The organism is Cellulomonas cellasea, from assembly GCF_006538745.1.
Classification (GTDB): domain Bacteria; phylum Actinomycetota; class Actinomycetes; order Actinomycetales; family Cellulomonadaceae; genus Cellulomonas_A; species Cellulomonas_A cellasea.
Map to the genome: position 1 here is coordinate 1 of NZ_BJLR01000033.1, position 167,929 is coordinate 167,929.

Annotated in this window: 140 protein-coding genes, 1 tRNA gene and 1 pseudogene; 49 read left to right on the forward strand and 93 right to left on the reverse strand. The window is 74.6% G+C overall.

What is annotated here, in order from left to right:
- Nucleotides 1-701 precede the first annotated feature (701 nt).
- Genes CCE01nite_RS17115 through CCE01nite_RS17125 form a run of 3 tightly spaced genes read right to left on the reverse strand, consistent with a single transcriptional unit; the run spans nucleotide 702 to nucleotide 4,670 of the window.
- On the reverse strand, nucleotides 702-1,646 hold the full coding sequence (locus CCE01nite_RS17115) for a tetratricopeptide repeat protein (RefSeq protein WP_141372740.1): 945 nt from the start codon (nucleotides 1,644-1,646) through the stop codon (nucleotides 702-704).
- Nucleotides 1,647-1,674: 28 nt separating this feature from the next.
- Nucleotides 1,675-2,673, reverse strand: a complete 999-nt coding sequence (locus CCE01nite_RS17120) for a DUF8094 domain-containing protein (RefSeq protein WP_141372741.1) — start codon at nucleotides 2,671-2,673, stop codon at nucleotides 1,675-1,677.
- Nucleotides 2,670-4,670, reverse strand: a complete 2,001-nt coding sequence (locus tag CCE01nite_RS17125) for a hypothetical protein (RefSeq protein WP_141372742.1) — start codon at nucleotides 4,668-4,670, stop codon at nucleotides 2,670-2,672. The genes CCE01nite_RS17120 and CCE01nite_RS17125 overlap by 4 nt, the downstream gene beginning before the upstream one ends.
- A 202-nt stretch (nucleotides 4,671-4,872) precedes the next feature.
- Between CCE01nite_RS17125 and CCE01nite_RS17130 the strand changes: the two genes are divergently transcribed.
- Nucleotides 4,873-7,491 (forward strand): coiled-coil domain-containing protein, encoded by a 2,619-nt coding sequence (locus CCE01nite_RS17130; protein ID WP_246056671.1) that lies wholly within the window; start codon nucleotides 4,873-4,875, stop codon nucleotides 7,489-7,491.
- 19 nt (nucleotides 7,492-7,510) lie between these two features.
- Nucleotides 7,511-7,936 carry a hypothetical protein gene (locus tag CCE01nite_RS17135; protein ID WP_141372743.1) on the forward strand — a complete coding sequence of 142 codons (426 nt, stop codon included), beginning with the start codon at nucleotides 7,511-7,513 and terminating at the stop codon, nucleotides 7,934-7,936.
- 307 nt (nucleotides 7,937-8,243) lie between these two features.
- Here the strand turns inward: CCE01nite_RS17135 and CCE01nite_RS17140 are convergent, their stop codons facing one another.
- The 7 genes from CCE01nite_RS17140 to CCE01nite_RS17170 form a co-directional block, all read right to left on the reverse strand.
- Complete coding sequence (locus CCE01nite_RS17140; protein WP_141372744.1) at nucleotides 8,244-9,086, reverse strand: alpha/beta fold hydrolase; 843 nt, start codon at nucleotides 9,084-9,086, stop codon at nucleotides 8,244-8,246.
- Nucleotides 9,083-9,877, reverse strand: coding sequence for an alpha/beta hydrolase (locus CCE01nite_RS17145; protein WP_034627929.1), 795 nt, complete (start codon nucleotides 9,875-9,877; stop codon nucleotides 9,083-9,085). The genes CCE01nite_RS17140 and CCE01nite_RS17145 overlap by 4 nt, the downstream gene beginning before the upstream one ends.
- Nucleotides 9,878-9,908: 31 nt before the next feature.
- Entirely contained in the window at nucleotides 9,909-10,754 is an 846-nt protein-coding gene (locus CCE01nite_RS17150) for an HAD family hydrolase (RefSeq protein WP_034627931.1), read from the reverse strand.
- 9 nt (nucleotides 10,755-10,763) lie between these two features.
- Complete coding sequence (locus CCE01nite_RS17155) at nucleotides 10,764-11,072, reverse strand: Rv1322 family protein (protein ID WP_034627936.1); 309 nt, start codon at nucleotides 11,070-11,072, stop codon at nucleotides 10,764-10,766.
- A gap of 134 nt (nucleotides 11,073-11,206) precedes the next feature.
- Nucleotides 11,207-12,658 (reverse strand): GH1 family beta-glucosidase, encoded by a 1,452-nt coding sequence (locus tag CCE01nite_RS17160; RefSeq protein ID WP_034627942.1) that lies wholly within the window; start codon nucleotides 12,656-12,658, stop codon nucleotides 11,207-11,209.
- A 181-nt stretch (nucleotides 12,659-12,839) separates the two neighbouring features.
- On the reverse strand, nucleotides 12,840-15,119 hold the full coding sequence (gene yicI / locus CCE01nite_RS17165; protein ID WP_034627945.1) for an alpha-xylosidase: 2,280 nt from the start codon (nucleotides 15,117-15,119) through the stop codon (nucleotides 12,840-12,842).
- Nucleotides 15,116-17,191: a beta-galactosidase gene (locus CCE01nite_RS17170; RefSeq protein WP_034627947.1), complete on the reverse strand. Its 2,076-nt coding sequence runs from the start codon at nucleotides 17,189-17,191 to the stop codon at nucleotides 15,116-15,118. Before CCE01nite_RS17170 ends, yicI begins: the two co-directional genes overlap by 4 nt.
- Before the next feature lie 299 nt (nucleotides 17,192-17,490).
- Between CCE01nite_RS17170 and CCE01nite_RS17175 the strand changes: the two genes are divergently transcribed.
- Nucleotides 17,491-18,492, forward strand: coding sequence for a LacI family DNA-binding transcriptional regulator (locus CCE01nite_RS17175; protein ID WP_034627952.1), 1,002 nt, complete (start codon nucleotides 17,491-17,493; stop codon nucleotides 18,490-18,492).
- A gap of 97 nt (nucleotides 18,493-18,589) precedes the next feature.
- Here CCE01nite_RS17175 and CCE01nite_RS17180 read toward each other — a convergent pair whose 3' ends face one another.
- Genes CCE01nite_RS17180 through CCE01nite_RS17190 form a run of 3 tightly spaced genes read right to left on the reverse strand, consistent with a single transcriptional unit; the run spans nucleotide 18,590 to nucleotide 22,226 of the window.
- Nucleotides 18,590-19,570 (reverse strand): carbohydrate ABC transporter permease, encoded by a 981-nt coding sequence (locus CCE01nite_RS17180; RefSeq protein ID WP_034627958.1) that lies wholly within the window; start codon nucleotides 19,568-19,570, stop codon nucleotides 18,590-18,592.
- Complete coding sequence (locus CCE01nite_RS17185; protein ID WP_052103884.1) at nucleotides 19,567-20,571, reverse strand: ABC transporter permease; 1,005 nt, start codon at nucleotides 20,569-20,571, stop codon at nucleotides 19,567-19,569. The genes CCE01nite_RS17180 and CCE01nite_RS17185 overlap by 4 nt, the downstream gene beginning before the upstream one ends.
- A gap of 2 nt (nucleotides 20,572-20,573) precedes the next feature.
- Entirely contained in the window at nucleotides 20,574-22,226 is a 1,653-nt protein-coding gene (locus CCE01nite_RS17190; RefSeq protein ID WP_052103887.1) for an extracellular solute-binding protein, read from the reverse strand.
- 382 nt (nucleotides 22,227-22,608) lie between these two features.
- Here CCE01nite_RS17190 and CCE01nite_RS17195 point away from each other — a divergent pair, with 382 nt between their 5' ends.
- On the forward strand, nucleotides 22,609-25,542 hold the full coding sequence (locus tag CCE01nite_RS17195) for a glycoside hydrolase family 3 C-terminal domain-containing protein (protein WP_034627964.1): 2,934 nt from the start codon (nucleotides 22,609-22,611) through the stop codon (nucleotides 25,540-25,542).
- Nucleotides 25,543-25,640: 98 nt separating this feature from the next.
- On the opposite strand, the gene CCE01nite_RS17200 is transcribed toward CCE01nite_RS17195, so the two are convergent.
- The 23 genes from CCE01nite_RS17200 to argS form a co-directional block, all read right to left on the reverse strand.
- Nucleotides 25,641-26,183, reverse strand: coding sequence for a DUF1990 domain-containing protein (locus CCE01nite_RS17200; RefSeq protein ID WP_034627966.1), 543 nt, complete (start codon nucleotides 26,181-26,183; stop codon nucleotides 25,641-25,643).
- Nucleotides 26,183-26,878 (reverse strand): endonuclease NucS, encoded by a 696-nt coding sequence (gene nucS / locus CCE01nite_RS17205; RefSeq protein ID WP_034627969.1) that lies wholly within the window; start codon nucleotides 26,876-26,878, stop codon nucleotides 26,183-26,185. The genes CCE01nite_RS17200 and nucS overlap by 1 nt, the downstream gene beginning before the upstream one ends.
- A 37-nt stretch (nucleotides 26,879-26,915) precedes the next feature.
- Nucleotides 26,916-27,341 carry a DUF2550 domain-containing protein gene (locus CCE01nite_RS17210; protein ID WP_034627972.1) on the reverse strand — a complete coding sequence of 142 codons (426 nt, stop codon included), beginning with the start codon at nucleotides 27,339-27,341 and terminating at the stop codon, nucleotides 26,916-26,918.
- A 10-nt stretch (nucleotides 27,342-27,351) separates the two neighbouring features.
- Complete coding sequence (locus CCE01nite_RS17215) at nucleotides 27,352-27,633, reverse strand: F0F1 ATP synthase subunit epsilon (protein ID WP_034627975.1); 282 nt, start codon at nucleotides 27,631-27,633, stop codon at nucleotides 27,352-27,354.
- Nucleotides 27,634-27,678: 45 nt separating this feature from the next.
- The gene (gene atpD, locus CCE01nite_RS17220) at nucleotides 27,679-29,166 is read right to left on the reverse strand and encodes a F0F1 ATP synthase subunit beta (RefSeq protein ID WP_034627978.1); all 1,488 of its coding nucleotides are present in this window, start codon (nucleotides 29,164-29,166) and stop codon (nucleotides 27,679-27,681) included.
- Nucleotides 29,167-29,225: 59 nt separating this feature from the next.
- The gene (locus CCE01nite_RS17225) at nucleotides 29,226-30,119 is read right to left on the reverse strand and encodes a F0F1 ATP synthase subunit gamma (protein WP_034627983.1); all 894 of its coding nucleotides are present in this window, start codon (nucleotides 30,117-30,119) and stop codon (nucleotides 29,226-29,228) included.
- Between the two features lie 3 nt (nucleotides 30,120-30,122).
- A complete protein-coding gene (atpA, locus tag CCE01nite_RS17230; protein WP_034627986.1) occupies nucleotides 30,123-31,751 on the reverse strand; it encodes a F0F1 ATP synthase subunit alpha in 1,629 nt (542 codons plus the stop codon).
- Between the two features lie 78 nt (nucleotides 31,752-31,829).
- Nucleotides 31,830-32,645 carry a F0F1 ATP synthase subunit delta gene (locus tag CCE01nite_RS17235; RefSeq protein WP_034627990.1) on the reverse strand — a complete coding sequence of 272 codons (816 nt, stop codon included), beginning with the start codon at nucleotides 32,643-32,645 and terminating at the stop codon, nucleotides 31,830-31,832.
- Nucleotides 32,645-33,229 (reverse strand): F0F1 ATP synthase subunit B, encoded by a 585-nt coding sequence (locus CCE01nite_RS17240; RefSeq protein ID WP_034627993.1) that lies wholly within the window; start codon nucleotides 33,227-33,229, stop codon nucleotides 32,645-32,647. The genes CCE01nite_RS17235 and CCE01nite_RS17240 overlap by 1 nt, the downstream gene beginning before the upstream one ends.
- Nucleotides 33,229-33,468 carry an ATP synthase F0 subunit C gene (gene atpE, locus CCE01nite_RS17245; protein WP_034627996.1) on the reverse strand — a complete coding sequence of 80 codons (240 nt, stop codon included), beginning with the start codon at nucleotides 33,466-33,468 and terminating at the stop codon, nucleotides 33,229-33,231. The genes CCE01nite_RS17240 and atpE overlap by 1 nt, the downstream gene beginning before the upstream one ends.
- A gap of 88 nt (nucleotides 33,469-33,556) precedes the next feature.
- Nucleotides 33,557-34,354, reverse strand: a complete 798-nt coding sequence (gene atpB, locus CCE01nite_RS17250; protein ID WP_034627999.1) for a F0F1 ATP synthase subunit A — start codon at nucleotides 34,352-34,354, stop codon at nucleotides 33,557-33,559.
- Between the two features lie 107 nt (nucleotides 34,355-34,461).
- On the reverse strand, nucleotides 34,462-34,938 hold the full coding sequence (locus tag CCE01nite_RS17255) for a Cg1360 family ATP-synthase-associated protein (protein ID WP_034628001.1): 477 nt from the start codon (nucleotides 34,936-34,938) through the stop codon (nucleotides 34,462-34,464).
- Nucleotides 34,935-36,245 carry a glycosyltransferase family 4 protein gene (locus CCE01nite_RS17260; protein WP_084142579.1) on the reverse strand — a complete coding sequence of 437 codons (1,311 nt, stop codon included), beginning with the start codon at nucleotides 36,243-36,245 and terminating at the stop codon, nucleotides 34,935-34,937. The genes CCE01nite_RS17255 and CCE01nite_RS17260 overlap by 4 nt, the downstream gene beginning before the upstream one ends.
- On the reverse strand, nucleotides 36,242-37,093 hold the full coding sequence (locus CCE01nite_RS17265) for an L-threonylcarbamoyladenylate synthase (RefSeq protein ID WP_084142580.1): 852 nt from the start codon (nucleotides 37,091-37,093) through the stop codon (nucleotides 36,242-36,244). The genes CCE01nite_RS17260 and CCE01nite_RS17265 overlap by 4 nt, the downstream gene beginning before the upstream one ends.
- Nucleotides 37,090-38,028, reverse strand: a complete 939-nt coding sequence (gene prmC, locus CCE01nite_RS17270) for a peptide chain release factor N(5)-glutamine methyltransferase (protein WP_034628002.1) — start codon at nucleotides 38,026-38,028, stop codon at nucleotides 37,090-37,092. The genes CCE01nite_RS17265 and prmC overlap by 4 nt, the downstream gene beginning before the upstream one ends.
- Nucleotides 38,025-39,113, reverse strand: a complete 1,089-nt coding sequence (prfA, locus tag CCE01nite_RS17275) for a peptide chain release factor 1 (protein ID WP_034628005.1) — start codon at nucleotides 39,111-39,113, stop codon at nucleotides 38,025-38,027. Before prfA ends, prmC begins: the two co-directional genes overlap by 4 nt.
- A 236-nt stretch (nucleotides 39,114-39,349) precedes the next feature.
- Entirely contained in the window at nucleotides 39,350-39,604 is a 255-nt protein-coding gene (gene rpmE, locus CCE01nite_RS17280) for a 50S ribosomal protein L31 (protein WP_034628007.1), read from the reverse strand.
- 146 nt (nucleotides 39,605-39,750) lie between these two features.
- Nucleotides 39,751-41,856 (reverse strand): transcription termination factor Rho, encoded by a 2,106-nt coding sequence (gene rho, locus CCE01nite_RS17285; protein ID WP_141372745.1) that lies wholly within the window; start codon nucleotides 41,854-41,856, stop codon nucleotides 39,751-39,753.
- Between the two features lie 486 nt (nucleotides 41,857-42,342).
- Nucleotides 42,343-43,296 carry a homoserine kinase gene (gene thrB / locus CCE01nite_RS17290; protein WP_034635042.1) on the reverse strand — a complete coding sequence of 318 codons (954 nt, stop codon included), beginning with the start codon at nucleotides 43,294-43,296 and terminating at the stop codon, nucleotides 42,343-42,345.
- Nucleotides 43,297-43,309: 13 nt separating this feature from the next.
- Complete coding sequence (thrC, locus tag CCE01nite_RS17295; RefSeq protein ID WP_034635043.1) at nucleotides 43,310-44,401, reverse strand: threonine synthase; 1,092 nt, start codon at nucleotides 44,399-44,401, stop codon at nucleotides 43,310-43,312.
- Nucleotides 44,401-45,687, reverse strand: coding sequence for a homoserine dehydrogenase (locus CCE01nite_RS17300; RefSeq protein WP_034635052.1), 1,287 nt, complete (start codon nucleotides 45,685-45,687; stop codon nucleotides 44,401-44,403). The genes thrC and CCE01nite_RS17300 overlap by 1 nt, the downstream gene beginning before the upstream one ends.
- 239 nt (nucleotides 45,688-45,926) lie before the next feature.
- The gene (gene lysA, locus CCE01nite_RS17305; protein WP_034635045.1) at nucleotides 45,927-47,282 is read right to left on the reverse strand and encodes a diaminopimelate decarboxylase; all 1,356 of its coding nucleotides are present in this window, start codon (nucleotides 47,280-47,282) and stop codon (nucleotides 45,927-45,929) included.
- Nucleotides 47,279-48,958 carry an arginine--tRNA ligase gene (gene argS / locus CCE01nite_RS17310; protein ID WP_034635047.1) on the reverse strand — a complete coding sequence of 560 codons (1,680 nt, stop codon included), beginning with the start codon at nucleotides 48,956-48,958 and terminating at the stop codon, nucleotides 47,279-47,281. The genes lysA and argS overlap by 4 nt, the downstream gene beginning before the upstream one ends.
- A gap of 278 nt (nucleotides 48,959-49,236) precedes the next feature.
- Here argS and CCE01nite_RS17315 point away from each other — a divergent pair, with 278 nt between their 5' ends.
- From CCE01nite_RS17315 to CCE01nite_RS17325, 3 genes are all read left to right on the forward strand, one after another.
- The gene (locus CCE01nite_RS17315; RefSeq protein ID WP_034635050.1) at nucleotides 49,237-49,890 is read left to right on the forward strand and encodes a FadR/GntR family transcriptional regulator; all 654 of its coding nucleotides are present in this window, start codon (nucleotides 49,237-49,239) and stop codon (nucleotides 49,888-49,890) included.
- Nucleotides 49,891-49,961: 71 nt separating this feature from the next.
- Nucleotides 49,962-50,034 (forward strand) — tRNA-Arg (locus tag CCE01nite_RS17320).
- A gap of 78 nt (nucleotides 50,035-50,112) precedes the next feature.
- Nucleotides 50,113-51,216, forward strand: a complete 1,104-nt coding sequence (locus CCE01nite_RS17325) for a DNA glycosylase AlkZ-like family protein (RefSeq protein WP_141372746.1) — start codon at nucleotides 50,113-50,115, stop codon at nucleotides 51,214-51,216.
- Between the two features lie 61 nt (nucleotides 51,217-51,277).
- Here CCE01nite_RS17325 and idi read toward each other — a convergent pair whose 3' ends face one another.
- On the reverse strand, nucleotides 51,278-51,808 hold the full coding sequence (idi, locus tag CCE01nite_RS17330; protein ID WP_141372747.1) for an isopentenyl-diphosphate Delta-isomerase: 531 nt from the start codon (nucleotides 51,806-51,808) through the stop codon (nucleotides 51,278-51,280).
- Between the two features lie 142 nt (nucleotides 51,809-51,950).
- On the opposite strand from idi, the gene CCE01nite_RS17335 reads away from it, so the two are divergent.
- The 5 genes from CCE01nite_RS17335 (at nucleotide 51,951) to CCE01nite_RS17355 (ending at nucleotide 58,907) form a co-directional block, all read left to right on the forward strand.
- Nucleotides 51,951-53,621: a cation:proton antiporter gene (locus CCE01nite_RS17335; RefSeq protein WP_141372748.1), complete on the forward strand. Its 1,671-nt coding sequence runs from the start codon at nucleotides 51,951-51,953 to the stop codon at nucleotides 53,619-53,621.
- 294 nt (nucleotides 53,622-53,915) lie between these two features.
- Nucleotides 53,916-56,651, forward strand: coding sequence for a bifunctional acetaldehyde-CoA/alcohol dehydrogenase (gene adhE / locus CCE01nite_RS17340; protein WP_084142950.1), 2,736 nt, complete (start codon nucleotides 53,916-53,918; stop codon nucleotides 56,649-56,651).
- Nucleotides 56,652-56,848: 197 nt separating this feature from the next.
- Complete coding sequence (locus CCE01nite_RS17345) at nucleotides 56,849-57,379, forward strand: hypothetical protein (RefSeq protein ID WP_034634596.1); 531 nt, start codon at nucleotides 56,849-56,851, stop codon at nucleotides 57,377-57,379.
- Nucleotides 57,380-57,450: 71 nt separating this feature from the next.
- The gene (locus CCE01nite_RS17350; protein ID WP_141372749.1) at nucleotides 57,451-57,576 is read left to right on the forward strand and encodes a molybdopterin oxidoreductase; all 126 of its coding nucleotides are present in this window, start codon (nucleotides 57,451-57,453) and stop codon (nucleotides 57,574-57,576) included.
- A 65-nt stretch (nucleotides 57,577-57,641) separates the two neighbouring features.
- A complete protein-coding gene (locus CCE01nite_RS17355) occupies nucleotides 57,642-58,907 on the forward strand; it encodes a pyridoxal phosphate-dependent aminotransferase (RefSeq protein WP_034634594.1) in 1,266 nt (421 codons plus the stop codon).
- Nucleotides 58,908-58,919: 12 nt separating this feature from the next.
- Here CCE01nite_RS17355 and CCE01nite_RS17360 read toward each other — a convergent pair whose 3' ends face one another.
- The 3 genes from CCE01nite_RS17360 to CCE01nite_RS17370 form a co-directional block, all read right to left on the reverse strand.
- Nucleotides 58,920-60,146 carry a multidrug effflux MFS transporter gene (locus tag CCE01nite_RS17360; protein ID WP_034634591.1) on the reverse strand — a complete coding sequence of 409 codons (1,227 nt, stop codon included), beginning with the start codon at nucleotides 60,144-60,146 and terminating at the stop codon, nucleotides 58,920-58,922.
- A 150-nt stretch (nucleotides 60,147-60,296) separates the two neighbouring features.
- Entirely contained in the window at nucleotides 60,297-61,439 is a 1,143-nt protein-coding gene (locus CCE01nite_RS17365; protein WP_084142949.1) for an adenylate/guanylate cyclase domain-containing protein, read from the reverse strand.
- Between the two features lie 15 nt (nucleotides 61,440-61,454).
- The gene (locus tag CCE01nite_RS17370) at nucleotides 61,455-62,324 is read right to left on the reverse strand and encodes a biotin--[acetyl-CoA-carboxylase] ligase (protein WP_034634588.1); all 870 of its coding nucleotides are present in this window, start codon (nucleotides 62,322-62,324) and stop codon (nucleotides 61,455-61,457) included.
- Nucleotides 62,325-62,455: 131 nt separating this feature from the next.
- Between CCE01nite_RS17370 and CCE01nite_RS17375 the strand changes: the two genes are divergently transcribed.
- The 3 genes from CCE01nite_RS17375 to CCE01nite_RS17385 are packed head-to-tail and all read left to right on the forward strand — an operon-like array spanning nucleotide 62,456 to nucleotide 64,994.
- Nucleotides 62,456-64,072: an acyl-CoA carboxylase subunit beta gene (locus tag CCE01nite_RS17375; protein ID WP_052104451.1), complete on the forward strand. Its 1,617-nt coding sequence runs from the start codon at nucleotides 62,456-62,458 to the stop codon at nucleotides 64,070-64,072.
- Complete coding sequence (locus CCE01nite_RS17380; RefSeq protein WP_248784358.1) at nucleotides 64,069-64,728, forward strand: hypothetical protein; 660 nt, start codon at nucleotides 64,069-64,071, stop codon at nucleotides 64,726-64,728. The genes CCE01nite_RS17375 and CCE01nite_RS17380 overlap by 4 nt, the downstream gene beginning before the upstream one ends.
- Nucleotides 64,725-64,994 (forward strand): acyl-CoA carboxylase epsilon subunit, encoded by a 270-nt coding sequence (locus tag CCE01nite_RS17385; RefSeq protein ID WP_141372750.1) that lies wholly within the window; start codon nucleotides 64,725-64,727, stop codon nucleotides 64,992-64,994. Before CCE01nite_RS17380 ends, CCE01nite_RS17385 begins: the two co-directional genes overlap by 4 nt.
- Before the next feature lie 15 nt (nucleotides 64,995-65,009).
- Here the strand turns inward: CCE01nite_RS17385 and CCE01nite_RS17390 are convergent, their stop codons facing one another.
- Nucleotides 65,010-65,849: an ABC transporter permease gene (locus CCE01nite_RS17390; RefSeq protein WP_141372751.1), complete on the reverse strand. Its 840-nt coding sequence runs from the start codon at nucleotides 65,847-65,849 to the stop codon at nucleotides 65,010-65,012.
- Nucleotides 65,846-66,883, reverse strand: coding sequence for an ATP-binding cassette domain-containing protein (locus CCE01nite_RS17395; protein WP_141372752.1), 1,038 nt, complete (start codon nucleotides 66,881-66,883; stop codon nucleotides 65,846-65,848). The genes CCE01nite_RS17390 and CCE01nite_RS17395 overlap by 4 nt, the downstream gene beginning before the upstream one ends.
- A 122-nt stretch (nucleotides 66,884-67,005) precedes the next feature.
- Between CCE01nite_RS17395 and CCE01nite_RS17400 the strand changes: the two genes are divergently transcribed.
- The 3 genes from CCE01nite_RS17400 (at nucleotide 67,006) to CCE01nite_RS17410 (ending at nucleotide 70,685) form a co-directional block, all read left to right on the forward strand.
- Nucleotides 67,006-67,788, forward strand: a complete 783-nt coding sequence (locus tag CCE01nite_RS17400; protein ID WP_034632613.1) for a TetR/AcrR family transcriptional regulator — start codon at nucleotides 67,006-67,008, stop codon at nucleotides 67,786-67,788.
- Nucleotides 67,789-67,869: 81 nt separating this feature from the next.
- The gene (locus CCE01nite_RS17405; RefSeq protein ID WP_084142833.1) at nucleotides 67,870-69,516 is read left to right on the forward strand and encodes a DUF885 domain-containing protein; all 1,647 of its coding nucleotides are present in this window, start codon (nucleotides 67,870-67,872) and stop codon (nucleotides 69,514-69,516) included.
- A 176-nt stretch (nucleotides 69,517-69,692) separates the two neighbouring features.
- Complete coding sequence (locus tag CCE01nite_RS17410; RefSeq protein WP_034632622.1) at nucleotides 69,693-70,685, forward strand: DUF418 domain-containing protein; 993 nt, start codon at nucleotides 69,693-69,695, stop codon at nucleotides 70,683-70,685.
- A gap of 141 nt (nucleotides 70,686-70,826) precedes the next feature.
- Here CCE01nite_RS17410 and CCE01nite_RS17415 read toward each other — a convergent pair whose 3' ends face one another.
- The 3 genes from CCE01nite_RS17415 to CCE01nite_RS17425 form a co-directional block, all read right to left on the reverse strand.
- Entirely contained in the window at nucleotides 70,827-71,126 is a 300-nt protein-coding gene (locus tag CCE01nite_RS17415) for a hypothetical protein (RefSeq protein ID WP_034632625.1), read from the reverse strand.
- A 4-nt stretch (nucleotides 71,127-71,130) separates the two neighbouring features.
- Nucleotides 71,131-77,439, reverse strand: a complete 6,309-nt coding sequence (locus tag CCE01nite_RS17420; protein WP_141372753.1) for a DUF6531 domain-containing protein — start codon at nucleotides 77,437-77,439, stop codon at nucleotides 71,131-71,133.
- A gap of 367 nt (nucleotides 77,440-77,806) precedes the next feature.
- Nucleotides 77,807-78,451, reverse strand: a complete 645-nt coding sequence (locus CCE01nite_RS17425) for a vitamin K epoxide reductase family protein (RefSeq protein ID WP_034632629.1) — start codon at nucleotides 78,449-78,451, stop codon at nucleotides 77,807-77,809.
- Nucleotides 78,452-78,698: 247 nt separating this feature from the next.
- On the opposite strand from CCE01nite_RS17425, the gene CCE01nite_RS17430 reads away from it, so the two are divergent.
- The 7 genes from CCE01nite_RS17430 (at nucleotide 78,699) to CCE01nite_RS17460 (ending at nucleotide 88,010) form a co-directional block, all read left to right on the forward strand.
- Complete coding sequence (locus CCE01nite_RS17430) at nucleotides 78,699-79,406, forward strand: nucleoside triphosphate pyrophosphatase (protein ID WP_034632643.1); 708 nt, start codon at nucleotides 78,699-78,701, stop codon at nucleotides 79,404-79,406.
- A gap of 177 nt (nucleotides 79,407-79,583) precedes the next feature.
- Complete coding sequence (locus CCE01nite_RS17435; RefSeq protein ID WP_034632633.1) at nucleotides 79,584-81,383, forward strand: acetyl/propionyl/methylcrotonyl-CoA carboxylase subunit alpha; 1,800 nt, start codon at nucleotides 79,584-79,586, stop codon at nucleotides 81,381-81,383.
- A 19-nt stretch (nucleotides 81,384-81,402) separates the two neighbouring features.
- Entirely contained in the window at nucleotides 81,403-81,909 is a 507-nt protein-coding gene (locus CCE01nite_RS17440) for an NUDIX domain-containing protein (protein ID WP_084142832.1), read from the forward strand.
- Between the two features lie 228 nt (nucleotides 81,910-82,137).
- Nucleotides 82,138-82,998 carry an iron uptake transporter permease EfeU gene (gene efeU / locus CCE01nite_RS17445; protein ID WP_034632639.1) on the forward strand — a complete coding sequence of 287 codons (861 nt, stop codon included), beginning with the start codon at nucleotides 82,138-82,140 and terminating at the stop codon, nucleotides 82,996-82,998.
- Nucleotides 82,999-83,108: 110 nt separating this feature from the next.
- Complete coding sequence (gene efeO / locus CCE01nite_RS17450) at nucleotides 83,109-84,323, forward strand: iron uptake system protein EfeO (RefSeq protein WP_141372754.1); 1,215 nt, start codon at nucleotides 83,109-83,111, stop codon at nucleotides 84,321-84,323.
- A 106-nt stretch (nucleotides 84,324-84,429) separates the two neighbouring features.
- Nucleotides 84,430-85,821 (forward strand): iron uptake transporter deferrochelatase/peroxidase subunit, encoded by a 1,392-nt coding sequence (efeB, locus tag CCE01nite_RS17455; protein WP_141372755.1) that lies wholly within the window; start codon nucleotides 84,430-84,432, stop codon nucleotides 85,819-85,821.
- A gap of 62 nt (nucleotides 85,822-85,883) precedes the next feature.
- Nucleotides 85,884-88,010, forward strand: coding sequence for an endonuclease/exonuclease/phosphatase family protein (locus CCE01nite_RS17460; RefSeq protein ID WP_246056672.1), 2,127 nt, complete (start codon nucleotides 85,884-85,886; stop codon nucleotides 88,008-88,010).
- Between the two features lie 7 nt (nucleotides 88,011-88,017).
- On the opposite strand, the gene CCE01nite_RS17465 is transcribed toward CCE01nite_RS17460, so the two are convergent.
- On the reverse strand, nucleotides 88,018-89,463 hold the full coding sequence (locus CCE01nite_RS17465; protein WP_141372757.1) for an NAD(P)H-quinone dehydrogenase: 1,446 nt from the start codon (nucleotides 89,461-89,463) through the stop codon (nucleotides 88,018-88,020).
- Nucleotides 89,464-89,502: 39 nt separating this feature from the next.
- Between CCE01nite_RS17465 and CCE01nite_RS17470 the strand changes: the two genes are divergently transcribed.
- Both CCE01nite_RS17470 and CCE01nite_RS17475 read left to right on the forward strand, forming a co-directional pair.
- Nucleotides 89,503-90,366: a purine-nucleoside phosphorylase gene (locus CCE01nite_RS17470; RefSeq protein WP_141372758.1), complete on the forward strand. Its 864-nt coding sequence runs from the start codon at nucleotides 89,503-89,505 to the stop codon at nucleotides 90,364-90,366.
- Nucleotides 90,367-90,462: 96 nt separating this feature from the next.
- Nucleotides 90,463-92,421 carry a phospho-sugar mutase gene (locus CCE01nite_RS17475; RefSeq protein ID WP_141372759.1) on the forward strand — a complete coding sequence of 653 codons (1,959 nt, stop codon included), beginning with the start codon at nucleotides 90,463-90,465 and terminating at the stop codon, nucleotides 92,419-92,421.
- Nucleotides 92,422-92,637: 216 nt separating this feature from the next.
- Here CCE01nite_RS17475 and CCE01nite_RS17480 read toward each other — a convergent pair whose 3' ends face one another.
- The 13 genes from CCE01nite_RS17480 to CCE01nite_RS17540 all read right to left on the reverse strand — a co-directional run bounded on the left by CCE01nite_RS17480 (nucleotide 92,638) and on the right by CCE01nite_RS17540 (nucleotide 108,192).
- Nucleotides 92,638-94,860 carry a DUF6055 domain-containing protein gene (locus tag CCE01nite_RS17480; protein ID WP_141372760.1) on the reverse strand — a complete coding sequence of 741 codons (2,223 nt, stop codon included), beginning with the start codon at nucleotides 94,858-94,860 and terminating at the stop codon, nucleotides 92,638-92,640.
- Between the two features lie 235 nt (nucleotides 94,861-95,095).
- Nucleotides 95,096-95,764, reverse strand: coding sequence for a deoxyribose-phosphate aldolase (deoC, locus tag CCE01nite_RS17485; RefSeq protein ID WP_141372761.1), 669 nt, complete (start codon nucleotides 95,762-95,764; stop codon nucleotides 95,096-95,098).
- On the reverse strand, nucleotides 95,761-96,870 hold the full coding sequence (locus CCE01nite_RS17490; protein WP_141372762.1) for an adenosine deaminase: 1,110 nt from the start codon (nucleotides 96,868-96,870) through the stop codon (nucleotides 95,761-95,763). The genes deoC and CCE01nite_RS17490 overlap by 4 nt, the downstream gene beginning before the upstream one ends.
- 79 nt (nucleotides 96,871-96,949) lie before the next feature.
- Nucleotides 96,950-97,222, reverse strand: a complete 273-nt coding sequence (locus tag CCE01nite_RS17495; RefSeq protein ID WP_141372763.1) for a hypothetical protein — start codon at nucleotides 97,220-97,222, stop codon at nucleotides 96,950-96,952.
- Between the two features lie 83 nt (nucleotides 97,223-97,305).
- Nucleotides 97,306-98,241 (reverse strand): hypothetical protein, encoded by a 936-nt coding sequence (locus CCE01nite_RS17500; RefSeq protein WP_141372764.1) that lies wholly within the window; start codon nucleotides 98,239-98,241, stop codon nucleotides 97,306-97,308.
- A 143-nt stretch (nucleotides 98,242-98,384) separates the two neighbouring features.
- Nucleotides 98,385-99,674: a thymidine phosphorylase gene (locus CCE01nite_RS17505; protein WP_034631636.1), complete on the reverse strand. Its 1,290-nt coding sequence runs from the start codon at nucleotides 99,672-99,674 to the stop codon at nucleotides 98,385-98,387.
- A complete protein-coding gene (locus CCE01nite_RS17510; protein WP_034631676.1) occupies nucleotides 99,671-100,090 on the reverse strand; it encodes a cytidine deaminase in 420 nt (139 codons plus the stop codon). The genes CCE01nite_RS17505 and CCE01nite_RS17510 overlap by 4 nt, the downstream gene beginning before the upstream one ends.
- An 8-nt stretch (nucleotides 100,091-100,098) precedes the next feature.
- Nucleotides 100,099-101,406: an ABC transporter permease subunit gene (locus CCE01nite_RS17515; RefSeq protein ID WP_371861057.1), complete on the reverse strand. Its 1,308-nt coding sequence runs from the start codon at nucleotides 101,404-101,406 to the stop codon at nucleotides 100,099-100,101.
- Nucleotides 101,403-102,629 carry an ABC transporter permease gene (locus CCE01nite_RS17520; protein WP_034631640.1) on the reverse strand — a complete coding sequence of 409 codons (1,227 nt, stop codon included), beginning with the start codon at nucleotides 102,627-102,629 and terminating at the stop codon, nucleotides 101,403-101,405. The genes CCE01nite_RS17515 and CCE01nite_RS17520 overlap by 4 nt, the downstream gene beginning before the upstream one ends.
- Complete coding sequence (locus tag CCE01nite_RS17525) at nucleotides 102,626-104,206, reverse strand: ABC transporter ATP-binding protein (RefSeq protein WP_034631642.1); 1,581 nt, start codon at nucleotides 104,204-104,206, stop codon at nucleotides 102,626-102,628. Before CCE01nite_RS17525 ends, CCE01nite_RS17520 begins: the two co-directional genes overlap by 4 nt.
- 205 nt (nucleotides 104,207-104,411) lie before the next feature.
- Entirely contained in the window at nucleotides 104,412-105,518 is a 1,107-nt protein-coding gene (locus CCE01nite_RS17530; RefSeq protein WP_246056674.1) for a BMP family lipoprotein, read from the reverse strand.
- Nucleotides 105,519-105,834: 316 nt separating this feature from the next.
- Nucleotides 105,835-107,028, reverse strand: coding sequence for an amidohydrolase (locus CCE01nite_RS17535; protein WP_034631647.1), 1,194 nt, complete (start codon nucleotides 107,026-107,028; stop codon nucleotides 105,835-105,837).
- Nucleotides 107,029-107,052: 24 nt separating this feature from the next.
- Nucleotides 107,053-108,192, reverse strand: coding sequence for a mannose-1-phosphate guanylyltransferase (locus CCE01nite_RS17540; protein ID WP_034631650.1), 1,140 nt, complete (start codon nucleotides 108,190-108,192; stop codon nucleotides 107,053-107,055).
- Nucleotides 108,193-108,263: 71 nt separating this feature from the next.
- Here CCE01nite_RS17540 and CCE01nite_RS17545 point away from each other — a divergent pair, with 71 nt between their 5' ends.
- From CCE01nite_RS17545 to CCE01nite_RS17565, 5 genes are all read left to right on the forward strand, one after another.
- Nucleotides 108,264-108,572, forward strand: a complete 309-nt coding sequence (locus tag CCE01nite_RS17545) for a DUF2087 domain-containing protein (RefSeq protein ID WP_034631653.1) — start codon at nucleotides 108,264-108,266, stop codon at nucleotides 108,570-108,572.
- A 258-nt stretch (nucleotides 108,573-108,830) separates the two neighbouring features.
- Entirely contained in the window at nucleotides 108,831-109,211 is a 381-nt protein-coding gene (gene sdhC, locus CCE01nite_RS17550; protein ID WP_084142779.1) for a succinate dehydrogenase, cytochrome b556 subunit, read from the forward strand.
- Nucleotides 109,211-109,693 (forward strand): succinate dehydrogenase hydrophobic membrane anchor subunit, encoded by a 483-nt coding sequence (locus CCE01nite_RS17555; RefSeq protein WP_034631661.1) that lies wholly within the window; start codon nucleotides 109,211-109,213, stop codon nucleotides 109,691-109,693. Before sdhC ends, CCE01nite_RS17555 begins: the two co-directional genes overlap by 1 nt.
- A 100-nt stretch (nucleotides 109,694-109,793) precedes the next feature.
- The gene (sdhA, locus tag CCE01nite_RS17560) at nucleotides 109,794-111,674 is read left to right on the forward strand and encodes a succinate dehydrogenase flavoprotein subunit (protein ID WP_034631664.1); all 1,881 of its coding nucleotides are present in this window, start codon (nucleotides 109,794-109,796) and stop codon (nucleotides 111,672-111,674) included.
- On the forward strand, nucleotides 111,674-112,453 hold the full coding sequence (locus tag CCE01nite_RS17565; RefSeq protein ID WP_034631666.1) for a succinate dehydrogenase iron-sulfur subunit: 780 nt from the start codon (nucleotides 111,674-111,676) through the stop codon (nucleotides 112,451-112,453). Before sdhA ends, CCE01nite_RS17565 begins: the two co-directional genes overlap by 1 nt.
- Before the next feature lie 129 nt (nucleotides 112,454-112,582).
- Here CCE01nite_RS17565 and CCE01nite_RS17570 read toward each other — a convergent pair whose 3' ends face one another.
- The 7 genes from CCE01nite_RS17570 to sigE all read right to left on the reverse strand — a co-directional run bounded on the left by CCE01nite_RS17570 (nucleotide 112,583) and on the right by sigE (nucleotide 119,006).
- A complete protein-coding gene (locus CCE01nite_RS17570; protein WP_084142780.1) occupies nucleotides 112,583-113,677 on the reverse strand; it encodes a YihY/virulence factor BrkB family protein in 1,095 nt (364 codons plus the stop codon).
- Between the two features lie 140 nt (nucleotides 113,678-113,817).
- On the reverse strand, nucleotides 113,818-114,381 hold the full coding sequence (locus CCE01nite_RS17575) for a 2'-5' RNA ligase family protein (protein WP_034631668.1): 564 nt from the start codon (nucleotides 114,379-114,381) through the stop codon (nucleotides 113,818-113,820).
- Nucleotides 114,378-115,412, reverse strand: coding sequence for a tryptophan--tRNA ligase (gene trpS / locus CCE01nite_RS17580; RefSeq protein WP_034631670.1), 1,035 nt, complete (start codon nucleotides 115,410-115,412; stop codon nucleotides 114,378-114,380). The genes CCE01nite_RS17575 and trpS overlap by 4 nt, the downstream gene beginning before the upstream one ends.
- An 89-nt stretch (nucleotides 115,413-115,501) precedes the next feature.
- Entirely contained in the window at nucleotides 115,502-115,903 is a 402-nt protein-coding gene (locus tag CCE01nite_RS17585) for a twin-arginine translocase TatA/TatE family subunit (RefSeq protein ID WP_034631672.1), read from the reverse strand.
- A 135-nt stretch (nucleotides 115,904-116,038) separates the two neighbouring features.
- Nucleotides 116,039-117,445 carry a S1C family serine protease gene (locus CCE01nite_RS17590; RefSeq protein WP_141372765.1) on the reverse strand — a complete coding sequence of 469 codons (1,407 nt, stop codon included), beginning with the start codon at nucleotides 117,443-117,445 and terminating at the stop codon, nucleotides 116,039-116,041.
- A complete protein-coding gene (locus tag CCE01nite_RS17595) occupies nucleotides 117,442-118,407 on the reverse strand; it encodes a zf-HC2 domain-containing protein (protein ID WP_141372766.1) in 966 nt (321 codons plus the stop codon). The genes CCE01nite_RS17590 and CCE01nite_RS17595 overlap by 4 nt, the downstream gene beginning before the upstream one ends.
- Nucleotides 118,404-119,006, reverse strand: a complete 603-nt coding sequence (gene sigE, locus CCE01nite_RS17600; protein WP_034633091.1) for an RNA polymerase sigma factor SigE — start codon at nucleotides 119,004-119,006, stop codon at nucleotides 118,404-118,406. The genes CCE01nite_RS17595 and sigE overlap by 4 nt, the downstream gene beginning before the upstream one ends.
- 262 nt (nucleotides 119,007-119,268) lie before the next feature.
- Between sigE and CCE01nite_RS17605 the strand changes: the two genes are divergently transcribed.
- A complete protein-coding gene (locus CCE01nite_RS17605) occupies nucleotides 119,269-119,901 on the forward strand; it encodes an O-methyltransferase (protein WP_034633131.1) in 633 nt (210 codons plus the stop codon).
- A gap of 55 nt (nucleotides 119,902-119,956) precedes the next feature.
- Here CCE01nite_RS17605 and CCE01nite_RS17610 read toward each other — a convergent pair whose 3' ends face one another.
- The 6 genes from CCE01nite_RS17610 to dapE all read right to left on the reverse strand — a co-directional run bounded on the left by CCE01nite_RS17610 (nucleotide 119,957) and on the right by dapE (nucleotide 126,404).
- Nucleotides 119,957-121,576, reverse strand: a complete 1,620-nt coding sequence (locus tag CCE01nite_RS17610) for a leucyl aminopeptidase family protein (protein ID WP_034633092.1) — start codon at nucleotides 121,574-121,576, stop codon at nucleotides 119,957-119,959.
- A gap of 4 nt (nucleotides 121,577-121,580) precedes the next feature.
- The gene (locus CCE01nite_RS17615) at nucleotides 121,581-121,748 is read right to left on the reverse strand and encodes a DUF3117 domain-containing protein (RefSeq protein ID WP_084142858.1); all 168 of its coding nucleotides are present in this window, start codon (nucleotides 121,746-121,748) and stop codon (nucleotides 121,581-121,583) included.
- 293 nt (nucleotides 121,749-122,041) lie between these two features.
- Entirely contained in the window at nucleotides 122,042-123,373 is a 1,332-nt protein-coding gene (locus tag CCE01nite_RS17620) for a hypothetical protein (protein ID WP_246056676.1), read from the reverse strand.
- Nucleotides 123,370-124,353, reverse strand: coding sequence for a dihydropteroate synthase (gene folP, locus CCE01nite_RS17625; RefSeq protein WP_371861060.1), 984 nt, complete (start codon nucleotides 124,351-124,353; stop codon nucleotides 123,370-123,372). The genes CCE01nite_RS17620 and folP overlap by 4 nt, the downstream gene beginning before the upstream one ends.
- A 58-nt stretch (nucleotides 124,354-124,411) precedes the next feature.
- Nucleotides 124,412-125,239: an LOG family protein gene (locus tag CCE01nite_RS17630; RefSeq protein WP_034633094.1), complete on the reverse strand. Its 828-nt coding sequence runs from the start codon at nucleotides 125,237-125,239 to the stop codon at nucleotides 124,412-124,414.
- Nucleotides 125,240-125,291: 52 nt separating this feature from the next.
- On the reverse strand, nucleotides 125,292-126,404 hold the full coding sequence (dapE, locus tag CCE01nite_RS17635) for a succinyl-diaminopimelate desuccinylase (RefSeq protein ID WP_052104333.1): 1,113 nt from the start codon (nucleotides 126,402-126,404) through the stop codon (nucleotides 125,292-125,294).
- Between the two features lie 96 nt (nucleotides 126,405-126,500).
- Here dapE and dapD point away from each other — a divergent pair, with 96 nt between their 5' ends.
- Both dapD and CCE01nite_RS17645 read left to right on the forward strand, forming a co-directional pair.
- Nucleotides 126,501-127,475: a 2,3,4,5-tetrahydropyridine-2,6-dicarboxylate N-succinyltransferase gene (gene dapD, locus CCE01nite_RS17640; RefSeq protein WP_034633100.1), complete on the forward strand. Its 975-nt coding sequence runs from the start codon at nucleotides 126,501-126,503 to the stop codon at nucleotides 127,473-127,475.
- 5 nt (nucleotides 127,476-127,480) lie between these two features.
- A complete protein-coding gene (locus tag CCE01nite_RS17645; RefSeq protein ID WP_034633110.1) occupies nucleotides 127,481-128,380 on the forward strand; it encodes a hypothetical protein in 900 nt (299 codons plus the stop codon).
- A 179-nt stretch (nucleotides 128,381-128,559) separates the two neighbouring features.
- Here CCE01nite_RS17645 and CCE01nite_RS17650 read toward each other — a convergent pair whose 3' ends face one another.
- The 3 genes from CCE01nite_RS17650 to fdxA form a co-directional block, all read right to left on the reverse strand.
- Entirely contained in the window at nucleotides 128,560-129,858 is a 1,299-nt protein-coding gene (locus tag CCE01nite_RS17650) for a citrate synthase (RefSeq protein ID WP_034633112.1), read from the reverse strand.
- A gap of 205 nt (nucleotides 129,859-130,063) precedes the next feature.
- Nucleotides 130,064-131,230 (reverse strand): succinyldiaminopimelate transaminase, encoded by a 1,167-nt coding sequence (dapC, locus tag CCE01nite_RS17655; protein ID WP_034633118.1) that lies wholly within the window; start codon nucleotides 131,228-131,230, stop codon nucleotides 130,064-130,066.
- 11 nt (nucleotides 131,231-131,241) lie between these two features.
- Entirely contained in the window at nucleotides 131,242-131,568 is a 327-nt protein-coding gene (gene fdxA, locus CCE01nite_RS17660) for a ferredoxin (protein WP_034633125.1), read from the reverse strand.
- A gap of 126 nt (nucleotides 131,569-131,694) precedes the next feature.
- On the opposite strand from fdxA, the gene CCE01nite_RS17665 reads away from it, so the two are divergent.
- Nucleotides 131,695-131,961, forward strand: a complete 267-nt coding sequence (locus tag CCE01nite_RS17665; RefSeq protein ID WP_246056680.1) for a putative acetyltransferase — start codon at nucleotides 131,695-131,697, stop codon at nucleotides 131,959-131,961.
- 60 nt (nucleotides 131,962-132,021) lie between these two features.
- Here the strand turns inward: CCE01nite_RS17665 and CCE01nite_RS17670 are convergent, their stop codons facing one another.
- The 6 genes from CCE01nite_RS17670 to CCE01nite_RS17695 form a co-directional block, all read right to left on the reverse strand.
- On the reverse strand, nucleotides 132,022-133,938 hold the full coding sequence (locus tag CCE01nite_RS17670; RefSeq protein ID WP_052104332.1) for a VanW family protein: 1,917 nt from the start codon (nucleotides 133,936-133,938) through the stop codon (nucleotides 132,022-132,024).
- A 2,200-nt stretch (nucleotides 133,939-136,138) separates the two neighbouring features.
- Nucleotides 136,139-136,657 carry a flavin reductase family protein gene (locus CCE01nite_RS17675; RefSeq protein WP_034631880.1) on the reverse strand — a complete coding sequence of 173 codons (519 nt, stop codon included), beginning with the start codon at nucleotides 136,655-136,657 and terminating at the stop codon, nucleotides 136,139-136,141.
- Complete coding sequence (locus tag CCE01nite_RS17680; RefSeq protein ID WP_052104260.1) at nucleotides 136,654-137,043, reverse strand: hypothetical protein; 390 nt, start codon at nucleotides 137,041-137,043, stop codon at nucleotides 136,654-136,656. The genes CCE01nite_RS17675 and CCE01nite_RS17680 overlap by 4 nt, the downstream gene beginning before the upstream one ends.
- A gap of 4 nt (nucleotides 137,044-137,047) precedes the next feature.
- Nucleotides 137,048-138,082: a PIG-L family deacetylase gene (locus CCE01nite_RS17685; protein ID WP_052104261.1), complete on the reverse strand. Its 1,035-nt coding sequence runs from the start codon at nucleotides 138,080-138,082 to the stop codon at nucleotides 137,048-137,050.
- A 4-nt stretch (nucleotides 138,083-138,086) separates the two neighbouring features.
- Nucleotides 138,087-140,015, reverse strand: coding sequence for a translational GTPase TypA (typA, locus tag CCE01nite_RS17690; protein ID WP_034631882.1), 1,929 nt, complete (start codon nucleotides 140,013-140,015; stop codon nucleotides 138,087-138,089).
- Nucleotides 140,016-140,281: 266 nt separating this feature from the next.
- A complete protein-coding gene (locus tag CCE01nite_RS17695; RefSeq protein ID WP_052104262.1) occupies nucleotides 140,282-142,150 on the reverse strand; it encodes an ABC transporter ATP-binding protein in 1,869 nt (622 codons plus the stop codon).
- 94 nt (nucleotides 142,151-142,244) lie between these two features.
- Between CCE01nite_RS17695 and CCE01nite_RS17700 the strand changes: the two genes are divergently transcribed.
- A complete protein-coding gene (locus CCE01nite_RS17700; RefSeq protein WP_034631885.1) occupies nucleotides 142,245-142,859 on the forward strand; it encodes a PH domain-containing protein in 615 nt (204 codons plus the stop codon).
- A gap of 8 nt (nucleotides 142,860-142,867) precedes the next feature.
- Here the strand turns inward: CCE01nite_RS17700 and CCE01nite_RS17705 are convergent, their stop codons facing one another.
- The 3 genes from CCE01nite_RS17705 to CCE01nite_RS17715 all read right to left on the reverse strand — a co-directional run bounded on the left by CCE01nite_RS17705 (nucleotide 142,868) and on the right by CCE01nite_RS17715 (nucleotide 147,500).
- Nucleotides 142,868-143,881 (reverse strand): ABC transporter permease, encoded by a 1,014-nt coding sequence (locus CCE01nite_RS17705; RefSeq protein WP_034631906.1) that lies wholly within the window; start codon nucleotides 143,879-143,881, stop codon nucleotides 142,868-142,870.
- Nucleotides 143,878-145,512: an ABC transporter permease gene (locus CCE01nite_RS17710; RefSeq protein WP_371861059.1), complete on the reverse strand. Its 1,635-nt coding sequence runs from the start codon at nucleotides 145,510-145,512 to the stop codon at nucleotides 143,878-143,880. Before CCE01nite_RS17710 ends, CCE01nite_RS17705 begins: the two co-directional genes overlap by 4 nt.
- A gap of 140 nt (nucleotides 145,513-145,652) precedes the next feature.
- Nucleotides 145,653-147,500: an ABC transporter family substrate-binding protein gene (locus CCE01nite_RS17715; RefSeq protein WP_246056682.1), complete on the reverse strand. Its 1,848-nt coding sequence runs from the start codon at nucleotides 147,498-147,500 to the stop codon at nucleotides 145,653-145,655.
- A gap of 465 nt (nucleotides 147,501-147,965) precedes the next feature.
- Here CCE01nite_RS17715 and yidD point away from each other — a divergent pair, with 465 nt between their 5' ends.
- From yidD to CCE01nite_RS17740, 5 genes are all read left to right on the forward strand, one after another.
- Nucleotides 147,966-148,244, forward strand: coding sequence for a membrane protein insertion efficiency factor YidD (yidD, locus tag CCE01nite_RS17720; RefSeq protein WP_034631891.1), 279 nt, complete (start codon nucleotides 147,966-147,968; stop codon nucleotides 148,242-148,244).
- 128 nt (nucleotides 148,245-148,372) lie between these two features.
- Nucleotides 148,373-149,701 carry an ABC transporter substrate-binding protein gene (locus CCE01nite_RS17725; protein WP_141372767.1) on the forward strand — a complete coding sequence of 443 codons (1,329 nt, stop codon included), beginning with the start codon at nucleotides 148,373-148,375 and terminating at the stop codon, nucleotides 149,699-149,701.
- Between the two features lie 10 nt (nucleotides 149,702-149,711).
- Nucleotides 149,712-150,710 carry a carbohydrate ABC transporter permease gene (locus CCE01nite_RS17730; protein ID WP_052104265.1) on the forward strand — a complete coding sequence of 333 codons (999 nt, stop codon included), beginning with the start codon at nucleotides 149,712-149,714 and terminating at the stop codon, nucleotides 150,708-150,710.
- Nucleotides 150,710-151,594, forward strand: a complete 885-nt coding sequence (locus CCE01nite_RS17735; RefSeq protein WP_034631894.1) for a carbohydrate ABC transporter permease — start codon at nucleotides 150,710-150,712, stop codon at nucleotides 151,592-151,594. Before CCE01nite_RS17730 ends, CCE01nite_RS17735 begins: the two co-directional genes overlap by 1 nt.
- Nucleotides 151,595-151,659: 65 nt before the next feature.
- Complete coding sequence (locus CCE01nite_RS17740) at nucleotides 151,660-152,613, forward strand: glycoside hydrolase family 43 protein (protein ID WP_211254576.1); 954 nt, start codon at nucleotides 151,660-151,662, stop codon at nucleotides 152,611-152,613.
- Nucleotides 152,614-152,647: 34 nt separating this feature from the next.
- On the opposite strand, the gene CCE01nite_RS17745 is transcribed toward CCE01nite_RS17740, so the two are convergent.
- The gene (locus CCE01nite_RS17745; RefSeq protein ID WP_034631935.1) at nucleotides 152,648-153,466 is read right to left on the reverse strand and encodes an SDR family oxidoreductase; all 819 of its coding nucleotides are present in this window, start codon (nucleotides 153,464-153,466) and stop codon (nucleotides 152,648-152,650) included.
- Between the two features lie 81 nt (nucleotides 153,467-153,547).
- Nucleotides 153,548-153,934, reverse strand: coding sequence for a hypothetical protein (locus tag CCE01nite_RS21580; protein ID WP_174774712.1), 387 nt, complete (start codon nucleotides 153,932-153,934; stop codon nucleotides 153,548-153,550).
- Between the two features lie 145 nt (nucleotides 153,935-154,079).
- Between CCE01nite_RS21580 and CCE01nite_RS17755 the strand changes: the two genes are divergently transcribed.
- Both CCE01nite_RS17755 and CCE01nite_RS17760 read left to right on the forward strand, forming a co-directional pair.
- Entirely contained in the window at nucleotides 154,080-154,679 is a 600-nt protein-coding gene (locus CCE01nite_RS17755; RefSeq protein WP_034632595.1) for a DinB family protein, read from the forward strand.
- Nucleotides 154,680-154,829: 150 nt separating this feature from the next.
- Complete coding sequence (locus CCE01nite_RS17760; RefSeq protein WP_034632576.1) at nucleotides 154,830-155,297, forward strand: iron chaperone; 468 nt, start codon at nucleotides 154,830-154,832, stop codon at nucleotides 155,295-155,297.
- Between the two features lie 53 nt (nucleotides 155,298-155,350).
- On the opposite strand, the gene CCE01nite_RS17765 is transcribed toward CCE01nite_RS17760, so the two are convergent.
- From CCE01nite_RS17765 to CCE01nite_RS17780, 4 genes are all read right to left on the reverse strand, one after another.
- On the reverse strand, nucleotides 155,351-155,815 hold the full coding sequence (locus CCE01nite_RS17765; protein ID WP_034632574.1) for a hypothetical protein: 465 nt from the start codon (nucleotides 155,813-155,815) through the stop codon (nucleotides 155,351-155,353).
- A 207-nt stretch (nucleotides 155,816-156,022) separates the two neighbouring features.
- Nucleotides 156,023-157,108, reverse strand: coding sequence for a redox-regulated ATPase YchF (gene ychF, locus CCE01nite_RS17770; protein WP_034632572.1), 1,086 nt, complete (start codon nucleotides 157,106-157,108; stop codon nucleotides 156,023-156,025).
- Nucleotides 157,109-157,190: 82 nt separating this feature from the next.
- A complete protein-coding gene (locus CCE01nite_RS17775) occupies nucleotides 157,191-158,753 on the reverse strand; it encodes a hypothetical protein (RefSeq protein WP_034632571.1) in 1,563 nt (520 codons plus the stop codon).
- Nucleotides 158,723-159,559, reverse strand: a complete 837-nt coding sequence (locus CCE01nite_RS17780) for an ABC transporter ATP-binding protein (protein ID WP_052104303.1) — start codon at nucleotides 159,557-159,559, stop codon at nucleotides 158,723-158,725. Before CCE01nite_RS17780 ends, CCE01nite_RS17775 begins: the two co-directional genes overlap by 31 nt.
- Nucleotides 159,560-159,659: 100 nt before the next feature.
- Here CCE01nite_RS17780 and CCE01nite_RS17785 point away from each other — a divergent pair, with 100 nt between their 5' ends.
- Both CCE01nite_RS17785 and CCE01nite_RS17790 read left to right on the forward strand, forming a co-directional pair.
- Entirely contained in the window at nucleotides 159,660-160,985 is a 1,326-nt protein-coding gene (locus tag CCE01nite_RS17785) for a DNA recombination protein RmuC (protein WP_052104302.1), read from the forward strand.
- 119 nt (nucleotides 160,986-161,104) lie between these two features.
- A complete protein-coding gene (locus tag CCE01nite_RS17790) occupies nucleotides 161,105-161,533 on the forward strand; it encodes a hypothetical protein (protein WP_141372768.1) in 429 nt (142 codons plus the stop codon).
- Nucleotides 161,534-161,563: 30 nt separating this feature from the next.
- Here the strand turns inward: CCE01nite_RS17790 and CCE01nite_RS17795 are convergent, their stop codons facing one another.
- Together CCE01nite_RS17795 and CCE01nite_RS17800 are read right to left on the reverse strand one after the other, a co-directional pair.
- Nucleotides 161,564-162,829, reverse strand: a complete 1,266-nt coding sequence (locus CCE01nite_RS17795) for a sugar efflux transporter (RefSeq protein ID WP_052104301.1) — start codon at nucleotides 162,827-162,829, stop codon at nucleotides 161,564-161,566.
- Between the two features lie 319 nt (nucleotides 162,830-163,148).
- A complete protein-coding gene (locus tag CCE01nite_RS17800) occupies nucleotides 163,149-164,171 on the reverse strand; it encodes a 4-hydroxy-3-methylbut-2-enyl diphosphate reductase (RefSeq protein WP_034632565.1) in 1,023 nt (340 codons plus the stop codon).
- A 386-nt stretch (nucleotides 164,172-164,557) separates the two neighbouring features.
- Here CCE01nite_RS17800 and xseA point away from each other — a divergent pair, with 386 nt between their 5' ends.
- The 3 genes from xseA to CCE01nite_RS17815 all read left to right on the forward strand — a co-directional run bounded on the left by xseA (nucleotide 164,558) and on the right by CCE01nite_RS17815 (nucleotide 167,133).
- On the forward strand, nucleotides 164,558-165,781 hold the full coding sequence (gene xseA / locus CCE01nite_RS17805; RefSeq protein WP_052104300.1) for an exodeoxyribonuclease VII large subunit: 1,224 nt from the start codon (nucleotides 164,558-164,560) through the stop codon (nucleotides 165,779-165,781).
- Between the two features lie 123 nt (nucleotides 165,782-165,904).
- Nucleotides 165,905-166,198 carry an exodeoxyribonuclease VII small subunit gene (locus tag CCE01nite_RS17810; RefSeq protein ID WP_246056684.1) on the forward strand — a complete coding sequence of 98 codons (294 nt, stop codon included), beginning with the start codon at nucleotides 165,905-165,907 and terminating at the stop codon, nucleotides 166,196-166,198.
- A complete protein-coding gene (locus tag CCE01nite_RS17815; RefSeq protein WP_034632559.1) occupies nucleotides 166,195-167,133 on the forward strand; it encodes a carbohydrate kinase family protein in 939 nt (312 codons plus the stop codon). Before CCE01nite_RS17810 ends, CCE01nite_RS17815 begins: the two co-directional genes overlap by 4 nt.
- 110 nt (nucleotides 167,134-167,243) lie before the next feature.
- Here the strand turns inward: CCE01nite_RS17815 and CCE01nite_RS21460 are convergent.
- A pseudogene (locus tag CCE01nite_RS21460) lies at nucleotides 167,244-167,929 on the reverse strand (glycoside hydrolase family 15); the annotation flags it as partial.

The window sequence follows — 167,929 nt, forward strand, 5'->3', positions numbered from 1 at the left end:
CGTGCTTCCCTCGCCCCCGTCAACCCGCTCTTCCGAGCCGGTCGTCGGTGGGAGTTCCGCTCCGGGCACGTCCGATCAGGCGGTAGACCGCCGGGGACGAGCTCGGGGATGGCTGCCTCGGTGGGACCGACCACCAGGAGCGTTCCTGGTGTCCGTTCCTCCCTGCCGGGCGGCCTGACTGCTGAACCATACCGGAGCTTCTCGCTCTCCGTGACCACCCTCTCGGGCGGTCTGCGGGCCGGCCCGCTGGGCCGATCCGAGGAGAGAGACTAGCTCATCCCGAGCGCGTCTCGACCGGCGCCAGAAGCGCCTGGTTCGACTGCTCGGGGGTGGCCGCCTCGGTGGGACCAGCCACCAGGAGCGTTCCTGGTGTCCGTTCCTCCCTGCCGGGCGACGTCGAGAAACTTACGCAGCGGCCGGCGTGACGGTCAAGTCGCGCTCGGGTGACGGCCGTCACGTGCACCGCCGGCACCGTCGTCGCCCGCGGGTCGAGTCGTGCTCGGGACCGGGATACCTGCTGGCCGCCTCACGCACCGCCGTGCCGTCGGGTGGACCGCGACCGGCGCGGGACGCATGACGCCCGGCCCACCGGGGTGGTGGGCCGGGCGTCGTGTCGCTCGAGCGGACGCCGTCGTGCGGCGCGGGGCTCGGTCCGGGTACCGACGGGGCTCGGTACGGACCGGGTCCGTCGCGAGCGGGGCTCAGTACAGGGCGTTGGCGAGCGCGCGGCGGGCAGCGCCGACACGCGGGTCCTCCGCGCCCACGACCTCGAACAGCTCGACGAGGTGCAGGCGCACCCGCTCGCGCTCGGGCCCGGCGGTGACGCGCACGAGGTCGACGAGCCGGCCGAACGCGTCGTCGATCTTGCCGCCGAGGACGTCGAGGTCGGCGACGAGCAGCTGCGCCGCGACGTCGCGCGGGTCGTCGGCCGCGGCGCGCCGGGCGGCGTTGAGGTCGGCGTCGCGCGTGCGGGACAGCAGACCGACCTGGGCGAGGCCGGCGCGCGCCATCGCGTCCCGCGGGTTCTCGCGGAGCGCCTGGGAGTACGCCTCCTGCGCGGCGGGCAGGTCGTCGCGCTCGATCGCGTCGTACGCCGCCTGGTGCAACGGCGGGAGCGGCGGCTCCTCGGGCTCGTCCGGCACCACCACGGCGCCTCCGGGCACGGTGCCCGTCACACCGTTGGCCGCTGCGGCCGCGAGGACCTGGTCGATCACCCCGCGGACCTGCTCGATCGGGTAGGCGCCCTGGAACAGCGGGAGCGGCTGACCGGCGACGACCGCCACCGCCACCGGGAGCGACTGCGGCGACTGGACCCCGAAGGCCTGCGCGATCTGCGGGTTCGCCTCGCCGTCGATGCGGGCGAGCAGGAAGCGGCCGGCGTACTCGTAGGCGAGCGTCCCGAGGTCGGCGGCGAGCCCGACGCTGACCTGACTCCACGGCGCCCAGAGCAGGACGACCACCGGGTGGGTCGTCGAGTCCTGCACGAGCTGGCCGAACGAGGACTCGTCCACGTCGACAACGAACCCGCCCGCGGCCGGCGGTCCCCCCGGCGACCCCGGCGGCGGCGTGCTCGGCCGCGCGAGCGACGACAGGTCGATCGCCCCGCGCACGTCGAGTCGAGGCTGAGGTGCGGACGGCTGGCTCATCGTGAGGCTCTCCTGCTGGGTGGGCGGGCTACTGGCCGGCGACGGACGTGCGGGCGTGCTCCCCCGCGAGCAGCTGGACCTGCTTCGTCTCGGAGTCCGCCGGGGGGACGTAGAAGACGAGCACGTCGGCCCACGTGCTCACGAGGCTGCTCGTGACGCGCGGCTTCCCAGCGAGCGCCGCGGTGGTCGGGTCGAGGTCGATGCCGGGCTCGGCGATCGCGAGCGTCGTCGTGGTGTCGATCGCTCCCACGACGATGGCGCCGCCGTCGGCCGTCGCTAGCGCCACCGGGTTCTCCACCCGCGGGACGTAGGTCTCCGCGACGGTCCCCACCGGGGCTACCGCCGCCTGCATGTTCGCGCGCGCGGCCTCGATGGTCTGCCGGAAGAAGTCCTGCGGGTGCGTCGCGGCGTACGTGGACGCGTCGCCGTTGGCGAGCACGTCGGCGTACTGCGGGAGCACCGACCCGGGCTGCACGAGCAGCGCGGTCGAGTCCGGCGGGATCGTCGCGCTGCCGTACTGGGGTTCCGCCGTCGCGGGCATCTGGACGCCCGGGCCGAGCCGCGCCCAGCCCCAGAGCTTGTACGCCTCACGGGGGGAGTCCTGGCGCAGCACCAGGATGCGCGGGGCCTCGAGCGTCTCGGGCTGCTCCGTCACGACGAGCTGGGTCCGCGGCCACTCGGTCGTGTCCGGGACGATGGTCACCTGGGCCTCGGTCGGCAGCGCCGTCGGCAGCCGGGTCCCGCCGGTCGAGGTCGCGCGGGCGTACTCGAGGCGGCGCACGTCGAGCGCGGGGCCCGTGAGGCGCGCCGGGAGCCCGGTCGCGTCGAACGTCGCGTCCCCGGCGGCGAGCACGGCGCCGACGTCCTCGAGCACCCCGGTCGACTGCGCGACCGTGAGGGCCGGGGGTGCGACCGCCGGGACGGCCTCCGGCTGGGGCTCGGGCGGAGGGGTCGCGCACGCACCCAGCGCGAGCACGAGTCCGAGGGCGGCTGCCGCCGGCAGACCGCGGCGTGCACGTGCGCTCATCGCTGTCCCTCCCGGTTCGTCGGTCCGTCCTGGTCGTCCTCGGTCGGCTCGGGGATCCCCCAGGCCCGGCGCCAGGCGTCGGCGCGCGCAGCGGGCACCTCGGTCGGCGCGGCGTGGCTGCCGTGGTGCGGTGCAGCGCCGACGGGCCGGGACCGGTCCGCCTGCCCTGCGGCGCCGCGGGGAGCGGCGACGCCCGCGCGGGGGCCCGCGCCCGAGGTCGACGGCTGGGCCGGGCCCTGCGCAGGGCCTCGCGTCGGGACCGGCTGGGCGGGCCCGGGGCCGGCCGCCGCGGGGCGGGCGCGCGGCGCGTCCTGTGGGCGTGCACCGGGCGGCTGGGTCGGGCCCGACGGCAGCCACGAGGCGCGCGGACCGGTCGGTGAGGCGTCGGGGTGCGACGGGCGCCCGGGGGGCCCGGGCAGGCGCGCCGGACCCGTGGGCTGACCCGGTCCCGCGCCGGGTGCGGTGCCGGGCGCGGTTCCGGGACGCACGGGCGCCGACGGCGTCCAGCCCGGCGGCGGACCGGCAGGCCGGTCCGGGCGACCGGCCTGCGCCGGGGCGGAGGGCGCGGAGGGACCGGACGCGGCGGGGCGTCCGGCGGCTGCGGGCGCTGCCGGTGCCCCGGCGGCCCCGGGGCCGGTGGACGGACGTCCGGGTGGCGGCGTGGGCACCGCGGGGGCAGGTCCCGCAGCGCGGCGCCCGAGCTGCGCGGCCCACGCGGGACCCCGCGGCGCGTCGCCGTCGGCCGGCCGGGCAGGGCCGGGTGCGCCCGACGGGCGGTCGGCCGGAGCCGGGCCCGGGGCGGGCTGCGGGGGTCCGGCGGGACGCGCCGCACCGGGTCGGGGGGCGTCCGGCGACGGGCTCGCAGCCGCGCCGGGGACCGCGCGGCCCCACGGGGGACGCGCACCCTCCGACGGCTCGGCGGGTCGGGCCGCGGAGGGCACGGCGGCAGCGGCGGCGGCCCAGCGCGGGACCGGGGCGTCTGCGGGGGCAGGTGCAGGTGCGGCCGGCTCGGCGGGCGTCGTGCCGCGCGCGACCCGGGCCGGCGCCTCGGCGGGCAGCGCCTGCTGCTCGCCGGTCGCCGCACGGCCCGCTCGCTCGCGACGTCGGGACCGGGTCTCGCCCGTCAGCCCGGCGTCGCGCAGCTGCCGGCGCGTGAGCACGACGGTCTCGCCCGCGTCGGTGCCGGCGGCGGGTGTCGCCGCGCCCGCGCCGACGACGACCGGGACGGGCCCGGTGCCGACCGGGTGCCAGTCGGCCGCGCCCTCGCCGCGGCGCGACCGCACCCAGAGCCGGGCCGCGAGCGCGAGACCCGCGAGCAGGAGGAGCGCGCCGACGGCGACGCACGGCCACAGCCAGGGGGTCGTGACGGTCTGCGGCCAGCTCAGCTCGACGACCGGTGCCGAGTCGCCGAGGCTCGCGGCGACGAGGCTCCAGCGGCCGGGCTGGGCGGTCCACGTCAGGGTCGCGCTCCCGGTCCCGGTCTGCTCGACGACCCACAGGTCGGAGCCCGTCGGGTCGGGGACCGTGGGGGCGGTCTCCTCGGCGGCCGGTGCGGCGGGGTCGGCGGCCGGGTCCGCGGGTGCGGCGGGGTCCACGGGCGCGGCGGGGTCCACGGGCGCGGCGGGGTCGGCCGGTGCGGACGCCTCGGGGGCCGGTGCGGCCTCGCCCTCGACCTCGGTCGTGCGCAGCTCGTGCCAGCCGGACAGGCCCGTCACGCGGACGTGCGGGTCTGCCCCGACCCACGCGGTGACGTCGGTGTCGCGCCCGACGGCGAGCACGACCGGGGAGTCGTCCGCGGCGGTGACGCGCACGGTGACCGGGTTGCCGGCCATCTCGAGCACGCCGGCGTCGGTGACGACGATCCGGGTGTCGTCCGGCGTCCGGGCGTCGGCGACGAGCACGTCGTCGGCGCGCCAGGCGGTCGCGGAGGCGACGCCGAGCCCGCCGACCACGAGGCCGAGCACGCCGAGAACGGCGGCGATGAGTCTCTGGAGCACGCGGGGTCCTCTCGAACGTGACGACCCAGGATAGGCGGAACCCTCGGCCGGGGCAGAACGGGCAGGTCTGCGACATGCTGGTCAGGGCGCGGTCCGGCCCTCTCACGAGGACCGATATCCTGCCCGAGGACTACCGGCCGACTTGCCCCGCGCCTCGATCGAGGCGCCCGCGGACCGGCGCCGACGCGCCCAGGAGGATCCCGTGCCAGAGGACCGTTCGCCCTTCCCCGTCGTGAACTTCCGCGGGTACGACCGAGGACCCGTCGACGCGCGGATCAAGGCGCTCGAGCATGCTCTGAGCGAGGCGCGCGACCAGGTCGAGCAGCTCGACGGCCGGGCGATGCAGATGGCCGGCGAGCTGTCCGAGGCGCAGCGGCACCTGCGGGAGGCCGAGCGTCCGACGTACTCCGGCCTCGGCTCGCGCATCGAGCAGCTGCTGCGCTCGGCCGAGGAGCAGTCGTCCGACGTCGTGCAGCAGGCGAACGCGCAGGCGTCCGACGCCCTGGCGCGCGCCAAGCTCGCGGCCGGGCAGCTCCGCTCGCGCGCCGAGAACGAGGTCGGCGAGATGCTGGCGACGGCCCGGCGCGAGGCCGAGGAGCTGCGCACGACCGCGAGCACCGAGGCGGAGAGCACGGTCCTGGCCGCGCAGCGCCGCGCCGAGGAGCTCCTGGGGTCCGCCGAGCGCGAGGCCGCCCGGATCCACAGCGCGCTCAACACCGAGGAGAGCGAGCGCCGGACGTCGCTCGAGCGGGAGCTCGGGACCCTCCGGGCGACGGTCGAGCGCGAGGCGACCGAGCTGCGCATCTCGACCGAGCGCGCCGCGAGCGAGCTGAGGTCGACGACGCAGGCCGAGACGACCGCCCAGCGCGAGGAGGCGGAGCGCTACGAGCAGGACCTGCGCCAGCGCGCCGACGCGGAGACCACCGCGCTGCGCCAGCGGGTCGAGGGCGAGCTCGCCGCGCTGCGCGCCGAGGCCGAGCGGTACGCCGCGATGCAGCGCTCGGTCGTCGCGACCGAGGTCGCCGAGGCACGGCAGCAGATCGCGGCGGAGTCGACGTCGCTGCGTGCCGAGGCGCAGGAGTACGCGGACGGCGTGCGCGCGCGTGCCGAGCGCGAGGCCGCGGCGCTCGAGCACCAGGTCGCCGCCGAGGTCGCCGGGCTGCGCGGCGAGGCGGAGCAGTACGCCGGGTCGGTGCGCGCGAGCGCCGAGCGCGAGACGGGCGAGCTGCGGGCCGCCGTCGGCGACGAGATCGCCGCCCTGCGGGCCGAGGCCGAGCAGTCCATCTCGGCGCTGCGCCTCGAGGCCGAGCACTACGCCGCCGAGATCCGTGCGCAGGCCGAGCGCGAGACGACCGAGCTGCGCGAGCGCACGGTGCACGAGACGGTCCACCTGCGGTCCTCGGTCGAGCGGGAGACCGACGAGCTGCGCGACACCACGGCCCGCGAGACGACCGAGCTGCGCGACCGCACCGAGCGCGAGCTCGCCGAGCAGCGGGAGGCCACCCGCGTCGAGGTCGAGCGGGTCCTCACCGACGCGCGCCGAACCGCCGCGGAGATCGCCGCGGCCGCGCGGGCCCAGGCGGAGGAGCTCCTGCAGCGTGCCGAGCAGGCCCTCGCGGACGCCGAGCTGTCGATCGCGTCCCGGCACGAGGAGGCCGAGCGCGCGGACGCCGAGCGGCACGAGACGGCGCGCGCCGAGACCGAGCGGCTGGTCCGGGACGCCGAGGCGCACGCCGCCGACGCCGAGGTGCGCGTCGCGCAGGCGCTCGAGCAGGCCGAGAAGGTCCGCGTCGACTCCGAGGCGCACGCCAAGGAGCTGCTCTCGCAGGCGCGGCGCACCGCGGACCGCGTCGTCGCCGAGGCGCGCGAGTACGCCGAGAAGTCGCTGTCGGACGCGCTGACGGAGTCCGAGCGCGAGCGCACGACGGCGCAGCGCCAGGTCGAGGAGCTGAACCGGCAGCGCGAGTCCATCACGTCGTACCTCGACGAGCTGCGCAACCTGCTGGGCAACGACCCCGTGCCGAGCCGCACGACGCTCGAGCGCGCCGAGCAGGCCGAGGCGCGGCTCGCGTCCGCGCCGTCCGTGCCCGCAACGCCGTCCACCGCGGCTGCGTCGTCCGCGTCCCCCGCGTCGGCCACGCCCACCGAGCCGGTCGAGAGCAGCGAGCCCGAGCCCGCCCCGCGTGCACCGGCGCGTCCGGCGAACCGCCCCCAGGGCCGGCCCGCGGGCAAGCGCCCCTCCCCCGTGTCGGCGGCCGGACGGGCCCGCGCGGCAGCGATCTCCGCGGTCTCCGACACGGGTGCCGACGAGGGCGAGCCGGCGGCGCCCGGCGACGTCGACGTCTCCGGGCGCTCGAGCACGCCCGCCGCCGCGTCGGGCGAGGCCGACAGACCCACCCGACCGGACAGCGCCGCGCCGCACGTGGGCTCGACTGGCTCGGCGGACGACGCCGCGGGCGAGGCGGGCGCGCACGACGCGGCGACGGCCGACACCGCGACGGAGGACCGCGCCGAGGGCGCCGACGCGCCCGGGACGACGACCGCCACGCCCGACGACGTGCGGGACGACGTCCGGTCCGGCGTCGACGGGGGCACGAGCACGCCCGCCGACGACGCCGATGAGGCGCCCACGGCACCTGACGGCGACGCGGGCACGGAGTCGGCCTCGGGGTCGGACACCGACGAGGACACCTCGGCCGAGCACGACGAGCGGAGCAGCGGCACCACTGAGGACGACGCGGCGGCCGGGTCGGCGGAGCGCTCCTCGACGGGCGGCGACGCCCGCTCGTCGACCCCCCGCCCCTCGAAGTCGCGTCGATGAGCCGCCGGCGGGCACGCGAGTGAGCGCGGGCCCAGGCGCAGGCGACGACTGGCGCACGCAGCGCCGGGAGGCCGCCGCCGTGCACGCCGAGGCGCTCGAACGGCGACGGCTCGCCGAGTCCACGCGGGCGCGCGCGCTCCTCGCAGAGTTCGTCGAGACCGCGCGCGCTCGCGACGTCCCGCCGGTGCCGCTGCGGGCGCACAGCTACGACGGGCGGCACCGGTACCGGACGCCGCACGAGGGCTGGTACCTGCGCCGGGACGAGAAGGTCGCGGTCGGCACCGACGGCGAGTACTACGTCCTCGGGGTCCCGACGAGCCTGCGCGCGCTGCTGCGCGGGACGACGCTCGTGCCGCAGGACCCGCCGCTCGTCATCGGCGCGGGTGGCAAGGACGGGGAGTCGCTCGACCTGCCGGACGCCCTGGCCCGCGCGCTGCAGCGCTGACGGTCGCCTGACCCAGGCGCCCCGGCGGACGTCGGGTGCCCGCCACCGGCCCGCCCGGGCGACCCCCGGTCACCCGACCGCGACCACGCATCGGACGACCGCGGCGACCCGACACCCGCACGCCCGGACGGCCGCGGGCAGGGACATCGCACGCGCCGCAGGTCCGTCCGCGGCGCTCGCCCAGCGCTCCGGCGTCTCGATACCCGCGGCGGCGGGTCAGCGCTCCGGCGTCCGCCCGCGCTCCGGCGTCCGGTCGACCGCGGTCGTCCGGACGCCGCTCCGGCGTCCCGACGACCGCGGCGGCGGGTCACCGCTCGGCGGCGGCGTCCGCCCGGCGTGCGAGGCGCTCGAGCGCCTCGGCGACGAGCGCGGGCTGCTCGACCGCGCTCAGGTGCCCCGCGCCCGGCACGACGACGAGCTCGGCGTGCGGCGCCGCGGCGCGCAGCCGCTCGGCGTCCGCGAGCGGCGTGACGGTGTCCTCGTCGCCGACGAGCACGAGCACCGGGCCGGCGAAGGCCGCCAGCGCGGCGCCGCGCTCGGGACGGGCCGCCATCGCCCGCTGCGACCACGCGACGCCGGCGGGCGGCTGCTCCCCCACCCACGTGGCGACGCGGTCGACGACGTCGGGGCGGCCGGCGAGCGTCGTCGCGCCGAGCACCGCGCGCGCCATCGGGCGCACCTCGTCGACCGTCGAGGACGCCTCGACCGCCGCGGCGACCCGGAGCCGGTTCGCGCGCGCCTCGTCGGGGTCCGCGGTCGCGCGGGTGTCGAGCAGCCCCAGCCCCGCGACGAGCCCGGGGTGCCGCTCGACGAGCGCGAGCGCGACGTAGCCGCCCATCGACAGCCCTGCCACGACGGCCCGGGCGACGCCGACCTCGGACAGCGACGCCGCGACGGCGTCCGCCACGGCCTCGAGCGACGGCTCAGCGGGCGTGAGCCCGGCCGCGGCGCCGTGACCCGGCAAGTCGAGCGCGAGCACCGGGCGGTCGGCCGGGAGCGCCGCGGCGACCTCGTCCCACATCCGGGCGTCGAACGGGAAGGCGTGCAGGAGCACGACGGGCAGCGCGGCGTGGTGGTGCGCGCGCCCGGTGCCGTCGGCGTACGTGCGCACCGGCAGCACCAGGTCGGCGGGGTCGGGCGCGGTGCTCATGCGGTCTCCTGCCTCTCGGCGGTCGTGCTCTCGCCGCGCCACGTGGTGGGCAGCGGGACGGGGACGTCGGGCAGCACGTGGCCCACGATCTCGTCGAGCACGCGGCGGACCGCCGGCTCGCCGACCCACAGGTGCTTCGCGCCGTCGACCCTGATGACCTCGGCGTGCCGGACGCGCGCGAACCGCTGCCGGGCCTCGGGCGGGCGCAGGTAGTCGTCGAGCTCGGGGACGAGCACGACGAGGGGCTTGCCGAACGCGTCCCACGCGTCGAGGTCCGCGTCCGTCGCGCGGTGCAGCGGCGGGGACAGCAGGATCGCGCCCTCGATCGAGGGGTCGCGGCCGTGCATGAGGGCGAGCTCGGTGCCGAAGGACCATCCGACGAGCCAGCGCCGCGGCAGGTCGTGGAACTCGGCGTGCTCGATCGCGGCGTGCACGTCGAACTGCTCGCCGGCACCCCCGTCGAACGCGCCCTGGCTCGTGCCGCGCGGGCTGGTCGTGCCGCGCGTGTTGAACCGCAGGACCGCGAGCCCGGCGAGCGCGGGCAGCCGCCAGGACGCCTTGCGCAGCACGTGCGAGTCCATGTAGCCGCCGTGCGTCGGCAGCGGGTGCAGCGTCACGAGGGTCGCGGCCGGCGTGAGCGGGCTGCCGTCGTCGGCGGCCGGACGGGCGAGCTCGCCGACGAGCGTGAGCCCGTCGGCCGTGTGCAGCTCGATGTCCTCGCGGTGCGCCGGCAGGACGGTCAGCGCGCGGATCGGAGTCGGTTCGCCGGTGCCGGCGTCGTCGGTGCTCATCGCCCCCGAGACTAGCCGCGCGCGCCGGGCGTCAGCGCGCCGAGGCGGCCTGCCCGCGACCCTCGTCGAGCAGCCCGAGCGCGCCCTCGAGCTGCTCGGCGACGCCGTCGTCGTCGTTGGTCGCGCACCGGCGGTCGGCCGCCCCCGCGACGTCGGGGTGCGCGTTCCCGACCGCGAAGGACACGCCCGCCCACGCGAGCATCGGCAGGTCGTTCGGGGCGTCGCCGAACGCCCACACGTCGTCCGGCCCGAGCCCGCGCTGCTCGGCCCACGTCGCGAGCGTCGAGGCCTTCGTCACGCCGGGCCCGGTCACCTCGGCGAGCCCGACCGCGCCCGAGTCGGCGAGCACGGCGTCGGGCCCGAGCACCGCGGCCACGTCGCGCAGGAACGCCCCGGGGTCCCCGCCGGGGCGGCGGGCGAGGAGCTTGTAGGTCGCGTCGTCGAGCGCGGCCTCGAGCCGGTCGACGACCGGGGCGCCGACCGGGAGCGGGTGGGGGCCGACGAACCCCTGCTCGGCCAGGATGCCCGCGCGGCGCTCGACCGCGAACCGGGTGCCGGGGAGCCGGTCCCGCACGCGCGCGACGAGCGTCGAGACCACCCCGCGGTCCATCGCGCGCTCCGCGAGCACGACGTCCGCCCGCACGTCGACCACCGCCGCGCCGTTCGCGCAGATGGCGACGCCGTGGCGGCCGACGACGTCGCGCACGTCGTGCAGCCAGCGCGGCGGCCGGGCGGTGACGAACACGACCTCGATGCCGGCGCGCTCGGCGGCGAGCAGCGCGGCGCGGGTGCGCGGCGAGACGGTGCCGTCGCTGCGCAGGAGCGTGCCGTCGAGGTCGGTCGCGACGAGGCGGGGGGCCCGCAGGTGGGACGGCATGGGCCGAGGCTAACGAGCCGGGCGGCGGCGGGTGCGCGCCGACCAGCACGCGGAGTGCCAGTGCCGGCGGTCCGCGAGCGCGGCGTCCGCGCCGAACAAATGGTCGCTCGGCCACGCGACGACGTGCGCGACGCCCGGTCCGACGAGCTGGTCGCAGCCGGGGCAGCGGTAGCTGCGCTCCGAGGCGCCGACGCGCTGCACCGTCCACTCGCCGTCGGGGCCGGACTCGGTCGACCGTCCGCCGCGCACGCGGTCGAGGTCGAGCGGCTCGACGGGCGCGCCGTACGGGCGCTTCGTCGAGCGTCGTCCCTTCGGCACGGACCCATTCTCTCGTAGCGGACTCGCCCCTCGCGCGCTCGGTGGGGTGCCGGACGACGAACGCGCACCGGGCCGTGGCGGTCCGGTGCGCGTTCGTCGGTGCCGGGGGTTCGTCGGGCGACCGCCCTCGGCGGTCAGGTCAGGTCGGCCGCGGACTCGATCGTCGGGATCGTGTTCGTGCGGACGAGCTCGGCGTACCAGTACGACGAGTCCTTGCGGGTGCGCACGAGCGTGTCGTAGTCGACGTGCACGATGCCGAAGCGGCGGTCGTAGCCGTACGCCCACTCGAAGTTGTCCATGAGCGACCACACGAAGTAGCCGCGCACGTCCACGCCCTTGTCGATCGCGTCGCCGACGGCGTCGATGTGGTCGTGCAGGTAGGTCACGCGGTCGACGTCGTGGACGCGGCCGTCCTCGGCGACGGTGTCGTAGAACGCGGCGCCGTTCTCGGTGACCGCGAGCGGCACCTCGGGGTAGCGCGTGTGCACGTCGACGAGGAGCTCGGTCAGGCCCTCGGGCTCGATGTTCCAGCCCATCGCCGTGTACGGGCCGGGCTGCGGGAGCCACTCGACGTCGTCGGCGGCCGGCCACGCGCTCACGGGCGAGGACTTGTGGCCGTCGGGGCCGGGCGTGCCGTCGCCGGGGACGTACTCGCCCTCGCGCTTCTTCACGAGGCCCGTCGAGTAGTAGTTGATGCCGAGGACGCTGAGCGGGACCTGGCAGAGCTCGGCGTCGCCGTCGTGCACGAACGACCAGTCGGTGACCGAGGCCGTGTCCGCGAGGAGCTCCTCGGGGTAGCGGCCCTCGAGCACGGGCTGCAGGAAGATCTCGTTCGCGAGGTTGTCGATGCGGCGCTTGGCGTCGACGTCCTCGGGCGCGGTGCTCGCGGCGCGCGTCACGTGCAGGTTGAGCGTGATCGACAGCTTCGCGTCGGGCAGGACCTCGCGGATCGCGCGGCCACCGAGGCCGTGCGCGAGGTTGAGGTGGTGCGCCGCGGCGAGCGAGTCCGCGTGGCTGTTGCGGCCCGGGGCGTGCACGCCGGACGCGTAGCCGAGGTAGGCCGAGCACCACGGCTCGTTGAACGTGGTCCAGATCTCGACGCGGTCCCCGAGCACCTCGGCGACCTTGCGCGCGTAGTCCGCGAACCGGTACGCCGTGTCGCGGTTGGGCCAGCCGCCCGCGTCCTCGAGCGGCTGCGGGAGGTCCCAGTGGTAGAGCGTGACCACGGGGGCGATGTCGGCGCCGCGCAGCTGGTCGACGAGCCGGGAGTAGAAGTCGAGGCCCTTCGGGTTGAACGCGCCCGAGCCGGTCGGCTGCACGCGCGGCCACGCGATCGAGAACCGGTACGCGTGCAGGCCGAGGTCCTTCATGAGGGCGACGTCCTCGTCGACCCGGTGGTAGTGGTCGGCCGCGACGGCGCCCGTGTCCCCGTTGAGGGTCTTGCCGGGCGTGCCGGAGAACGTGTCCCAGATCGACGGCCCGCGGCCGTCCTCGGTCACGGCGCCCTCGATCTGGTAGGACGCCGTGGCGCTCCCCCAGAGGAAGTCGGCGGGGAACGTGCGACCGGAGGCGCGCGAGCTCGTCATCGGGAGTCCTTCGGGGTGAGGGGTACCTGCGGTGCAGGTCGTGCGGTGGTGGTGGGGCCGGCGGCGGCGCTGGTGAGGCGCTCGCGCGGCCCGGACACGTATCGAATCGATACGATACACGGAGCGCACCCCGCCGAGAACGCCTCGACGGGGTGAGTCTCCGGGCGGCCGCGGATGCGGCTCAGACCTCCAGGTCGACGCGCGTCGCCCCGGCGGCCGCCGCGACGGGCTCGCGACCGGCCAGCTGGACGGACCACGGCGCCCTCGTGCCCGCCGCCTCGACGTGCACGCCCGACCCGTCCCGCGTCACCGTGAACGTCGCACCCGGTGCGCCGTCCGGCCCGGGGACGTGCGTGACCGAGCGGTGCCCGTCCGGGATCTCGAAGAGCCGCAGCGTGACGCCGTCGGCGTAGTCGTAGTCGGGGCGGTCCGTGCGCGCACCGACCGGGAGCACCGTCCCGGGACGCACGAGCAGCGGGAGCGAGTCGTACCCGTGCCGCTCGCGCACCCAGCGTGGGCCGGTGACGGTCTCGCCGGTCAGCAGGTGCGTCCACGTCCCCTCGGGGACGTACACCTCGACGTCGCCCTCGGCGTTGAACACCGGGGCCACGAGCAGGCTGTCGCCGAGCATGTATTGCGTGTCGACGGTCGCAGCGCCCCGGTCGTCCGGGAACTCGAGCACCATCGGGCGCATCACCGGCACGCCCTCCTCGTGCGCCTGGGCGCCGATGCGGGCGAGGTACGGCATGAGCGAGAGCTTGAGGCGCGTGAAGTGGCGCGTCACGTCGACGGCCTCGTCGTCGAACGCCCACGGCACGCGGTAGGAGTCCGACCCGTGCAGGCGGCTGTGCGAGGACAGCAGGCCGAACGCGAGCCAGCGCTTGAAGACCGCGGCGTCCGGGATCCCCTCGAAGCCCCCGATGTCGTGGCTCCAGAAGCCGAAGCCCGAGAGCGCGAGCGAGAGACCGCCGCGCAGCGACTCGGCCATCGAGACGAACGTCGACTCGCAGTCCCCGCCCCAGTGCACCGGGAACTGCTGCCCGCCGACGGTCGCGGACCGCGCGAACAGCACGGCCTCGCCCTCGCCCTTCTCCTCCTCGAGGAGCTCGAAGACGGCCTTGTTGTACAGGTGCGTGTAGTAGTTGTGCATGCCCTGCGGGTCGGACCCGTCGTGCCAGACGACGTCCGTGGGGATGCGCTCGCCGAAGTCGGTCTTGAACGCGTCGACGCCCTGGTCGAGCAGGACGCGCAGCTTGCTCTGGTACCAGGCTGTCGCCTCGGGGTTCGTGAAGTCGACGAGCGCCATGCCGGCCTGCCACAGGTTCCACTGCCACACCGACCCGTCCGGGTTCTTCACGAGGTAGCCGCGCTCGCGGCCCTCCGCGAACAGCTCCGAGCGCTGGGCGATGTACGGGTTGATCCAGACGCAGATCTTCAGGCCCTTGGCCTTGAGGCGCGCGAGCATCGCCTCCGGGTCCGGGAACGTCGCCGGGTCCCACACGAAGTCGCACCAGTGGAACTGGCGCATCCAGAAGCAGTCGAAGTGGAACACCGAGAGCGGCAGCTCGCGCTCGGCCATCCCGTCGATGAAGCTCGTGACCGTCTTCTCGTCGTAGTCGGTCGTGAACGACGTCGACAGCCACAGCCCGTAGGACCACTCGGGCACGCGCGCGGGACGGCCCGTGAGCGCGGTGAGCTTGCGCAGCACGTCCTTGGGCGTCGGGCCGTAGATGACGTAGTAGCGCAGAGACTGGCCCTCGACGCTGAACTGCGCGCGCGAGACGACCTCGGTGCCGACCTCGAACGAGACGCGCTCGGGCTGGTCGACGAGCACGCCGTAGCCCGCGTCCGTGAGGTAGAACGGCACGTTCTTGTACGCCTGGTCGCTCGCGGTGCCGCCGTCGGCGTTCCAGATGTCGACGGTCTGGCCGTTCTTCACGAGCGCGCCGAAGCGCTCGCCGAGGCCGTACACGTGCTCCCCCACCCCGAGCGCGAGCTGCTCGCGCACGAAGTGCCGGCCCTCGGCGTCGGTGATGACGCCGATGCTGCGCGGCGTCGACGCGGTCAGGGTGCGGCCGCCCGCGAGGAAGTCGAACCCCCACTCGCCCTCGGTCGCGACGCGCACGGTGAGCGCCCCCGACCGGAGCGTCGCGACCGGCTCGCCCGTGAGCTCCGGGCCGGCGACCTTGACGTCGGCGACGGAGCGCGCGAGCTCGAACTCGGGACCGCGGTTCAGCCCGCCCTGGAAGTGCGTGATTGTCACGCCGACCACGTCGTCCATCGGCGAGTCGAACGCCACCGTGATGAGCGGGCGGTTGAGCGTGTCGCCGCGCTTCTCGAGGGGCCCGGTCGCGGCGTAGACGGTGAGGCTCTCGTCGCCGGTGACGACGTCGTCGACCGCCTGCGGGCGCAGGATCGTGACCCCGGGCAGGACCTGCCAGTAGCCGTCGGTGAACTTCATGAGGTCCTCTCGATCAGGGCGACGGCGTCCTCGGCTTCGAGGTGGACCGTGCCCGTGGTGTCGGTTCCGGAGAGCAGGTCGTGGTGGGTGCCCGCGAGCGCGAGCTCGTGGGCGACGGTCGAGGTGTTGAGCAGGACGAGGACGTCGCCGCGGCGCACGGCCTCGACGCCCTCGGGCAGCGGGCCGCCACCGGGGACGACGCCCTCGACGCCGGCGGCACGGGCCGCCCGGGCGAGCACGTCGTCGAGCACCGCGCGGGGCGGGACGGTCGCGACGTACGAGGTCTCGCCGCTGCGGGCGGTGCCCGACGGGCCGGTGGCGCTCGCGACCGGCGAGGAGCCGGCGGCCCGGTGCCGGACGACCGCGGGGCACCCGTCGAGGTCGGCTCCCGCGAACGTCGCGACCGCCTCGCCGCCGTCGAGCCGCAGCCGCTCGCCCCACACGGTCCCGGTGAAGTCGCCGAGCTCGGCGGACGTCACGCGCACGCCGTCGTCGGGCAGCGGGCAGAACTCCTCGCCCGAGGCGCCGACGAGGTCGGCGAACGGCACGGGGAAGCGCCCGGTCCGCACGTGCCCGTCGCGGTCGGCGACGCCCGAGAACGGCCCGAGCACGAGCACCCCGCCGCGCTCGACGACCCCGCGCAGGTTGCGCGCGTCGTCCTCGTCGACGAGGTACAGCTGCGGCGCGACCACGAGGTCGTAGCCGGCGAGGTCGCCGCCCGGGTGCACGACGTCGACCGCGACCCCGGCGCGCCACAGCGCCCGGTAGTACGCGAGCACCTGGGGCAGCACCCGCAGCCGGTCGCTCGGCTGCGCGCGCTCCTCGGCGGCCCACCAGCTCGACCAGTCGAAGACGAGCGCGGTGCGCGCCTCGACCCGGGTCCCCGCGAGGCGGGCCAGCGACCGCAGCTCGGCGCCGTGCGCGCGGACCGCGCGGTGCAGCCGGGTGTCGGGGCCGGCGTGCGGCACGAGCGCCGAGTGGAACCGCTCCGCGCCGAACGTCGAGGCGCGCCACTGGAAGTAGCAGGAGCCGTCGGCCCCGCGGGCGACCGCACGCAGCGAGTCGAGCCGGGCCTGCCGCGGCGACTTCGGGACGTTGTGCGGCCGCCAGTTGACCGCGCTCACGGCCTGCTCCATGAGCAGCCACGGCTCGCCGCCGCGCAGCGAGCGCATGAGGTCGTGGCTCAGCGACTGCAGCACGCGCGACTCGGGGTCCGCGGGGTCGCCGTAGGTGTCGTCGGCGACCACGTCGACCTCGGGCGCCCAGCGCCAGTAGTCGGTCGCGTGGTGGAAGCCCATGAAGTTCGTCGTGACGGGGGTCTGCGGCGCGTGCGCACGCACGAGGTCGCGCTGCTCGACGTACAGGGCGAGGAGCTGGTCGGACGCGAAGCGCCGGTGGTCGAGCACCTGCGTCGGGTTGATCAGGTACGGCGCGGCGCGCGGCGGGACGACCTCGGACCAGTCGTCGTAGCGCTGGCTCCAGAACGTCGTGCCCCACGCCCGGTTGAGCTCGTCGACCGTGCCGTGGCGCCGCTCGAGCCAGGTCCGGAACCCCGCGGCGCACAGGTCGCACGAGCAGACCTGCCCGTACTCGTTGCCGACGTGCCACATCCGCACGGCCGGGTGCGCGGCGTACCGCTCGACCAGGACGCGGGCGATGTCGAGCGCGCGCTCGCGGTACACGGGCGAGGACGGGCAGAAGTGGTTGCGGGACCCGTGGCTGAGCCGCACCCCGTCGGGCGTGACGGCGCGGGTCTCGGGCCAGCGCAGGCCGAGCCACGGGGGCGGCGACGCGGTGGGCGTCGCGAGGTCGACCGCGATCCCGCCGGCGTGCAGCAGGTCGAGGACGTCGTCGAGCCACCCCAGATCGTGCTCGCCGGGGCGGGGCTCGAGGGTCGCCCAGCTGAACACGCCGACCGTCACGAGGTTGACGCCGGCGGCCTGCATGAGCGCGACGTCCTCGTCCCAGACGTGGCGCGGCCACTGCTCCGGGTTGTAGTCGCCGCCGTACAGCAGGCCCAGCTCGCCCGTGAGGGCGGCGAGGCCGGGCCGGGGCGGCGTCGGGCTGCTCACGCGGGGAACCTCCGGTCGTGGTGGGGAGAAAGGGACGACGTCGTGCGCACGATCCTGCACGAATAGCGATCGTCGAAGCGGTTCAACACCGTAGCCGCGCGCTCGCGCGCCTGTCCAGGGACACAGGTGCCCTGGACGGTGAATATTGTGAGCGCGTCAAATCGAAGCGCTTCCGCAATGTTTCGATAACGCGTCGGAGCCCCGCACGCAGGCCTTCCGGCGCTAGGGTGAGCGACGACCGACCAGCCCCGTGCGGCGCGCGAGAAGCGACGTGCGCACGGACACGACAGGGGCACACCGTGGCAACCATTGACGACGTGGCACGCGCCGCAGGCGTCTCGACCTCGACCGTCTCCTACGTGCTGTCCGGCAAGCGGCCGATCTCCGGCCCCACCCGTCAGCGCGTCGAGCGCAGCATCCGCGAGCTCGGGTACCGCCCGCACGCCGGCGCACGCGCGCTCGCGTCGAGCCGCACCAACGTCCTGGCGCTCATGGCGCCCCTGCGCGTCGACGTGAACGTCAGCGTCATCATGCAGTTCGTCACCGGCGTGGTCACGAGCGCGCGCACCTTCGACCACGACGTCCTGCTGCTCACGCAGGACGACTCCGCGGGCCTCGAACGCGTCGCTGACGGCTCGATGGTCGACGCGCTGATCATGATGGACATCGAGGCCGACGACCCGCGCGTGCCGGTGCTCGCGGGCCTGCGCCAGCCCGCGGTGCTCATCGGCCTGCCGACCAACACCGAGGGCCTCTCGTGCGTCGACCTCGACTTCGAGGCCGCCGGCCGCGCCGCCGTGCGGCACCTCGCGCAGCTCGGGCACCGGCAGGTCGCGCTCATCGGCTCGCCGACCGCGGTGCTCGAGCGGCACACCTCGTACGCCGACCGGATGCACCGCGGGTTCACGCAGCAGTCTGCCGAGCTCGGGCTCGACCACGCCTACGAGCCGTGCGAGTCGTCGCACTCCGGCGCGGTCGACGCCGTCGACCGGGTGCTCGCCCGGATGCCGCACGTGACCGGGCTCGTCGTGCACAACGAGGTCGCGCTGCCCGCCGTGATCGCCACGCTGCGCGAGCGCGGCCGCACGATCCCCGACGACCTGTCGCTCGTCGCCGTGTGCCCCCACGACATCGCCGTCGGCCAACCCGTCCCCCTGACGTCCGTGGACATCCCTGCGCACGCGATCGGCCGCGTCGCGGTCGAGATGGCGATGTCCCGCGTGGCCGGCCAGCAGCCCGCCGAGACCCGGCTGCTCGCACCGGTCCTGACCGAGCGGGCTACGACCGCCCCCGCCCGCTGAGCGGACGCGACCCGGGGCACGAACCGCAGCCCTCGCGGTCCCCCGGCGGCCGGGACCCCCTGTCCCCGCCGCCGGGAGCCGCGTTCCCTGCACCACGTCAGCCCTTGATCGCGCCGAAGATGACGCCCTTCGTGAAGTGCCGCTGCACGAACGGGTACACGATGAGGATCGGGACGAGCGCGAGCACCATCACCGCCATCTTCGCGGCCAGCGACGGCACCGCACCACCCGCACCGAGCTCGATGACCGTGCCGGTCGTGCCCTGCGGCGGCTGACCGCGCAGGACGTACGCGCGCAGCACCATCTGCAGCGGCCACTTCGCGCTGTCGCGCAGGTAGAGCATCGCGTTGAAGAACGCGTTCCAGTAGCCGACGCCGTAGAACAGCGCGACGACGGCGACCACGGCGCGCGACATCGGCAGCACGATCGAGCCCAGCACGCGCCAGTCCCCCGCACCGTCGATCCGCGCGGCGTCCGTGATGGACGCGTCGATGCCCATGAAGAAGTTCCGCAGGATCAGGACGTTGAACGCCGAGATCGCGCCGGGGAGGATCAGCGCCCAGTACGAGTCGATCAGGCCGAGCTGGCTGACCCACAGGTACGTGGGGATGAGGCCCGCACCGAAGAACATCGTGATGAGGAAGACGAACAGGATCGGCCGGTGCAGGAACGAGTCGGTGCGCGAGAGCCCGAACGCCGCGAGCACCGAGACCACCGTCGAGATCAGCGTGCCGACGGCCGTCACGCCGATGCTCACGACGACCGAGCGGAACACGACCCCGCCGTCGAGCAGCTGCTGGTACGCCGCGAACGTGATCTCGCCGGGCACGAGCACCATGCCGCCGGCCTCGCTGATGACCGACTGCGGCGACAGGCTCGTCAGCACGATCGTGTAGAGCGGGCCGAGCACCGCGAGCACGACGAGCGCGAGCGCCGCGAACTTCGCGATCGCGCCGCCGACCGTCGGCGGCTCCTCCCACGCGGGGCGGTGCTTGGACTTCCGGGGACGTCGCCGGCTGCCCGCGGGCGGCTCGAGGACGATCGCCGGGTTCGTCAGGGAGTTCTCCGTCGCTGTCATGACCGCTTGTACACTCCTGCCTCGCCGAAGACGTGCGCGAGTTTGTTGGCGCCGAGCACGAGGATCAGGCTGACGACCCCCTTCATGAGGCCCGCTGCGGCCGCGAAGCCCCAGTCGCCGAACTGCACACCCTGGAAGTACACGTAGGTGTCGATCACCTCGGAGACCTGCGCGCCGACCATGTCGCGCTGCAGGAGGAGCTGCTCGAACCCGACGGTCAGCGCGTCGCCGAGCCGCAGGATGAGCAGCAGGATGATGACGGGCCGCAGCGCGGGCAGCGTGATGTGCCACATGCGCCGCCACCGGTTCGCCCCGTCCATGACCGCCGCCTCGTACTGCGCGGGGTCCACGGTGCTGAGCGCCGCGAGGAAGATGATGACGCCCCAGCCGGCGTCCTTCCAGATCGACTGCGACGTGACGAGCAGCAGGAACGTGTCGGGGTTGGTCATGATGTCGACCGGCTGCTGCCCGAGGCCGCGGAGCGTCTGGCTGAGCAGGCCCGCACCCCCGAAGAGCTGCTGGAACACCGCGACGACGAGCACCCACGAGAAGAAGTGGGGCAGGTAGACGATCGACTGGATCGTCGTGCGGATCCGCGGGCTCACGACGCTGTTGAGCAGCAGCGCGAGGAAGATCGGCACCGGGAAGTACAGGACGAGCTGGAACACCGTGATCGCGAGCGTGTTCTGCACCGCGTTGAGGAACAGCGGGTTGTCGAACACGCGCAGGAAGTTGTCGAACCCGACCCACGGCCCGCCGAGGAACCCGCGGTAGGGCGAGAACTTCTCCCATGCCATGACGTTGCCCAGCATGGGGACGTACGCGAAGAGCACGAGCAGCACGACGCCCGGGAGCGTCATGAGCAGCAGGGAGCGGTCCCGGCGGAGCTTGGCGCGCCAGGTGATCTTGCGAACCGGGGGCCGGGCGGGCTTCGTGCCCGCCCGGCGCTTCGGCTCGTCGCCGGACGTCCGCGGGGACGTCGGTGCGTCGAGGGCAGCCACGATCAGGCCTCGAGGATGCCCTGGTAGAACTCGCGCAGCTGGTCGCCGCCCGACTGGCGCCAGGTCTCGACGGCCGCGTCGAGGTCGTCGATGGACTTGCGGCCGCGCGAGATGTCCTTCTCGAGGTCGACGAACGGCTGACCGATCGACGCGTACTCGTCGGGCTCGCTGATCTGCACGCCGTAGAACAGCGGCTCCTCGGTGTACTGCGCCGCGTCGGCGGTGAACGTGCTCGACGCCTCGACGAAGCCGGGGTACTGGACCTTGGCGTTCACGACGGGCGGCGCGACGAGGAACATGTACGTCGGCTGGAGCTCGGTCGGCGCGAGCTCGGTCGGGACGGGCAGGCCGTCGGCGCCGCGTGTGAAGTGCACGCCCTCGACGCCGTTGTTGACGAGGTCGAACTCGGTCGTGCCGAACGGCGCGGCGAGCAGGTTCGCGATGCCGAGGAGCTCCTCGATGCGCTCGGGGTCGTCCGACTTCTTGAGGAAGCTGAAGATGTTCGCGGGCTGACCCTTGTAGTAGACCGGGTCACCGCCGTCGGCGCCGAAGGGCGGGAGCGGCTGCTGGCTGTAGGACGGGTTCGTGCCGAGCTGGCGGCCGAGCGCCTCGTGCCACCCGCCGATGCCGTCGTTCATCACGAGCAGCTTCCCGGACTCGAACAGCTCCTTATTCCAGGCCGTGTCGATGTCGGGGTGCACGAGCCCGGCGGCCCAGACCTCGGCGTTCCACTCGAGCGACCTGCGGTACTCCTCGGTCTCGACGCGATGCAGGAGCTTGCCGTCGACGAGCTTCCACTTGGGGACGACGCCGTGCATGATCGTCGACGTGTTCCACAGGTCGGCCGCGGCGTACACGCCCGCCGACGGGTTGTTGATCTCCTTCAGCAGCGCGAGGAGGTCGTCGGCGCTCTTCACGTCGGGCGTGATGCCGAGGCCGTCGAGGATGTCCTTGCGGTAGAAGATGACGTCGTTGATGACCTCGCCCGGGAACGGCAGGCCGTACAGGCGCCCGTTGAACGAGGACCACTGCCACGCGGCGGTCGGGATGTTCGCGAGGTTGGGGTACTTCAGCACCTTGTCGCCGGCGAGGAAGTCCGTGAGGTCCTGGAAGACGTTGGGGACGACCTCGGACGCGAAGCGAGGCGGGACGTTCCACGTCGGGACGCAGACCCAGTCCGGCAGGTCGTCGGCCGCGGACAACGCGGTCGCGAGCACGGTGCCGTAGTCGTTGCCGTCGGCGATGTTGAACGTGATCGTCGAGCCGAGCGCCGCGTTGACCGCGTCGTAGTACTTGTTGCCCTTGACCGGCGGCGGGGTGCCCCACAGCGGGGTCATCGCGGTGAATTCGGTGCCCTTGCCGGGGGGCTCCTCGACCGACTGCACGAGGTCCGCCGGGATCGACGCGTAGCCCGCGGTCGACCCGTTGACGCTCGGGAAGTCGGGCTCGGCGAAGACGATCTCCTTGTACGTGGGCAGCACGTCGGTGCCGGCGGTCGCGCCGGGCTCCGCCGTCACGCCGGCCTCGCCGCTGGAGCACGCGGTCAGCAGCGACGGGACGCCGACGACGGCCGCGCCCGCGGCGACCATCCCGAGGAAGGACCGCCGCTGGACGGCGATCTCCCCGACCTGGCCGAGCTGTGTGGTGGTGTTCATGAGCGCCCTTCACTCCCTTGTGGAAACGCGGTGTCCTCGTGGTCCCCCGTGCCGGCCGCCCGCGGATCGTCCGTGATCCGTGCGGGTGCCGGTCGATCCGCGAACATCGAAGCGGTTCGACGCCCGCACTCTACGGCCTCCCCCCGCGGACGGGCAACCAGTGCCCAGAACGAGACGGCAATGTCACCGAGCGAGGGAGACGGGCGGGATTACGGCGGTCGACGGGGCTCGGGGGGTCCGCTACGGTGTGGGCCGCGTCACGCCGCGCGCGCGACTGCTATCGTCGAAACGGTTCGACGATATGATCGAATCGGTCCGGGAACGGCGTGTCCGACCGCCACCCGGGACCGGTCCGCCCACCGCACCCAGAACGAGGGACCCCGTGGCCGACGACGACCTCCAGGCAGCCCCCACGTACCGCGACCCCACGCAGCCGCTCCCGGCGCGTGCCCGTGACCTGCTCGCGCGGCTCACGCTCGACGAGAAGGTCGCGCTGCTGCACCAGCACGCGCCCGCGGTCGACCGGCTGGGCCTGGGGGCCTTCCACACCGGCGCGGAGGTGCTGCACGGCGTCGCGTGGCTCGGCGTCGCGACGTCGTTCCCGCAGCCCGTCGGGCTCGCCGCGACCTGGGACGCCGCGCTGCTCACTCGCGTCGGCGAGGTCGTGGGCACCGAGCTGCGTGCCAAGCACGCCGCCGACCCCGCGGTGAGCCTCAACGTGTGGGCACCCGTCGTGAACCCGCTGCGCCACCCGCTGTGGGGGCGCAACGAGGAGGGCTTCTCCGAGGACCCGCACCTCACCGCCCACCTTGCGACCGCCTACGCCCGCGGCCTGCGCGGCGACCACCCCGTCTACTGGCGCACGGTGCCCACGCTCAAGCACTTCCTCGCGTACAACAACGAGACCGACCGCGCGCTCACGAGCTCGCAGCTGCGCCCGCGCGTGCTGCACGAGTACGAGCTGCCCGCGTACCGCGGCCCGATCGAGGCCGGCGTCGTCGGCGCCGTCATGCCCTCGTACAACCTCGTCAACGGCCGGCCCAACCACGTCGCGCGCGAGCTGCTCGACGAGCTGCGCAGCTGGACCGACGCGTCGCTCATGGTCGTCTCGGACGCCGCCGCGCCCGGCAACCTCGTGACGTTCGAGCGCTACTACGACGACCACGTCGAGAGCCACGCCGCGATGGTGCGGGCGGGCGTCGACTCGTTCACCGACAACGACGCCGACGCCCGGCCGACCGTCGAGCGCCTGCACGCCGCGCTCGAGCGCGGGCTGCTGACCGAGGCCGAGGTCGACCGCGCCGTGCTGCGCCAGCTCGAGCTGCGCCTCGCGACCGGCGAGCTCGACCCCGACCTCGACCCGTACGCGGGCGTCGGTGCCGACGCGCTCGACCTCCCCGAGCACCGGGCGCTCGCGCGCGAGGTGGCCGCGCGAGCGGTCGTCGTGCTGCAGAACGACGGCGTGCTGCCGCTGCGGGCGGGCGCGAGCGTCGCCGTCGTCGGCCCGCTGGCCGACCGGGTGCTGCACGACTGGTACTCCGGCACCCCGCCGTACCTCGTCGGGCTCGGCAGCGCGCTCGCCGAGCGGCTCGGTGCCTCCGCGGTCCAGGTCGCGGACGGGGCCGACCGCGTCGCGCTGCGCTCGGCGACCACGGGGGCGTACGTGCGCCAGCTCGACGCCGCGACTCCGCTGACGGCCGACGCCCGCACCGCGACCGACGCCGGCGCCGCGTTCGACGTCACGTCGTGGGGCGAGGGCCTCGTGACGCTCCGCGGCGTGCGGTCCGGGCTGCTGTGGTCCGGCGCCGGCTGGGTCGTGCGGGCCGACTCCGAGCGCGTGGGCGGGTGGGTCGCGCAGGAGAGCTTCCGGCTGCACCGGCACGCCGACGGCACGTGGTCCGTCCAGCACGTCGGCTCGGGCCGGTGGGTCCGCGTCCAGAGCGACGCGACCGGCACGCTCGTCGCCGAGGCGCACGACGCCGCCGACGCCGAGCGGTTCACGCTGCGCACGCTCCGCTCGGGCCACGCCCAGGTCGCCGAGGCCGCGGCGGCCGCCGACGTCGTGGTCGTCGCCGTCGGGAACGACCCGCACCTTCTCGGGCGCGAGACCGAGGACCGTCCGCACCTGCGGCTGCCCGACGCGTCGACCGAGCTGTGGCGGACCGCCCACGACGCCAACCCTCGCGCGGTGCTCGCCGTCGTGTCCTCCTACCCGTACGTGCTGGGCCCCGTGGCCGACGAGGCCGCCGCCGTCGTGTGGTCCTCGCACGCCGGCCAGGAGCTCGGGCACGGGCTGACCGACGTGCTCGTGGGCGACGTCGAGCCCGCGGGCCACCTCGCGCAGACCTGGGTCGCCGACGACTCCCACGTCGGCGACCTGCTCGACTACGACGTGATCGACGCCGGGTCCACCTACTGGTACGCCCGGCACGAGCCGCTGTACGCGTTCGGGCACGGGCTGTCGTACACGACCGTCGAGCACCGCGGGATCCGCGTCGTGACCGCGTCCGGTGCGGCGGACGCTGCCGACCGGGCGGCCACCGGGCAACCGGACGGGGCCGGCCCCGCGCGGGTCGGCGCCGACGCGCACCTCGACGTCGAGGTCGACGTCGCCAACACCGGGGACCGCCCCGTCGACGAGCTCGTGCAGGTCTACGCGAGCGCCGTCGACCACCGGCTCGCGGTCCCCCACCGTCGCCTGCTCGGGCACGTCCGCGTGCCGCTCGAGCCCGGCGCCACCGGCACCGCGACCGTGCGCGTGCGGGTCGCCGACCTCGCGGTGTGGGACGTCACGCGCGACGCGCTCGTCGTCGAGCCCGGCGCCTACGTGCTGCACGCCGGCGCGTCCGCGGCGGACCTGCCCGTGAGCGTCGGGGTGGTCGTGACCGGGGACCCCGTCGCGCCGCGCGCCGCACTCACCGGACCGCTGCGGGCCACCGACTTCGACGACCACGACGGCATCGAGCTCGCCGAGCGCACGCGCGACGCGGGCGACGCCGTGCAGGTCCCGCGCGGCCGCGGCTCCGCCGCCGTGACGCTGCGGGACGTCGACGCCCGCGGCGCCACCCGGCTCGGGGTCACCGTCGCCCGGACCCGGGCGGGCGCCGCGGGCGTCCGGGTCGAGGTGCGCGACGGCTCCGGTGCCTGGACCGTCGCCGCCTCGGCCGACGTCCCGCCGGACGGCGGGCGGTACGACTGGAGCACCGTCGAGGCCGTGCGCGGGCCGGCGTGGGACGTGCTCGCCGGCGGGGTGACCTACCTGCGCGTCGTCCTCACCGGCGCGGCCCGGCTCGCCGAGCTGACGTTCGGCGGCTGAGGGACGCGACGGGTGTGCGGCGCGGCTCGGCTCGGACGGGCCGCGTTGCCCAGGCGTCGGCCGCGTGCGGTGCGGGCCGCCCTGAAGGCGGCCGCGCCTCAGCCGGCGCGGGCGAGCCGCCGGGCGCCGTGCGCGAGCAGGCGCAGGTAGGCGTGCTGCACCACGGGCACGACCCACGCGAGCGGCACGAGCCAGGCCCACGCCGGGCGGCTGAACGCGTCGACGACGAACCACAGCACGCCGTCGTCGTCGCGCTCGACCCGGAACGACTCCTCGCCGACGAACGGGTGACCCGGCAGGCTGCCGTAGCCGAACCCCACCACGCGCTCCCCCGTCTCGGCCCACACGACCCGGCACGGCACGACGAGCCGCAGCGGGCCCACGCCGAGGCGCGTGCGGACGTCCACCCCGACATCGGCGACCGGTGCGTCCGCGTCGACCAGGACGCGGGCCGCCGCGTGCACCCGCCAGGTGAGCAGCGCGCGCCCGACGGCGCCGACGTCGCCGGGCCCGAGGCGGTGCCGGACGTGCAGGTGGCGGTAACCGGCCGGCAGCGGGCCCGCACGCGTGGCGCCGACCTCGGGGTACGTGAGCCCGGGGCGTGCGGCGGCCCGACCCTCGTCGCTCGCCGCGGCCGACATCAGAACAGGCGCGAGTCGACGTCGTCCACGCCGCGCATGGCGTCGTAGTCGAGCACGACGCAGGCGATCCCGCGGTCCGTCGCGAGGACCCGGGCCTGCGGCTTGATCTCCTGCGCGGCGAAGACCCCGCGCACGGGGGCGAGGTGCGGGTCGCGGTTGAGCAGCTCGAGGTACCGCGTGAGCTGCTCCACGCCGTCGATGTCTCCCCGGCGCTTGATCTCGATCGCGACCGCCACGCCCGCGGCGTCGCGCGCGAGGATGTCGACCGGCCCGATCGCCGTGGGGAACTCGCGGCGCACCAGCGTGTGCCCGCCGCCGAGCAGGTCGATCTGCGCCGCGAGCAGCTCCTGGAGGTGCGCCTCGACGCCGTCCTTGACGAGTCCGGGGTCGACCCCGAGCTCGTGCGCCGAGTCGTGCAGCACCTCGTGGACCTCGACGACGAGCCGGTCGTCGCTCTTCGCGTGCTGCACGGTCCAGACCTGGCTCACGCCGCGCTCGACGGCCTCGGCGTCCGGCTCACCGATCGCGAGCGAGCACGGCGGGCTCATCCAGTTCAGCGGCTTGTACGACCCGCCGTCGGAGTGCAGCAGCACGCTCCCGTCCGCCTTGACCAGCACGAGCCGGGTCGCGAGCGGGAGGTGGGCGTTGAGCCGGCCGCTGTAGCGCGCCGAGCAGCGCGCGACGACGAGGCGCATGCGGGGGGTTCCTCTCGTGGACGGCGACGGCGCGCCGTCAGATCACGCGGCTGATCGTCGGTGGGGTGGCCTCGAGCCACGACGTGAGGCCCGCGGACGCCTCGGGGCTCATCAGCAGGTCGAACGCCTCGCCCTGCACCGAGCAGCGCACGGCGACCTGACGGCCGAACCGCGGCGACTCCTCGATGACCGCGCGCTCGCTCACGACGATCGCGGACCGTCGCCAGCAGCGTGTGGGGCGCACCGACAGCGACCGTGCGCGCCACCAGTACAGGCTGTCGGCGCCGTACTGGCCGACCCCCGTGACCCACGACGCGGACGGGCCCTCCGAGCGGCGGAACGCACACTCGAAGGACCCGACGCGACGCGTGAGCCGGCCCAGCCTCGACACGCTGAGGCCGAGCACGACCAGGGCGACGACCACCGCTCCGAGGAGCACGAGCGCGATCTGCTGCCCTGACATGACGGCTCCGTCAGTGCGCGACCTGGGTGCCGGTCGCGTCCTCGACCGAGTCCACCACGACCGTCACCAGGTCCGAGTCGACGGACAGGAACCCGCCCCCGACCGTCCAGCGCAGGACCTCGCCGCCGGCCCGGGCGACCCGGACCTCACCGCGGCGCAGCACCGAGAGCACCGGGGTGTGCCCGGCGAGGATGCCGATCTCCCCGTCCGCGGCCGGCGCGCTCACCTGCCGCGCGTGGCCCGACCAGATCTTGCCGTCGGCGGCGACGACGTCGACCTCCAGCTCAGCCATGCTGACTCCCTCTGCTCAGTTCGAACCCGGTCGTGGACGCAGGCGTCAGACGCCGTAGTCCTTCTGGATCCGGGCCCAGTTGCGCTCGAGGTCCTCGAGGCCGCCGATGTTGAAGAACGCCTGCTCGGCGATGTGGTCGAACTCGCCGTCCGCGATCCGCGAGAACGCCTCGACGGTCTCCGCGACCGGGACCGTCGAGCCCACGACACCCGTGAACTTCTCGGCCATGTAGGTGTTCTGCGACAGGAACTGCTGGATGCGGCGCGCCCGGGCGACGACGGTCTTGTCCTCCTCGGACAGCTCGTCGACACCGAGGATCGCGATGATGTCCTGGAGCTCCTTGTTGCGCTGCAGGATCGACTTCACGCGCGTCGCCGTGTCGTAGTGCGCCTGGCCGACGTAGCGCGGGTCGAGGATCCGGCTCGTCGAGGCGAGCGGGTCGACCGCGGGGTACAGGCCGCGCGAGGCGATCTCACGGCTGAGCTCCGTCGTCGCGTCGAGGTGCGCGAACGTCGTGGCCGGCGCCGGGTCGGTGTAGTCGTCGGCGGGGACGTAGATCGCCTGGAGCGACGTGATCGAGTGACCACGCGTCGAGGTGATGCGCTCCTGCAGCTGGCCCATCTCGTCGGCCAGGTTCGGCTGGTAGCCGACGGCGGACGGCATGCGGCCGAGCAGCGTCGAGACCTCCGAGCCGGCCTGCGTGAACCGGAAGATGTTGTCGATGAAGAGCAGCACGTCCTGCTTCTGCACGTCGCGGAAGTACTCCGCCATCGTCAGCGCGGACAGGGCGACGCGCAGACGCGTGCCCGGCGGCTCGTCCATCTGGCCGAAGACGAGGGCCGTCTTGTCGAAGACGCCCGCCTCCTCCATCTCGACGATGAGGTCGTTGCCCTCACGGGTGCGCTCGCCGACACCGGCGAACACCGACACACCACCGTGGTTCTGGGCGACGCGCTGGATCATCTCCTGGATGAGGACCGTCTTGCCGACGCCCGCACCACCGAAGAGGCCGATCTTCCCGCCGAGCACGTACGGCGTGAGCAGGTCGATGACCTTGATGCCGGTCTCGAACATCTGCGTCTTCGACTCGAGCTGGTCGAAGGCCGGGGGCTTGCGGTGGATGGGCCAGCGCTCGGTGATCTCGAGCTTCTCGCCCGGCTCGAGGTTGAGCACCTCGCCGATCACGTTGAAGACGCGGCCCTTGGTCACGTCGCCGACCGGGACGCTGATGGGCGCACCCGTGTCGCGGACGAGCGCACCGCGGACGAGACCGTCCGTGGGGCGCAGCGCGACGGCGCGGACGAGCGAGTCACCCAGGTGCTGGGCGACCTCGAGCGTCATCGTGAACGAGCCGTCCTGCTCGCCCTCGCCCTGCGAGGACAGGTCGATGTCGACCTGGAGCGCGTTGTAGATGTCCGGGATCTGGTCCGACGGGAACTCGATGTCCACGACGGGGCCGATGACCCGGGCGACGCGACCCACTCCGGGCGCGCCCGGGTCGGTCGCCGTGGCGTCGACGGTGGTGGCGGTCATGTCCTGCCTCGCTTCGCTCGTCCGGAGCGGACTCCGGCGTGGTCTGGGTCGTGCTGGTGTCAGGAGGCGAGCGCGTCGGCGCCCGACACGATCTCGCTGATCTCCTGGGTGATCTCTGCCTGGCGGGCCTGGTTCGCGAGCCGCGTGTACATGCGCACGAGGTCCTCGGCGTTCTCGGTCGCCGTGTGCATGGCCCGCTGGCGGGCGGCGAGCTCGGAGGCGGCCGCCTGCAGCATGCAGCTGTAGATGCGGCTGCGGACGTAGCGCGGGAGCAGCGCGTCGAGCACGGCCTCCGGGCTGGGCTCGAAGTCGTACAGCGGCAGCGCGTCGCCCTCGCCGGCGGGGGCGACGCCCTCGACGACCTCGAGCGGGAGCATGCGGATGACGCGCGGCCGCTGCGTGACCATGTTGACGAACTGCGTGTACACGACGTGCAGCTCGCCGACCCCGCCGGCCTCGGCCGGGGCGTCGAAGGCGCGGAGCAGCGTGTCGGCGATGTCGTCGGCCACGTCGACCTGCGGCGCGTCCGAACCGCCCTGCCACTGCGCCGCGAGCTCACGGCGGCGGAACGTGTAGTAGGACACCGCGCGACGCCCGGAGACGTAGAGCGCGACCTCCTTGCCCGACGCCTGGAGCCGCTCGACGAGCCGCTCCGTCTCGCGGATGACGCTCGCCGAGTAGGCGCCCGCCATGCCGCGGTCCGACGCGATCAGCAGCACGGCGACACGGTTCGTGTCCGTGCGGTCGGTCAGCAGCGGGTGCGATGTGCTCGAGTGCGTCGCGAGCGCCGAGACGGCACGCGTGATCGCCCGCGAGTACGGCGTCGCCTGCGCGACCCGGCCCCGCGCACGCCCGATGCGGGACGCGGCGATGAGCTCCTGCGCCCGGAACATCTTCTTGAGCGCCTGCGTCGACTTGATCCGCTGCTTGTAGACGCGCTGGGTACCGGCCACCGGTCAGGCCTTCTTCTGACGGACGATCTGCTCCTGCTCGACCGGCACGGAGTCGCCCTCGTCGTCCCCGCCGACGAGCGGCGAGCCGTCGCCCTTGAGGAAGCCGTTGCGGAACTCGTCGATCGCCGAGGACAGCGCCGACTCGGTCGCCTCGTCGAGCTTGCCCGTCGTCGCGATGGTCGTGAGCACGTCGCTGTTGCGGCGCAGGTGGTCCAGCAGCTCGGTCTCGAAGCGGCGCACGTCCTCGATCGGGACGTCGTCGAGCTTGCCCTTGGTGCCGGCCCAGATCGACGCGACCTGGTCCTCGACCGGGTACGGGCTGTACTGGCCCTGCTTGAGCAGCTCCATGAGGCGGGCCCCACGGGTCAGCTGCGCACGCGACGCGGCGTCGAGGTCCGAGGCGAACATCGCGAACGCCTCGAGCGAGCGGAACTGCGCGAGGTCGAGCTTCAGCGTGCCGGAGACCTGCTTCATCGCCTTGACCTGCGCGGCACCACCGACGCGGGACACCGAGATGCCGACGTCGACGGCGGGGCGCTGGTCCGCGTTGAAGAGGTCCGACTGCAGGAAGATCTGGCCGTCGGTGATCGAGATGACGTTGGTCGGGATGTACGCCGAGACGTCGTTGGCCTTCGTCTCGATCATCGGCAGACCGGTCATCGAGCCGCCGCCGAGCTCGTCGGAGAGCTTGGCACAGCGCTCGAGCAGACGGGAGTGCAGGTAGAAGACGTCACCGGGGTACGCCTCGCGGCCCGGCGGGCGGCGCAGCAGCAGGGACACGGCGCGGTACGCCTCGGCCTGCTTCGACAGGTCGTCGAACACGATGAGGACGTGCTTGCCCTGGTACATCCAGTGCTGGCCGATGGCCGAGCCGGTGTACGGCGCGAGGTACTTGAAGCCGGCCGGGTCGGACGCCGGCGAGGCGACGATGGTCGTGTACTCGAGAGCACCGGCCTCCTCGAGCGCGCCGCGCACCGCGGCGATGGTCGAGCCCTTCTGGCCGATCGCGACGTAGATGCAGCGGACCTGCTTGGTCGGGTCGCCCGACTCCCAGTTCGCCTTCTGGTTGATGATCGTGTCGATCGCGATCGCCGTCTTGCCCGTCTGGCGGTCGCCGATGATGAGCTGACGCTGGCCGCGGCCGATCGGGATCATCGCGTCGATGGCCTTGAGGCCCGTCTGGAGCGGCTCGTGCACGCTCTTGCGGTGCATGACGCCGGGCGCCTGCAGCTCGAGCGCGCGGCGACCCTCCGTGACGAGCTCGCCGAGGCCGTCGATCGGCTCGCCGAGCGGGTCGACGACGCGACCGAGGTAGCCGTCACCGATCGGGACCGAGAGGACCTCGCCCGTGCGGCGGACCTCCTGGCCCTCCTCGATGCCGGTGAACTCACCGAGCACGACGACGCCGATCTCGCGGACGTCGAGGTTCAGCGCGAGGCCGAGCGTGCCGTCCTCGAAGCGCAGCAGCTCGTTGGCCATGCAGCCGGGCAGACCCTCGACCTGCGCGATGCCGTCGCCCGCCAGGGTGACCCGGCCGACCTCTTCGGTGACCGCACCGGTGGGCTCGTAGGACTTCACGAAGCTGTCCAGCGCGGAGCGGATGTCCTCCGGCCGGATCGTCAGCTCAGCCATTGCTTCTCTCCTGTCGTGTCGCACGCGGGTCGCGTACGGGTCGAACGCGTTCTGGGGACGGGGCGCGGAGCGCGGCCGTCAGCTGGCAAGTCGGCGCCGGGCGTCGGCGAGCCGGGACAGGACCGTCGAGTCGACGACCTCGGCCCCGACCTGGATGCGCAGGCCGCCGAGGACGTGCTCGTCGACGATCACGTTGAGCTGGACCGGCTGCCCGTAGGCCCGCTCGAGGATCCCCTCGAGCCGGGCGCGCTGGGCGACCGAGAGCTCGGTGGCCGACGTCACGGTCGCGACCTGACGGTTGCGGCGCTCGGCGACGAGGTCGCCGACGTGGCCGAGCGTCGTCACGAACCGACGGCCGCGCGGCTTCGCCGTGGCCCGCCGTGCGAGCAGCGCCGCGGCCGGGGTCGCCCCGCCCGCGAGGATCGCGTCGAGCAGGCGCACGCGGGCCTCCGGCGTCGACGTCGCGTCGTCCGACAGGATCCGGCGCACGTCGCGCTGACCCGCCAGCGCGCGCGCGACGCGGAACAAGTCCTCCTCGACGCGCTCGAGCGTGCCGGTGGCCTCCGCGGAGGCCAGCACCGCGTGGAACGCGAGGTGCTCGACGGCCTCGGTCAGGTCGGCGTCCGCCGACCAGCGCGACCGGACGAGCTCCTGCGCGACCGCGACCGTGCTCGTGTGCGCGCCCTGGAGCACGTGCGCGACGAGCCGCGCCTTCGCCTCACCGTCGGCCGACGGGTCCGCGAGCGTCCGGCGCAGCGCGCCGGACGAGTCGAGGGCGTCGACCAGGGCGAAGAGCTGCTCGCCCAGCGTCGCCGACTCGACGCCGGCAGCACGGAGGACCGGCTCGAACCGGTTCTCCACGCTCCGCAGCGACGCCTGACTCGTCCCGCGCATCAGTTCCCCTTACCGGCGTTCGCCGTGGTGCTGGCCTCGAGCTCGTCGAGGAAACGGTCGACGACGCGCGACTGGCGCGCGGTGTCCTCGAGCGACTCGCCGACGATCTTGGAGGCGAGCTGGGTCGCGAGCGACCCGACGTCGGCGCGCAGCGAGACCGACGCCTGCTGGCGCTCCGCCTCGATCTGCCGGTGCGCGGTCTCGACGATGCGAGCCGCCTCCTCCTGCGCCTTGGTGCGGGACTCCGCGACGATCTGCCCGGCCTCGGTGCGCGCGTCCTCACGGATGCGGGCGGCCTCGGTGCGGGCGTCCTGGAGCTGCTGGTGGTACTCGGCGAGAGCGGCGGCGGCCTCGGCCTGCGCCGACTCGGCCTTCGCGATGCCGCCCTGGATCAGCTCGGTGCGCTTGTCGAGCACGGCCTGGAACTTCGGCAGGACGTACTTGTAGAACGCGAACGCGATGATCGCCAGGACGATCGTCGACCAGAAGATGTCGTACAGCGCCGGCAGGAGCAGCCGTGTGCCTTCGATCGTGCCCTCTTCGGCGGCCGAGACGAGGCTCGCCGCCGTCGCGGCGGCCGACATCAGTAGAGGAATCCGGTGATGAGGCCGAGCAGGCCGAGGACCTCGACGAAGCCGATACCGATGAACATCGTGGTCCGGAGCTGGCCGGCGACCTCGGGCTGGCGCGCGATGCCCTCGATCGTCTTGCCGATGAGGATGCCGAGGCCGATACCGGGGCCGATCACCGCGAGGCCGTAGCCGATCGTCGCGACGTTGCCGGTGACCTCGGCGAGGACGGTGGTGGTTTCCGCAAGTGCCACGGTTGCTCGTTCCTTCCGTAGGGCGCCGGACCGGTCGGACCGACGCTCGTTCGTGGGTAGGGGTCAGCCGACCCCCGGGGGGTGTGGGTCAGTGCTCGTCTTCGACGGACAGGCTGATGTACACGGCCGTCAGGACCACGAAGATGTACGCCTGCAGCGCGGCGACGAAGACCTCGAACAGCGTGAGCGCGAAGCCCGAGACGAAGGTCAGCGCACCGAACGCCTTCATGCCGCCCGTCGCCTCGAAGACGAAGAACTGGGTGGCGGAGAAGCAGAGCACCAGCATGAGGTGGCCGGCGACCATGTTCGCCATGAGTCGCAGCGCGAGCGTGGCGGGCCGCAGGATGAAGACGGTGAGGAACTCGATGGGCGTGAGCAGGACGTACATGAACGCCGGCACGCCCGGGGGGAACAGGCTCATCTTGAGGAAGTGACCGACGCCGTGCGCCTTGATGCCCGCCCCGAGGTACATGACGTAGACCCAGAGCGCGAGCATGACGGGGATGCCGATGAGCGAGGACCCGGCGATGTTCAGCCCCGGGACGATGCCCGTGAGGTTGAACGCGAGGATCGCGAGGAACAGCGTCGTCAGGAGCGCGACGTACTTGTGGGCCTTCGCCTTGCCGATGATCTCCTCGGCGACGTTGACCCGCACGAAGTCCAGGAGCATCTCGACGACGTTCTGCCCGCGACCCGGGACGAGCTTCGCCCGCTTGGCGGCGATCACGAAGAGCACGATCAGCACGGCGGCGGCGATCAGGCGCACGAGCTGGAGCCGGTTGAACTCGAGGAACGTGCCCTCGAAGAGGACGGGGGCCGGGAAGAAGTCAGCGATCGACGGCGCGTGGAACCCGCTCTCCTCCTCGGTGGCGAGGGGGGCGATCATCGCGAGGCTGGACAGTGCGAGCTCCTGGTGGTCATCGGTGCCGGACAGCCCGCATCAGTGCGGGCACGCCATAGGAACCTGGCCGTCATGGATGGGTGAAGCCTAACCTATGCGGACGCTCCGTCAGGACCGCGGTCCGCGGGCTCGACGTACGGCACACGGCCGTTCGCGACCGCCCGGTAGTCCAGCAGCGCGGAGCCCAGGACCCCGAGGATCAGCACGATCGCGAGGACCGTCCGGTCGTAGAAGTCGAGGTCGCGGAGCACCGCGAGGACGACGATCACGACCACGATCTTGGCGAGCCACGCCCCCATGACGACGCCCGCCATGGCCTGCGGGGTCGAGCCCGAGGTGCGCAGCATCGAGACGACCGTCGTGCCCGAGAACACGAGCGCGAGGCCGACGCCGATGAGCGCCCCCCAGACTCCGGCCGACCCCGCGACGAGCGCCCCGATGCCGACCCCGAGCACCGAGAGCACGGCGAGCAGGAGCAGCATGTCGCGCAGCGCGCGGCGGAAGACGGCGTCGGCGGCCGCGGACGACGTCGAGCGTGCGGGCGTGGGCTGGGGGTCCGAGGACGTCATGGGTGCTTCTCCGGGGTCGGGTGGCCGGCCGGCGGGCGGGCCGGGCCGGTCGTGGTGGTCGGGCGGCCCGGGCCGATGGTCGTGCGGGTCGCCGGGCGGTGCTCCCCGGTCGTGGACCGGGGCTCGGCGCCGCGCACGGGCGGGACGGCCGGGGTGACGCCGGTGATGATCGGCTGGGCGCCGCCGTTCTTGCCGCGCAGCGGCCCGAGGGTCAGCAGCGCCGCCGCGACCATGCCGAGGCCGAGGCCCCAGAGCGCCTGGGTCGTCGAGAGCACGACGAGCGACGCGGTGCCGAACGCGAAGACGACGGTCCAGATCCACATGATGCCGACCGCGCTGCGGTGCGAGTGCCCGAGCGAGAGCAGCCGGTGGTGCAGGTGCATGCGGTCCGGGTGGAACGGCGACTTCCCCGCACCCACCCGGCGGATCACCGCGAGGCCCATGTCGAGCAGCGGGAGCAGCAGCACCGCGACGGGCAGCAGGATCGGGACGAAGACGGGGATCTGCTGGCGCGGCAGCAGCGCGGCGCCGTCGTGCGCGGGCAGCGCCGAGGCGTCGAGCTGGCCGGTGAGCACGATCGTCGCCGCGGCGATGACGAGGCCCAGGAGCATCGAGCCGGAGTCGCCCATGAAGATGCGCGCCGGGTACACGTTGTGCGGCAGGAAGCCGACACACATCCCGACGAGCACCGCGAGCACGAGGGTCGCGAGGTTCGCGTAGTTCCCCCGGCCGCCGTCGACCGTGAGGATCGTCAGCCAGTACGAGTACAGGAAGAACGCCGTGCCGCCGATGCCGATCATGCCTGCGGCGAGCCCGTCGAGGCCGTCGACGAAGTTCACCGCGTTCATCGCGACGACGACCACGAGCACGGTGAGCGCCTGCCACACGCGCTCGGAGCCGATCACGACGTCGCCGAAGATCGGGAGCTGGAAGAGCAGCACCCCCTGCCACGCCATGAAGCCGGCGCCGAGCACCTGCCCGACGAGCTTCGTGACCCAGTCGAGGTCCCAGATGTCGTCCGCGACGCCGAGCAGGCACACCGTCGTCGCGCCGCCGGCGAGGCCCCAGATCGGGCGCGGGTCGGTGAACACGCTGCTCAGGAACGGCAGGCCGCTCGCGACCGTGAGCGCGACGAGGAGCCCGACGAGCATCGCGAGGCCGCCGAGGCGCGGCGTCGGGATCGCGTGCACGTCCCGGTCGCGCACCGCGGTGATGGCGCCGAAGCGCAGTGCGCACCACCGCGCGAGCGGCGTCATGAGGTAGGTCGTCGCCGCCGAGACCAGCAGGAGGAGCAGGTAGACCCTCACCGGCCCGGCTCACCGCCCGGCTGCGGGACGTCGGTGGCGAGGTCGTCGGGCACCACGGGCGGCGGGGTCGCGGCGGACGGGGGCGTGCTCGACGCACCCGCCGCGGACGGCTTCGTCGTCGACACGGGTGCGGGCGGCTCCGTCGTCGGCACCGGTGCGCCCGCGGCGTCCGGCGCCGGGGTCTCGGGGGCGACGGCCGGGGCCGGGCCCTCGACCGGCGTCACCGCGCGCAGCTCCTCGAGGCTCAGCGCCCCCTCGCGCACGACGCGCAGGACGTCGCCCGTCGCGTCCACGATCGTCGACGACACGCCGCCGGGCGCCTCTCCCCCGTCGAGGAACACGGGCACGCGCGCGCCGAGCTGGCGGTAGGCCTCGCGCACGTCGGTGCCCGCGGGCTTGCCGGTGCGGTTCGCACTGGACACCGCGAGCGGGCCGGTGCGGCGCAGGAGCTCGAGCGCGACGGGGTGGTCGGGCACGCGCAGCGCGACGGTCCCGTGCGTCTCCCCCAGGTCCCACGCGAGCGAGGGCTGCGCGCGCACGATGAGCGTGAGGCCGCCGGGCCAGAAGGCCTCCGCGAGGGCCCGTGCGCCGGCGGGCACGGCGGTCGCGAGGCCGTCGAGCGTGCGCAGGTCCGGCATGAGCACGGGCGGGGGCATCTGCCGGCCGCGTCCCTTGGCGTCGAGCAGCGCCTGGACGGCCACCGGGTCGAACGCGTCGGCGGCGATCCCGTAGACCGTGTCGGTCGGCAGCACGACGAGGTCGCCGCGGCCGAGCGCCTCCACGGCGGCGTCGAGGGACGGCCCCCACGTCTCGGGGTCCGTCGCGTCCTTGATGCGCAGCAGGCTCACGGCTGCGAGTCTCCCACGGAGGGGCCGGGCGTCATGCCGTCCGAGCGGTCGGGATCGGCCCGGCGGGCGAGGACCATGCGGGCGCGGCCGGTGAGGTCGGCCGCAGTGGTGACCGCGGTGAACGCGTGCGTCGCCTCGACCGTCGCCCGTGCGGCGGCGTCCTGGACCTCGGCGTGCTCCATGACGAGCAGCCCCCCGGGCCGCAGGAGCCGCGCGGCGGCGGCCACGATGCCGCGCGGGACCTCGAGCCCGTCGGCCCCGAGGCCGTACAGCGCGACGGCCGGGTCGTGCCGGGCGACCTCCGGGTCGACGGGGACCGCCCCGGGCGGGACGTACGGCGGGTTCGAGACGACGACGTCGACCGTGCCGTCGAGCGCGCGCAGGGCCGTGCGCGCGTCGCCCCGGTGCAGGTGGACGCCGGGCGCGAGGGCCTCGACGTTGCGCGCGGCCCAGGCGTGCGCGGCGGCGTCGAGCTCGACGGCGTGCACGACGGCGCCGGGCACCTCGACCGCGACCGCGACGGCGATCGCGCCCGAGCCGGTGCACAGGTCCACGACGAGCGCGGAGCCCGTGCGCGCGAGCACGTCGGCGGCCTCCCGGACGGCCTGCTCGGCGACCTGCTCGGTCTCGGGGCGCGGGACGAACACCCCGGGCCCGACGGCGAGCTCGACGCCCCGGAACGGCGCCCGGCCCGTGAGGTGCTGGAGCGGCTCGCGCGCGGCTCGGCGCCCCACGAGCTCGGCGTACCCGTCGGGAGCAGGCCGGCCGAGGAGGGCCGCGGTCTGGACCTCGCCGCGGCTGACGTCCTCCCCCGACGCGGCGCGCAGCAGGTGCGCGGCGAGGAGCTCGGCGTCGACGCGCGCCGACCCGATCCCGGCGGCGGCCAGCGTGCGCTCGGCGTCCCGCAGCGCGGCCGCGAGGCTCGTCGGGCTCACGCGCCCGCGGCGGCCAGCCGGGCCGCCTCGTCCGCGTCGATCGCCGAGCGGACGACCGCGTCGAGGTCGCCGTCGAGCACGACGTCGAGGTTGTACGCCTTGTAGCCCGTGCGGTGGTCCGCGATCCGGTTCTCCGGGTAGTTGTACGTCCGGATGCGCTCCGAGCGGTCGACCGTGCGGACCTGCGACCGCCGTGCCTCGCTGGCCGCGGCGGCGGCCTCCTCCTGCTTCGCGGCGAGCAGCCGCGCGCGCAGCACGCGCATCGCCTGCTCGCGGTTCTGCAGCTGGGACTTCTCGTTCTGCATCGACACGACGATGCCGGTCGGCACGTGCGTGATGCGGACCGCGGAGTCGGTCGTGTTGACGGACTGGCCGCCCGGCCCGGACGAGCGGAACACGTCGATCCGCAGGTCGTTGGGGTCGATCCCGACCTCGGCCTCGTCGTCCGCCTCGGGCAGCACGAGCACCCCGGCGGCCGAGGTGTGGATGCGGCCCTGCGACTCCGTGACGGGGACGCGCTGCACGCGGTGCACGCCGCCCTCGTACTTGAGGCTCGCCCACACGCCCTGCGCGGGGTCGGTCAGCGCGCCGCGGGCCTTGACCGCGACCTGGACGTCCTTGTACCCGCCGAGGTCCGACTCCGTGGACTCGATCACCTCGGTCCTCCAGCCGCGGCGCTCGGCGTAGCGCAGGTACATGCGCAGCAGGTCGCCCGCGAACAGTGCGGACTCCTCGCCGCCCTCGCCGGCCTTGATCTCGAGGATCACGTCGCGCGCGTCGTCGGGGTCGCGCGGCACGAGCACGCGGCGCAGGCGCTCGGCGGCCGCGGCGGCGGCGGCCTCGAGCGCGGGGAGCTCGGCGGCGTACGCGTCGTCGAGCTCCGCGAGCTCGCGCGCGTCGGCGACGTCGTCGGTCGCGGCGCGGTACGCGCGGTAGGCGGCGACGACCTGGCCGAGCTCGGCGTAGCGGCGGCCGAGCTTGCGGGCCCGCCCGGCGTCGGCGTGCACCCCGGGGTCGGCGAGCTGGGTCTCGATCTCGGCGTGCTCGGCGAGCAGCGGCTCCGCTGCGGCGAACGGGTCGCTCATGCGGGCGCCTCCTGGCGTGGCGTGCGGTGGGGTGGCGTGCGGTGGGGGTGCGGTGCGCTGAGGCGCAGCCGGGTGACGTGCGGTGCGGTGACGTGCGGTGGGGTGGCGGTGCCGGGACGGGCGCGGACGCGCGGGCTGCCGGGCGTCAGGCCCCGGGCAGACGAACAGCGCCGGTGCCCTGCGCGGACACTGCCATGGAGGGCAGTCGTCCGCCGGGCACCGGCGCTGTCAGGTCGCTACTCGGCCGCGGTGTCGGCGGCCGGCTCGGCGGCGGGCGCCGCAGCCGGCTTCTTGCCGTAGCGCGCCTCGAACCGGGCCACGCGGCCACCGGTGTCGAGGATCTTCTGCTTGCCCGTGTAGAACGGGTGGCACGCGCTGCACACGTCGGTGCGGATGTGGCCCGAGGTCTCGGTGGACTTCGTCGTGAACGTGTTGCCACAGGTGCACGTCACCTGGGTCACGACGTACGCGGGGTGGATGTCAGACTTCACAGGGTTCTCCTCGCTGGGTCGTCTCCGGGTCGTGCACGCGAACCGCACACGTGAACCGCAGACCAACAGAACATTGTGCCAGAACACGGCGGGGGCCCGAAACCTTCCCGGACCCGCCGCCGCATCCTCGCGGGGTCGTGCGTGCGTCAGTCGTTGCCCGTGCCGGGCGTCGTCTTCTGCACCTGCATGAGGAACTCCGCGTTCGACCGGGTCTCGCGCAGCTTGCCGAGCAGGAGCTCGATCGCCTGCTGCTGGTCGAGCGCACCCATGACGCGGCGCAGCTTCCACACGATCTTGAGCTCGTCGGGCGCCATGAGGATCTCCTCGCGGCGCGTGCCCGAGGCGTTGACGTCGACCGCGGGGAAGATGCGCTTGTCCGCGAGGTTCCGCGAGAGCCGCAGCTCCATGTTCCCGGTGCCCTTGAACTCCTCGAAGATGACCTCGTCCATCTTGGACCCGGTCTCCACGAGCGCCGAGGCGAGGATCGTGAGCGACCCGCCGTGCTCGATGTTGCGCGCCGCGCCGAAGAACCGCTTGGGCGGGTACAGCGCCGAGGCGTCGACACCACCCGAGAGGATCCGGCCCGACGCGGGCGCCGCGAGGTTGTAGGCGCGCGACAGGCGCGTGAGCGAGTCGAGCAGCACGACGACGTCCTGGCCGAGCTCCACGAGACGCTTGGCCCGCTCGATCGCGAGCTCCGCGACGATCGTGTGGTCCGACGCGGGGCGGTCGAACGTCGAGGCGATGACCTCGCCCTTGACCGTCCGCTCCATGTCCGTGACCTCCTCGGGGCGCTCGTCGACGAGCACGACCATGAGGTGGACCTCGGGGTTGTTCGTGGTGATCGCGTTCGCGATCTGCTGCATGATGATCGTCTTGCCGGCCTTGGGCGGGGAGACGATCAGCCCGCGCTGGCCCTTGCCGATCGGCGCGACGATGTCGATCACGCGCGGCGTGAGCTTGTTCGGCTCGCTCTCGAGGCGCAGGCGCTCCTGCGGGTACAGCGGCGTGAGCTTCGAGAAGTCGGCGCGCTGGCGCGCCTCCTCGGGCGGCAGGCCGTTGACCGAGTCGAGGCGCACGAGCGCGTTGAACTTGGCGCGCGCGGCGCTGCCCTGCGGCAGCTGCTCGCCCTCGCGCGGCTGGCGGACGGCACCAGTGACGGCGTCGCCGCGGCGCAGGCCGGCCTTCTTGACCTGCCCGAGCGAGACGTACACGTCGTTGGGGCCGGGCAGGTAGCCGGTCGTCCGGACGAACGCGTAGCTGTCGAGGATGTCGAGGATCCCGGCGACGGGCAGCAGGACGTCGTCCTCGCTGACCTCGATCTCCTCGTAGCCGGCGAGGTCGCCCTGCGCGCGTCCGCCGCGGCCGCGCTGCGGCTTGGTGCGGTCACGGTCGCGGTAGCGGTCCCGCGAGCGACGGCGACGACCGCCGCGCTCGTCGTCCTCGAGCAGCGCCTGGTTGCCGCCGCCCTGGGCGCCCGCCCCCGGTGCCTGGTCCCGGTCCTGCCGCGGCTGGCCCTCGCGCTGGCCGCCGTCGCGCTGCTGACCGTCCCGCTGCTGGCCGTCGCGCTGCTGACCGTTGCTGCGCTGCTGGCCCTCGCGCTGCTGGCCCTCACGCTGCGGTGCGCCGTCACGCGGGCCGCCGTCCCGCTGGCCGCCCTGCTCGGCGTCGGGGAGCACGACGACCTCGGGGCCGGCCTCGACGCGCGGTGCACCGGCGCCGCGGCCCGACCGGCGCGAACGCCGCTCACCGCCCGCGAGCGGCGCGATCGCCTCGGCGGCGCGCGCGGCGCGCTCGTCCCGGGTCTCCCCCGCGACGCGGGCGTCGAGCGTGCGCTCGACGGCCTCGAGCCGGGCGTCGACCCGGACGGGCACGGCGCCGCCGGTCGTGTCCCGGTCGACGGCCTCGGGCTGCTCGGTGCGGGGGGCGACCTCGCGGCGGGTCGCACGACGACCGCCGGTCCGCTCCGCGCGGGCGGGCTCGGGCGACGTCTCGGGCGTGGCTCCCGCGGTGACCCCCGCGAGCGTCGGCTGCTCGGCAGCCGGCTGCGACTCGGGCGCCGACGTGCGGCCGCCCGAGCGCTTGGTCTTGATGGCGTCCACGAGATCGCTCTTGCGCATCTTGGACGTCCCGGTCACGCCGAGCTCGGCGGCGAGCGCCTGGAGCTCGGGGAGCCGCAGTGCCGAGATCGCGGCGCCGCGGCCCGATCCACCGGTGCTGGTGCTCACGGCGGACTCGATGGTGTCTGTCACGAAGGACCCTTCCCCCTCGTCGGTGGCACGCACCCGGCCTGCGGGTTCGGCCTACGTCCGGTCCTGAGCGGCCGGATCGTTTGCTGGAGCCACACGCGCTGCGTACGACGACGTCTGCGCACGTGGGCTGGATTGCTCCCGGCGGGGCTCGCGGTGCCCGTCGCGCACCCTCGAGGCTGAGGTGTGCGGGTGTGGAGAGACGGGAACGTGGCGGAGCACGAGATCCGGGGAACTCGGTCATCGTACCACCGCGTGTGATATCGCCCGGTCCTGGACACATGTTCACCCGACCGGGTGGCGAGCGGCTCGGTGCGGCTCCACGAGCGGCTCCCGAGCGCCTCCACGAGCGGCTCCGGGGCACCTCCGTGAGCGGCTCGGGGGCCCCTCCGCGAGCGGCTCCGGGCGGCACGACGACCGCACGGGCGAGGGCTCCGGCGGGGCGCGGAGGGGCACCGCCGCCGGGCGGGCACCCGCGCGGGAGAGGGCTCAGCCGACCGGCCAGGCGCCCCCGCCGTCGAGGTCGAGCCCCGGGCGCAGCACGGCCCAGCCGCCCATCACGCCGCCGAACGCGTCGTCGACCACCCCGTCCGCGTCCGTGCCGACAGCCGTTCCCGCGGCGTCCCGACGCACGCGCGCCAGCGCGAGGACCGTCGGCCCGGCGCCCGAGACGACCGCCGCGACCCCGTGCGCCCGCAGCGCGTCGACGAGCGCGAGGCTGTCCGGCATGACGTCGCGACGGTAGGGCTGGTGCAGCCAGTCGCAGGTCGCGGGCAGCAGGAGGTCGGGGCGGCGCGAGAGCGCCTCGACGAGCAGCGCCGCTCGTCCGGCCTGCTGCGCGGCGTCGCGGTGCGGGACGCTCGCGGGCAGCACACCGCGGGCCCGCCGCGTCGACAGCTCGGTCGCCGGGACGACGACGAGCGGGGCGACGTCCGGGTGGAGGCCGAGGCGGACGGCCCGCGGCCGCTCGCCCGTGCCCTCGAGCCACGCGATCGTCGCGCCGCCGAGCAGCGCGGGTGCGGCGTTGTCCGGGTGGCCCTCGAGCTCGGTCGCGAGGCCGAGGACGGTCTCGTCGTCGAGCGCCTCGGGGTCCGCGAGCAGCGCGCGGGCGAGCAGGAGGCCGCCGACCGCCGCGGCCGCCGACGAGCCGAGCCCGCGACCGTGCGGGATGCGGTTGGTGCACGTCAGGTGCAGGCCCGTCTGCGGCGCACCCACGTGGTCGAGCGCGAGCCGCAGCGCCCGGACGACGAGGTGGTCCTCGCCGCGCGGCACCGAGTCGGCGCCCTCGCCGGTCACGTCGACGACGACGCCGGGCGAGCCGAGCGCACGCACCTCGAGGTCGTCGTGCAGCCCGAGCGCGAGCCCGAGCGCGTCGAAGCCCGGGCCGAGGTTCGCGCTCGTCGCCGGGACGCGCGCGCGGACGTGGTGGTGGCCCAGCCGCATGGTCACACCCGGCTCAGGACAGCTCGAGCGCGTCGGCGATCGACACGACGTCCGCGCTGACCCGCACGGGCACGATCTCCGAGCCGTCCGCCGTCTTGAGCGCCCACTGCGGGTCCTTGAGGCCGTGGCCCGTGACCGTCACGACGATGCGCGCGCCCGCGGGGACGCGACCCTGCTCGGCGAGCATGAGGATGCCGGCGACGCCCGCGGCCGAGGCGGGCTCGACGAACACGCCGACCCGGCTCGACAGGATGCGGTGCGCGGCCAGGATCTGCTCGTCGGTCACGGCCTCGATCAGGCCGCGCGAGGTGTCGCGCGCGTCCTCGGCCTGCTGCCACGACGCGGGGTTGCCGATGCGGATCGCGGTCGCGATCGTCTCGGGCTGGTCGACGGGGTGGCCCGCGACGATGGGCGCCGCGCCGGCCGCCTGGAAGCCCCACATCGCCGGGGTCCGCGTCGCGACGGCCCCGTGCTCCTCGCCCGCGTCGAGTCCCGCGTACTCGCGGTAGCCGCGCCAGTACGCCGTGATGTTCCCCGCGTTGCCGACCGGCAGCGCGTGGATGTCGGGCGCGTCGCCCAGCGCGTCGACGACCTCGAACGAGCCGGTCTTCTGGCCCTCGATGCGGTCCGAGTTGACCGAGTTCACGAGCTCGACGGGGTACACCTCGGCGAGCTTGCGGGCTGCGACGAGGCAGTCGTCGAAGTTGCCGTCGACCTGGAGCAGGCGCGCCCCGTGCGCGATGGCCTGGCTCAGCTTGCCCATCGCGATCTTGCCGTCGGGCACGAGCACCGCGCAGAGCATCCCGGCCGCGGTCGCGTACGCCGCGGCCGACGCCGACGTGTTGCCGGTCGACGCGCACACGACCGCCTTGGCGCCTCGCCCGGCCGCCGACGAGATCGCCGTCGTCATGCCGCGGTCCTTGAACGAGCCGGTCGGGTTCATGCCCTCGACCTTGAGGAACACCTCGGCGCCCGTGAGCTCCGACAGGGCCGGCGCGGGGACGAGCGGCGTGCCGCCCTCCCCCAGCGTGACGACCTTGCGCTGCACGTGCTCCGGCAGCCGGTCCGCGTACTCGGCGATGATGCCTCGCCACTGGTGGGCCATCAGACTCCCTCGACTCGCAGCACGGACAGCACCCGGCGGACCGCCTCGTGCCCGGTGATCGCGGCGACCGTGGCCGCGAGCGACTCCTCCGACGCCTCGTGCGTCGTGATGATCAGGCGGGCGAGCCCGTCGCCGCCGTCGGGGCCGAGGGGCGCGGGCGCCTGGCGGACGGCCTCGATCGAGACCCCGTGGTCGGCGAGCAGCGCCGCGACCTGCGCGAGGACGCCCGGGCGGTCCTGCACGTCGAGCCGGACCTGGTAGCGCGTGCGCGCCGACGACGCGGGCAGCACCGGCAGGTCGGCGTAGGACGACTCGACCGGTCCCTTGCCGCCGAGCACGCGGTGGCGGGCGGCCGAGACCACGTCGCCCAGCACCGCGGAGGCCGTGGGGGCCCCGCCGGCACCGCGGCCGTAGAACATGAGCTCGCCCGCGGCCTCGGCCTCGACGAACACCGCGTTGAACGCCCCGCGGACGCCCGCGAGCGGGTGCGCGAGCGGGACGAGCGCCGGGTGCACGCGCACCTGGACGCCCTCGTCACGGCGCTCGGCGATCGCGAGCAGCTTGATGACGTAGCCGGTGCGCTCGGCCCACGCGACGTCGTCCACGGTGATCGCGCTGATGCCCTCGCGGTCCACGTCGTCGATCGACACGCGCGTGTGGAACGCGAGCGAGGCGAGGATCGCGGCCTTCGCGGCGGCGTCGAAGCCCTCGACGTCGGCGGTCGGGTCGGCCTCGGCGTACCCGAGCGCCTGCGCCTCCTTGACGGCCTGGTCGAGGTCGAGGCCCTCGCTCGTCATGCGGTCGAGCACGTAGTTCGTCGTGCCGTTGACGATGCCGAGCACGCGGCGCACACGGTCGCCCGCGAGCGACTCCCGGACGGGGCGCACGATCGGGATCGCCCCGGCGACGGCCGCCTCGAAGTACACGTCGACGCCCGCGGCGTCCGCCGCCGCGTAGAGGGTCGGGCCGTCCTGCGCGAGCAGCGCCTTGTTGGCGGTGACGACGGACGCACCGTGCTCGATCGCGCGCAGCAGCAGCGAGCGCGCGGGCTCGATCCCGCCCACGACCTCGATCACGACGTCGGCGCGCGTGACGAGCTCCTCGGCGTCGGTCGTGAGCAGCTCGGCGTCGACGACGGCGTCGCGCGGCGTCGCCGTGTCGCGGACCGCGATCCCGACGAGCTCGAGCCGGGCGCCCGTGCGCGCGGCGAGGTCGTCGGCCTGCGTCGTCAGGAGGCGCACGACCTCGGTGCCCACGACGCCGCACCCGAGCAGGGCCACGCGCAGGGGCGTCGTGCGGTGGTCTCCGGTGCGCTCGTCGGTCGGGGCGCCTGCCTGCCCGTCGGCTGCTGTCACTGCGTCGGCCTCCGCCTCGGGGCTGCGCCCGCTCGGTCGTTCCTGGGGTCGTGCGTCGGTCTCGTCGGCCGGACGACTGTGCGTCCTGCGCCCGCGGGGCGCGTGGACCACGGCGTCCGGCCGGCCGGGTCACAGGATAGGGGCCCGGCCCGTGGGTGCGGCGGCGGTGCTCAGCCCTGGTCGAGGGCCAGCAGGTCGTCCTCGGTCTCGCGGCGCACGAGCACACGGGTGGCCCCGTCCGTCACGGCGACGACCGGGGGGCGCGGCACGTGGTTGTAGTTCGAGGCCATCGAGCGCCCGTACGCACCCGTCGCCGCGACGGCGAGCAGGTCGCCGGTCCGCACGTCGGCGGGCAGCTGCACCTCGTGGACCACGATGTCGCCGCTCTCGCAGTGCTTGCCGACGACCCGGGCGAGCACGCCGGTCTCGCCGCTCGTCCGGGAGACGACCTCCGCGTGGTACGCCGCGCCGTACAGCGCCGGGCGGATGTTGTCGCTCATGCCGCCGTCGACCGCCACGTACAGGCGGGTGCGGCCGTCGTCGAGCACGACGGGCTTGACGGTGCCGACCGTGTAGAGCGTGCACGTCGTGGGTCCGACGATCGCCCGGCCCGGCTCGATGGACAGGCGCGGCAGCGGCGTCGACAGCTCGGCGCACACCGCGTCGACCGTGGACGCGAGGTCCTTCGCGACGCGGGCCGGGTCGAGCGGGACCTCGCCGGGCACGTACGCGATGCCGTAGCCGCCTCCGAGGTCGACCTCGGGGACGAGGTAGCCGGTGTCGCGCGCGAGCTCGGCACGCAGTGCGAGCACCTTGCGGGCGGCGACCTCGAAGCCCGACGGGTCGAGGATCTGCGAGCCGATGTGCGAGTGGATGCCGAGCAGGTGGAGCTCGGGGCGGTCGAGCACGGCGCGCAGCGCGGTCATCGCGGGGCTCGTGCCGCCGTCCGGGCCGGCGACGAGCGAGAGGCCGAACTTCTGGTCCTCGTGCGCGGTCGAGATGTACTCGTGGCCGCCGGCGTGCACGCCCGTCGTGACGCGCACCATGACCGGGGCCGGGCCGCCGCCGTGCGCACGCGCGGCCTCGGCCACGCGCTCGACCTCGCCGATCGAGTCGACGATGATCCGGCCGACGCCCGCGTCGAGCGCGCGCGCGAGCTCGGAGTCCGACTTGTTGTTGCCGTGCAGCCCGATCTCCGAGCCGGGCAGCCCCGCGCGCAGGGCGACCGCGAGCTCGCCGCCCGTCGCGGTGTCGACGCGCAGCCCCTCCTCGTGCGCCCACCGGGCGACCGCGACCGAGAGGAACGCCTTGCCCGCGTAGTACACGTCGACGCCCGTGCCGAGCGGCTCGAACGCCGCGGCGAACGCGTCCCGGTACGCCCGGGCCCGGGCGCGGAAGTCGGCCTCGTCGAGCACGTACGCGGGGGTCCCGTGCTCCGCCGCGAGCGCGCGCACGTCGACCCCCGCGACCTCGACCGCGCCGTCGGCCGCGCGCGTGACGCCGCTCGACCAGGGCGAGCCGGTCACTTGCGCTCGGGCGCGCTCACGCCCAGGAGCTCGAGGCCGTTCGCGAGGACCTGACGGGTCGCGTCGTTGAGCCACAGGCGCGTGCGGTGCACGTCCGTGACCTCCTCGTCGCCCATCGGCGTGACGCGGCGCAGCTCGTACCACTTCTGGTAGGCGCCGGCGACCTCCTCGAGGTACCGGGCGACGCGGTGCGGCTCGCGGAGCTCCGCGGCCTGGGTCACGACGCGCGGCAGCTGCGCGAGCAGCCCGAGCAGGACCGCGTCGGCCTCGTGGTCGAGCAGCGACGGGTCGAAGCCCGCGGTCCGGTCGACGCCCGAGTCCGCGGCGTTGCGCCCGACGCCCACCGTGCGGGCGTGCGCGTACTGCACGTAGTGCACGGGGTTCTCGTTGGTCGCGCTCGCAAGCAGGTCCAGGTCGATGTCGAGCTGGGAGTTCGCCGCGGAGCGCGCGAGCGCGTACCGGGCGGCGTCGATGCCGACGGCGTCGACGAGGTCGTCGAGCGAGATGATCGTGCCCGCGCGCTTCGACATCCGGACCGGCTCGCCGTCCTTGAGCAGGTTGACCATCTGCCCGATGAGGATCTCGAGGTTCACGCCCGGGGTGTCCCCGAACGCCGCGCACATCGCCATCATGCGGCCGATGTACCCGTGGTGGTCGGCGCCGAGCATGATGATCGCGCGGTCGAAGCCCCGCTCCCGCTTGTCGAGGTAGTACGCCAGGTCGCCCGCGATGTACGCGGCCTCGCCGTCGGACTTGACGATGACGCGGTCCTTGTCGTCACCGAACTCGGTGGTCCGCAGCCACGTCGCGCCGTCGGTCTCGAAGATGTGCCCGAGCTCGCGCAGGCGCTCGATGGCCCGCTCGACCGCGCGCGACTCGTGCAGGGAGTCCTCGTGGAAGTACACGTCGAAGTCGACCCGGAAGTCGTGCAGCTTGGCCTTGATCTCGCCGAACATGCGCTCGACGCCGCGCGCCCGGAACGCCTCGACCGCCTCGGCGTCGGGCAGCGTGCGCGGGTCGGGCTCCCCCGCCGCGAGCGCCTCGGCGACGACCGCCTCGGCGATCTCGGTGATGTACTGCCCGCCGTAGCCGTCCTCGGGGGCCTCCTCGCCGCGCGCACGGGCGACGAGCGAGCGCGCGAACCGGTCGATCTGGGCGCCGTGGTCGTTGAAGTAGTACTCGCGGGTCACGTCCGCGCCGGACGCCTGCAGCACGCGCGCGAGCGAGTCGCCGACGGCCGCCCACCGCACGCCGCCGATGTGCAGCGGCCCGGTCGGGTTGGCCGAGACGAACTCGAGGTTGATCCGCTGGCCCGCGAGCGCCTCCGTGCGCCCGTAGGCGTGGCCCTGCTCGACGATCGCCCGCGCGAGCTCGCCCGCGGCCGCGGCGTCGAGCGTGATGTTGAGGAACCCGGGGCCGGCGACGTCCACCTTCGCGACGCCCGGGTGCTCCGCGAGGCGGCGCGCGAGCTCCTCGGCGAACGCGCGCGGGTTCGTGCCGGCCCGCTTCGCGAGCTGCATCGCGACGTTCGTCGCCCAGTCGCCGTGCTCGCGCTGGCGCGGTCGCTCGACGTGGACCTCGGCGGGGACGAGCGCGGCGTCGAGGGCGAACGTGCCGTCGTCGACCGCGGCCACGAGGGCAGCACGGAGGGCCTGGGAGAGCTCAGCGGGGGTCACCGCTCCAGGGTACCGAGCGCTGCCCGGGCACCCCGACAGGATTCCGCCGGTCGGGCGCGGCCGTCGCCCGGCCCGGCGCACGCTCCCGGTGCGACCGCCCGGCCCGCGGTGGTCGCGCTGCTCCTCGCGCACGGCGCGGCACGGCGTACCGGACGCGCGTCCGGGTACGGAGGTCCCAGGTCCCTGGCGGTCACCGCCGTGCACGGTGTTGACTGCACCGGCACTCGACCTGCGGCGCCGCGCCGCGGCAGGTCGTCACGGACGCGAAGAGGGACGGGATGACACGCCGCACCGGGCTGATCGACAACGCCGTCGACACGCTGCGCCAGCGCATCACGTCGGGCCAGTGGGCCGTCGGGACCCGCATCCCGCCCGAGCCCGCGCTCGCCGAGCTCCTGGGCGTCGGGCGCAACACCGTGCGCGAGGCCGTGCAGTCGCTCGTGCACGCCGGGCTGCTCGCGCGCCGGCAGGGCTCGGGCACCTACGTGCTCTCGACCTCCGAGCTCGCCGTGACGATGGGCCGCCAGATCGCGGACGCCCGTCAGCGCGACGTCGTCGAGGTCCGGCGCAGCCTCGAGGTCGAGGCGGCGCGGCTCGCGGCCCGGCGGCGCACCGGGACCGACGTCACGACGCTCGAGCGGCTCCGGGAGCAGCGCGCCGTCGCCTACGCGGGCGGCGACCTCGACGAGATGGTCAGCACCGACCTCGCGCTGCACCTCGCGATCGCCCGCGCCGCCCGCAACCCGGTGCTGCTCTCGCTGTACGAGAGCCTGATCGACGCGATCAGCGAGAACATCCGGTTCAACTTCGAGCGCCCGGCGCTCGGCGACGCGGGGCACGACGACCTCGTCGCGGCGATCGTCGCGGGCGACGAGGAGACGGCGATGACCGAGGTCGAGACGTACCTGTCGGCGCTGGTCGGACGCGGCTGACCGCGATCGACCGGACCGCCGGCCCGCCGGGGCTGGTAGTGTCGTGCACCGCGCCAGCACGACCGGCGCAGGCCCGCGTAGCTCAGTGGATAGAGCGTCTGCCTCCGGAGCAGAAGGTCGAAGGTTCGAGTCCTTTCGCGGGCACCCCTCCTCGGTGACCGGCCCGTGCGCCGGCGCACGTCGCCCCTCTCCCGCCGCACGGCGCCGCAGTACCGTTGGGCGGTGCTCTCGCTCACGTGGCCGGCCGCGCTCGCGTGGCGCCTGGGACGTCACGGGCTGGACCCCGTCGGCTCGTCGTCGGCCGCGGAGGTCGTCGCGACGCTCGTGGCCGTCGCCGCCCAGCTCGACCCCGCCTCCGCCGAGCTCGGCGTGCGCACGCGGTGCCGCGGCTCCGCCCCGGGCGACGTGGCGCGCGCGCTGGCCGACGGGACGCTCGTCTCCACGTTCGCGTTCCGGGGCGCCGTGCACCTGATGACGCCCGACACGGCCGCGGTGCACCTCGCGCTGCGCGCCGCGAGCCGCATGTGGGAGCGCCCGGGCTGGCAGAGCCACTACGCGCTCGCGCCCGACGACTGGCCGGCGCTGCGGGCGGCCGTGCGCGAGGCACTCGCCGACGGGCCGTTGACCCGCGCCGAGCTCGCGGCGGCCGTCACCGCCGAGGGCCGGTACGCGCACCTCGGCACCGCGTTCACCGACCCGTCCGCGACCTTCCTCAAGCCGTTCGCCTGGCAGGGCGACCTGAGCCTCGGGCCGTCGCGCGACGGCCGCATGACGCTGCAGGGCCTCGCGACCCACCCGGGCTGGCCGGGCCTGCCAGCGCTCGAGGACGCCGGGCCGCGCGCCGTCGAGGCGTACGTGCGCGCGTACGGCCCCGCGTCGGCCGCGAACCTCGCGCACTGGCTGAGCCAGGGGCTGGGCGTGCGGCAGACGCAGCTGCGCGCGTGGGTCGGGGTCTGCGGCGAGCGCCTCACGACGGTCTCGGTCGACGGCGAGGAGCGCTGGGTGCACCGCGACGACCTCGACGGGCTCGCCGCCGCGCGCCCGTCGGACGCGGTGCGCCTCCTGCCGCGGTACGACCAGTGGGTGCTGGGCCCGGGCACCGCGGACGAGCGGGTCGTGCCGCCGGCCGTGCGCGCGCGGGTCAGCCGCGGCGCCGACCTCGTGCTGGTGGGCGGGGTCGTCGCGCGCACCTGGACCGTCGCGGGCGGGACGGTCACGACGTCGTGCGACGCCGACGCGCCCGCGCCCCGTGGGCTCGACGAGGAGGTCGCGCGGCTCGCGGCGATCCTCGGCCGGCCGCTCGACCGGGCGACGGTCGAGCCGTAGCCCCCGCCCCCGGCGGAGCGCGCCGCGGCGGAGCCGGCAGTGCGCGGTCCGCGAGCGCCGGTCAGCCGCGCGCGGGCACCTCGGGCGACGCGAGCTCGAGCACCTGGGCGAACCACGGCGTCGTCTCCCCCGCCGCGACGAGGTCCGCGGCCTCCTCGCGCGTGACCCAGCGCAGGTCCTGCACCTCGTCCGGGTCGGGGGCGAAGCTGCCGTCGAAGCGGGCCACGAGCACGTGGTCGTGCTCACGCTCGACGTGGCCGGAGACGGCGTCGGGCGCGCTGTACTGGAAGGCCCCGACCTCGACGAGCCCCTCGACGTCGACGCCGAGCTCCTCGCGCACGCGCACCCGGGCCGCGTCGGCGAGCGTCGTGCCCGGTGCGGGGTGCCCGCACGTCGAGTTGGACCACAGGCCGGCGAAGCGGCGCTTCACGGCGGCACGCTGCTGCAGCAGGAGCCGGCCCTCGCCGTCCACGAGCTGCACCGAGTACGCGCGGTGCAGGAGCCCCGGGGCGGCGTGCGCCTGGGAGACCAGCGCGACGCCGGACGCCGTCCCGTCAGGGTCGACGAGCTCGACGTGGTCCTGCTCAGCCATGGGTCTCCTGTCCGCGGGTCGACGACCCCTGACGGGCCGCGACGTCCAGTAGCGCATCACGCGCGCGCGGTCGCAAGGCGACCGCGCGCGGGCCGCGGCCCCGACCTAGGCTCGATCGCACGCCGACCGGTCGGGGAGCCGCATGCACCACGTCGAGATCTTCGTCCTCGTCGTCGGGGCCGTCGCCGTGACGGCGGCCTGCCGGCGCTGGGGGTGGCCGTCGCCGCTCGTGCTCGTCGCGGTCGGCCTGGCCGTGTCGTTCGTGCCCGGGGTGCCGCGCTTCGAGGTCGACCCCGACCTCATCCTCGAGCTCGTGCTGCCGCCGCTGCTGTACTCGGCGGCCACCGAGAGCTCCTACCAGGACGTGCGCAGGTACGTCGGGCCGATCCTGCGGCTCGGCGTCGGGCTCGTGCTCGTGAGCGCGTTCGCCGTCGCGCTCGTCGTGTGGCTGCTGGTCGACGACCTGCCGTTCGCCGTCGCGCTCGTGCTCGGCGCCGTCGTCGCGCCGCCGGACGCCGTGGCCGCCGCCGCCGTCGGGCGCCGGCTCGGGCTGCCGCGGCGCGTGATGTCGATGCTCTCGGGCGAGAGCCTGATCAACGACGCGACGTCGCTCACGCTGTACAAGGTCGCGCTCGCCGCCGTCGCGACCGGCACGGCGGCGCTCTCGGGCGGCGCCGGGGTCTTCGCGCTCGCGGTCGTCGTCGGGGTCGCGCTCGGGCTCGCGCTCGGCGTCGTCGTCCACCAGGTCCGGATGCGGCTCGACGACCCCGTCGTGGCGTCGGCCGTCGGGCTGCTGACCCCGTTCGCCGCGTACTGGTCCGCCGAGGCGCTGGGCGGCTCGGGCGTGCTCGCGGTCGTCGCCGCGGGCCTGTACCTCGGGCACACCGCCCCGCGGGCCGGGTTCGCGACGCGGCTGTTCCAGACGCCGCTGTGGTCGACGCTCGTGCTCCCGCTCGAGGCGTTCACGTTCGCGCTCATCGGCCTGCAGCTGCCCTGGCTGATCGACGACGTCCGCCGCTCGCACGAGGGCCTCGCCGGCGCCGCGCTCGTCGCGCTCGCGGTCCTCGGGACGGCGCTGCTCGTGCGCCCGCTCTACGTGCTCGCGACCGGGCACGTGCGCCGCCGCCGCCACGCCGGCACGACGGGCGAGCGGCCCGCCGACCTGCTCACCGCACGCGAGTCGGCCGTGGTCTCGTGGGCCGGCATGCGGGGCGTCGTGACGCTCGCCGCCGCGGCCGCGGTGCCGGCCGAGGTCGACGGCGAGGAGTTCCCGTACCGCGCGTCGCTGCAGCTCGTCGCGTACGCCGTCGCGATCGGGACGCTGCTGCTGCAGGGCCTCACGCTGCCGTGGGTCATCCGGCGCCTCGGCGTCGGCGCGCACGAGGACGCCGCCCACGAGGCCGCGCAGGAGGCGCAGGTGCGCGTCGAGACCGCGGCGGCGGTCCGGGGGGTGCTCGAGCGCCGGACCCCCGAGTGGGCGCGTGAGCTCGGCGGCGAGCAGGCCGCCCGGCTCGTCGAGCGGCTCGTCGGCGCCACGACCGCGCGCGCCCGGGCCGCCGCCGCGATGCTCGACCCCGAGGGCGGGACCCAGCGCGGGGACGACGGCGACGCGGCGCCCGGGCGGCTCGTGCCCGCACCGCTCGCGGGCCGGCGCGGGCAGGAGCTGCGCCGGGACCTCGTGCGGGCGCAGCGGCAGGTGCTCGTCGAGCGGCGCGACGCGGGCGAGCTCGACGAGGCCGTGATGCGCCGCGTGCTGCGCGAGCTCGACCTCGAGGACGAGGCGCTCGCGGCGTCCTGGGTCAACCGGGTCTGATCCCCCGCGGGCGGTCGTCGGCCGCCGCCGGTCGTCGGCGCGGTCGTCGGCGCGGTCGTCGGCGCGGTCGTCGGCGCGGTCGTCGGCGCGGTCGTCGGCGGCCGCCGTCGGCCGCCGTAGGACCCCGGTCCCAGGCGGCGGGCGCCCGCGTCTGCAGGTCCCCCGCACCCGCCCGCGGGCCCCCGGACGATCGGGACCTTCGGCGCAGGGACGGCGCCCGAGCCGCTCCTAGCGTGGGAGTCACGAGGTCGAGGAAGCCCTCACACCACACCGACGAGACGTGGGGAGCACCCCGTGAGCAGCACCACCGAGACCAGCACCGACACCGCCATCGTGACCGCGATCGACGGGCTCGTGGCCGGCGCCACCAAGGCGCTCGCCGAGTACGCCCGGTTCACGCAGGAGGACGTCGACCACCTGGTCAAGAAGGCGTCCGTCGCCGCTCTCGACCAGCACGGCGAGCTCGCGGTCCTCGCGGTCAAGGAGACCGGTCGCGGCGTCTTCGAGGACAAGGCCGTCAAGAACATCTTCGCGTGCGAGCACGTCACGAACTCGATGTCGTCGCTCAAGACGGTCGGCGTGATCAGCCGGGACGAGATCACCGGCATCACCGAGATCGCGGAGCCCGTCGGCGTCATCTGCGGCGTCGTCCCCGTGACCAACCCGACGTCGACCGCGATCTTCAAGTCGCTCATCGCGCTCAAGACGCGCAACCCGATCATCTTCGCGTTCCACCCCGCCGCGCAGGCCTCCTCGGTCGCCGCCGCCCGCGTGGTGCGGGACGCCGCGGTCGCCGCCGGCGCCCCCGAGAACTGCATCCAGTGGGTCGAGACGCCGTCGCTCACCGCGACGAACACGCTCATGAACCACCCCGGTGTCGCGCTGATCCTCGCGACCGGCGGCAACGCGATGGTCCGCGCCGCGTACTCGTGCGGCAAGCCGGCCCTCGGCGTCGGCGCGGGCAACGTCCCCGCGTACATCGAGAAGACCGCGAAGCTCAAGCGGGCGGTCAACGACGTCGTGCTGAGCAAGGCGTTCGACAACGGCATGATCTGCGCCTCGGAGCAGGCCGTCATCATCGACGCCGAGATCTACGACGAGGCCATGGCCGAGTTCAAGGTCCTGCACGCGTACCGCGCGAACAAGAAGGAGAAGGCCCTCCTCGAGAAGTTCATCTTCGGCGTCGAGGCCAAGGGCAAGAACTGCGCCGAGGCCAAGCTCAACGCGCCCGTCGTCGGCCAGTCGCCCCAGTGGATCGCCGAGCAGGCCGGGTTCTCCGTGCCGGCCGACACCTCGATCATCCTCGCCGAGGTCAGCGGCGTCGGCCCCGACGAGCCGCTGACGCGCGAGAAGCTGTGCCCCGTCCTCGCGGTCCTCAAGGCCACGACGACCGAGCAGGGCATCACCTACGCCGAGCAGATGGTCGAGTTCGACGGTCTCGGCCACTCCGCCGCGATCCACACGCGCGACGAGGCCCTCATGGAGGAGTTCGGCACGCGCTGCAAGGCGGTCCGGATCATCACCAACGCGCCGTCCTCGCTCGGCGGCATCGGTGACATCTACAACGCCTTCATCCCCTCGCTGACCCTCGGCTGCGGCTCCTACGGGCGCAACTCGGTCTCGAACAACGTCTCGGCGGTCAACCTCGTGAACATCAAGCGGATCGGCCGGCGCAACAACAACCTGCAGTGGTTCAAGGTCCCCGCGAAGACGTACTTCGAGCCGAACGCGATCCGCTACCTGGCCGACATGCCCGACGTCGAGCGCGTCACCATCGTCACGGACGCGACCATGACGACTCTCGGCTTCGTCGACAAGATCATCGACGTCCTGAACCGCCGGTCGAACAAGGTCGCGCTGCAGATCATCGACCAGGTCGAGCCCGAGCCCAGCGTCCGCACCGTCCAGGCCGGTGCCGCGCAGATGCGCCACTTCCGCCCCGACACGATCATCGCCCTCGGCGGCGGCTCGCCGATGGACGCCGCGAAGGTCATGTGGCTCCTGTACGAGCACCCCGAGATCAACTTCTCGGACCTCAAGCAGAAGTTCTTCGACGTCCGCAAGCGCGCCTTCAAGTTCCCGGTGCTCGGCGAGCTCGCGCAGCTCGTCTGCATCCCGACCACGTCGGGCACGGGCGCCGAGGTCACGCCGTTCGCGGTCATCTCCGACCCCGACGCCGGCAAGAAGTACCCGCTGGCCGACTACGCGCTGACCCCGTCGGTCGCGATCATCGACCCGGTCCTGACCGCGAAGATGCCGCGCTCGCTCGCCGCCGACTCGGGCTTCGACGCCCTGACGCACGCCACCGAGGCGTACGTGTCGGTCTACGCGAACGACTTCACCGACGGCATGGCGCTCCAGGCGATCCGCCTCATCTTCGACAACCTCGCGCAGAGCGTGAACGGCACGCCGGGTGCGCCCGAGACGTCCGACGCGCGGGAGAAGATGCACAACGCCGGGACGATCGCCGGCATGAGCTTCGGGAACGCGTTCCTGGGGATCGTGCACGCGATGGCCCACGTCGTCGGCTCGACGTTCCACCTGGTGCACGGCCGCACGAACGCGACGCTCCTGCCGCACGTGATCCGCTACAACGGCACGGTCCCGACCAAGCTCACGAGCTGGCCGAAGTACGAGCACTACGTCGCCCCGGAGCGCTTCCAGCAGATCGCGGCGATGCTCGGGCTCCCGGCCGAGACCCCGGAGCAGGGCGTCGAGTCCTACGCCCTGGCGGTCGAGGCGCTGCGGTCGAAGGTCGGCATCCCGTCGTCCTTCCAGGCGCAGGGCGTCGACGAGCAGGACTTCCTCGGTCGCCTCGACGAGGTGGCCATGGGGGCCTACGAGGACCAGTGCGCACCCGCGAACCCGCGGATGCCGATGCTGGCCGACATGAAGGACCTGATGACTGCGGCCTACTACGGCACGTCGCTCGCCGACGTCCGGGGCCGCCGCGAGCAGCAGGGTGCGTGTGGTGACGCACCCCAGGAGGCCGTGACCTCGGCCGGGACGGACACGTCCGTCCCCGCCTGACCCCGCTGGGTCCGGCTGCTCGCCGCAGCGCCCCGTCCGCGATCCGCGGGCGGGGCGCCGCCATGCCCGGCGCCCCGCCCCCTCGGCCCACCGGCCGGTCGGGACGGGGCGTCGTGCTGTCCGCGGCGCGGCGCACCGGCGGCGGGGAGGGGACATTCCGGGCACACTGGGGGCCCCCGACCTGTGAGGAGCCACCCGTGCGCACGTCATCCCCCCGCCTCGGCCGCGCCGCCCGTGCCCTGCCCGTCCTGACCCTCGCCGGAGCCCTCGCGCTGACCGGCTGCGCCGAGGCGCAGGAGCTGACGAACCAGGCCGAGACGGCCGTGGACGACGCGAAGGCGGCGATCGACTCGTTCCAGGGCCAGATCGACGCGGCGCACGCGGAGGCGCAGGAGGTCCGCAACGCGATCACCGACGCGCAGGCCGAGGTCGGCAAGCTCGACGAGCAGGCGGGCGCCGTGGTCGGCGGCGCAGTGACCAGCGCGAACTCGGCGGTCGACCAGGCACAGGCCGCGCTCGACGCGGCGTCCGCCGAGGGCGCCGAGGCGTCGCAGGCGACCCAGGAGGAGCTCGCCGCGGCCGAGGCGGCGCTCGCGGACGCCCGCACGCAGGTCCAGTCGGCGATCGACACGACCGACACCAAGGCCGAGGTCTCGCTCGAGACGCTCTCCGCCGAGGTCGAGAAGCTGCGCAACCAGATCGCGGGGGCCGTCGCGACCGACGGGTGAAAAGCTCGCGCAGCGGCTGAACCCGCGGCCCGGTTGTTGTCTCACGCGGCACCGCTGCCGATCTTCAGGGCATGGAGACACAGGAGATGCCGCGCAGCACGCGGCGACGCCACGTCGAGTGGTGGGTCCTGTCGGCGTGGGGCTCGCTCGTGCTCGTCGTCGCCGCCGGGGTCACCGGCGCGGCCGGGATCGGCTGACCCCGACCGACGCGGGCGCGCCGCCCTATCCTCGTCGGGTCGCCCCGACGAGGACAGGAGCACCGATGCCGACCGACGAGGGACGCTGGCGCGCCGTCGCCCGCGCGACCGGGCTGCTCGACGCGGACGGAACCACGCGCGCGACCGTGTTCGCCGAGATGTCGGCGCTCGCCGCCCGCACCGGCGCGCTCAACCTCGGCCAGGGCTTCCCCGACGTCGACGGGCCGCCGTCGGTGGCCCGCGCCGCGCAGGACGCGATCGCGGCGGGCGTCAACCAGTACCCGCCCGGTCCCGGGATCCCCGAGCTGCGCCAGGCGGTCGCCGCGCACCAGGAGCGCCGCTACGGCCTTGTGCTGGACCCGGACCGCGAGGTCCTCGTGACAACGGGCGCGACCGAGGCGCTCGCCGCCGCGGTGCTCGCCCTGGCCGGCCCGGGCGACGAGGTGCTCACGCTCGAGCCGTTCTACGACTCCTACGCCGCGGTGATCGCGCTCGCGGGCGCGACGCACACGACCGCGGCGCTGCGGGCGACGCCCGGCGGGTTCCGGCTCGACGAGGACGCGCTGCGGGGCGCGTTCAGCGACCGGACGCGGCTCGTGCTCGTCAACACCCCGCACAACCCGACGGGCGCGGTGCTCACGCGCGCCGAGCTCGAGGTCGTCGCGCGCCTCGCGACCGAGCACGACGCGCTCGTCGTGACCGACGAGGTGTACGAGCACCTCGTGTTCGACGACGCCGTGCACGTGCCCGTCGCGACGCTGCCCGGCATGGCGGAGCGCACGCTGACGATCTCCTCGGCGGGCAAGACGTTCTCCTTCACCGGCTGGAAGATCGGCTGGGTCAGCGGACCCGCGCACCTCGTCGAGGCGGTCCGGACGGTCAAGCAGTTCCTCACGTACGTCTCGGGCGCGCCGTTCCAGCCGGCGGTCGCCCTCGCGCTCGGGCTCGAGACGGGCGACGGGCCGGACGCCACCTGGGTGCGCGACCTCGCGGCGTCGCTCGCGGCGCGGCGCGACCTGCTGTGCACGGGGCTCGAGGCCGCGGGGTTCGAGGTCGCGCGCCCGCAGGGCACCTACTTCGTGGTCGCGGACGCGGCGGCGCTGCTCGACTCGGGGCGCGCGGGCGCCGACGTGCCCGACGGCGCGACCCTGTGCCGACGGCTGCCCGGGCTCGCGGGGGTCGTCGCGGTGCCCGTGAGCGCGTTCGTGCACGCGGGCTCGGCGGCCGACGCGGCGCTGCGGACGTCGGTGCGGTTCACGTTCGTCAAGCGCGAGCCGGTGCTGCGCGAGGCGGTCGAGCGGCTTACGGCGTGGGGGTCGGCGCGCGGCTGACGCCGGGCGGCGTCAGGTGCCCCAGCCGCCCGCGCGGTAGGCGGGCGTGCCGAACGCGAGCACGACGAGCGCGAGCAGGGCGGAGCCGGCCATCACGGCGGTCATCGCGAACGCGTCCCCGCCGAGCACGCCGACGAGCGGGCTGATCGTCCCCGAGATCCCGGCCTGCGACGAGCCGATGAACGCCGCGGCAGTGCCGGCGATCGCGCCGTGCCGCCCGAGCGCGAGCGCCGAGGCGTTGGGCGGCGTGAAGTTCACGAGCGCGAGCTGGATCCACAGCATCACGAGCAGCACCGGCAGCCCGCCGGCGCCGGTCGCCCCCACGGCGAACAGCCCGAGCGAGAACACCACCGAGACGGGCAGCACGACGCGCAGGATCCGCACGGGCGCGTACCGGCGGACGAGCGCCGCGTTGACCTGCGCACCCGCGACGAGCCCGACCCCGTTGACCGCGAAGAGCAGCGCGAACTGGTGCGAGGAGAGCCCGTAGCCCTCCTGGAGCACGAACGGCGACCCGACGACATAGCTCATGAGCCCCGCGACGGACAGGCCCGGCAGCACCGCGAGCGCGAGGAAGTGCCGGTCGCGCAGCAGCGAGCGGTAGCCCGAGAGCGCCGCGCGCAGCCCGGGTCCGCGGCGGCGCTCGGCGGGGAGGGTCTCGGGCAGGCGGCGCCAGACGACGAACCAGAGCAGCGTGCCGTAGACCGCGAGCGCGACGAAGACCGCACGCCAGCCCCACTCCCCCGCGATGACCCCGCCGACGCTCGGGGCGAACAGCGGCGCGACGCCGATCACGAGCATGAGCCGCGAGAGCAGCCGCGAGGCGTCCGAGCCGACGAAGCGGTCGCGGATCACCGCCATCGCGACGACCGACGCCGACGCGTTGAAGAAGCCCTGGAGCACGCGCAGCGCGATGAGCGGGATGATCCCGGGCGCGACCGCGCACAGCAGCGACGTGATGACGTGCAGCACGATGCCGACGAGCACGGGGGCGCGGCGGCCGAACCGGTCGGACGTGGGGCCGATGACGAGCTGCCCGACGGCGCCGCCGATGAGCATCCCGGTCATCGTGAGCTGCGCCGCGGTCGCCGACGTCCCGAGGTCGCGGGCGACGTCGGGCAGGGACGGCAGGTAGATGTCGGTCGAGATCGCCGGGAGGGCGGTCATCGAGCCGAGGAGCAGGACGTACTTCGCGTTGGGGCGGTACGGGGACGTGGGTTGCGGGCCGCCGGCACTCATCCCCTCGATCGTCCCATCCCGCGCGCGCGGGGGCGAATCGATTCGATGCGCGTCGTGGCGCGGAAGCCGACCACCCGGTCAGGCGAGATCCTGCCCGGTCCGCGCCGGATCTCCCGCGCCCCGGCGGCGGGACAGCGGCCGGGGTGCGGCTCAGCTCAGGCCGTGCGGCAGGTCGCGCGGCGACGGCGGCGCACCCTCGCCCGCGCGCAGCAGGACGGGGCGCACGACCCCGAGCCCCTCGAGCTCGCGCTCGGGCTGCGGCTCCGCGACGAACCGGTCGTCGCCCTCGAGCAGCGCGGCCGTCGCGGGGTCCGTCAGCACGCTCGACGGGTCCGCGATGTCGGTCAGCCGGGCCGCGAGGTTCACGGGCTCACCGAACACGTCCCCGAACCGCGACAGCAGCCGCCCCCACACGAAGCCGACGCGCACCGGAGTCACCCCGCGCGCACCCTCGGCGAGGCCGCCCGCGCCGCGCTCGCGCTCGATGTCGAGCTCGCCGCCCAGCACGCGCGCGAGCCCGAGCGCGACCTCCGCCCCCGTCGCGACGTCGTCGGCCACGAACAGCACCGCGTCCCCGATGGTCTTGACCACGCGCCCGCCGGCCGAGGTCACGACGTCGCGCGCGGCGGTCTCGAAGCGCTGCACGAAGTCCGACAGGTCGGTCGAGCCGAGCCCGGCGGTCCGGCGCGTGAACGAGACCATGTCCGCGAAGCCGACGGCCCGGGCGAGCGGCAGCCCGTCGACGTCCGGCGGCGCGGTGCGCTGCTCGCCGAACTCGGCCGCGAGCCGGCCCGCGACGGCCGCGAGCTGACGGCGCCACGCGTGCACGAGCTGGGCCTCGAGCAGCGGACCGAGCTCGGTGAGCCGGTCGAGCACCAGCAGCCGCGAGGACGTGTCGTCGAGCGCGTACCGCGTCGCGAGGTCCTCGACGAGCGCCTCGACCTGCCACAGCGCGAGCCGGTCGGCGGTGTGCCCGAGCGCGCGCGTGAGCGAGACCGCGGTGCGCAGGCTGACCCCGTGCTCGCGCATGAGCCGGCTCATCCGGTCGAGCGCCTCGGCGTCCTGCTCGGTGAACACGGCGTCGTCGGGCGCGGTGTGCGGGAGGCCGAGGGTCTGCCAGAACAGCCGGATCCGGTCGAGGTCCGAGTCGGTCCGCGTCGCGAGGTCGCGGAGCGTGAGGGTGCGCGGACCCCCCAGCAGGGCCGAGTCGAGAGCGCCGAGCGTCGAGGGGAGGTCGAGGCCGGCGCGACCCGCGGGCTGCGTCTGGTCGGTCAGGTCAGCACCGTCATCCACGCGGTCGAGCGTAGTTCACCGGGCAGCACGGACGTGATGCACGTCACCCGCGAGCACCTGGTGCTCGGTGCCGCCGCCGTCGACCAGCACGAGCGCACCCTCGCGGTCGAGGCGCTGCGCGGTTCCGGTGACCTCGCGCCCGCCCGGGAGCTCGACGCGCACCTGCGTGCCGAGCGTCGCGCACACCGCGGAGACGTCCTCGACGAGGCCCGCGGCGTGCACGTCCCCGCCGTGCTCCGACCAGCGCGCCGTGACCTCCGCGAGGGCGCTGACGAGCGCGACGAGGAGCATCTCGCGGTCGACGTCCCGGCCGCCCGCGAGCGCGAGCGACGTCGCGCTCGGTACCGGGAGCTCCCCGGCGGTCTGCGAGACGTTGATCCCGATGCCGACCACGACCGCCGGTCCGGCGGGCGTCGTGACGAGCTCGGTGAGGATGCCGCCGACCTTGCGCAGCGGACCCCAGCCCGCGAGGTCGGTGCCGTCGGGCGCGGGCACCATGACGTCGTTGGGCCACTTGAGCACCGCGGGCACGCCGACCGTGGCGCGCAGGGCGTTGACCGCGCCCAGGCCCGCGAGCAGCGGGAGCCACCCGTAGGTCGTGATCGGCGCCGCGGGGCGGAGCGCGAAGGAGAGCATGAGCGCCGAGCGCGCGGGCGTCACCCACGTGCGCCCGGCCCGGCCCCGCCCGGAGTCCTGCGCCTCGGCGGCGAGCAGGCTCGGGTGCGGCCACGCGTCGGGGTCGGCGCGCAGCGCGGCGGCGAGGTCGACGTTGGTCGAGCCCGTCCGCTCGACGACGTCGAGCCGCGCGAGGGGCCCGGCGGGGGCCAGCAGGAGCTCGCGGAGCACGTGCTCGCGCAGCGCCGGACGGTCGGGGGCGGTGTCCATGGGGACATCATCCACCGGCCGCCTCGCGCGCGAGCCGGCCGCCTGCTTGTCGGGTTCGCACAACCCGCACGCCCAGACGCGTGCCGCCGACGAGCGCCGGTCCTGGGCGCGGGGCAACTAGCCTCTGTCGGGTGACCGACGCACCCGACGGGCCCGCAGCCCTGCCGACACCCACGACGAGCAGCACGGCCGCCAAGATCGAGGACCTCGCGGCCCGGCACGAGGCCGCCGTCGTGACGCCCGAGGAGAACGCCGCCGCGAAGCAGCACGCGCGCGGCAAGAAGACCGCCCGCGAGCGCATCGACGCGCTGCTCGACCAGGGCTCGTTCACCGAGCTCGACGCGTTCGTGCGGCACCGGTCCACGAACTTCGGGCTCGAGAAGAAGCGCATCGCCGGGGACGGCGTCGTCGTCGGGCACGGGACGGTCGACGGGCGGCCCGTCGCGATCTACTCCCAGGACTTCACCGTCTTCGGCGGGAGCCTCGGGGAGGTGCACGGCCAGAAGATCACCAAGGTCATGGACCTCGCGCTGCGCACGGGCGTCCCGCTCATCGGGATCAGCGACGGCGGCGGCGCGCGCATCCAGGAGGGCGTCGCGGGGCTCACGCAGTTCGCGGAGATCTTCCGCCGGAACGTCGCCGCGTCGGGCGTGATCCCGCAGATCAGCCTCATCCTCGGCCCGAGCGCGGGCGGCGCGGTGTACTCCCCCGCGCTGACCGACTTCATCGTCATGGCCGACGGCACCTCGAACATGTTCATCACCGGACCCGACGTGATCCGCGCCGTGACGGGCGAGGACGTCGGCTTCGAGGAGCTCGGGGGCGCGACGACGCACAACACGAAGTCGGGCGTCGCGCACTACCTCGCCTCGGACGAGGACGACGCGATCGACTACGTGCGCTCGCTGCTGTCCTACCTGCCGCAGAACAACCTCACGGACCCGCCGACGTTCTCCCACGAGGCCGAGCTCACGGTCAGCGAGGCGGACGCCGAGCTCGACACGCTCGTGCCCGACTCCGACTCCCAGCCCTACGACATGCGCACCGTCGTGGAGCACGTCGTCGACGACGGCGTGCTGCTCGAGGTCCAGCCGCTCTACGCGCAGAACGTGCTCATCGCCTTCGGGCACGTCGAGGGCCACCCCGTCGGGATCGTCGCGAACCAGCCGCTCGCGATGGCCGGGACGCTCGACATCAACGCCGCCGAGAAGGCCGCGCGGTTCGTGCGCACGTGCGACGCGTTCAACATCCCGGTCCTGACGTTCGTCGACGTCCCCGGCTTCCTGCCCGGCACCGACCAGGAGTGGAACGGCATCATCCGGCGCGGCGCCAAGCTCATCTACGCCTACGCGGAGGCGACCGTCCCGCTCGTCACGGTCATCACCCGCAAGGCGTACGGTGGCGCGTACATCGTCATGGGCTCCAAGCAGCTGGGCGCGGACGTCAACCTCGCCTGGCCGACGGCGCAGATCGCGGTCATGGGCGCCGGAGGTGCGGTGAACATCCTGCAGCGCGGCGCGCTCAAGGCCGTCGCCGACGCGGGCGGCGACGTCGAGGCCGAGCGGGCCCGGCTCACGCGGGAGTACGAGGAGGCCATCGTGAACCCCTGGGACGCCGCGGACCGCGGCTACGTCGACGCGGTCATCCCGCCGTCGCACACGCGCACCGAGATCGTGAAGGCGCTGCGCCTGCTGCGGACCAAGCGCGCGAGCCTGCCGCCCAAGAAGCACGGGAACATCCCGCTGTGAGCGGCGTCGAGGACCCCACGGGCACGGGCGGCGGGGCGGACGACAGCGCGTCGGGGCCCGACCAGCACGGCGCCGCGTCGGGGCACGAGCACGGCGGCGGCCACGGTGACGAGCACGACGGCCACGGGCACGAGGGCCACGACCATCCCGCGCACGGCCCCGACCCGCTGAGCGGCGTCGACGCGGCCGAGCTGCACGTGACGGTCGACGAGCTCACCGCGGTGCTGCACGAGTACATCGAGACGGCCGTGGGCGTGCGCGCGGAGTTCGGCGCGCACGAGGCCGACGAGGACCCGCGGATCCTCGCCATCGAGGCGCGCGTCTCGGGCCTCAACGCCGCCCTGTACGACCTCGTGCACGAGCGTCTCGGGCTGCACTCGGACCTCACGGGCATGACGTGGGACGACGCCGACGAGGACGAGTCCGGCGCCGACGTGCTGCCGGGCCCCGAGGAGGTCGAGACCTTTCACCTCGGGTTCGTCGTCGGGCCCCAGGCCGGCACGTCCGACCTGTCGATGGACTCGGTGCTCGGCCTGGTCGACGACGCGGGCGAGCAGATCGCCCGCCGGCTGATGGACTCCGGCTTCGAGGTCTCGGAGTGGGGCGCCTCGCGCGGTGCGCCGGTGCTGTTCGACGACCACGAGGACGACGAGTGAGCGCCGCGTCGCCGTCGCCGGACGGCGCGCCGTCGCCCGACGACGCGCCGCCCGCGTCACGCCCGCACGTGCGCGTGGTCCGCGGGGCGCCCGACGACGTCGAGCTCGCGGCCCTCGTCGCCGGGCTGGTCGCCGCGGCGTCCGACGCGGGCGGCACCGAGGGCCCTGCTCCCCGGTCCGCCTGGAGCGACCGGGCGCGGGTGCTGCGCGGCACCGTCGCCCCCGCCGCCGGGCCGGACGCGTGGCGCTGGAGCCTGCGCGGCTGACCGACACCACCCGGGTCAGCGCCCCAGCGTGACCCACCGCCGGACCGCGAGCGCGAAGAACACCACGGCCAGCGCCGTCGGCCACACGACCGCCGCGAGCACGCTGTGCTCCGCGAGCCACCCGTCGCCCGCGACCCCGGGGTTGCCGAACAGCTCGCGCGCGGCCGCGACGGTCGCCGCCATGGGGTTGACCTGCGCGAGCGCGCCGAGCCACGCCGGCATCGTGCTCGTCGGCACGAACGCGTTGGACAGGAACGCGAACGGCCACACGACGATCTGCACGGCCATGACCGAGCCGGGTCCGCGCGCGACGAGGCCGAGGTAGATCCCGACCCACAGGAACGCGAACCGCAGCAGGAGCAGCAGCGCGATCGCGAGCGCCGCGCGCGCCGGACCGTCGTGCCAGCGCCAGCCCACGAGCAGGCCGACGCCGACCATGACCGCGAGGCCGACCACGGAGTTGAGCATGTCGGCGATGCAGCGCCCGAGGACGACGCCGGCGGACGACATCGGCATCGACCGGAACCGGTCGGTCACCCCCTTCTCGGCGTCGGTCGCCACGGCCGTCATCGTCGACTCGAGCCCGAAGACCATCGTCAGCGCGAACATCCCGGGCATGAGGAACTCGAGGTAGCTGCCGCCGCCCTCGACGGCCATGCCGCCCCCGAGCAGGTACCCGAACATGACGACCATGAGCACGGGGAACAGCAGCCCGACGGCGAGCTGACCGGGCTGGCGGCGCCAGTGCTGCAGGTCGCGCAGCGCGATCGTCCAGCCGTCCGCGAGCGCCCAGCGCAGCGCGGAGCCCGTGGGGACGGGGGTGCGGACCGCGGGGGCGGTCAGGGTCGCGCTCATGCGGCCTCCTCGGTGGTGCGGGCGGTGCCGGCCGGGGCGGCGGCGTCCGGCGCGGCGCGGTCCGGCTGCGCGGCAGGCTCCGGCTGCGCGGCGTGGCCGGTGAGGCGCAGGTAGGCCTCGTCGAGCGTCGGGCGGCGCAGCCCGAGGTCGTCGACCGCGAGGCCCGCGGGCGTGAGCGCCGCCACGACCGCGGCGAGCGCGCCCATCCGGTCGGCCACGGGCGCGGTCACGCGGCGCGCCGCGACGTCCGTGTCCACGTCGCCCGGGGGTGCGCCGAGCGCGCGGGCGACGAGCGCGGCGGCGTGCGGCAGGTCGGCGGCGTCCGCGAGCACGACGTCGATCCGGTCGCCGCCGGTGGCGGACTTGAGCTCGGCGGACGTCCCGAGCGCGACGACCCGGCCGGCGTCGAGCACGCACACCCGGTCGGCGAGGCGGTCGGCCTCGTCGAGGTGCTGCGTGGTGAGCAGCACGGTCGTGCCGTCGCCGACGAGCGTGCGGACGGCGGCCCAGACGTCGAGGCGGCCCTGCGGGTCGAGCCCGGTGGTCGGCTCGTCGAGGAACAGCACGGGCGGCGCGAGCAGCAGGCTCGCGGCCAGGTCGAGGCGCCGGCGCATGCCGCCCGAGAAGTGGCGCACGGCCTTGTCGCCGGTGTCGGCGAGCCGGAACGCGTCGAGCAGCTCGTCCGCGCGCACGCGTGCGGCCCGCACGCCGAGGTGGTGCAGGCGGCCGAACATGACGAGGTTCTGCCGGGCTCCCAGCACCTCGTCCAGCGCGGCGCTCTGGCCGACGAGGCCGATGTTCCGGCGCACCTCGTGCGGGGAGCGCAGCACGTCGTGGCCGGCGACCTCGGCGGTCCCGGAGTCGGGGCGCAGCAGCGTCGTGAGGATGCGGACGGCGGTGGTCTTGCCCGCGCCGTTGGGCCCGAGCAGCCCGAGCACGGTCCCGGCGGGGACGTCGAGGTCGACGTGGTCGAGCACGGTCCTGGTGCCGTAGCTCTTGGTCAGGTGGTGCAGGCGGATGGCGGACGGGGTCATGGCGCGCCTTTCCCGTATGGCGTACGGAGATAACAGGACGACGGTAGCGTACGCTGTACGGAGTTGTCGAGCCTCGCCGGTCACGACCCCCTCCGGCGCCCGGCGTGCGGGAGGATGGCGGCATGGCGACCGAGTTCACGGGCACCGGCGACCCGGCCCGCAGCATGGAGCTGCTCTGGCGCGACGGCCACGAGCCGCGGCCGGCGCGCGGGCCGCGGGCCCGCCTCACGGTCGACGCGATCGTCGACGCCGCGGTCGCGCTCGCGGACGCCGAGGGCCTCGCCGTGCTGTCGATGCGCCGGGTCGCCGAGCAGCTCGGCGTCGGCGCGATGTCGCTCTACACGTACGTCCCCGGCAAGGGCGAGCTCATCGACCTCATGCTCGACCGGGCCCTCGCCGAGATGTACCCCGACGGCCCGCCCTCGCCGCAGACGCCCTGGCGCGAGCGGCTCGAGCACGTGGCGCGCGCCAACTGGGACTTCTACGTGCGCCACCCCTGGGCGCTGCACGTCGCGACCGGTCGCCCGCCGCTCGGCCCCCACATCATGGCCAAGTACGAGGTCGAGCTCCGGGCCGTCGACGGGACCGGGCTCGACGAGCTCGAGATGGACTCCGTCGTGACGCTGCTCAACGGGTTCGTCAACGGGACCGTCGGGGGCCTGCTCGAGAAGGGCGAGGCCGAGCGGACGACCGGGATCACCGAGCAGCAGTGGTGGGACGCGACCGCTCCCTACGTCGACCGCGTCTTCGACGCCGAGCGCTACCCGACCGTCGCGCGCGTCGGGCCCGTCGCGGGAGAGGCGCTGCAGGCCGCGTACGACCCGGACCACGCGTTCCACTTCGGGCTCGCACGCCTGCTCGACGGCGTGGCCGCTCTCATCGAGGCGCGCCGGGCCGCCGGGTAGGGTCGCTCCGTGAGCACGAACCAGCACCTCAGCGCCCGCCGCGAACCCACCCCGATCGACGCGATCGCCGACGCGCACGTCATGACGGTCGCGCGCCTCGACCCCGTCCTCGCGACCGAGATGGGCGTCGCCGGGTTCGACCACGAGATGACCGACCTGTCCCCCGCGGGCCACGCGGCACGCGCCGACGCGACGCGGAGCACGCTCGTCGCCCTCGACGCGCACGCGCCCGCCGACGCCGTCGACGAGGTCACGCTCTCCGCGATGCGCGAGCGCCTGGGCCTCGAGCTCGAGCTCGACGCGGCGGGGGAGAACCTCGCGAGCCTCAACAACATCGCCTCGCCGGTCCAGGGCCTGCGCGACGTCTTCGACAGCATGCCGACGGGCACGGTCGAGGCGTGGGAGAACGTCGCGGCACGCCTCAACAAGGTCCCGGACTCGATGGCCGGCTACATCGAGTCCCTGCGCCTCGCGGCGTCGCAGGGCCACGTCGCCGCCGTCCGCCAGGTGCGCGAGGCCATCGAGCAGGCGACCGAGCTCGCCGACCCGTCGACGTCGTTCTTCACGACCTACGTCCAGGGACCCGACGTCGCCGCGGCGCTCGACGAGTCCGCGTCGTGCTCGCTGGTCCGTGCCGAGCTCGAGCGCGGTGCCGCCGCCGCGCGCGAGGCGTACGGCCGGCTCACGACGTTCCTGCGCGAGGAGCTCGCGCCGCAGGCGCCCGAGGCCGACGCCGCGGGCCGCGAGCGCTACGGGCTCTGGTCGCGCTACTTCCTCGGCGCGACGGTCGACCTCGAGGAGACCTACGCGTGGGGACTCGAGGAGCTCGCGCGCGTCGTCGCGGAGCAGGAGGCCGTCGCCGCGCAGATCGCCGGCCCGGGCGCGACCGTCGAGCAGGCCGTCGCCGCGCTCGACGCCGACCCGTCCCGCACCCTGCACGGCACCGACGCGCTGCGGGCGTGGATGCAGGAGACGTCCGACACCGCGATCGCCGCCCTCGACGGGGCGCACTTCGACATCCCCGAGCCGCTGCTCACGCTCGAGTGCCGCATCGCCCCGACGCAGAACGGCGGCATCTACTACACCGGCCCGAGCGACGACTTCACGCGCCCCGGGCGCATGTGGTGGTCCGTCCCGCCGTCGGTCACGACGTTCAACACGTGGCGCGAGAAGACCACGGTTTTCCACGAGGGCATCCCCGGCCACCACCTCCAGGTCGGCCAGGCCGTCTACGAGCGCGCGACGCTCAACTCGTGGCGCCGGCTCGCGTGCTGGGTCTCCGGCCACGGCGAGGGCTGGGCGCTGTACGCCGAGCGGCTCATGGCCGACCTCGGCTTCATGGACGACCCGGGCGACCGCCTCGGCATGCTCGACGGCCAGCGCATGCGCGCCGCGCGCGTCGTGCTCGACATCGGGGTGCACCTCGGCCTGCCGGCGCCCGAGCGGTGGGGCGGCGGCACGTGGGACGCCGACAAGGCGTGGCACTTCCTGCTCGCGAACGTGAACATGCCCGAGGCGTTCATCCGCTTCGAGCTCAACCGCTACCTCGGCTGGCCCGGGCAGGCGCCGTCGTACAAGGTCGGCCAGCGGCTCTGGGAGCAGGCGCGGGACGACGCCGCCGCGGCCGCCCGGGCGCGCGGCGAGCAGTTCGACCTGCGCGAGTTCCACAAGCGTGCGCTCGCGCTCGGCGGGCTGCCGCTCGACGTGCTCCGGACCGCGCTGGTCTGAGCCGCGCGACGACCGGGCGTCCACCCGCGGGGAGTCCCGCGGGTGGACGCCCGGTCCGTCCCCGGGCGGACCGGGCACGCCGGGCGGGGGCCCACGGACGGGCGCGTCCCCGGTCGTCGCGGCCTGAGGCTGGTCACGTGACCCCTGGCACCGCACCGTCCGACACCGTTCCGTCCGTGACCACCCGCGCCCCGGCCCCGGGGCGCCCCCGCATCGCTGCGCTCGACGTGCTCCGCGGCCTCGGGCTGTGCGGGATCCTCGTGCCGAACTTCCTCACCGTCGCCCGGTTCGGCTACGAGTCCGGGGACCGGCCGCCCGCGACGCTCGCCGACGCGAGCGGCTGGATCGAGCTGCTCGCCCACCAGCGCTTCTTCCCGATCTTCTCCCTGCTGTTCGGCATCGGCTTCACGCTGTTCCTCGAGTCCGCGACGCGACGCGGCGCGCCCCACCCCCGGGTCCTGCTGCTCCGCCGGCTGCTGCTCCTGCTCCCGCTCGGCATCGGGCACGCGTTCGTGCACCCCGGCGAGGCGCTCAGCCAGTACGCGGTCTTCGGGCTGCTCGTGCTGCTGCCGTCGTCGTGGCTCCCGCGGTGGCTCGTCGCCGCCGGCGGCGCCGTCGGCGTCGTGCTGGCGCTGTGGCTCTTCGAGGGCGGGCTGCCGCTGATCCCGGGGCTGTTCCTCGTCGGGTCCGCGCTCGTGCGCTACGGCGTCGTCGACCGCATGGGCCGGCCGACGCTGCGCGGCACCGGCCCGGTGTTCCTGGTGTTCGCCGTCCTCGCCGGCGTCGCGGTCCCGTGGCACGTCGGCGAGATCACCGAGACGTGGTCGAGCCACTCGTCGGGCGTCACGGGCGTGCTCCTGGCCGGTGCCTACGTCACCGGGACGCTCGTGCTGCTCTCGACACCCGCCCGGTCGGTGCTGACCGCGGCGCTCGCCCCGCTCGGGCGCATGGCGCTCACGAACTACGTCACCGCCACGTTCCTCATGATCGGCGCGGGTCACCTGCTCGACCTGCCGCACGCCGACACGTACACGGGCCTGCTGCTGGCGGCGCTCGGGATCCTCGTCGCGCAGTGGGCGTTCTCCACGCTCTGGCTGCGGCACCACCGCCAGGGCCCGCTCGAGTGGCTCTGGCGCCGGGGCACGTGGTGGGGGTCGGAGCGCGGCTGAGCAGCGCCGTCCACGCTCGGCAGCGCCGACGGGGCCCGTTCGGACCCACGGCACGTCGGCGTGGTCGAGATGCCGAGCCCGTCGAGGAGGTCGTCGGCGTCGTGCAGCCTCCAGCCCGACCCGACCAGGACACCGCGCCGCTCACGACGGGTCCTCGTCCTCGTCGGACAGGTAGGCGTCGTTCTCCGCGTAGAACACCACCGCCTCGCACGCCTCTGCCAGGCTCGGTGTGCGCTCGTCGCGCCATGCAGACCACACCTCGAGCACCTCCTGCGCGATCCACAGCTCCAGCAGGTACGTCCACCCGTCGGGCGGCGCCTCGCCGTCGTGCACGAGGATCACCTCCGTCGCCCCGGTCACCGGCACGCTCCCTTCTCGGACGTAGATGACGCTCGTGCGCGGCTTCGAGCCGATGTCCGCGATGACGTCGTGCAGCAGCACGGAGCTACCCCCAGATCTTGAAGCCGCCTCTGCGGCCGGGGTGGAACAGGTCACGGAAGCGTCCCCCGGCACTGTGCTGACCCATCGGGACGAGCTGCATCCGCCCAGGGTCGGCGTGGTGGTGCCAGGTCCACCCGAGCGCGCTCGGGCTCTCGCTGCTCACCCCACCACGGGCCCCTTGGATCTGGTTGCGGATGCCGGGGATGATCCGTTCCATCATCGCGTCGAAGTCTGCGTCCCCGTTCATCGCGGCCAGCAGGTTCTCGTTCGACTCCCGGAAGTGGTCGCCGCGCGTCTTGCCCGGGTAGGAACCTCGCGAGAGCCGGGTCTCGTAGGCGACGCTGTAGGCGTTGCCCGGGCCCTGCGACGGGTTGGAGCACGCGCACGCCCGGCCGCCCGAGGGCTGCGTACCGCAGTTGTGCACGAGGACGGAGGTGTCGCCCGCCTGCACGTAGTACGTGTGGTCGGTGTCGACAGTGAGGTTGTGGACCCGGGCGAAGGTGGACCTGTCGTGGACCGCGGTGACTGTGACGGTGGTTCCGTCGCTCGCCACGACCCTGTCGCCGACGACGATCTGAGCGGCCTCGACCCAGGTGCCGTCGACCCGGAGGAACTCGTGCGCCTCGGTCGCGGTGACCTTCTCGGCCAGGGCGTCGTCAGCGGTCGTCGCCGGTCCGCCCCCGCCGACGCCGGCGAACTCCAGGTCGATCATCCGCTTGGCGCCGGCGGAGGTGACAGATGCCACGACCTGCCGCGCACCGGTCGACCCCTCCGGGCCGGTGGCGGCGACGGTGTCTCCGGGCTCGAGGTCCTCGATGGCCCGGGTGGTCCCGTCGGCCAGGAGCACCCGGGTGCCCGGCGGGAAGGAGCTGGGCCGCTCGCACGCGTCGCCCTTCTTGGCCTTGGCGTTGGCCTTCTTCGCCGACGCGACCTCCTTGGTCGTCTTCGTCGCGACCGTCTTCGTCGACGCGGCGGCGTCCTGGGCCTGCTTCGCCGCGGTGTTCGCCTTCGAGACCGCCGCGGCGTCCGGGGTCACCTTCGTCGCCGCGGGGATGTCGTCCAGCGCGCGCCGGGCGGCCTTGAGCTTGGAGTATCCCTCGACCAGGCGCTTGCCGACCCCGACCGCCTTGATCGCGACCTTCGCCGCCTTGAACAGCTTGCCCCACGGCACCGCGTTCAGCGCCGTCGAGATGCACGCCCCGACGTCGCCCTCGGTCACGCACTTCTTCGCGTCGGTGTACCCGATCAGGTCCAGGACCAGGCCGATGATCTCGTCGCCGATCTGCGAGACCAGCGCCTCCGCCTCGGCGACCGCCTTCTTCGCCGCCGCCCGCTGACCCGCGAACGGGTCCGTCGCGCTCGTGCCCGCGTCGGTGCCCGTGCCCTTCTCCGGGGCCATGCCCGTCGGGTCCGTCGTGAACGTCGGACGGTTCGCCGCGTAGGCGTACGACGAGACCGCCGCGTTCTGCCCCGAGCCGACGACCGGGTCGACCGAGTCGAACCGGCCCGTGGAGGTGTCGTAGTTCCGGGCCCGGAGCTGGTACCGGTCCGACTGCGTCACGTCCCGGTAGCCGCCCGCGTACTGCAAGGGGTTGCTCGGTGCACCCGCGTCGAGCTGCGTGCCGCCGCCCACGAGGTCCGTGCCACGCGAGCCGCCGAACGGGTCGTAGTCGTACGCCCACTGCGGCGCACCCGACTCCGACACCATCCCCGACACGCCGCCGAGCCAGTCACGCACGTAGGAGGAGAACCCGCCCGACCCCGCGCCCTCCCCCGTCGCCGCGCCGTCGAACAGCGCGAGCGGCGACCCGTCGGGCGCGTACAGGAACGACGTCGCGGACGACGAGGTCTCGGCACCGTCCGCGCCGAGGTCGGACAGCGTCTCGGTGGCCAGCATCGGCATGCCCGCCGCGATGTCCCACGACCAGTCGGTCGCGGTCCCCGCGCCCGAGGTCTGCCCCTCGGCGCGCGTGACCGAGCCGAGCCGCATGCCTGCACCGTCGTAGGCGTACTGCGTCGACCTCCCGCCGACCGTCGCCGAGGCGAGCGAGCGGTCGAGGTTGTACGTGTACCGCTCGTCGCCGGCGCGGGTCTGGTTGCCCTCCGCGTCGTAGGCGTACTCCCGTGTCCCCGGGCGCACGTCGGCGAGGCCGGTGACCTGGCCCGTGATCGACGTGACCTCGCGGGTGAGCTGGTCGCCCGCGTCGTAGGTGTACGCGGTGCTCGCGCTGCCGGTCGCCGTCGTGACCTTCTGGGTCTTCCGGTTCCCGACCAGGTCGTAGGAGTAGTCGAACCGCTCGGCCGCGGCGGCGCCCGGGGCACAGCTCTGGGCGCCGTAGCAGGCCGAGGTGAGGCGGTGGGCCTTGTCGTACGAGTACGACGTCGCCTCGGTGACCTGCGTCCCGCCCGGCGTCGTGGTCCGTGCCGCGGTGATCCGCGTCGGGTTGCCCGCGGCGTCGAGGTCGAGCTCGTGCGACGAGACGACCTCGCCGCCCGCGCGCGTCGTGGCGGTGCGGGTCATCCGGCCCGCCGCGTCGTACTCGCGGTCCTCGGTCAGGCCCGTCGACTCCGGGAACGTGATCGACGTGAGCTGGTCGGCGACGTCGTACCCGAAGCCGTACGCCGCGCTCGTGCCGGCCCGGCTCGCCGTCAGCGAGGTGAGGCGGTCGGCGACGTCGTAGGTGGCGTCGACGGTCGTGCCGTCCGGGTAGGTGCGGGACGTCAGGTTGTCCTGGTCGTCGTAGCCGTACGTGAACGTCTCGACCGCACCGTCGACGCCCGTCCGTGTCGCCGCCGTGAGCAGGCCCGTGGCGTCGAACGTGTGCTCCCGCACCCCGCTCGCGTCGGCCATCGAGACCAGGCGGTTCTTCGCGTCGTAGCCGTACGTGAACGCCTGGCCCGCAGCGCCGAGCGTCTTCGACGTCAGCCGGTCGAGCGTGTCGTACGCGAGGAAGACCGTGCGTGCCTCGCGGTTCGGGTCGACGCGCGGGTCGCCCTCGACGACGCGGGCCGTGACGAGCCGGGTGAGGTTGGAGTTCGCGTCGTACACGTACTCGCGGCGCCGCCCCAGCGGGTCGGTCGTCGCCGTGGTCCGTCCGGCGCGGTCGTACTCGAGCGCAGCCTCGTGACCGAGCGGGTCGCGGCGCTTGATGACCTGGCCGTTCGCGTCGTACAGGTAGCGCAGCGACTGCTGCTCACCGCTCGCGTCCGGGCCGAGCACCGACGTCAGCCGGTCGGCGGCGTCGTAGCCGTAGCGGACGACCGAGCCGGTCGGGTCGGTCATCGACGCGAGACGCCCGACGGCGTCGTACGCGGCCTTCGTGACGTGACCGAGCGGGTCGCGGACCTCGACGGGGTTGCCCGACGGGTCGTAGGTGTACCGGGTCGTGAACGCCGCAGGGTCGGCGCCCGCGACGTGGCCGCGCGGCTCGGTGATCGCCACCAGGCGCCCGTCGTCGTCGTACTCCCACGTGACCACGCCGCCCGACGCCGTGACCTGGCGCGTCGGGTTGCCGGCCTGGTCGTACTCGATGCGCGCGGGCGACTCCACACCGGAGCCACCCGTGCGGCGGCCGGCCTTGTCGTACGTGAAGCCGAGGTCCTCGCCCGTCTCGTCGGAGATGTTCGTGACGTGGCCGGACGGGTCGTAGCCGATACCGGTCGTCGCGCCGAGCTCGTCGATCTGCTGGACCGGGCGGCCCAGCTCGTCGAAGCGCGTGTCGACCTGGACGAGACGCCCCTGCGAGTCCGGACGCTCCGCGCGGATGAGGTTGCCGCGGAAGTCGTAGTGGAACGTCGTCGTGTACGCGGTGCGGCGGGCCCTCGCGTCCGCGTCGGACTCGCCGTCGCGCTGCGCCTGGTTGCCGAGCGGCAGCGTCTCGGTCCTCACACGTCCCTGGCCGTCGTACGTCCACGACGTGCGGTTGCCCTCGCCGTCGGTGACCGAGGCCGTCCGGCCCGCCTTCGTGTACGTGTGCTCGGTGACGTTGCCGACCGGGTCCTTGAGCGTGACGAGCCGGCCGGAGTCGTCGTAGGTGTACCGGAACGAGTTCGCGAGCTGGTCGGTCACGACCACGACGTTGCCGAGCTCGTCGTACGTCGTGCGGACCTGGGCGTTCTTGCCCGGGTCGAACCGCTCGAGCACGCGGTCCTGGTGGTCGTAGACGACGCGCGTGCGGTACGAGTCCTTGCTCGCGCCCGCGACCGTGCCGCGCGGGTCGACGACCGACACCATGCGGCCGGTCCCGTCGTACGTGAACTCGGTGCGCCGGCCGGTCGCGGCGACCTCCGCGGTGCGGTTTCCCGCCGCGTCGTACTCGTAGCGCGTCACCTTGCCGCGCGGGTCCGTGCGGCGGGCGAGCAGCCCCCGCGCGTCGTAGACGTAGGAGTAGCCGTCGGTCTGCTCCGGGTCCTTCTGGCCCGTGAGCTCCTGCTCGGCGTTGTACGCGTACGACCACGTGTGACCGCGGCCGTCGGTGTGCGCGGTGAGGTTGTTGCCCGCGTCGAACGCGTTGCGCTCGACGTACTCGAACGGCGCCGGGGCGACGCGCTCGACCGGGTTGCCGTTCGGGTCGTGCGACGCCGCTGCCTGGTTGCCGTCGGGGTCGACGACGAGGCCCTCGTTGAGGCGGGCGTCGTACCGGTACGTGACCGTCTCGCCGTTGCCGTTGCGCGAGTACAGCAGCACGTTGTCGCGGTAGCCGTCGACCGAGACGACGCCGTCGGGGTCCGTCGTGGTGCCGACCTGCTCGCCCGCGTCCCAGGCGAACGTGCTGGCAGCGCCCGACGCGTCGGTCTGCTGCGTGACGCGGCCGGCCGCGTCGTACACGTTCGCGACGTCGCGCTTGCCGCGTGCGTTCGTGACCTCGGTGAGGCGACCGCCGGAGTACCGGTAGCTCCAGGTCAGTCCGCGTGCGTCCTGGACCTTCGCCAGGCGGCCGGACTCGTAGTCGAACTGCACGCTGCGCCCGTCGGGCAGCGTGATCTTGCTGATCGCCTCGACGTCGCGGCGGTTCTCGACGCGGACGACCCGGCCGGCGGCGTCCGTGACCGTCGACAGCAGCCCGGCGCTGTCGTAGGCGAGCGTGACGCCGTGACCGCGCGCGTCCTTCACGGACAGCAGCACGCCCTCGGCGTCGAACTCGAGCCGGCGCTGGTCGGGCGGGGTGAGCACCCAGCCGCCGCCCGGGCGGTCGGTCAGCACGGCGCGCACGCCGGCCGGCCGCTCGTAGGAGCCGTCGACGGCCCGCGTGTAGACCGCTTCGGCGCCGTCCTCCGCGCGCACCCGCACCGCGCCGGCACCGTCGCCGGCCTCGACCCGGGCGTCGTAGGTCCACGTCCAGCCCGCGCCGAACATGCCGACGCCCGGGTTCGCGGACGAGTAGAACCGCACCGCCTGGAACGGGATGCCGAAGCCGGACATCGTCAGGTCCGCCTCGGTGCGGTTGAACGCGCCGGTGCCGGTGTTGACGAGCGCGCCGCGCAGCTCCTGGCCGTCGACGGTGCGCCCGAGGACGTTGGGGCACGCGCAGCCGGCGGCCTGCTCGGCCGAGAGGCTCGGCGGGACGACGGTCGTGCGCGGCCGGGCTGCTGCCGAGGGCGCCGAGTCCGCGCGCTCGCCCGCGTCGTCCAGCACCGTGATCGTCACCGTGTAGGTGCGCGTCGCGTCGAGGACCCAGCCGTCGGCGGCGCCGAAGCTGCGGCAGAACTCGCGGGGGGAGCCGCAGCGAGCCAGGTCGTCGCGGTCGAGGTAGTTGGAGACCTGGGTCGCGCCCGTCTCGGCGTCGGTCACCGTGGCGAACCAGCGCGCCCAGGAGGTCGGGTCGCCGTCGGCCACGTCGGCGTCGAAGTACGTGACGAGCGAGGTGTCACCGAGCAGGTAGCCCGAGCGCAGCAGGACGTCGGTCGCGGCGCCCTCGGCCACGGCAGCCCCGGGTGCCGGCGGGACCGCCGGCTCGGGGACGTCGGTGGGAGCGGCGGCATCGACGGCGTCGGCGGCCGGCACGAGCAGCCCGGGTGCGGCGGGCGCGCCGGACCACCAGGCGACGCGCGACGAGGCCGCCTCGTCACCAGGGACCGCGGCGGCGTCGACCGCGGGCGGCTCCACCGGAGCGTCGAGCCCGTCGCCGGTCCGCACGGCGGTCGGGGGGAGCGGCCGCTCGACCGGCGGAGCCCCCTCGGTCGCCACCGGCGTCTCCGCGACCGCCACCCCCGCGCCGACCGGCACCAGGCTGATCGACGTGGCCGCGACCGCGACCGCGAGCGCCCGACCCACCACGACGCCGACACCACGTCGGCCTGCACGCACGTTCATCGCTGCCCCCTGGCACCCGTGCGCACCGGCCCCGCACGTCCTCGTGCGGCCGGGCTCCTCGACCTCGAGCCGCCCGACCCCCCTGTCGGCAGCGGAGTCAACCCACGTGGTGGGTCACGCGTATACGGACATCTCGGACACTGAGACGGTCGCGCGCGTGAGCCATGGGAGCGATCTCACCGCGAGATCACCGCGTCCATGGCAGCGGGAGGCGCCGTCCCAGCAGGTGCCACGCGGTTTCCCACACCGCGATGGGCAGCAGACCGGGCCTCCGAGCCCCCCGGACGACGACGGGGACGATGAGAAAACTCTCATCGTCCCCGTCGGGAGATCGGTGCGCCGCGGTCGGCGCTCGTGGGGTGCTCGCTCAGGCGAACAGCGCGGCGCCGTGCTTCAGGACGACGAGCGCGGCGAGCAGGATCAGCCACGCGGCGATGACGATGACGTCGTTGTCCGCGTCGACGAACTCCTTGGCCCAGCGCTGCACCCCGCGTGGCAGGTACAGGTTGTCCTCACGGATGTTGAAGTGCAGCAGCGACGCGAACACCAGCGTCGTCGAGATCGTCACGAGCATGCACCACGGGCACAGCGCGCCGATCTCCATCAGCGACTGCTGGAACAGCCAGTAGGCGAAGACCACGCCGATGAGGTAGACGAGCTGCGCCGAGAACATGAACCAGCGCGGGAACCGCACGCCGCCGAGCGAGGCGACCGCGATCGTGATGACCACCGGCTCGGCGATCAGTCCGAGGAACGCGTTCGGGAAGCCGAGCAGCTTGGCCTGCCACGAGTTCGCGACCGTCGCACAGCTGATCACCGCGTTGATGTCGCAGCCCAGCACCGCCTCGGAGTCCTTGGCGAGCGTGATGGCCTCGATCGAGAGCACGAGCGACGCGGTGAGGCTCAGCAGCGCCGAGACGAGCATCGTGCCGAAGATCCAGCCGCGCGAGTGCCGCAGCTCGCGGACGCGGCCCGCCGTCGTCGGCGGGGTGGGGTCGAGAACGTCGGTCATGGCAGCAGGGGTCCTCTGGGTCCGTCGAGGCTCGAGCCGGTCGCGGCGGTGCGTCGGTGAGCAGGTGTCCGCCCGATCATCGCCCACGCCGGGCGCGCAGGTCGAGAATCGAAGGTCCCAGGGCGCCGTGCGGCGCGGATTCACAGGAAACGCGTCGACCCCGCGGGCGCGTCGGGCGGCCGGGCCCGGCGCCGCCTCGCGGGTGCTCGCGGGCACCGCCGGCGACCCGTCGGTAGGCTCGCACGCCGTGACCCGACTGCTCCTGGCCTCCGCCTCCCCCGCCCGCCGCGCGACGCTCGTCGCCGCCGGGATCGACCCGCTCGTCGCCGTCTCCACGGTCGACGAGGAGGCGACGCTCGCCGCCGCGCGCGAGCGGTTCGGCGCGCTCGAGCCCGCCGACGCGGTGCTCGTGCTCGCGCAGGCCAAGGTCGAGGACGTCGCCCGCACGCTCGCGGCGGCCCCCGTCGCCGGGGACGCGGGCGCCGCCGCGGAGGACGAGGCCGACGACGACCTGCTCCTGCTCGGCTGCGACTCGATGCTCGAGCTCGACGGCGAGATCTTCGGCAAGCCCGCGAGCGCCGAGGAGGCCGTCGCCCGCTGGCGCACGATGCGCGGGCGCAGCGGCGTGCTGCACACCGGGCACTGGCTGATCGACGACCGGCCCGGCGCGGCGGACGGCGGGCGCGGCACGGGCGGGACCCTGGGCGCGACGTCCTCGACGGTCGTGCACTTCGCTGACCTGACCGACGACGAGATCGACGCGTACGTCGCGACGGGCGAGCCGCTCGCGGTCGCGGGTGCGTTCACGGTCGACGGGCTCGGCGGCGCGTTCGTGACCGGCATCGAGGGCGACCACCACGGGGTCGTCGGGCTCAGCCTGCCGCTGCTGCGGGAGCTGTTGGGCGAGGTCGGCGTGACGCTCCCCGAGCTCTGGCGGCAGGCGCCGGCCCGCTGAGCGCGGCGCCGCGCGTTGTCCCCACCGGACAACCGCGCGGCCCACGACCGGACATCGGCGGCGCGTCGTTGGAGGAGTCCTACAAGACCGGTCGACGCCCGATGGTCACATCCCCAATCTTCGGACGCTCCGGCGCAGCAGGTGGGACCTGCGACCCTGGCCACGTTACGGTGAGCCGTGCCCCCCATCTCGAAGGTCCTCGTCGCGAACCGCGGCGAGATCGCCGTCCGCATCGCCCGTGCGTGCCGCGACGCCGGCATCGGCTCCGTCGCCGTCTACGCCGACCCCGACCGTGAGGCGCTGCACGTGCGCTCCGCCGACGAGGCGTACGCGCTCGAGGGTGCCCGCGCCCAGGAGACGTACCTCGACATGGGCAAGCTGCTCGACGTCGCCCGCCGCTCCGGCGCCGACGCCGTGCACCCCGGGTACGGGTTCCTCGCCGAGAACGCCGACTTCGCGCGCGCCGTGATCGGCGCGGGCCTGACCTGGATCGGCCCGCCGCCGTCGGCGATCGAGCAGCTCGGGGACAAGGTGAGCGCGCGGCACATCGCGCAGCGCGCCGGCGCCCCGCTCGTGGCCGGGACGCCCGAGCCGGTGCTCGACGTGCGCGAGATCCACGCGTTCGCCGCCGAGCACGGCCTGCCGGTCGCGATCAAGGCCGCCTTCGGCGGCGGCGGCCGCGGGCTCAAGGTCGCGCGCGAGGCCGACGAGATCGACGAGATGTTCGACTCCGCGGTGCGCGAGGCCACGGCGGCGTTCGGGCGCGGCGAGTGCTTCGTGGAGCGGTACCTGGACCGCCCCCGCCACGTCGAGACCCAGTGCCTCGCGGACGCGCACGGCACGGTCGTGGTCGTCTCGACGCGCGACTGCTCGTTGCAGCGCCGCCACCAGAAGCTCGTCGAGGAGGCGCCCGCACCGTTCCTGACCGACGAGCAGAACGCCGAGCTCGTCCGGGCCTCGGTCGCGATCCTGCGCGAGGCCGGCTACGTCGGCGCCGGGACGTGCGAGTTCCTCGTCGGCTCCGACGGCACCGTCAGCTTCCTCGAGGTCAACACCCGCCTCCAGGTCGAGCACCCGGTGACCGAGGAGGTCAGCGGCATCGACCTCGTGCGCGAGCAGCTGCGCATCGCCGCGGGCGAGCCCCTCGGCTACGACTCCGTGGTCACGCGCGGGCACTCGATCGAGTTCCGGATCAACGGCGAGGACCCCGCCGCGGGGTTCCTGCCCGCGCCCGGTCGCATCACCACCCTGCGCTTCCCGTCCGGCCCCGGCGTGCGCGTCGACTCGGGCGTCGTCGAGGGCGACACGGTCTCGGGCGCGTTCGACTCGATGATCGCGAAGCTCGTCGTCACGGGCGCCACGCGTCGCCAGGCGGTCGAGCGGGCACGCCGGGCGCTCGCCGAGCTCGAGGTCGTCGGCATCCCGACGGTCGTGCCGTTCCACCGCGCGGTGCTCGACGAGGACGCGTTCGTCCCGGCCGACCCGGAGCAGGCGTTCCGGGTGCACACCCGCTGGATCGAGACCGAGTTCGCGGACCGGCTGCCCGGGCTCGCAGGGGCCCCGGTGGCCCCCGTCGGCACCCGGCCGGCCGAGCCCGAGGAGCCCGAGTCGTTCGAGCGCGTCGTCGTCGAGGTCGGCGGCAAGCGCCTGGAGGTCGTGCTGCCGTCGGCGCTCGCGCTCGGCGGCGGCCGGGGGCGTCCCAACGGCTCCGCGCGCCGACCGGTCCGGCGTGCGCCGTCGCGGGCGACCGCGAGCGCGGGCGGGGTCACCCTCGCCTCGCCGATGCAGGGCACGATCGTCAAGGTCGCGGTCGAGGACGGCGCGCAGGTGGCCGAGGGCGACCTCGTCGTCGTGCTCGAGGCCATGAAGATGGAGCAGCCCCTCGTCGCGCACCGCGCGGGCACCGTGACCGGCCTCGCCGCGGGGGTCGGGTCGAGCGTCAGCGCCGGCACCGCGATCTGCGACATCGTCGGCTGACGGGTCACAGGCCGACGGCGTGACAGAGCACGTGCCGCACCACCACCGCCTCCCGGGCGACGGCTGGGTCGAGTGCGCGTGCGGGCGGCGGCACTGGGGGCTGCTGGGCGCCGCCGGGCTGCTGCTCGGGCGCTGGGACGCGGCGACGGGGTCGCTCGACGCGGTCGTGCTGCAGCACCGCGCGCTGTGGAGCGACCACGGCGGCACGTGGGGGCTGCCGGGCGGGGCGCGCGCGCCCGGGGAGTCGGCCGCCGACGCGGCGCTGCGCGAGGCGCACGAGGAGGCGGGCGTGCCGGCGCGGGCCGTGCGGGTGCTCGGGACGCACCTGCTGGACCACGGCACCTGGAGCTACACCACGGTGCTCGCCGAGGCCGTCACCGCGTTCGAACCGGCCGTGACCGACGCCGAGAGCCTCGAGGTGCGGTGGGTCCCCGCGGCCGAGGTCGCCGCGCTGCCGCTGCTGCCCGCCTTCGCCGACGCGTGGCCCGCCCTGCGCACGCGGCTCGCGACGGCCCGCACGGCCTGACGCCTCCCGGCTCGGCGACCCCGGCGACGCCGGGCGACCTGGCCGCACGGCCCGGGTGCGACGCCGCGCCGGGTGCCCGGCGACGCGACGGCCCGGGTGACCGCTCTCACACGCGTGCGTCCGCAAGACGCCTCCCGCCCGGCGTCGCGGGTGCAGTACATTCCCGGGTGAGGTAAGGCATTCCTCACCTGCCGGCAGCGGCCCCTCGGCCCTGGAGCGAGAGCCACCATGTTCGCGAACTACCTGATCGGCCTGCGCGAGGGCCTCGAAGCGGCGCTCGTCGTCGGGATCCTCGTCGCCTACGTCGTGCGCACCGGGCGCCGGGACCTGCTGCCCGCGCTGTGGTCGGGCGTCGGCATCGCCGCCGCGGTCTCGCTCGGCTTCGGCGCGCTGCTCACGTTCGGCCCCCAGGGCCTGACGTTCGAGGCGCAGGAGGCCATCGGCGGGTCGCTGTCGATCGTCGCCGTCGGGCTCATCACGTGGATGGTCTTCTGGATGGCGAAGACCGCCCGGCACCTCAAGGCGGACCTGCACAGCCGCCTGGACGACGCGGTCAGCGCCGGCAAGGGCGCCGTCGTGGTCATGGCGCTGCTCGCCGTCGGCCGCGAGGGGCTCGAGACCGCACTGTTCCTGTGGGCCGGCGCCAAGGCCACGGGCTCGTCGACGTCGCCGCTGCTCGGCGCGGCGCTCGGGCTCGCGACCGCCGTCGTGCTCGGCTGGCTCGTCTACCGCGGGGCGGTGCGCCTGAACCTGCGCACGTTCTTCGCGTGGACCGGGCTCTTCCTCGTCGTCGTCGCCGCCGGGGTCCTCTCCTACGGCGTGCACGACCTGCAGGAGGCCCGCATCCTGCCCGGCCTGTCGAACCTCGCGTTCGACGTCTCGGCGACGATCCCGCCGTCGAGCTGGTACGGCACGCTGCTCAAGGGCGTCTTCAACTTCTCCCCCGCGACGACATGGCTCGAGCTCGCCGCGTGGGTCGCGTACGTCGTCCCGACCGCCTTCTTCTTCATGCGCACGACGTGGGGCGGTCCGCCGGCGCCGGCGCGCACCCCGCCCCCCGCCGTGAGCACCGCCGCCGCCCCCGCCTGAGCACCCCGTCGTCGCGGGCACCCGCCCCGCCGACCGCCCGACGCGCCCCGGCCGACCGCCGCCGCGCGCGCACCACCGCCGCAGACCCGCCGCGCCCCCGGAGGACCGTCATGCCCCGCCCCGCCCTCACCGCAGCCGCCCTCGCCGTGCTCGTGCTGCCCCTCGCCGCGGGCTGCGTCGCGAACGAGCCCGCCGCGTCCGCGGCGGACGGGACCGACGGCGCGAGCGACGGCGTCCTGACGGTCGACTCGTCCGCGACCGACTGCGCCGTCTCCGCGACCGAGGCGCCCTCGGGCACGCTCACGTTCTCCGTGACGAACTCGGGCGACGACATCACCGAGTTCTACCTGCTGGGCGAGGACGGCCTGCGCGTGATCTCCGAGGTCGAGAACATCGGCCCCGGCCTCACGCGCGACCTCGTCGTGCAGGCGCGCCCGGGCAGCTACTTCACCGCGTGCAAGCCCGGCATGGTCGGCGACGGCATCCGCGCCGAGTTCACGGTGACCGACTCCGGCGCCGAGGTCGGCCCGACGGGCGACACCGCCGAGCAGCTCGCGACCGCCGAGGCGTCGTACGTCGCGTACGTCAAGGACCAGGTCGCGAGCCTCGTGACGGGCACCCAGGCGTTCGCCGACGCGTACGTCGCGGGCGACGACGAGGCCGCGCGCCAGCTCTACGCGCCGACCCGCGTGCACTGGGAGCGCGTCGAGCCCGTCGCCGAGTCGTTCGGCGACCTCGACCCGCTGCTCGACCTGCGCGAGGCCGACCTCGAGGAGGGTCAGGCCTGGAGCGGCTGGCACTACGTCGAGAAGGACCTGTGGGCCCCGGCGCCCGAGGACAACGGCGGAGTCGCCTACACGCCCCTGACCCCCGAGCAGCGCCAGGCGGCCGCGGCCGACCTCGTGCGGTACACCCAGCAGCTCGCGGACCAGGTCAACGCCGAGGACTTCACGTTCGAGGCGTTCCAGATCGCCAACGGCGCCAAGGAGCTGCTCGACGAGGTCGCCGGCGGCAAGGTCACCGGCGAGGAGGAGATCTGGTCGCACACCGACCTGTGGGACTTCGAGGCCAACGTCGACGGGGCGTGGGTCGCGGTCGAGGTGCTGCGGGACGTCGCCGAGGCCGAGGACGCCGAGCTCGTCGCGACGCTCGACGAGCGGTTCGCCGCGCTGCGCACGCTCCTCGCCGAGCAGGGCAGCGTCGACACCGGCTTCCCGACGTACGACGCGCTCGCGCAGGACGACATCAAGGCGCTGGCCGCGGCGGTCGACGCCGTGAGCGAGCCCCTCTCGCAGCTCACCGCGACCATCACCGGCGCGGCCTGAGCCGTCCGGTGCGCCCCCACCGGGGGACGCACCGTCGCCGGCGGGCGGGCACCGCGCACGCCCGGCCACCGCACCGCCCCAGGACCCCTGAGGACCGAGGACCCCGATGACCACCGACGACACCACCCCGTCCCCCGACGGCGCGGCCCCCGCCGAGCAGGCGGCCCGCGGGCTGTCCCGGCGCGGGCTCCTCGGCCTCGCGGGCGGTGGCGCCGCGGCGCTCGGTCTCGCGGCGACGGCGGGGTTCGCGGGCGGCCGGGCGCAGGCGGCGACCTCGGCACCGGCCGCCCCGGCCCGGCCCGGAACCTACGCGTTCACCGGCGAGCACCAGGCCGGCATCGTGACCCCTGCCCAGGACCGCATGCACCTCGCGGCGTTCGACCTCACGACGACGTCGCGCGAGGACCTCGTCGAGCTGCTCCGGACGTGGACCGCGATGGCCGCGCGGCTCACGCAGGGGCTGGCCGCAGGGCCGTTCGGGCCGGCGTCGGGACCGTACGACGCTCCCCCGGACGACACCGGCGAGGTCCTCGACCTGCCCCCGGCGGGCCTCACGATCACCTTCGCGTTCGGGCGGTCGCTGTTCGTCGGCACGCCGGCGCCGGACGGCACGCCGGGCGTCGACCGCTTCGGCCTCGCGGACCGGCTGCCCGCGGCGCTCGTCGAGCTCCCGCGCTTCGCGCAGGACGCGCTCGAGCCCCAGCGGTGCGACGGCGACCTCGTGGTGCAGGCGTGCGCCGACGACCCGCAGGTCGCGGTGCACGCGATCCGCAACCTGTCCCGGGCGGCGTTCGGCACGGCGACGCTCCGCTGGTCCCAGCTCGGGTACGGGCGCACGTCGTCGACCTCGACGACGCAGACGACGCCGCGCAACCTGTTCGGCTTCAAGGACGGCACGGCCAACCTCAAGGCCGAGGACCCCGAGGCGCTCGCCGAGCACGTGTGGGTCCAGGCGGCCGACGCCGAGGCCGGCCGGGCCGAGACCGGCGCCGACTCGGCCTGGCTCACGGGCGGCACCTACCTCGTCGCGCGCCGGATCCGGATGACGATCGAGACGTGGGACCGCACGTCGCTGCGCGAGCAGGAGGCGCTGATCGGGCGGACCAAGGGCGAGGGGGCACCGCTCTCGGGCGGCACCGAGTTCTCCGAGCCCGACCTCGAGGCCACCGGGCGCGGCGGGCTCCCGCTCGTCGCGACCGACTCGCACGTGCGGCTCGCGCACCCGTCGACCAACGGCGGCGTGCGGATGCTGCGGCGCGGGTACAACTTCACGGACGGCAACGACGCGCTCGGCCGGCTCGACGCCGGGCTGTTCTTCCTCGCGTTCGTGCGCGACCCCCGCACGCACTACATCCCGATGCAGTCGACGCTGTCGCGCCAGGACGCACTGATGGAGTACCTGCGGCACACCGGCTCGGGCCTGTACGCGGTGCCGCCCGGGGTGCCCGACGGCGCGGAGCCGGGCGAGGCGTTCGTCGGCCAGGCGCTCTTCACCTGACCGGACGCACCCCGTCCGGGCAGCCGGTCCGTGGCGCGCGGCGCAGCGGTAGCGTGCGAGCCGTGCCCGCTCCCGCCCCCGTGCCGCCCTCGCGTCCGCAGCCTCCCGCGCACCCGTGGACGCTGCCGCCCGAGCTCGGCACGCCGACGCGCGTGTCGCTCCTCGCGGTGCTCACGGTGCTCACGGTCGAGCTGCTGCGCGCGAGCGGCCCGCTCCTCGACCGGACGCTGCCGGACCCGCTCGCGGTCGGCGGGACGGCGCTCGGCACGTACGCCGCCGCGGGGCTCGTCGCGGCGCTGCTGCTCACGCTGTCCGCGCGGCGCACGCCCGGGGTGCCGGACGGCGCGACCGTGCTCGCGGGCACCCTCGCGCTCGGCCTCGCACGCCTCGTGCTCCAGGCGCTCGACGGGAGTCCGCGCTTCGTCGTCGGGCTCGTGTCCGTCGCGGTCGCGGTCGCCGTGCTCACGCTCGCCGTCGCTTTCACTGCGGGACGCCCCGCGGGCGGGCGGCACGCCGCGCTCGGCCTCGTGCTCGGCTGCGGGCTGTCGAGCGGGCTCCACCTCGCGCTCGGCACGTGGGACGCGGTCTGGCGCGACGGCGTGCTCGGCTGGCTCGTCCCCGCGGTGCTCGTCGCGCTCGCCGTCGTGCTGGCGCGGGCGGCGCGCGAGGACGAGCCCACGGGCCGACCCCGCCGGCTGTGGTCGCTCGGGCCGTTCCTCGCGCTCGTGACGCTGCTGCTCGCCAACCCGGCGTTCGTCGCGTCGCAGTCGCACGCGACGCTCGGGGTCGCCGGGCTCGTGCTCGTCGCGGCGAGCACCCTGACCGTGTGGGTCCTGCTCAACCCGCACCTGCTCGTCGGACCCGTCCGGGTGGTCGCGGCGGCCGTCCTGCCGGTCGCGGTGCTCGTCGCGTTCACGGTCACCGGCCCGGTCGTGCTCGCCGCCGCCGCGCTCGCGGTCGTCGCCGCCGGGGTCGTCGTCGCCAGCGCGACCAGCACGCGCCGCTCGGCGCCGCCCGGGCTCACCGGCACCGCGTTCGTGACGGCGGGCGTCGGCGTCGGGCTCGTGACGACGCTGCTGCTCTACCTCGTGGACCAGGAGGTCCCGCTGCCCGTCGACAACGCGGCCGTCCCGCTCCTGGCCGCGGTCGCCGTGGGGCTCGCCGGTCTGCGCCGGCGCACCCCCGAGCCGCCCGGCATCGACCCCGCGGGCGGCACGCGCACCCCGGGAGCCGCCGGGCCGGTCGCCGCGGCGCCCCCCGGTGCCGGTGCGCCGCTCGGGGGGTCGACGGCCACGACCTCGCCCGCGGCGGCCGCGGTGGCCGCGACGTCCGTGGGCTCAGCGGCGTCCGCCGTGCCCGACGGCACGCTCCGCGAGGACAGCCCGCCGTTCCGCGCCAACGCCGTCCGCCTGCTCGCGATCCCCGGCGTCGTGCTCGCGCTCGTCGGCTGGTGGCCCGCCGCCGAGGCCCCACCCGGCCCCGACCGCGCGCGCGGCGACGAGCTCGTCGTCCTGAGCTGGAACCTGCACTACGGCGTGACGCCCGGCGATGGCGTCGAGCTCGAGCGGATCGCCCGGACCATCGAGGCGCAGGACCCCGACGTCGTGGCGCTGCAGGAGGTCGCGCGCGGCTGGGTGCTCGGCGGCGGGGTCGACACGGCGACGTGGCTCTCGCACCGGCTCGGCATGGACCTCGAGTTCACCGGCGCGGCGGACCCGCAGTTCGGCAACGCGCTGCTGTCCCGCTCGACGCTGACCGACGAGCGGCGCACCCCGCTCCCCCGCGGCGACGGCGCCCAGGACCGGGCGGCGCTCAGCGCGACCGTCGTGCTCGCCGACGGCACCCCGGTGCGCGTCACGTCCGTGCACCTGCACCACCGCAGCGTCGACGACGCGACCCGGCTCGACCAGCTCGACGCGCTCGCCGCCGACCTGCCCGACGACGGCGCCGCCGTGCTCGCGGGCGACCTGAACGCGCACCCCCGGTCCGCCGAGCTCGCGCGCCTCGACGCCGACGGCTGGGTCACCGACCCGGGCCCGTGGGCGGGCACGTGGCCCGCGCCCGACGCCACCGACCGCATCGACTGGGTGCACGTGCGCGGCGCGGAGCTCGCGGCGACCGAGGTCGTCACCCCGGCGCGGACCTCGGACCACCTGCCGGTCGTCGCGCGCGTGGTCCCGACGTCCTGAGCCCCGGTCAGTCGTCCTGGCGCTGGTGCAGCATGCGCGCACCCTCGGCGATCGACCCGGAGATCGACGGGTACACCGTGAACGCGCTGGCCACCGCGTCGGCGGTGAGCCGGTGCGAGACCGCGAGGGTGATCGGGAAGATGAGCTCGCTCGCGCTCGGCGCCACGACGACCCCGCCGAGCACCTGCCCGTTGCGGTGCGCGAACAGCTTGACGAAGCCCTCGCGCAGGCCCAGCATCTTGGCCCGCGGGTTGCGGGCGAGCGGCAGCGTGCTCGTCACGTAGTCGGTCCCGGCGGCCTTGAGCTGCTCCTCGCCGTACCCGACGGTCGCGATCTCCGGGGACGTGAAGATGTTCGCCGCGACGCTGCGCAGCGAGATCGGGGTCACGGCGTCGCCCAGCGCGTGCGACATCGCGATGCGCCCCTGCATCGCCGCGACCGACGCGAGCGGCAGGACCCCGGTGCAGTCGCCCGCCGCGTAGATGCCGCGCACCGACGTCCGGGAGACCTTGTCGACCTCGACGTGGCCCGACGCCGTGAGGCGCACGCCCGCCTCGGTCAGCCCGATGCCCGCGGTGCTCGGGATCGACCCGACCGCGAGCAGCACGTGCGAGCCCTCGACCGTGCGCCCGTCGGCGAGCGTGACGAGCACGCCGTCGGCCGTCCGGGTCGCCGACTGCGCGCGCGAGCGGGACATCACCGTCATGCCGCGGTTGCGGAACACGCCCTCGAGCAGCTCGGCGGCGTCGGGGTCCTCGCCCGGGAGCACCCGGTCGCGGCTCGAGACGAGCACGACCTCGGAGCCGAGCGCGACGTAGGCGCCGGCGAACTCCGCGCCGGTCACGCCCGAGCCGACCACGACGAGCTTCTCGGGGAGCTCCGTGAGCCCGTAGAGCTGCGTCCACGTGAGGATGCGCTCGCCGTCCGGGACGGCCTCGGGCAGCACGCGCGGGGTCGCCCCCGTCGCCACGAGCACCACGTCCGCGTCGAGGCTGCGCTCGCCGTCGGTCCCGCTCGCGACGACGCGGTTGGGCCCGTCGAGCCGTCCCGCGCCCTCGACGAGCTCGACGCCCTCCCGCTCGAGGCGCGTGCGGATGTCGGCCGACTGCGCGGCGGCCAGCGCGAGCGTGCGCGTGTTGACCTGCGCGAGGTCGACGAAGTGCCGCTCCGACTCGCTCGCGAGCAGGTCGCCGGCGGGCGTCGACGGGTCGGCATCGAGGTGGATGCCGAGCTCGGGCGCGCGGTCGGACATCGCCATCCACTCGGCGGTCGCGATGAGCGTCTTCGAGGGGACGACGTCGGTGAGCACCGCCGAGCCGCCGAGCCCGGTGCGCTCGACCACCGTCACCGCCGCCCCGAGCCGGCGGGCGACGAGGGCCGCCTCGTACCCGCCCGGACCCCCTCCGACGACGACGACGCGTGTGGCCTGCAGGTCCTGGGTCTCGGTGGTCACGCGCCTATTGTGCCTGGTGGCCGGTTAGCCTTCACTTCCATGAGCGACCTCGACGACCCGACCACCGACCCCTTCGACGTCGCCCGCAGCGCCGCCGAGCACCTGGCCCGGGTCACGGGTGTCGCACGTCACGACGTCGCGCTCGTGCTCGGCTCGGGCTGGGGCGGCGCGGCGGACCTGCTCGGCGAGACGGTCGCCGAGGTGCCGAGCCACGAGGTCCCCGGCTTCTCGGCGCCCGCGGTCGTCGGGCACGTGGGCACGATCCGCTCGATCCGCATCGCGGGCTCGGGTGACGGCGCGGGCGGTGCCGACGACGCCGAGGGCACGCCCGACCGGTACGCGCTCGTGCTGGGCTCGCGCACGCACCTCTACGAGGGCCGCGGCGTGCGGCGCGTCGTGCACGGCGTCCGCACCGCGGCGGCGACCGGGGCCCGGACGGTCGTGCTGACCAACGGCTGCGGCGGGCTCAACCCCGCGTGGGGACCGGGCACGCCGGTGCTGATCCGCGACCACCTCAACCTCACGGCGACGTCCCCGCTCGAGGGCGCGACGTTCGTCGACCTGACCGACCTGTACTCCGCTCGCCTGCGCGACGTGGCCCGCACGGTCGACCCGTCGCTCGACGAGGGCGTCTACGTGCAGTTCCGCGGCCCCCACTACGAGACCCCCGCCGAGGTCGCGATGGCCGGCCGGCTCGGCGGCGACCTCGTCGGCATGTCGACGACGATCGAGGCCATCGCCGCGCGGCACGCGGGGCTCGAGGTGCTCGGGCTCTCGCTCGTGACGAACCTCGCCGCGGGGATCAGTGCGACCCCGCTCTCGCACGCCGAGGTGCTCGAGGCCGGCCAGGCGGCCGGTCCCCGGATCAGCGCGCTGCTCGCGCAGGTCGTGCGCCGCCTCTGACGGAGCGGGCCGCTCCGTCAGGCGTCGGCCGCCTCTGAGGGCGACGCGCCGCAGCCCGCGCAGCAGCGCACGCGGACCGATGGGTACGTTGGGGCCATGGCGTACGACTGGAACGAGCTGTCCGCGCGGGTGACGACCTGGATCGAGGACGACCCGGACCCGACGACCGCCGACGAGCTCGCCCGGCTCCTCGACCGCGCGAACGCGCCGGTCGACGACGCGCTCGCCGCCGAGCGCGGGGGCGGCCCGGTGAGCCCGACCCACCAGACGCAGCTCACCGACGTGCGCGGCGCGCGCGCCGACCTCGCCGACCGGTTCACGGGCCTGCTGCAGTTCGGCACCGCGGGGCTGCGCGGCGCGATCGGCGGCGGCCCGCACCGGATGAACCGCGCCGTCGTCATCCGCGCCGCGTCCGGGCTCGCGGACTACCTGCTCGGAGAGCTCGACGGGCTCACGCCCGCACCCCGCGTGGTCGTCGGGTACGACGCCCGCCACCGGTCCGCCGACTTCGCCCGCGACACCGCCGCGGTGATGACCGCGGTCGGCATCGAGGTGCTCGTCCTGCCGCGGGCCCTGCCGACCCCGGTGCTCGCGTTCGCGGTGCGCCACCTCGGGGCCGACGCGGGCGTCATGGTCACCGCGAGCCACAACCCGCCGCAGGACAACGGCTACAAGGTGTACCTCGGCGGGCGCGTCGTGACGGGCTCGGGCCAGGGCGCGCAGATCGTGCCGCCGTACGACGCGGCCATCGCCGCCGAGATCGCGCGCGTGCCGAGCGTCGTCGCCGTGCCGCGCGCGGAGTCCGGCTGGACCGTGCTCGGCGACGACGTGCTCGACGCCTACGTCTCGACCGTCACCGCGCTCGCCGACCTCACCGAGGAGGCCCGCGAGCGCGCGCGGCACCTCAAGATCGTGCTCACGCCGCTGCACGGAGTCGGCGGCGAGGTCGCGGCCCGTGTGCTGCGCGAGGCCGGGTTCCGCGACGTGCTGCTCGTGCCGGAGCAGGAGTGGCCCGACCCCGACTTCCCGAGCGTCGCGTTCCCGAACCCCGAGGAGCCCGGGGCCATGGACCTCGCGCTGGGCCTCGCGGGTGACGTCGGCGCGGACCTCGTGCTTGCGCTCGACCCCGACGCCGACCGGTGCGCGGTCGCGCTCAACGACCCGACGGCACGCTCGCACCGCGGGCCCGACACCGCGGGCGCCGAGGGCTGGCGCATGCTGCACGGCGACGAGGTCGGCGCGGTGCTGGGCTCGGTCGTCGCGTCCCGGCTCGCGGCGCGCACGGCGACCGGCACGACGGCCGGTGCGGGCGCGGTGGCTGACGGCGGCGCGGCAGCCGGTCGCTCGACGGGCGACGGCGTGCCCGTCGGCGGCGCTGCGGCTGCGACGCAGGTGCCCGCGCTCGCGAGCTCGATCGTCTCCTCGCGCCTGCTCGCGAAGGTCGCGCGGGCCGCGGGCCTGCGGCACCAGCCCACGCTGACCGGCTTCAAGTGGCTCGCGCGCGTCGACGGGCTCGCGTTCGGCTACGAGGAGGCCCTGGGCTACTGCGTCGACCCGGCGCACGTGCGCGACAAGGACGGCATCTCGGCGGCGCTGCTCGTCGCCGGGCTCGCGGCGACGCTCAAGGCCTCGGGCCGCACGCTCCTGAGCGTGCTCGACGACCTCGCGCGCGAGCACGGGCTGCACCTGAGCGACCAGGTGTCCGCACGCTTCACCGACCTCGACCGGATCCCCGCGACGATGGCCGCGCTGCGGGAGCACCCGCCCGTCACTCTCGCGGGCTCGCCCGTGATGGAGGTCGTCGACCTCGCGACGGCCACGGACGCCGAGCGCCAGGGCCTGCCCGCGACCGAGGGGCTGCGGATCACGTCCCAGGACGGCACGCGCGTCGTCGTGCGCCCGAGCGGGACCGAGCCCAAGGTCAAGTGCTACCTCGAGGTGATCGTCCCGGTGTCCCGCACGGCCGACGCCGCGGCGCTCGTCTCCGCCCGCAAGGAGGCCCGCGCGCGCCTCCACGCGGTGGCCTCCGACGTCAGCGCGGCGCTCGGCATCTGAGCCCGCTGGGCGGCCCCGCCGGGCGACCCCGCCGGGCGACCCCGTCGGGCGGCCCCGTCGGGCGGCCCCGTCGGGCGACCCCGTCGGGCGGCCCCGTCGGGCGGCCCCGTCGGGCGGCCCCGTCGGGCGGCCCCGTCGGGCGGCCCCGTCGACCGGCCCGGACGTGCGGACGCGTCGGTCGCCGGCCGGGACCGACGCCCGGGCCCTCGGTCGCCGTCAGCGCGACCGGGTGCACGCCGCCGCGGGCGCCACGGGGGCCGCGCCGGTGTACGAGCCCGAGAACCCGAACGTCGTGGACGCCCCGGGTGCCAGCGCCGAGTTCCAGCCGACGCTGTCGGCCTCGGTCGACGTGCCGTTCTGACGCAGGCGCGCGCCCCACGCCTCCGCGACCGACTGGTCGGACGGCTGCGCCCAGGAGACCCGCCACGACGTGAGCGGCTCGGTGCCCGCGGTCACCGTCACGAGCGCCTGGTAGCCGCCGGGCCACTGGTTGACGATCGAGAGCACCGCCGTACAGCCCGCGACCGGCGCCGGGATCGGCTCGGGCAGCCCCACGCCGCTCGGGGACGGCGTCGGCGTGGGCCGGGGCGTCGCGGTCGGCGTGGGCGTCGGGGTCGGGGTCGGGGTCGGCGTGGGGGTCGGGGTGGGCGTGGGGGTCGGGGTCGGGCTCGGGTCCGGTGCGCCGTCGAGCGCGAGGTCGGCGGTCGGGAACGGCACGAGCGCCGGCTCGGCGGGGAGCTCCCCCGCGCCGCCGTCGCACGTCTGCGCGCGGTCGAACCGCAGGTAGACCCCGGACGAGCAGGTCCAGCTGATCTCGGCGTCCCCGCCGACGACGACGTCGCCGCCGAGCACGGCGCGCGAGCGTACGACCGCGTTGTCGCGCACGACCGCGGCCCCGCCGACGACGGCGCCGCTGTCGACGACCGCGCGGCCCTCGACGCGCGCCGACCCGGTCACCTGGGCCCAGTCCTGCACCACGGCCTGCGGGCCGACGTAGACGCCGGGGTCGACGGTCGCGAACTCCCCGACCCAGCCCCCGCCGTTGGTGTGCCACCGGCCGCCCCCGGGCGCCGCGGGCCGCACGAAGCCGGGCTCGAAGCCCCACGCGTCGGCGCCCGCGACCCGCAGCTCGAACGGGTACCGGGCGGACCCGGGGTAGCCCGCCGCCGGGTCGAAGTCGTGCGCGCGCGTCGGGGTCGCCGCGACGACGAGGTACACCTGCGCGTCGTCGGGCCCGGTCGTGAGCTCGACCGTCACGTCGGTGCCGCCCGCGAGCTCGCCGTACCGCGCGGCGCCGTCGACGTCGACCGCCACGAGGCCCGCGGTCCACGCCGCGTCGGGCCCCGCCTCGGTGTGCCCCCGCACGCGCACCCGCACGGCCGTCGCGCCCTCCTCGGGGCTGAGCCGGACGAGCGCGTAGCCGTTCTCGGCCGGCGCCAGCGCGGACGGGACGCGGTAGTGGTGGGCCGTCGCGTCGACGGCCTCGACCGCGGTCCCCGGCTCGGCGGTCAGCGCGGGGTCGACCGCGGCGGCGTAGCGGCGCAGGTCCGGCTGCGTCGAGTAGTCCCAGGTCACGTTGCGCAGCGCGTGCTCGGCGAGGCGCGCACCGAGCTCCTCCTGCGTGAGGCCGGCGACCCGGGCGTACGCCGCGACGGGGTCGGGCTCGGTGCCGCCCTCGCGCCACAGCCGCCCGACCGTCGCGAGGCCGTCGCGGTCCGCGACATGCTGCAGCAGAGTCCACCCGCCGTCGAGGTGCCGTCCCGACGACCAGCGCAGGTTCTCGGCGCGCACGAACGACGTGAGGTCCCCCGCGTCGGACGGCTCGGCGGCCGTCGCGAGGAACGACGCCATCGCCTCCCCGAACGACGAGCCGCGGACCCCCGGCGCGGTCGTGCCGGGGCCGGCGTCGGGCGCGGGGCCGTCGGGGGCGACCGCGACGCTCTGCAGGACGACCGCGAGCGCGCGGGCGACGTCCCACGCGCCGGTGCGGGCCGCCTCGGGTGCGATCTCGAGGAGCGCGAGGCCGCCCTCGACCCGCCCCTCGGCCCACGCGTCGTACGCCAGGTCGTCCCAGGTCCGGGTCAGGACGACCGCGATCTTGTCCTCCGCGATCGGCCCGACGGGCTCGGTGACGCCGACCGTGCCCACGTACAGCGCGTAGTAGCGCTCGAGCCGGTCGAGCAGCTCGACGGGGTCGACGCGGTAGTACTCGGAGGCCTCGGCGAGGTCGCCGCCCGCCCGCGGCCCCCACAGGAGCACGAAGTTCTCGCTCTCGCGCGAGCTCGCCGCCCCCTCGTCGAGCCGCTCGACCCAGGCGTGGGCGCGGTCACCGGACTTGGGGCCCGTCCGCGCGTCGTCGAGCGCGTAGGCGATGAGGACACCGAGGAGGAACGGGACGACGACGGCAGCGGCGACGGTGCCACGCCGGAACCTGCCCATCTCGGGTACCGCCTCCTCGTCGTCCGGGTCGCCCCTGGGTGCTCCTGCTGGGCCGGCCGGCAACGCGGGCGCCCCCGCAGCGGGGGCGGTGGGGTCGCACGGGCGCCTCACCTTCGCCGACGCCCCCGGCTGCCGTCAATGTCGCGAACGTCCCCCCGCGTGACGTTCACCCGACCGCCGCGTGCGCACGCACGCGGGGGCCCGCCGACGGTCGGGCGGGCCCCTGCGTGCGCGGTCAGTAGGCGGAGTCGGACTCGAGCCCGCCGAGCACGGCCGCGGTCCCCGAGAGGCCGAGCCGGGTCGCGCCGGCCTCGACCATGGCGACGGCGTCGGCGGTGCTGCGGATGCCGCCGGACGCCTTGATCCCGAGGCGCTCGCCGACGGTGGCGGCCATGAGCCCGACGGCGTGCACGCTCGCGCCGCCCGCGGGGTGGAAGCCCGTCGACGTCTTGACGAAGTCGGCGCCCGCCGCCTCCGCCGCGCGGCACACCGCCACGATCTCGTCGTCGGTCAGCGCCGCGGACTCGATGATGACCTTGAGCACCGTCGGCGACGGCGCGGCCGCGCGGACCGCGGCGATGTCGGCCTGCACGGACTCGAAGGCGCCCTGCTTCGCGGCCCCGACGTCGAGCACCATGTCGACCTCGTCGGCGCCGTCCCGCACCGCGCGCGCGGCCTCGGCCGCCTTGACGTCGCTGTGGTGCTTGCCCGACGGGAAGCCGACGACCGTCGCGACCTTGAGGCCGCGCGCGTCGAGCGGCAGGAACGACGGCGAGACGCACACCGAGTACACGCCGAGCCGCACGCCCTCCTCGACGAGCGCCTCGACGTCGGCGCGGGTGGCCTCCGGCTTGAGCAGGGTGTGGTCCACGAGCTGGGCCAGTGCGTGGGCGTCGATCGTCATGCGCGGTGCCTTCCGGTGCCGTCGTGCGTGTAGCCCGGGAGGATCGCCCGGTCGATGAGCTCGGCGCGCTCGTCCTGCGGGAGGAACGCGTTCTCGGCGGCGGTGAGCGTCACGTCGCGGACGTCGTCGACGGTCCACCCGGCGTGCTCGACGAGCAGCGCGAGCTCGCGCGTGAGGCTCGTGCCCGACTGCAGCCGGTTGTCGGTGTTGACGGTGACCGCGAAGCCGAGCCGCCGCAGGAGCGTCACGGGGTGCTCCGCGACCGACGCGGCGGCGCCCGTCTGCACGTTCGACGACGGGCACGTCTCGAGCGGGACCCGGCGGTCGCGGACCCACGCGGCGAGCCGCCCGAGGGTCGCCGCAGGCGGGGCGCCGTCCGTGCCGGGCTCGTGCAGGGTGATGTCGTCGAGCACCCGGACCCCGTGCCCGAGGCGCAGCGCGCCGACCCCGAGCGCCTCGGTGATCGAGCCGAGACCGTCGGCCTCGCCCGCGTGCACGGTCACGGGGAACCAGGCGTCGCGCAGCGACCGGAACGCCGTCGCCAGCCGGGACGCCGGGAACCCGGCCTCGGCCCCGGCGATGTCGAAGCCGACGACCCCGGCGTCGCGGTTCGCGAGCGCGAGCGCGGCGATCTCGTCGGCCCGGTCCGCGTGCCGCATCGCCGACAGGAGCGTGCCGATCCGGATCTCCCGGCCCTGGGACGCCGCCTCGGCGACGCCCTCGGCGAAGCCGGCCTGCACCGCGTCGACGACCTGCTGGAGCGTGAGCCCGCCCTCGAGGTGCTGCTCGGGGGCGTAGCGCTGCTCGGCGTAGACGACCCCGTCCGCCGCGAGGTCGACGGCGGCCTCGCGAGCGACCCGGCGCAGCGCGTCCGGCGTCTGCATCACCGCGACCGTGTGCGCGAACGTCTCGAGGTAGCGCTCGAGGCTGCCCGAGTCCGCCGCGGCGACGAACCAGCGGCCGAGCTCGTCCGGGTCGGTCGCGGGCAGCGTGTGCCCCGCCTCGCGCGCGAGCTCGACGATCGTGGCCGGCCGGAGCCCGCCGTCCAGGTGGTCGTGCAGCAGCACCTTGGGCAGCGCAGCCACCAGGTCGTACGCGGGGGTCATGCCTCCACCGTAGTCGCGCGCCACGTCCGCTGAGGACGCCGCGACCCGGGCGGGTGACCGCCCGGCGCCCGTCCGGGTGTCAGAGGTACTCGTCCCGCTCGTCGCCCGGGACCTCGGTCACCTGCTCGTGCACGTCGGCCTCGTTCGCGTCGTCGCGCGGGGCGACGGGCGAGGGCGCGGGCACGTACTCCTCGGCCGCGTCCCCGTCGGCGCCGGGCGCGGGGGTGTCGAGCCGCAGCTCGTCGTCGACGGGTCGCTGGTCGGCGTCCGCGTGGGCGTCGACGGGCGTGAAGAGGTCGGCGGGCAGCAGCCCGGCGTCGCGCGAGGCCTCCTGGCCGGGGACGGTGCTCATGGTGTCCTCCCTGGGGTCGGCGTGCCCGTCCATCGTGGCCCGGGCCGCGCGCGTGCGCCACCGCCGCCGGCAGCCCGCGCCGGTCAGCCGCGGACCGGCAGCAGGGCCCACGCGACGTGCGACCAGCGCCCGAGCGCGTCGAGCGGCCCGTGCGGCACGACGAGGTCGGCGGACGGCACGTCGTGCACGCGCCCGCTCGACGGCTCGTAGACCGCGAACCCCTCGGCGGTGCGCCCCGTGAGCAGCACGACGTGGCGCGGGATCGCGCTCGCGGGCCCGCCCGACAGGTCGCCCCCGGTGTAGAGCGGGACGGGAACGCCCCGGTCGAGCGCCCGGCCCGCGCGCACCAGCACGCGCGTGACCTCGCTGGGCCGGCTGTCGTCGACGAGCACCGAGCGGTACGCGACCCCAGGGAAGCGTGCGACCCGCGCGGCCCCCCACGGGGGCGTGCCGAGCGCCGCGGGCCAGGGCAGCAGCCCGAGCACGGCCCGCGCGTTGCTGCGGCGCTTCAGCGCGTCCTGCAGCGCACCGAACCGTCCCGCCGGACCGGGGGCGTCCGCGACGCCGCGCAGCTCGTCGGGCTCGTGCCCCGCGACGCGCCGTCCGGTGACGAGCCAGTACGCGAGCGTCGGGTCACCCGCCGCGGCGAGCATCGCGAGGACCGCCGACCCGCACGTCGTGCCGTCCGTCTGCCGCGCGGCGGCCGTGCCGAGCCGCAGGACGTCGCTCCCCCGCGCCGGCGTCAGCGGGCGCTCGACCTGGGCACGCTCGCGCGCCGGGAGAGCGGCGACGGCGTCGGCGAGCCGTGCGGCGGCGGGTCGCGGCGCACCGGCCGCGACCGCGCGCGCCACGAGGTCCGCGTGCGCACCGGGGCGGGCGGGCGCAGGCTCCCCGGCCACCGCACGACCGGGGACCGACGCCCGGGCCGGGACCACCCCACGGGCGGGCGCGGGCGGCACCGGCCGCACGCCGAGGGTCCGGAGCACGGTCGTGAGCTGGAGGTGACGCAGCGCAGGCATCCGGCCAGTCTGCCGCACGCCCGGTGCGGGCGACCTGTCGCGGCGGCTGCCCCACCCGCCGCGACCCGGCGCCTCCTGGAGCGCTACGTCGAGCCACCCCGCGGGCAGCACGACGGCGCGCGACCGGCGTGCTGCCCGCCGCGTCAGGCCTCGATGCGGTCCAGCAGCAGCGTGCGCGGCGCCGCGGCGCCGTCCGCCTCGATCGTCGCCGCACCCGCGAGCACCTCGCGCGCGCGCTCGAAGCGCTCCGGGGTGTCCGTGTGCAGCGTGAGCAGCGGCTGCCCGGCGCGGACGGTGTCGCCCGGCTTCGCGTGGAGCTCGACGCCGGCCCCGGCTTGCACCGGGTCCTCCTTGCGCGCGCGCCCGGCGCCGAGCCGCCACGCGGCGACCCCGACGGCGTACGCGTCGAGCGAGGTCAGCACGCCGTCGGCCGGCGCAAGCACCTGCTCGGTCTCGCGGGCCACGGGCAGCGGCGCGTCGACGTCCCCGCCCTGCGCGGCGATCATCGCGCGCCAGACGTCCATCGCGCGCCCGTCGGCGAGCGCGGCGGCCGGGTCGGCGTCGGGGCGGCCCGCGGCGTCGAGCATCTCCCGGGCCAGGGCGACCGTGAGCTCGACGACGTCGGCCGGTCCCCCGCCCGCGAGCACCTCGAGCGACTCGCGGACCTCGAGCGCGTTCCCGGCGGTCAGGCCGAGCGGCGTCGACATGTCGGTCAGCAGCGCGACGGTCCGCACCCCCGCGTCGGTGCCGAGCTCGACCATCGTGCGGGCGAGCTCGCGGGCACGGTCGGCGTCCTTCATGAACGCGCCCGTGCCGACCTTGACGTCGAGCACGAGCGAGCCGGTGCCCTCGGCGATCTTCTTGCTCATGATCGAGCTCGCGATGAGCGGGATGGCCTCGACGGTGCCCGTGACGTCGCGCAGCGCGTAGAGCTTGCGGTCGGCGGGGGCGAGCCCGGCGCCGGCCTGGCAGATCACGGCGCCGACGGACTCGAGCTGCGCCATCATCTCGTCGTTCGTGAGCTCGGCCCGCCAGCCGGGGATGGCCTCGAGCTTGTCGAGCGTGCCCCCGGTGTGCCCGAGGCCGCGGCCCGAGAGCTGCGGGACCGCGACGTCGAACACCGCGACGAGCGGCGCGAGCGGCAGCGTGATCTTGTCGCCGACCCCGCCGGTCGAGTGCTTGTCGGCCGTCGGGCGCGAGAGCCCCGAGAAGTCCATCCGCTCGCCGCTCGCGATCATCGCGGCGGTCCACCGCGCGATCTCGGCGCGGTCCATGCCGTTGAGCAGGATCGCCATCGCGAGCGCCGACATCTGCTCCTCGGCGACGACCCCGCGCGTGTACGCGTCGAGCACCCAGTCGATCTGGCCGTCGCTCAGGCGTCCGCCGTCGCGCTTGGTCCGGATGACGTCGACCGCGTCGAAGCCCTCGCTCATGCTGTCCCTCGTTCCACCAGGTCGGCGGGCCCGAACGCGTCCGGGAGCACCTCGGTCATCGGCTTGATCCCGCTCACGGTCTCGACGAGCAGCTCCGGTCCGCCGTGCTCCCACAGGAGCTGGCGGCACCGGCCGCACGGCATGAGCGCGGTGCCGCGGGCGTCGACGCACACGAACGCGACGAGCCGGCCGCCGCCGCCCACGTGCAGCGCCGAGACGAGCGCGCACTCGGCGCACAGCGTCAGGCCGTACGACGCGTTCTCGACGTTGCAGCCGACGACGACGCGGCCGTCGTCCACGAGCGCCGCGACCCCCACGGGGAAGTGGGAGTACGGCACGTACGCGCGGGTCATGACGTCGAGCGCGGCGGCGCGCAGGACGTCCCAGTCGACGTCGGGGGTGGGGCTGTCGGTCATCGGGAGGCTCACTTCACGTAGGGGATGCCCTCGGCGGCGGGTGCGCGCACGCGCCCCACGAGGCCGGCGACGGCGAAGATGGTCGCGAGGTACGGGAGCATCGCGAGGAACTGGCTGGGCACGGGCGACCCGAGGTTGCCGAGCACCTGGCGCAGCGAGTCGGCGAACCCGAACAGCAGCGCCGCGGCGAGCGCACCCTTGGGGCTCCACCGGCCGAGGATCATCGCGGCGAGCGCGATGTACCCGCGGCCCGCGGTGAGCTCCTTGGTGAACGCGAGCCCGGCCGCGACGAGCGCCGCGCCACCCAGGCCCGCGACGGCCCCGCCGAGCACCGTGTTCTTGATGCGCGTGAGGTTGACCGGGATGCCGACCGTGTCCGCGGCCTTGGGGTGCTCGCCGACGGCCCGCATGCGCAGGCCCCACCGGCTGCGGAACACCATGACCTGGAGCACCGCGACCGCGACGTACATGAGGTAGACCACGAGCGAGTGGTTGAACAGCACGGGCCCGACCACGGGGATCTGCGACAGGAACGGGATCGGCAGCGTCGGCAGCCGCGGCGGGGAGTTGAACGACTGGGGGTTCTGCGTGAGGACCGTCGAGAACAGGTAGTTCGTCACGCCGATGACCAGCACGTTGAGCACGACGCCGACGATGATCTGGTCGACCCGGTACCGCACCGCGAACAGCACGAGGCCCAGCCCGACGATCGCGCCGGCGATCGGCGCCGCGATGAGCCCGGTGTACGGGTTGCCCGTGAGGCTCGCCACGACGACCGCGAGGAACGCGCCCGCGAGCAGCTGGCCCTCGATCGCGATGTTGATGATGCCCGAGCGCTCGCACAGCAGGCCCGCGAGCGAGCCGAAGATGAGCGGCACCGAGAGCGTGAGCGCGCCCGTGAGCAGGACCGTGAGCGGCAGCGCGTTGTCGTTGCCGGCCATGACCCACACGAGGAACGCGACGAGCACGAGGAACCCGAACAGCACCGGGACCCACACCGCGACCTTGCGGCGCGCGAGGGTCTCGCGCGTGATCCACGCGGTCAGCCCGAGCGCGAGGACGGACACGAGGACGGCCGTGAGGCGCGACGGCACCGCGAACGGGGCGATGTCCACGAGGTCGCGGCTCGACGAGACCATGAACCGCGTCCGGTCGGAGCCGGGCGTGAGGAGGCCGAAGACGACGAGCGAGATCAGCGAGACGACCCCGTACACGATCGGGCCGCGCCAACCGACCTTGGCCTGGACCATCGGGGCCGAGCCGGGCGCGTCGAGCTCCACGGGCTGCGAGGGCTGCGGGTCCGCGACGGTGCTCACGCGTGGGCCTCCTTCTTCTTCGTCGAGCCGGCGATGCCCGCGACCCAGTGCAGCGCGGAGAACCGGCGCACGAGCGGCGGCGCCGCGATGAGCAGCACGATCGACGCCTGGATGACCTGGACGATGTCGATGGGCGTACCCGCCGACGACTGCATGAGCGGCGAGCCGGCCCGCAGCGCGCCGAACAGCAGCGCCGCGAGGACCGTGCCGAGGGGCGTCGAGCGGCCGAGCAGCGCGACGGTGATCGCGTCGAACCCGATCGACCCGGCGCTCGAGGCCTGGAGCTGCTTGTCGGTCCCGAGGATCTGCGCGGCGCCACCGAGGCCCGCGAGGCCACCGGCGACGAGCATCACGAGCACGAACACGAGATTGACCCGGATGCCGGCCGTGCGCGCCGCGCGCTGGTTGGCGCCGACCGCCCGGAACCGGAACCCGAGCGTCGAGCGCTCGAGCAGCCACCAGACGCCCACCGCCGCGAGCAGCGCGAGCAGGAAGCCGGCGTGCAGCCGGAAGCTCGCGCCGGCCAGCAGCGGGAGCTGCGCGGTGTCGGCGACCGCGGGCGAGATCGGCCGCGTCCCGCCCTGGCGCAGCAGGCTCGTGGTGAGCAGGTAGGAGATGAGCTGGAACGCGATGGAGTTGAGCATGATCGTGACGATCACCTCGTTGGCCCCGGTCCGGGCCTTGAGGATGCCCGCGATGCCCGCCCACGCGGCGCCGGCCGCGATGCCCGCGAGGCACGCGAGCGCGACGTGCACGCCGGCCGGGGCGTCGAACGCGATGCCGACGTACGTCGCGGCCGCCGCGCCGACGAGCACCTGGCCCTGCGCACCGATGTTGAACAGCCCCGAGCGGAAGCCGACCGCGAGGCCGAGGCCCGCGAAGATCAGCGGCACGGACGCCGTCATGGTCTCGGTGATGGGCCGCACGCGCCGCAGCCCGGTCGCCTGGTAGTCGAAGATCGCGCCGCGGAACAGCGTCGAGTACGCCGCGTAGACGGACTCCCACAGCGCGGCGAAGAAGTCGCTCGGCCGCGCGAACAGGTAGGTCGCGGTCTTCTGCACGTCCTGGTCGGCCGCGGCCACGAGGACCGACGACGCGACGAGCGCGAGCACGACCGCGGTGACGATCAGCAGCCACGAGCTGTCGAGCATCTGCTGCAGGACGCCGCGCCGCTCGTCCTCGTGCTTCGGGGTGGCGGAGGGCGCCACGAGGGTGTCGGTCACGAGAGCTCCTGGTCGGCAGCGGCGTCGGCGTCGCCCAGCACCGTGTGGTGCTCGGCGGCCTGGACCTGGGCCTGCTGCAGCGGGACACCGGCCATCATGAGGCCGAGGACGTCGCGCGGGGTGCCGGCGTCGACGACGCCGACGATCCGCCCGCGGTACATGACGGCGATCCGGTCGGCGAGCGCGAGCACCTCGTCGAGCTCGGTCGAGACGATGATCACGGCCGTGCCGTTGTCGCGCTCCGCGACGATCCGCTGGTGCACGAACTCGATGGACCCGACGTCGAGCCCGCGGGTCGGCTGCGAGGCGACGAACAGCCGCAGGGGCCGCGACATCTCGCGCGCGAGGACGACCTTCTGCTGGTTGCCGCCCGAGAGCGTGCTGATCGGGTCCTGCGCCGACGTCATGCGGACGTCGAACTCCTGGGTGCGCGTCGCGGCGTTCTCGGCGACGCGCGCGGGGCTCAGCGAGCCGGCCTTCGCGAACGGCGGCTGCGCGTGCAGGTCGAGGATGAGGTTCTCCGCGATCGAGAAGCTCGAGATGAGCCCGTCGGTGCTGCGGTCCTCGGGGACGAACCCGACGCCGGCGCGCAGGACCTCGTCGACGCTGCGCCCGAGCAGCTCGGTGCCGTCGAGCCGGACCGACCCGGCGGTCGCGTGCTGCAGCCCGAGGACCGTCTCCGCGAGCTCCGACTGGCCGTTGCCCTGCACGCCCGCGATCGCGAGGATCTCCCCCGCGTGCACGTCGAACGAGATGCCGTCGACGACGCGCGTCCCGACCGGGCTGATGACCGTGAGGTCCCGCACCTGGAACGTGGCCTCGCCGGGCTGCGCGGGCGCCTTCTCGACGCCGAGGCTCACCGACCGGCCGACCATCTGCGACGCGAGCGAGGTCTCGGGGTCCTGCGGGCTCGCGGTGCCGACCACCTTGCCGCGGCGGATCACGGTGATCCGGTCGGCGACGGCGCGGACCTCGCGCAGCTTGTGGGTGATGAAGACGATCGACGTCCCGGCGTCCTTGAGCTGGCGCATGATCGCGATGAGCTCGTCGGTCTCCTGGGGCGTGAGCACCGCGGTCGGCTCGTCGAGGATGAGCACCCGGGCGTCGCGCGAGAGCGCCTTGATGATCTCGACGCGCTGCTGGACGCCGACCGGCAGGTCCTCGACGAGCGCGTCGGGGTCGACGTCGAACCCGAAGCGGTCGGAGATCTGCGTGACGCGGCGGCGGGCCTCCGCGAGGTCGAGGAGCCGCCCGGCGCCGCGCACCGGCTCGTGGCCGAGCACGACGTTCTCCGCGACGGTGAAGACGGGGACGAGCATGAAGTGCTGGTGGACCATGCCGATCCCGGCGGCCATGGCCTCGCCGGGCCCGCCGAACGCGACCGGCACGTCGTCGACCAGGATCTCGCCCTCGTCGGGCGTGTAGAGCCCGTAGAGCGTGTTCATGAGCGTCGACTTGCCGGCGCCGTTCTCCCCGAGCAGCGCGTGGATCTCGCCGGGCTCGACCACGAGGTCGATGTGGTCGTTGGCCACCAGCGCACCGAAGCGCTTGGTGATGCCCCGTAGCTCGAGCTTCACGTGGACACCGCTCCTTCGTCTGGTCCTGGGTGCACCCTAGCCACGGTGTGGCCTCGTGCAGCGGCGGCGGGCCGGTGCGGGCGGGCCCGGACGTCGTCGTCCGGTGCCGGCCGTCGCGGCGCGCAGGCCGATGGCCCGGGCAGGTGCGCTCCCCGGGCCATCGGTCCGTGCTGCGGTGCGTGCGTCGTGCTGTGGTGCTGGGTCGTCAGCTGGTCTGGCTGGGCGACTCGACGACGAGGTCGCCCGAGATGATCTGCTCGCGCAGCTCGTCGATCTTCGACTGCAGGTCCGCCGGGACGGTGTCCTCGAAGTCGTGCAGCGGGGCGATGTCCACGCCGCCGTTCTCGAGCGTGCCGACGTACGGCTCGGAGGAGAACTCGCCGTCGACCGCGGCCGAGACCGTGTCGAAGACCGAGTTGCCGATGAGCTTGATGACCGAGGTCAGCAGGAGCGGCTTGTACTGCTCGTTCGACGCCTGCTCGTAGCCGTCCGAGTCGACCCAGATGACCGAGACGCCCTCGGCCTGGCTCGCGGCGTTGAGCGCACCGGCGCCCACGGGGCCCGCGACGGGGAGGATGACGTCGGCGCCCGAGGCGATGAACTGCTCGGTCGTGGTGCGGCCGGCCTCGGTGTCGGAGAAGTTCCCGATCATCGAGCCGTCCTGCGCCTCCTTGTCCCAGCCGAGGACCTTGACGGCCGTGCCGTTGTCCTCGTTGTACTTCGCGACGCCGTCGACGAAGCCGTCCATGAAGATCGTCACGGACGGGAACGGCATGCCGCCGAACGTCGCGACCGTGCCGGTCTTCGAGGTGCCCGCGGCGAGGTAGCCGGCGAGGAACGCGGCCTCCTGCGTGTTGAACAGCAGCGGTCGGGCGTTCTCGAGCTCGACGGGCGCGAACGACTCGTCGGAGAAGGCGCTGTCGACGAGCGCGAAGTGCAGGTCGGGGTTGGCGTCCGCGGCCGCCTGGATGGCGTCCTCGAGCGCGAACCCGACGCCGATGATCAGGTCGCAGTTCTCCTGGACCATCGAGTCGACGTTGGCCGTGTACTGGCCCGGGTCGGACGACTCGGCGGAGCGGATCTCGATCCCGAGCTCGGACTCGGCGCGCTCGAGGCCCTCGAACCCGGACTGGTTGAACGACGCGTCGTCGAACCCGCCCTCGTCGGAGACCATGCACGCCTTGAAGTCGACGCCCTCGGCGGCCGTCGTCTCACCGGCTGCGGGCGTCTCCTCCTCGGGGGCGCTGGCACACGCGGCGAGCGTGAGGGCGAGGGCCCCGCTGAGGGCGGCCACACGGATCATCTTGTTCACGCGACACTCCTGGTTCTCGTCGTTCGTCGGGGCCCGCGGGGCGGTCGTGCGCGACGCGACGGTGCGGCGGGCACGGACGATGCTGCCCGACGTCCATGACCGCACAGTAGGCGGGCGCTGATGACGGGAGTGTTACCGGCGGGTACGTCCCCGGGTTCCGTTACCCACTTGGAACATTCGCTCACCGGATGGGACGAGGCGTCCCGGACGGCGGACTCACCCGGACGGGTCCCGGCACCCTCCCGGCGGGTGCGGCACGACGGCGCTCGCCGCGCTGTCCGACGCGCGAGGACGGCGCCCTCCCGCGGCCGGTGCCTCAGGGCCGGCCGGCGAGCAGCGCGGCCCGCGCGAGCACGAGCGCCGCGACGTCGATCGCACGCTCGTCGACCACGAGGTCGCCCTGGTGGATGTCGTAGGTGTGGCCGCCCGGCGTGCGCGTCCCGAGCCGGGCCATCGCGCCCGGCACCTTCGTGAGGTACCACGCGAAGTCCTCGCCGCCGAGCGACTGCTCGGTCAGGACGACCGAGTCCTCGCCGATCACGTCGAGCGCGGCCGCCTCGAGGATGCCGGTGCTGCGGGCGTCGTTCTCGACGGGCGGGACGCCCCGCTGGTGCCGGACCTCGACCTCGACGTCGAACGGCGCGACCATCTGCACGACGGCGTCGTGGAACACCCGCGACGCGAGCTCCCAGGCGCGCACGTCGAGGCAGCGCAGGGTCCCGCGCACCGTGCCCGTCGACGGGATCGCGTTGTGCGCGGTGCCGGCCTGGACCATGCCCCACGTGAGGTTGACCCCCGAGCGCGGGTCGAGCCGCCGGCCGAGGACCGCGGGCACGCCCGTGATGACCTGGCCGAGCGCGAACACCACGTCGCCCGTGAGGTGCGGGCGCGACGTGTGCCCGCCGTCGCCCGTGATCGTGACCGTGACCTCGTCGGACGCCGACGTGATCGGGCCGATCCGCGTGCCGACGTGCCCGACGTCGGTCTTGGGGTCGCAGTGCACGCCGAAGATCCGGCCGACCCCGTCGAGCCCGCCCGCCGCGATGACGTCGAGCGCGCCGCCGGGCTGCACCTCTTCCGCCGGCTGGAAGATCAGCCGCACGCCGGTCGGCAGGTCGCCGGCCTCGGCGAGCTGCGCGAGCAGCAGCCCCGCGCCGAGCACGCCCACGGTGTGCACGTCGTGGCCGCACGCGTGCGCGACGCCCGGCACGGTCGACGTCCACGCCGTGCCGCAGTGGTCCTGCACCGGGAGCGCGTCGAGGTCGGCCCGCAGCGCGATCCGGCGGCGCCCCGTCGTGACCGCGCCCGGCCCGATGTCGCAGACGAGCCCGGTGCCCGGCAGCAGCCGTGGCTCGAGGCCCGCGGCGCGCAGCCGGTCCGCGACGACCTTCGTCGTGCGCTGCTCGGTGCGCCCCAGCTCGGGGTGCGCGTGCAGGTCCCGGCGGATCTCGATGAGCTCGTCGTGCAGGGGCGCGAGGCGCGGGATCAGGTCGGAGCGGTCGTCAGGCACGCTGTCGAGCGTAGTCGCGCGTGCTCAGACGAGGTCCTCGCGTCCGCGGGCACGCCAGCCGTCGACCGCCGACTTCACCGTCTGCGCGTGCGCGCGGGTCGTGACGAGGAGCGCGTCGGGGGTGTCCACCACGACGACGTCCGGGACGCCGATCACGGTCACCGTGCGGGCCGAGCCGCCCACCACGAGCGCGCCGGCCGTGTCGATGCGCAGCACCCCGGTGTCGTCCCCGAGCGTGCGCGAGCCGTCGTCGTCGGCCGAGCCGTCTGCCGCGGACGGTGCCGCGAGCAGCGAGCCGAGCGACGCGAAGTCGCCGACGTCGTCCCACGTGAAGTCGCCGGGCACGACCGCGACGCCGCCCGCCGCGGCCACCGGCTCGGCGATCGCGTGGTCGATCGCGATCTTCGTCAGGCCCGGCCAGACGCGCGCGAGCACCTCGGCGCGCTCGGGGCCGTCCCACGCGCGGGCGATCTCGCGCAGCCCGTCGTGCAGGGGCGGGAGCTGGGCCGCGAGGTGGTCGAGCAGGACGCGGGCGCGCACGAGGAACATGCCCGCGTTCCAGCGGTACTCCCCCGTCGCGAGGTACGCCGCGGCGGTCTCGGCGTCCGGCTTCTCCGTGAACCCCGCGGCGTGCCGGGCGCTCGGGGCGCCCTCGACGCCGAGCGCCTCGCCAGAGCGCACGTACCCGAAGGCGGTCGACGGCCCGGTCGCCGCGATGCCGACCGTCACGACGTACCCGGCCCGCGCCGCCGTGACGCCCTCGCGCACGGTCTGCTCGAAGGCCTCGGCCCCGTCGATGATGTGGTCGGCCGCGAACGAGCCGAGCACGACGTCCTCGCCGTGCCGCTCGAGCAGGACCGCAGCGGCGAGGCCGATCGCGGCCATGGAGTCGCGCGGGGACGGCTCGGCGAGCACGTCGGACGCCCCGAGCTCGGGGAGCTGCGCCGCCACGGCTGCCGCGTGCCGCTCGCCCGTGACCACCAGGACGCCGCCCGGGCCCGTGAGCGGGAGGAGCCGGTCGACCGTCCCCTGCAGCAGCGTGCGGCCGGTCCCGGTGAGGTCGAGCAGGAACTTGGGCGCGCCGGCGCGCGAGAGCGGCCACAGGCGGGTGCCGGCGCCGCCGGCCGGCACGACGGCGTGGAAGTGGGCGACAGGGCTGGGCATCCGGCCAGGGTACCGAGCGGACGGCCCGCTCCCGCACGCCTCGCGCCGCCCACCCCCCCTACCCTGGACGCGTGCCCGACGACCGCCCCGACGGCCCGCGCCGCGCGCCCAAGGACCCCGAGCGCTTCCTCGTCCGCGGCCGCCTCGAGCGGCTGCCCCGACGCCGTGCGGACCGCGACCTCGTGATCAGCTACCTCGCGAGCCGCACGCTGCCCGTGCACCAGCCCGTGACCGAGCGCGAGCTCACCGACCGCCTCGCGGCGCTCGCGGCGGACCCCGTCGGCCTGCGGCGCGAGATGGTCGACGCGGGTCTCGTGACCCGCACGCGCGACGGCGCGGAGTACTGGCGCACGCACGTGACCGAGTTCGACTTCCCGTGAGCCCCGGGGCGCGGGCCCAACGGCACCCGCGGCGCTCGCGCGAGGGCGTCCCGGACTGTGGACTTGCTCACAAAGTGTCATCACAAGGGCCTGAAGACCCCTGCGTGAGGCTGCGGCGTGGGAACGGGTCACTAAGGTGGGAAGCGAACGGACACCGTCGTCGGACCCCGTCGTCAGAGCTGCTGCCGGGACCGGCAGCCAGGGCTGACCCCAGCGCCTGGCTCGTGTCGTCGACCTGACTGTCAGGAGGCCTCCCCCGTGCCCACCGCACCGGCCGGAACGCTCTACCGAGGGCGTGAGGGCATGTGGTCGTGGGTCGCGCACCGCGTGACCGGCGTCCTGATCTTCTTCTTCCTCCTCGTGCACGTGCTCGACACGTCGCTCGTCCGCGTCTCCCCGGAGGCGTACGACGCCGTCATCGGCACGTACAAGAACCCGATCATGGGGCTCGGCGAGGCCGGCCTCGTCGCGGCGATCGTGTTCCACGCCTACAACGGCCTCCGCCTGATCCTGGTGGACTTCTGGGACAAGGGCGCGAAGTACCAGCGCGTCCTGCTCTGGGTCGTGATGGGCCTGTTCGTGGTGACCATGGCCGGCTTCCTGCCGCGCCACCTGATGCACGTCTTCGGGGGCGAGTGATGACGACGACGTCCACGCCGATCCCGGCCCCCCGCTCGTCGGGCGGCCCCACGATCGTGCCCACCGTGTCGCGCAACCGGCGCACCACGCGCGGCAACACCGAGCTCTACGGCTGGCTGTTCATGCGCGTCTCGGGCGTCGTGCTCGTCGCGCTGATCTTCGGCCACCTGTTCGTGAACCTCGTCCAGGGCGAGGGCATCAACGCGATCGACTTCGGCTTCGTCGCCGGCAAGTGGTCCTCGCCGTTCTGGCAGACCTGGGACCTGCTCATGCTGTGGCTCGCGATGATCCACGGGACCAACGGCGTGCGCACGATCATCAACGACTACGCCGAGCGCGACGGCACCCGCATGGTGCTCAAGCTCGCGCTGTACACGGCGTTCGTCGTCGTGGTCGTGCTCGGCACGCTCGTCATCTTCACGTTCGACCCGTGCCCGGCGAACAGCCCCGCGGACCTGCTGCCCTCGTTCTGCACCGCCTGACGGACGCACTCCCGCCACGGCACCCGCCGCGGCACGCGCGCGCCGCCGACGGGCCCCCACGCCACCCGGCCCGACTCCCACACAGGAGGCATCGACACCGATGCAGACCCATCAGTACGACGTCGTCATCGTCGGTGCCGGCGGCGCGGGCATGCGCGCCGCGCTCGAGTCCTCCGACCGTGCCCGCACGGCCGTCATCTCCAAGCTCTACCCGACGCGCTCCCACACGGGTGCCGCGCAGGGCGGCATGTGCGCCGCCCTCGCGAACGTCGAGGAGGACAACTGGGAGTGGCACACGTTCGACACCGTCAAGGGCGGCGACTACCTCGTCGACCAGGACGCGGCCGAGGTCATGGCCAAGGAGGCCATCGACGCGGTGCTCGACCTCGAGAAGATGGGCCTGCCGTTCAACCGCACGCCCGAGGGCCGGATCGACCAGCGCCGGTTCGGCGGGCACACCCGCAACCACGGCGAGGCCGCGGTGCGCCGCTCGTGCTACGCCGCGGACCGCACGGGCCACATGATCCTGCAGACGCTCTACCAGCAGTGCGTCAAGAACGACGTCGAGTTCTTCAACGAGTTCTACGTGCTCGACATCCTGCTCTCGCACGACCTCGTGGGCGGCGCGGTGTCCGACGGCGACGACGTCGCGGTCAGCGGCGTCGTGGCCTACGAGCTCGCGACCGGCGAGATCCACCTGTTCCGCGCCAAGTCCGTCGTGCTCGCGACCGGCGGCGCCGGGAAGATCTACAAGACGACCTCGAACGCGCACACGCTCACGGGCGACGGCATGGCGCTCGCGTACCGCCGCGGCATCCCGCTCGAGGACATGGAGTTCTTCCAGTTCCACCCGACCGGCCTCGCGGGCCTCGGCATCCTGCTCTCGGAGGCCGCGCGCGGCGAGGGCGGCATCCTGCGCAACGGCGAGGGCGAGCGCTTCATGGAGCGTTACGCCCCGACGATCAAGGACCTCGCCCCCCGCGACATCGTCGCCCGGTCCATGGCGAACGAGGTGCGCGAGGGCCGCGGCGCCGGTCCCAACAAGGACTACGTGCTGCTCGACCTGACGCACCTCGAGCCCGCGCACATCGACGCGAAGCTCCCCGACATCACCGAGTTCGCGCGCACCTACCTCGGCATCGAGCCCTACACCGAGCCGGTGCCCGTGTACCCGACCGCGCACTACGCGATGGGCGGCGTCCCGACCAACATCGAGACCGCCGTGCTGCGCAACAACACCGACTTCGTGCGCGGGCTGTTCGCCGCCGGTGAGGTCGCGTGCGTGTCGGTGCACGGCTCGAACCGCCTCGGCACGAACTCGCTGCTCGACATCAACGTGTTCGGCAAGCGCGCCGGCCTCGCCGCGGCCGCCTACGCCGCGACGGCCGACTGGGTCGACGTCCCGGAGGACCCCGAGACCGGGGTCGTCGCCGAGCTCGAGGAGATGCGCGCCCGCGCCGTCGGAGACCGCGTCGCCGACGTCCGCCGCGACCTGCAGCAGACGATGGACGCGAACGCCCAGGTGTTCCGCACCGAGGAGTCGCTGATCCAGGCGCTCAAGGACGTGCGCGAGCTCCAGGCGCGCTACCGGAACGTCTCGGTCCAGGACAAGGGCCGCGCGTACAACACCGACCTGCTGGAGGCGCTCGAGCTCGGCTTCCTGCTCGACATCGCCGAGGTCGTCGTCGTGGGTGCCCTCAACCGCCAGGAGTCGCGCGGCGGGCACTTCCGGGAGGACTTCCCGGCCCGCGACGACGCGGCGTACATGCAGCACACGATGGCCTACCGCCGCCCCCCGGGCACCGCGGCCCCGTCGTCGCCCGTGAGCAGCGACGCCGCTGCCGCCGTCGCCGCCACGACCCGGTCCGGCGACCTCACCCCCGGCGGACCCGGTTCGTCCGCGCCGGGCACCTACGACGTCGCGCTCGGGTACAAGCCCGTGGTCGTGACCCGCTACCAGCCGATGGAGCGCAAGTACTGATGACGACTCAGCTCGACGACTCCCCCGGCACCTCGTCGACGCCGGACACCAAGGTCGGCGCGATCCCGAGCTTCGACGTGACGCTCAAGATCCGCCGCTACACGCCCGAGACGCACGGCGACGAGGCGTACTGGCAGGAGTTCACGGTCACGGTGCACGGCACCGACCGCCTGCTCGACGCGCTGCACAAGGTCAAGTGGGACCTCGACGGCTCGCTGACGTTCCGCCGCTCGTGCGCGCACGGGGTCTGCGGCTCGGACGCGATGCGGATCAACGGCCGCAACCGCCTGGCGTGCAAGACGCTGCTCAAGGACCTCAACCCGAGCAAGCCGATCACCGTCGAGCCCATCAAGGGCCTGCCGGTGATCAAGGACCTCGTGGTCGACATGGAGCCGTTCTTCGCGTCCTACCGCGAGATCATGCCGTTCCTCATCACCACCGGGAACGAGCCGACCAAGGAGCGCCTGCAGTCGGCCGCCGAGCGCGAGCGGTTCGACGACACCACGAAGTGCATCCTGTGCGCCGCGTGCACGTCGTCGTGCCCCGTGTTCTGGACCGACGGGCAGTACTTCGGCCCCGCCGCGATCGTCAACGCGCACCGGTTCATCTTCGACAGCCGCGACGAGGGCGGCACGCAGCGCCTCGAGATCCTCAACGACAAGGAGGGCGTCTGGCGCTGCCGGACGACCTTCAACTGCACCGAGGCGTGCCCGCGCGGCATCGAGGTCACCAAGGCGATCAAGGAGGTCAAGCGCGCGATGATCACCCGCGCGTTCTGACTCCCGCGACCCACCCACGACGGCCCCGCCCGGGCGGCTCACGACGAGCCCCTGGAGCGGGGCCTCGTGCGTCTCGGGGCACCGCGGCTGCGCCCGCGCTCAGCTCGTGGCGGCTGCCTGCGGCCGCGCTCAGCGCTTGCCGGCGGCTGCCGCGGCGGCGGCCCCGTCGCGCTGCGGGGAGGCGCCCGCCGGTGCGCCCTCGCTGCGGGACGCCGGCTCCTCCGGGCAGTCGGGCGCCGCGTCGGGCAGCGGCGGGTCGGCGGTCCACGCTGCCGCGAGCAGCACGATGCGGGCGATGAGGTTGATCCACACGAGCAGCGTCACGACGACGGTGAACGACGCGAACAGCGCGTTGCGCCCGACGCTGCCCGCCACGACCGACGTCCCGAGCAGCCGCACGATCCCGATCCCCGTCGCGGCGATGAGCGCGCCCCCGCGCAGGTCCACCCAGTCGGGCCGCTGGCCGGCGAGCACGTAGACGAGGAGCATGAACGTCGCGGCGTCGACCACGAACGCGACGGCGATGCCGAGCACGCGCACGACGACCGCGCTCGTCTCCTCGAGCCCGACGACCCCGAGCAGCCAGTCCGCCGCCGTCGTGACGGCGACGCTGAGCACCGCCGAGAGCAGGACCGCGAACGCCATCCCCGCGAAGCCCACGAGCTCACGCAGCTTGCCGGTCACGATGTTGCCCTGGTTCTCGCCGAGCGCGTCGAACATCGCCCGCACCGCGGTGCGCATCGCGGCGACGGCCGTCGTGGCGCTCACCAGGAGGACGACGATCGCGACGACGCCCGCGACGCTGAGCCCGGCGCTGAGGACGAGGTCGTCGGGCTCGATCAGGCCGTCGTCGGTGCCCGTGTCGATGAGGCCCGGGAACGTCCCCGAGACCGTCGCGAGCACGTCGTCGCGCAGGCCGACGTTCCGGCCCAGGACCGTCATGAACACCGTGTAGCCGAGCGTCAGCCCCGCGAACACGGAGAACAGCGCGGCGTAGGCGATGCCGCCGGTCAAGACTCCCCCGCCGGCCGCGGAGAAGCGCGCCTGCGTCCGGGCCGCGCGCGTCTGCTGCCACCACGCGAACAGGGCCTTGGCCCGCGCGATGATGCTCTGCTTGGCGCGGGCCACGGGACGCAGCCCCGCGGCGACGTCGGCCCGGTCGGTGACCGTGGCGTGCGCCTTGCCGGCCCCCCGGGCGGCGCGGGCCTCGTCGGTGCTCACCATGCACCGACCCTAGGAGCGCCCCGCCCGCGCGGCATCCGGAGGAGCGCTGCCACGGGCGGCAGCGAGCCACGACCGGGCGGAGCGCCGTCCAGCGCCGCGGACGGGGCCCGGCGGCGACCGGACGAGAGGGGTGCGACCCGTCAGCCCGCGGAGGCGACGACCGCGCGCCCGGCGAGCGCGAAGTCCCGCACCGGCCGCCACACCTCGTCGTCGCCGTGCTCGAACGACTGGATCGTGGCGACCTCGAACGACGCGTCGAAGTCCACCAGCTCGTCGAAGGCCCGGTCGAGGCTCGCGTCGGGCACCTCGTGCGCCACCGTGACGTGCGGGTGGTAGTTGAACCGCAGCTCCTGCGCGAGCGGACCCGAGCGCACGTCCCGCTCGAGCCCCTCGCACCCGGCGATGCCGTCGACGACCTGCACGAACACGACCGGCGACACCGGCCGGAACGTCCCCGTGCCCCGCAGGTGCACCACGAACGGCTCGTGCCGGGCGGCGACGCGGGTCAGGTGCTCCTCGACGAGCGCGACGTCGTCGAGGTCGACGACGGTCGGGCCGAGCAGCGTGATGTGCGGCGGGATGAGCGGCGCGGCGGGGTCGCCGAACCGCCCGCGCGCCGCCTGCAGCGCGGGGCCGAACGGTGCGGGCACGGTGATCGCGACGCCGATGCGGACCTGGTCCTCGGCGCGCGGCGGCAGCCTCACGCGCGCACCCGCACCCGCCGCCGGAGCAGGCCCGTGCGGTCGTAGATGCGCTCGAGCGTCGCCCCGGCGAGGTCCTGCGCGCGCTCGGCGCCGTCGGCGAGGACGTCGTCGAGCGCCGCCGGGTCGGCGAGGTAGGCGTTCGCGCGCTCCTGGAACGGCCGGAGGAAGTCCACGACCACCTCGGCCAGGTCCTTCTTGAGGTCGCCGTACCCGCGGCCCGCGTACTCGGCCTCGAGCGTCGGCACGTCGCGGTTCGTGAGCGCCGAGTAGATCGTCAGGAGGTTCGCGATGCCGGGCTTCGCCTCGGGGTCGAACCGGATCTCGCGCTCCGCGTCGGTCACCGCCGAGCGGATCCGCTTCGCGACGACCTTCGGGTCGTCGAGCAGCTCGATGATCCCGTTCGGGTTCGCCGACGACTTGCTCATCTTCGCCGTCGGCTCCTGCAGGTCGTAGATCTTCGCCGTCGCCCGCACGATGTGCGCCTCGGGGACGATCGCGGTGCCGGCGCCGAAGCGTGCGTTGAGCCGCTGCGCGAGGTCACGCGTGAGCTCGAGGTGCTGGCGCTGGTCCTCGCCCACGGGCACGAGCGCCGTGTCGTACAGCAGGATGTCCGCGGCCATGAGCACCGGGTAGGTGAACAGCCCGACGGTCGTGCCCTCGGCGCCGTAGCGCCCGGACTTGTCCTTGAACTGGGTCATCCGGCCGGCCTCGCCGAAGCCCGTGTGGCACGACAGGATCCACGCGAGCTCGGCGTGCTCGGGGACGTGCGACTGCACGAACAGGATCGACCGCGCCGGGTCGACGCCGGCCGCGAGGTACTGCGCGGCCGTCCGGCGGGTCCGGTCGCGCAGCACCGCCGGGTCGGGCGAGACCGTGAGCGCGTGCAGGTCCACGACGCAGTACAGCGCGTCGTACGACTCCTGCAGCGCGACCCACTGGGTCAGGGCGCCGAGGTAGTTGCCGAGGTGGAGCGAGTCGGACGTGGGCTGCATCCCCGAGAAGATGCGTGCTCGCTGCGTCGCAGAAGACATTGCGCCATTCTGTCAGGCGCGGGGCGGTGCTGAGGCCCAGGACGGGGCGGTCGCCGGACCCGCCGGGACGTGCGCCTGCCCGGACGGGCTCAGGTGGCCTCGTCGTCGAACGGTGCCGGCTCGCCCGCCCGCAGGTCGGCGGCCGGGCGGGGGGTCCGCGTCGTGGAGCCGGTGCGCGCCGCGTACGCCGCCGCGGAGCCCGCGACCGCGCCGGGACGCTCGCCGCGGCCGGGGGTCACGTCGTCGAGCAGCGCCTCCCGGACGATGCGGCGCGGGTCGTACCGGCGCGGGTCGAGCGCCGCCCAGTCGACGTCGCGCACCTCGTCGCCGAGCTCCTCGTCGACGCGCTCCTTGGTGTCGCGCAGGAACACGCGCGCACGCCGCGCCCACCGGCCGAGCTGCTCCGCGTACGCGGGCAGGCGCTCCGGCCCGATGACGAGGACGGCGACGATGAGCAGGACGATGAGCTCGCCGCCGTTGATGTCGAACACGGGCTCAGGCTACCCCGGCACCGCACGCGCACGGTCGCCCGGCGCGGGCCGGGGAAGCCGCGCGGCGGACCGGCGTCGGGGCACCGCTCCGCCGCGCACGCACCCGGCTCGTCGGGGTCGTCGGGGTCGCCCGGGTCACTCGGGCGCGGACTCGTCGAGCACGACCCGCACGTCCCGCTCCTCGGAGCCCGTGCGCACGCGCAGCACGATCGTGTCGCCCGGGGTCTTCGCGCGGATCGCGACGATCAGCTCGTCGGGCTCCGTGACGGGGCGGCCGTCGATCGCGACGATGACGTCGCCGCGGCGGATGCCCGCGCGGTCGGCCGGGCCCCGTGGCGTCACGGGCGGGGTGTCGCCGCGCTGCTCGGTCGCGACCTGCACGCCCTCGCCGGTGTACGCCTGGTCGAGCAGGACGCCGATGATCGGGTACGTCGCCGCGCCCGTCTCGATGAGCTGCTCCGCGGTGCGCCGGGCCTGGTTCGAGGTGATCGCGAAGCCGAGGCCGATGCTGCCGCCGGCCGAGCTCAGGGCGCCCGGGGGCTGCGCGATCGCCGAGTTGATCCCGACGACCTCACCGGCCGCGTTGACGAGCGGGCCGCCCGAGTTCCCGGGGTTGATCGCGGCGTCCGTCTGGATCGCGTTGATGAACGCGGTCTCCTGCTCGCTGCCCGCGGAGACCGGGCGGTTGAGCGCGCTCACGATGCCGGTCGTCACCGTGCCCTCGAGGCCCAGCGGCGCCCCGATCGCGATGACCGGGTCGCCCACGAGGACGTCGTCGGAGTCCCCGAGCACGAGCGGCACGAGCCCGGACCGCTCGACCTTGAGCACCGCGATGTCGTACTCGGGCGTCCGCCCGACGATCGACGCGGGCTCCTCGCTGCCGTCGGCGAACAGCACGCTCGTGGTCGCGCCGGCGGTGGCCCCCGACTCGACGACGTGGTTGTTGGTCAGGATGTAGCCGTCCTGGCGCAGCACGAGCCCCGAGCCGGTCGAGGTCCCCTCGGCGCCGACGACCTCGATCGACACGACGCTCGGCAGCACGGTCGCCGCGACACCGGCGACGCTCTCCGGCGCGCGGTCCCCCGCCCCCGTGCCGACCGCGGCGGGCAGCCCGGCGTCGGCGACCTGGCCGTCGTCGAGCAGGCGCGGCGCGAGGATCCCGCCGGTCGCGCCCGCGACGAGCGCGAGCGCCGCGAGGCCCGCGGCCCAGCCGAACGACAGCCCGCGGCGCCGCTCCGGACGGGCCGGGGCGTCGCGGTGCGGCTCCGGGAGCGGGCCCGGGAAACCGCCGCGCCACGCGTCGGGCTGCTGCGGGGGTCGGCTCGACGGTGCACGGAACGGTGCCGTGCCCGGCGCGCCGTAGGGCGAGGCGCCGAAGGCGGGCGCGCCCGTCGCGGGCCCGTAGACCGGTGCGGCGTACGGCGACGGTGCCGCGTAGGGCGACGGCCCGGCGGGTGCGGCCGGACGCGCGGGCTGCGCCGGTGCCGGCGTCGCGAACGACGGCGGCGCAAACGGGTTCGCGGGCTGCTCGGGAGACGTCATCGGTTCAGGAGCGCTTCGGTCACGGTGTCCCATCCTCGGGTGATGCGGGCCGGGACCCCGTCGTCGAAGCCCCCGCCCGGGAACTCGGCGACGACCGACTCGACGTCGCGCGACGTGCTCGCGGAGACGACCTCGACCACGGTGTCGCCGGACTGCCAGGCAGCGTGCCACGGATGCGTCGACAGGACGTAGACCGTCCGGTCGCCGAGCGTGCGGTGGGTCGCGCCCTCGAGCGCGTCGACGTCGAGGCGGCCGTGCTGCTCGGTCACGACGACGGTGCCGCCGGGGCCGGACAGGTCGATCTCGACCGCGTCGCGCGCGTCCAGGCGCACCGCCGTCACGTCCCAGCCGGCGGGCAGCTCGACCGGACAGGTCCAGCCGCTGTCGCGCAGGCGCTCAAGCTGGTCGACGGTCGAGGCCGCGGCGAGCGGGGCGGGCGCCCCCCGGGTCAGGGCCGCACCGGCGAAGCGTTCGGTCCTCGGGGTCGCCTCCCCGAGCAGGCTCAGGGCCTGCGCCGGGTGGCTCGAGGGCACCACGGGCGGGCGGTCGCCGAGCGCGAAGAGCATCGCGGCGACCGCCCCGAGGCCCGCGAGCGAGCCCGCGGCGATGCGCGCGCCCGAGCGGCGCCGCTCGAGGTCGCCCGTGAGGGTGCGGGGGTGGCCGGTGAGCCGCGAGCCGCCCGCGGGGGTCGCCCGCAGCGGGTCCGGGGACGCGAAGGGGTCGCAGCGCCGTTCCGGTGCGCGCGGCGGGGTGGCCGGCGCCAGCGAGAGCAGGCGGGCGGTGAGGTCGGCGGTCGGCGTGACGTCGTCCGCGGCTGCGAGGGCCCGGCGCGCGGCGCGGGCGGCGGCGAGCTCGCCGGCGCACTGCGGGCAGGTGGCGACGTGCGCGAGCGCGCGCTCGGCCGCTGCGGGGGCGAGCTGCCCGTCGGCCAGCGCGCTGATGCGCGACCCCAGGTGGCTCACGGCGCCCCGACCCGCTCGGTCGGCGCTCCCGTCGAGCCGGTCGCGTCCTCGTCGCGCGCGAGCGGGGCCCGGTCCTGCAGGGCCACGCGCAGCCGCGCACGCGCGCGGTGGATGCGCGAGCGCACGGTGCCCATCTTGATGCCGAGGGTCACCGCGATCTCCTCGTACGACAGGCCCTCGATGTCGCACAGCACGACGGCCGCGCGGTACTCGGGCGGCAGGTCGTCGAGCGCGCGCTGCACGTCGTAGTCGAGGTTCCCGTGCTCGAACGCCCGCTCGGGCGCGTGAGGGCCCTCGACCGCCGCGGGGAAGCGGTCGGCGTCGTCGCCCATCGCGTCCATCCGGATCCGCTGCTTGCGGCGCACCTGGTCCAGGAACAGGTTCGTGGTGATGCGGTGCAGCCAGCCCTCGAACGTCCCCGGCGTGAAGCTCGACAGCGAGCGGAACACCCGGACGAAGACCTCCTGCGTGAGGTCCTCGGCGTCGTGCTGGTTGCCCGTGAGCCGGTACGCGAGGCGGTACACGCGCGCGGAGTGCACGCGGACGATCTCCTCCCAGGACGGAGCCACCCACGGCTCGTCGGGGGTGGTGGTCGTCATGCGGTTCCTCTCGTCGTCCTGGAGACCCAGTGTCCCAGGACCCGGCGGCACGCGCTCACCGCGCGGGCCCGATCACGCGGCGCGCTGCGCGTTCTCTACCCGTGCGAACGCGCGCCCGCGCGATTTCGTTCCGCCGGGTCGCGATCGGCGTCCCGCGGTCCGTCGGGGCCCCGGACTAGGCTCGGGCCGGAGGGGACCGGCGGCCGGGGAGCGGCCCCGGATGACCCTCGGGCACGACACCGACGAGCCGAGGAGGCGGACCATCTCGAACGACAAGGCCCAGAGCTGGGTCTACTGCGAGGGCTTCGTGCCCGAGGACGCGACCCTGCTGCGCGCGCGCGAACGAGCGGGCCAGCTCGGCTGCACGCCCGTCCTCCCGGGGTCGGGCGCGGTGCTCAGCGTGCTCGCCGCCGCCGCGCAGGCCCGTGCCGTCGTCGAGATCGGGACCGGCGCGGGCGTCGGCTCGCTGTACCTGCTGCGGGGCATGCCCGAGGACGGCGTGCTCACGACCATCGACGTCGAGGTCGAGCACCAGCGCGCCGCGAAGGAGGCGTTCGCCGAGGAGGGCCTGCGCACCACGCGCACGCGCACCATCTCGGGTCGCGCGCTCGACGTGCTGCCGCGCCTGACCGACGGGGGCTACGACCTCGTCTTCGTCGACGCCGACAAGGAGAACCTGCTCGGCTACGTCGAGCAGGCGCTCCGGCTCCTGCGCCGCGGCGGGGTGCTCGCGGTCGACAACGCCCTGTGGCACGACCGCGTCCCGGACCCCGCGCGGCGCGACGAGGTCACGACGATCGTCCGCGAGGTCGGCCGCGTGGTGCGCGAGGACGACCGGCTCGTGCCCGCGCTGCTGCCCACGGGCGACGGGCTGCTCACCGCCGTCAAGCGCTGAGCCCCCCCCTGGCGGGAGGGCCCGCGGCCCGACGACGGTTCCGGCTGTGCCCGGGTCAGCCCAGCGCCGCGAGGTACCGGAGCAGGAGACGCGCGCCGTAGCCGGTCGCCCCCTCGGTGACCTCGTGCTTGTCCGACGCGGCCCGCCCGGTGCCGGCGATGTCGAGGTGCGCCCACCGCCGGCCGCCCACGAACTCGCGCAGGAACAGCGCGGCCGTGATGGACCCGCCGCCGGTCCGCGCGTCGCTCGGCACGTGGCGCAGGTCCGCGACCTCCGAGCGCAGCGCGGGCACGTAGTCCTCGACGAGCGGCATGTGCCAGACGGGCTCGCCGGACTCCGCGGCCGCGAACTCGAGGGCGGCGACGAGCGCGGGGTCGTTGGCGTAGAGCGCGGCGTGCTGGCGCCCGAGGCCGACGCTCGCGGCGCCGGTCAGTGTCGCGACGTCCACGAGCACGTCCGGCGCGAGCTCGGCGTCCGCCCACGCGAGCGCGTCGGCGAGCACGAGCCGGCCCTCGGCGTCGGTGTTCGCGACCTCGACGGTCGTGCCGCCGTACAGCCGCAGGACGTCCGCGGGGCGGTAGGAGGCGGCGCCGACGTGGTTCTCGGCGAGCGGCAGGACCGCGGTCACGCGGTGCGGCAGCGCCGACGCGGCGGCACCGAGCACGACCGCGAGCGCGACCGCGGCGCCGGCCATGTCGGTCTTCATGGGGACCATGGCCTCGCGCGGCTTGATCGAGAGCCCGCCGGTGTCGTACGTGATGCCCTTGCCGACCACGACGACGTGCTGCGGGATCCGCCCGCCCGCGGCCGCGGGGGTGTACTCGACGACCACGAGCCGGGGCGGGGACGCCGAGCCGGCGCCGACCGCGAGGATGCCGCCGAACCCGTCGGCGGCGAGCTCGGCAGGCCCGCGCACGTGCACCGTGAGGCCCGCGTCGCGGGCGAGGCGGCTCGCCTCGTCGGCGACCCACGCGGGGTTCTTGGTGCTCGACGGGGTGTTGGTGAGGTCGCGGACCAGCCAGGTCGCGGTCGACCCGACCACGGCGTCCGCGAGCGCAGCGGCGACGTCCGTACCGTGCCCGGCGTCGCCGCCGAGCACGAGCAGCTCCTCGGCGGGCGCCTGCCGCCGCTCCGCCTCGGGGGTCGACGACGCCGCGGTGGGCATGCGGTACGCGGCAAGCTGGTAGCCCTCGACGAGGGCCGCGACCCGTGCGGCGGACGTGGGTCCGTGCTCGGCGGCGACCGACGTCACGACGCGTCCGAGCCCGCGGGTGGCCCGCGCGAGCGCGGCGCCCGCACGGCGCAGGTCCGTGGGCGTCCCCGCGCCGACCCCGACGAGCACAAGGCGCGACGGGAGGCCGGACCACGGCAGCGGCGCGGACCCGACGGGACGCGGCAGGTGCACGGTGTGCGCCTCGCCGGCGGCACCGGTCAGCCCGGCACGCTCGGCGAGCTCGGCGAGGTCGATGCCGTAGCGTGCCGCGGCGTCCGCAGTGCCCGCACGGGGCTGCAGGTCCGTCTCGCCGGGCGCCGCAGGGGCGACCGGCACGGCGAGGGCGTCGACGCCGTCCCCGCCCAGGAGGTCGGTTCCGGCGACGGAACCCTCGACGAGGGTCACGCGGGGCGGCGTGCGCCCGACGAGGGCGCCGCCGCGCGGCTCGGGTCGAGGCGTCACGAGGTCAGGACACGACCGAGGTCAGCGCCTCACCCAGCTCCTGCGCCTCGGAGGCGTTGAGCTCGACGACCAGCCGGCCACCGCCCTCGAGCGGGACGCGCATGACGATGCCACGACCCTCCTTGGTCACCTCGAGCGGGCCGTCACCGGTCCTCGGCTTCATCGCGGCCATGGGGGGCTCTCCTTCACGTCGTTCCTCCCGACCGCCGGCCGCGGCGACGGCGGCGGCGTGGGCCGGGCACGTCGACCACGGCCGCAGGGGCCGGATGTCCATCGACCATTCTAGGTCACACGTCCGACCTGTCCGGGGCACTCGAGGCCGCGCGACCTGCGGCGGCACCCCGGCGGGTGCCACGGCGGCCTGCGCGGCGCAGGGCACGACGCCGGTGCGACGTCCGGCCGGCCCGGGCGACCGCCCTCGCGACCCGTCCGCCCGGCCCGCCCGGCCTCACGCGTCGGGGGTGCTCACGGGGGCCAGCCGGTCGGCGGGGTGAGCCGCCACATGTTGTAGACCCACACGACGTGCAGCGTGCCCATGAGCACGACGACGAACGCGAACCACGCGCGCCGGGCCCCGGTCGGACGGGTCACGAGCCCGGCCGTGACCGCACCGAGCGGGAACGCGAGCAGCAGGAAGCGCGCGAGGCTGCTGCCGGGCTCGATCGCCGCGACGATGTACAGCAGGTACGCGGCCGACCAGGCGTGCAGCTCGTTCCCGAGCCGCCACGCCGCGGGCACCACGAGCGTCGCGACCACGAGCGCGAACCCCGCGACGAGCACCCACGGGGCCCAGTCCCCGAACCAGAACCGCGACACGTACCCCCACGGCTCGAACGGCGCGATCTCGCGGACGCCGCGCCAGGCGCCCTGGGTCTGGAGGTACCCGTCGGGCTCCCCGGTCATCCAGCCGCAGATGAGGGGCCACGCGACGCCCGAGACGGCGGCCGTGACCGCGAGCAGCCCGATCTCCGCCAGGTCGCGCGCCCCGAGCCGGTCCGTGCCGCGGCGGGCACCCCACCAGCGCACGAGCGCGTGCACGACGACGACGGCCGCCATCGGCAGCGCGACCGCGCGCGTGAACCCGAGCGCGAGGACCACGAGCGACGCCCACGCGTACCGCCGCTCGACGACGAGCAGCAGGGCCGACGCGACGAGCAGCAGCGCGAGCGACTCGGTGTACGCGACCTGCAGGACCGCGGCCGTCGGGAACAGCCCGAGCAGCGCGACCGTCGCGAGCGGGAGGCCCGGGCGCGCGTCGACGGCCCGCGGCGCACCGCGCTCGACCAGCCGGTGCACGACGACCGCGGCCGCGCAGCCGAGCACGAGCGCGACGAGCGGCGCGACGACGTACCAGTCCGCACGGGTCACGAGCATCACGCCGCGGACCAGCACCGGGAACAGCGGGAAGAACGCCCACGCGTTCTGCTGGACGAGGCCGTCCTCGCCGCGGGGCAGCTCGGCGGGGTACCCGTCCTCCGCGATGCCGCGGTACCAGCTCGCGTCCCACATGAGCCCGGTGAACTGGAGGTAGGACGGGCGCGCGCCGGTCCAGTAGTTCTCGGCCTGCAGCTGCGCGACGAGGACGAGCACGACCGCGGAGAACGCCCGGGTCGCCGCGTACAGCGACAGCGCCTGGGCCCAGCCCGGCCACGTCCGGGGATCGGTGCGCACGCGCGGGCGTGCCGGGTGCCCGTTGGGCTCGTCGACGCGCACCCCCGCGCGCGAGGCGCCCGGCGCCGCGGGCACCGTCGAGGCCGACGGCTCGCCCGACGCCGGTGCCGGGTTCTCGGTGCTCATGCCAGTCCTCTCACGGCGCGCACGGGCGGCGAGTCACCTCGGATCGCCGCGACCATGTCGAGGGTCCGCCGGGTCGCGCGCACGTCGTGCGTGCGGAACACCCGCGCGCCGAGCCACGCCGCGACCGACGTCGCGGCGAGCGTACCCTCGAGCCGCTCCTCGGGGGCGAGGTCGAGCGTCTCCCCCACGAAGTCCTTGCGGGACAGCGCCACGAGCACCGGGTGGCCGAGCGCGACGAGGGCCTGCGTGCGGCGTACGAGGTGCAGCGAGTGCCAGGTGTTCTTGCCGAAGTCGTGCGTGGGGTCCACGAGCACGCTCCCCGGCGGGATGCCGAGCCCGACCGCGCGCTCGGCGGCGCGGCGCAGCGTCGCGACGACGTCGAGCACGACGCCGTCGAGCGGGTCGACGTCCGGCCCGGTCCCGGGCGGAAGCGGGTCCGGCAGCGGGTACTGCACGCGCAGCGGGTCGGTGCGCGGGGCCGCTCCCCCGGTGTGCGAGCACACGACCCCGAGGCCGTGCTCGGCGGCGACCTCGACGAGGCGCGGGTCGTGGCCGGCCCACGTGTCGTTGACCAGGTCGGCGCCCGCGAGCGCTGCGGCCCGGGCGACCTCGGCGCGCCACGTGTCGACGGAGACGAGCAGGTCCGGGTGCCGGGCGCGCACTCTCTCGACGAGCGGCAGCACGCGCGCGAGCTCCTCGGCGACGTCGACCCGGGGGCCGCGACCGGCCCGCACGCCGCCGAGGTCGACGAGGTCGGCGCCCTCCTCCTCGGCGCGCGCGACGGCGGCGTCGGCCGAGCGGTCGTCGTGGCGCGCGGGGGCGTAGAACGAGTCGGGCGTGCGGTTGACGACGGCCATGACGACCGGGTGGCCGGGCCTGAACGTCCGCCCGCGCAGCACGAGGTCGGCGCCGGGCACGGGCACCCCGCTCGGGACCGCCGCCGGCACCGCTCCGGGGACCGGGGCGCTCACGCGCGTCAGCGCCCGGACGCCCGCGAGCCACGCGCGGCGCCGGGTGTGCGGGTGCGGGCCCGGGTCGTCACCGGCCGGTGCTCTCCGCGGCGGCCTGCTGGTCCGCCGCGAGCGCCGCGGCCGCTGCGCGCTCGGCCTCCCGGAGCGCGGCACCGTGGTCGGTGACGATCTTGACGGCCTCGTCCGCGTCGTCGGTCACGCGGACGAGCTCGAGGTCGACGGCGCTGATCGTGCCGCGCGAGAGGACCGGCCCGCGCAGCCAGTCGAGCAGCCCGGACCAGTAGTCGCTGCCGAGCAGGATGATCGGGAACTCGGTGACCTTGTGCGTCTGGACGAGCGTGAGCGCCTCGAACAGCTCGTCGAACGTGCCGAAGCCGCCGGGCAGCACCACGAAGCCCTCGGCGTACTTCACGAACATCGTCTTGCGGGCGAAGAAGTACCGGAAGTTCACGCCGAGGTCGACGTAGCGGTTCATGCCCTGCTCGAACGGCAGCTCGATCCCGAGGCCGACCGACAGCCCGCCCGCCTCCTTGGCGCCCTTGTTCGCCGACTCCATGATCCCGGGGCCGCCGCCGGTGATGACCGCGTAGCCGGCCTCGACGAGCTTGCGCCCGACCGTCTCGCCCAGGGCGTAGTCGGGGTGGTCGACGGGCGTGCGCGCGGAGCCGAAGACGCTGACCGCCGGACCGACCTCGGCGAGCGCCCCGAAGCCCTCCACGAACTCGCTCTGGATGCGCATGACGCGCCATGGGTCGCCGTGGATCCAGGAGGCACCCTCGGAGCGTGACAGGAGGCGCTGGTCCGAGGTCTCGGACGGTACCTGGTCGCCGCGCAGCAGCACGGGACCCTTGCGGTAGCCGTCGCCGGGGCGGGCGATGCCGTCGTCACTCGTCATGGGACCGACTCTAGGCGGCGCACCGCGGGGTGCGCGTGCCGACCTGGAACGCTCAGGCCGTCAGCCAGGACCGCAGCGCGTCGTAGCAGGATTGCAGCTGCCAGACGGGGCAGCGCTCGTCGTCCTTGTGGGCCAGCATCGGGTCGCCGGGCCCGAAGTTGACCGCAGGGATGCCGAGCGAGGAGAACCGCGCGACGTCGGTCCACCCGTACTTCGGGGCGGGAGCACCGCCGGTGACGGCGAGCACCGCGTCGGCGAACGCGGCCGCCGTCGGGTCGTCGAGCCCGGGGCGGGCGCCCGCCGCGGCGTCGGTGAGCACGACCTCGTAGCCGTCGAGCAGCTCGCGCACGTGCGCGAACGCCTCGTCGACCGAGCGCGACGGCGCGAACCGGTAGTTGACCGTGACGACGCAGCGGTCGGGGATGACGTTCGCGGCCGTCCCGCCGCCGACCAGGACCGCGTTGAGGCTCTCCCGGTAGACGAGCCCGTCGACGTCGACCGACCGGGGCTCGTAGGCGGCGAGCCGGCGCAGGACCTCGGCCGCGGCGTGGATCGCGTTGACGCCGGCCCACGCGCGCGCGGAGTGGGCCGCGACGCCGGTCAGGGTGACCTCGGCGCGCATCGTCCCGTTGCAGCCGCCCTCGAGCCCGCCCGCGGTCGGCTCGCACAGCACCGCGAAGTCCGCCTCGAGCCACTCGGGGTGCTCGCGCGCGATCCGGCCCAGGCCGTTGAGCGACGCCTCGACCTCCTCGTGGTCGTAGAAGACCCACGTGACGTCGCGCGTCGGCTCCGTGAGCGCCGCCGCGAGCGCGAGCTGGACGGCGACGCCACCCTTCATGTCCACCGTCCCGCGCCCCCACAGCTCGGCGTGCGCGCCCTCGCCGACGAGCCGCGCGGGGAGGTTGTCCGCGACCGGCACGGTGTCGATGTGGCCCGCGACGACGACCCGCGAGGCCCGGCCGAGCCGGGTGCGGGCGACGACCGCGTCGCCGTCGCGCAGCACCTCGAGGTGCTCGAACGCGCCCAGCGTCGCCTCGATCGCGTCGGCCAGGGGCGTCTCGTCGCCGCTCACCGACGGGATGTCGCACAGCGCGCGGGTCAGGGTCGTCAGGTCGGCCCGCAGGTCGAGCGGTGCGGCGGCGACGCCGGACGCCGGGGCGGGCACCGCGGGGACGGGCTCGCCGGCGGGGAGGTCGGGGACGGTCTGCGGGGCGTCGGTCACGTCACCGACCCTACCGACGCGCCGTCTAGGGTTGTCGCCATGACTGCGCGTTCCGCCTGGGGCTTCGGACTGGCCTCCGTGACCGACGACGGCACGACCCTCGACACCTGGTACCCCTCGCCGGCGCTCGGCGCCGCACCCGAGGGCGCCGCCGCACCGGCCGCGCTGACCGCCGCCGAGCGCCGCGACGACGCCCGCGGCGTGACGACGCGCGTCGTGCTCACCGAGGTCGACCTCGACGCCCCGCCCGCGACCACCGAGGACGCCTACCTGCGCCTCCACCTGCTCTCGCACCGTCTCGTCGCCCCGCACGGCCAGAACCTCGACGGCGTCTTCGGCGTGCTGCCGAACGTCGTGTGGACCGACGCCGGCCCGTGCGCGGTCGACGGCTTCGAGGAGACGCGCGTCCGGCTGCGGGCGTCCGCGGGACGTCCCGTGACCGTGCTCTCGGTCGACAAGTTCCCCCGCATGCTCGACTACGTCGTCCCCTCGGGCGTCCGGGTCGCCGACGCGGACCGCGTGCGCCTCGGCGCGCACCTCGCCGCCGGCACGACCGTGATGCACGAGGGCTTCGTGAACTTCAACGCCGGGACGCTCGGCACGTCGATGGTCGAGGGCCGCATCTCCGCGGGCGTCGTCGTCGGCGACGGCAGCGACGTCGGTGGCGGCGCGTCGATCATGGGGACGCTGTCCGGCGGCGGCCGTCAGGTCGTCTCGCTGGGCCGCCGCACGCTGCTCGGCGCCAACTCGGGCCTCGGCATCCCGCTCGGGGACGACTGCGTCGTCGAGGCCGGGCTGTACGTCACCGCGGGCACCAAGGTCACGCTCGTGGGGTTCGACGACGCCGACGCGGGGCCCGGTGCCGGCGACGGCACGCCGCGGACCGTCAAGGCACGCGAGCTCGCGGGCGCGTCGGGCGTGCTGTTCCGGCGCAACTCCCTGACCGGCGGTGTCGAGGCCGTCGCCCGCACCGGGGCGGGCGTCGAGCTCAACTCGGCGCTGCACGCCAACTGACGCGCGTGGCTCGTCGCGGGCGACGGTCGCGCGCCTCGCGTGCGGGGTGCGCCGTGGGGGCGGTCGTCGTCGGCCTCGGGCTCGCGGTCACGGGCGTCGTGGCGGTCCTGAACCTCGGTGACAGCCCGCAGCCGGTCGCCGAGCGCTGCGCCGCGGCGCTCGACGGCACGGCCTGGTACCTCTCCCCGGAGCAGGCCGACAACGCGGCCCTCCTCACGGCCCAGGGCCTCGACCGCGGGCTCCCGGCGCGTGCGGCGACGATCGCGATCGCGACGGCCCTGCAGGAGTCGAAGCTCAGCAACATCACCTACGGCGACCGCGACTCCCTCGGCCTGTTCCAGCAGCGGCCGTCGCAGGGCTGGGGCACGCCCGAGGAGATCATGGACCCCGTCCACGCGACCGGGCGGTTCTACGACGGCCTCGTGCAGGTGCCCGGGTACGACACGCTCCCCGTCACCGAGGCGGCGCAGGCCGTCCAGCGCTCGGGGTACCCGGACGCCTACGCCCAGCACGAGGCGCGCGCCCGCGCGTGGGCCTCGGCGCTCGCCGGCTGGTCCCCCGCGACGCTCACGTGCACGCTGCGCGACCCGGACGGCGCCGGCTCGCCCGAGGCGTTCGCGCAGCACGTCGCGCGCGACCACGGCGGTCTCGCCGTCGCCCCCGCGCCCGACGCGCCGGGCGAGCTCGTGATCGACGCCCGGCCGGTCGGCGCGGGCACGCCCGAGGAGGACGTGCGCGCCGGCTGGGCCCTCGCGCAGTGGGCGGTCGCCGTCGCGCGGCCCGAGGCCGTCATCCAGGTGCGGGCTCTCGACCAGGTGTGGGACCGCGCGTCGGGCGAGTGGGCCGTCGCGGACGCTGCTGCCCTGCCCGCGGGCGAGGTGCGGGTCACGCTCGCGGGTCCCTGAGCCGCGCTCGCGGGCGGGGTCGCTGAACGACGTCCGCGGCGGTTCGTCCCGAGGAGCCGCGCGCGTCGCTCGACGGGCTGCGCCCGCGGGTCGGGGGCCGGACAGCACGACGGCCGCCGGGCCCCGTCCGAGGACGCGGCTCCGACGGCCGTGAGCCGTGGGTCGTGGGTCGTACGAGGTCAGCGCGTCGACAGGTCCTGGTAGTCGCGCTCGGTCGCCCCCGTGTAGATCTGGCGAGGACGGCCGATCTTCGTCTGCGGGTCGCTCATCATCTCGCGCCACTGCGCGATCCAGCCGGGCATCCGGCCGAGCGCGAACAGCGGCGTGAACATCGAGTCCGAGAAGCCCATGGCCTTGTAGATCAGGCCCGTGTAGAAGTCGACGTTCGGGTACAGCTTGCGCGAGATGAAGTACTCGTCGTTGAGCGCGATCTCCTCGAGACGCATCGCGATGTCGAGCAGCTCGTCGTTCTTGCCGAGCGCCGAGAGCACCGCGTCGGCGCTCTGCTTCACGATCGCGGCGCGCGGGTCGTAGTTCTTGTAGACCCGGTGCCCGAAGCCCATGAGGCGGACGCCGTCCTCCTTGTCCTTCACGCGGCGCATGAAGTCCGTGGCGTCGCCGCCGTTCGCCTTGATCTCGTCGAGCATCTTGAGCACGGCCTCGTTGGCGCCGCCGTGCAGCGGGCCGGAGAGCGCGTTGATGCCCGCGGCGACCGAGGCGTAGAGGTTCGCGTGGCTCGACCCGACGATGCGGACCGTCGACGTCGAGCAGTTCTGCTCGTGGTCGGCGTGCAGGATGAGCAGCTTCTCGAGCGCGTTGACGACGATCGGGTCGGACTCGTACTGCATGTACGGGACCGCGAACGTCATGCGCAGGAAGTCCTCGACGTAGCCGCGCGAGTAGTCCGGGTAGAGCAGGGGCTCGCCGCGCGACGTGCGGTGCAGGTACGACGTGATCGTGCGCGTCTTCGCGAGGATCAGGACCGTCGCGAGCTCGACCGTCTCGGGGTCGAACGGGTCGAGGGACTCGGGGTAGAACGTCGACAGCGCGTTGATCGCCGAGGACATGACCGCCATCGGGTGACCGTTGCGCGGGAACGTCCCCATGAACGTGCGGAAGTCCTCGTGCACGAGCGTGTGGCGGTTGACCCGCTCGACGAACGCGTCGTGCTCCTCGCGCGTCGGCAGCTCGCCGTGGATGAGCAGGTACGCCACCTCGAGGAACGTCGAGTGCTCGGCGAGCTGGTCGATCGGGTACCCGCGGTAGCGCAGGATCCCCTCGTCGCCGTCGATGTAGGTGATCTGCGACTCGCACGACGCGGTGTTCATGAAGCCCGGGTCGACCGTGACCATCCCGGTGTCGCGCAGCAGGGTCGAGACGACGATGCCGTTGTTGCCCTCGGTGGCGGGGACGACGGGCAGCTCCCGCGTGACCCCGTCCGCGATCAGCTGGACGGGGGCGATGCCGGCATCGGACATGGTGTTCCTCCCTGCGACTCATGGGCTGTGCTCGGTGTGCGTGCCTGGTGTCGCGGCTCGCGGCCTGTCCGGCCGGTGGACGGCCCTCGTTGGCCAACCCGACGGTACCTGCGGGTGAGGCGTGATGACCAATCCTTGACGACCTGCGTATCGCGGTGTGACCACGGTCACAGGGCGCTGGTCAGGTGTACGGTCTCCGACCAGGTCAGGGGCTCGACGCGCCGAGCCGTCGGGCCGCCTCGGCGATGCGCTCGTCGGGTGCCGTGAGCGCGATGCGCACGTGCCCGGCCGCCGCGGCGCCGTAGAACTCCCCCGGCGCGACGAGGACGCCGAGGTCCGCGAGCCGGGCCACGACGTCCCAGCAGCCCTGCGCACGGTCGACCGGCCTCGCCCACAGGTACAGCCCCGCGGGCGACCCGTCGAGCTCGAGGCCCGCACCGCCGAGCGCCGGCGCGAGGACCTCACGGCGCCGCCGGTACCGCTCGCGCTGCTCGTCGACGTGCGCGTCGTCGCTCAGCGCCGCGGTCGTCGCCGCCTGGACCGGGCCCGGCACGATCATGCCCGCGTGCTTGCGCGTCTCGAGCAGCCCCGCGACGACCGCCACGTCCCCCGCGACGAACGCCGCGCGGTAGCCCGCGAGGTTCGACTGCTTCGACAGCGAGTACACCGCGAGCAGCCCGGTGACGTCGCCGCCGCTGACCCGGGGGTCGAGCACGCTCGGCACCCCGCCGGACAGCCACGGCTCCTCCCACGGCATCTCCGCGTAGCACTCGTCGGACGCCACGACGACCGGACGCCCGGTGCGCTCCGCGGCCGCACGGGCCGCGAGCACGACGGCACGCAGCTCCTCGACGGAGAGCACGGCCCCGTGCGGGTTGCCCGGCGAGTTGAGCCACACGAGCCGCACGTCGTCCGCGCCCGGCGTCGCCGGGTCGAGCAGACGCACCGGGTCGTCGGAGGGCACCGGGGTCGCGCCCGCGAGCCGCGCACCGACGTCGTACGTCGGGTACGCCGTCGCCGGGTGGACGACGACGTCGCCCTCCCCGAGGCCGAGCAGCGACGGGAGCCACGCGACGAGCTCCTTCGAGCCGACCGTCGGCAGGACGCCTGCCGGGTCGAGCCCGGGCACGCCCCGCCGGCGCGCGAACCACGCCACGACGGCCTCGCGCAGCTCGCGCGTGCCGTGCGTCGTCGGGTAGCCCGGCGAGTCGGCCGCGGCGCTCAGCGCGTCGCGCACGACGGCGGGCGTCGGGTCGACCGGGGTGCCGACCGACAGGTCGACGATGCCGCCGTCGTGCGCGCGCGCCTTCTCGGCGAACGGGACGAGGCTGTCCCAGGGGAAGTCCGGGAGCGAGCCGGTGCGCAGGCCCATCGGGCGCGCGGTCAGGCTTCGTGCACCTGGAGCGGGAGCGTCGCGATGATCGGGTGGTCCTTCTGGATCTCCCCCATCTTCGCGGCACCGCCCGGCGAGCCCAGGTCGTCGAAGAACTCGACGTTGGCCTTGTAGTACTCGCTCCACTGCTCCGGGACGTCGTCCTCGTAGTAGATGGCCTCCACGGGGCAGACGGGCTCGCACGCACCGCAGTCGACGCACTCGTCGGGGTGGATGTACAGCGACCGCTTGCCCTCGTAGATGCAGTCCACGGGACACTCCTCGATGCACGCCTTGTCCTTGACGTCCACGCAAGGCTGGGCGATCACATACGTCACGGTCGGTCCTCCCGGGGCCCGGCTGGGCGGTCAGGGGTGCCTCGCGGACCGGGACCGGGGTGGGGTCGCGGGCCGTGGCACGGGTACGGCACCTAGTATCCACCAGGTGCGCAGGTCGGTGTCGTCGTGTCCATCACCCGGTGCGCTGTCGTGAGCGGCGGCGAGACCCCCGGCGTCCCGTGGCGCTCCTGGAGGGTCGGCACGCGCGTCGTCGTGCGGCGGCGGCTGGGACCCGAGGAGGAGCACCTGTACACCGACGTGCTCGGCGAGGTCACGCGGGTCGACGACGACGGCGTGCAGGTCACGACGCGCCGCGGGCCCGTCGACGTGCCGGGCACCGAGATCGTGCTCGGCAAGGTCGTGCCCCCCGCACCGCCGCGACGCCCCCGCTGAGGCGTCGCGGCGCGGTGCACCGGCTCGCGGGGTCAGCCAGCGGGCGCCGGCTCGCGGGGGTCAGCCCGCGGACGCCGTCGGCGCGGCCCCGCAGATCACGCGGTTCTGCGGCTTGTACTTCCACGTGAACGACTCGGTGTCCTTGAGCTGCCCCTCGAGGAACAGCTTGCGCGTCGTCGTCACCGTGAAGCCCGGGTTGCCCGCGGACTGCGGCTCGCACGTCGGCGACTGCGAGTACGTGGTCGTCGGGCTCACGACGCCGGAGCGCCCGCTCGTCGTCGACTCGACCGTCCAGTACTTGGTCCCCCAGATGCGGACGTGCACGCGGCCGCCCTCGACGTACCCCTGCACGAGCGCCCCGTACGGCGTGTTGTTCTTCCACCGCATGTCGAGCGTGCCCGTGTAGATGGTCGCCTCGCGGCCCTCCGGGTAGCGCGCGAACCACTCCGAGTGCGGCCGGTGCTCGACGTCCTCGAAGCCTGCGAAGTGCGCCGCGTTGAACGTCGTCGTCGAGATCTGCGACAGCCCGCCGCCCATCCCGTCGACGTGCTCCCCGTTGACGATCACCCCGGCGGTCTGGAACCCGTTCGCTGCCGTGATCGGGCCCAGGGCCTCCGTCAGGCTGAAGGTCTCCCCGGGCTCGACGAGCGTCCCGGTGATGTTCCGGGCGCCGTTCGCGATGTTCGCGGTGCGTCGCGGCTCGCTCGTCAGCGGCGTCGAGAACTCGGAGACGACCTCCTTGATCCCGAGCGCCTCGAGCTTCGCGGTCGACTCCGCCGGGTCGGTCTCGACGAGCTCGACGGCCGTCGTGCGCTGGTCGCCGGTCGCCGCGGTCGCGACCGCCTGCCCGAGGGCCGCGGGGTCGAGCGTCGTCCCCGGCTTCCCCGGGACGATGACCGGGACGCCGCCCTGGAACTCGAAGCGGGCGTCCGCCGACTCGCTCAGCAGGTCGGTCGTCCGCGCGAGGACCGCCTCGGAGAGCTTCGCGCCGTCGAGCTGGAGCTCGAGGTCCGACGCGACCGGCACCATGCTCGCCGCACCGGCGAGCACGTCCACGGGGAGCTCGACACGCTGGCCGCCGACCTCGAGCGTCACCGGCGCGGAGACGACGCGCTGCGCGACGGACGTCAGCGCCGCGTCGGTCTCTTCCTGGGTGATGTCGGGCGCGACGGGCGCCGTGCGCAGCTCGAGCGGCTGCTCGTCCGTGAGCCACCGCGTCTGCAGCACCTCGGCGGCGTGGTCGGCGTCGAGCTCCCAGCCGTCGGCCGCGTCGGTCGCGTGCGCCTGGCCGTCCGCGAAGACGACACCACCGTCGACCGGCGCGAGCGTCAGCGTGCCGGTCAGGTCGTCGACCGCGGCGTCGAGCGCGGCGGGGTCGACGTCCGTGACCGGGGCGTGCTCGTCGACCCCGACCAGGTGCTGCCACAGGCGCTGAGGGCTCAGGTCGAGACCCGTGAGCTGGTCGACCGTCGCGGCCGCGTCGAACGCGAGCCCCGCGGTGGCGGGGTCCACGGTCGCGACGACCTCGCCGGCGGTGACCGTGACGGGCGAGGAGGCGGTGTCCGCGAGGGTCCGCTCGAGCTCCGTGCGCGCCTGCTCCGCCGGCATGCCGCCGATCTGCACGCCCGCGACGGTCGCACCGCGCGGGACGCGGTCGGCCAGCGCGTACGCCGCACCGACGTACGCCGCACCGAGGAGCAGCACGACGACGCCGACGACGAGGAGCACCTTGGGCCAGCGCCGCCGGGGCTCGTACTCGTCGAACTCGTCGATCGGCGACGAGCGGTGCTCGGGGTCGTCACCGCAGGACTGCGCCGAGGCTGCCGCGGGTGCGCCGGGCGTCGCCGACGGGCGGGACGCAGTTGTCGGGGCGTCGCCGCCGCGCGGCGCCGTGGCGGTGGCCGTGGCGGTGCTCCCGGAGGACGCGGAGGCGTGCGGAGCCGTGGCGGCGTGCGGAGCCGTGGCGGCTGCGGGCACGGAGGCTGCTGCTGTTCCGGCGGCCGGGGCTGCTGCTGCGCCGGCCGCTGGGGACGCGGCGGCCGGGCTAGGAGCGGCCGGGCGCGCTGCGACGGGGGCACCGGTCGGGCCGGGGTAGGCCGTGGTCGGCGGGCTCGGGCGGTCGCCGCTGGCAGCGGACCGGACGTCGGGTCGGCCGCCGACCGGCGTCGCGGTGGGTCCGGCTGCCGGCCGTGCGGCGCCCGCGGGCGTGCCGGACGAGGTCGCCCCGGAGGACGTCGCGGAGGGGCGCGCGGCGGCGGGCCGCAGCGGCTCGGGCCGGTCCGCTGCGGCGCCGGTGGCTGCCGCTGCGGCGCCGGTGGCTGCTGCCGCACCGTTGGCTGCCGCTGCGGCGCCGGTGGCTGCCGCTGCGGCGCCGGCGACGGGAACACGCGCGGGCGCAGCACCGGGGCGCGACGCGCCCGTCTCCGTCGCGGCTGTGCTCGCGGCTCCGGCCGGTCGCTGGCCGGCACGCTCGGGAGCGCCGGGGCGGCTCGGCGCAGGCTCGCCGGCGCGCGCGACGGCGTCGAGCACGGGGGTGCGGACCGGGCCGGCCGCACTGGAGGGCGGCGTGATCTGGGTCGGCGTGTCGTCCGCGCGCCCGGGCGCCGCGCCGGGGCGACCGGGCGCGCCGGTGGGACCCTCGCCGGCTCGCGCCGCAGCCGGGCGTGCCGGGAGCGGCGCCGGTGCGGCGGGTGCGCTCTCCGCGGCGGCGGGCCGGCGCTCCGGGAGGGGGCTCGCCGGGGCCGACGGGCGCGCCGGCGCGGTCGACGCCGCGGACGGGATGGAGGAGGTGGCGGCCGGGCTCGACGGCGTGGCGGGGCTCGACGATGCTGCCGGGGTCGACGCCGTGGCCGGGCTCGACTGTGTCGCGGCGCTCGGCGGTGCTGCCTGGCTCGACGGCGCGGGGCTCGACGAGCCTGCCGCGCTCGACGGCCCGGCGGGACGAGACGACGTCCCCGGGCTCGCCGGCGCCGCGGCACCCGACGATGCGGCCGGTGTCGGCGCCTCGGTGCCCGCGGGAGTGCCGGCGCGCGCCGTGTCGGCAGGAGCGCTCGGACGCGTCGTGGGCGGGGTGGGCGCGCTCGGCGTTGCGGTCGCTGCCGCCGGCTTCGCTGCGCCGGAGTCCCCGGTGGACGGGCCGCCGGGCGCGGCGGTCCTCGTCGGCGCGGCGGAGGCGGGCGCCGCCGCAGACGTCGGCGCCCCGGGGGACGTCGGCGCGCCGGCCGGCGTCGGCGTCCCGGCGGGCGTGGGCGCCCCGGCGGACGTCCGCGCTGCAGCAGCCGCCGGAGCGTCGCCGGGCGTCGGGGCCTGCGCGGGCTCGGGCGCCGGAGCCGAGGGGGGCGTCGCGGCGACGGAGGACGGAGCCGGACGCGCAGGTGCGGCCGGAGCAGCAGCGGACGACGCCGTCGGGACGGAGCTCGCGGGCGCCGACGCGGCCGTCGTCGCAGGTGCCGGTGTCGACCCCGCAGATCCCGGCGCGGGCGTCGCGGCGGAGACCGAGTCGGGTGCGGTCGCCGGTGCAGCGGCGGGAGCACCGGCTGCGGCGGACGGGGTGCGGGCGGGCACCGGAGCGCCGGAGACGGGACGGGACTCGGGCGCGCTGGACGGGACCGCGTCGGCGGAGGGGCGGGTCGCCGCCGTCGCGCTGGACGGGACCGCCTCGGCGGAGGATGTGGACGTCCCGGTGGCCGCGTTCTCGCGACCCGACGTCGCGGACCGCTCGCTCGACGGGGGTGCCGTCGTCGCGCCGGATCCGGTCGGGGCGGGCGGCTCACCCGAGCCCGAGCCCGAGCCCGAGCCCGCACCCGCATCGCCGGTGCGTCGCTCACCCGCACCTGCCTCCGCGTCACCGGTCGGCCGCTCACCCGTGGACCCAGCCGCGTCCTTCGCGGGACGCTCGCTCGCACCCGCGTCGCCCGCAGGCGGCTCCCCCGTCCGGGCAGCGTCGGGCGTGGCGGACGTCGGGCGATGCGCCGGCTGCCCCGCCGTGGGGGCCTCGGGCGTCGCGGCCGAGTCGTCGCGCTCGGTGCTGCTGGCCATGGATCGTCCCCCTGCTGCTCAAACCAGGCGCGTGCTCGCGTCGGGCTCGATTCTACGGTCCACGTCGAACCGTTTCGTGCAGGGTTTGCCGCGGATTCACCATCCACCCACGCCTTCGGCGCGAGCCCCCCGCATCGCCTCAGGCGAGGCCGCGCGTGCGCCCGCGCAGGTGGACCAGACCGCCCGTCGACGGGTGGCCCTGGCGCGCCTCGAGGACGGTCCCGACGACGACGTCGTGGTCGCCCGCGGGGTGCACGGCGGCCGTCCGGCACTCGAACCACGCGGCGGCACCCTCGACCCACGCCGCGCCCGAGCGCGGCGCGCGCACGTGGGGCACGCGGTCGAGCTGCCCGAACGCCGGGCGCCCGGGCGACGCGAGCCAGTGGGCGACGTGGGCCTGCTGGTCGCCGAGGACGCTCAGGGTCCACAGCTCGACGTCGTCGAGGGCCTCGCGCAGGCGGGCGTCGACGTGCACGCAGAACAGCACGAGCGGCGGGTCGAGCGACACCGAGGCGACCGAGCTCGCGGTGATCGCCTGGTCGACGCCCCGCCACCGCAGCGCGACGACCCCGACCCCGGCCGGCAGCCGCGCGACTGCGGCGCGGAAGACGTCCGGGTCGGCGGCGTCGGCGCCGGGGACCGTGCCGCCGTCGGTCACGGAGCGGGCGGCGCGGCCGGTGACGAGGGCCGCACGTCGCGGAACCAGGCCCGCGGCGCGAACGCGGCGACGCCGGTGGCGACCGCGGCGCCGATGACCCACGTCCAGCCGAGCAGACCCTGCGCGGTGACGAGCACGTCACCGCCCGGCCCGGGCTGCGAGAGGAGCTGCACCACGAGGAACAGGCCGCCGGCGTAGCCGATGAGGGCCGAGAATCCCGACCACGCGCGCACGGTGACGGCCGAGCCGAGCACGAGCGCGAGGCTCACGACGAGGCCCCACGGCTCGACGGAGCGGTGCATCGTGGTCCCGACCGCCGCGACGAGCCCGCCGAGGAGCAGGGCGGCGGCCGCGCGCAGGACGGCTCCACGGGTCAGGGGCTGCACGGCGTCAGGCTACCCGGCGCACACCGTGCGGCCAGCGCACGGGCCGGTCCGGCCGCTCGGCGCGCTCGTCGGCGAACCGGTACGCCTCGGTGGACAGCAGCGGCGCGAGCACACCGTTGCTCAGTGCGTAGGCACCCACGAGCGTCGCGCCGGACGCGCGGCGCCGGCCCGTGCGGGCGTCCGGCACCTCGAGCGCGGTGACCGCCTGGACCTGGGTCCCGTGCGCGCGCAGGGCGGCGACGAGCCGCGGCAGCACCGGCGCGACGTCGACGAGCACGTCGAGGGTCCCGTCGGGGACGGCGACCGTCGGCAGCGGACCCTCGGGGTCCGGCAGCGTGAGCCCGGCGCGGCCGTCGCGCAGCGCCGTGACGGCGGGGGCCTCGGCGAGCTCGGCGTACGCGGAGCGCAGCGCGGTGGCGCCGAGCGCGGCCAGCAGCACCGCGGCGACCGTGTGCGGCGCCGGACCACCGGACGCGCGGCCCCACGCGGGGTCGGCGGCGAGGGTCAGTGCCCGCCGGGTCGCGTCGTGCGCGCGTACGTGGTCCGGGTGCCCGTACCCGCCGCCGGGCTCGTAGGTCACGACGACGTCGGGGCGCCGGACCCGCAGCACCGTCGCGAGGCGCCCCGCCGCGTCGTCGAGGTCGGCGGCGACGAACGCGTGCTCGGGCAGCACGTCGAGGCGACCGGCCTGCGCGGTCCCGGCCCACGCCATGCCCGAGTCGGCGTAGCGCGCGCCGGGCGCCCCGACCCGGTCGAGGAACACGTGGTCGCGGACGCCGAGCGCCCCGAGCGCGTGCGCGAGCTCGCGCTCCCGGTGCGCGGCCAGCGCGGCGCCGTCGTGCTCGAGGTGCGCGAGCCCGTCGCCGATGACCTCGCCCTGCTCACCGCGCGTGCACGTCACGACCGTCACGGGCAGGCCCGCGGCGGCCCACGTCGCGAGGAGCGCACCCGTCGCGAGCGTCTCGTCGTCGGGGTGCGCGTGCACCGCGAGGAGCCCGCCCGTCGCCGGGGCCGGGGGCGCCGGGACGGGCGCGCTCATCGCGTCAGGACTTCTTGCTGCGCGCGAAGGCGCGGGCGCGCTCGGTCTGGTCGAGGATCACCTTGCGGATGCGCACGACCTCGGGGGTGACCTCGCAGCACTCGTCCTCGCGGGCGAACTCGAGCGACTCCTCGAGCGTGAGGTGCCGCGGAGGGGTGAGGTTCTCGAACGTGTCGCTGCTCGCAGCGCGCATGTTCGTGAGCTTCTTCTCCTTGGTGATGTTGACGTCCATGTCCTCGTTGCGCGAGTTCTCGCCGACGATCATGCCCTCGTAGACCTCCTGCGTGGGGTCGACGAAGAACGACCCGCGCTCCTGCAGGTTGATCATCGCGAACGGCGTCACGACGCCCGCGCGGTCGGCGACGAGCGAGCCGTTGACGCGGGTCTCGATGTTGCCGACCCACGGCTCGTAGCCCTCGGCGATGGACGACGCGATGCCGGTGCCGCGCGTGTCGGTGAGGAAGCGCGTGCGGAACCCGATGAGCCCGCGCGCGGGGACCATGAACTCCATGCGGACCCAGCCGGTGCCGTGGTTCGACATGGTCTCCATGCGGCCCTTGCGCTGCGCGAGGAGCTGCGTGACCGAGCCGAGGTACTCCTCGGGGACGTCGATCGTCATGCGCTCCATCGGCTCGTGCACCTTGCCGTCGATCTTGCGCGTGACGACCTGCGGCTTGCCGACGGTGAGCTCGAAGCCCTCGCGGCGCATCTGCTCGACGAGGATCGCGAGCGCGAGCTCCCCGCGGCCCTGGACCTCCCAGGCGTCGGGACGCTCGGTCGGCAGGACGCGCAGCGACACGTTGCCGATGAGCTCCTTGTCGAGACGGTCCTTGACCTGGCGGGCCGTGACCTTGTGGCCCTTGCCCCCCTTGCCCGCGAGCGGGGACGTGTTGATCCCGATCGTCATCGAGATGGCGGGGTCGTCGACGGTGATCATCGGCAGCGGACGCGGGTCGTCCGGGTCCGTGAGCGTCTCGCCGATCGTGATGTCCTCGATGCCGGCGACCGCGACGATGTCGCCCGGGCCCGCCGACTCGGTGGGCACCCGGGTGAGCGCCTTGGTCTCGAGGAGCTCGGTGATCTTCACGTTCTGCAGCGTCCCGTCGGCGCGGGCCCACGCGACGACCTGCCCCTTGCGCAGCGTGCCGTTGAAGATGCGCAGGAGCGCGAGGCGGCCGAGGAACGGCGACGCGTCGAGGTTCGTGACGTGCGCCTGCAGCGGGGCGGTCTCGTCGTACGTCGGCGCCGGGATCCGCTCGATGATCATCTGGAACAGCGGCTCGAGGTTCTCCGAGTCCGGCAGGCTGCCGTCGGCGGGCTGCGTGCGCGACGCGCGCCCCGCCTTGGCCGCGGCGTAGACGACCGGGACGTCGAGGATCGCGTCGAGGTCGAGGTCCGGGACGTCCTCGTGCAGGTCGCTCGCGAGCCCGAGCAGGAGGTCCATCGACTCGTGCACGACCTCCTCGATGCGCGAGTCGGGGCGGTCGACCTTGTTGACCAGGAGGATCACGGGGAGCTTCGCCTCGAGCGCCTTGCGGAGCACGAAGCGGGTCTGCGGGAGGGGGCCCTCGCTCGCGTCGACGAGCAGGACGACGCCGTCGACCATCGACAGGCCGCGCTCGACCTCGCCGCCGAAGTCGGCGTGGCCCGGGGTGTCGATGACGTTGATCGTGATGCCGTCGGGCGCACCCGCCGCAGCCGCCGCGGGACCGGTGTACCGGATCGCGGTGTTCTTGGCGAGGATCGTGATGCCCTTCTCGCGCTCGAGGTCGCCTGAGTCCATCGCGCGCTCGTCCACGTGGGCGTGGTCCCCGAAGGAACCGGACTGCCACAGCATCGCGTCGACGAGGGTCGTCTTCCCGTGGTCGACGTGGGCGACGATCGCGACGTTGCGCAGGTCGGCGCGCACGCTGGTGCCGGCGGGCACAGACATAGGAGTACTCATCTCAGGGTGGTGGGAGCGCGCCGCGTCGTGGGGCGCCGATCAATTCTACCGGTAGGACGGCCGCAGGCCGACCGGAACCGTCGCGCAGCCGCACGGCGCGGCCGGGAGCACCGGTGGGACGACCGGTGCGCGGCAGGCGGTGGACTCCCGTGAGCTCGGGCGTTCGCCGCAACCCGGGACGCACGACGACCCCCGTCCCCGACGGGACGGAGGTCGTCGGTGAGCCGCGCCGGATCAGACGCGTGCGGCACGGGTCAGGCGTCTGCCTGACGGGCAGCGTCGCGCGCGCCCGCGTCGGCCGCGAACCCGTTCTCGGTGCGCTCCACGTCGGAGCGGTCGGCGGCCGGGGCGTGCGCACCGGACCGCACCAGCTGCTCCTCGAGCAGCCGGTCGCGCGTCTCGCGGCGCACGCGCTGCTCGGCGGGGTTCGGCACGGGGACGGCCGCGAGCAGCCGGCGCGTGTAGTCCTGCTGGGGCGAGCGCAGGATCTGGTCGCGCGGACCGACCTCGACGAGGCGGCCCTTGTGCATGACCGCGATCCGGCTCGCCAGGATCTCCACGACCGCGAGGTCGTGGCTGATGAACAGGCACGCGAACCCGTACTCGCGCTGCAGGTCCTGGAAGAGGTCGAGCACGCGGGCCTGCACCGAGACGTCGAGCGCCGACGTCGGCTCGTCCGCGACGAGCAGGCGCGGGCTCAGCGCGAGCGCCCGGGCGATGCCGACGCGCTGGCGCTGACCGCCGGACAGCTCGTGCGGGTAGCGGTTGCGCATGCCGCGCGGCAGGTGCACCTGGTCGAGGAGCTCCTCGACCTTGGCGTTGAGCGCCGAGCCACCCGCGGCCTTGTGCAGCTTGAGCGGCTCGCCGATCGACTCGCCGATCGGCAGTCGCGGGTTGAGCGAGGAGCCCGGGTCCTGGAAGACGATCGCGACGTCCTGGCGGACCTCCCGCAGCGCCTTGGCGCCGATACCCGCGAGCTCGACGCCGTTGATCTTGAGCGAGCCGCCCGCCACCGGGAGCAGGCCCACGGCCGCACGGCCCACGGTCGTCTTGCCCGAGCCGGACTCCCCGACGAGGCCCACGACCTCGCCGCGGCCGATCGTCAGGTCGACGCCGTCGATCGCCCGGAACGCCGGCATCCGCCCGCGCGACGGGTACTCGAGCACGAGGTCCTTGGCCTCGAACGCGTTGTCGACCGACCCGTCCGCCCGGGTCCCGGCCGGCTTCGTCAGCGGGACCGCGGTGGTCGCGGACGTCGCAGCGCCCTCGGGCGCCGACCCGACGACGACCCCGGCCTGCCCGAACGTCGCCGCGCCGAGGTGCGGGACCGCCTCGAGGAGCTGGCGGGTGTACGGGTGCTGCGGACGGTTGAAGATCGCGTCGACGTCCCCCGCCTCGACGACCCGGCCGCTCTTCATCACGAGCACGCGGTCGGCGAGGTCGGCGACGACGCCCATGTCGTGCGTGATGAGGATGATCCCGGAGTCGATGCGCGTGCGCAGGTCGCGCAGGAGCTTGAGGATCTCGGCCTGCACGGTGACGTCGAGCGCGGTCGTGGGCTCGTCGGCGATGAGCATCTTCGGGTCGCACGCGAGGGCCTGCGCGATCATCGCGCGCTGCCGCTGGCCGCCCGAGAGCTGGTGGGGGTACTTGTCGACGGCCTGCTCCGGGTTGGGGAGGTCGACGAGGCGGAGCAGCTCGACGACACGCTCGCGCGCCGCCTTCGGGCCGATCTCGAAGTGCACCCGGAGCGTCTCGACGATCTGGAAGCCGACCGTGTACACGGGGTTGAGGGCCGTCATCGGCTCCTGGAAGATCACCGCGACGTCCTTGCCGCGGACCTTCGAGAGCTGCTTGTGGTTGAGCCCGATGAGCTCGCGGCCCGCGAGCCGCGCGCTGCCGGTCGCGCGCCCGTTCTGCGGGAGCAGCCCGATGAGCGACATCGACGACTGCGTCTTGCCCGAGCCGGACTCGCCGACGATCGCGAGCACCTCACCCGAGCGGACCTGGTAAGTGACGTCGATCGCGGCGGGGAACCACTCCCCCTCGACGAAGAAGTCCACGCCGAGGTTGTCGACCTCGAGGATCGGTGTCCGGGCGGGCGCCTGGGTGTCAGTAGTCACGGGGGGTCGGACCCTTTCTCAGAGCGATCGGACGGGCGTCGGACCGGGTCCCGGTCCGGGCGGCCGCACCGTCGGCGCGTGCGAGCATGGCCGCATGGGTGCAGCCGGTGACGTGGTGTTCCGTCCGAGGTTCGGACAGGTGATGACGGTCGGGACGGTCGTGGTGTGCGCGATCGCGCTGGTCACCACGCTCGTCGACGACCCGGGTGCTGCGGTGCGGCTCGCGCCCGGCCTGGCGCTCGCGTCGGTGCTCGTGTGGGCGCTGTTCGGCCGCCCCGCCGTCGTGGTGCACGCCGGCGGGGTGCGGCTCGAGAACGTCCTGCGCACGATCGAGCTGCCGTGGCCGTCCGTCCAGCGCATCGACACGAAGTACGCCCTGACCCTCGTGACCGCGTACGGCGTGTACGCGGCCTGGGCCGCTCCGGCGCCGAGCCGCAGCCTCGCGGCCCGGGCGGACCGCGAGCGGCTCGGCCGGCACCTGCCCGAGTCGACGTACGGGCTCGGCGGCGTCCGCCCCGGCGACCTGCCCGGGACGCCGTCCGGCGACGTCGCCGCGCTCGTGCGGCACCGCTGGGAGGAGCTGCGCGACGCGGGCCACCTCGACGACCCCCGGCTCGAGCGCGAGAAGCCGGTGACGCGCTGGAACGTCGCCCCGGTCGTGAGCACCGCGGTCCTCGCGGTGCTCACGACCGCGGCGGTCGTCCTCTGACACGCTCGTCAGGCCTTCGCCATCTTGCGCTTGCTCGGGATCCGCCGCTGGCGCGGGTCGAACGCGTCGCGCAGGCCGTCCCCGATGAAGTTCACGCACAGCGCGATCGACACGATGAACAGACCGGGCCACCAGAAGAGCCAGGGGCGCGTGGCGAACGCCGACTGGTACTCGTTGATGAGCTGGCCGAGCGACACGTCGGGCGCCGTGATCCCGAAGCCGAGGTAGCTCAGCGCCGTCTCGAGCAGGATCGCGGACGCCATGAGCAGCGTCGCGTTCACGATGATCACGCCCATCGCGTTCGGCAGCATGTGCTTGAACATGATGCGCGAGTTGCTCGCCCCGGCGACGCGCGCGGCGTCGACGAACTCCCGCTCGCGGAGCGACATGAACTCGCCGCGCACGAGGCGGGCCATCGTCGTCCACGTGACGAGCGCGAGCATCGTGCCGAGGAGCACCGGGCCGGCCTTGCCGAACCGGGCGCCGAGGATCGCGCCGACCATGATCACGGGGATCGTGATGACCATGTCCGTGAAGCGCATGAGCAGGTTGTCGATCCACCCGCGCAGGAAGCCGGCGAGCGCCCCGACGACGATGCCGATCGTCGTCGCGAGCAGGCCGATGATCGCCATGATCAGGAGCGACTGCTGCGTCCCGCGCATGACCCGCGCGAAGCCGTCGCGGCCGATGTTGTCCTGGCCGAAGGGGTGCGGCCCGACCTGGAAGCCGCCGTCGAAGCCCATCGTGGGCTTGCCGCCGGCGTTGACCACGTCGTTGAGCGCCTGGGGCGTGTGCGGCCACCAGCCGGGGATGGGTCCCCAGCCGATCGACGTCGTGGCCAGCAGGATGATCAGTGTCAGCACGATCGCGGCGACCATCGCGCCGCGGTGGCGCACGAACCGCCGCAGGACGATGCGGCCCTGCGAGAGGCCCTCGACCTCCTTGAGCTCGATCGCGTTCTCGCTCTGCTCGAGCGTGGAGTGCTGGGGGTCCTCGGGGACGAGGGTCGTGGGGACGGTCATGCGTTCACCCGGATCCTGGGGTCGAGGGCGGCGTAGACGAAGACGACCACGATGTTGGCGAGCACGAGCATCGTCCCGACGACGATGAAGTAGCCCATGATCGGGTCGGCGTCACGGTTGTGCAGCCCGGTGAGGAAGAGCGTGCCCATGCCGCTCCAGGCGAAGATGCGCTCGGTGATGATCGCGCCGCCGAACAGCGCCGCGATGTCGAGCGGCACGATCGTCGCGAGCGGGATGAGGGCGTTGCGGAACGCGTGCCGCATCGTCACCGTGCGCTCCGAGAGCCCCTTCGCCCGCGCCGTGCGGATGTAGTCCTGGTTCATGACCTCGAGCAGGCTCGCGCGGGAGTAGCGCGTGTACGACGCGAACGAGATGAGGATCAGCGCGATCGTCGGCAGCAGCAGGTGCGTGAACGTGTCGAGCGAACCGACCCAGAAGTCGCCCTGCAGGTTCGGCGTCTGGGAGCCGATCGTGGCGATCGGGCGGCCGTTGATGCGGCTCGCGTTGCTGTAGGCGGGCCAGACGCGCATCACGCGGTCGACGAAGATCAGCAGGCCCACCCCGAGCCCGACGATCGCCGCGGACCGCATCGACTGCGCGCGGTCGGCGCCGCCGAAGAGGTAGCCGACGAGCAGGCCGACGCCGACGGCGACCAGCGCGAGCCCGGCGACGAGCAGCGCGGTCGCGTTCACGAACGCGTACTGCAGCGGGTAGTACAGCGCGACCCCGACGGCCGCGGTCGTGAGCGACGCGTAGAGCGCACGGCGGTTGCCCGGGCTCGACGCGAGCGTGCTGACGGCGAACGCGATCGCGGCACCCGTCACGGCGACGCCCACGATGCCGAGGCTCGGGGCGAGGAACCACTGGGTGAGCGAGAGGTAGGCGAGCAGCGCGCCGGTCGCGGCGGTCGCCACGACGAACGTGATCGCGCGCCGCCTGCGGTCACCGCCGACGAGCGCCATCCAGATCAGCCCGGCGAGCACCGCGAGGCCGATCGTCGCGACGGGGCTGTACGTGGGGTCCCGGAGGAAGTCGTTGAAGCCGATCGCGCCCCACTGCTTGAGCAGCACCGCGACCCAGAACGACGGGAGCGAGTACAGGACGAAGGACAGGAACGTGACGCCGTAGTCGAAGCCCGTGTACTGCCGCAGCGCGGAGGCGATGCCGACCGCGATGCCGAGCACGATCGCGAGGAGCGTCGACGCGGTGATGAGCTTCATCGTCGACGGGATCGCGGTGCTGAGCAGCGCGAGGACCGACTGGTTCGTGACCCAGCTGGCACCGAGGTCGCACTGGCCCACGACACAGCCGGCTGCGCCGCCGAGCCAGCCGAGGTAGCGCAGCGGCCACGGGGTGTCGAGGTCGAGCAGCCGGGTCCGCGCCTCGATGAGCGCTTCCTTGTTGGGCGCGGTGCTGGTCTTCAGGTCCTCGAGGGGATCCAGCGAGAGCTGGAGCAGCATGTAGACGATGAACGTCGCGCCGATGAGCACGACAGCCGAGGACAGCAGACGCCGTGCGATGAAGGACAGCATCGGTGCGGCGGACCGCAGGCGCTGGGAGAGCCCAGGGGCGGAGGTGGGCGGCGTTGTCGCCGACTGGACCTCGGCCCGGGTCGTCACGTGAGTGGCCATGGGGTGGGTGACCTTCGCAGAGGTGGTCTGATCGCGCGATTCTACGCGCGAGGGATTCCGAGCATGACATCGGGGGTACCGCGGCCGCTGAGCCGCGGTACCCCCGAACGTCCGTGCGGTGCTACGAGCGAGACACGGGGTCAGCTCGTGGCGGACTCCTCAGGCTCCGGCTCCTCGGAGGACGGGCCCTCGAGGGTGTCCTCCGCGCTGATCTCCCAGTCCCAGTAGTTCCAGAAGATGGTCGGCGACAGCGCGATCGTCGAGACGCCCTGCAGGACGTCACGCTTCGCGACGACACCCGGGAACTGGAAGATGTTGACGCCGAACGCGTCGGCGTTGAGCTGCTTCTCGATGTTCGTCGTCAGCTCCGTCTCCTTCTCCGGGTCCGTGTTCGTCGACATCTCCTTGTACCAGGCGTCGACCTTCTCGTTCGAGTAGCCGCCGTAGTTGTTCAGGCCGCCTGTGATGTAGTTCGCCTCGGAGTTCAGGGCGAACGTGTTGGTCGACTGCCAGCCGAAAAGCGCCGCGTCGTACGTGCCGGCGCCGAGCTCCGAGCCCCACTTGTCGTTGCCGTTGTCGATCACGTTGAAGCCGGCCTGCGTCGCCGAGGCGCGGATGAGCTCGAACTCGTTGGCGCGACGGACGTTCGACTTGCCGTAGAGGAAGCGCACGTCCACGGGGGTCGTGACGCCGGCCTCGGCGAGCAGCGCCTGGGCGCCCGGGATGTCGACCTCGGCCCACGCCTCGGAGCCGTTGCCCTCGACGACCTGGTCGTACGAGGGCGAGCCCGGGACGACGGTGAAGGAGTCACGCGTGACGGCGTCCTCCTGCAGCGGCTTGATGAGCTTCTCGATGATCTCCTGGCGCGGGATCGTCTTGAGGAACGCCTCGCGGACCTTGCGGGCCTTCTCGGCGTCGCCGCCGTAGGTCGCCGGGTCGAACGGGCCGCCGTTGTTGAACGTGAGGTCCACGTGCTCGTACGTGCCCTCGGCACCCGTCGTGTAGGTCACGCCCTCGATCGTGTCGAGCGTCGCGAGGACGTCGACCGAGGACTGCGGCGCGATGAGGTCGACCTCGCCGTTCTGGAGAGCGGTGACCGACGCCAGCGGGTCCTCGGTGTAGCGGAGCGTGATGCTCTGGACCTTGGGCTTGGGGCCCCACTCGTAGTCGTCGCGCGCCGTGACCGTGAGGTACTGGTTCTCGACGAAGTCCGTGAGGACGTAGGCGCCGGACGAGAGGTACATGCGCTCGTCCTCGGGCATCGAGGAGTAGTTGAAGCCGTTGTTCCACGTCTCCGACATGGGAGCGAGGGCTTCCTTGTCGTTGTCCGTGAACGCGTCGATGACGGCCTGCTTGGCCTCCTCGGCGTCCTCGATGCCGAGCGCGATGCCCCCGAGGGCGTGCGCGGCGACGGGCGGGATGTTGAACGAGACCTCCCAGTCGGAGCGCGGCTCGGAGTAGACGAGCGTGAGCGAGCGACCGTCGTCGCCGATCTCCGGGGTCTCCTTGACCAGGTTCATCGCGGGCGACGAGCTGTCGAAGTAGACCTCGCCGCCGGCGTCGACGGTGCCGTCCTCGGCGGTCTCGACCGCGTCGCCACCGACGGTGTCGAAGGTGTCGTTCTGCGCGCCCCAGTACATGAGCAGGTCAGCGGCGTCGACCGCGACGCCGTCCGACCAGGTCACGCCCTCGGCGACGGTGTACTTGACGGTGAACGGGTCCTCGGAGACGACCTCGTACGTGCCGACCTCTTCGTTCTTCGCGAGGTTCAGGTCCTCGTCGTAGTAGTTGAAGTACGAGCTCGTCAGGTAGATCACGTTGGCGTTCGCCGTCGCGTTGCCGTTCGCCGTGAGGTTGTTCTGCGAGCGGAAGGGCTCGTTCCAGCCGACGTTGACCGAGGTGTCCTCGACGATCTCGCTGGCTTCCGGGCCGGCGCACGCGCCGAGCACGAGCGCTCCGGTGGCCGCGACCGCGACCACGGCGCTCATTCGCCTGATCTTCACTGTTCCTCCTGAAAAGGTGGCGCACTCCTGCGGGGCGGGTGAGGGGGCGCCGTCGTTCCGGCTGGTGCCGTCCCGCCCGCGGGTCGTGCTGCCGTGGGATGTGGTCACGCTAACCAAGCGACTCACGACAAACGGGGCGCCGTTGCCCCGGACCCCCGATCGTTACCCGATTGATACTGGCCGGTAGTGTCCACTATACGAGACCAACGCCGCGGAAACATGGGAGAAACGTTCCGGACGCGCGCGTGAGACACCCGCGACCCCGCACCGGCCCGCGGTGTTCGCCCTGCTCAGTGGCCGGAGCACGGCCCCCAGTGTGATAGAGAACCCGGCACTTCGCGCGCGGTGCGCTCCCCCGCCGCCCCTTCGCGACGCCGCACGGGCCCCACGCAGCCCCCCGGCGCACCGCTCGCCGTGCCGGACGGGACGGACGTGGCTAGCGTCGCCGGGATGACTCCCGTGTCCCGCGCGGTCGACGCGCTCATCGGTCAGTACCAGGTCCGCCTCTCGCCCCGGAAGGGCTACTCGTGCGCGCACCGCGTGGCGCACGGCGGCGCGTCGTGCTCCGGCGCGGTGCGCGAGCTCGTCCGCGGCCGGGGCGTCGCGCGCGCGCTCGTGCCCACCGTGACGCGGTTCGTGGCGTGCTACCAGGCGGCCCGCCTCCTCATGGCCAGCGACGTCAGCGGCGTGTGCTGCTGCGGGCCGATCCCCATCCCGTTCCGCTTCTGACCTCAGCGTTCGCCGCGCCGCGTCTTCGGGACCGGTCCGCCCGCTCGGGTGGACAGCCGCCCAGGACCGGAGCATGGTGAGGACAGGCGGAGGCAGCCCGCCGCTGGATCCACGACGAGGTGGTGACCATGGCGCGACTCTCGGACGCCCCGATGTCACGGCGTCAGGTGCTCGGGCTCGGTGCGCTCGCGGCAGGGGCCGGCTTCGGGCTCAGCGCCTGCGGCTCCCCCGTGCCGCTCGCGTCCTCCGGGCCCGCTCTGGACGGCGAGTACACGGGCCCGCCCGTGCAGCTCGAGTACTGGAACGGGTTCACGGGCGGTGACGGGCCCGCGATGCGGGAGATCGTCGCGCGGTTCAACGAGAGCCAGGACCTCATCCGCGTCCGCATGAACGTCGTGCAGTGGGCGCAGTACTACCAGCGCGTCGTCGCCGCGGTGCACGCCGGCAAGGGCCCGGACATCGGCGCGATGCACGTCGAGCAGCTCGCGACCCAGGCCGCGCGGCAGACGATCGCCCCGCTCACGGAGATCGTCGACGAGCTCGGCGTGAGCGAGGAGGAGTACCCCACCGAGGTGTGGGAACGCGGGATGTACGCCGGGGAGCGGTACGGGATCCCGTTCGACGTCCACTCCCTCGCGTCGTACGCGAACCTCGACGTGCTCGAGTCCAACGGCGTCCGCGGCCTGCCCGAGGCCCGCCAGGACTTCGAGGCGAGCCTCGCGACCCTCGTCGGCGCCGGTGTCGAGAGCCCCTTCTGGGTGCCGAACCGGTGGCCCGCGCACCTCATCTTCCTGTCGCTGCTCTGGCAGTTCGGCGGTGAGCCCTACTCCGAGGACGGCAGCACCGCGACGTTCGACAGCGAGGCCGGCGTCGCGGCGCTGCAGTGGCTCGTGACCCAGATCCAGACGGGCGTGAGCCCCGAGAACGTCGCCCCGGACTCGCAGTACACCGCGTTCAAGAACGGCGAGGGCGCGTACACCTGGGACGGCATCTGGCAGATCAACGACCTGCTGACGACGGCGCCCGACCTGCGCTGGGGGCTGTCCCCCATCCCGACGATCGGCGAGCAGCCGGCCGTGTGGGCCAACTCGCACCAGCTCGTGATGTTCAAGAGCCGCGCCCCGGACGACAACCGGCTGCTCGCGACCAAGACCTTCATGCGCTACCTCGTCGAGAACTCCGAGATCTGGTCGCAGGCCGGGATGGTGCCGGCGCGCGCCGCGGCCCGGGAGAGCGAGGAGTTCCTCGCGAGCCCCCAGGCGCCCATCGCCGAGGCTGTGCCGACCATGCGGTTCCTGCCGTCGGTCGCCGCGATCGGCGAGGTCCAGGCGCAGACGCTCGAGGTCGGGCTCGCCAACGCGATCCTCGGCCGGCAGTCGCCGCAGGAGGCGCTCGCCGGCGCCGCGGCGCAGGCCAGCCAGCTCATGCAGTCCAACCTGCGGAAGTTCGAGGGGTGAGGGGGAGGTCATGGCCGACATCGCCGTAGGGCGCCGTCAGGGCGTCGCCGCACGGGCCACCACGGACACCGCAGCGCGCAGCGCGACCGCGAGCACCCACCAGCGGGACAACCGCGACGGGTGGCTCTTCCTCGCGCCCTACCTCGTGCTGTTCACGGTCTTCGTGCTCCTGCCGCTCGGCTGGGGCATCTGGATCAGCCTGCACGACTACGACTACACGCTCCCCGACAAGCCGTTCGTCGGGTTCGACAACTACGCCGGGCTGCTCACGGGCGACTCGGCGTTCGCGGCGACGTTCTGGCAGGCGATGCGCGGGACCGGGATCTTCACGCTCGCGTCCGTCCCGCTGCTGCTCGTCCTGCCGCTGCTCGTCGCGCTGATGATGAACCTGAAGTTCAAGGGGCGGAACTTCTTCCGGGCCATCTACTTCGCGCCGTACGTGCTCGGGGTCGCCGTCGTCGCGGTGCTGTGGCGCTACCTGCTCGACACCAACATCGGGCTCGTCAACCAGTACCTCGGGGCCGTCGGGCTCGACTCGACGATCCCGTGGCTCACGCAGCTCCCGTGGGGCTGGATCTCGCTCGTCGGCGTGACGGTCTGGTGGACCATCGGGTTCAACGCCGTCATCTACCTGGCGGCGCTCCAGGACATCTCCCCCGAGCTCTACGAGGCCGCGAAGATGGACGGCGCGAGCGCGCTCCAGCGGTTCCGCAACGTCACGCTCCCCGGCCTGCGGCCCGTGCTGCTCTTCGTCACGAGCGTCACGATCATCGCGAGCGTCAACATGTTCGGGCAGAGCTTCCTGATGACGCAGGGCGGCCCGGGCACCGAGACCCGCACCGCGATCTACCAGATCGCCGACACCGGCCTGACGAACTTCAACTCCGGCATGGCGTCGGCGATGTCGATGATCTTCACGGTGTTCCTGGCGATCGTCTCGATCCTCGTGTTCGTGCTGTTCCGCGAGCGCGAGGCCAAGCGCAGCACCACGACGGAAGGGGATGCGTGATGGCCGTCGCCGCAACCACCACCCGGCGGGACCGCCCCGTGCGGCCCGACTCGCGCAGCGGCAACGGCGCGACCCGGACGCTCGTCTACGTCGCGCTCGGCGTGCTGAGCCTGCTGTTCATCTCCCCGCTGATCTACATGGTGTCCACGTCGTTCAAGACGACCGCCGACGCCGCCGCGGCGAACCCCCAGTGGGTCCCCGCGGACCCGACCCTCCAGGCGTACGAGTCGGTGCTCACGACCGAGGGCACCCCCGTCCTGCGCTGGCTGCTCAACAGCCTCGGGTCGGCGACGCTCCAGACCCTGCTCGTGCTGGTCACCGCGTCGATGGCCGCGTACGCGCTCGCCCGGATCGACTTCACGGGCAAGCGCTGGATCTTCGGGCTCATCATCGCGACCCTCTTCGTGCCGCCCGTGATCCTGCTCATCCCGAACTACCTGATCGTCGGGCGGCTCGGCTGGCTCGACACGCTGCTCGCGGTCGTCGTGCCCGGCGCCGCCGGGGCCTTCGGGGTGTTCTTCCTGCGGCAGTTCTTCCTGAGCCTGCCCATGGAGCTCGAGGAGGCCGCGTTCATCGACGGCGCGACGCGCTGGCGCACGTTCCGGCAGATCATCCTGCCGCTGTCCCGCCCCGCGCTCGTGACGCTCGCGCTGCTGTCGTTCCTGACGAACTGGAACGACTTCCTGTGGCCCGTCTACGTGCTGTTCTCCCCCGAGAACCAGACGCTGCCCGCGGGCCTGTCGACGCTGCAGAACGCGAACGCCGTGCGCTACGACCTGCTCATGGCGGGTGCGGTCATCGCGAGCGTGCCCGTGCTGCTCATCTACATGGCGGCGCAGCGGTACGTCGTCGAGGGCGTCGGGCGCGCCGGGCTCAAGGGATGACGGCGGGCACGACCGGAGCTGCCGGGTCGCCCGGCGGGTCCGGGGCCTCGGGGGTGCCCGGGCCGGTGCGTGAGTACACCAACCCCGTGTGGGACGGCTACTTCGCGGACCCGTTCGTGCTGCGCGCCGGCGGCCGGTTCTGGGCGTTCGGGACCGGCGGCGGCGAGCACGCGCAGGAGCTGATCGGCCTCGTGTCCGACGACCTGGTCACCTGGGAGCCGCACGGTCCGGTGCTCGACCCCGCGACCGTGCCGGACGGCCGCCCGCACCACTGGGCGCCCGAGGTGATCGAGCACGAGGGGCAGTACGTCCTGTACTACTCGGCGGGGCTCTACGACACGGGGCACCGGATCCGCGCCGCCGTGTCCGACCACCCCGGCGGGCCCTACCGCGACCAGGGCGTCGACCTCACCGCGGGCGAGCCGTTCGCGATCGACCCGCACCCGTTCCGCGACGAGGACGGCACGCTCTACCTCTTCTACTGCGTCGACCGCCTCGAGGGCGAGCGGGTCGGCACGGTCGTCGTCGTCGACCGCCTCGTCAGCCCGACGCAGCTCGCGGGCGAGCCCCGACCCGTCGTGACGGCGTCGAGCGACTGGCAGCTCTTCCTCGCGGGGCGCTCGATGTACGACGCGGTGCACGACTGGTACACGTGCGAGGGCGCCTTCTGCGTCCGTCGCGGCGGGCGGTACTGGTGCCTGTACTCGGGCGGGAACTGGCAGAAGGAGAGCTACGGCGTCGCGGCGGCGTCGGCCCCGCACCCGCTCGGGCCGTGGACCGAGGAGCCCGGCGATCTGCCGACAGTCGTGCGGACCACCCCGCCGACGATCGGGCCGGGGCACGCGAGCGTCGTGACGGACGACGACGGTCAGGACTGGCTCGTCTACCACGCGTGGGACGTCGGCGGCGAGGCGCGGCGGATCTGCCTCGACCCGCTCGACTGGACGGCGTCCGGGCCGGTGTGCCGGGGGCCGAGCGCGGAGCCGCGACCCGCACCCGCGGTGCGCGACCTCGGCTGACGGCCGGCCCCTCGGTCCTCGGGGCCCGGCCGGGTCAGCGCCGGAAGCCGCCCTCGGTACTGAGCGTCTGGCCGACAACCCAGCGGCCGTCGTCGCTCGCGAGCCACGCGATGAGCCGCGCAGGGTCGTCGGGCTCGCCGGCGCTGCCGCCGGGGAAGGCGGCGTGCACCCCGGCGATCCCCGGGTCGGACGTGTCGTCGAGGTAGCCCGTGTTGACCGGTCCGGGGTTCACGGTGTTGAGCACGATGCCGCGCTCGGCGAGGTCGGCGGCCACCGACGCCGTGATGCCCGCGAGCGCCGCCTTGGACGTGGCGTAGGCGATCTGGCCGGACATGGGCCCGAGCAGCTGGCCGGACGTCAGCCAGACGACGCGGCCGCCCGGCCGCCCGTCGTGCTGTGCGGCGAACGCCTGGGTCGCGAGCAGCGTCGCGCGCGTGTTGACGTGCCAGTGCGCGTCCAGCAGCTCCGCGGAGACGTCCGCGAGGCGGCCGTCGCCCCCGCTGCGCGCGTGGTTGCAGACGAGCACGTCCAGGTGGCCGAACGCGCGCACGCCGGCGTCGACCAGGGCGGCGGGCGCGGCGGCATCCCCGAGGTCGAGGCTCACGTCGACGAGGCGCGCGCCGGGTGCGAGCCGCTCCCGCAGCTCCGCGAGCACGTCGGGCAGGTCGTCGCTCCCCCACGGCTGCGTGGCGTCGTGCGGCGCGAAGTGGTGCACGACGAGGTCCACGCCCATCGACGCGAGGCGCGCGGCGACCGCGAAGCCGATACCGCGCCGGCGGCTCACGCCGGTCACGACGGCCACCCGGCCGGACATGGGCAGGGACGGGGACGCGTCGTCGGGCACGTGGGTCACGAGCAGCAACCTACGGACGTCCGGCGAGCCCGTCGCGCACATATCCGCTGCGTGCACCGCCCCGCCGGACGCGCGCCGGGCTCACCGGGGCGGGTAGGGCTCCCCGGGCTGCTCGGCCGGCGGCGGCACCGGGGGTGCGTAGCCCGTCGTGGGCTGCTGCGGTGCCGGCGGGTACGCGGCGGGCGGGGGTGTGGGCGGCGCTGCGGGCGGCGGATAGGCGGCGGCCGGCGGCGGGGCGGCGGCGGGCGGGTACTCGGGTGCGGGCGGCGGCGGTGCCGCGGGCTGCGCGGGCGCGGCCGGGGCGGTCGTCCGCGCGCTCTTCCAGCCCTCGACGACGGCGCCGCCGAACCCCTTGAGGTCCGAGCCGAGCCGGCGTACCGACGTGCGCACCTGCGGGTCGTTGACGACCCCGTTCGTGCGGGACACGATCTGCTGGATCGCGTCGGTGAGAGGGTTCGTGCTCGCCATGAGTCAGCCTCCTGGTCCGGGTGCGACTCACCGTACCCCGCATACCGGCGCAAACCGACCCTCACCGGCGGCCACGAGCCGCGCGCAGCCGGGCGTGGGCACGCCGTGCGGCGTGCCGTCGGCGCCCGGTGGCAGGGTGATCCGCATGAGCACCCAGCCCGACCTCAAGGCCGACCTGCACCGGTACCTGCGCGAGGCGCGCGACTCCCTGCTCGCGAAGCTCGACGGCGTCTCGGAGTACGACGCGCGCCGCCCGCTGACCCCGACCGGGACCAACCTGCTCGGCCTCGTCAAGCACGTCGCGAGCGTGCAGCTCGGGTACCTCGGCGAGACGTTCGGCCGGCCGGCCGGCGAGCCGCTCCCGTGGGACGACGAGGACGCCGAGCCGAACGCGGATATGTGGGCCACCCCGCAGGAGTCCCGCGAGGAGCTCGTGGCGCTCTTCCGGCGCTCCGCCGCGCATGCCGACGCGACCGTCGACGCCCTCCCGGTCGACGCCGTCGGCCGCGTGCCGTGGTGGCCCGAGGACCGCAACGAGGTCACGCTGCACCGCGTCCTGGTGCACCTGACCGCCGAGGTCAGCCGGCACGCGGGCCACGCCGACATCGTGCGCGAGCTCGTCGACGGCTCCGTCGGCCTGCGCGCGCCGAACGACAACCTGCCTGACGTCGACGCCGCGTGGTGGTCGGCGTACCGCGAGCGGCTCGAGCGGGCGGCGCGCGAGGCGGCCGGCGTGGAGGCCTAGAGCCCGGCCCGGGGCCGGTCGCGGGCCCGGCTCGGGCGGACCCGCGCGGCTCCGCTCCGGGGGTCCTCGATCGGTCAGGATCGGAGAAGCCGCGCCACGGGCCCCCTGCCTAAGGTCGGGACGACGCACCGGCCCGACGAGGAGACCCCGATGAGCACCACGCAGAAGACCGCCGAGCCCACGACGACGGACGGCACGGACGGCGCGTTCACCGCCGAGGAGCGCGCGGCGATGAAGGAGCGCGCCCGCGAGGTCCGGTCGCAGGCCCGCAAGGGCTCGGCGAAGCCCGATCCCGAGACCGAGGTGCTCGCGAAGATCGCCGAGATGACGGGCTCGGACCGGACGCTCGCCGAGCGGGTGCACGCGCTGGTCCGCGAGGTCGCGCCGGACCTCGCGCCGCGGACCTGGTACGGCATGCCCGCCTACGTCAAGGACGGCAAGGTCCTGTGCTTCTTCCAGTCGGCCGAGAAGTTCGGGGCCCGGTACGCGACCCTGGGGTTCAACGACGTCGCCCGGCTCGACGACGCCGCGATGTGGCCGACGGCCTTCGCGCTGACCGGGCTGAGCGACGAGGTCGAGGCTCGCATCCGCGAGCTCGTCGCCCGCGCGGCCGGCTGACCTTCACACGTCGACGCGGGACCTCACCTCGTCGACGTCGGCGATCACGTCGCTCATGCCTTCGAGGCGGCGACCGCCCCCGGTGACCCAGGTGCGCTGAACCACGTCGGCAGGACGCCGCGCCGCTCGAGCTCGAAGATCGCGAGCTGCCGGCGCTGGTGCAGGTTGATCGAGTACGCGAACGTCCTGTCCAAGGTCTCGGCCTCGAACGCGCGAGCCGACTCGGCTCGGGCCTGGAGCTTCGCCTTGTCGGCGTCCACCTGCGCCCGCATCTCCTGGAAGGCGTCGCTGCCCGGCCACTGGTTCGCGAGACCGGTGAGACCCTCCGTGACGGACTCGAACAGGGCCGCGTGCTTCTGTGCGTCCGAGATCGACGTGATGGGCCCGCCGATGCGCTCGATCTCCTGTCGAACCCGCTCCGAGAGCGTGTCGATCAACGGTAGGAGCGCCAGCAGCGCGCTCGTGTCGAGCGTTGCGTACAGGCGTTCCACACTGACGAGATCCTCGGCCTGGGTCATGTCGCCGAGACTACGGCGCCCACGCCACGGTGGGCCGGGTCGGGACGGCGCCGGCGAGACGTCACCCGCCCGAAGCGGGGCACACCGGGAGGACCGACGAAGGTTCACCCGCTCGGCATCAGCTTCCCCGACGAGTCACGTTGCACCGCAGCACGCGCAGGTGGGCCGCCTCCGCGACCAGGATCGTGGCGACACGACGACGTCTGCTCACACGTTGAAGCGGAACTCCACGACGTCGCCGTCGGCCATGACGTAGTCCTTGCCCTCGATGCGGGCCTTGCCCGCAGCACGCGCGGCGGCGACGGACCCGGCGGCCACGAGGTCGTCGAACCCGATGACCTCGGCCTTGATGAACCCGCGCTGGAAGTCGGTGTGGATGACGCCCGCGGCCTGGGGCGCCGTCCAGCCGCGGTGGATCGTCCAGGCGCGCGACTCCTTGGGGCCGGCGGTGAGGTACGTCTGCAGGCCGAGGGTGTGGAAGCCGACGCGGGCGAGCTGGTCGAGGCCCGCCTCCTCCTGGCCGTTCTCGGCGAGCATCTCCTTGGCCTCGTCGGGCTCGAGCTCGACGAGCTCGGACTCGAACTTCGCGTCGAGGAAGATCGCGTCCGCGGGGGCGACGAGCGCGCGCAGCTCGGCCTGCATCGCCTCGTCGGCGAGACCCGCGTCGTCGGTGTTGAACACGTAGATGAACGGCTTGGCCGTCATGAGCTGGAGCTGGGCGAGCTGGTCGGGGTCGATGCCCGCCTTCGCGGCGCCCTGGAACAGCGTGTCGCCGGCCTCGAGCACAGCCTGCGCCTGCTGCGCCGCCTGGAGCAGGGCCGCCTCGGCCTTCTTGCCGCGGACCTCCTTCTCGAGGCGCGGGACCGCCTTCTCGAGGGTCTGCAGGTCCGCGAGGATCAGCTCGGTGTTGATCGTCTCGATGTCGTCTTTCGGGGACACCTTGCCGTCGACGTGCACGACGTCCGGGTCCGCGAACGCGCGCGTCACCTGGCAGATCGCCTCGGCCTCGCGGATGTTGGCGAGGAACTTGTTGCCGAGCCCCTCCCCCTCGCTCGCGCCCTTGACGATGCCGGCGATGTCGACGAACGACACCGTCGCGGGCAGGATCCGCTCGCTGCCGAAGATCTCCGCGAGCGTCTGCAGGCGCGGGTCCGGCAGGGGCACGACGCCGACGTTGGGCTCGATCGTCGCGAACGGGTAGTTCGCGGCGAGCACCTGGGCGCGCGTGAGGGCGTTGAAGAGGGTGGACTTGCCGACGTTGGGCAGGCCGACGATGCCGATGGTGAGTGCCACGACGCGCCATCCTACGGGGCGGCTCCCCGCGCGCGGTCCGGCTGCCGGTCCAGCCGCGGGTCCTGCGGCCGGTGGCGGCAGGTCAGCCGAAGGACACGAGCCGCTCGAGCAGCTCCGGGGCGCGCCGGTCGTACATCGACCCGCCGAGCCGGACGCCGAGCACCAGCACGAGCGCGCCGAGGCCGACCCCGACGACGAGCGCGAGCACGCCCAGGACCGTCGACCCCGTCACGACGCCCGCGACCGCGAGCCCCGTCGTCGGCAGCCCGAGGACGAAGACCGCGCCGGTCCCGAGCAGCTGGGCGAGCAGCCCCGCGCTCGCGCCGCCCTGCGCGGTCGAGAACGGGCTCTCCCCCGACTTGGGCACCTGGTAGACGAGGCGCGACGAGACCGCGCTCGCGACGCCGAGCGACGTCGCGAAGACCCCGAGCGACGCCCCGAGCACCGGCAGCGCGAGGGACCAGCGCCCGGTCAGCTGGAGCGAGACGAGCGCGAGCACGACCGTCACCGGGACGCCGAGCACGCCGGCCGCCCACGCGCGTCCGGCCCGGTCGACGCGGCCGTCGATCGGCGCGGCCACGTGCGTCCAGAACGGCGTGCCGTCGTACGCCACGTCCGCCGAGACCGTCCAGCCCATGAGGTAGCCGACGAGCGGGCCGAGCAGGAGCATGACCCAGCCGTCGCCCGCGCTGAACCAGAGGATCACCGGGAGCAGCGGCACGATCACGACGCCCGCGGCGTACCGCGAGTCGCGCAGCCAGTAGGTCAGGCAGCGTGCGGCGACCGCGCCCGTCGGCGTCGCCGGGAGCCGGCCGAAGAACCCGAGGCCGCGCGTGCGGCTGCGGGTCCGGCCGTCCTGCGGTCCGCGCACGAGGGCCGCGTCGAGCCCGCGCGACCAGGCGACGAGCAGCACGGCGAGGGTCCCCAGCGCGATGCCGAGCTTCGCGAGCCCGGCCGCCCAGTCGCCCTCGGCGGCGTCCGCGGTCAGCGCCCACGGCGCCCCGAACGGCGTCCAGCCGAGCACCCGGACGACGTCGGGCCAGATGTCCTCGGTGCCCGAGAGCCGCTCCTCGAGCACGCTGCCGATCGGCCCGATGAGCATGAAGGGCAGGAAGGCCGCGACGGCCGCGACCTCACGGAACCGGCGCCGCGTCACGAGCGGCGCCAGCACCGTGGTCGTGGTCCGGGAGCCGACGACGCACAGCGCGAGCCCGAGCAGCGCGCCGACGACCGCCGGCCCGAGCGCCTGCGGCTGGCGCCACCAGGTGCCGACGGTCCCGAGGGTGATGAGCGTCGTCGCGATGCCCGGGACACCGACGAGACCGACGACGCTCAGCCCGGCGATCATCGTGCGGCGCGGGAGCGGCAGGGTCGCGAACCGTGCCGGGTCGACCGTCGAGTCGACGCCGAACGCGACGAGCGGCACGACCCACCACCCGAAGACGAGCAGGCTGCCGCCGAGCACGAGCGCGAGGCGGACGACCTCGACGTCCTGGGTGCTCAGCGCGGCGAGCGCCACGAGGACCGCCGCGACGATGCCGAGCCCGTACAGCAGCCCCAGCACGAGCCCGACGACCTGCCACGCGCTGCGCCGTAGCCCGTTGCGGAGCAGGGTCAGCTTGAGGCGGACGAGGTGCGCAACCACGCGAGCCCCTCTCCCGTCGAGCGGCCGCCGACGAGCGCGACGAACCGGTCCTCGAGGCTCGAGCCCGCGCGCACGTCGTCGATCGTCCCCGCGGCGAGCACCTGGCCGCCCGCGATGATCGCGACGTGGTCGCACATGCGCTGCACGAGGTCCATGACGTGCGACGACACGACGACCGTGCCGCCCGAGGCCACGTACCCGGCGAGGATCTCGCGGATGTTCGCGGCGGAGACCGGGTCGACCGCCTCGAACGGCTCGTCGAGCACGAGCACGCGCGGGGCGTGCACGAGCGCGCACGCGAGGGCGATCTTCTTGGTCATGCCCGCGGAGTAGTCGACGACGAGCGTGTCGGCGTCGGCGCTCAGGTCGAGCGCGGTCAGGAGGTCGCCGACGCGCTGCGCGACCGTCGCGCGGTCCATCCCCCGCAGCAGCCCGGCGTACGTGATGAGCTGCGCGCCCGAGAGCCGGTCGAACAGCTTGACGCCGTCCGGCAGGACGCCCAGCAGGCTCTTGCCCCGGACGGGGTCGGCCCACAGGTCGTGGCCCTGCACGAGCACCTGCCCGAAGTCGGGCCGCAGCAGACCGGTGGCCATCGACAACGTCGTCGTCTTGCCCGCGCCGTTGGGGCCGACGAGCCCGTAGAACGACCCGGCCGGGACGCGGAGGTCGACGCCCGCGACGGCGATCTTCTCGCCGAAGCGCTTCCACAGGCCGCGGACCTCGAGCGCGGCGGGACGGCCGCCCGCGGAGGCGGGCACCGCGGCGGACGGGGTGTCGGGCGGCGTCTCGTCGGGCACGGGCGGCATCGCGCCAGGATAGTCCGGCCCGCTGACCTGCGGGCCCGCTCCGAGCGGCGACCTGCGGGTCGCGCGGACCGTGTCGGTGCGCTCTGGCATGGTGACCGCCATGGACCTCCTCCTCCCGGTCGCCGCGCTCCTCGTCGGGTGCCTCGTGGGCTGGCTCGCGTCGGCCGCGCGCTCCGCCGGGCGCCTGCGCGCCGCCGAGGTCGACGCGGTGCGCGCCCGCGCCCGGCTCGAGGCCGAGGGCGCCGCGCACGCGGAGCGGCTCGAGGCGATCGCGGCGGACCAGGCCCGCCAGGCCGAGCAGTTCCGCGCGCTCGCGGCGGACGCGCTCGCGGACAACAACGAGCACTTCCTGGCGCTCGCCGACCAGCGCCTCGCCGCGAGCCACCAGACGCAGGCGGGCGAGCTCGCGCAGCGCGAGCAGGCCGTCCGGGCGCTGGTCGAGCCGCTGAGCCGCACGCTCGACGCCGTGCGCTCCGAGCTGACGACCGCCGAGCGGGCGCGCGTCGAGGGGCACGCGTCGCTGCGCGAGCAGGTGCGGGCGATGCGCGAGCAGTCGGAGCTGCTGCGCACCGAGACCGCCCAGCTCGTGACGGCGCTCCGGTCGTCCCAGGTGCGCGGGCGCTGGGGCGAGATCCAGCTGCGCCGGGTCGTCGAGTCGGCCGGCATGCTCGCGCACGTCGACTTCGTCGAGCAGGCGCAGGTGCGCACCGACGACGGGCTCCTGCGCCCCGACATGGTCGTCCGGCTCGCCGGCGGCAAGCAGGTCGTCGTCGACGCCAAGGTCGCGTTCCTCGGCTTCCTCGACGCCTCGACGACGAGCGACGAGGCCGTGCGCGCCGACCGGCTCGCGGCGCACGCGCGCCACGTGCGCGCGCACGTCGACGACCTCGCCGGAAAGCGCTACTGGGACCAGTTCGCGCCCGCGCCGGAGTTCGTCGTGATGTTCGTGCCCGCCGAGTCCTTCCTGCACGCCGCGCTCGACGAGGACCCGACCATCGTCGAGTACGCGTTCGAGCGCAACGTCGTGATCGCGACCCCGATGACCCTGCTCGCGCTCCTGCGGACCGTCGCCTACGCCTGGCGGCAGGACGCGCTCGCGTCGAACGCGCAGGCGGTGCTGAGCCTCGGCAAGGAGCTGCACGGGCGGCTCGCGACGCTCGGCTCGCACCTCGCCCGGCTCGGCCGCTCGATCGACGCCGCCGCCGGCGCCTACAACCAGACCGTCTCCTCGCTCGAGACGCGCGTGCTCGTGAGCGCCCGGCGCTTCTCCGACCTGCACGTCGTCGACGCGGACCTCGAGACTCCCCCGGCGTCGAACCCGCGCCTGTCCGCGGTCAGCGCCCCGGAGCTCGTCGCGTTCGCGAGCGAGCACGCCGTTGCGCTCGACGACCTGGGCGGGGGCGGTCACGCGGCGTCCCACGGGTAGACGACGCGTCCCGTCGCCCGGCGGTCGCCGTCACGGGTGGCGGTCCAGCACCCGGGCTGCGGCGTCCAACCGGTGGGCAGCCCTCTCCCGCGGGCTCGGGGCGCGGCAAAGATGCCGGGATGACCGAAATGACGGACCACGGGATCCCGGTCGCCACAGGCAGCGCACGCGCGGGTGTCGTCAGCATCTACATGACGACCCTGCGACCGGACGAGCTCGACGCCTACCGGGTCGTGGCGTCCGACGACCACGGTGTCCGCGAGCCGTTCCGGTTGGAGGTCGACTCCGGGCTCACCTCGGTCGACCCGGAGCTGCTGGAGGTCGACGCGTTCGTGGAGTCCGCCGACGACCCGGTCGCCGAGCTGACCGGCTACTCCGCGGGCGCGTCGTTCGCCGACGCTGCCGCGGTGGACCTGGCCCGGTTGCGCGGGCCACAGCACACGGGCCTCGTCCTGGTGTACGACCACGACGCGCGCCGCGGCTCGGGCACACCGGACGGCTCCCCTCTCGCGCTCATCGGCGTGTACGCCTACGACTGGCGCGTCTGACCGGGGCACCTCCGCGGGCCCCGTCGGGCGTCAGCGCGGGCGGGCTGCCGTCGCCCGGCGGTCGACGAGGCGATCGGACGCCGCCCGGCAGACGAGCAGCACGGTGGCGAGCGCGCAGAGCGCGACACAGACCCAGAACACGCTCCGGTAGCCCGCCTGCGTGGCGACGAGCCCGAGCAGCACCCCCGCCGACATCTGCGCGACCGGGAAGGTCACCGAGTAGAGCGACGACACCGCGCCGGACCCGCCGGGGACCTCCTCCTGCACCATCACCAACGGGATCGTCGTGAAGACCGCCGTCCAGACGGCGTTGAGGACCTGCAGCGCGACGAGGGCCGCAGGCGAGTCCGCCAGCGGCACGAGGCTGAAGAACCCGACGGCGACGACCGCGGCCCCGATCGTGACGCGGAGCCTGCCGATCCGGTCGGCCACGCGCCCCACCAGGATCATCAGGGGGATCTCGATCGCCGCGCACAGCGCCGCCATCACGCCCACCAGGGTCGCGGACAGGCCCAGGTCCTGGGTGACGTAGAGCGCGACGTCGATGAGGTAGAGCTGGTCGGCCACGTTCACCGCGACGACCGCGGCGAGCAGGAGCCACGTCCGGCGCGGCACGGAGGTCAGCACGCGGCCCGGTCGGGGCCGACGGACGCCGTCAGGCACCGTCGCGGCCGACCGTTCGGACCGGACGCGCACGGCCGGGAACAGCCACCGGCTGAGCACGGCCGTCACGAGGAGCAGACCCGCGGCGCACGCATACATGGGACCGAAGCCGAACTGCGTCAGGAGCAGGAGACCGAGCGGCGGGCCGACGATCCACCCCGCGGAGAAGACGGACCTCACCGCGGAGCTGAACGGTGTGAGCTCGCGACCCGTGGTGTCCGCGAACTCCTTGACGTAGGCGAAGATCTGGGAGATGTAGGCCTCGTTGAGGCTCAGCAGCACCGCCCCGGTGACGAGCACCACGGCGTAGGTCGGGACGGTGCTGAAGACCAGTGCGGCGGCGGCACCCGCGAGCGCCGCCGCGGCGAGGACGATCCTCCTGTCGGCCAGGCGGTCCGAGGACCAGCCGACCACGAGGCTGACGGCGACGGCGGTGGCGGCGCACACGGTGACGTAGGTGCCGATGAGGCCCGGGCTCGCACCCACGGCGTCCGCGAGGAACAGGCTCGTCGTCGTCCCGAAGACCGCCATCGTGACGGCGTAGCCGCCGGTCACCATCCCCAGCGACGCCGCCGGCCGGTTCGACAGGCGCGTCGCCGTCGGAGGTGGGGTGCTGGTGCGCAGGGTGCTCATGGTGCTCCTCGACTGCCGTCCGGTCACAGGCGGCGGCAGCAGTGCGGGGACCTCGTCCGCCGCACGGGCCCGCGTCGCCATCCCCGTCGAGGGATCGAGCGCGAGCAGATCGAGAGCTCTCGGGGCGCCGCAGGGCGACTGAGGCAGCGGCGTGCGCTTCCGATCACTTCTCGTCGGGAACGCTATACGGTGCGGAAACCCGACCGATCACCCGGTATCTCCTGGGAGATGCAACGTCCACCCGAGCGTCGCCGCGCCCCGGGGCCGGCGCGCACACGGGGTCGCGCGGACGCGGACCTCGCGCCGGGGCGGGCCGACGTCAGATCGGCTGGACGCTCAGCTCGCGTCGCGCGCCGCGGCCCGGGTTGCCGCCGCTCTTCTTGAGCGTCGTCCGCAGCTCCTTGGGGAGCGAGAACATGAGGTCCTCGGTCGCCGTGCGGACCTCCTCGACGTCGCCGAAGCCGTGCGCCGCGAGCGCGTCGAGCACGTCGCGGACGAGGATCTCCGGGACCGACGCCCCCGAGGTCACGCCGACGGTGGTGACGCCCTCGAGCCACGCGGGGTCGATCTCCGCGGCCTTGTCGATCCGGTAGGACGAGCGGGCGCCTGCGTCGAGCGCGACCTCGACGAGCCGCACCGAGTTCGAGGAGTTCGCCGAGCCGACCGTGAGCACGAGGTCGCACGCCGGAGCGAGCTTCTTGACGGCGACCTGGCGGTTCTGCGTCGCGTAGCAGATGTCGTCGCTCGGCGGGTCCTGCAGGGTCGGGAAGCGCTCACGCAGCCGGCGGACGGTCTCCATCGTCTCGTCGACCGACAGCGTCGTCTGCGAGATCCACACGACCTTGTCGGGGTCGCGGACCGTGACCGAGTCCACGTCGTCGGGCGAGTTGACGACCTGGATGTGGTCCGGCGCCTCGCCGTACGTGCCCTCGACCTCCTCGTGGCCGTCGTGGCCGATGAGCAGGATGTCGTAGTCGTCGGACGCGAAGCGCACTGCTTCCTTGTGCACCTTCGTCACGAGCGGGCACGTCGCGTCGATGGTCTCGAGCGAGCGCGCGGCCGCCGCGGCGTGCACCGCGGGCGAGACGCCGTGCGCCGAGAAGACGACGCGCGCGCCGACCGGGACCTCGTCGGTCTCGTCGACGAAGATCGCGCCGCGGGCGGCGAGCGTCTCCACGACGTGCTTGTTGTGGACGATCTCCTTGCGGACGTACACCGGGGCGCCGTAGTGGTCGAGCGCCTTCTCGACGGCGACGACCGCGCGGTCCACGCCGGCGCAGTACCCGCGGGGCGCGGCGAGCAGGACCCGCTTGCGCGCGGGGGTCGCGGTATCGAGGTTCACGACCTCAGTCTAGGCAACGGCTCGTCCGCGCGGGCCGGCGCGGGTGCGTGGGGTGGGTCACCCCTCGGGCGGGAATGCGCAGGTCCTGCGGGGATGGCGTGTGGGGCGGCCTGCGACGGCCCGCCCGGGCGGGGCGGACGGCTCGTCGGGACGGTGCACCGGGACCCGCGGTCGGGCGCCCCGCGGCCGCAGGTCGTGTCCGCGGGTCGTGGCAGGGTGTGCGCGTGAGGTCGACGGGTGAGGCGCAGGACAGCGGACGCACGGGCGGAGCCGCGCCCTCGGGCGGTGCGGGCCCGGCGTCAGGTCCCGCGGCGGCGCGCCTGGCGGGGACGGGCTCGACAGCGCCTGCGGCCGCGGACCCCACGGACGCGACCGCACCCCGTCGCATGCCGCTCCGCGCGCTCGACACCACCGCCGAGCGCCCGTGGCCGGTCCGGCTGCTGTCCTCGAAGATCGCCGAGTACGTCGCGCGCATGGCGCCCGTCTGGATCGAGGGCCAGGTCGTCCAGCTCAACCGGCGCCCGGGCGCCGGCGTCGCGTTCCTCACGCTGCGCGACACGGACGTCGACATGTCGCTCCCGGTGTCGCTCAAGGTCGGCGTGCTCGCGGCGTCCGGGGCGGCCGTCGAGGAGGGCGCGCGGGTCGTCGTGCACGCCAAGCCCGAGTTCTGGACCAAGCGCGGGTCGCTGCAGATGCAGGCCGACGCCGTGCGGGCCGTGGGGGTCGGCGAGCTGCTCGCCCGGATCGAGCACCTCAAGGGCGTCCTCGCCGCGGAGGGGCTCTTCGACGCGCGCCGCAAGGTCCCGCTGCCGTTCCTGCCGCGCGTCGTCGGCCTCGTGTGCGGGCGGGAGTCCAAGGCGGAGCACGACGTCGTGGTCAACGCCCGGGCGCGGTGGCCCCAGGTCGAGTTCGAGATCCGCGAGGTCGCGGTCCAGGGCGTCGGTGCGGTCGCGCAGGTCAGCGCGGCGATCGCCGAGCTCGACGCGGACCCCCGGGTCGAGGTCATCGTGGTCGCGCGCGGCGGTGGCGCGGTCGAGGACCTGCTGCCGTTCAGCAACGAGGCGCTCGTGCGCGCGGCGGCCGCGTGCCGCACGCCGCTCGTCAGCGCGATCGGCCACGAGACCGACTGCCCCCTGCTCGACCTCGTGGCGGACTACCGCGCGTCGACGCCGACCGACGCCGCGAAGCACGTCGTGCCCGACGTCGGCGAGGAGCGTGCGCGCCTGACGCAGGCCCGCAGCCGCATGCGGGGGGCGCTCGTGCACCGGCTCACGCGCGAGCAGCACGGGCTCGACGCGCTGCGGAGCCGCCCGGTGCTGGCGGCACCGGTGCGGCTCGTCGAGACGCGCGAGCAGGACGTGCACCGCCTGCGCGACGGTGCGCGACGCGCGCTCGAGCAGGCGGTCGTGCGCGCCGGGGCCGACACCGCCCGGCTCGCCGCGCAGGTCCGGGCGCTCTCGCCGGCCGCGACGCTCGCCCGCGGCTACGCGGTGGTCCAGCGCGCCGACGGGGCGGTCGTCCGCGACCCGCAGGACGTCACGCAGGGCGAGGACCTGCGCGTCCGGGTCGCGCACGGCGAGATCCACGCGGCGGTCACGAGCGGCGACTGAGGGCACGGCGGGCTCCCGTCCGACGGTGCGCGGGGCCGGGTCCGCTCGGTCCCCCGCACCCGGACGCCCGCCCGTCGTGACCGTCCGCGCGCGAGGTGGGCGGGTGCTGGTTGACTTGACCTCGTGCCGAAGACGACCGAGCCCGCGCCCACACCCGCTGTGCCCCTCGACGACGCCCACGACCTGAGCTACGAGCAGGCGCGCGACGAGCTCGTCGCCGTCGTCGCCCGGCTCGAGGCCGGCGGGGCGACGCTCGAGGAGTCCCTCGTCCTCTGGGAGCGCGGCGAGGTGCTCGCCGCCCGCTGCCAGGAGTGGCTGGACGGCGCGCGCGAGCGCCTCGCGTCCGCCCGGGGCGACGACCCCGGCCCGGACGCCGAGCCGTCCGACGCCGCGACGACCGCGGGCGGTGCGCGATGAGTGCGGCGGGCGGGCGCGCGCTCGTCGTCGGCGAGGCCCTCGTCGACATCGTGCGGCGCACCGACGGCTCGGTCAGCGAGCACCCGGGCGGCAGCCCGGCGAACGTCGCGCTCGGGCTCGCGCGGCTCGGCCGGACCGCGGAGCTGCTCACGTGGCTCGGCGACGACGCGCACGGAGACCTCGTGCGCGCGCACCTCGAGGGTGACGGCGTGCGCGTCCTGCGCGGCGACCGGGTGCCGGCCGCGACCTCGACCGCGGCGGCGACGCTCGACACCGAGGGCGGCGCGACCTACGACTTCGAGCTCGAGTGGGACCTGCCCGCGACGTGGGACTCCTCCGACGAGACGGCGCCCGTCGTGGTGCACACCGGGTCGATCGCCGCGGTGCTGCCCCCGGGCGGCGAGGCCGTCGCCCGCCTGCTCGCGGAGCACCGCGCGACGTCGACCGTCACGTACGACCCCAACCTGCGCCCCGCGCTCATGGCCGCGCCCGCGGTCACGCTGCCGCTCGTCGAGGCGCTCGTCGCGCAGGCCGACGTGGTCAAGGTCAGCGACGAGGACCTGGCGTGGCTCATGCCGGGCGTCGCGCCCGCCGAGATCGCCGAGGACTGGGTCCGCCGCGGGCCGGCAGTCGTCGTCGTGACGCACGGCGGCGAGGGTGCGTTCGCGTGCACCGCGGCCGGCGACCGCCTCGCGATCGCCGCGGAGAACGTCGAGGTGGCGGACACCGTCGGCGCGGGCGACTCGTTCATGTCCGGGCTCATCGACGGCCTGTGGTCGGCCGGGCTGCTCGGCGCCGACCGCCGGGACGCGCTGCGCGCGATCGACGCGGCGACGCTCGAGCAGGTGCTCGTGCGGTGCGTGCGCATCGCCGCCATCACGGTCTCGCGCCCCGGCGCGAACCCCCCGACGTCCGCGGAGCTCGGCGAAGGCTGACACCGGCGGGTCCGCCCGCCGGAGCCGCTCCGGGCCCGGCGGGTGGGCGCTCGCTCACCGGGCCCGGTGGGTGGGCGCCCTCCGCCCCGCGCAGTCGGCGGGGAGGGCGCTCAGTCCTGCGCGTCGAGATCGTCGAGCTCGTCGAGCGTGAGCAGCACGAGCGAGGCGGTCCAGGCGAGCGGCGCGAGGTCCGCGGGACGGCCGTCCCACAGCACCTTCTCGGGCAGCGACCCGGCGTCGGTGCGGTGCGCGTCGAGCCAGTCGAGCCGGCTGCGGGCCTCGTCGACCCGGCCCGCGCCGGCGGCGGTCAGGGCGAACAGCGCGGTCTGCGGCGTCCACGAGATGCCGTCGGCCTTCCAGCCGACCCCGGGCGCCAGCCCGCCCGCCGGGCGCGCCATGCCCTCCGCCGCCTCGACCCACGCCGCGGTGACGTCGGGCGAGCCGGGCGCGAACGGCGGCATGAGGAACGCGACGGCGGCGTCCTTGACGTGGCCGCCGTCGTGCCGCGGGTACCCGAGCGGGGCGAACCGGGTCTCGACCGCGCGGCCGAGCAGCGCCTCGACCGACGCCGCGCGGGCCTCGAGCGCGGTCGCCCACGCCGGGCGGACGCCCACCGGTGTCGCGGCGACCGACTGCGCGAGCTCCTGCGCGGCCCGGGCGCCAAGCAGCATCGGGGCCACGACGCCGAGGGTCGTGCGCGTCTCGCGGACCTCCCAGTAGTCCGGGGAGGGGCGCGGCATCCCGCTCACGGGGTCGATCGCGCGCTCGATCGCCACGAGCGCGCGGGACAGGCTCC

What these genes read in the sequence shown, in the direction of transcription:
- sdhA (WP_034631664.1), top strand. Translation starts at nt 109,794, where the DNA reads ATGCAGACCCATCAGTACGACGTCGTCATCGTCGGTGCCGGCGGCGCG.
- CCE01nite_RS17630 (WP_034633094.1), bottom strand. Translation starts at nt 125,239, where the DNA reads ATGACGAGTGACGACGGCATCGCCCGCCCCGGCGACGGCTACCGCAAG.
- CCE01nite_RS17615 (WP_084142858.1), bottom strand. Translation starts at nt 121,748, where the DNA reads ATGGCCGCGATGAAGCCGAGGACCGGTGACGGCCCGCTCGAGGTGACC.
- thrB (WP_034635042.1), bottom strand. Translation starts at nt 43,296, where the DNA reads ATGCGGCTGGGCCACCACCACGTCCGCGCGCGCGTCCCGGCGACGAGC.
- yicI (WP_034627945.1), bottom strand. Translation starts at nt 15,119, where the DNA reads ATGAAGTTCACCGACGGCTACTGGCAGGTCCTGCCCGGGGTCACGATC.
- CCE01nite_RS17490 (WP_141372762.1), bottom strand. Translation starts at nt 96,870, where the DNA reads ATGACCCCCGCGTACGACCTGGTGGCTGCGCTGCCCAAGGTGCTGCTG.
- CCE01nite_RS17650 (WP_034633112.1), bottom strand. Translation starts at nt 129,858, where the DNA reads ATGTCCGATGCCGGCATCGCCCCCGTCCAGCTGATCGCGGACGGGGTC.
- nucS (WP_034627969.1), bottom strand. Translation starts at nt 26,878, where the DNA reads ATGCGCCTCGTCGTCGCGCGCTGCTCGGCGCGCTACAGCGGCCGGCTC.
- CCE01nite_RS17200 (WP_034627966.1), bottom strand. Translation starts at nt 26,183, where the DNA reads ATGTCGGCCGCGGCGAGCGACGAGGGTCGGGCCGCCGCACGCCCCGGG.
- CCE01nite_RS17700 (WP_034631885.1), top strand. Translation starts at nt 142,245, where the DNA reads ATGGGTGCAGCCGGTGACGTGGTGTTCCGTCCGAGGTTCGGACAGGTG.
- deoC (WP_141372761.1), bottom strand. Translation starts at nt 95,764, where the DNA reads ATGACGATCGACGCCCACGCACTGGCCCAGCTCGTGGACCACACCCTG.
- CCE01nite_RS17160 (WP_034627942.1), bottom strand. Translation starts at nt 12,658, where the DNA reads ATGACGAGCTCGCGCGCCTCCGGTCGCACGTTCCCCGCCGACTTCCTC.
- CCE01nite_RS17190 (WP_052103887.1), bottom strand. Translation starts at nt 22,226, where the DNA reads ATGAACACCACCACACAGCTCGGCCAGGTCGGGGAGATCGCCGTCCAG.
- CCE01nite_RS17510 (WP_034631676.1), bottom strand. Translation starts at nt 100,090, where the DNA reads ATGACCGACAGCCCCACCCCCGACGTCGACTGGGACGTCCTGCGCGCC.
- CCE01nite_RS21580 (WP_174774712.1), bottom strand. Translation starts at nt 153,934, where the DNA reads ATGGCGAGCACGAACCCTCTCACCGACGCGATCCAGCAGATCGTGTCC.
- CCE01nite_RS17360 (WP_034634591.1), bottom strand. Translation starts at nt 60,146, where the DNA reads ATGAGTGCCGGCGGCCCGCAACCCACGTCCCCGTACCGCCCCAACGCG.
- CCE01nite_RS17390 (WP_141372751.1), bottom strand. Translation starts at nt 65,849, where the DNA reads ATGAGCGCGACCCTGACCGCCCCCGCGGTCCGCACCCCCGTCCCCACG.
- efeU (WP_034632639.1), top strand. Translation starts at nt 82,138, where the DNA reads ATGTTCGCGAACTACCTGATCGGCCTGCGCGAGGGCCTCGAAGCGGCG.
- efeO (WP_141372754.1), top strand. Translation starts at nt 83,109, where the DNA reads ATGCCCCGCCCCGCCCTCACCGCAGCCGCCCTCGCCGTGCTCGTGCTG.
- CCE01nite_RS17795 (WP_052104301.1), bottom strand. Translation starts at nt 162,829, where the DNA reads ATGAGCACCCTGCGCACCAGCACCCCACCTCCGACGGCGACGCGCCTG.
- CCE01nite_RS17150 (WP_034627931.1), bottom strand. Translation starts at nt 10,754, where the DNA reads ATGCCGTCCCACCTGCGGGCCCCCCGCCTCGTCGCGACCGACCTCGAC.
- CCE01nite_RS17420 (WP_141372753.1), bottom strand. Translation starts at nt 77,439, where the DNA reads ATGAACGTGCGTGCAGGCCGACGTGGTGTCGGCGTCGTGGTGGGTCGG.
- idi (WP_141372747.1), bottom strand. Translation starts at nt 51,808, where the DNA reads ATGGCTGAGCAGGACCACGTCGAGCTCGTCGACCCTGACGGGACGGCG.
- CCE01nite_RS17785 (WP_052104302.1), top strand. Translation starts at nt 159,660, where the DNA reads ATGGACCTCCTCCTCCCGGTCGCCGCGCTCCTCGTCGGGTGCCTCGTG.
- CCE01nite_RS17425 (WP_034632629.1), bottom strand. Translation starts at nt 78,451, where the DNA reads ATGACCGACGTTCTCGACCCCACCCCGCCGACGACGGCGGGCCGCGTC.
- CCE01nite_RS17620 (WP_246056676.1), bottom strand. Translation starts at nt 123,373, where the DNA reads ATGAGCACCGAGAACCCGGCACCGGCGTCGGGCGAGCCGTCGGCCTCG.
- yidD (WP_034631891.1), top strand. Translation starts at nt 147,966, where the DNA reads ATGACTCCCGTGTCCCGCGCGGTCGACGCGCTCATCGGTCAGTACCAG.
- atpD (WP_034627978.1), bottom strand. Translation starts at nt 29,166, where the DNA reads ATGACCGCCACCACCGTCGACGCCACGGCGACCGACCCGGGCGCGCCC.
- CCE01nite_RS17730 (WP_052104265.1), top strand. Translation starts at nt 149,712, where the DNA reads ATGGCCGACATCGCCGTAGGGCGCCGTCAGGGCGTCGCCGCACGGGCC.
- CCE01nite_RS17495 (WP_141372763.1), bottom strand. Translation starts at nt 97,222, where the DNA reads ATGAGCACCGTCCCCGGCCAGGAGGCCTCGCGCGACGCCGGGCTGCTG.
- CCE01nite_RS17400 (WP_034632613.1), top strand. Translation starts at nt 67,006, where the DNA reads ATGGCGACCGAGTTCACGGGCACCGGCGACCCGGCCCGCAGCATGGAG.
- efeB (WP_141372755.1), top strand. Translation starts at nt 84,430, where the DNA reads ATGACCACCGACGACACCACCCCGTCCCCCGACGGCGCGGCCCCCGCC.
- dapD (WP_034633100.1), top strand. Translation starts at nt 126,501, where the DNA reads ATGACTGCGCGTTCCGCCTGGGGCTTCGGACTGGCCTCCGTGACCGAC.
- CCE01nite_RS17715 (WP_246056682.1), bottom strand. Translation starts at nt 147,500, where the DNA reads ATGAGCGCCGTGGTCGCGGTCGCGGCCACCGGAGCGCTCGTGCTCGGC.
- sigE (WP_034633091.1), bottom strand. Translation starts at nt 119,006, where the DNA reads ATGACGACCACCACCCCCGACGAGCCGTGGGTGGCTCCGTCCTGGGAG.
- CCE01nite_RS17705 (WP_034631906.1), bottom strand. Translation starts at nt 143,881, where the DNA reads ATGACCGTCCCCACGACCCTCGTCCCCGAGGACCCCCAGCACTCCACG.
- CCE01nite_RS17760 (WP_034632576.1), top strand. Translation starts at nt 154,830, where the DNA reads ATGAGCACCACGCAGAAGACCGCCGAGCCCACGACGACGGACGGCACG.
- CCE01nite_RS17240 (WP_034627993.1), bottom strand. Translation starts at nt 33,229, where the DNA reads ATGTCGGCCGCCGCGACGGCGGCGAGCCTCGTCTCGGCCGCCGAAGAG.
- trpS (WP_034631670.1), bottom strand. Translation starts at nt 115,412, where the DNA reads ATGTCTTCTGCGACGCAGCGAGCACGCATCTTCTCGGGGATGCAGCCC.
- CCE01nite_RS17780 (WP_052104303.1), bottom strand. Translation starts at nt 159,559, where the DNA reads ATGCCGCCCGTGCCCGACGAGACGCCGCCCGACACCCCGTCCGCCGCG.
- CCE01nite_RS17395 (WP_141372752.1), bottom strand. Translation starts at nt 66,883, where the DNA reads ATGACCCCGTCCGCCATCCGCCTGCACCACCTGACCAAGAGCTACGGC.
- CCE01nite_RS17505 (WP_034631636.1), bottom strand. Translation starts at nt 99,674, where the DNA reads ATGAGCGAGGGCTTCGACGCGGTCGACGTCATCCGGACCAAGCGCGAC.
- atpA (WP_034627986.1), bottom strand. Translation starts at nt 31,751, where the DNA reads ATGGCTGAGCTGACGATCCGGCCGGAGGACATCCGCTCCGCGCTGGAC.
- CCE01nite_RS17790 (WP_141372768.1), top strand. Translation starts at nt 161,105, where the DNA reads ATGACCGAAATGACGGACCACGGGATCCCGGTCGCCACAGGCAGCGCA.
- dapC (WP_034633118.1), bottom strand. Translation starts at nt 131,230, where the DNA reads ATGGGCCTGCGCACCGGCTCGCTCCCGGACTTCCCCTGGGACAGCCTC.
- typA (WP_034631882.1), bottom strand. Translation starts at nt 140,015, where the DNA reads ATGTCTGTGCCCGCCGGCACCAGCGTGCGCGCCGACCTGCGCAACGTC.
- CCE01nite_RS17315 (WP_034635050.1), top strand. Translation starts at nt 49,237, where the DNA reads ATGACACGCCGCACCGGGCTGATCGACAACGCCGTCGACACGCTGCGC.
- xseA (WP_052104300.1), top strand. Translation starts at nt 164,558, where the DNA reads ATGCCGCTCCGCGCGCTCGACACCACCGCCGAGCGCCCGTGGCCGGTC.
- CCE01nite_RS17335 (WP_141372748.1), top strand. Translation starts at nt 51,951, where the DNA reads ATGCACCACGTCGAGATCTTCGTCCTCGTCGTCGGGGCCGTCGCCGTG.
- atpB (WP_034627999.1), bottom strand. Translation starts at nt 34,354, where the DNA reads ATGATCGCCCCCCTCGCCACCGAGGAGGAGAGCGGGTTCCACGCGCCG.
- CCE01nite_RS17590 (WP_141372765.1), bottom strand. Translation starts at nt 117,445, where the DNA reads ATGACGTCTCCCGAGCAGCCCGCGAACCCGTTTGCGCCGCCGTCGTTC.
- CCE01nite_RS17370 (WP_034634588.1), bottom strand. Translation starts at nt 62,324, where the DNA reads ATGGACACCGCCCCCGACCGTCCGGCGCTGCGCGAGCACGTGCTCCGC.
- CCE01nite_RS17355 (WP_034634594.1), top strand. Translation starts at nt 57,642, where the DNA reads ATGCCGACCGACGAGGGACGCTGGCGCGCCGTCGCCCGCGCGACCGGG.
- CCE01nite_RS17500 (WP_141372764.1), bottom strand. Translation starts at nt 98,241, where the DNA reads ATGCCTGCGCTGCGTCACCTCCAGCTCACGACCGTGCTCCGGACCCTC.
- CCE01nite_RS17815 (WP_034632559.1), top strand. Translation starts at nt 166,195, where the DNA reads ATGAGTGCGGCGGGCGGGCGCGCGCTCGTCGTCGGCGAGGCCCTCGTC.
- CCE01nite_RS17475 (WP_141372759.1), top strand. Translation starts at nt 90,463, where the DNA reads ATGGCGTACGACTGGAACGAGCTGTCCGCGCGGGTGACGACCTGGATC.
- CCE01nite_RS17115 (WP_141372740.1), bottom strand. Translation starts at nt 1,646, where the DNA reads ATGAGCCAGCCGTCCGCACCTCAGCCTCGACTCGACGTGCGCGGGGCG.
- CCE01nite_RS17765 (WP_034632574.1), bottom strand. Translation starts at nt 155,815, where the DNA reads ATGACCCAGGCCGAGGATCTCGTCAGTGTGGAACGCCTGTACGCAACG.
- CCE01nite_RS17735 (WP_034631894.1), top strand. Translation starts at nt 150,710, where the DNA reads ATGGCCGTCGCCGCAACCACCACCCGGCGGGACCGCCCCGTGCGGCCC.
- CCE01nite_RS17470 (WP_141372758.1), top strand. Translation starts at nt 89,503, where the DNA reads ATGAGCGACCTCGACGACCCGACCACCGACCCCTTCGACGTCGCCCGC.
- CCE01nite_RS17540 (WP_034631650.1), bottom strand. Translation starts at nt 108,192, where the DNA reads ATGCCCAGCCCTGTCGCCCACTTCCACGCCGTCGTGCCGGCCGGCGGC.
- prfA (WP_034628005.1), bottom strand. Translation starts at nt 39,113, where the DNA reads ATGAGCGACCCGTTCGCCGCAGCGGAGCCGCTGCTCGCCGAGCACGCC.
- CCE01nite_RS17140 (WP_141372744.1), bottom strand. Translation starts at nt 9,086, where the DNA reads ATGAGCACCGCGCCCGACCCCGCCGACCTGGTGCTGCCGGTGCGCACG.
- thrC (WP_034635043.1), bottom strand. Translation starts at nt 44,401, where the DNA reads ATGGCCCACCAGTGGCGAGGCATCATCGCCGAGTACGCGGACCGGCTG.
- CCE01nite_RS17120 (WP_141372741.1), bottom strand. Translation starts at nt 2,673, where the DNA reads ATGAGCGCACGTGCACGCCGCGGTCTGCCGGCGGCAGCCGCCCTCGGA.
- CCE01nite_RS17755 (WP_034632595.1), top strand. Translation starts at nt 154,080, where the DNA reads ATGAGCACCCAGCCCGACCTCAAGGCCGACCTGCACCGGTACCTGCGC.
- CCE01nite_RS17215 (WP_034627975.1), bottom strand. Translation starts at nt 27,633, where the DNA reads ATGGCTGAGCTGGAGGTCGACGTCGTCGCCGCCGACGGCAAGATCTGG.
- CCE01nite_RS17480 (WP_141372760.1), bottom strand. Translation starts at nt 94,860, where the DNA reads ATGGGCAGGTTCCGGCGTGGCACCGTCGCCGCTGCCGTCGTCGTCCCG.
- CCE01nite_RS17210 (WP_034627972.1), bottom strand. Translation starts at nt 27,341, where the DNA reads ATGTCAGGGCAGCAGATCGCGCTCGTGCTCCTCGGAGCGGTGGTCGTC.
- CCE01nite_RS17235 (WP_034627990.1), bottom strand. Translation starts at nt 32,645, where the DNA reads ATGCGCGGGACGAGTCAGGCGTCGCTGCGGAGCGTGGAGAACCGGTTC.
- CCE01nite_RS17565 (WP_034631666.1), top strand. Translation starts at nt 111,674, where the DNA reads ATGACGACTCAGCTCGACGACTCCCCCGGCACCTCGTCGACGCCGGAC.
- CCE01nite_RS17685 (WP_052104261.1), bottom strand. Translation starts at nt 138,082, where the DNA reads ATGAGCGCGCCCGTCCCGGCGCCCCCGGCCCCGGCGACGGGCGGGCTC.
- CCE01nite_RS17570 (WP_084142780.1), bottom strand. Translation starts at nt 113,677, where the DNA reads ATGGTGAGCACCGACGAGGCCCGCGCCGCCCGGGGGGCCGGCAAGGCG.
- CCE01nite_RS17350 (WP_141372749.1), top strand. Translation starts at nt 57,451, where the DNA reads ATGGAGACACAGGAGATGCCGCGCAGCACGCGGCGACGCCACGTCGAG.
- CCE01nite_RS17725 (WP_141372767.1), top strand. Translation starts at nt 148,373, where the DNA reads ATGGCGCGACTCTCGGACGCCCCGATGTCACGGCGTCAGGTGCTCGGG.
- CCE01nite_RS17180 (WP_034627958.1), bottom strand. Translation starts at nt 19,570, where the DNA reads ATGACAGCGACGGAGAACTCCCTGACGAACCCGGCGATCGTCCTCGAG.
- CCE01nite_RS17145 (WP_034627929.1), bottom strand. Translation starts at nt 9,877, where the DNA reads ATGAGCACCGACGACGCCGGCACCGGCGAACCGACTCCGATCCGCGCG.
- CCE01nite_RS17555 (WP_034631661.1), top strand. Translation starts at nt 109,211, where the DNA reads ATGACGACGACGTCCACGCCGATCCCGGCCCCCCGCTCGTCGGGCGGC.
- CCE01nite_RS17405 (WP_084142833.1), top strand. Translation starts at nt 67,870, where the DNA reads ATGACGGTCGCGCGCCTCGACCCCGTCCTCGCGACCGAGATGGGCGTC.
- CCE01nite_RS17710 (WP_371861059.1), bottom strand. Translation starts at nt 145,512, where the DNA reads ATGGCCACTCACGTGACGACCCGGGCCGAGGTCCAGTCGGCGACAACG.
- CCE01nite_RS17255 (WP_034628001.1), bottom strand. Translation starts at nt 34,938, where the DNA reads ATGACGTCCTCGGACCCCCAGCCCACGCCCGCACGCTCGACGTCGTCC.